The following is a 230,686-nucleotide window of genomic DNA, read 5'->3' as shown; positions in this document are numbered from 1 at the left end:
ATGAGCCATAGTCTTCCCGCATGCAATAAATCTTGCAGTAAAATCTTCATTCCATACATGTTGTACATTTTTTATAAACTTCCAATTCTCCAAATCCTCTTCTTTAAGTAAAAATACAAGCTTTACATCATCATATCCATGGTGGGTTATAATCTGTAACACTGCTAATCTCAATATATCAGTAATCCTTTCAGCAGGACCCGCTATACCACATATCTCAGATGAAATCAGATTTAAGCAAACAGGTACATTGTTTACTTTGTTAAATTCCAATCCAATCTTTTCTGGCTCGTTTGCTAGTGGATCATTGTCTAATTGCATCTGTTGCTTTGAATATTTAACCTTTATTGACGATGCTACACTACCAACACCAATTCTTAGTGAAAGAAAGTCATTATATGAAGGTGTTTTTTCCCATAGTTTACTATCAGTGTTCTTTATTCTTTGTAAACACACTTTAGGGTCTGGATGCATTTCATTCAATGCTTTTATTTGTTTTTCACTGGCAATAGCTAGTTCTGCTCTAGTGTCAGCAATATATTGAAGATATTTTTTTTCCCTGTTCTTCTTGTTTTTTCTATATTTTTTTATTTGATTTGTAGCAGCAGATACCGACACTATCAAAGTCATAATTGTTGTTGCAATAGAAAGAAGCATATATGAAGACTTTGAACTTAGTGAAATAATAACAGTAATTATCAGCATTACTCCTGGAGGCAACAACATTGCAGCCCAAGATATTTCAGGCTTATCGGCCATAGAAGGCGGACTTTGTACTTCAAGTTCGCCACATGGAATTTCTGGTAAAAACCTTGGTTGTCTACTAAATTCATTTTGTTTATTCATTATTTAATCCTCTCTAAAATTATTTCTATTTTCTAAACTATTTAGCATATAAATCCTTATTTATCAATAAATATCATCATATATAGATCCTTTTACAGATACCTCTATCTCATCTAATGAAGAAATCCCTTTTAATGTTCCGAGCTTTTTATATTCATTATTTGGTAAGGAAATATCATCAATCCATGCTTTTACAGTATACTTTCCATTTGGCATATGAGCATATGTATATAGTTTTTTGTTTTCTGGATTAATTTGAATAGTAACTACTGTTTCTTCAGTAATTTTGTAAATATGCTGACCATCTTTAACATATTCTCTATACTTATATTTATCCTGACTATCACTAGTTCCCGATTCACTATAACCTTCCAGTATGTTCTTCCAGAATACATGTGTTCCTTTAGAGTCACTTCTGTCCTCTGTATGTTCTATTTCTTCAACATCCTTAGAGTACCGCCATTCATTATCATTTCTATCTAATACATTTAACAATACTATATTGTTAACTCCTGTGTTATCTTGCGCTGTTAATGCTGCTGACTTCCTTAAATAACTGTTTCCGCTTTTTGACAATGGCTGATTTTGAATGTTTACCACTTTTTTATTGTTATCTATATACATTAAATCAGTTTCGTATCTAAATGAATTAATTACTGAATTCACTAAATCTTTATGATCCTTTGTATCTGCTGTAGTTGTCTTGTATGTCACCGTTTTGACAGTAAAAGTATATTCCCCTGTAGGATTGAAGTAGTATCCTGATTTTATTGGATAGTCTACATACTTATAGTCCACATCCGATGCAAAAACAGCTCTATCATTTGAGGATTTCGTTGATTTTCTTTGTCTTGCAGCCTCTCTACTTGCACTATAATCTTGTTTCATTGTCCTTACAGTAGACCACTTAACATTTCCGCTACACTGCTGTGTAAAAGTTCTTTCGTATTGGCCTGGTACTGGTGTCCAGTCATATAAAGAATTATCTACATCCTGATGACACATCCAACGAATGACTTTAAATAAGTATGGCTCACTTGTCCAATATAGTACTTTCTCAAGATAGTCTTTTGTATTGCCTTGTATTTTATTGTCATACTGCTTTGCCGCTATAGTTTTCTTTCCATTATAAGTCAAAGCTGATACTTTGATTGTATTGGTACCAGAATTAAAATCCGCTGAAACAGATGATCTTTTTTCATGCCCATCGCAATATGAATAATAATGAGTTTCTGTTTTTCCATCTGCTCCCGTCGTAGTATAACTGCTAGTACGACACCCTCCGCATTTCTCTATCCACATATATGGTCTACTTACTGAACCACCAAAATTAATATTTCCACTCTTAACTATCGATGTTGGACCATTTATATATTTGCCATTTAGTGGATCATCACCGAAGTCAGGTCTTTTAAACGTAGCATCTATGTCCGGACTCCGAGTTATCGTTGTACTTGCTTCATTTACCGCAGGATTATTGTTTACCTTGAAGTTTCTAATTAGGTTAGGTGAAGTGTTATTTACACCTAATGAGCCTGTAGCATTACCATCCCAACTACCTTTAGGCAGACTTAGCTGTGCAACTGCTGTTGTAAGCGGAAAATTTACATTTCTTGACAATATATTATAATCTAGTTCCATTTCTGCACTTATTTTATTAGTTTTTACTTTATTTATTGTGGTCTCTAAAACATTATTTAAAAGATTTTTCTCTTCAGGATTTTTTCCATCGCTGTTTATTTCAAATTTCACCTTAACATTATTATTTGGCATTTTTAATGAAGCATATAGTAAAGCACCTTTTTTAACTGGTATGTCTACTTCATCGCCTCGCCCTTCTGCTTTGCCTGGAAATTGCAAATTGCATTCAGAACTTAATGGTGTGCCATCTTCATTTGTAATTTCCCATTTATAAGAAACGTCTTTTAAATCGGTATTGAAAGTTGATTTAATATTTACAGATATTAAGACTTCTTCACCCTCTACTACGCTTGATTGTAGAGATTCAAAACTTGCTGAAATATCATTTTCAACCATTGAAGCTGGTATAAATCTAAAGAAATCGTAATACATATAATTATTTATTAGTTCACCATCACCATAATAATAGAATGCTATTCCTACTCCCCAAGAATCATATGTTGGTGGTTGAATTATATAAATATAATCTTCAGGGTTGTTTTTAATACCTGGTGGTAAATCATCATAAATATACTTAATAAAATAATCACGTTCCCCAGTTTTTTGTTTTATGTTATCTGGTGTAAAATCAGAATCACTTATCCACTGCTTCATAACACTATAAGTTGTGGAAAACGTATCTGGTTTATAATCTAGCCATTGCGTTTTACGTTTATCATTTGGGTCATCAGGTGACAATTCTTTAGTTATGCCTTTATCTTTTGCGTCCGGTAATACCCATGGGAATTTAATCCATCTTTTTACACTTTTAGTCGTTGTTGTAACAAAGCCAGGGTTAGCATATGGGTCATCACTCATTGAAAATCCTAATGCTCTTGGATATCCATTTCTATCCTGAGCTGTGTCTGCTCCATATTTTGTAGCTTCGTATTTACCATCTTCAACAGTGCCATATACCAATATTGGTTTATCCCCGAATAATTTGTATCCTTTTTCCGCAAATTCTTTATTAATAGTTCTATTTTTTCTATTCTTTTCCTCAAAATAATTTTTTCTTCCAAAAATATCCTCCATGTAATCGTTAGCTATTTTTAGTGTATCAAGATAATTTTGTGCATTAACATATGAATATGATAAATTTGTTAAATTAATAATAAATATAATTAATAATATTGTACCTATTTTTGATTTTTTCAACTAATTTCCCACCTTAATTATTTGCATATTTTTTACTTGTTTCTTCAGTTAAATAGCATATGTCAATATTTGATGATCGTGATTCCTTTATCCAAATATATCGCTTTGATTTATTATCAAAAATAAATTCTTCTGGTAACTCATCCCATCTAGATTTTTTTTGTTTTATATGATTTATTACTTGTTTCACTGTAGTGCTATCACATTTTTGAGATAATAATTTTTCCACTTCAACTATTTGCTTATCAAAATTTGGATTTAAAAAGTCAACAACAAATGTCGCATCAACTCTATCATCACCAACTGGTTTAAAGACTAACAATTTATAATCTAGTGGAACTTCAAAACCTGCAACAGTCTTTGTTCCTGTCTTTAAAGTTCCCGTAGTAATATAAACAGTCTTGATACTACTATCCCATTCAACACTTGCACCAAAAGATTCTGCAATGTACTTTGCAGGTACAAAGGTTCTGTCATCTTTAATTATTGCAGCCGTGTCCATTAATTTCTTTTGACCATTTAAAGTATACTCTTTCTTTCCTATGTACAAAATTAATTCTATACCGTCTGAAACAAATATCGCCCTTCTGCCTATGCTATCCCATGTTACTTTTGCACCTAATGCTTCTCCAATAAACTTTGCTGGTGTTTGTGTTCGGTTATTTTGATCAATAAAAGGTTGTGCATCTGGAAAAGTAAGTTTGTCTCCATCTACTACAACACGTAGCGGTAATTGCACTGCACAAGTCAATGATAATGACATCAATGTTAAACTCATAATAAATGCTAAAATAAATGCTAATTTTTTCATAAATAATCCTCCAAAAAAATTTATATATTACTACACTTTTTCTTATTAATGTAGATTTATAACTATATAAAACAACATTCAAATCTAGCTCATAGGCATACTTTTCTAAAAAACCGATAAAATATAGACTTGATATTTTACCGGCAATGAATGAATTTAAATAATACTTAACGTTAGTAAACACCCACTATTTTAGTAATAATTAACCTGTTGACAAAGTAAAGCTTCTTTCTGACTATACTGGTCTAACGCATACCTGAGTCCGTTATCCTTTCTTTGAAGTGCATCATAAATCCTTTTATTACTCTTCTCTATTTGAATACAAATACTATTGACCCTTGATAATTGCTGCTGGACATAGGATTCACTATAACTTCTGCCAACATCACAAGTCACTTTTTCTGCTTCCCTAATAATCTGAGTTACACTTTCTTCAAAATAACTGTTTAAGTTTCTCGTTTTCTCTCTCAAATGAGCTAATCTAACCAAATCTATAACTAACTTTCCTGTGATACATCCTTTTATGACACCAGTTATTATAGATTGTTTGAAGCTTTTAAATGCAGATGTACATTTCTCCCCCAAATTATTTATTGTTCCTTTTACATACGAAACAAGATAATTAGCTCCTTCTTTGAAAGCCTCATATTGAATTCCTATTTGCTCTTTTGCTGAATTTATAATTTTTTCAGTAGTTTGTTTTACATTATTCCAAGTATCAGATGCAACGTTTCCAATACCATATATAATGTTTTTCACTCCAACTTTAACACCTGTAAAGAAGCTTGAAATAGCATTAGTAGCTTTTTCTTTTAAGTCATTTATCCCATCTACAATAGCTGTACCTGCACTTACCGCCGTATCTACCACTGCTTCTCCTACATCTATTACAGCATCTACCACTGTTTCTCCTATACTCACAATACCGTCAACAATATCATTAGCAAGTCCGCCAATAAAACTGGTCACATTATCCCAAGCTTTTTTAATTTCAGACGCAAACCTACTTAGCACAGCTCCTAATTCTTTAGCATAATCCAATAGTTCACTTCCAATCTGCTTTATCCCGTCAACAATTGAATTGACTAATCCTCCTAGAACCTCTAATACAGCACCTACAACTTCCTTCAAATTTGTAATCAGGAACGAAGCAGCATTTTTTATAATAGTTTCAAATAAGCTACCAAGCAAAACATTTACTGCAACAGGTATTCCAACAAGATAATCTACCAAAGAAACGCTATCACCATTTACAGGTACTCCGCCTCCGAGAAGATTCTGACATATACCCATCATTGCAGCAGTAACTCTTGAACGTAATGCCGGTGGTAATGACATAATATTCGCTGAAACTGTTTGAATATATTTAGATAGCTCTCCCTGTTCAGTTATATTACTAAAAGAACCGTCTATATCTAAATAAGCATCTGCATAATGATGTTTAGCTTTATCTGAAAGACCATGAATAAAGCCATCTTTGAAGCCATTCAGAATACCCTTTTTAATGCCTTCTATGCCATCTGCAAAACCAGCTATAATGCCAGTTACAATACCCTCTTTAATGCTATCCATAATACCATCTACAATTTGAGATTCAAAATATGTACGGTTCTCCTCAGGAATCACTGGAATACCCAGTGGATTTACATAATCATTTTCAGCATAAAAGCCGAACATTTTATTAACAGCTTGCAAATATGCCTCTTTTCCATATCTGCTTATAAATTCCGCAATTGCTTCTGGTGAAAAACCTTGTCCATCGAAGTTGAAGCAATTATTTATTAAGTAATTATACTGAGAAGTAATTGTAACATATTGTGCTTTATTTCCACCTTTAGAGTGTCCACTAATAATAATATTTGCATTGTTATCATCATATCCATTAGCCTCAACAATACGCTCAAAATATTCTCTAGCTTCAATTTGTTGAGGAGTTTCTACGCCTAACCCAGATAGACCTTTCCCATTATCAATCCACTCACCAGCACCTGTTCCCCTATAAACAACAAATACATTTCCTGATGTGTCATTAAAAGTACATGCTTCAAGCCCACCTACTTGATAAGATGGATTTGTCATTAGACTGCTTTGATTGTCTATTATCAAATTAGCAAAGTGTTCATTTGATTTACATGCGTTGGCAAGGATTTGGTATTGGCGCTGTCGGTCTGCATAATCAGCCTCTGAGCCTTTTTCATGATAATCGAGATATTTATTATATCCATCAGGGCTATCATAAATTGAACTAAGTTTACTTATTATTCTATTTAATGTCCAACCATCCTCTACCTTGACATCTTCAATATCTAAATACATTAAAACATTCAATAATGCGGCTTCATTTGCCTGAGATAGAGTATTGTCATCGATGTTACTCATTTTATTTTCCTCCACTCACTGTATTCAAGCTTATAAGATTCATCTATTGTAAAATCCCCTCTCATCAATAACCAATCAGCTTCTGTTGCTCCTCTATACAAGTCATTAATATTAGAATCATTAATTAAATCCAATTTCCCATCAATGACATAAAAAATTGTCAAATCAACTTTACATTGTTTCTCTTCTAATTTTTTGCGTAATTCTTCTAATTTCTCATCCTTATTAGTTTTATAGTCAGGATCATTTATACATATTGCTAACGAAATACCCATATTCTCGCTACAATATTTTATATATTCATCAACACTCATTTGAGGTGTTGCACTTCTTTGAGGTGCTCTCTCAGTACGATATATTACTTTACTTGTAGAATATATAGGAGAAACTATTTCAGTCATAACCTCCTCAATCTTATCCTTCATTAAATAACTTACATAGTTATCAATCATTTCACCAGTTTTTTTGCCTCTTCTGACCATGATATTTACATCAGGAAACCTTTCAGATCTTACATATATTTCTGTATCAGGAGCATTCCAGCCCTCAGTACCTCCTCCTACAACCTTAAAATCCTCGTTATATTTATCCTTCATATACTTTTCAACTTGTTCATTAACTGAAAGTTCATTCTGATTTGTCATACATCCGCACACTCCTATTAATATTATTATTGTTAATCCAAACAGCAGAATATTTTTGCCCACTTACTCCTACACCTCACTTATTTAACAACAGTTTATATTCTGATATAGACTTGTTACATGCTCTATGTACTAAATGTACAAAAAATTAAGTAATTACATTATTTTACTATAAATAAATTTAAATGGTTGCTCTAGGTCAACTAATATAAAAATAAAAACGCCGCAAGTTATCAGTCAAGTACAACTTATATAATTTAAAAAAATGTGTATTTTAAATTATATTATTGTACAAAGATTTTTCTAAATTTATGCTCTAAATTAAGTTCATTATTATAGGTAAATTGGTACTACTCTATTCAAAACTTAACTTTGGAAAAACCGAAAGAGAATCTAGATAATTCTGCCTTTCTTTATCCAAAAAGTCTATTATTCTTTGCCCTTCTTTTTCCAATATACTCTCCACATTTATGTAAAATTCTTGCATTAAATCATCTACAAATAAGTTTTTTTCTAATGCAAATACTCTTATTCCTGTCAAAATAGTTTCAACGCTATTGTATATACCTTTAACTAATTTAACCGAATTAAATGATTCTTTTTCAGCAAATTTACAAATTCCTTCTTCAAAAGCTATTCTATCTAAATTAAAAATTTTTTTATCAAATCGTAATTCCATACTTTTCATATTCTTATAAAGTTCATTTTCAATATATTTAATTGCATTTATTGTCGAATTTTTTATTCCTTCAAAATTTAATTCATCTACCTTTAAAAAAATAGAGTACAAGTCGTTCTCTAACCAATTTTCATCATTTGATTCATTAAAAAATATTTTCCAAACTTGTTCATCAATATCTCTTTCAATGCTATAAAACCAGCTACAAAATTTTGAGTATTCACTCTGATTACCAATAATGGGTTTGCCATTTTCATCAAATTCAAGCGTATCAGAATAATATTTATACCCATTATATTCCACTAATTTCTGTTTGATAAAAACAACTTTTTCTGTAAACTTCCCAACAGGTTCATTTTCTCCAACATAATTTGTTATGTTTCCCAACAACTCCTCTGTACTAGGAGCACAAAATACAATTCCCTCAGCATTTAAATGTGGTACTAGATGACATGCATATATCCCACCAAATTTTAAACCAGTTATAACACATTTTCCTGTTGCAATATTATTTCTTACAAAATCAACCAACTGATTCTGATATTCCTTACTTAAACTATTGCCACCTAAATCCTCTGTTGAGGCACACACAACGCATGTATCTCCGCAATTTTCCTTAAAAATATAAGTTGAAACAGCTCCTATAGTTTTTGAATCAATTAATTCTAAGCCTAATTTTTCAAGCATATCCTTTGATATGGAATTCTTTATAAATTCTGATGAATCTTGAAGTGATTCATGCACATTTACAGTTTTATCTATATTACTCAGTGTTTTTGCATTTAAATATTCAGAAAGTAATAGATATTCTTTTTCAGCAAGCATAATATCACCCTTTTATTACTCATTTTTTAGCCTGAGAGGATTTTCTTCTCAACTCTTCTAAACGTATTCTCTCAGCTTCACGTCTTCTTTCATCATCTGCACGTTCTACAGCTGATGCCAATCCTTTCAACGCACTTTCTAAATTACTTATTTCTGCGTACAGTCTATTTATTTCAACTTCAGTTTCATTGTAACCTTGTATAAATGAAATACTACCTTTACCCATCCACCAAGATTTTAAATCTCTCACATCACTTTTTAATCCACTTTCTTTTATACGCAAATCATTTCTCTTATCGTTTATTTTTCTTGCAGAATTTTTTATATCACTTGGCGTATACATACCATTCCTCCATATGCAAGTCTATTAATACAATTTAATATGAAATAATTATAGTAAGTTGAGCTTCTTGAAAAATAAACATAATCTAACCTACTACAACACACAGTGGTAATTGTACTGCTACTGCTTAAGATGGTATCATTGAAAGACTAATAATTATCTCTAAATAATAATAAAAACATTTCAATAATTTCACTTTTTAAGTATCTCTAGAAGAACCTTTCCACCATAAATAACTCATCAATCGTATTTTTAATACTTAGAATTTCTTTTGAATCAGTAACAACACATAACGAAAGTATTTCATCTTTTGTCATAATAAAAAGGTCCTTTAACCAATTATATTTAAAATTTATATGCAAGTGTGATAAGCATACGCTTATCACACTTGAGCCTCAATTATACGTTAAGCTGTCTTGCAATATCCGCATCGGCATCTTGCTTTGCTTTTGCAACTTGGTCTACAAGCTTATTATAGCCCATTATACATTCATTTAGGCTTTTAACGATTTTATCTTTTGTAGTTCTGAAGTTGTTTATAAATGCCTCTTCTGAACCACCAGACCACCATTGTCTTACATCTTCTACTTGTCTCATCATTCCCTTAAGATCATTCTCAAGTTTCTGTTGTTCTTGGTTAAGCTTAGTTTTTAAAGCATTTGCTTTGTCAAAGTCAAACTTTTGTTGATTTGCCATAGGTTTTTTCCTCCTAAAAATGAAATAGTATTTATTTACAAACAGTACAACTGTTTAGTAACATATATGAATGTTATAAAGTACTTTTATATAAATAATTTCTCTGAATTTCCCCCTGTTATCGAAATACTTTTCCATTCATTTCTTGCATTATAATATAAAACATCCTCAATTATATGTAAATTATTTGCACCTTCACCACAAATACGAATACAACTCTTGTTATCTAAATTAATTCTATAGATTGAGCTGTCATTATTTATATTGGTACAATATAAATATCTATCTTTTGCATTTATGCTAGAAGCACATATATCAGTATAGGTTTCTAAATTTTCATTTTTCAGATTAAATATTGTTAATATATGCTTATTTTTTTTGTCTGTATATACTAGAAATTCATCCATTAACAGCATATTCAATGCTATTGAATCAGAAATTTTATTAACCTCATCTCCCTTTGTAGAACAAGTGTATATTCCTGTTTCACTAGAGTAAAATATTTGCTCATTCTCAATAATAAAACAAATTACCTGTTCAATTGTAATTTTGTGTTCGCTCTTCCCATTTAATAAGCATCTATATATTTTGCCATCATTTTCGTTAATATAATAAATCCACTCTCCACTTGTTAACAATCCATAACAAGGCTTTTCAAGAACTACATTTTCTTTATTACTATATATGTCATATCTGCATAACCAATTTGACAGTCTTTGATCACTATAATAAATACTGTCTCCTTCACAGTTCATAAACCAAAATAAGCCCTCTTGTAATGCTGGTTGTCCACCATACCTATCTATTATGTAAGTTCCTTTGTAGCTGTGGATATCACATACAAATAGTTTATTACCAGCCTTATTTACAAGGCCACCATTTAAATTGTTAAAATTCATATTTTTGCTCTCCTTACTATATTAAAGTAAGCAATGCTCCTGCACCTACTCCTTCATCCTGTAATGTTTTACCGTTATCTAAGATTCTTCCTAAAGGTTCTGCCTGCAATCTATTTCTATCATTTAAAAATAAATTAAAAGACTCAGAAAGCATAGAAAGTATCTCTGATATCTTAACAAATGTAGGTACCTTTAAATCTATTTCTTTCATATTTTCTGTTTTAAATGTTACTAGTATATATTCCATTTAGTTAAGCCTCCCACATTAATTAGTTTCTAACTGACAAAAGAAGCATACGTTCTGATGTAATCTTTAAAGTCGTAGCATCTCCACTATCTTCAGCTAGCTTTAAATACTTGGTTTTAAACTTATAGTCACTTTCTGCATATACTCGAACCTTACCTACTACTTGTTCAGTATCATAATCTATATCACTATTAAAACTCAAAGTAACTTTGAAATCATTATACTTACCATTGTTTGATTTAAAAACTACTGTCGTCCCATTCTTACTTACTAAAGTCATATTCATTGCTTTCTCGAACGCCTCTGAAAAATAGTCAACAAAAAGATCCTCATCCACTTCAGCATCAAGATTTATCATCTGGTCGTAGATGAGGCTTCTATCCTTTGCTGCTCTACAAGAGTTTGATATTGCACTCCCAACAATGATTTTTTCTCTGTATACATTTGCAGTATCGACTAATGGTTCAATTAAAATGGACAAAAAAACTACTAATAACATGCCAATTGCTATGTCCTTCATTATCCTTTATCCTATTCTTTAAAATGCTTGTCTGTTATTTTAATAATCAAATGGTAAATCCTTGTAATGCTTCAATCCAACTGGTTTCAATGTGAAGGATACCGGTATATGACCCTCTATGTCTTCCCCCCACAGCGTTATTCTTGGTATAAAGTCTGCACTAATGGTGATTGTGACTTCCTCTCCTCTTTGTAAGTATGGTTTATTGTAATCAGGGTCATCTGCATATCTATTTTCATCGTCATATCCTATAGCAGTACGACCATATGCATTGGTTGCAGTAATACTAATTTTAGAGGCACTATTACTAAAAATAGGAGTACTCTCCAATTTATAAAGTACATCCTCATAGTATGATTCTTTAATATAATTATCGCAGGAAGCAACCTGAGACAAGTTAAAGGTTTCTATAACCAATGTCATGTACCACGGAAAAAATACAACTAGATTTGAAAACAACAGAATACCAGCTGACACAAGTATGCTAATTAACATAGCTTTCGCTATACCTTGCATTTAATATCACCACCAGTTCTATTACTAACTAATTAAACTCTCTATTTGATCCATAAACAGCTGCCAAACTTGACTTATCCATCCGCTAAGATTACCATTTATAATAGTAATCGCAAATCCTATTAATACAATTGCAGCTACAGTAAGTGCAATTCCCTTTATACTAACATCACCTCTTTCACTCTTTAATTTTGCTTTTAACATTTCATTCATTTTCATAAAAATTCCCTCCTATTATTTTTATTGAAACATTTTTAATGATGCCAAAATTGTAAAAAGATAATATATTATAATGTAAACTATTAATATAGCTACAAGAGCGATTTGAATCTTTGAGTTGCTACTTTGTCTTTTTTGTAGTTCGTCTTCAAGTGCTTTTACTCTATACTCATCTACTTCATTTTTTAAATAAGTCATTTGAGATACATTGTCATATCCATTTAATCTGGTTTCCATGATGTCACAAAATTTTAATATGTAGTGTAGCGGCACTCTTTTTTTAAGTTGCTTTAATGCGTATTCTTCACCATAGTCAATGTTATCTAACATTACTCCCAACTCTTCTGACATATCTGGATTTGCATTTGGTATATAGTCTTTAATTACATCTGCTAGATAAATATTTACTGATTTTGAATATTGATAATAGACCATACTGTAAAATGCCGGAAAGTCTAAAGATATATTCTTATTTTTTCTCTCAATTGTTTTCTCAAGTTTGTCAACAGGGTACATCCATCCAAGTATTATAAAAATACCTGTTATACAACCTAAAAGTCTATTTGCACTTAACATAAATAATGTTAATAATACTGCACCTATCAAATATGCAATTTGTGTAATTCTAATTTCCTCTGGTGTTTCATTCAAATCAAGTCTGTCTATAATCTTTTGAAATCTTACCCGTTCCGCCCGTCCAAGTATCTTTTTGCCATATTTAGATGCTAGTTGTCGCTTCATCTTAAAAATTTTCTTTTTATAGTTATATTTCTTTTTCTCTCTAGCAAACTCTCGGCCACGCTTTTTCTGCTTTTTACTTACAGGTTTATATATGGGATATAGAAACAACTTTACTAGATAAATAATAGATAAAAATGCACAAAGCTTAGCAAAAAAAATCATTTTGATGAACCCCCATTTATTAGTGATCCCTGTAATGCCTGACAACGTGCAAAACTTACACAAATAATGCTGATAATTGCTGTATTAATAAGCTTTCCAAATTCATTAAACAGCATAAATTCTCTAAAATCTGTTACACTTAAAGCATATAAAAAGAATAAAAGTATTAAAGCAGTTTTTATTATAAAATCCTTGTTCATTTTCCTAAATATCCTGTCTTTTCTTAAATTAATATCCCTTAAAACTGCATTCTCATCTACAATATCTAAGAAAATATCTGCCATACCCTTTCTCTCATTATATTCAAATACAATTGCTTTCTTAGTAAAATTGTCAAACTTAGGGCCTAGCTGCCTATTTAAAAGAGTAATGGCTTGTTTAAAGGAATACCCGTTATTTTCACAATTATCAATAAATTGTTGAAAATAAGGTCGTATATTAGGGCTAATATACTCATCATTTTCCATTACCTTTTTTATTGCTACAAGTACTCCATCACGAGCAAGTGGACATATAATATCTTCTGCATCCATGATATCCTCAAGCAATTGAGACTTAATTGCTTTTGACTGCATAACAAAATACGTCATTATCCCTATAATAATAGAAATGGTAACCATAACAGATAATGTTACACTTTTCATAAACATAACAACTATCAGAACCATTATTGCAAATGCAATACATAATAACGATGTAAAGCTTTCTAATGTAAGAGGCAGATTAAAATCAAGTATAAATCCTTCAACCAACTGATTATATTTTTCAAATATATTCTGATTTCTTTTTTTTATTTTTTCTCTTTTTACTCGTGCAATATATCTTTGAGTATTGTAGTTACCTAAATGCTCCGCTAAGGTACTAATTATATCCAGTATGAATTTTGATATTCCACTAAAAAATTTAAGATCAAATATATTGTTAATTGTAATAAAAAACACAATACCTAACATTAAACTAACTAATAAAGTTGTATTCATCAAATTCATACACCTCTTTTTCATCTTTCTTAGGATCAGTAGTCAGAAATTCAAATCTACTTCTCTTTATTCCTGCTTTTAACATTGCCTGTTGTACATTTTCAGATAACTTTCCAACTCTTTCATGCCTTCCAACAATCTTTAAAACCTTATGAGTAGATTCTTCCTCAATAACATCCTCACACACAAATCTATATATTTGATTAACAATTGGTTTCAAACCATTTGAACCTATTACTTCTGAAATTGAAGTAACTTTTCTTGTACCATCTGCTAACTTTTCTTGAAATATTACAAACTTTAATGCACTGCATATATTTCTAAGAGCTAGCTCGGCTGGCTCATTTGAAGCCATAAGGTATGCTGTCAAGAATCTATAAATTGCTTCTGTATCTCCCTCGGCATGTAAAGTGGAAAAGAAGTAATGTCCAGTCTGAGCCGCTCTTAATGCAGTAGCAAACTCTCCTGGTGTTCTAAGTTCTCCAGGACCAATCCAATGTGGAGACTGTCTCATTGCATTTACAAGTAAGTTTTCCATAGTAGCAGGGCTAGAATCATCATCATCTGAAACTGATTCATATTGAAGGACATCATTTATTATCTTACCGTGTTTACTATTGCCCTCTCTTCTTATGAGTCTCATTTCTGAGGGATTCTCTATTGTAATTATTCTTGATAAAGGATCTATTTCTTTAACAAGTAATTCATTTAGTGTAGTTTTACCACTTCCGGTAGGCCCAACAGTTACCCAAGATAAATCTGCTTTCGGTATTAATGAAAGTAACTTAAACATGTTAACTGAAAAAGATTCATTCTTTATCATTGACTCAGAGGTAATAGACTTTTTACTAAATTTTCGAATTACAAATGCAGGCACATCATAAGGCGAAATTTCAGCATGTGTCGCATTTACTCTGTATCCCTCTATTGTCCTTGCATTTACCATTGGAATCTTAGGTGTAAGACGAACCTTTGATACACCTATAAGCTTTGAAATAATTCTTTCCATATGCTCACGGTCACTAAAGTGCTGTTCCCATTGGATTGTTTTTCCGCCAGATTCCACAAATATCTGATCTGGTCCATTTGCTCGTATCTCATCAATTGATGTATCCTCCATAGCCTGAGTAATAGGACCATATTGAGTTATTTCATCTATTAAAGCTCCTTTTAATTTTGCAAGATCAACATATCCTTCAACAACGGGTTTTTGAGTATCTACAAACTCATATATATATGACTTTGTAATCTCACGTTTTCTAGCAGGATCGCTTTCACGTCTAAAAGCATTTGTAGCTACTTTAGTAATATACTTTTGGCATAGTTCTAAAGCTTCGTCAAAATTTATAGTTGTATACTTATTTTTTATTTGTTCAAAGTCTTCGTTGGTGTTTGTTTGAAAAGATACCTTCTGTTGCATATCACTGATTTTACCACGTGTAAGCAATTCAATACCCTCCTTACTGGTTTGAAAGTAAATTAGCTAGTCTTTTAATTTCTTTATCAAAGTACTTATTTACTACAGGATAATCTCTTATGTATAAATTGCCATCTAAATAGCATGATAGTGCCGCTTTAACAAATGGTAGTACTGCAACTATATTAAATCCTAATTCACTTATTATTTTATAGTCGAACTTTATATCTTGAAGATTCATAAGGATAACACTAGTGAATTTTGCCGTACTAATTCCTACTGATGAAGCAAAATCCAATAATTTTATCATATTGCCAGTAACCTCAACTCTCTCTGTTGCTGTAAAAAAGCCAACATGGCAGTATTTCATTGCACCTAAACAAAATTCTAAAGGTGGGTTGTTTGGTATATCAATAAGTACAATATCAAACATTTCCTTTAGCTCTGATATTACTCTTTCTATACTAGAAAAAGAAAAATCAAAATATTCTTCAATTAAATCTTGTGGGCTTGGCGATAGAAGAAATAATTTTTCTTCCTTTGTTGAATTTATTTCATCTCTATAATCAACTTTATCGCTCTTTAATACTTTAATTAATCCGTTGCCTTTCTTATTAGGACTAACACCTAAAGCATGATATAAATTTGGGAAAAATACTTTAAAGTCAACAATACATGTATTTAAACCTTGTTTTGCTAATAAGTACCCTAGATTACTTATTAGTAAAGTGTTGTCAACACCTTCACAAGCCGGTATGAACCCAACTACACTATATATTAATTTCTTATCATTAATCTCTGCACCTATCATGTCTTTAGCTGAGATCTTTTGAAATATACTGTTTATTGCTGATTTTCTTTTTCTATCCATTTTTCTACCTCACTCTGTAGTGTTGGGAGCTGATTACCTATAACATTAGAATCTTTTCTACTTAAAATAGTAATTAAAAAAGATTTCCCTTCAAATCCATTGTATTTTGCAAAATTATTGATTTGTTGCATAGTGCCTTCTAACATTAGTGCTTTAGGTTGAATATTCTTCAGAAACTCATCGCTTTTCATTACTGATTCTCTTTTGTCTTCGCTAAGTCTTGATACTTCTTTATATACCTCATATATAGAATGGCTGTTTGAATTAAGCATGTCCTTAATGACTATATCATCAAATAATATCTCTGTTTTTATTGTTTTATCTTGAGTTTGTGTAATTACCAAATTGGGATTATCATACGATTCTTGTGGAACAGTTGTTTCCTCAACCTCGTATGAAACTCTTATTCTGACACGGTCTCCAGGCATTAGAATATCACCACCACACTTTAAATAATCGTACGGTAGTGTGATAACCTCATTTTTTTCATTAACTTTATATAGCCACTCATTTTTTACAGGTATTTCATCTCCAACTTCATCTTTATAAATAACAGTTTTATCTCTCATATAGTTTTTTGAATACTTACCAATAATTGAAGACATATCCTCTGCAAGCAACATATCAGAAGTATACTCTTTTTTAATCAAGTTATATTTTTCGATTTGCTTTTCAGTTATTACTGAGTTTGCCTGAATTCCTCCATTTTGTCTCACTCTAACAACTTCTATTGTCTCTCTAGAATCTTTATTTGAATTGTCTATAATAATAAAAGAAACAACAATCACTACTAAACTTAACATTACTGCAATTATCTTCTTAAACAAATGCTTATTTGGCGTTACACTTTTTACACTACTTAAATCCATTTTACTTTACCCCTTCCATTAGTCTTAGAAGTATATTCCCATAATTTTTTTCGTATTCAGTACTACTATTGACAATAGGTATATCTGATTCAATTTGCTTATCAAATTCAAAAGAATATGGAATGTATCCTGCTAGATTAATTTCATTTCTAAAGTTACTACTTATCCCAGAAGTCATGATTTCACACACCTTTTCTGGAACAAAATACTCCTCTTGAAATTTTGCTCTATCATTATATTTTGTCACTACTACTTTTGATTTTGAGTTAACATACGATATACTTTCATTATTAAGTACAACTTCTATATTTCTAAGTGTACTCAATATTCCATATATACTATTAGGAACACATAACCCAAAAACATCTATATGTATGATAGCGTCTTCAAATACTTTTAGTAAGTCTAGAGGCATATCTAAAATGATTACATTAAACTTACTTCTAAGTAATGATAATAAACCTACCAACTTCGTAGAATTATAAAAATGCTCTATTAACCTTTTATCATTAAAAGAATATCCTAACGATGTTACCCAAAAGTTCTCGTTTACACAAAAGCAGGAGGTTTTATAATCCTGTGGCTTAGCAAGTGTTCGAATTAGCGATGCATTCATTTCTTCATTTTTATTTGATGCTTCATTGAAATTGCTAAAATATGCATTACATCCCCTATAATCAATATCTAAATCAATGACTATGGCTTTTAATCCCCGTTTACTTGCTTCACAAGCCAAATTTATAGATGTACTTGTTAGTCCACTGCCCCTATGTCCTGTTATTGATATAACTCTGCTTATCCCTTTACTGATACTTTCAAAATCTCGTTCTAATTGGTCAGTAGGATTATATTTATTCTCATCTTTATGACTAGATTTAAACCTGTCAAAAAACGACCTTTTCTTTTCGGTATTAACTTTCTTTATATTATGTTGAGAATCTTTTGAAATATTTTCTAAAGGTTTAGTTCTTTGTGATAAATTTATTAAATATTCCATCTCTCTATTTAAAATATTTTGAGATAATCTTATGTAATCTATCGTAACTACCTTTATGTTGTCAGATTTGATATAATTTTCTAATAAAAATTGCTTTTTAAAATCAGTCGTAAAGATTAATATTTTAGCATTATTAATATTATCCGCTAACAAAGAAAAAGTTAATTTATCAGTTTCATCCCACTGAAAAAACACCTGATCAATAATTACAATTCCATCAACTATCGGTTTAACATTTTCGAGGTAATCATTTACTTCAGATAATGAAAGCTTATCATTTTTATTTATTATATCAAATTTGCTAGAGATGAATTTCACAAAGATGTCATGCATACTGTTAGAAACTAGTATAATTTTCATTTGACTTCCTTATTTCCTTATTTCCTTATTTAATTATATTTTGGAATTTTGCAAATTAATTTTATCACAATAGTAAATTATACACAATATTTATTATTTTTCAAAACAATACATTTAATTAAAAATTAAAACTTTTTTAATTACAAAAAGTATATACTGCAAAATTTTGTCGTTTTTTGTAATTGATTTTTGCATAATTTATGCCTTTAACTTTTGACTTTTCTGTTTCAATAATCTAAACTATTAACACCAATAGACAATGATGTTATTAGCATAGCGCTAAAGCTCAATTTTCTATTTCTTGTTAATTTTTTCTTGGATTTATTACAAAGTTATTCTTAGAAATCTCCTTAGAATGAATCATTGAATGAATCATTGAATGAATATTGAATGAATAATAATATCTAGTTTATTTTTGATTTGTTGCTATACCACTCATACAATAACCCCTTAAAAAAGTAATTATTTAAGAGTCTTTACCGTATTTTTTATTTTGTTAACAAAAAAAGCAGAGAATTTTCTAAAAATGTATCGCTCTCCAATAGTTATATTATGGTCTAACTTTTAGGAGTCTGTACAGTTTTTAATAATTCTCTACTTTTTATTATTCTAAACTTAATGACATTAGGCATAGTAGGGGGATGTTATTGTTAAAGACTAAAAAATCCTTTCGGCTTATAACCAAAAGGATTTTTTACTGATTTATATCAGTTTATTAATTTTAAAATGGCGACCCGGAACGGGCTCGAACCGTCGACCTCCAGCGTGACAGGCTGGCATTCTAACCAACTGAACTACCGGGCCATTTAAAATAAATGGTGACCCATAGGGGAATCGAACCCCTGTTATCGCCGTGAAAGGGCGGTGTCTTAACCGCTTGACCAATGGGCCTTACATAAAGCATCGTCTAACTTTCGCTGACTGACAAAGTATATTTTACTTAGGGTTCTTTGTTTTGTCAAGCATTTTTTTACTTTATAATACTATTTTTAATAATATTATTTTTCACTTAACATCTATATAATATACAAAAATAATATATAAAGCATTTGGTGACCCATCGCAGATTCGAACTGCGGACACCTTGATTAAAAGTCAAGTGCTCTGCCAACTGAGCTAATGGGTCATAACTTATGGTGTTTTCGACCACAGGTATAAATGATACTTAAAAACTTTACATTTGTCAACACTTTTTTTAATACTTTATAATAATAAATATTTTTTTGCATAAACTTTGTATTTAATTCAACAATATTACTCCACATATTTTTTTGAAATACTAAAACTAAAACAGTTAATAATACTAGATTATAGCCATTTATGTAAAGAATATAAGCATAATATTTATCTTTCCCAAATAAAAATAATAAATCCAATGTACCAAAGGTAATATATGCTATCTATAACTACACAATTTAGTAAGCATATTAAGTTTCCCTTTTTTAGTCATCAAGTAATCTTGATAGCAATACATAATTAAATCTTTCTTTTATAAAATCATACTTTTACTTTTATCTCTATATTTTTTTGTGATATTTTTATATGAGAAAAGTTAAATCACCTGCATAGTTTGCGTTATTCATAATCTATAATCCTCGTACAAAGTTGATTTCGAGCTAGCTAACAAACAACTTCAAACTCAAACTGCACTTTATATCACCATAAACTTTACTAACACAAATAGACGATATTTATATCACCATGATATAAATATCGTCTCGAATAGCTTAACCATAATTGTCTTTACACATCAGTTTATGACAAAACGTTTTTTCAATAATAAATTAGAGCTTTTGAATAATCTGTTCTCTGTCTTTTCCTACTCCAATCAAACCTATCTTTACACCCACAAGTTCTTCAATCCTATTAAGGTATATTTTTGCATTCTGAGGTAGTTCATCAAAAGACTTAATATTAGAAATATCTTCATTCCATGGTTCAAATACTTCATAAACCGGTTCACACTTTGCAAGTTCATTTAAGCTTGCAGGAAAGACTGTTGTTACTTTTCCGTCTTTTTTGTAGCCAACACAGAGTTTTATCTCATTTAGCTTACCAATTGTATCTACGTGGTTTATAGCAAGAGCAGTTAATCCATTAATCTTTGCAGCATATTTTATCATAACAGTATCAAGCCAACCACATCTTCTAGGTCTTCCTGTAGTAGTACCATACTCCCAACCTAATTCTCTGATTGTATCACCTACTTCATTATCTTGCTCAGTAGGGAATGGACCAGCTCCTACTCTTGAAGTATAAGCCTTCAAAACTCCATAAACTTCATTTATATATACCGGTCCAACTCCAGAACCAGTACATACTCCACCAGAAACAGGATTAGAAGATGTTACATATGGATATGTTCCAAAGTCAACATCCAAGAAATTAGCCTGTGCTCCTTCAAATAATATGTCTTTTCCTTGATCAATTGCATCAGCTAAAATACTAGTTGTATCAGCAACATATTTTCTAATCTGTTCTGCATAACCTAAATACTCATCAATTATGCTCTGAGCATCATAGGGCTTACCACCATATACTTTTTCTATTATAGCATTTTTAAGTTCAAGATTTAATTTAACTTTTTTAATAAACTCATCCTTTTCCATTAAGTCGCACATTCTTATTCCAGAACGTTCAATCTTATCAGCATAGCAAGGCCCTATTCCTCTTTTTGTAGTTCCAATTTTATTGCCCTCTGTTCTAAAATTCTCTTGGAGTTCATCTAGACCTATATGATAAGGCATAATAACGTGGGCTCTATCACTAATCAAAAGGTGATCTGTTGTTACGCCCCTGTCATTTAAATCCTTTATTTCTTTAAGCAATACTGCCGGATCTACTACAACACCATTTCCTATAATACATGTCTTATTAGTATGAAGTATTCCCGACGGAATCAGATGCAGAGCATATTTTGCTCCGTTAGCAACAATTGTATGTCCTGCATTATTTCCTCCCGAAAACCTCACAATAAAATCAGACTTTTCAGCAAGCATATCAATGTACTTTCCCTTACCCTCATCACCCCATTGAGTTCCAACAACTACTCTTACGGCCATTATACATATCCTCCTGTCTATTTAAATGCAATCGCTTATTTCCAGCTATAGTCTTTTTATCAATTGTTATCTAATTTACTAATCAACCTATTAAATTATAACTTAGTAAAAAGTATAATACAACAAAAACTCTTTTATTATATACAATTACAATAAAAAAAGAGACAATTACATAATTTAATTCAACTACAAAGCAATGCATCTGATTAAAAGCAGAACATTCATTGTGTTTAAATCGAATTTGTTAAAGTCTCTTTACAAAATATTAATTTATTTACATTTAAACTATTTATAAGCCTATTTTGATTCAAAATATTTATTTAATTCTTCAACCAACTTATCTGCATCTATTCCATGAACAGCACAAGCATCTTCAATACTTTCTCCTGAAGCTGATGGGCATCCTAAGCAATGCATACCGTTATTTAGAAATATTGGTGTAGTACCTCTATCCATATTTAATACATCTGAAATGATCATATCCTTAGTAACCTTTGCCATATGATAAACCTCCTTAAGAAATAATTACTTTTTCAAAAGTTATTATACACTAATAAAACTAAAAAATATATAGTTTATTCAAATTGAACATAATATAAAACTTATATGCACTTTCTATATTCATTTTTCCCAATTTCATATAAATTATTTCCATAGCTATCTATTATGACTGTTAGAGGGAAAGCTTCTACCTCCAACTTTCTTATTGACTCAGCACCTAATTCGGGAAAAGCTATGACTTCATGTTTTTTAACACATTCAGCCATCAATGCTCCTGCGCCACCTATAGCTCCAAAATAAACCGCACCAAATTCCTTCATTGCATTAATAACAGCTTCGTTTCTAATCCCTTTTCCTATCATTCCAGTTTGTCCAAGCTTAATTAAGGTAGGAGCATATGCATCCATTCTGTAGCTTGAAGTTGGACCAGCAGAACCAATAACCTCTCCATCTTTTGCAGGACAGGGGCCAACGTAATATATAGTTTGATTTTTAATGTCAAATGGCAGTTCCTTATTTTGATTAATTAATTCTATTAATCTCTTATGTGCGGCGTCCCTTGCTGTATATATTATTCCACTAAGCGAAACTGTATCTCCTGCTTTTAATTTCCTTGCCTCATCTCTGTTAAATGGTGCTATTATATTATAATGCATGTCTTTTCCTCCTGCTTATTAAGTATAGATATTTTCTATTGTTTTTTATAGTATAGTCTCTGCATGACGAGTTACATGACAGCTAATATTTATTGCCACTGGTAATCCAGCAATATGGGTTGGATATGTCTCAACATTTACAGCTAGTGCAGTATTAGTACCTCCTAGTCCAGCTGGTCCAATCCCTAGTTCATTTATTTTTTGAAGCATCTCATTTTCAAGGTCTCTAACATACTCTATTTTATTCCTTACATTAATTGGTCTCATCAATGCTCTTTTAGCAAGAATAGACGCTTTTTCCATTGTTCCTCCAATTCCTACTCCAACTACAATAGGAGGACATGGGTTTGGCCCAGCTTTGTCTACAGTTTCTAATATAAAGTTTTTTACCCCCTCTATCCCATCTGAAGGTTTTAGCATTTTCAGTGCGCTCATATTCTCACTGCCAAAACCCTTTGGAGCCAATTCTATTTTTAACGAATCTCCTGGAACAATTTCATAATGTATAATAGCAGGTGTATTATCTCCTGTATTCACACGGTCTATTGGATCTCTTACTACTGATTTTCTTAAGTAGCCTTCGTTATATCCTCTCCTAACACCTTCATTAATGGCATCTGACAGTCCACCACCGACTATATGCACCTCTTGGCCTATTGTCACAAAAACTACTGCCATTCCAGTATCTTGACATATGGCGACCTTCTTTTGCGCAGCTAAGTCTGCATTTATTAAAAGCTTATCCAGTACCTGCGCACCAATTGGAGATTGTTCATTTTTTAAGCCGTCTTTCATTGCTTGCTTTATATCTTCGTTTAGATAATAATTTGCATTCATGCACATATTTTTAACTGATTCAATTATTGTACTGACATTAATATCCCTCATGTTGTAAATAACCTCCATAAATAATAATTCCTCTAATTAACATACTGTTTTATATTAACGCTTTAGTCTATTAACTTCAACAATATTTTTTACTAATATTTTCTCAAAAATTTTTACTTTTTCAATAAACATATCTGCCCTTTATACTATACCACTTACTGAATACTCAACTCAAATGCTATATTTTACTACCTACTAATAGCAATATTCAAAAAAGTATTTCATTTTTGAATACAAAACTGCTGTTTTAGAGATAAATTAAGAATTAGCTATAGCTTTTTATAGATTTTTTGATTCATATTGCACTAATACTTAAGCATATCCTTATATCGTATAGAAACTCGTTAAATTGTATAACCTATACAAATTCAGCCAATGAATTAAGTACCTTTCTAATGTTGTGTAGAGGTCTGAATCTACTACGATTTGCTAATTCATAAAATTAGGTACCCACTTAGGAAAGTTCGTACTGGTAAATAACAGTAATCCAGTACTATAATTCTACCCTACGGTATTCAAAAAAATACAACGAGTTACTCTAAGACCAGAATAAATAGAATTTTTTGTTTCAGTAATATCCAAAGACAAAACAATAATATTTTAGTATAATAATATATATGAAGGGAGGTCATTAATTGAGTCAATCTGGTAGTAATATATTGGTTTGTGTAACTCAACAAAAAACATGTGAAAGACTTATAAGAAAAGCATTAGAGTTTTCTAGTGATAACGATTCAATATTTATAATACATGTTGCAAAAAATAATTGGAGTTTCCTAGACAATGAAAAGGAAGGTGAGGCACTAGAGTACCTTTTCGGTATCGCTAAGTCTATTGGTGCTAACCTTACAGTATTACGTTCTGATAATATAGTAGATACAATTGTTGATTATGCACTTGAAAACAAAATTGATATATTAGTCCTTGGTGATTCCAAGGGTGATCATAGTGAAAACTATTTTTATAAATCGTTAAAAGAGACTTTAAACGTCGTTGAAATACATGTTGTACCTAATTGATATATAAATTGTTAATTTTTTCTATATTTGATGGTACAATATTACTATTTTGGCTTGAAAGGCTTGACTTTAGAGTGTTTTCATTATAAAATAATGTCGAATTCCATTTTTAGGAGGTTGTACAATGAACAAATCAGATTTAATTAATTCGATAGCATCTAAATCAGGCTTAAACAAAAAAAATAGCGAAGCTGCTTTAAATGCTTTCATTTCTTCCGTAGAAGATGCTCTTAAGGCTGGTGACAAAGTCACTTTAGTTGGTTTTGGAACCTTTGAAGTTAGAGAAAGAGCTGAAAGAAAGGGTAGAAACCCACAGACTAAGCAAGAAATAACTATTCCTGCATCCAAAGCTCCAGTATTTAAAGCTGGAAAGGGATTAAAAGATAACGTTAACGCTTAATTAGTTACATAAAAGCCCTGATTTTTGTCAGGGCTTTTTGTATTGCTATAATAGACTATTTATTGCTCATTTACTTGCTTGCGCAACTTTCTTAGCTAAAAGAATATAAGTTCAGACTTATCAATATTTTAGTAAGAAACAATTGACAAGTTTGAACTTAGATAGACTTTTTTATTAATTTATTTAGTTATTTAATCGTATTTTTTCAATAAGCTGGCATATAGCCTGTGAGTTAGTTAATTTACACTCAGTATTACTGCTCTCTTTTACGCTTTCAAAGCAATTCCTGATAGCCCTCTCTACCTTTTGCACAGAAACTTTATTTTTATCAGCTATCGTTCGATAAATGCCTTTTGGCATAGCGCCAGTTTTACAGTATGTGTCAAATGCTGTTACTATAATATCTCTTATATAACTATAGCCAGTCATATGAGCCTTTAGGCCAGCTTCTCGCATATACTTTGTAGCTAAAACCTTTAGTTCATCATCATGATGATTTTTAGGTCTATTCTCAACATTTGTCTTTTGGGGTTCAGTGTTAAAATACTGCACTTTCTTTAAGTCAGAAAAAAGTTGCATTATTCTAGTAGCAATAACATTTTCATCAAATGGCTTTATTATATAATAGCTTGCCCCTAAATTCATAACTCTATTAATGTAATTCTCCTGACTTACAGCTGAAAAAACAATAAATATCGGCTTTTGAGTCTTAATATTGGTTTGAGCATACTCTAAGACAGCTACACCGTCCAGTTTTGGCATAATAATGTCCAACAGAACAACATCTGGGTTTTCATTGTTTATTTTCTCAATTGCTTCAACCCCGTCCCGAGCAGTAAAAACCGAAAATTTCTCATATTCAATTAGCTTATCGAAAAGCCTTTTTGCTGCTAATACATTATCGTCTGCTATTAAAATTTTTATCTTATTCATAGTATCTCTTTTTAACCTTTCCCCTTTTTAAGCTAATTATTGATACTAAAATATTAAGCATTATCTATCAATTTCAGTATCCTTTTACATAATTGTTGCGAATCCACAGAATTGCAATCTATACTTGCATCTGCATATTTACAATATAGGGGTCTTCTCTCATTATACAATTCCAATAAGCTTCCATTTGTTCTGACTAATTTTCTTGAGGAATCCATTCTTTCCTCTATAATATCATATTTTGCATCCAAAAATATAATAAAACCTAAAGATTTTAAATGGCTCATAGCCGTATCACTGTGTACAATACCTCCGCCAGTGGCAATTATACAATTACTTTGCTTTATTGATAGAACAACTTCATCCTGAATATTCAGAAAAAAATCACGCCCATGTTCTTCAACTATCTGTCTTGGGCTTTTACCTGTTTTTTCAACAATAAGATGGTCAGTATCAATAAATTTGTAATCAAGCATTTTTGCCAATAACTTTCCAGTAGTAGTTTTACCACAACCAGGCATACCAATCAGAACAATATTATCTGCACCATTTTTTTGTATCATAAATCATCCCACCTAGCATTCATGTCTGTAAGGCTCCTCATACCAGTTGACATTAAAATGCTATCAACCAATGCCATTCTTACCATTGCTTCACAAATGGGATAAACCCTTGGTACCAATGAAGGATCACTTCTAGATGCAAATTTATGCACTACTGGCTCAAGTGTTGCTACATTAACCGTTAACTGATCCTTTAATATTGTTGGGGTAGGTTTTACAGCAACACGTATTCTTATTTCCTCACCATTTGATATTCCCCCAAGCATCCCTCCAGCTCTATTTGTCTTGAATCGTATACGTCCTGTTTCTTCATCATAATAAGGTGTATCATTACATTCTGACCCTTTTTTTGATGCAACTCCAAATCCGTCTCCGAATTCGATTCCTTTTACCCCTCCAATAGACATTAATCCATGAGCAATAGTTGCACTAAGTTTGTCAAAAACAGGTTCACCTAATCCTGCTGGCACACCTTTTGCAATTATTTCTATTACTCCGCCACAGGAATCTCCTTCTTTTATAACTTCAAGTAAATCCTTAGTCATAAGTTCTGCTGCCTCAGCATCTGGGCAATTGATATCATTCATCCTATAGTTTTGCTTAGCCGTCTCATATGAAAATGGACCTGCTTTAATACCATGGGATTCAACTGTAAATGCTATAACATCAATACCCATGCTGTCCAAAATAATTTTAGCAACAGCACCGCCAGCCACTCTCGCAGCTGTTTCTCGCGCAGAAGCTCTTCCTGCACCTAAGTAGTCCGAATGTTCTCCATATTTCTTGTAATAGGTATATGCAGCTTGTCCAGGTCGTAATAGATCCTTATTGTCAGTATGCTGCTTAATATGATAATCACCAATATCGCTGCTAGGTATTAACATACAAACAGGAGCTCCCGTTGTTCTGTCATCCTGCATAACACCTGAAAAAATATATACCTTATCAGCTTCAGATCTTGGAGTCGCAAGCTTGGACTTACCGGGTTTACGCTTATCTAATTCTTCTTGAATAATATCAGCTGTTATCTTTAAGCCTGCTGGAACTCCATCTACAATTACTGCTAAACCACCCCAAAGTTCCGCAGGAATGTTAGCATTTTTTCTAAATGCTCCTGAATACGACTCTCCACAAGTAGTCACCCTAAATAATCTGCCAAATGTATTTCCTATCATATATAACCTCCCACGCCTAATCGGGCACAATAATTTTGTAAAAACTTCAGAGAAGAATCTCTGCTACGCAGAGGTAACTTGATTACTCAATCCACAAAAAGCTGTTCGCAGCTTTTTGATATGCGAAGAGAACTATGTATGCACCAATGTAAACTTCGCTTTTTTATTTAAATATAATTTATTATCAACTATTCATTAGTCTCACTAAGCTGAATTTTGCCGCCACAATTTTTTATACAATTCACAAAACTTGGGAAAGTAACATTCATTGCCTCGGCTGTATCTATTACTGTATTACCTGTTGAATTTAAACCCGCAATTGCTAATGACATTACAATTCTATGGTCATCATGTCCATTTAAATTACAACCCTTCAACTTGCTCTCCCTAATAATCAAGCCGTCTGGTAACTCTTTTATATCAGCGCCCATTTTAGATAGTTCAGTGCACATCACACTAATCCTATCTGTCTCTTTTAGTCTTGCCTGAGGCACATTTACAAGTCTTGTTTCTCCTTCAGCAAAGCAAGCTGCTACAGCCATAGCCGGCAGAGCATCTGGAATAGCATTCATATCTATCGTCCTACCATACAGTTTTTGTCCTTTAATGGTTATGTTGTCTTTGCCATATGTAACCTTTGCTCCCATATCCTCTAGTATAGCAAGAACATTCTTATCGCCTTGCGGGTCTGACATATCAAGATTTTCAAGAGTAATCTCCTGTCCTGATATTGCTGCAAGCACCATAAAAAAAGTTGCAGAAGAAAAATCACCAGGTATAGTACATTCAAAAGACGAATACTGCTGTTGTCCTGGAATAAAAAACTCTTTCATATTATTATGCGAATATTTAATTCCAAATTTATCTAACCACCATAATGTTAATTCAACATATGGCACCTCATTCAATCTTGTAACCTCAACATGCGTATCTTTCTCCAAAAGTGGAGCATTAATTAGAATTGAAGACAAGTACTGTGAAGTAACAGCATCTAGCTTTGTGAATCCTCCTGCTGCTCTTCCCTTAACTATAACTGGTGCAGAATCATTTCCTCTTGTAGTAAATGCTTCTCCCCCTAAATTATTAATGGCCTGAACTAATGGGCCAACTTGCCTTTTTCTTATTTGATAATCACCTGTAAAAACAGTATAACCTTGTACTAAAGCAGCTGTCATCATCCCAAGCCGTAAGCTGGTTCCAGAATTCCCCACGTCTATTATATTTTCTGGTACCCTTGGTATACTTCCAACACCTTCAGCTATATAGCAATTATTTATCAAATCATAGTTCGCACCAAAGGATTTGCATAAATTCACAGCTGATATGGAATCACTTGAGATAAGTGGGTTTTTTATTGTACTTTTTCCATTTGCTAACGCCGCAAAAAATAACGATCTTATTGTATGGGATTTAGAACCAGGTATACTAATTTTACCATTTACATCCGACTTAGTTACTTTTAAAAACATTAAGATCACCTACCATATTACTATATTTTTTTTACATGTCCGTGCTACAAAATTCTACAATTATATGTTATTATAAATATACTATTTTAGTCAATGTTTTTCCAATTTCATTCCTTACTTAGATTAATGAATGTTTTGTTTTAAAACAACATTTACTGTACTCCAATGAGAAATAGTATGCAAATATACTATAATCAATTGGAAGTAACTAAATAAAAAAATGCTACAACAAATAGTTGTCGAAAAGTAAATCTTTTTACAGCTACAGCCGAAGCAAGTAGCTGTAATCATAACTTAGAATATAAACTCTTTTCATTGCGGGTTAGCGGAAACATTTATTCTAAACTGCAATTATTTCAGAATCAATTACAATTAGGAACAATTCATAAATTATGTTGTACATATGCATTATTTTAAGCAGTCAACTAGATATTTAGCCAAGTTCTTGTTTTAACATTTTCTACTTATAACCTAAGTATTAGGTTATAAGCATATTTGTATTCTTTGGTGGTGGAGGTCCAAAATATTGATAAAAGTTGCAAAGCAGACTTCCATTATATAGCTTTCTTTTTTTATCTGCTTTCTTGCCAAAATGCTTTTCAAATTCTAAATCTGATGAAATAACATAATATGACCATGTATCAAACTTTCTAAATACTTTGCCCATTTCTTTGTACAAGCCCTTAACATAATCCATTTCCCCCAACCTCTCTCCATAAGGGGGATTACACATAATAACTCCATATTTATATCGTGAACTAATATCTGATACAGGCATTCTTTGCAAGTGAATTGCATCCTCTACACCTGCTTTTTTAGCGTGATACCTTGCTAAACTTATAGCCTCTTCGTCAATATCTGAACCATGTATTCTTAGATCAATATCCTCAATTATTGCATCATATGCCTCATCTCTGGCTTCATCCCATAAATCTTGCGGGATAAAATCCCACTTTTCGGATTCAAATTCTCTGCCAAGCCCAGGTGCAATGTTCTTTGCAATCATAGCTGCCTCTACTGGTATGGTCCCGCTGCCGCACATTGGATCAAGCAGAACTCTATCCTTATTCCAATGACTTATTAACAGCATAGCTGATGCTAAAGTTTCCTTTATAGGAGCTCCTCCAACAAGCTTTCTATATCCTCTCTTATGGAGTCCTGCTCCACTTGTATCAATAGATAATGTAACTGTATCCTTAAGTATAGCAACTTCAATCTTATATCTTGGCCCGCTTTCTTCAAACCATTCACATTTATATTTCTGCTTAAGCTTTTCTACAATAGCCTTCTTAACGATAGCTTGACAGTCAGAAACGCTAAAAAGCTTTGAGTTAATTGAATAACCCACAACAGGGAATTCAGCATTTACAGGTATTATTTCATCCCATGGCAGCGCTTTAGTTTGTTCAAAAAGTTCATCAAAAGTATAAGCCTTAAAATCTCCTATTTTTAATTGTACTCTACTGGCAGTTCTAAGCCATATATTTGTCCTGCATATTGCTAATTTATCTCCTGTAAATGTTACTTTTCCATCTTCTACTTTCTGTTCAAAATATCCAAGCTTTTTAAGTTCCCTAGCTGTAATTGCTTCTGTTCCAAATACAGATACAGCTATCAACTGTAATTTACTCATACTAACCTCCTACGCTACCTTAGGCAAAAACTGCTCCAATTATTTTCAGCGCTTATAATCAATTGTGTACGGTTAAAATACTAACAAAATATTCTATAACAATCAAGCTAAACCAGTTTAGTAGTAATTACCATAATTAAAATAAACTTTTCTTCACTGATAAACAAAAAAATATCTTTAAGTAACTATCCCATTTATCCAAGTTGTACTGGCCCATAAGTATTTAGCAATAAATTGTCTACATATAAACTTAGTTTTAATCAATTGGCATCACCAGTTAATGTATTTTAATAGCATAAAAATGACGCGCTTTTATCTATCACTTGCAATATTATTGTTTTTTTATAAAAACACCTTTCTCGTTTATTTTTTCGCATTTGTTCTTCAACCCGTGATTTTAAGGCATTTGTAAGACATTTCTATTTTTCTAAATAATTTTGCAGGAATAAAAATGAAATTATTCATTTTTTTGATTGCAATTATTAATATGTAATGGTATAATCTATAAAGTAAAAACGTTAACTTTGCAGCATGCTTTTACAAACAGCTAAATACCTGCGAAGTGCAAGTACATTAAGTTTATTATTTGGTTTACAATGGAGTAGCCATTAATATAAATATATTTGATTTATGTTTATAAATCCTCCTTGTAGCCAAAGATACAAAACATATACAATTTTTTATTAATTATTAAAATTCTAAAAACTTACGGGAGGGTTATTTAAATGAAAATTCTACAAAGTGTTATGGATCAAGTAAAGAAAAGAAATCCTAACGAACCAGAATTCCATCAAGCAGTAGAAGAAGTTCTTGATTCTTTAGAGGTTGTTGCAGAAAAGCACCCAGAATGGGTTGCAGCAGGAATATTTGACAGAATAGTTGAACCTGAAAGACAAATTATCTTCAGAGTTCCATGGGTTGACGATAATGGTAAGGTTCATGTAAATCGTGGTTTCAGAATTCAATTCAACAGTGCAATCGGTCCTTATAAAGGTGGTTTAAGACTCCATCCTTCAGTAAATGTAAGTATTCTCAAATTCCTTGGTTTCGAACAAATATTTAAAAATTCTCTTACTGGTCTACCAATAGGCGGAGGTAAAGGCGGAAGTGATTTCGATCCTAAAGGTAAATCTGATAATGAAATTATGAGATTCTGCCAAAGCTTTATGACAGAATTGTCAAAGCATATCGGTGCTGATACAGACGTTCCAGCAGGAGATATCGGAACAGGTGCAAGAGAAATAGGATATATGTATGGTCAGTACAAGAGACTTAGGAACGAATTTACTGGCGTATTGACTGGTAAAGGTCTTACTTGGGGCGGCAGCTTAGCAAGAACTGAAGCTACAGGATACGGTCTCTGCTACTTCATGGAAGAAGCTCTAAATGCAAAGGGTAAATCATTCAAGGATACTACAGTTGTAATTTCTGGTTCAGGAAACGTTGCAATATATGCTACTGAAAAGGCAACTGAATTAGGAGCAAAAGTTGTTGCATTAAGTGATTCAAACGGATACATATATGATCCAGATGGAATCAAACTTGATACAGTTAAACAAATAAAAGAAGTTGAAAGAAAACGTATCAGCGAATATGTTAAAATTCACAAGAACGCAACATATACTGAAGGTTGCTCAGGTATCTGGAGCATCAAGTGTGATATTGCTCTTCCTTGTGCTACTCAAAATGAAATTGACGAAGCATCTGCTAAATTATTAGTTGCTAATGGCTGCTATGCAGTTGGTGAAGGTGCAAATATGCCATCAACTCCAGGTGCTGTTGACGTTTACTTACAGAATAAGATTATATATGGACCTGCTAAAGCAGCAAATGCAGGCGGAGTTGCTACATCAGCTCTTGAAATGTGTCAGAACAGCATGCGTTATTCCTGGACATTTGAAGAAGTTGATGCTAAGCTAAAGGACATTATGGTTAATATATACAAAACTGTTAGCGAAGCTGCTAAAGAATATGGTATGGAAGACAATCTTGTTGCTGGAGCAAATATTGCAGGCTTCTTAAAAGTTGCTAATGCAATGTACGCTCAAGGTGTTGCATATTAATTTTATGTTTTAGATATTCAAAACGAGCTAAGGATATTTCCTTAGCTCGTTTTATTATTATGTTTATTATATAGATTCTATATTAAAAGTTGGGGTAGAACTGTAAACAAAATTATTGAACGTCAGATCTTTTTATCAAGTTATTAATTCTTTGTACATAAATTAATTTACATAATAATTATAATTTATAAAACATCTTAAATATAGTTATTTGTAAATTGTACCCATGGTTCAGCTTTTGGCGTTTCACAAATAAAGGTCATTTCTTCTTTTTTGGTTGGATGTAAGAAAGTTACCGAATATGCCCAAAGAGCAATTTGCTGCCCTGGTTTATTCACATCTGCACCATATCTTTGATCCCCAAATAATGTATGCCCAGCATTGGATAGCTGCACTCTTATCTGATGAGGTCTTCCAGTATGAAGCTGAACTTGCAATAAACTCAAATCCCCCTTTGACTTAAGAACCTCATAATCAAGAATAGCTTCTTTCGCCTCCTTCGTCCCTTCTGGAACCACAGAAACCATATTTTTTGAGCTATCTTTTAAAAGATAATCCCTAAGAGTACATTTCCGCTTTTTGGGAACACCTCTTACAATAGCAAGATATGTCTTTTTAAATATTCTGGTTCGTATTTGATCAGAAAGTCTTGATGCCGCTTTTGAGGTTTTTGCAAATACCATTATACCTCCAACCGGCCTGTCAAGCCTATGAACTAGACCAAGATAAACTTCTCCAGGCTTATTGTATCTTTCTTTTAAATCTTGTTTTAATACAGTCAAAATATCCAAATCATTAGTGTTGTCTTGCTGCACTGGCATATTTACTGGCTTTTCAACAACAAGCAAATGATTATCCTCAAAAATTATTTTTGGTATCACTCATTCTCCCACCTTCCATATATACCACATGGAAGTACAAGACCTGATTGGGTGACAGGAATACCTACCTCACCACAGCTATAAATACCTTTATTTTTGCTTCCTATAGTTTGTTTCAAAATATTGCCAAGTACTGTAGGAGAAAAGCCTGTTGTATATGAATTTATCAGGAAAAATAATGGATTGTCAGAAAGCACACCCATACATTGTTGAACAAAATTAAATAAAGAGTCTTCAATTTTCCATATTTCACCATTCGGACCTCTTCCGTAAGATGGGGGATCCATTATTATACCATCATATTTCTTCCCTCTCCGTATTTCTCTTTGAACAAATTTCATACAATCATCAGTGATAAATCTTACTGGTCTATCTGCCAATCCTGAAAGAGCTACATTTTCTTTTGCCCAGCCCACCATGCCTTTAGCCGCATCAACATGACATACCTCTGCGCCAGCATAAACAGCAGCAACTGTAGCTCCGCCTGTATATGCAAAAAGATTTAAGACCTTTATTGGTCTATTAGCCTTCTTTATTTTCTGTATCATCCATTTCCAATTTACTGCTTGCTCAGGAAACAATCCTGTATGTTTAAAACCAGTAGGTTCAATATAAAATTTTAAATCTTCAAAGCTTATAGTCCAACGATTAGGTATCTTTCGCTTATATTCCCAGTTTCCTCCTCCACTCTGGCTTCTATGATATTTTGCATCTGCTCTATTCCATATCTTTTTATCATTTTTAGGCCATATTATTTGCGGATCAGGTCTTCTAAGTATAATATCTCCCCATCTTTCAAGCTTTTCGCCATCTCCTGTCTCAATTAATTCATAATCCTTCCACTCATCTGCAAGTAACATTTTATTTCGTTTCCCCATTCTTGTATTATTTAATATTCATAATAATTTGTGTAATTTCATTTGGTTCGGATACTATAAAGTCTGGCTCTGCTTTTTCTAGCAGTTCTTTTGGATCAAATCCCCATAATACTGATATGATTTTTATTCCTATTTTCTTGCAAGCTTCAATATCCCTATATTCATCACCAATATATATTACCTCATCCTTTTTTACACCTAATTTTTTAATTAACCGATTAATAGTAACATGTTTATCAAAAAGGCCTCTTGATGATTGTATATTTTCAAATACTTTTATTTGGTTTGCTTCTAAAAAAACATTGATATTATCCAATGAATTTGATGACACTATGTTTAATTTGTAGCCCTTATCACAAAGCTGTTCTAGCAGTTCCTTAATTCCTTTAATTGGTTCAACATGTGCTGCATAATCATTAAACATACTTAACGCTTCCAATCCTAACTTCGGAAGCTTAAACTTAGGTATTTTTAAAACTTCAAGCCTCTTTTTCATAGGCAGCTTCAAAAGTTCTTTTATACTTTCTTCACTTAATGGCTGATAACCATATCTCTCAGCCATTTTATTGCCTACTTTTATAAATATATCAAGAGAATTTATCAGTGTACCATCTAAGTCAAAAATAACTTGAGATATCATTCTTATGTCCTCACCCCACATTTTTATAAAACAGTATACTAAAATGAACCTTACGCTCACTCTTTCAAATTAATATTACTATTGTGCATTTATTAATTAGTAAAAACTCTATATTATGTTTTGGCTTAAATATCTTAATTAAACTTCAATTATAAGACTCATGCTATCTTCTGATAGTAAATCTGAATTTCTCCAATTAAACTAATAATTATGTAAAATTAATAAATTATATTTAAATATAATTAGTATACCCCTATATTGACCATTTAACATAAATTGTATTCTTGAGTTAATGTTTATTATATCATAGAAATATTTGATATTAAAACAAATTTGCGCATAATCAAATTAACTGATTTATAAAACGATGTTCTATTTCTTAAAGCAAATTAATTTCTTTAACTCAACTTTTCATTTGCTTCCACAACTATAATTCTTAACTGGGAAATTTGCGTTTATATAAGTAAAGCCATGCTCTATAATAAAAGCAGGCTTTACTAGAAAATAACCTAATGTACTATTTAATTTTGAATGAAAGCGCAAATACTGGTACGCGAATACAACTTAGATTAATGTTTTTTGGATAAGGTTTAACATCTGAAATTTAAGCTTGAAAATTTGAATTTATCAAACTATATTTTCAGCCTTGTTTTAAATCTCTCCACAGCTGCTAATGTATTCTCCAAATTACCAAATGCAGTAAGCCTGAAATACCCCTGTCCACTAGGTCCAAATCCAACTCCTGGAGTTCCGACAATATTTGCTTCAGATAATAGTTTATCAAAAAACTCCCACGAATCCATTCCATTTGGAGTTCTCATCCATATATACGGTGCATTAACTCCTCCGAATACTTTTATTCCAATACTTTCAAGACCATTCTTTATAATTGAAGCATTATTTAAATAATAAGCAATGGTTTCTTTTACCTGCTTTTGACCTTCTTCTGAGTATATTGCTTCAGCCCCCCGCTGAACAATATAAGACACTCCATTAAACTTAGTAGCTTGTCTTCTGTACCACAATCTGTTCAAGCCAACCTCTTCTCCTTCAGATGTATAAACCTTCAATTCTTTTGGAATAACAACATATGCACATCTGGTTCCAGTAAATCCAGCTGTTTTTGAATAACTTCTAAACTCTATTGCAACTTCTTTTGCACCTTCTATTTCATAAATACTGTGAGGAACCTCTTCTTGGGTAATAAATGCCTCATATGCTGAATCAAATAATATTACAGATTTGTTCTTTGCTGCATAATCAACCCACACTTTAAGCTGCTCTTTTGTTAAAGTAGTTCCTGTGGGATTGTTGGGTAAACACAAATATATTAAATCGACCTTTTCTTTTGGTAATTCAGGAATAAAATTATTCTCAGCAGTACATGGCAGATAAGTAACATTGCTCCATTTGCCATTGCTGTACTCACCCGTTCTTCCTGCCATAACATTGCTGTCAACATAAACTGGATAAACCGGGTCTGTTACAGCTATTCTGCTATTTTGACCAAATAACTCTTGGATATTTGCCGTGTCACTTTTAGCTCCATCACTTACAAAAACTTCATCAATTTCAATATTAATTCCGCGTTTCTTATAATCAAATTCTATAATTTTATTTATCAAAAAGTCATATCCTTCATATTCAGGATATCCTTTGAAAGTTTCTACCCTAGACATATCATCTACTGCTTTATGCATTGCTTCGATACAAGCCATTGGAAGAGGACGAGTAACATCTCCAATTCCAAGTCTTATAATATCTGCAGCAGGATTCTGCTCTTTGAAAGCCGCAACTCTTTTACCAATCTCAGCAAATAAATAGTTACCAGGTAATTTTAAGTGGTTTACATTTACATATGTCATATTCTTTATTCCTCTCTTTTCAAAATTTATATTTAAATTGTAAACTTCTATTAAAAAGCTTCTATATAAAATAAAAAGCTTCTATTAAAGTTCTATTTCACCATCAAATACTTTCTCTGCTGGTCCAGTCATATATACATGATTATCCTTTTCTGACCATTCTATAAATAAGTCTCCACCAAGCAGCTTTATTTTAGCAACTCTCTCTGTTACTCCATTTAACACAGATGCAACAAGTGTTGCACATGCTCCAGTTCCGCAAGCGAGAGTTTCTCCTGCGCCTCTTTCCCAAACTCTCATTTTAAGTGTTGATTTATCTATTACTTGAACAAACTCTGCGTTTACTTTCCTTGGAAATAACTTATGAGTTTCCATTTTAGGACCCGCCTGGCATAAAGGGAAGTTCTCAACATCTTCAACATATGAAATTGCATGAGGGTTGCCCATTGAAACAGCTGTAACCTTAAATATATGGCCATCAATTTCAATAGGTTCAGCAATAAATCTATCTTTGCTACTTTCCACTGGTATTTCTTTTGGAGTCAGAATAGGTTCACCCATATCAACTCTGACTAAAACTACTTTGTCATCTTCAGTTTTCAATTCTAATACCTTAATACCCGCAAGCGTCTCTATCGTAATATTTGTTTTATTTGTAAGCTTATTATCAAAAACATATTTGCCGACACAACGGATTGCATTACCACACATCTCAGCCTCAGAACCATCCGAGTTAAACATTCTCATTCTAAAATCAGCCTTGTCAGAAGATAAAATAAGAACCAACCCGTCAGAACCAATTCCAAAATGTCTGTCGCTTACCTTCTTTGCCACTTCAAAAGGATTATCTAATATGTTTTTTGTACAATCAACATAAATATAATCATTTCCTAATCCCTGCATTTTTGTAAATTTCATACTAACCTCCTACAACCACTAAGGTAACAAAATATAATAAATTAATTAAGAATAAATTTAATATTGACTCAAAAACTCATAGGCTTGTAAAAACGTATTTCTTGATGCTAGTAAACTCAAATGATTACACAAGCCTATCTTTTGAAGCTGTTAAATCATATACTTTTCGCAAGCCTTTTTTGATGCTGGTTAACTCAAATGCTTAAGAAATCATTTTTAAAGATCAAAATTTCACAAGCTTTTCACTGGCATTTTTTAATAGAATGACTCACAAACTTGCAAAAACTTATTTTTTGAGGTTCATAAAAATATAGGCTTTCTAAAACCTATATTTTGAATCTCTCAACTCGCAAACTTGCAGAAACTTATTTTTTTAGGTTCGCAAAAATATAGGCTTTCTAAAACCTATATTTTGAATCTTGCATCTCTTAAACTTGCAAAAACTTATTTTTATGAGGTCCATAAAATCATATGATTTGGCAAGCTTATTCATTGAAGTTCATAACTCACATACTTGCACAAACCTATTTGTAGAACCAATATTTCTCTCACATCAAATAATGGAATAAAATAAAATTGATAAATATTCTACACTGCTTTCAAGTCTACAAGCAAACTATACACAATAAAAGTACTTTAGAATACCGTTTATGTATATAAAAACATCCTTAACTCTTAGATTTTAATTAAGATTTGCTACAGATAAACTATTCCTAAACACATTTATTATTATATCATAAATTAACCTATTTTAACATGCTAAAAATCAGATTTTCTAAAGATTTTGCATATCTTTTATATAAAACAGTTCGTCGTTATCCACCAGAATAAATAGTCTCAGCATTGAAATTTTAGTTATATATGATAAAATTATTACGCCTATAATATAAATGAAATTTTTCCAGCAATAGTCTGAACATCTGTATGTCTAGGAACATTGCAAAAAAATTTTATTACATTAGCGGCATGTAATTGAGGTTGTAGATATTTTAACCACTTGAAAAACAAAATACTACTCACTGCAATATAAGTTGGTGACATTTTCTTGCCTCATTATTAAAATAAAAATACTGAGATACAGGCATTAAGTCTGCTATCTCTTCAGAGGAGATTTGTAAATGAACAAAAATATTTTGTCAGCCAAGTTTTTAGGCTGTGATAGTGACTTTAAATCATCCGATATTGTAATCTTTGGTGCTCCATATGATGGGACCACTACCTTTAGACCAGGAACAAGATTTGCACCTTCCATTATGAGAATGGATTCCATTGGCATTGAAGCATATAGCCCTTATTTTGATGCCGATATAACAGATTATTCAATACATGATTATGGTGATTTGGATTTGCCCTTTGGCTCACCAACACGTGCCCTAGAAATGATATCAGAAACTTCTCAGCATATCTTTGACAGTTGTAAAATGCCGTTAATGATTGGCGGAGAGCATCTTGTTTCCTTGCCAGTAATTGAGCAAGCAGCTAAAAAATATCCAAACCTTCATATTCTGCATTTTGATGCTCATACAGATCTTCGCGAGGATTACTTAGGTGAACCACTATCCCATTCTTCAGTTATAAGACGTGCTTGGGATATACTTGGTGATAATCGTATATGGCAATATGGAATTAGAAGCGGTACTAGAGAAGAATTCTATTGGTCAAAGGAAGGTCATACCAACATGTGCTTGCACAATTTTGATACTTTAAATAATGCAATTAATACTATCGGTACCCTGCCGGTCTACCTTACAATTGATCTAGATGTTTTAGACCCGTCAATATTCCCAGGCACAGGAACTCCAGAAGCAGGCGGTGTAAGTTTCCTCGATCTTGTTAATGCTTTAAAAGCTGTATCGAAATTAAACATTATCGGAGCAGATATTGTTGAACTTTCACCTCATTATGATCAAAGTGGTTCTTCAACCGCAGTAGCTTGTAAGATTCTTAGAGAATTAATTCTTACAATGAAAAATTCATAATAAAAGCATTTTAGTTGAAACCTTCATCCTAAGGTGAAGGTTTCAACTAGTGAAATTTCATAATGCGTATAATAATTTTTAATTTTCATATCTCACAATTATTGCCATTACACAATCTCTGCCGTTTCTCCTACAACACTAAGAGCACAAAACATCGTAAGTAAATTACCATATTAATAAACAATCCTATCATAAACATTTACTATACAGTTGCTAAATGAGCATAACCTCATTAAATTGCTGCATCTCCTCTTTCACCAGTACGTATACGTATGCAATCCTGTAAATCATAAATAAATATCTTACCGTCACCCAGTTCTCCTGTTTGAGAATATTTCATAATTGTATCAATAATTAGTTCAACCTTATCATCTGTTGATACCAATTCCAATTTTACTTTTGGAAGTACATTTAGGGTAATTTCATTTCCCCTGTAAAATTCCTTCCAACCTAGCTGTTTTCCGGCACCCATAACCTGACTTATAGTTATACCGTCTAAATCAATTGCAAGCAAAGCTTCTTTTAACTCCTCAAGCTTGCATGGTCTTACAATTGCCTCAATTTTCTTCATATTGAAAAACCTCCTCTATCTGCTATAGTAGCAGTTGTAATAAATATACCAATTTTTCAGTTATAAATTATATAATAAACTTTTGCAAAATATATATTTAGCTTAGATAACAGTATTCTTAATCCATTCCTGTAAAAGAAGGATATGCAGACTCTCCATGCTGTGAAATATCAAGCCCTTCTGATTCTTCTCTTGCTGATACTCTAATTTCCTTAGATACAAGTTTGACAACAAACATGATAACTGCGGTTCCTATTGCAGCAAAAACTATAGTTACTGCAATACTTATCAACTGCGCTATAAACAATCTTGTCTCTCCATATATTAATCCATCCCACTGTGCTACAGGGTTAATAGAGGTTTTTGCAAATATACCTGTTGCAACTCCTCCCCATATACCACCAATGCCATGACATCCAAAAGCATCTAAGGAGTCATCATATCCAAACTTTGGTTTAATAACACTCATTGCAAAATAACAAATTGGACTTACAACAAAACCTATAATTAAAGCTGCCCATATTGGAACAAAGCCTGCACCTGGAGTAATTGCAACCAATCCAACCACTGCTCCTGTCGCTGCACCTAGCATAGTTGGTTTACCTCTTGTAATTTTTTCAACCAACATCCACGATAGTAAAGCTGTTGCTGCAGATGTATTAGTTGTTAATAGAGCATGAACTGCTAACTCTCCGCTTCCTAATGCACTACCTCCATTAAATCCAAACCATCCAAACCACAATAATGATGCACCAATAAATACTAATGGTATATTATGTGGCTGACTTGAAGTAATCCCATACCCCTTTCTCTTTCCGAGAATAATTGCTGCTACAACAGCAGATACACCAGAACTTATATGAACAACATTACCTCCAGCAAAGTCAATAGCTCCAATATCTCTCAATAAGCCTCCCTCTGCCCAAACCATATGAACCATTGGGTAATATACAATTAGTGACCACAAACCAATAAAAATAAATAATGATGAAAATTTCATTCTTTCTACTAAAGCACCTGTGATTAATGCAGGTGTTATTATTGCAAACATCATCTGAAAAGCCGCAAATAAAGCGTGTGGTATAGTTGCTGCGTAACTTTCATTTGGCACACCAGAAACACCATTAAAAAAAGCCCACTCTAAGTTTCCAATAACTCCTCCTGTGTCTGCGCCAAAGGAAAGTGAATACCCCACTGCTACCCAAAGAACAGAAGCCAATCCACATACAAAAAATGATGACATAATAGTACTTAGTACATTCTTTCGTTTTACCATTCCTCCATAGAATAATGCAAGACCTGGCGTCATTAAAAATACAAGCGCTGCCGAAAAAATAATAAACGCTGTATCACCTGTGTTAATTGTTCCCATAAAAAAACCCCCGTTCGAATATTTAAAATATCATTTAATTTTTTAGAATAATTTTCAGGCATAGCCTTAATAAATTATGTCTGCTGCAATTACGTCAGCTTTATTTCAATCAAATTTGCTCTATATATAAGCTGAAACGTTATTATCAATTTAATTGAATCTTTTTAACCAATTTTGTACTAGTTGTAGCAGCAGTGGTTCAGCTTTACATAACGCTTAGATTAAAATAGGTTTCCATAATTAACTTCACCTAAAGCTTACACATCTAGAATAGAAGTTTAGTTTGTTAATCCTGGAGTATGCGATAACTATGCTTTAATATGCTATTTAGGTTTGAATGTATATACCCTAAATTACATGCAAAAATAAAAAGCGTGTTTAACAGAAAATATTTCTCTTAAACACGCCATTGTGAATATAAAAACATGTTGTTATACAACTGTTTTGTCGTTATTTAATTATTACAAGAACCAATAATTATACAAATCTGATTACTTAATTTAATCCAAAATATTTTTTCAAATTTTAATATAATTTCCAAGTATATCAATAAACTTGAGTAAGCAAACTAAAAGTTATTAAGTATATCCTCAGCTACCTTTATTTGAGGTACTCGTAAATCCATTGCTCTCTTTTGTATATATCTATGTGCTTGCGGTTCGGACATATTCATCTTATCAACGAGAATCCATTTTGCTTTCTCAATAATTTTTCTATCTTGTATGCGCTTTTCTAAATCATCATTTTGAAGTTTTAAACCTTTTATAGATTTTCTTGACTGAGATGCAAATCTAGCTGTCTGAATTAATATAGTTCTGCTAATAGGCTTTGGAAGCACTAATGCACCTACCTTTTCAAGACTATACTGCATTTCTGTCAAATGCTCATGCCTAGAAAGAACTATTATACCAGCATCAGTTTTATCAGCTATATCTATAATCAGTTGAATGCCTAATTCGTCCTGCAATGGTGCATTTACCAGTATAAGCCCAGGTTCAAAAAAGTCAAGCTTACGCCTTGCCTCATTTGCAGATAATGCATACTCAACAGATGAGCAACCCTGCTTCAACATTAATGCCCTTAGCTCTTTTATCATTTCTGGCTTACTGCATACTATAAAAACCCCCCTAGCATCCACTGGCAATCACCTCCATTTGAGCACAAACATGTTGAAGTAAATCAGCTATAAACAGAGTTCTTTGTTTCAGGTGGAGTTTATAATGCCCAGATTTAAAATTTTTCTATTTTAGAAAAATATGTTATACCTGGCGGTTTTTAATGATGCCAGAGATATTCTCAATGTCTAAAACAAAAGCATTACTGGCCACTTATATAAGTGGTAAACATTTTGTTGCCTCATTATAATCCAAATAATCCAATCCGAACAGTTTAACCAAAGTTGAATTGATATATTGTAGTACGACAATAATTATCTGTAAAGTGATATATAGCTGTCTACCCTCTGAAAAGCTGAATTACAAATATTCATACTCTTTTTGATACAAATAGTTTAAAATTAAAATGCAGTAAGATAATTGTCTATTTCCCATTGATGAACATAATTATTATACGCAGCCCATTCTGCTTCTTTTGCCGCAATATATTTGCTATAAATATGTTCTCCTAATACTTCTTTAATATATGGGTCCTTTTTCATTTCTTCTATTGCCAATAAAAGATTGGAAGGTAATCTCTGAATACCAAGTTCTTTTTCTTTTTCAGCTGTAAGACTATAGGTATTTATATCAACAGGCAAAGGTATTTGCATCTCCTTTTGTAAACCATCTAAGCCAGCCTCTAATACAAGTGCTAATGTAAGATATGGATTACATGAAGAATCTGGACTCCGTAGCTCAAGCCTTGTGGCCTCACCCTTAGGTGCAGGCACTCTTAGCAATGGACTTCTATTCATGTGTGACCAAGCAATGTGAACAGGAGCTTCAAATCCAGGAACAAATCTCTTGTAAGAATTTACTAAAGGATTAGCAACAGCAGTAATACCATTTATATGGTTGAGAATTCCTGCGCCAAACATTTTTGCCACATCAGAAATATCCATACTGCCATTACCAGCATTAAATAAATTTTTTCCTTCTTTTGAAAGGGACATATTGATGTGCATTCCTGATCCAAAGGCATTGAAAATTGGTTTTGGCATAAATGTTGCGTGCAATCCATTCCTTTGAGCAATAGTTTTTACTACCATTCTAAAGGTCATTATTCTATCTGCCGCAGTAAGAACATCACTATATTTAAAATCAATTTCATGCTGACCAGCAGCATTCTCATGGTGCAATGCCTCAATTTCAAAGCCCATTTCTTCAAGCACCATACATATTTCTCTTCTGCAATTTTCACCTAAATCCATAGGTGCAAGATCACAATAGCTTGCATAATCATGAGTTTTCGCGGTAGGTCTTCCCTCTGAATCAGTATGAAACAAGAAAAATTCACACTCAGGACCTACATTAAATGTATATCCAAGTTTTTCAGCCTTTTCCACAGATTTTTTCAAAACATATCTAGGGTCACCTATAAATTGAGTTCCATCATAGTTTTTTATATCACAAATAAATCTTGCAACTTTTCCATGCTGAGGTCTCCATGGAATAATTGTAAATGTATTAATATCTGGAAGCAGAAGCATATCCGATGATTCAACTTCAGAAAATCCAGCTATTGCAGATGCATCAAAGATAATTCCTTCCTCAAGAGCTCGCTCAACCTGACGTTCAGTTATTGCAATATTTTTTAATCTGCCCAAAATATCTGTAAATTGTAATCTTACAAATTTTACATCATTTTGTTCAATAAATTTCAAAATATCATTTTTCGAAGCCATCCTTCTCACCCTTCCTGTCTTTTATGTGTTTATGAATAGAACCTGTTTATGTTTAAAGGACATTTTCTTGCCTCATGCTAATTATACTAACCTTTCTCATTTTTATTGCTATTTAACGTAAAACTAAATTAGTTACAGTTAAGCAGCTAATAACTCCGGCTTATTAGTTTAATAACCTAAGAATTATAACACACCAATATTTACTTAATTACAATTTTATACTAATTTTAGTTATGTGTATACAATTGCTTATATGGATTTTTGGTATTGGCAGTTAGTTTAATAAAATTACTTTTTATTAATTCAGCCTTTTCGTATCCAAAATTATCACAAAATTCTGCAATATGGTCTTCAATGGTCTTTTTATCTGCTTCTGTAGCAGTTTCAACACTAACCTGAGGTGGTAATCCATCTGGAACCTCATCACATCTTAAGTAAATAACCCCTCCGTGCATACCTGTTCCGCAGAAGTTCCCAACAGGAACTCCATCAACTCCAATACCAAGCACAATTATTATGCCACCCGCTTGATACTCCCCAAGGAAATCGCCAGTCTTACCTCCAACTACAACTACTGGTTTTTGATCTCTATATTCTTTTATGTGTATTCCAACTCGGTAACCTGCATTACCTTTAACAAGTATTTTTCCGCCTCTCATACCGTATCCAGTAGTATCACCACAATTACCGTGAATAATAATTGAACCATCGTTCATAGTGTCTCCAGTAGCATCCTGAGCATTTCCGTTCACTATGATATTTGCACCATTCATATATGCTCCTAAAGCATTTCCAGGAGTTCCGTTAACTGTTATTTTTTTGCCACCAACACCGCACCCTATATATCTTTGACCATAAACTTCATCTAAAATTATATCAGTATCAGCAGTATTCCTAATCTGCTCATTTATTTCAGTATAGTATGTGTTTCCAACAGTTATTCTCATTTTATACCTCCTATCTGCGTGATTTAAACACAAATTTGCCAAAAAATTATAACTTAACTATCCCAACTTTGCCTTTCGTGTATTCTTGTTAAACACTAAAAGTTGTGGACTATTTTTTAGCAGATTAATGTCTAACTCTTGCAAATGTATTTTTTCTCTTATAAGTGAAGTGTATATTCCTGCTCTATTTATTTCACCAATTAAGATATATCCTTTTAGTAAATTATCAGCAAAGAACATTTTTTTATAATTATTCTCATCAATTACTTCAACGCATTCGCCTTCCATACTGCCAGCTGTTAGCATATGAAGTCCAAAGAATCCTATTGCATTCATTGGCATTGCTGTATCAAATACCTTATCTCCGCCAGCCATATTTATTCCAGCAATTTCGCCCTGCATGTATGCATTTGGCAAAAGTGCAAGTATCTTATTTTGTTCTGAGCATATGTCAAAGCTTTCAGTACAGTCACCTGCAGCATAAATATCCTTTAACGAGGTTTCTTGTTTTTTATCAGTCACAATTCCCCTGTTAACATTTCCACCTGCATTTTTAACGAGTTCAGTATTAGGTCTTACACCAACTGCAATAATTAACACATCATAATCTATTGTTTGACCAGACTTTAAAGTAATAGAATTATTGTAAACAGATTGAGCCGCATCATTTAATATGAATTTTATATTATGCTTTTCGATATGTCTTTGAACAAAATCCGCGCCTTTTTTATCAAGAATGCTTGGAAGTATTCTATCAGCCATATCAACAACTGTAATATCTTCACATATCTCATGAAGGCCTTCTGCTGCTTTTAGACCTATCAAACCAGCTCCCATTATTACAACCTTTGAATCAGTTTTTACAGCTGATTTAACATCCTTTACGCTATCCCATTTCATAAAAGTAAATGTATTTTTCGCTTCATTTAAGCCTTCAACAGGTGGAACAAATGGAGATGAGCCAGTTGCAACCAATAGCTTATCATATTTTATATTGCTGTCATCCTCTAAAACTACAAGTTTTGAGTCTGATTCTATTTTTATTACCTTTTTGCCAAGTATGACATTACAATTATTTTTCTCGTAGAAATCGCTATTTCGATAATACATTTTTTCATCGTCTACTTTACCTTTTAGCCAATAGGATATAAGTGGTCGTGAGTAAGTAAAGTGCGGTTCATCTGAAATTAAAGTAATCGGAGATTCTTTATCAATAGTTCGAATACCACTAACACAGCCAATAGCGGCAGCTGAATTTCCAATAATAACATAATTCACTACAATCACTCCCTTTCCTCATAGACAATAGCTAAATTTGGACAATTATCTGCACATGCAGGCTTTCCGTTTTCTATACAAAGATCACATTTTTTAATTGCCTTTTCCTTACCTGGCAGTACAGCACCATATGGGCAAACCAGAATACAAGTATAGCAGCCTACACACCTTGATTCATCCACAAAAACTCTTCCGTTTTCATCCTTTTGCATTGCACCTGTAATACAGGATTTCACACAAAGAGGCACTTCACAATGTCTACAGGAAACTGCAAAATTAATACTGTCTCCTTCTTCTATTGTTAATCTCGGCTGCGGCTTTACTTCCCCAGAAAATGCTTTTACCATATCCTTTGCACCACTATGAGCAAAAGCACAATAATACTCACAAAGATGGCAGCCTAAACATCTATCCTCATTAACGTATATCTTCTTCATACTAACCTCCCACGCCCCACTTGGGCAAATATTTATGAACAATTCAAATTTGCATCACTATTACAAAATACGCTTTTGATTTTTGGGACTTGAATAAGCACCCTGCTATTAGCACATCTATCCTGAGAAAAGACACTTTTAACCTCTCCCTGAGTGAAAATGCAATTCTTACTTTCAAAAACCACTAGAGGGTTTTGCCACTCGAATATGTACTCTATTCGCACTTCTCTATCCTATGGAAAATACACTTGTGGCTTTTCCCTGAGCGAAAATGCAATTCTTATTTTCAAAAACTACTTGTGGGTTTTGCGGCTCCAAAATGTACAATGTTAGCATATCTCTATCCTACGGAAAAGACACTTGTGGCTTTTCCCAGAGTGGGACTGTAACAAAAATCTCTCTTAGCCACACTATATAGTACATGTATAACATATAGTTATTTTTCGGAATTCCGCAACAGTCCCACTTTATTCGCCAGCGTGCATAACACCCAATATATCAAGTTCCTTTTGGCTTAGACCAATGCCTCTTAGCATCAAACGGTTGCCCTTCAAGCTCTCAATAGCATTAATTCCCATGCCTCCAAGCATTTCCTTTATTTCATGATCCCAAGCATGAATAAGGTTTACTAAACGCTTATAGCCTATATCTGGGTTTAATCTCTTAACTAAATCAGGTCTTTGAGTAGCTATACCCCAATTGCATTTACCGCCATGACAGGATCTGCAAACATGACAGCCAAGTGCAATTAATGCTGAAGTTCCAATATATACCGCATCTGCTCCAAGTGCTATGGCTTTTACAATATCTCCACTATTTCGTATACTTCCAGCTACTACTAACGAAATATTATTTCTTATTCCTTCATCTCTAAGCCTTTGATCTACAGATGCCAGTGCTAATTCAATTGGAATACCAACATTGTCTCTTATTCTTGTAGGTGCAGCACCTGTACCACCTCTATAGCCGTCAATAGCAATAATGTCTGCTCCTGAACGTGCAATACCTGAAGCTATAGCTGCAACATTATGTACAGCAGCTATCTTGACTATTATTGGCTTTGTATACGCTGTTGCCTCTTTCAATGAAAAAACAAGCTGTCTTAAATCTTCAATAGAATAGATATCATGGTGAGGTGCTGGTGAAATAGCATCACTTCCGATAGGAATCATTCTTGTTTTTGAAACATCTTCTCCAACCTTTTCTCCCGGTAAATGTCCTCCAATACCAGGTTTTGCTCCTTGCCCCATTTTAATTTCAATTGCTGCTCCGGCATTTAGATAACCTGTATGAACTCCAAATCTACCTGAAGCAACCTGAACTATCGTGTTATTACCATATTTATAGAATTCTTCATTTAATCCACCCTCACCAGTGTTATAAAAAGTACCCAGTTCTTCAGCTGCTCTAGCTAAACTCTCATGTGCATTTCTGCTTATAGAGCCATAGGACATTGCTGAAAACATTATTGGCACATTCAGCTTTAGTCTAGGAGGCAATTTAGTCTTTAGCTTTCCTTCACTATCGAATTCAAGTTTTTCAGGCTTTGCTCCTAATTGAACTCTAGTTTCCATTGGTTCTCTTAGTGGATCAATGGATGGATTTGTTACTTGGCTAGCATTTATAAGCAGTTTATCCCAATAAATAGGATATGGAACAGGATTACCCATCGATGATAAAAGCACACCACCTGTTTCTGCTTGCTTATAAATTTCCGTAATAGTCTTATCAGTCCAATTTGCGTTCTCTTTAAACTCATTTCTAAACTTAGTTATACGCAGTGCCCTTGTTGGACATAATGTCACACATCTTTGACAATCAACACATTTGCTTTCATCAGCTACCATTACATTTAATTCCTCATCATAGCTGTGCACTTCATTTGCACACTGGCGCATACATACTTTACATTTAATACATCTATTTTGATCTCTATTAACCTCATATTGAGGTGCATATAAATTAATTCCCATTAGCCCTCACCCCCTGCAAGTGTTGCAATTACTGGTTCTCCACCTTTAGGGCTCCATATTCTGTCCACTTCAGGATAAATAACCCTAATTGCACTTTCTTCACTAGCTACTAAAAGTAAATCATCTTTCTCTGCTGCAACCATTGAACGAAGTTTTAATCTATCATTTAACGCCATCATGCCGCCCTCAAATCCTAAGATAATTGAGAAGGGTCCAGTAATTAAAAGGCTTGCATAAACGTCTCTGATTGCTGTAAATTTCTTCCTCATATCCTCAGGCATTTTGTCTATTTCACTCCAGAAAGGAGCAGCAATAATTGATGCACAATCCTGTAACGAAATTCCCTGCCTTCTATTAAGATAATCGAATATATAAGTAATGACCTCTGTATCTGTAAGCAATGAGCACTTATATCCGAACATTTCCATAAACCGTCTATTTGCATCATAAGAAGATATTTCACCATTATGTACTACTGTATAGTCAAGAAGTGAAAACGGATGAGCTCCACCCCACCATCCAGGAGTATTAGTTGGATATCTGCCATGAGCTGTCCAGCAATAGCCTGAATAACCTTCAAGTTTATAAAACTCTCCTACATCCTCAGGAAAACCAACTGCTTTGAATACTCCCATATTCTTACCGCTAGAAAAAACATATGCTCCTCTAATTCTTGTATTGATTTTCAAAACACATCTAGCTACGTATTCCTTTTCATCTAGTTGACTTTCCTCAAGTCTTCCATGCAGCGGAGTAACAAAATACCTCCATATTAGCGGTGCATCTGTTATTCTAGGATGCTTTCTTGTTGGAATCCTGCTTAAATTAACAACATCAAAGTGCCTATTTATAAACCTTTCAGCATCCTCCCTAGCTTCATTACTCTCAAAGAAAACATGGAATGCATATGCATCTTTATATTCAGGGTAGATACCATATCCAGCGAAACCTCCACCTAAACCATTTGAGCGATCATGCATTACGGCTATTGATTTAACAATGCTTTCACCTGTGATACTCCCCCCGCTCTTGCTGAATATCCCTGATATAGCACAACCTGACGGTATCCTTACTTGCCCCTCTTTCAATAACATATCGTTCACTTCCTTTACATTCGAATTAAATATCATATAAAATTAAATAATTTGATTTATCCATTACCTATTTATATCTGCTCTCTAAGGTGGTACAATTAATTTTTGTAAAGTAGGCATAGGATAATTTTTAATACAAAAAAGCGCACTCTAGACCAAACATAATATTTTTTATTTTGATCTTGAGAACGCCATTGTTCTTTGATATTATTTTTTTATGCACCAGCAATAATAACTGGTTATCTAATCAATACTAACTGTTTTTTCAAACAGCAACTATGTTCATTTACTATTCTACTAAGAATCTTTTAATTCGTCAAGAGTTTTTTGCAATTTTAATTTTAAAATCCTGCATTTTATTGTTACTGCATATTAGTAGTATTATAATACAAATATCAATTAAGCCTTATAAATTCAATTGTATATCTATTATCGAAAAAAAATTTATGAATTTATGTAAAAAAACTCTTGCAAATTTGCAAGATGTATAATATAATAATTGTAAATTAAAGATTTGCAGCAAAGGCGCTGTGTCAATAAACATTATATATGTTTTATTGGTACAGCTTTTTTATTTTAAACACCCTTGATCTTTATTAAAAAATGAAATTATACAATTATAAATAAGAATTGTAAATAAAAATTACAAATAAGATTGTAGATAAATTTCATTATATAAGAGGCGAGTTAGCAAGGAATAAGATATTCTCAACAACTGAAAGCCACATGGGTATACACTACATAAAGAAATAGAGGACATTTTCTTATCTTGCTACATTAAATAATGTTGTTTGATGAAAAAAATAATAACTATTCCTAATAACACGGAGATTTTCTCCACAAAATAGCTTTACCATTATTTTTATACACAAAGTAAGCTAAGGAGGTTCATATGACAAATTCTAATAATGACTACATTAAATATATATCGTCACTAGCAAAACTCTCACTTGATAACGACGAGATGCAATCGCTTGCAAAGGATATGGAGAATATCATTGGTTTGATGGATACCATTAAAGATATTGATACTGATAATATAGATGCTACTGAGCATATCTCTCATATGACAAATAATATGAGAGAAGATATTCCCGGAACACCTTCAGATTGCAATAAAATTCTATCTAACTCTAAACATAGAATTGACAATTGCTTTGCAATACCTAAAATGATTGATTAATTATTTGAAAGTTTAAATTTATACGGAGGAGGTGCCAGTCCATGTAATTTCAATCGGTGTATTGTTTGAAATGTATGACATGGATATAGCAATGGATATTACTAAACTTACTATAAGCAATAGTAGAAAGCTTCTTGACACTAAGCAAATAAGTGCTGTAGAACTTACAAATATGTATCTAGATAGAATCAAACAACTAGATGACCAAATTGGTTCTTACCTTTCCATATGCGAGGATAATGCTATTTTACAGGCGCAAGAAGCACAAAAGTTAATTGATAGTGGTAACAGTTCCGCTCTTTGCGGAATTCCACTTAGCATAAAGGATAATATATGCATTGAAGGTACAAAAACAACCTGTGCCTCCAAAATGTTAGAGGATTTTACTGCTCCGTATACGGCCACTGCTGTTGATAAACTTATCGCCCATAATGCTGTTATTTTAGGCAAAACCAATTTAGATGAATTTGCTATGGGTGGATCAACTGAAAATTCAGCTTTCAAAATAACAAAAAATCCTTTTGATTTAGATAGAGTTCCAGGTGGCTCTTCGGGTGGCTCTGCTGCTTCAGTAGCAGCATCTCTAGCTCTTGGTTCATTGGGCTCAGATACAGGAGGCTCAGTAAGGCAGCCAGCATCATTTTGCGGCGTAGTTGGTATGAAGCCAACCTATGGATTGGTTTCAAGATACGGTTTAATTGCCTTTGCTTCCTCCTTTGATCAAATCGGCCCTATTGCGAAGACTGTGGAGGATTGTGCAATAATATTAGACAGTATTGCAGGATATGATTCAAAAGATGGAACATCCTTAAGCTATAAAAACCCTTCGTCATATAGTTCTTCTGTTTCAGAAGATATTGATATTAAGAATTTAAAAATCGGTTTACCCAAGGAATATCTGACAGATGGTTTAAATAGCGAAGTAAGAGCATCTTTATATAATTCAATAGCTTCTTTAGAAAAGCTGGGTGCAAAAATTGAAGAATTCTCAATGCCCTCACTAAAATATGCTATTCAAGCATATTACCTAATGTCTTCTGCTGAGGCAAGTTCAAATTTATCAAGATATGACGGCGTAAAATATGGTTATAGAGCTGATAAATGCAAAAACTATCAAGACTTATTAGGTCGCTCAAGAGCAGAGGGCTTTGGAAAAGAAGTCAAGAGGCGTATATTATTAGGAACTTACGCTCTTGCCTCTGGATACTATGACGCATACTATAAGAAAGCACTAAAACTTAGAACCTTAATAAGCAAAGGCTTTGAGGATGCTTTTACTAAATACGATATTATTCTGCATCCTACTGCTCCAGAAACTGCTTTCAAGCTTGGTCAAAATACAAATGACCCACTAACCATGTACTTGGCTGATATTTATACTGTTGCTGTAAATATAGCAGGATTGCCATCAATATCTGTTCCAAGCGGCTATGACACCAATGGACTGCCAATAGGCCTATCCTTTACAGGTAAACCCCTTGGAGAACATGAAATATTTAAAGCTGCAGCAGCTTTTGAGGCTGATTTTAAAATAAATTTACGAGTACCGGCTATATAGCATAAATATTATATTTGTTGAGTTCTTATATGTAAAAGCAAATTTCAACACCAAGTTTAAGTATCGTGGCTTGCAGAAGCATAATAAGTAGAAAAGGAGGGCCGAGTTCATGCCATATTTAAATAATATTTTAAATAAAAAGCATGAACACAACTATCATGAAATATATACCTACTATAGGTCTTGAAATACATTGTGAATTATCTACAAAATCAAAAATATTTTGCGACTGTCCAGTAAGCTTTGGCGGAGAACCAAACACAAGATGCTGTCCCGTATGTACAGGAATGCCTGGAACTCTTCCAGTGCTTAATAAAAAGGCTGTAGAATACACCATTAAAGCTGGGTTAGCGCTTAATTGCCAAATAAATGAATTTTCTAAGCTGGATAGAAAAAATTATTTTTATCCTGATTTACCAAAAGCTTATCAAATATCGCAATTTGATTTGCCTATATGTAAGGACGGTGGTCTTACAATAAATACACCTGATGGTGAAAAATTTATAAGAATTGAGAGAATTCATTTAGAGGAAGATGCTGGGAAACTACTTCACGATGGGTTTGGTAAGTACAGTCTTGCAGACTACAATAGATGTGGAGTTCCACTTATTGAAATTGTTACTAAACCGGATTTATCCTCATCTGAAGAAGCAAAAGAATTTGTGGAAAAGGTTCGTTTGATGCTGCTGTACTCGGGTATATCCGATTGCCGTATGGAAGAGGGTTCACTTAGAGCTGATGTTAATGTATCGGTTAGACCTTATGGAACAGATGAACTTGGCACAAGAACTGAAATGAAAAACATAAACTCTTTGAAAGCTATTGCAAGATCTATTGATAGCGAAATCCAAAGACAAATCGAACTTCTTGAGGAAGGAATATTAATAACACAGGAAACCAGAAGATGGGATGACAATAAAGGCGAGAGCAAATCTCTTAGAAGCAAGGAGGATGCTCATGATTACAGGTACTTCCCAGAACCTGACATTGTACCTATAACATTTACAAAGGAAGAAATCGAAGCAATTAGAAATTCAATGCCTGAACTTCCAGACAAAAAATTTCAAAGATATACTGTTGATTTTGGTTTAAATGAAACAGATGCTTCACTTCTTCTTACATCGGTTAATCTTTCTAACTTTTTTGAAAGTGCAGCTGATGAATGCGGAAACCCCAAGTCTGCCTCTAATTTTATAATTGTTGAAGTACTTCGCATATTAAATGACCGTAAATTATCACCAGAGGATATTCCCTTTAGTGGAAATGTTTTGGGCAGGCTTATAAAAATGATTGAAAATGAGGAAGTAACCTCCGCTAATTCTAAAAAAGTTTTATCAGAAATGTTTGATACAGGCAAAACTCCTGAGGTCATCGTATCTGAAAAGGGTTATAAAGTTATAAATGACAGTAGTGAAGTTGAAGAAACAATAAGAGAAATATTATCAAAAAATGAAAAGGCAGTGGAAGAATTTATCGGTGGTAAGGAAAAGACCTTTGCCTTCTTAATGGGTCAATGTTCAAGAGCCTTAGCTGGTAGAGGAAACCCAAAATTAATAAAGGAAATCCTTCAAAAGGAATTAGACAAACGTAAAGGAGGTATATAGTCTATGATATCAATACAAAGTTCCACATCGAAACCATTTAGTCCTGATAGTGTACAAAATGGCTCTGAACTTACACTAAGCGGCTCTGTTTACCGAATCCGCGATATGGGAAGCTTTGCATTTATTATTCTTAGAACTGCTAGGCATTTAGTTCAATGTGTTTTCGATCCCCTAAAATGTGATTTTGAATTAAGTTCTATTCAAGAAAATTCTACTGTTAGAGTCACTGGAATTGTCAAACTAGATGCAAGGGCTGAAAACGGTTTTGAACTGCATATAAATTATATTACAGTTCTGTCCACCCCATATGCTCAAATGCCTATTTGCATTAATAAAAAAGGATTGAACATTTCTTTGGAAACTAATCTTGAAAATCGCCCCTATGTATTGAGAAATCATAGGCAAAGAGCTGTTTTCAAGCTTCAAGAAGGAATTGTCTCAGGCTTTAGAAACCATATGCTTGCTAACGGCTTTACAGAAATACACTCTCCAAAAATTGTAAAAACAGGAGCTGAAGGCGGCGCTAATATTTTTAAAATGGACTATTTTGGCAACAAGGCTTATTTAGCCCAAAGTCCCCAATTTTATAAGCAAACTATGGTAGGTGTATTTGACAGAGTTTTTGAAATAGCTCCCGTTTACAGAGCAGAAAAGCATAATACATCAAGGCATTTAAATGAATATATAAGCTTGGACTTTGAAATGGCATATATTAATGATATGTATGATGTAATGGCAATGGAAACAAGCATGCTTCGTGCAGTTATGAACGAACTAGAAACCAATTATAGCCCAGAACTAAAACTATTAAACGTAGATTTGCCAAAAATTGATGTTATTCCTGCTCTCACATTTATGGAAGCCAAATCAATATTAAAGGAATCAGGTCACAAAATTAAAAATTTCTATGACTTTGAACCTGATGAAGAACTTGCTATTAGCGAGTATATAAAAAAAGAATACAATAGCGAATTTGTATTTATCACCCACTTTCCTTCTTCAAAACGTCCTTTCTATGCAATGGATGATAAAGAAGAGCCTGACTATGCACTAAGCTTTGACTTATTTTTCAGAGGGCTTGAAATCACTACTGGAGGTCAAAGAATACACAGATATGAAGAGCAGGTTCAAAAAATGAAGGATAAAGATTTAGATCCAGATGAATTTGAATCCTATTTAATGATTCATAAGTATGGAATGCCGCCTCATGGTGGTCTTGGAATAGGACTAGAAAGGTTGTTGATGAAACTTCTCAATCAACAAAATGTCCGAGAAGCATCATTATTCCCAAGAGACTTGTCAAGGCTGGCACCTTAAATATACTGCTACTAACCTATACTGCTTGTTGGTGAAAGTTAGTGTGTATAATAAAATATATTTTTTGAAACAAAGGCGTTTCACTCCCCAAAATAAATATGGGAGCAGAATGTCTTTTTTTAATACTAAAATTTGGAAATATTAATTACAGACAATATTTAGTCTGATACTTTTTAGCAAACTTTTTTTAACAAATAAGGAGGGGTTATTATGGAAAAACATGTTACTGATTTTTATGGATGCAATGTATTTAACTTTGCAACAATGCGAGCTCGTTTACCAAAGATTACTTACAAATCACTTAAGAAAACAATTGATGAGGGTTTAGCTCTTGATGAGTCTGTTGCAGAAATCGTTGCTAGTGCTATGAAAGATTGGGCAATTGAAAAAGGAGCAACACACTTTACACATTGGTTCCAGCCAATGACAGGTATTACTGCTGAAAAACACGATTCCTTTATTTCACCTACTGATGATGGAAAAGTAATTATGGAGTTTACAGGTAAAGACTTAGTTAAGGGTGAACCTGATGCCTCTTCTTTCCCATCAGGCGGCTTAAGAGCTACTTTTGAAGCAAGAGGATATACAGCATGGGATTGTACTTCACCAGCTTTTGTTAAGGACGGAACTCTGTATATTCCAACTGTATTCTGTTCCTACACAGGCGAAGTTCTTGATAAGAAAACTCCGTTACTACGTTCAATGGAGGCATTAAACAAGCAAGCTTTAAGAATATTGAAGCTATTTGGAAGTTCTGCTACAAGAGTAACTACTACTGTAGGACCTGAACAAGAGTACTTCCTAGTTGACAAGGATTTGTGGAGTAAACGCAAAGACTTAATTTTTACAGGCAGAACTTTATTCGGTGCTAAACCACCAAAGGGTCAAGAATTAGAGGACCACTATTTTGGAAACATCAAGGAAAGAATATCTAACTATATGAAAGATTTAGATACCGAGTTGTGGAAGCTTGGTATTGCAGCAAAAACTAAGCACAATGAAGTTGCACCTGCACAGCATGAGCTTGCTCCTATTTTTACAACTTCAAATATTGCAACTGATCATAATCAATTAACTATGGAAATAATGAAAAAGGTAGCTATCAAGCATAATCTGACTTGCTTGTTACACGAAAAACCATTTGCAGGCGTTAATGGTTCAGGAAAGCACAACAACTGGTCTATGTCCACAAATGAGGGTCAAAATCTGCTAGAACCAGGCTCAACACCACATGATAACACTCAATTCTTAATTTTCCTTTGTGCTGTTATCAAAGCAGTTGATGATTATCAGGATTTACTACGTTTGTCAGTAGCCTCAGCAGGAAATGACCATAGACTTGGTGCAAATGAAGCACCTCCTGCTATCGTTTCTATATTTTTAGGAGATCAGCTGACAGATATTCTTCTTCAAATGGAAAACGGAAAAGCAAAGGAAAAGAACTATTCTTGTATGCTTGAAACAGGGGTAGCTTCCCTGCCAAATCTACCAAAGGATAGTACAGACCGTAACAGAACATCACCTTTTGCATTTACTGGTAACAAGTTTGAATTTAGAATGCTAGGTTCTTCTTCTTCAATTGCAGGCTGCAACTTCGTATTAAATACTATTGTTGCTGAAGTTCTGCAGCAATTTGCAGAAAGACTTGAATCTGCTAGTGATCTTTCAGCTGAAATATGTGCTCTAATCTCAGATACTGTAAAGAATCACAAACGTATCATTTTCAACGGAAATAACTATTCACAGGAATGGGTTGAAGAGGCAGAACGCAGAGGATTATTGAACCTCAAGTCAACGGTTGAATGTATTCCAACATTTATAAAGGATAAAAATGTAGCAGTATTTGTTAAGCATGGAGTATTGAGTAAATCAGAAATTGAATCCAGATATGAAATACTTCTTGAGAACTATATCAAGACTATTAACATTGAAGCGTTGACTATGCTTTCTATGGCTAAAACTGAGATTCTTCCTTCTGCATTTAAATATAGCAAGGAGTTGGCAGATACTATTAATTCCGTAAAAACAACAGGTATGCCAGTTGAAATTTCTGCTCAATCCACTGCTCTTAAAGAACTTTCATCAGTGTTAAGTTCCTTTACTTCAAATATTGCAGCACTTAAAAAGGCTTTGAATAAAGCAGCTGATGATTCATCAGACCTTTTAAGTCAAGCAGAGCAGTATTCAAAATCAGTAGTTGCAGCAATGGAAAATCTAAGGACTGATGCCGACAAACTAGAAGCAATCATTCCTAGAATTATTTATCCATTCCCAACATATGCAGAACTTTTGTTTAATATATAATACTATTTGTTTTAATACAAATTAGTAAAAAGTTCTCTCCCTTAAATGCTTAATAAAAAATTGCCAAAAAGGCTGTCTGATAATGGTCAGATAGCCCTTTTTGGTTAAACAGCAAATATTCCATTTTTATGTTAGGCATTATAAAACTTTTCTTAAATGTGCACAAATCTCCTGCAATCCACATATAATTTATAGTACATAAAAGAGACAATGGCGTCATTGATGTTTATTGTCTCTTTTATTTAACAGACAAGTATTTTTCTGGGGGAATTTTCATGTGTTCTATTTTAGGAATTATTAATTTTAAAGACTCTACAATAGATGTTGCTCAAGAAGTACTAAATGAGATGAACAAAACCATGGCTCACAGAGGGCCTGATCAAAATGGTTATTTTAGGAATAATTTTGTATGCTTCTCACATAACAGATTATCAATAATTGATGTTGAAAATGGATTACAACCTATGACTGTTACCTTTGAAGGTAAGATGTATACAATAATTTATAATGGAGAAATATATAATGCGGATGAACTCAGGCAGGAACTTATAAACTGTGGCGTTGTGTTCAAAACCCACTGTGATACAGAAGTTGTACTGTACTCTTATGCTGTTTGGGGTAAGAACTGTTCAGAAAAACTAAATGGTATTTATGCCTTTGCTGTATACGACAGTGCAAACGAGCAGGTTTATTTGTCTAGAGACAGAATGGGTGTCAAACCATTCTTCTATACTTTATTAGGAAATAGCCTTATTTTTGCCTCTGAGATTAAGGCTATCTTAAAGCATCCTCAAGTTAAAGCAGAAATTGACAGCGAAGGTATATGGCAGCTCCTTTATTTATCCCCAATGCGCCCTACAAATAATGGAATTTTTAAAAATATACTTGAGATATCTCCAGGATACCATGGAATATTTAATAAAGACGGCTTAAATCTATATAAATATTGGGACTTAGAAGCCTATACTCTAGAGGATAGCGAAGACACTATTATAGAAAAAACAAGATTCCTTTTAACCGATGCTATCAACAGGCAGTTAGTTTCTGATGTTCCCTTATGTACATTTCTATCAGGCGGCTTGGATTCTTCTATTATTACTTCTGTAGCAATGTCTTGTAATCAAAAATCAGATTTTTATAACGCAGATAACATAACTCTTAGTTGTAACGAAAAAGCTAAAGCGCCACTTTCATCATATTCCTTTGAATATGAAGGAAATAAAAAGCATTTCACAAAAACTAGTTTCCAGCCTGACAGCGATGATGAATACGCAGTATGGCTAGCTAATTATCTTGGTACAGATCATAAAGTGCTGTCTGTAAGCCAACAGAAAATAGCAGACCTCTTGCAAACCGCAGTAATTTCCAGAGACCTTCCAGGTATGGCCGATATAGACTCCTCTTTGTTATACTATTGTGGTGAGGTTAAAAAACGCCATACTGTCGCTTTAAGTGGTGAATGTTCCGATGAAGTGTTTGGAGGATATCCTTGGTTCTATAAATCAGAGATGCTCAATAGAGATTTTTTCCCTTGGATTCATGATCCTGAATCAAGAGTGTTTTTCTTTAATTCGGACTTTGCAAAGCCAAAAGAGGGTCTTGACTATATAAAACAAATGTATCTTGATAGTAAAAACGAATGTCCTTTAGTCAAAAATGAAGAAGAAAGTATGAAAACTAGCAGAATAGCAACCTGGCTTTCTGTTAAGTGGTTCATGACTTCACTATTAGAGCGTAAAGACCGCATGTCTATGGCTAACGGATTAGAGGTTCGAGTTCCCTTCTCAGACCACAGAATTCTTGAGTATGTTTTCAATGTACCTTGGAGTATTAAATATAAAAACCGAGTTGAAAAGTCACTTTTAAGAGCAGCAATGAGTCAATACCTTCCAGAAAAAATATTACACAGGAAAAAGAGTCCGTATCCAAAAACTCATAATCCTTTATATGAATCTATTATAATAAAAATGTTTCAAGAAACCATTTCTAATCCAAAATCCATTTTGAGAGATATAATTCACTCAGATACTCTCACTATACTGCAGTCTAGCAGCAACATTACTTGGTATGGACAGTTAATGGGCAGACCGCAGCTTATTGCTTGGCTAATTCAGCTAGATTATTGGTTCAGGAAGTATAATGTGAGGATAGTATAATAAAAATAATAGCTAGAAAGGTTGATATTTAGCATACCATTTATTTAGATCTTCTAACATGAATTCCATCATATAGATCATACTTTCCCAAAACAACTAATTCTTGTGAAGGATGAAACTTTTCAGCTACCATAACGGAATCCTCATCGACTTTTATTACTTTTACTTCAGTGCGCTTGGCTATAAACCCGTCAGTCCAAAAGCTCTGATTAGAAACCAATTGAAATACGCAAGGATTATCTCCCTGCTGGACTACCGACTTCGGAAGTAAGGAGCCTTCCTTTGTCAAGGAAATAACTGTACGTGTCTCTACCTTTAACATGAATTGCCATACTACTGTAGGCATAATTAAAATAGTTAGCATAAGCAGTATTGATAGGGTAATATATAATACCTTTTTATGTTTCATTGGAAGCACCTTTCATTATTGAAATTTCAAACGATAACCCTCTAACAAGCTCCTCTGAAAAGAAAAGATATACTAACACTGGGGGAATCATGTACAATACAGCTGGAGCAAAAAATACTTCTGGAGCATTAATAAAAGCTTCTTTTAGAGCAATAGAAAGAGGTTGGATGTCAGTTGTACGAATGAATGCAATAGCAGGATCTATTGCATTCCAGTTTGTGCAAAAACAAATTACCAAATATGCTAGCGAACAATCCTTCAGCATTGGAGCCAATATCTTCTTAAGCAGTACCAAGGGGGAAGCCCCGTCAATTTGACCAGCTTCAAGTATATCATTCGGTATTTGCTTTATAAACTGACAATAGAAAAAAAACCCCATAGCTCCGTAACCTCCTGGTAAGATAATTGCCAACACACTATCAAAAATCCCCAAGTTTTTAAATAGCATATACTGGGGTAAAACTATTACACTAAAGGGTATTATCATACACAAGATAATAATATAATAAAGAACGTCTTTAAATTTAAATCTGAATTTTGCCAATACAAATCCACCTGAAATTCCAAACAAGTATTGCATGAATGTAATACTTATAGCATACAGTAGAGAAAATGCTAATCCAGACTGAAAGCGAAAGCTATATAGTATTACTTCATATGCTTCAAATGAAAATTTCTTTGGAAATAAACTTAATAAGTTTGTCAAATTATTTAGTTCCTGGCTGCTACGAAAAGAACATGACACAATGAATACTATTGGATATATTATTATTGAACATAATATAATACACAATATATAACTCACAATACGTTTACTAACCTTCTTCACTGAATATCATACCTCCTCTCCAACTTTCTCAATAGCGCTAATATAACACCTACAATAACAATAAGCACTGTCGAAGCCGCTGCAGCATTTTCATAATTCAGTTTTCGGAAGCTGTTTGTAATAAAATGTTGTAGTAAGTACAGCTGTTCAGGCGGATAATCCTTCCATAATGTAAAAATATCTTGTGACAACCATAGACAATACATAAGGGATATGAAAAAAGCAAATATGGCTTGAGGTATAACGCTTGGGATAATTACATAATATATTCGTTTTAAATTGCTTTTACTATCCAGTAAAAAAACCTGGCTCATTTCTGAAGGTATAGTATTTAGTGCCGCAACAAATACAATTATATTAATTCCAATATACCTCCAAATATACAGAAGTAATATGGGTACAAAAGCCCAAGCGCCTGACTGCCAATTTATCGCTGACAATCCAAGGACATCAGTCAAAAGTTTATTTATGTTACCATTTACGTTAAATAGTGTTTCCCATACAAATGATATGGCTACAGTGGCAACTGCAAGGGGTAAGAGAACGACCTTAAGCAATCGTCGAAGTTTAAATATTTCATATATATAATACGCAATTATAAATGAACTTACCATAATAAGTGCGACTCCAATAAAAGTAATGGTAAATGTATTTAAAAGCGCCTTTATAAATACTTTATTTTCAAATAATTTAATGTAATTATGTAAAAAAACAAACTTTCCTCCGTCTAAATAACTAGTCATACTTATATAAATACCAGACAAAACAGGGTATACCCAAAAAAAGATAAACCCTGTTAGTCCTGGAAAAAGTAATAGCATCAACCATTTACGGCTATGTATCATGAATTTTCCTCCAATAGTTTTTTGTGCAAATTAAGTTTTTATTCATTTGCATAGAGCCAAACCCTTTGTGAAATATCATTAGCAGCTTCTTCTTTAGAAATCAAACCCTTTTTAAACTGTTCAACAATTTCAGATACTATTCTAGCCGCTTGCTGGTCAAAGTAGTTGGCATGATTCAAAGATGATTTAGCAGCTAGGAATGAATCTACAAATGGGATTATTTTTTCAGATGAAGTTTGTAATTGATTAGCCAAACTATCAATAATATACTCTCTATCTGATTTTACAATAGCTCCTGGATAACCCCATGAACTGTCTTGTGCTAAAAATTTTAGAAACTCAAAGGCTTCGGTGGGATTAGAACTATGGGAATTAATGGCATAAGCTTCCTGAATATTAAATGCTTGTCGTTTACTTGCCTCTAAAGTAGGCACTGGAATTACTCTAATATTTTCCGAAAATGGAATAAGACCATCACGAAACATAGACCAATGAGTTTCCAGCGAAGGCATTAGTTCTCCAACCTGATTTTTTTCAGCATACAATCCAGCTTTTTCAAAACTCGATAAGAATGTCATACATTCTTCAAATAGCTTCACATCCAGTTCCTTTTTTTCTCCAGTAAAAAAAGCAGATATGTATGGTTGATAAATCATTGTTGAAATTACAGTATCATTATACAATGGATTCTTTATAAATGGTTTGCTGTCTTTCTGCCAAGAAGATATTTCTCGTTCCAGCTCTGCCCATGTCCAAGCTTTTGATTTCTGTATAATCATGTCTGCGTTTTTATTTGTTGTGTCAAGTATAAATGATGGAAATGTTATGCATATTGGTAAATAATAAAGCTTATTATTTATTCTACAACCATCAATCAAGTTAACATAGTACTTATCAGAATTACTGAGTTCGTGGTTTTTATCAAGCGAATCTAGATCTGCAAGAACACCCTTTTGGATATATTGCCAGTAAGGCAGAAAAATAATGGGTACTATATCCCAGTTCTGTTCTCCAGATAAGACTTTCAGATTCATAAATTGTATGAAATCTGGCTGACTTAAATCACCGATTTCTTTAAAATAGTCAAAGCGAATTTTTGTATCAGCATTTTTGTCTTCAAATCTGGCTGCTACCATCTCAAGCGTATTATTACGCGTGGGCAGTAGTACTTTTACTAAGTTCTCTGGTTGAGTGACTTCTTGTTTGCTAGCAGGTGAATATGAAAACATTAGATTATTTTCAATAGAATATAAAAGTAGTAAAAAGCTATCCTTATTTTGGAACAACAATTGCTGATAGCTTGTGAAATGAGCTTCATCATTTGAAACTATAGCATTTGATATAAGCTTGCCGCTCTTGTAATCTAAAAAATTGCAAACCTTTGATAGTTTGCCTTTATTACAGCTCATCAATTGATTATTCAAAATAAGATACAGGCTTGAGTCATATGTATTGTAGGATAGGCCCTTAATTTGATCCTGAATTAGCTGTATATCGGCAGACCATTTCTCCTTAAGTTCAAAAACATCAAATTGAAAAAGTCTGTTAGTATCGCCTCCATAAACAGGCCATTCAGTTAGATACAGGTTACTATCATCAGAAGTATAATTATTTATGTTTTTATAACTTTTTTCAAAAAGAAGCTTACCTGTTAAGTTAAAAATTTGTAGCCCTCCTGTTCTTATAATAGCAATACGGTCGGAATATACAAAAATATCGTTAACCCGCACAGAATGTTCTTTAGGAGGTGATTTCAGCATCAATGTATCATCTACATTTAGATGTTCGTCATATTTATATAAAATAAACTCTTTAGCATTCTCTCTTTCTTCCTCTCTAAGTATATAAAACTGATTATTTGAATCCATAGCTGCTGCTTCACAATTCCCTGTCCAGATGGTCTTGTTTTTATCCTTGCTTATAAAGAAAATTCCGTTTCGCTTGTGAATTTCATCATTATGATTATTCTGAGTTTCATCTTTATGATCATGTAGCTCATTAGGTTTATTAAAGTTGAAACAAAGAGTATAAAATCCATCAGAGGTCTCCTTGAGAATTTTTTCAATAGTATAACCTTCTGGGATTTGATTTTTCAGCTGGGTTTCAGTAAATTGCTTTACAGAAGTATTTGACTGTGAATCTAATATAGTATCTTGTGACTTTTCATTGCATCCACAAGTAAAAACCAGAAGCATAGCTAAAAAAATCAAACATATTTTCTTTCGCATTTCTTCAAGCACTCCTCTATCAAAAAATACACATATGTATTAGGTCCATGGTTTATTTTTCTACCTTGCTGTACTACATACAGAGTTACTTATACTGCCTCTATAATTTGTAGTATATGTTTTAACCGTATATTTAATCCAATTAACAGCGTCTGGATTTGTAGGGTAGTAAGTACTTACAGGACCTGATGATGTAGCATAACTTGGTAGTACACCACTATGTGTATACCCATAACGGGTTTCCGAATAATAGATGTTAGGATGATAGTTTGAATTGTCCCAACTATATGTGGTCGAGGTTGTGCCATCTTTATAATAATAAGTTGTCGCCGTGTTACTGCGATATACAGATACAGTATAAGTGCAGGCGAAAGCTGAAATGCTCGAAGCTATAAACAGAGCAATTACTAATAACATAGATAATCTTATTTTCTTCATTTTTGAGTACCTCCAATTTTATGTTTTAACCAAGATGTAATATGTGCCCAATACACATGTATATAAAAACAAACTTTACATATATTAACATCTTATTGTTACAAATTTAACATGTTTTCAATAATATGTCAATATTTTTAATATATCTGAAAATTAATGAAATAAACTAAAATTTTATGCTATATATGTTAAATTAACTTGTAACCTCCATTTTTATTCTACAGCAGATATTGTAATTACAGAAAATTTGATACATTTACTTAGGTATTATTCCTTAGCATATCAAGAGGATATACTGTGTCAAATTAACACAAGTATTATTCAGATATTTTAAATGTTATTTTAATGACCATGTCTTTACTTTAAATAATATAGAATCTTTTCACCTATTTTTTCATGCTAAACATGACTGTGTTTGAATAATTATAGTATCTAATTGTATTACTTTTAATCCTGAAAACACCCATCCCATCTTCGGAAGTGGGTTTAATGAAATACTAGTATCGTAATACAATCAAACATTAAACTGAACTATCATTATTCATTTCAATATATTCATGAATATATATCCATTTACTCCAAAAAATTTATCTTTTCCAGAAAGTACTCTAAATAACTTTTTTGCTTAGTTACGATATTTGCTTCACACAGCATACCTACTTTAATATCTCCCTGTTTTCCTGCTTTAGTATAAAGCTTAGTATTCGGAACAGTAGCCTCAACAATATAAAAACTTTGTCCTGAGTTCTTGTCAATTATTGAATCCTGCGATATGCTGATTATCCTTCCCGTTATCTGACCGTATTCCCGATATGGAAGTGCAGCAAAACTATACTTAACGGCATCTCCTATATTTATTTCTCCAATATCCTGGTTGTTAATATTGATTTGCATTATAAAACTAGAATTATTGTCTGGTATTACTGTCAAAATCTCTCTTCCGCTTGGTACGAAATCACCTTTATATATTTGCGATATTACGTTTACAACTCCGTCAATATTAGCTCTCACTATAGCTCTATCAATATCTAATTGCAGTCTTTTTATGTTCTGTTCTATTGACGCTATTTTATCAGAAGTATTTTTAATTTTTTCATCAGTTGCTATAATCTCTTGAGACTTTAACCTTTCTACCAGTGAAAAATTGATATTATTTTTACCAGTAGCGTCTAAAATTGTATTTAATTCAGCTTCTCCTAATTCTATATTGAGTCTGAGCAAATTTATTTTGTTTGTCAAACTATCCATTAAATCAGAAGCAACCTGTCTCTCATTAATATAAAGCCTTTTTAAGGCATTTTCTTTATCTTTTTCATTTAACTCTAAAAGTCTGTCTTTATCCAGAGTCCCTGAAACACTGCTTTCTAGTTCAGCAACTCTTACCTTTTTTTGAGTAATGGTTTTATCTAAATCAGATAAAAAGTTACTTTTAAATACGGTATATTCTCCTTCTGCCTTCTGCATCTGAATTTTGGCATTTTCAAGCTCAGAATATGATATCGCTGCTCCACTTAACGCTTCATAAGACTCATACACACGTTTTAGCTCATCATATGTGTTTTTAAGGGTATTGAGTTCATATATATAATCCGTATAAAGTGTCTTGTAACTGTCATTTACAGAAAAATAGTTTTCTCCCACGTTAACACTTTTTTTGAGAGTTTCATAAGCATCTAATAATTTTCTTTCTTCTTCTAGAGCTTGCTTTAAAGCCTCAAAGCTATTTTTATTAATTTCATCCGACTGTTGGTCAAATTTACGCTCAATATCCTTCTGGGAAAATATATAATTTTCATACTTTTTGATGTATCGTTTTTCAATTTCACTGTTACTAGCTAAGTAATTCTTACTTTCATCTAAGGACCTTATATAGTTTTTTAAACAAGCTAGCTCAGTCTGATAATCGGAAAGCTGACTGCTATTGATACGGCGCTCCTCTTTTAGCTTTGTAATTTTATAATTTGTATCTGTCTGAGTGTAGTGGATATCCATCATCAGCTTCCTAACCTTTTCGAAGTACATTGGCTCACTGTCTTTGTCAAATGCATTTGTACCAGAAACAATTGATTTTCTGTACATATTAAGATTTGCTAATTCTTTACGAAGGTCAGTAAGCTGAGTATCATAAGCCTCTTTCTCCACCAAGAGATTATCATGCTTGATTATGTATAATATATCACCAGCTTTTACAGTCATGCCCTGCTTATAATTTATACTTTCAATTTCTCCTGCGATATTATTATTAACTGTACCTATACCTACTTCAGGTCTTACTTGTCCACTTGCTTTAATTACAATTTCCTTTTTTCCAAAGCTTGCCCATAATATAGCTGCTATTACCAAACCAATAATAATATATGTAAATACCCATACAAAGGAATGCGGTTTTGAACGATACATTTCACGACTGTCTGTAAGGTCGTCTATATCTATTATTATATCTTTCATGTTACCCTCCATTTCGCTGGCACCAATAGCGACATAAATATAAAAAAGTGTATATTCATTGCTTTATGGCTAAAACACCTAAAATATTTTTAATTAAAATGTAACTTTCGCATTTTTATACTAATCACCCTATTTTTCTAACTTAGGGAGCAATACACATTTATTCTCCAGTCTGAGCAGATGACACTGCTACATTAGAAAGCATATCCCTATTAAGTGTGTTTTCTTTTTTTGAGTTAACATCATAGCATGTATTTTCATTTTTGGATACATTATCATTTGTACTTTTAACACTATTGTCCTCTATGTTGTCAGGCAGTTGTTCCTTCCAAAGCTCATAATATCTGCCACCTTTGCTCATAAGTTCAAAGTGACTGCCTATTTCAATTATCTTGCCTTCTTCCATAACATATATTCTGTCACAACGCTTAATAGTGCTTAGCCTATGAGCAATTATTATTGTTGTAACTCCTTTGCATACTGTTTCAATTGTTTTTTCGATAGCCTTTTCTGCAATTGAATCTAAATTACTAGTAGCTTCGTCCATTATGAATATATCTGGTTTTTTTAGAATAGCTCTAGCTATGGCAAGTCTCTGTTTTTGACCTCCAGATAAATTTGCACCGTTTTCTTCTAAATTAGTTTCATATCGTAGAGGAAATTTATTAATAAAATCGTGAGCCTGAGCCATTTTGCATGCTTCGATTATCTCTTCCATTTCAAGATTTTTATTTCCCAGGCATAAATTTTCTCGTATAGTACCACTGAACATAAAAATGTCTTGAGATATATATGCAATTTTTTCTCTCAATACATCATAATTTATGTCTTTGACATTGTACCCCTTTATGGTTATTTCGCCCTTTTCCCAAGGGTAAAGATTCATAAGCAGCTTTACCAAAGTGGTTTTACCAGAACCACTCTCGCCGACAAAGGCAATCTTTTCCCCATACTTTATGGTCAGATTTATGTTATTTAATACCATTGCACGAGTACCATATCTGAAATCCACGTTTTGAAAGCAAATATCTCCTTTTATATCTGAAGGTTTTATTTTCTTATCTTCATTTTCCCCTTTTTCCAGTTCAAGATCAAATATTTCACCTAACCTGTCAGAAGCTACAATAGCAGTTTGCAACATTGGCTGAAGATTTATCAGATTTTTTATTGGTTCAAGAAAATATCCCAAAAGTGCATTATAGGATAGCAACTGACCAGCAGTCATATTACCTTTAATAACATTCCAAGCACCAACCCAAAGGATAACAACACCCCCTACAAGTGCCGTAAAACTTGTTATGGAACTTTGAAGATTATTTATAATTCCTCCCTTGAAAATTGCTTTGAGAAGCTTTATAAACTTGCCTTCTGTCTTTATTGACGCCTCCCACTCTGCATTAAAGGTTTTTACAGTTTCAATTCCATTTAATGACTCCACCAGATAAGAAGTTAATTGGGCATTATGTTCCATTTGCTCCTTATTAACATTTTTGATGGGTTTATTAAATGAAAATACAATTACCCCGTACACTATCGCTATTATTACTGTTATTGCAAAAAGCATGGAATTTTGAGTATATAGAATTATGGCTCCAGCAACAGCCATTAGCGTATCTATCATTATAGTAAGCGTTGCACCTGAAATTGCATCACGAACCTTTGAAGCATCCATGAAACGAGAAATTATCTCTCCCACTTTCCTTGTTCCGAAGAAATTCATCGGAAGTCCAAGAACATGCTGATAATACCCTAATATAAGCGGTATATCTATCTTTTGTGAAAGATATAACACCATATGGGAACGGAATGCCCCAAGCAAGGTTTGAAACAAATATAGCAAAATAATCCCTATTGATATTACATGTAAGGTTTTTTCAAGATTATATTGAAGTATGTCATCTAAAAGAAATGTAAAATAAAAGGATGCTGTAATACCTAACATGGTGTATATAAGAGAAGTAAAGAATATATTAATTAATAGTCTTTTTTGCGGCAACATTAAATTGAAGAAACGCGAAAAAAGCCCCTTTGTCTCATCACCCTTTTTAAATGTTGCATTGGGAACCATCAGTATAAGCACGCCTGTCCAGATTTTAAAGAAATCCTCAGGCGAATATTTTATAATACCTTTACCTGGATCAGCAACTAGCACCTGCTTTTTTGTAATTTTATGTATAACTACATAGTGCAAAAGAGTACCTTCTACAACGACATGTGCGATACAGGGCAGAGGAAATTCGGAAAAAAAGGCTTCCTTATCGCCCTTTACTCCTTTTGCAGTAAAACCAAGGACTTCTGCTGCTTTAATTACTCCATATGCATTAGTTCCCTGTTTATCTGTTCCCGCAACTTCTCTTATTTTGGTTATTGATGTTTTAAACCCATATTGCTTGCTTATCGTCGCAAGACATGCCGCACCGCAGTCGGTAATATCATGCTGTTTGATACAATAATATCGTTTAAACGGATTTTGCATATGTAAATCTCCATTTGTATCTGCATTATTTTGTGAACCCTGCTAAAAAAGATGTGAACTACTAATATTTTCAGCTATTCACACCGTCTTTCTAATAATAATGTTACTATTGAATATTAATTTTGTAAACACTACCTAAACATTCTTTATTCGACAAAAATTGGACTAAAATGATTAAAAGCATCTTTTTATCCTATTAAAAATCAAGCATTAATTTTAAAATCCAAAAATATTAAAGGAAGCAAAATTGGCACTACTGTAAATTGTAAGTGTATTTGCAGGATTTAGTACAAATACACCTTCAATCTTAACAGACTCGACAAGTGAAATTAAAGAAAATAGTGTCCATTATTTCATCAAATATTATAAGAAAAGAGTAATTCCGACTAATATATCGATAAGTTTACAATCAATGTTTTACATTAATTTAGATTTATGGTATAATTTGTATATGCAGGCCATTTCAGGTATTATCTTACAAAAAATATTTTAGGAGGTATTTTTATTATGTGGAAAAAGCCATCAATACAAAAGCCTAATTTTAATAAATTAAACCTAAATGAAATATCAGAAAAAGAATCCCTTGAAACAAACGGAGGAATAACATCCATTAAATTGCCAATTGATATTAAAATTTTTCCGCCACTAAGTGGTATAATTGCAAACCCATTCGACTTTAAAGATGAAATAGACATATTAACAAAAAAATAATTTATACATAAGTATTTCTATATAGGATTATTAGTTACTTTGATATTTTAATTACTTGAATAGGCCTGCTTATAAAATTTAGGTAAAAGGGGATATCTTATGCAAAACATAAACGAAAATATTGCATTATTTGATAATTACACTAATTATTTATACAAAGTTGATAATTATGAGTCTATTATTGAAAATGATCAAAATACATATATATTATTTAATCCATCAATACATTATTGGATTGCAATGGATGAAATAGGAGCATCAATATATAATGCAATTCATAATAGTAATAATCTAGGAATTGTCAAAGAAAAGTTAATTAATCAATATCAAATTAATGACTCAATATTTAATGAAGATGTTATTCCTTTTATTGAGGCTTTAATACAAAATGGTTTCTTGTCATATAACCATACCCCTCCAGAGGCTGACTGGATGAATGAAATTTATGATATCAATGCAATAGAAAAATACCCTTTTAATGATATTTATATAAGCTTAACAGATAAGTGTAATTTAAACTGTATCTATTGCTTTAATAAAAACGAAAGACATAAGAGAATAAATAAAAAATCAAATTCAATAGTATCAAAAGATAAATTTATCAATTTGTTAAGAGAATTTAAGGATATGGGTGGTAAAAAAGTCATTTTTACTGGTGGTGAACCTACATTAAATACTGACTTGACAGACCTTTGCAATGAAGCCAAAAGAATAGGTTTAGAAACCCATTTTATAACTAATGGCACGCTTTTGAATTCTATGAATATTGAAGAGCTCTCCGAATGCGTTGATGGTTTTACAATAAGCTTAGATAGTATAGTAGACAAAGAACTAGATGCATTATGGGGAAATCCAAATTCTGATGTAAAAAATAAAATATTTGAAGCATTTGAAAGAATAAATGAATTCTCACTAAAAACTAAAAAACTAAGTATAACTATAAAGCCTATAGTTTCTGCAATAAACATAAATTCCCTTGATATTCTCGTTTCAGAAATAAGTAAAAGATTATGTAATTGTACTCTTTCTTGGTCAATGACCCAATATGGTAAGATAGATGATCCTGAAGTAGATAATTTTCTTTCTGTTAATGAAAAAGATTATATAACCAAAGTGGCTCACAGTTTGCGTAAAACATATTTAGATGAAGCCCAAATAGAAGGTAAGAATAATAAAATATCTAGAACAATTAATATCTTTTCTTTTGGCCATGGCGGCAGATTTATACCTCCTAAAACACCTAATCTTCTTGCATGCTATCCATCCTTTTTCGTAACCAGCAATGGAGATGTATTCCCATGCCAATGCTTTGAAAACGATGATTATAAGCTTGGTAATATACAAACTGATTCATTGGCAAAGATGTTTGAAAATGATGTTTTTAAAAATATCAGAGCAAAACTGCCAATAAATCAAATGGATGATAAATCCTGTACAAAATGCGAATTCAGATTTTTATGTACAAACAAATTAGGCCCATGTGCACATAATAAAGATAGGGATAAAACAAATTGCAAGCAAATTAATATACAAAAATTATACCTTCAAACTCAGTTAGATATTTGATTAATTTTTTGTTTATTTTTAGCATAAAATGGTTAATTAACAATATTTATAGTTTTTTAGAAATATATGTATTTTAATTACAACATTCCATAATATAATAGAATTGTAACTTCTAATGCCTATAGGAAGTTTTATTTAAGAAGTTTTATTTAAGAAGTTTTATTTAAGAAGTTTTATTTAAGATAATTTTATTAAAAAAATTTAATTGAAAGGAGTGAATATCATGCAGATAGAAAACAATAAGATGGTTGAACTAAGTGATGAAGAATTACTAGATATGGTAGGTGGTTATTCTTCAAACTTAGTTCCAATAGCTTCAAGTTTACCAGTATTGTTATACGGAGTTAAGCCTTCAATTTCAATTATTAAGGACATTATAAATATTATAAAGTAATACAAACTCAGTAATATTTTAAATTATTTAATACATAATATTCCTATAGGTATTATAAATTCTTAGGATGCGGAATTTATCCGCATCCCAATTAAATAAGCAATATAAAATGTCTTTTCAATATAGACCTATTACAGGTATATTGAAAATAATAATGGAATGTAATTTAAGAGTTATATTTTCAATTGCATAAAAATTAGAATACCCTCAGACTCATTCAGATTTTTAATGACTTTTTTCTAATTGTTTTGTATATTTCCCACAAAATTTTGTAAAATAAATTAAAATTATTTTAATATTTAACAAAATATGTTTATAAAGTATAATTTCCATAATATAATAATAAAGGGACTCATAATACCTATAGGTAAATTTATTGAAAGAGGTGTATAGTATGGAAAATGAAATCAAAAAAATGATTGAATTGAGTGATGAGGAATTATTAGATATGGTAGGAGGTTATGTATCTGACTCCCTTTCATCATCTGCAAAAATCGAACCACCAATTAGATTATTTTACGGAATTAAAATTCCTCCTATTGATGTAAAACCACTATATGGTATTGAACCAGGTCCAATTATACCATTATATGGAATTAAACCAGAAATCGAGTAATTCTCAAACTGATTATATTTAGTATCAAGTACATAATATTCCTATAGGTATTATGAAAACTTAGGATGCGGAGTTTATCCGCATCCCCCATTAAATAGGGAGGATAAAATGAGTGTAGAGTATAGACCCATTACAGGAGTATGGGAAATAACAATGGGATGTAACTTAAGATGCAAGCATTGTGGTTCATCCTGTGAAAATCCGCTTGATGGAGAGCTTACTACAGATGAAGCCTTAAGACTGTGCGACGATATAGGAAAGCTTGGGTTTCGATGGATTACACTATCTGGTGGAGAACCAACCACTAGAAAAGACTGGGATCTCATTGCAAAAAGATTAAATGATAATGGTGTAATACCCAATATGATTACTAATGGCTGGCTTATGAATGATGACATTGCAAAAAGAGCCAAAGCAGCAGGTGTAAATACTGTTGCGCTTAGCTTGGATGGTCTCAAAAGCACACATGATTTTATTAGAAAAGAAGGCTCTTATGATAGAATTATGAGTGCAATTGATATTTTGACTGCAAACGGCTTAAACTGCTCAGTTATAACCACTATTAATAATATTAACTTAAATGAACTCAATGAAATACACAATATCCTTTCTCAAAAACATATTTTCGGATGGCAGCTACAGCTTGGTCTTCCTATGGGTAATATGTCTAAAAATTCAGAATTGGTAACTCAACCTCATCATGTTGACCAATTAATCGATTTCGCCTACAATGCTATGATTAAAGGCGGTGTCGAAATTCAGCTTGCTGATTGTATAGGTTACTTTAACAAAAAAGAAATTGAAATCAGAAGAAAAGCCCGTGAAGGCGATGTATATTCATGGAACGGTTGTGCTGCAGGTAAATATGGGCTAGGTATATTACATAATGGCGATGTTGTTGGGTGTACTTCTATCAGAAACAGAGAGTTCATTGAAGGAAATATTCGTGAAAAATCTTTGATAGATATATGGAATGATCCAACAAGCTTCTCTTGGAACCGTGAAATGACAAAGGATAAGCTATCAGGTATCTGTCAAAAATGTCTATTTGGTAACAGATGTCTAGGGGGCTGCGGAAATACAAAGTTAACACTCGGAAAATCTGTTTATGCCGAAAATACTTATTGTTCATATAATTATGCTATAAAAAAAGCAGAAGCCCAATTTGAAAGGCTTACTGATGTTCAAACTATGCTTGAAAAGGCCCAGAAATTTGCTGATAACAACAGCAATCAACTGGCAGAACTTCTATTATCTAAAGTACTCTTGGCAGAACCTGATAATGAAGAAGCATTAAAATTATATGGATATGTTTCTTTTATGCTTGAAAACTATAAACAGTCTTACGAAGCCAATAAAAAACTAATTGAAAAGTATCCGTCAGATCCATATATAAACAAGGGTTATGGGCTATCTATCGCAAAGCTTGGCGATGTTGAAAATGGTATTTTATACTTAAAAAAGGCTATTGATTTATCTGACAGAAAATACACTGATCCTTTCCATGATCTAGCTGTTATTTTATGTGAAAATGGAAGAAATGAAGAAGCCTTATCTGTTCTTGAAGAAGGTCGTTCAATTTCAGATGAATTCAAAAAGCAAAGCGAAGCCTTTTATCAGATGCTAAAAGCATAAATATTAAATATATAAAAATAGGCTATCTTTAATATGTTAAAAGCATATTGAAGATAGCCTTTTTTTTATATACGTTTATAGAAATATTTTTTTATTTTCTGGATATAATAATAGTCTAACAAAACTTATCCAGTAAAAAAATTGTAAGTGTCATACTTAGCAGTGAAAGTTTATTTATTAAATAATTCAACTTTCCATCGATAATTTAACATCTGCGATTTTTAAATAGGAAAGTTAAATTTAAAAACTAAAATTCCCATTGATAAGTTTAACGTCTACATTCAACTGGAAAAGTTGAGTTAAATAGCATATACTCAAAAGGAGACAATCTATGCCACAAAATTTAGTAGAAAAGACTTTTATTAAAGCCCCAGAATCTTATTGGATAGCTTCTACACCACAAACGAACTATCCTCAACTTGGAAGTAATATAAAAACTAATATCCTGATAATTGGCGGTGGTATTACAGGTATAACTACGGCTTATATCCTTCAAAAGGAAGGGTTCGATGTTGTTCTTATTGATACTAATAGAATTGCAGCAGCAGCTACCGGACATACTACTGCTAAAATCACTTCTTTACATGATTTAAAATATGCGAAACTAATAAAACAAATTGGCAACGAGGGTGCTCTCATCTATGGTCAAATAAACGAAAAAGCAATTTCTGTAATAGATAAAATAATCTCTGAAAATAATATAAAATGTGATTTCAGCAGACAACCTAACTATGTATTTACTCAAGACGAACAATATATTTCAAAAATTGAAGAAGAAGTTAATGCAGCTATTTCTTTGGGCTTGCCTGCATCCTATAAATCCAGCTTACCACTTCCATTAGAAATTAAAGGTGCCATTTGCTTTGATAATCAAGCTCAATTTCATCCAAGAAAATATCTGCTTGCATTAGCCGATATATTCACAAAAAAAGGCGGACAAATATTTGAAAATACAACTGCTTTAGATATACATCATGGTGATAATTGTGTAACCTCAATAAAAGGCGGCTTCAGTATCTCATCAAATAAAGTAATTATAACAACGCAATTCCCATTTTATGATGGATGGGGACTATATGCAACAAAAATGTATGGTGAACGTTCCTATGTGGTTGCTGCAAAATCCCCCAATAAATTCCCAGGAGGAATGTATATATCTTATGAGCAGCCTACCAGATCGTTGAGATATCAGCCAATTGAAAACGATGAACAACTAATTTTAATTGGTGGAGAACATCATAAAACTGGGCAAGATGATAAAGAAAATGAACACTACAAAAATTTAATTTTGTATGCAAAAAATACATTTTCTGCTGCTGATATTCCTTATCGTTGGTCAGCACAGGACTATACTGTCATGGATGATATCCCCTATATAGGAAATATTACTTCTTCAAAAAAGGATATATTTGTTGCCACAGGCTTTGCAAAATGGGGTATGACCAGCAGCACCTCGGCAGCTATGATTATCAGAGATTTAATCATATCAGGGAGCAGTCCTTATGAGTATATTTTTGCGCCAAATAGACTTAAGCCTGTTTTTTCTAAAAACTTTTATGTTCAAAATTTGAATGTTGTGGAAAATCTAATTGAGGGAAAGACTAAATCTTTACCAGAAAAATTTAGCTTGGATTTGGAAGAAGGAAAACCTGTTAAAATGGACGGAGAAAAAGCTGGTGCATATCGTGACATAGATGGCTGTATCTACGTTGTTGATACAACCTGTACCCATCTAGGCTGTGAACTGCGTTGGAATTCCGCCGAAAAAACATGGGACTGTCCATGCCATGCATCAAGGTTTGATTTTAAAGGCAATGTTATCGAAGGTCCTGCTATAAAACCTTTAAAGAGAATTAGGTAAATGCTTAATTCTCTTTAGCATTTTCTTAGCTAATATTAGTCATTATAAATAAAAGTACAATTAATCATCAGATTAATAATCCAAAAAAGACTATAAAAAAAGCGCCTATAATAAGCGATTATTTACTTCTGGACATCAAATGTTAACTTGTATCTTTCAGCTTCTTCATCTTGCTTTAATTGTTTAGCAACTTTAATTATTCTAGTATTTTTTATTCTAGACTACTTTTTTAATTTTAGATTTTTCACTAGCACTATGTTCTATACAATCTTCACATCTTATATTAGTAACCTTCAATTTATTAATTTCGTTTACTGGTAGATTATATACAACAGAATCGCAGTTTTTACATCTAATTGTTTTAAACTTATACATGTACCCCCTCCTTTCATCAACTAAGATTAATAATTTATTTTTTATTTAAACTTATTATATCAGATCTTTGTTACATGCTTATTAATATCTGATTAATAAAAAATTAAATTAGATATATATTTCAATTCCAAGCTTTAATTATGAATGTTGGTTTTATTATATCTAAATGCTGAATTTTCTGTTATTAATGTTTTTCTGAGTCAAAAAAGCAGGCTTTTTAAATTTCCTTTTTTGTTCAATTAAAGCAAATGGCAAATACATTAGCAGCCAAAGAATACAACCTACAAAAAATACAGGAATAAGGTATCCTGGACTACCAAATATGCTCGAGAAGTATTCCATAATTGAACCTTTTGCTGGATACCTTAAGAAAAAGTAATTGCCATTTGTTATGTAATTTACAGGAATTATCATTACTGCTAGACAAAAAAGCATAGCTATTGCCTTTGGCAGATTGCGGATATTAGGCTTAAACCCTAAGCAAAATATAAAAAATATAGGAATAAAACAGATAACTCCGTGTACAAGCATTGTTTGAATATATAAAAACGAAAAGGTTGGATAATAATATACGTCTGGAGTGAAAAGAGTTATTAGAGATGGCGCTAATCCCATTGCATATGAGTATTCCATAAGCAAATTATTTTTAGTAAAAACTGTGATAGGCATAATTATGCACATTAAGCTGCATAAATGTAATGGAAGCGAATAGCCAAATGAGAACTGTCCAACACTCTTGTACCATATCATCATAGATACTTCAAGCAATGGCAGCAATAGGCTAGTTATTGCCATAAGCCTCCACTTTGCCTTAACACTTTTATCTTTGTAAATCAAAATTAAAATTATCCATGCACACATTATCATACCAATTGATAAAAAATGCTGAACTGTGAAAAGTTCACTATGCAATTCTTTTGGGATATCATCTATGTAAGAAAAAAAGTAATTTTTCAATGCTACTTCCCCCATTATATTTTGAACTTTAATAAAGTCAAATTTATATAATCTATATTATGTGAGATTCCATTTTATACTTATAAGAATCAAGTTTTCACGTAAAAATTTGCTGGTGTGGATAGTTGATTCTATAGGGAGGCTGTTGCAAAAAAAAATATATATATAGTAAAGTGCTTAAATAGTACTTCCGTGCAATATATATCTATGGCTCGTTCATGAAATAGACACTGACATCAACAGATATCTTGTGAGTAAGTATATTTAGATTAGCTGGTTCGGAAGTACCAGTAAGCCAGCGCTATTATATTACACTTAGCTTTTACTGGTACACGAGTACAACTTAGATAAACAGGTTACTTGGCTAAAGATATTTGTTTAAATTTGTTGGCGAAAAATAGTTAATTATGCCGCAAAGATTATATTAATACACAATAAAATAAATATTAGTTGACTTTATTTGTATTTCTAATAAAATAATATTAAGGTCTATTTTATTAGCTATCAGTTGAGTTTTTAGTTTATTGCCTACAATTTTATTAAAGCAATAAATATTTCAAAAATTTATTCTAAGTTTATAATTGCGTAATATATGTAAATAGATGACTAGAAATGAAATTATCCTAAAAAACTGGATTATAATTTTGATAGCTAACACAGTTTATAGATGAGGAGAGATGATTCGTATGAGACGAGATGAGATTACAAAGGTAATTCTGCCTGAAAGTGAAATTCCAAAGCAATGGTACAATATCATTGCAGATATGCCAAACAAACCAGCTGCATATCGTAATCCAGTAACACATGAAGTCATTCAAGCCGACGATATGAGAGCTATTTTCCCTGACGAATTAATTAAACAAGAAATGTCTACTGAACGTTATATTGATATACCAAAAGAAGTTCGCGAAATGTATCGTCAATTTCGCCCAAGCCCTCTTTACCGCGCAAAAAATCTTGAAAAGCAGCTTGATACTCCTGCACGTATTTATTACAAATATGAAGGAACAAATGCCACAGGGAGTCATAAGCTAAATTCAGCTATTCCGCAAGCATATTATAATAAAATTGCTGGTATTAAGAGGCTGGCAACAGAAACAGGAGCCGGACAATGGGGTAGTGCATTAAGTCTCGCTACCAGCCAATTTGGTCTTGAATGTTCTGTATACATGGTAAAAGTAAGTTATCAGCAAAAACCATATAGACGTTCCTTTATGAAAACTTTTGGAGCAAATGTTGTAGCAAGTCCTAGTAATCTAACCAATAGCGGTAGGAGCATTTTAGAAAAGGATCCTGATTGTACTGGCAGTCTTGGAATTGCAATAAGTGAAGCTGTTGAGGATGCTGCAACCCATGCAGATACAAACTATGCATTAGGCAGTGTTTTAAATCATGTATGCTTACATCAATCAATTATAGGAATAGAAGCTAAAAAGCAAATGGAAATGATTGATGAATATCCTGATATGATTTTTGCTTGCTGTGGCGGTGGAACAAATTTTGCAGGAATTTCATTCCCATTTTTGCAAGATAAATTTAATGGAAAGAAAGTTCGAGCAGTAGCTGTAGAGCCGACTGCATGTCCTACACTTACAAAAGGTATATTTGCATATGATTATGGTGATGTTGCAAAAATGGCACCAATCGCGAGAATGTATACTCTTGGTCACGATTTTGTACCATCTGGTATTCATGCAGGGGGATTAAGATATCATGGAGATTCAGCTACTGTTAGTCAACTGTATCACGATGGCATTATAGAGGCTAAAGCATATGGTCAAAAAGCAGTATTTGATGCTGCAGTAGCTTTTGCAAAAGCTGAAGGAATAGTCCCAGCTCCAGAATCTGCTCACGCTATTCGTGCTGCCATGGATGAGGCATTATTAGCAAAAGAGGCTGGCGAAGAAAAAGTTATTTTATTCTGCTTAAGCGGCCATGGTTATTTTGATTTTACCGCGTATGAAAACTACTTTAATGGCGTACTTGATGATATTGAGTACTCCTCTGAATCATCAGTTTTTAATTTAGAATGTTTACCTGATATTAAATAAGCAAGTAGCATTAAGAATGATATATGCACTTACATATTCTATACTAACCATAGAAATTTTATGTTTATTAAGTTTAGCTTAAGGCTTTGTTCCATTAATAGTGGAACAAAGCCTTTTTAGTTATATGCCTATTTATTTTTCGGCAAAATTTGAGTAATAAATCGCAAAAGTAGACAAGCCAAAATGTATTATTTCTTATAGAATAAAATAAATAGTTAATTTGCGAACTCAATCTATCAGTGTTCATCCAAAATTGATAAGCAATAGATATCTGCAAATCAGTTGTTTACGAAAGCCCTTGCTATATATTTGCAGTTTTGATGTTTTAATAGCAATGGTTATATGTTTTAATATTTTATTTGTTTTAGATTTTATGTTAACCTACAACCAACACTATCGGTTGAACATATAATCAACACATGGATATTTTTTTAAACCTATACCATAAATTGCTCTTCATTGCAGATAAATATTAGAAATTTTACTAAATATCAAAGATTATGTCATTTGACATATTTACTATACTTACTTATACACAATAGAGGATACTAATATGAACAAAACTGAGAAATTTACGGAACAAGAAATCAAAAGAAGCTTATTTTTAATTACAGCTGCTGTTATTTTTGGCAGGGTTTATTTTGTAGTCATTAATGGCGCACCCCTTACTGGATTTCTGCGTGCATTAGGCGCAAACGACTTATTGTACAGCATCATAGCCGCTGCCCCATATCTTGGTGGCGTTTTACAAATTTTCGCATCATATATCTTAGAAAAAACAGGTAAACGTAAGAAAATGTTTCTTATATCGGCTTATGTACATAGACTGATTTGGATACCAATTGTCCTAATACCTATACTTATTTCAAAAGAAAACAAGCAGCTTGCTTTAATAATAATTACTGCACTTATTATCATTTATTCTATTGCAAATTCAGTAGTAAATATAAGTTATAATTCATGGATGGGAGATATTGTACCTGCAAGTCAAAAAGGCAGCTTCTTTGGTAAAAGAACAGCAATATCTGCAGTAACAGGTATTATTGCAGGAGTAGCCTTTGGTAAGTATTTGGATAGTTTTAGCACACTTATTGGTTTTGCAATTGTATTTACAATAGCAGCAATATTTGGTTCATTAGATGCAACTTGTTTTATAGGAGTTAAAGAACCAGCAATGACTCCGGCAGAAAAAAATTCTTCTTTTATTTCTATGCTGGTTGAACCATTTAAGGATAAAAATTACTTAAAATTAATAGTATTTATTTCATGTTGGAATTTTGGGTTTAATTTTGCAATTCCATTTTTAAATATTTATATGATTGAGCAGCTAAAAATTGATTATTTTACAATATCAATATTTCAACAATTTCTAGCTGGTATTACAACAGTATTATTTATTAACAAAGTTGGTTTGCTCTCTGACAAATATGGTACTAAACCAATCCTGCGTTTATGCTGCTGCTTTGTTTGCATTCTTCCACTTTTGTGGTGTATTGCTACTCCATCTAGATATATTATTGTAATGTCAATAAGCTTTCTGATTTTTGGACTGTTCAGCCAAGGAATTATGATATTATCAAATAACTTTTCCATATGGCTTGCTCCAGAGAAAAACAGATCTATGTTTTTAGCTAATTATTCAATCATTACAACTACTTCTAGCGGTATTTCTTATGTTTGTGCAGGAGCTTTTATGGAATCCTCTAAAGGAATAATTTATAAAATTAATAATGCCTTATTTGGCAGTCAAGTTATTAGCAACTTTCATGTTTTATTTGCTATTTCATCTATTCTAATGATATGTTCAATAATTTTTGTACTGCCAAAGATATATGATAAGGAAGAAAAGAAATTCAGTATATTTAGCAGATAGCCCCCTTAAATTGATTATAAATATGTGAGCAAAAGACCTTCTTGTAAAAGAGGGTCTTTTGCTATTATAAAAGCTTATCATTAAATTTTAAACTTTTCTATTCCAAAGAATACATCATGGAAGAACTTCCTTGTGGTTTCTGCACCTAAAGTATTTTTAAATACATTTGTAGAAACCCCATCAATGTCAATTAGTTTATCAACATAATCCTTGGTAATCTGCCATTTAATCTTCCTATTGTATTCTGAAAGAATACTGGAATTCTGTTCTGCCTCAATAAAGTTATGTAAGTTTTCATTAAATATTGAAAACATATCATTATCGTGATCTAACGAAGTTCTTTTTGCTATACATACAGACTTCAATGAATCATTCCAGCATTCTTTCTGTTTCATATCTGGCAAATCTGCATACTTATCCTTTATTACCTTAAGCTTATTAATATAAGCATTATACTGTGAATCCTTATCCTTAACCAAATCATAATACTCTATTATGAAACTCCTCTTTTCCTTCATAAACAAATAGTCATTTGAGAAAAGTGGTAGATTTTTATAATAAGGTGTAATTACAAATGAAAGCATTTGTAGTTCCGTTGATTCCTTCGACACCATCATTAGCAAATTACCAACTCCGACTATATTATATTGTTTTATATCATACACAATATTTTGTATCTTGAGATTGGAAAAACATCCACAGTCTAATTCCACCAGCTTATAGTTTTTATTCAATATATTAAAACCATCATTAATTTCTGTATCAATTGCTTTTATGTTGCTGATAAAAACTTCATTAGTATCCATCTATACCCCATCCTTCCGAACTAAAATTTTTTCATCCCCTATATAAATCCATTTATGTAATACTATTATTTATTTTACATTATAAAACTTTGTTTTAATAGTCTTTTAATCCATATAATCATTTACATTTTATTGTAGTTTTATACATATTTTATCATTTAATAATTTACTATTATTGTATTTTTCTTGCAATTTTTATATAATTCTTTTAAATTGTCATTATGCCCCTTATAAACTATTATTTTGTATTATGAAAGGAGAAGAAAATATGAATAATATAGTTGATTTAGTTATTGTGGGTGCTGGACCCGCAGGACTTATGGCTGCAAAAACTGCAGCTGAAATGGGACTTAAGGTTGTAATTTTTGAAAAAAACAAAAGCTTTAATCATCTTAAACGCGCTTGCTCTGCTCAAATAATTCTTGATGATGGCTATGAAAATGAGTTCGTTCAGGTATCTCAAGGAATGCTGGAATTCCAAAAAAATAATTTCAAAGTAAAATACTCTGGTCCTTTAGTTGATGTTATTAACAAATTTTATCACTCTCCTAATGGACATAAAATACACTTTGCACATCCTAACAGAAAGCCATTCGCCGTAAAATTTGACAAGAATATACTCCTTAATGATTTACTAAAGGAATGTGAAAAATTAGGAGTAGATATAAGAATGTCAACACTTGCATGCGGAGGAAAAGACATTGGAGATCATGTTGAAATAGACCTCAAATCTAAAAATAAACATTATTCACTTAAAGCAAAAAAAGCAATTATAGCTGAAGGCGTTAATGCGAATATAACAGGGGTATTCGGACTCAATGAAAACAGAAAACTGTTTACGACAGCCCATGTTGTAAAATATATTCTTGAGGGAGTAAATTCATATGAACCTAACAGTTGGAATTTATACTATGGAAAAGCATATCACTCTAATGCAGCAGTAATAATAGGGCCTAGTATATATGGGGACAATATAATTGAATTGACACTTTCCGGTAGTGCTAATATAAGACCAAAATTAATTTATCAAAAACTTATTGGCAATAGTCCACTAAAACATATTTTTGAAAATGCTCAAATTATTGATATACACGGTTGTGCAGTTAAGGCCTATATGTCATTAAAAAAACCTTATATAGGTAATGTTCTTGCTATTGGCGATAGTGCTGCTTTTGTAGAAGTAGAAGTACAGGGAGCCTTGATGTGTGGGTATCGTGCAGCTAAAGCAGTAAGTGATGAACTTAATGGCAAAAATGGTTTTGAGATGTATTCTGATTGGTGGATTGATTCTTTTGAGTTTAATCGAGACGAATACCTTCAAGTTTCCCAGGGTTATGCACTTGTTCCAACATACTCAGATGATGATCTTGATTACTTATTCTCACTTCTCGATGGAAAAATACTTGAAGGTACATATAGCCAATATAAAACACCAAAATTGATTTGGGACTCCATTTTATCAAAAAAAGAAAAAATTAAACTTGAAAATCCTGATATTTATGTTAAAATAAGTAATATGAACAAGCTAACATTAGCGAGTTCATTTTAGTTAGTTTTATCTAAATTTGTGCTTTACTAAAGTGTGAATTATATAATGTAATATATTGTTATTGTGAATAGCCTAGTATGTTTAGTTTTGAAAGTATAATATCATTTAAATAAATAAAAATATTAATTAACTCAGCTGTCCAAAGTTAAATTATAAACACCTATAAGTTTTGATCTTTGTATAGTTGAGTTTTAATATAATAAAAAAAAAAGGGTGATTTATAACATGAGAAACTTAACAGATTTGGTAATAGTAGGGGCTGGACCAGCAGGACTTATGGCTGCCAAAACTGCAGCAGAAATGGGCTTAAAAGTAACAGTTATAGAAAAAAAGAAAGAAATCAGCAAAATTAGAAGAGCTTGCTGCGCTCAGTTTGTTATGGATAATGGATATGAAAATGAGTTCCTGCAAATACAGGACGGAAAAATAATGTTTACTAGAAATAACTTCAGTGTGCCTTATACTGGTCGTTTAGTAAATGTTAAAAACTCTTTCTATTACTCACCTAGTGGACATAAAATACATATTGCTCATTCAGATGGTAGACCTTTAGCAATTAAGTTTGACAAAGGACAGTTACTTCAAAACATAATGGAGGAATGTGAAAAGCTGGGAGTTGAATTTAGAACAGAAACCCTAGCTTATGGTGGTACAGATCTAGGAAATTCTGTTAAGTTAGAACTAAAATCTAAAGAAAAAACTTCAACAATTGAGGCAAAAAAGTTAATAATAGCAGAAGGTGTTAATGCAAAACTTACTGATATATTTGGTCTTAATAATGGAAGAAGTTTATTTGGTACGCCTTTCGTATTGCTTTATACAATTGAAAAGACTTGTGATTTTGAACCCGAAAGCTGGATTCAGTATTATGGAAGTGTATATCATCCTTTCGCTGAAATAATAGTAGGCCCAACCTTAGAAGGAACCGACACAATAGAATTAACTATCATGGGAAACAAAAATATTTTGCCAGAAACATTTTTTGAAAACATTATAAAGAACAGCCCGTTGAAAAATAATTTTAAACATTCACAAATTATTGATAAGAAAGGCTGTTCTCTAAAATCTTATTCATCACTTAGAAAACCTTACTTAGGTAATGTAATTTCTATAGGCGATAGTGCAGCTCACATTGAGGTAATTGTTCAGGGTGCCATTATGTGTGGATATCATGCTGCTAAAGCAGTTTATGAAGAACTAAATGAAAGAAATGGTTTTGAGCAATATACAAGCTGGTGGAATGATGCATTTGACTTTAATAGGACTGAGTTCAACAATTTTATAAGCCTATATGGCAGCTTAGCAATGAGGCCAAAATATACTGATGCTGAACTTGACTATATGTTCTCTTTACTTCAAGGTAAGACACTCTGCGGTATCTTTAGTCAATTTGAAACGCCTAAAATAGTATGGCGCTCTATCTTAGAGCATAAGGAGCAAATTCAAAGTGAACAACCTGTTCTATTTGATAAGATAAGTAAGTTATATAGCCTTAACCTTAGTGCATAATAAAATAAACACATATATTAGTGCAAAGTTTCTACCTATCAAAAATAAATGACTTAATAACTGCAAGATATTCTCTCAACAGTACATTTGGATATATATACCAGGGTGTGCCTGAACTAATACCGTATGGTTCAAGGCCCACCCTCTTTGCAAGATGCTTAGATCTGAACATATGAAAATCATTTGTAATAATCATTACTTTATCAAGTTCTTTACCTGTGGTCTCTTCATATACTTTTTTTGAAAAAATCATGTTTTCATATGTACTTGTGGATTTCTCTTCTTTTATTATTCTATTTTCAGAAATGCCGTGGGCTATTAAATACCTTTTCATACCTTCAGCCTCAGTAATTATCTCTCCAATTCCCTGTCCTCCAGATACAACAGCTATAGCATCTGTGTTCTTATTCAGGTACTCAATAGTGTAATTAAGCCTTTCTTGAAGTACTAATGTGGGCTTGTCACCCTTTAATCCTGCCCCAAGTACGATTACGCTGTCAACCTTCTCATCTGACTGTGAAACAGCAGATGTAAGAATCACAATTGTCAGCGCTGCAAAGGAAATAAACCAAACAATAAATAACCCCAACAGTACTTTTCCAATCTTATTATATAATTTGAGTTTTTTCTTATAATGCTCTGTTCTAATAAATAACAGTAAAAATATTATAAAAACTCCTCCAATTGAAGGAGATAAAATACCAGTATCTACGTTGCCGCTTCTTATTGCCAAAATAATGGTATCAATAATACCTGCAATAGCAATACATATAAGTATAATTTTTATTAATTTTGTTTTCATCAGCATCCCTTTCTTTTAACAATAGTATGAGACTTGTATTTCATCAGATATTTCTACCATGCTTTGTCATTAATTGCTTTATAATATAATAGCCCGAAATTTCACCATGCTGCGCATAGTCTGTTTTCGAGCTATTTTATATATACTATAAGTATTTGCACCTGTTTTAAATAAATCCAATATAAACTAAAATTCCAGTTCTTTGCTTAGCATATCTGACTTGTTAAACTTAAATCCAAATTCACTTTCGTCCTTCACAAATTTTCCGTTAAAGTCAAAATGGTCAGCTTCAACACCCTTTACTCCATCAACAGTAACTTCCAATTCCTCAATACCAGGCAAATTTAATAAAGTCATAGCTAAAGTGTTAGTATATGTTATACCCCCAGCACTTCCACTATTAAACATAAGTGCTACTTCCTTAGGAAGGTCAACTGTAATTAGATTTCCATCTACCTCAGCCTTATTTATTTTCAATGGTGTTAATTCAAATACCTTGTTAATAGCCTCTGTAATATTGTCTTGATATAGCTTTTTATCTACTGAAACTATAATTATCTCTTTTGGCTTTTTATAATCATCTGCGTCATAAAAATATAACTGTAAATCAACTTTTTCATCAACTGAACTGGTTTCACTTGCACTTTGCTGGGATTCTACCAAAGTAGAATCTGATGTCTGATTCAAATTAGAGTTTGTCGAAATAGTAGTATTAACTGCTGTTGTATCATCTTTATTATATAGGTTTGTAGCATATATAAGTAAAGCTACTAAAATAATAATAAAGACAAACAGAACCCCTACAATAACTATTAGTTTTTTATCCTTATTCATTGTTCCTCCTAACCTTAATGCAGGCTTTAAAATATACCTTATCCTTTTCCGTATTAGCACCTTCAACATAAACAATTCCAGACTCAAGCTGAGAAACGTCCTTATAGAAATTAATTACATCTCCGGCAAGTGCTTCACAAATATAATTTACCTGCAAATTTTCCACTTTGTACTCACAATGTTTTTCCATAGTAAAGCAATCTGCGATAAAATCTATATATTTTGAATTATTCATATGACCGTTAATATCAATATCACTATAACTTATTTTTTTGTTGTATACAAATATTAATTCTCCATTAGGCCTTAACTTAGTCATTCGCCTGTTTATAGCTCTTTCCTTGATTAAAGGTGGATGTTTGATATTGGTTGAATCAGTCTTAATTATTTCACGTTTCGCAATATCCATAAGAACCCAGCTTGATATTACATTTATCAATATATTTCCATTCTTGTCTTTAACACAGAAGTCTCTTTCAAATTCCACTTTTTTTTGAGTAGCTGGCCAGGTTTCAATACAAATTTCTTCGTTCCATATGGGTATTCTGATAATATCAACCATAATACGGACAATTACCCATGCGAGACCATGTTCCTTGCTAATATCGTCAATTCCAATTCCCATGTGCTTTGTATGAAGACCTGCAACATCCTGAATAAAGTTAAAAAGTGAACTAATCTTTAATCTTTTATAATAATCTGAATCTCCATACGTAACGTTATAATTTTTTTCAAATACATATAATGGTTCCATAACTATATCTATTTCTCAACAAATAACTGAAATAGGAATTTGCACCTCCTTTGTGAATATATGTAATACCTTCAATCAAGTTATTAGAATCCTATTTTAAATAAATATGTACCTATCACATGATCTAAGGGTATACATCCTATATATCTACTATCTGAACTATTATTTCTGTTGTCCCCCATAACAAATACACTTTTTTCTGGTACAATTACCTTATCTGTTGATTCATATAGCATTGGTTCCTTGATATAGTTTTCTTCTAATTCAACACCATTTCTAATTACTTTTCCATTTTTAAACTCAAGTACATCTCCAGCTTTTCCAATTACTCTTTTAACCCAAAATATTTCATCAACATTTCCTGTAAACTTTGTAACAAAAACATTGTATTTAAGTGGCTCTATAACATTGTCCCAAAATGTTCTTTTACGGTCCACTCTACTGTCTATTATGACTATATCTTCATAATCTGGTTCACCATGGAATATATTTCGAGTTTTATTTATTATTATTTTATTTCTGTCATGCAGAGTATTCTCCATTGAAGATCCGCTTACGCTTGTTGGCTGAAACAGAAAAATAATAATAAATAATGCAACAACTACTGAGATCAAAACTGTTCCAAACCAACTTAATACTCCTTTTAAAATCTTCATTTACCTCTCTCCTCATCTTTTTTGAGCACTAGTATAGTCTGAGTGACACCTTAACAATGCCAAAATACTACATTCACTATACCTATATTACTAAATCAGTAATAAATTTGTCTGAATAATAACAGAATTTATATTTAGCGTACCTTAATTCCGAATATTTTTTTTGCATAACTGCCTACAACAATGGTGTCATTGTAAATAGCAGGCGATGACTCTACATTTCTTCCAAGTGATACAGAATCTAATGTATTACCTGTCATTGGATCTACTAAATGCATGTTTCCTGCAAAATCAGTATAAACCATATATGTCTTTCCATCAGAACTTTTGAAATCAACTGGAGAACACCAGCTATAAGCTGTAAGCTTCTTCTTCCAAATTTCATCACCAGTATTTTTATCAAGTGCAACCATTGTTCCATCAGTATTTGAACCTGTAAAGCATATATTAAAAATAACCATATTGCTTATGTCATCCTTGCCTAGAACAGGAGTCCCAAGAGCACCACCATTTATATAATAATTATATACACATTCGTAGTCTTTTTGCCATATTAACTCTCCGGTTAAGGCATTAAATTTTCTAATATTGCAGTCTGCCTTTGGATTTTTTCCACCTTCCCCACGCTTATCTACTTGATTTGCAGTATAGAGAAATACACCCTTTTCCGTTTCCTCTATTACTGTTGTAGCATCAGTATCATCACCAGTTTCATAAATCCAAACTGGCTTTAAGGTATTTAAATCTAGGCACTGCATTGTACCACCATTATCGTTAAAGTACATTAAATTCTTGTAAATTGCAGGTGAACTTTCTATACCCTGCTCGTCATTATACGGACTTCTATAACGGTACTTTGTTATTTGAGGAGCCATAGACAAGCTTCCTGAAGCTTCATCAAATTTTGTATTCAGCTTTACTCTATAAACCAATCCATTTTCACCACAATTGAGTAAGGTATCTGTCTTTTTATCCAATAGTGCAGAACTGTCATTTGCACCCCATCCTCTAAAAGCAACCTCGTCCCTTCCAAATATGGTGTATATTTCCTTTTGGTCTATGAGGTTAATAAACCTATATTTATACTCTGCAAACTTACCATTATTCTCATTTATACCCATGCCGGTATACAATACTGGATATCCTCTTGGATCAACCATTGCTGTTCCTTTTATAGGATATCCAATCTCTATTTTATTTCGTGTATCCTTACCTGTTTCTAAGTCTAAAAAATATATATTACCATCAAGGGCAGGATATATTACTTCCACTAAATCCTTTGCCTTCATTTCAGAATTTATATTCATCATATTTTTAACTGTTTCTGACCAATGAACTATGAGGGGTTGACCTGTCCATCCTGTTCCAGGCCAAATACTATTGTGAGCTGAAATTTCTCCAAGCCCCTCTTTTTTCCATACTATTTCTAACTTTTTCTGTGAAACAGTTCTTGTTCCAAAAGAAGCATTATCTCTATAATTATTGCCTCTGAATGCAGTTATACCCTCAACATCTGAATATTGGTCGGCTGCTCCAAATTCAATCATGTTTTTTTTCTTAACTGAAAACGAAGTTTGAGGAGTGTTATTCCTAAAAATCCAAGATATCATGCTTGTACCATTTAATAGCTTATTTTCTATTGCATATTCAGAAAATGCTTTTTCACCGTCAAAGGTAGCATCTTCTGTCCATGAACTCTTTAACTTTTCAGGGTCTGTCAATTCCTCAGGAATAGGGTCTGCAACTGGTTCTGGCTCAGGTTCTTCTACTTCTTCTGTAGAATCTGAGGCATCAGATACATTAGAAGTTTGGATACTGTTTTTTTCAGATTCAAGCTTGTTGCCAAATGCCATCCAAAGCCCTACAGCTATTACTGCTAGGCATAAAACTGTTAATAATACCTTTAATCTATTTGTTACTTTACGTTTACGTCTTCTCATAAGTATTTCCACGCCTTTAATTCTGCTTCATAATTTAAAGCACATGCATGGAATATAACCTCCTTTTTATAATTTCTAAAACTATAACATTGATAAACTCAAAAGCACATTATTTAATTAAATACCACCTGCGATGAAAAAACCTAGCGTTTTGGGGCTAGAAAACTCACCATATAAGAGCCAGCTATCCTTTCCAGTTATTTTTGCTGCAAATCATTGATAATTTATTGTACCAATGGAGCTTATGTGAAAGTTGGCTATTTAATTTTTACACCATATATTTTTTTTGCATAAGTTCCTACTACTGCCATATCATTATATATTGCTGGTGATGCCTCAACATTTCCGCCTACAGAGATTTTATCCAAATCTTCTCCTGTCTTGGGATCAATTAAATGCATATCACCTAAAAAGTCACATAAAATCAAATAAGTTTTGCCATCATCAGAAATAAAATCAACAGGTGAACTCCAGCTATATGCAATGAGATGTCTATTCCATACCTCTTCACCAGTCTTTTTATCTATAGCAACAAGGGTGCCATCATTACTTGTTCCCGTTAATGCTACATTAAATATAACTATATCACTTATGTCGTTCTTTCCAACCACAGGTGTTGCTAAAGCACCACCGTTTATATAATCCTGATAAGCACAGGAATAATCCCGCTGCCAAATCAGTTCACCAGTAAGTGCATTGAGCTTACGAATGTTACAATTTGCTCTTGAACCTGCCTTTCCCCTCTTATCGATTTCGTTGGCTGTATACAAGAACACACCTTCATCTGTTTCTTCAATTGTAATGGTGCTATCTGTATCATCACCTGTATTGTATATCCAGACTGGCTCAAGAGTGTTTATATCGAGGCACTGTACTGTTCCACCGTTATCAGCAAAATACATTAGATTCCTATAAAATGCAGGAGAGTTTTCTATTCCTTGATTAGAACTATAGCTGCTCTTATATCTATATTTGGTAACTTCTGGGTCAATTGAAATAGTGCCAGCTTCTTTATCAAAGTTTGTATTTAGCTTCACCTTATATATTAATCCATTTTCACCGCAATTAATTAGTGTATCAGTATATCTGTTTAAAAGCGCTGAAGAATCATTGGCACCCCATGTTCTGAAAGCCACAGGATCATTTCCCGGGAGTGAAAATATCTCCTTTTGATTTATCAAATCAAATATTCTATATTTAAAAGCACCCTTTTTGCCATTGTTCTCATTCAACCCTTGTCCTGAATAGAAAAGAGGATATCCTCTTGAGTCTACCATTCCTGTACCCTTTGTAGAAAATCCAATGTTCATCTTTGGCCTTGATGCTTTTCCCGTTTCCAAGTCAAGGAAGTATACATTCCCATCAAATACAGGATAAATAACCTCAACTAAGTCTTTTGACTTCAAGTCTTCATTTATATTCATTATTTTTCTAACCTCTTCAGACCAATGAACTATAAGAGGTTGTCCTGTCCATCCTGCACCAGGCCAGTAGCTGCCCACACCGGATACAGCACCAATATCATGAGTCCATACTATTTCCAGCTTCTTTTCTTTTACACTTGTACTTCCCCAAGCTGGACCTGTTCTATAATTATTTCCCCTGAATGTAGTTACACCTTCAAGTTCGGAATACATTTCTGGGGAACCAAAAGCTATATTGTAAGGAGCTTTGTAGTCTTTTACAGTCTTGTTATTCACAAGTGCCCAAAACTGTATACTTCCGCCGTCCTTGTATGACTTCTTTGCTGAACCGTCACCCATGATTTTTTTTGAAACAAAGCTATCAGGATTTTGCCATGAAATAATAAGCTCATCTGGATTTGTACTTTCAGCTGGTTCCTCAACTGGCTCAGTTATCTCATCTAGCTGCTGTGTATCTGTAGCATCAGCAATACTACTTATATCAGACGCAGATATCGTTAAAGAAGTTTCCAAAGGCTGCCTTGTACCATTGACATTTATTCCTGGTATTTTCCCAAAATACATAAGTACCAATGCTGTAAATGCAATAACTAAAATTGCAGTAAATACTACCAATGCAGGTAGCAAACTATTTTTATTTGTTCTTTTTGATCTCATCTTTGATTCTCCAATTTATTTATTACTATTTTTGACCGTAATATAGATTTTTAATTAATTACTTAACATATTATATCAGAATGAAATAAATATTTATATTGAATTGCCAAAAAAACTAATATTATAAGTTTGAATAATCTTTTTTAATTGACTAATACTAATGGTGCAGTACATTAAAGAAAATAAACTCAATTTTTTTGTTTGAAATTTATGCTTATGAATTATAGCAAACTACTAGACCTTACAAAATAAAAATATAGGTATTCAAACTTATCAAATAAAAAGTTTGGTTAAAAATAATTGCCTTAATTAGTCGTATGAAATAAGTTTGAATGCCGCTAGACTTTTCATTGGAGGACACTATGGGAAAAAACAAAAGTACGAAATCAGATGGCATTGAAAACTATACCAACACACAGGATTTAAGTGAGCAAAAACGTATATCTCGTGGGGCAAGGGCTGCTGGAAATCCCACCACACAGAAAAAATAGTATTTAGATAGTGCTGTCATAGTAATCACACATTATTAGAAATTTAGATCAAAATATTAAACTATGAATAAGCTTAAGTATTCATAGTTTAATATTTTGCATCATATAATTTCTTTAATTAACTTGTATATTAAAATCATTTGTTATCACATTTAATATAAATCTTATATAATTAATCCTCAACACTAACTCCAGCCATTCTCATTAAGTAAATAGCATTTCGTGTATCAGATACTCCCTTTCTAAGCCGATAGTCAAAATATATTTTATTGTCTTTATAATACTCTTTAAAATGATAATTTCTTATATGACTATTGCTTTCTTTCTCTAAATCAGCTAACTCAAGATCATGGGTTGATACCATACCCCAAGTTGCTTTTTTATCTAATTGTCTTATAAGCATTTTTGCTCCCATGTGCCTATCTGCCGAATTAGTTCCTTTAAATATTTCGTCTAACAGAAAAAAAACTCTTTCATTTCTGTCAACAGCCTCTACAATCATTTTAACCCTAAGCAATTCTGCATAAAAGGAAGACACATTCTGTCCTAAATTATCACTAGTTCTCATACAAGCATAAATCTTAAGTATAGGACATTTAAAAAACTTTGCGCATACTGGCATCCCAAGGGTTGCCAACAGTAAACTAATACCTACTGTTCTCAAAAAAGTACTTTTGCCAGACATATTTGAGCCTGTAATAAGAAGTATAGGCTGATTACTATCAAAACTTATGTCATTGCATTTTCTATCTTTGCCTAGCAGCGGGTGTCCAAGCTGCTCTGCTGTTATTCCTGCTTTCAAATCTTCTGTTATTTGCGGCATAATAAATTCAGGATTATCATGTCTAAGAATTGACATACTGCTTAATGCCTCAACTTCCCCAATTATATCAAACCATTTTTGCACATATTTCCCGCTTCTTATTTTCCATTTTTCCAATCTCACTAAGCAATGATAATCCCATAGTGTAGCCACATTTACAATCGCATGGAATAAATTGTATCTATTAGCTATTAATTCCCATAATTTCGAGAGTTTCTCTATCTGCTTCCAAGCAGGATCCTGTGATTTACCTTTTAATTCCTTTTTTAATTCATTAATATAATCACTTTCGAACTTTTCTGACTCAAACTGTTTTATAATACCACTGTACACTTTTAATGTATTTGCATATTTTTCTACTATTTCGAAGTTTTTGCTTCTAAAATTTGCTTTATATGCTAGCATTAAAAATTGTATAGAAAACCCCAAAATAGGTAGGTAAGGAGACACTACACCGAATATGGAAAGCACAAGTAAAATCAATGTCAGCACAGGAAGCCCCGTTATTAATAATATAAATCCATTTGAACTGTAAAGCTTGTTTTCTTGCTTAGCCCATAAATATATTTCTTCTAGCTTGTTCATCGTGTCTAGTAAGGTTTTTCTTTTCTTTTTGCTGGAATATGCACTACTTGAATGATAACCTGAGTTTATTTCTTCATCATCAATTAAGGCTAAATTTTTATTGGATATTATAGCATTAGAAAGCATTCTTTGCCTGAACATTAGTTTTCTTGACAGTTCCGAAATAGCCTCTTGTCTTTCTAAAATATCCTCTTTCTTTTCTAGGGGATTAAGAAATATTTCGGCCAACTTATGTCTTCCTGAATATGTTGAGGTCATATTTATCATTTGAAATAATGAATTTCTGCCAAATATGTCCAAATCATATGTGTAATTGTGCTCCTGGTTTTCAAATTCCTCACCTACATCAGAAAACTTTGACCATTCACCATTTATCCTTTTCAAGCACATTTTATTAATTTGATACATTGCATAAGAATAATTTTTTCTTTTAATAATGTGATTTTGAACAATAGAAAGATATATAAAAGCAGATAAAAATAATATTATCTGAGCAGACATAAAAATAAGTTGATTAAATATATAGAGTACCACCGCTAACCCAATTCCAATAAAAAACACTAGCAGCTTATAATTGCCAAAAGTACTGCTTTTTTTGGTGTATAAATCCAATTTTGCTGAATAAGCCTCTACTCTCTTTTGATATTTTTTCTCAGGTGTTGTCATTAATTTTCCTCCAATAATTTTTTACTATAAAGTAGGTATTATTTCTCCAATAGCTCAACAGGAACTTAAGATGTGTAACTTCAGCTATACTTTTATTTTTTACCAAATATCACTTATGTTAATAATACCAATCTTATCCTCAAAAGACTATGTTAAATTTATAAATATTTGTTAACATTTTCTTTATATAGTAGATTAGCATTTAATAATGCAATCAAAAGCATTTTAAAATAATAATGTTATAAACTCGAAAAACAATAAAATCATTACTATTCAGCTTTTACAATAAAAATACACAGAAACAGCAAACTGCTTTATTTGCACTCGCGTAATATTTCTTGCAATAAGACAGCGGTATACAGAAAATGTTGCTCTTCAAATAAATTAACCACTTATTTGCTAAGCAACATTAATGAAAACTAAAATATATTATTAATCTATTATAGAACACTAGAAGGCACTTATATCTTCAAAAGACTGAACAGAGTTGTACCTTATTTTATACTAATTGCCCCATTGCAGAAAGCCAATTCTTACTATGTAAAAAATCTGACATAACCACTTTCTAAATATTAATAGCTATTTAATTGCCTCCATTAACTCGTCATGGACATAGCTATTTGTAGCAATGGCAGCTGTCTTATTGATGTAGTCAAGCTTTTTGCCCTGCCAATCTGTTATTTTTCCACCTGCTTCTTCAAGTATTATAGAAGCTCCCGCATAATCCCAAGGCTGAAGTTCCATTTCGTAGAAGCCATCTGTACGTCCGGCTGCAACATTACAAATATCTAAAGCAGCTGAGCCTGTACGCCTGACATCTCGACATTTCAAGAATACATTTTTGGTTATTCTAAAGGTTTCATCTGCTTTTGCTCTATTGTATGGGGATGTTCCAAAAGTCACTAAACTATCCTTTAGCAATTTGTTCTCTGTCACCTTTATTGGTTTATTATTTATAAAAGCACCCTTGCTCTTCTGGGCTGTAAAAATTTCATTTAAATATGGATTATATACTATTCCAGCATATGGTATACCTTCTAAAAAAAGAGCTAGTGCAATAGCAGAATATTTATAGCCATACATTAGATTTGTTGTACCATCAACAGGGTCAAGAATCCAAGTATACTTGCCTAATAAAAATTCATTTTCAGCAGTTTCTTCTGCAATTATATTACTTTCTGGAAGTATTTCTTTCAAGCCTTTTACAATTTTATCTTGAACTCCTATATCTATCTCTGTTACAAAATTTGCCGTGCCAGATTTTGAAATAACTTTTTTATCATCTACATTGTATAATAGCATTTCTCCGGCATCTATTACTAAATTTACCGCTTGCTCTATTACTGTCTCTATTGTTTTCATTTTAATTCTTGATACCTCTTAATTTTCTTTGTTGTTGTTTTTTCAAACTCTTCATCTCTTAGCGTAAATTCCTTTACAGCCTTATAGTTAACCAATTCTTTATTTATTCTTTTAATTTCAGAATTGATAATATCATATATATCTTGCTCTGGAATTATTCCATCCTTAATATCTTCAGCAATCTTTTCTTTGTCAGGAACTATTTTAGCACAGACAACCACATCATCCTTGCCCTCCTGCCCATATACCAAAGACTCTTTAATATAATCACTTCGGCCTAAAAGAGTTTCTATTTCTTCAGGATATACATTTTTGCCGTTCTTAGTTAAAATCATATTTTTCATTCTTCCTGTGATATGAATAAATCCATCCTCATCAAAATAACCCATATCACCAGTATAAAACCATCCGTCCCTAATAACGGCATCTGTTGCTTCCTGATTCTCATAATATCCTAACATAACACTAGGTCCTGATACTTTAATTTCTCCAATTCCTTCTGAGTTAGGATTGTCTATAGCCACCTTTAATCCAGGCAAAGGAAGGCCTGCCGCATCAAACTTGAACCAGCAATCTCTATTTAATGCAACTATCGGTGCACATTCTGTTAATCCATAGCCTTGTACAAGCTTTATTCCAATATCCTTAAATCCCTTTGGCACTACTGGATTAATTGCTGCTGCTCCACTAATAAATAGTCTTAAATGTCCTCCCAGGGCTTCATGAATCTCAGCAAATAGTTTTCTTTTTATATCAATTTTTAATAGACTTAAAATATTGCTCAATTTAATGCCAAACTTTAGTTTTTTCTCAGCTCCTGGCCTCTTTTTCACATTATTTATGAGCTGCTTGTAAATAGATTCAAAAATCAATGGAACCCCATTCATAACGGTACATTTTGATTCTCTAAGGTTTTTGACAATATGTCTAAGTCCTTCACAATAAGCAATTGTACAGCCTCTGTACATTTGGCAGAGAAAACCGCAGGTACATTCATAGGTATGATGAGGAGGCAATACGGATAGGAAGGTATCCTTTTCGTCTATATACAGCATAGAGCACATTGCCATTAGATTAGCAGTAATATTTTTATGTGAAAGCATAACTGCCTTTGATTTTTCTGTTGTTCCTGATGTAAATAATAGGATACTCATAGCTTCATTATCAATTTCTGCATCAAGGAATTCTCTATTGCCTGCAGCAACTAATTCATGGCCTTTCTTAAGCAATTTACTGTAAGAAAGCTGTCCATCAGAATCCTCTTCTAAGTCCATATTAATAAAATATTTACAAGTACCAATGTTCTTAATTATATTTTCAATTTTTGATGAGACAGAACCAGAAAAAATTATGGCATCAGCATAGCTTCTCTGTATGCAGCTTTCAATTTCATTATGCGGAAGTTCTCTATCCAATGGAACAACAATACCAGTACCATTACAAACTCCTAAATATGACGTTGACCATTCGTATCTGTTTTCACCAATTATTGCAATCCTTTTACCCTTCAATCCCAAGCTAATTAATGCTGTACCCAAAGCATCTATATCTGACTTAAACTTGTTGTAAGATACAGGGATATAATTGGGATTGCCGTTCTCCTTAACTAAGAAAGCAGGCTTTGGACCATATAGCTTGGTGCTTTGTTCTATCATATCTTTTAAGTCTGAAATTTTTCTTACCTCATACAAGGGTATATTTTTCATATTAAACCTCCTACTCCACAGCTGAGCACAAAAAATTTTAATAACTTTGTGTTTAATATGTGATTTGCAGGTGCAAGCATCATATTATTGCTGTCTTTTACATTATCAAAAAACACTTTTACAGTTCAAATAAATACCATAATGGTTCAAATAAATTTAACTTTAAATTACAAATAGCCACAATTGCCAATCTTACCGACGGCACAATTATTTAACAACCTCAATGTAACACCATTTTTATATGTATATATGTTATTATTAATTGATGTAATATTACTGTAGGGTTATATAAATGTACATCTAGAATATTTATATCAATTTAATTATCCGTTTATTATTCTATCATATTTTATAAAAACTACACATCCTATTTTCAACATTTTATACCAAATATTCATTTAAAAATTCCAATTTACTACAACCACTCAAAAAGCCAACCTTTAAAATTATTCGGCACTATAGAAGCATTTAATATATACATTAATTGGCGATATAATCTATTTTTGAATGTAATCTGAACTAATAACTTATACTTATTGTATAAATTAATCCATTATATATATTTTTATATAGATTTATTCCGAATCTCTTTTATCAGTTCACAAATTACATGAGTTCTTCTTAAGGGTGTCATTAAATAAAATCCCGCAACATAGTTATAAAGTTTATTGATGCTATTTAAGGATAGATTTATTCCTATCCTTTCGGATTCTTCACGGCTTTTGTCTTTGAACATTTCTATTATTTCTTGTTCTATTTCTATACCAGGAACCTCATTATTTATAAATTGAGCATTTTTATATCCCACTAGTGGCATTATACCTGCAAATATAGGAACATTTAAGGTTTTTGCAGCTTTAATGAGATTATTAATACCAGTATCAGTATATACTGCCTGTGTAAGAAAATATCCAATTCCATTTTGAATTTTAGTAAAAGCTCGCTTTAATTCAGCTTCAAAATTAGCAGCGTTAATGTTAAGAGCTCCTCCTATTTTAAATTCCTCGCCGTAAAAAACGTTACTGTTGAGGCTTGAAATATATCCAGCAAGCTTTGAGGAGTTGATACTAAACACTCCTTTTATGTTTTCTCTTTCAGTATGTGCTATAGAATCACCAGTTATTGTTAAAACATTTCTTATTCCTTCAATATGAAGTCCTAAAAGCATTGCCTTAATACCTAATAAATTTTTATCTCTACAGGTAATATGAGGCATAGTAGGAATTCCAGCTTCTCTATATAGCTTAGCTGCTAAAATTGAACTATCTGCCCTTGCTTTTGCCAGCGGAGAATCGGCAATGGTTATCATATCTGCACCAGCCTGCTTAAGCAGAAAAGTATCCTTTAGCATATACTCCCATTTTGTATCAAATGGAGGATCTATTTCTACCAAAATAGGTTTTTTGCTTTCTAAAAGCTGAAATAGGATATTTTGCTTTGGTGCAATACGCTCTGAACTGCTTCCTGACTCATTTGGGTTTTCGCAGCAGGTTGTACTCTCACTAAACAGCTTAGTTGTAGCAGCTATATGCCGCGGAGTAGTCCCACAGCAGCCTCCTAATATTTTTACTCCAAATTTTTTTAGATCAAGTATTTTCTCTGCAAAGTACTCTGAATTATCAATATATACTGTTCTGCCTCTCTCAGTAGATGGGTAGCCAGAATTAGGCATAATTATGATATTTCTGCCCTCTATGTTTAAATCATTAATTAGCCTTAGCATATGAGCTGGACCGCTTATACAATTCAATCCGTAGGCATCAACTAATCCACTTGCGCTTACTTTGTTAATTATATCTATATAGAATAAGCCTTCTTTTGTATATCCATCAGGATACACTGCAAAAGAAGTAAAAATAACTGCCTTTGGTAGCTTCAAACGTATATATGCAGATAATTCTAAAAGAATATCATAGCTAGCAAAGGTTTCAAACAAGAATTTCTCTGCTCCACATTCTAAAAATATATCAACAATTCTTTTATATTCTTCAAAAACTTCAAATCCTTCTGTTACAGGTATAGGACCAATATCAGCAAAAACTGCAGTCGTTGTTCCTTCTGCAGCACGTTTTGCTATTTCCCAACCCATTTTTATTATTTTGTCCGCTTCTTGCTGGTCACAAGCTAATGAAAACCTATTTGCGCCAAATGTATTAGTCTTTATTGCATCTGCGCCAGCTTCTATGTACTCCTTATGAATATTATATATTGAATCCCTGTCAAAAAGATTTGCTAACTCGCAAGCTGTATTTTTATTAAACTTTGATGAGTAGTATGTACCAATAGCACCATCAAATAGAAAATAATCCTTTTCTTCAAAAAAGTTCATGACATTCTTAATCCTTACCTTTATATTCTAAAAATTAATTATACTTTTTGTTGAAATGGGCGTCAAGTAAATGCAATTACTAATCCCAATATGTTTGCAATATTTGTTACTAGCAACAAATATATTTAACAAAGTAGCCCATTTATATATATTATACTGGCATATCAGTATATGTAATAAGCAGTTATCTGCAAACTTAGTCAAAATAAATTAGCACAATGATTAGATTACTGATACTTGTACCATGAAGATAACCATAGAAATACGAAGATAACCATAGAAATAATTCATACATCTGACCATAAACTTATTAATTAACAGCAAACTTTTTAAAATAGATTTTATTTAACAAAAAATGCTTCTTGATAATTATTATATTATGAATTATAATGAACAATGTTCATTTAAAAACTAGCCAACATAACATAAGTTTTATATATATAAGTTTTGTAATGAACGCTTTTGTAATTAAAGTTTTTTAATAGAAGTTCAGCCATTTATTATGTCAGAAGTAGGCAAAAGCCATAAATTGTTTTTGAAATTGTGGAGTAAGTACAAAATGTGTTGCGTCCCTCCACGATATTACTATATTTTAACATTAAATTAGGCGTGGAGGGTAGCTTTAACAAGTGGATTTTAGTAATTAATCCAGTTGCGTCCCTCCACGATGTATTTACTATATTTTGTGCTCTTTGGGGCGTGGAGGGTAGTATGCCAAAGAACTTAAGCAATGTTAAAGAAGATATTTTATTAGTTACTCGCCAATTACTAAAAGATACAGGATATACCAGTTTAAGCATTAGACAAATTGCTGCAAAATGCGGTGTTGCATTAGGTACTGTCTATAATTACTATAACTCAAAAAACGAAATTGTTGCAGAAATACTTGGTAATGAATGGAACCTGATGCTCCGTAAGATTGAGCAACAAACAAAAGCATATGCTAAAGCAATTGATAAGCTTGAGATTGTATTTAATGAACTTAAGTATTTTATGAACAACGTTCATGGATTTTGGTTTGATACTTATCCTATGGGTAACGACACTAATATGAGCGTATGTGAAATAAAAGAAAAAAAGCTATTGCTAAGAAATCAACTTTCAGAAAAAATATATTCTTTTATTGTTTTAGACAAATTAAACACTGATGAGGCAAGAAATATTTGTAACACTATTTCGGTCATTTTAATAGCATATTCTAATGACAATATTGATTTTTGCATATTAAAGTCATCGCTTTCTGCCCTGATAAAAGAAATAGAAAATTTGAAGTAACCGCTAAAATTGCCCACAGTAAAGTCACCTATACTCAAGCCCATGGATGTGTTTAAAACATCGCAAGAAATTGGTAATAATTTTACTTGAAAATTTAAGTAAATTAATTAATACAGCAATAAGAAATATTATTATTATTATAAAAAATTTTATGGAGGTGTTAAATAATCCATATATAGTTTGACAAAATATATCAAACGCTGTTATGGATATTATTATGGAAGAAACTATCAAAAAGAAAAAATCAGGATTAGGCATGATAATGTTTTTATACATGCTGGGAATTTTTATGGGTGCCATAGATACAGGTATCGTAACACCTGCAAGAACAGTTATACAGTCTAGTCTAGGTGTTGATGACAAACTTGGTATATGGATGATTACTATTTTTACATTGGCATATGCAGCCTCAATTCCAATATCCGGAAAAATTGCCGATAGAATAGGAAGGAAACATGTTTATATAGTTTGTATAACCTTGTTTGGAGCAGGCTCTCTTTTATGCGGCCTATCTTCAAGCTTCAGCAGCTTTTCTATGCTATTGACAGGCCGTGTTATTCAGGCAATTGGCGGCGGTGGAATTATGCCAATTGCTAACGCTGAGTTTGGAACCACATTTCCAGAAGAAAAACGAGGTATGGCTCTCGGTCTTCTAGGTGGAGTTTATGGTTTAGCTAATATAATGGGCTCATCATTGGGTAGTGCTATCCTTGATATCTTTGGTATTGAAAACTGGCAATTTTTATTTTATATAAACTTACCAATAAGTATTGTTATTATCGTTTTTGGAATTAAATTTTTACCTTTAAATAAATCTACTGAAGCACCTAAGAAGATTGACGTCTGGGGTACCTTTGTTATTGTAGTTATGATTCTTTCAGTAATGTATGGCTTGAAGAACATAGATTTCTTCAACTTCAGCGAAACTATTAAGAGTACGTCTGTATATCCTTATTTAATTATTTTTATAGTACTTTTACCTATTTTTATAATTATTGAAAAAAGAGCCGCTGACCCTATATTAAATCTATCTTACTTCACAACCCCTAAGATTCTTATTACTTTAATTGTAGGCTTCTTAGTCGGTGTATGTATGATGGGAATGATATTCGTTCCTCAGTTCTCTGAAAATTCTTTGAGAATTGCTACTGGTAAAGGTGGCTATTTTGTAACTATATTAGGAGTATTTACAGCAATAGGTGCGCCAATGAGTGGTAAACTTGTTGATAAATATGGCGCAAAAAAAATCTTATTAGGAGGCTTTATAGTATCTTTAATAGGCTCAATTTTCCTTGCTTATGTTGCTGTTCCTATAAGTGGTTTATTAACTGTTATTGTCAGCCTTGCATTGATTGGTACTGGTTTAGGCTTTGTAATGGGCTCACCGCTAAACTATATGATGCTAGGTAACACTAAACAAGAAGAAGCAAACTCTGCACTTGCAACTCTTTCTCTTGTTAGGTCAATAGGAACAGTAATAGCTCCATCAATTATGATTGGTTTCCTCGCTCAGGCTGGTCTTGTTGCTCAGGATAACCTAATGAGCATGCTTCCTAAGCCAACAGTTCCTGAGATAAAGCAAGCTGTAGAACTTAATGACACATTTAATAAAATGAAAACTGACCCTAATATGGCTGAAATGCTAAAGGACGTTGATATTCCCGATTTAAGTAAAATGGGTGATATGAATTTTGATATGAGCAGCGGAGGTTCTCTGCCAGATGAATTAGTGAAATCAATGCAATCTGCTGATGTGACAAATATTGTTGATAAGTCAAAAGAAATTGCAGTATACATGATGGATAAAAATCTGCCAACTGCCATGGAAAAAGCTCAAGAAGGCATTCAGAAAGGTATAGATGCAATGAGTCCTGGTTTTGATGGCATAGATGACGGAATTTCACAAATCAAAGAAGGAATTGCCGGTATGGATACAGGTATAGCTGAAATGTCTAAGCCAATAAAAGGTTTAACTCAGGCACTTGACGGAATGAAGAAAGGAATAAGCCAGCAAGAAGAAGCCATTAAGCAAATGACAGCTTTATACAATCAGCTAACATCCGAAACTGCAAAACCGCCTGTTTTTGCTGGAGTTATGCCTAATGATTCGCAAATGAAATCTAATGCTTCTTCTAGAGAAACTGAAATCAGCAGAGGCATGAGTGGTATGAGCAGTGATATGGCAAAAAGTGGTGCTGAAATGCCTAGCGGTTCTGGTATGCCTAGCGGTGCCGGAATGCCTGGTAGTGCTGATATGCAAAAATATATGAAGGATCCTAACCTTTTAAAAACTGAAATAAATAAATTAACTACTGCTAAAAATGCTCTAAAGGCAGAATATAAAGAAACATTATCCAAAAAAGAAGCCCTTGAAAAGCAGGTTGAAGAAACTAAAAAGAAGCAAGCATTAATGAAAGAAAGCATATCTTCAATGGAACAGCAAAAAGTTAGTTTAAATGAAACCATCAATAAAATGAAAGATTTAAAGGATAAGTATATCCCTCAAGCCTTTGAGCAATCTAAGACAGATTATCTTAAAGCTATTGATAATATGAAACCACAAATAGAGGACTCTTTCCAATCAACTTTAGGGAATGGTTTTAAACAGATGTATATTACTGTATCAGTATTTAGCATTCTATCTATTTTGCTTTTAATATTTTACCGTGACCCTAAGAAAACATTTTAGCACAATTGCTTAAATATTGCTCTCACCATATAACTATGGATAGTTCTCGAAACTAATAATAAAAAAATTAGAGATTGTTGAGGAATCAACAATCTTTTATTTTTTTATTATTAGCTTAAATCTCCATTTATATTTCTAAAATCTTCAATCACTTATTTGCTATTATATTATTAATTAAGAATAATAATCCAATACGCACATTTGAAAAATTTGTTTAAATTTTAGGTACAATAAGCTTTTTGTACAAAAGCATTAATTTATAGTTTATTATTTCATGTATTTTAAATATTTTCTTGACATAATAGTATTTCCTTTCCCGAATAATAAAAAATGAGATTATAAAATGTAACATGTAATAAAAATACTAAATTGGAGGTGTCAAATCTAGTCAATTTATTTCATACTATGTCGTATGAAATTTAGAACATGGATAAAATTATGAAAAAGAAAATATTACTAGTGCTAATTATTCTTAGTGTGTGTATTGTAGAAGTTTCTGCTCAGACAACCTATACTGTAAAATCTGGAGATAGCATCTGGAAAATAGCAGTGAAGTATGAAACAGGTGTTAGTGAAATTTTAGCTAAAAACCCACAAGTTAAGAATCCAAGTTTGATTTATCCTGGTCAAAAGCTTACCATACCAGATCAAAGCAGTGTTAAAGCATTAGAAGCTGAAGTAATACGATTGGTTAATGTTGAAAGAGCCAAAAAAGGTTTACAAGCCTTAAAAGCCGATTGGGAAATTTCAAGGGTTGCAAGATACAAATCTCAGGATATGATAAATAAGAAATATTTTTCCCACACTTCTCCCACTTACGGTTCTCCGTTTAAAATGCTTGAAACCTTTGGGATTAGATTCTCCTCCGCTGGTGAAAACATTGCCTACGGTCAGAAAACACCAGCAGCAGTTATGAATAGCTGGATGAACTCATCAGGACACAGAGCAAATATTTTGAGTCCCTCTTATACTCATATTGGTGTTGGCCTTGCCAAAACAAGCAGCGGAGTATGTTACTGGACACAAATGTTTACAAAGCCTTTAAAGTAAATGGCCTATTTTAATAAATAGTAACTAATAGGGCTGTTAAAAACAACATTTTTATATTCCGATGTCTTATTATTGTAATAATAGTACTAAGTAGCAATTATATCTAATTGCGAAGTTCGGTTAGAAATTGATGCTAGAAATAATAAGGTGAAGAACAAATATTGTAGCCCACACAGCGGAAGTCAGCAGCTGTGAGTATTAACCTGAGACTGGATGCCTTGGTCATACGTTCGGCGGAAGTGCTTGTTCTTCACCTTGATTATTTATTTAATTAATTAATCGCTAATTTCTGCGCAAGACCACCAAGTAACAAGCTCACCGTAAGGTGCAGCAGGGTTTGCATATGTGAAATATATTTGTGGAGCAACATAATCAATAATTTCTTCATCAACCCATTTTTTTATATCAGCAAAGCTTTTTTTATACTGAACTTATGGCTTCATTAACACAAAAATTTATGTTTTCTGTATGAAACTTTCTCTAATACAACTAATTCATACAATTATATCTAATTCAACTAAAGTTTGAGTAGTACTAGCTACCGCCAGTCTTGGTTTTATTCTTTACTTTCTAAAGTACTTGCTCATAACAATTGAAGATATTTTTGCTGCCGCAACACCGCCATATCCGCCCTCCTCAACAATAACTGCTATTGCAATTTCAGGGTTATCGTATGGTGCAAAGCCTATAAACCAACTATGAGGATTTTTGTTTTCAACATGCTGAGCTGTGCCAGTTTTTCCGCATACTTGAATTCCTTTTACTTGTGCTCTAGTACCAGTGCCCTTTGAAACCACATCCCTCATGTAATTCTTAATTTCAGCAGCATATATAGTTTCAGTAATTTGTCCTATAGAGGATATATTTAAATCTTGAACTATATTTCCATTATAGTCTGTAACCTTGCTTATAAGGGTTGGCTTCATCATAACTCCGTCATTTGCTATAGTCTGAGCTACCAAAGCCATTTGAATAGGTGTGGCTAACACTTCAGCTTGTCCAAATCCACTTTGAGCCATATTTCCCTTTTCATTGGACTTATATTTAGGAAATCTGCTGTTATCTATAATAATTCCTTCGGCAGGAATGTCCTTATTAAACTTGAACTTTTCGGCTGTTTTTAGCAGTTTACCTTCAAGCCTTAGTCCTAAATCTCCAAAAAATAAATTGCTGGACTTTATCATTGCCTGCCCAAAATTAATTTTACCTAAAGCCTTTCCTTTGTCATTGCTAAGAGTATATCCCCCGCCTAAATCCATCTTACCTGTGTCGTTAAAGGTCTCTTTTGTTATCCCATCTATATTTTCAAGTGCACTTATTCCAGTAACAACCTTAAAGGTAGAGCCAGGTGCATAAAGTCCAGAAACTGCTCTGTTCAAAAGGGGTCTATGCTCATTTTCGTTTAAAGATTCCCATATGTCACCTAGATTGTTGGGGTTATAGGAGGGCTTTGATGCCATTGCTAATATCTCTCCTGTTTTAACCTTTAAAACAACTACTGAGCCCCTAAAATCTCCCAAAGCATTATAGGCTGTCTTTTGCAATTCATAGTCTAATGTGGTATATACATCATTACCTTTTTTGTCTACTTTCTTAAATCCATTACCCGCCCAGGCCAAAAAAGAAGCAGAAATATTACTGGACAATTGGCTATCATATAAATTCTCTAAGCCTGTTATACCATATCGCTCATCATAATATCCCAGTATATGTGAAGTAGCTGCGCCACCCTGATATACGCGTTTATAGCCATTGTCAGTCTTTTTGCTTAATGATAATTCTTTACCCGTTCTATCATATATAGTTCCTCTTACAACCTTATTTCTCACATCCCACATTCTTCTGTTATCAGGTCTTGTTACAATATTGGGGCCTTTAATTAATGTGAAATATGATAAATAGCCCATCAAAACAATAAACACAACTAAAAAAACTATCATGACCCGCTTTATATTAGTAGTTAAATTATCCATAATATTTTTCTCACCTCTACTTCTAAAAACTAATATACTCAAACTTCGCACATAAAAACTAATAGTGCGGCTTAGTATCAATAGTTCATAGTGTGATAAATCCTGCATCATACCAGTTTTTCAGCAAAAAACCTAAAGTTTTGTGAATAAGTTGTATAAATACAACCTGTAAAAATAACGCCATAAACATGTATGAGTATCTCTTTTCGTATATTATTGTCCCTCTGATTCGTCACCTTCTGAAACCTTTTGTATTATGCCAAGTGCTAGAAAACTAATTAATAAAGAGGTCCCACCATGGCTCACAAAGGGTAAAGTTATTCCAGTTAGCGGAATAAACCCTGTCACTCCTCCTACAATTACCAAGGTTTGTGTAGCAATCATTACGCTCAATCCTGAAGTCAAAAGCTTTGTAAAGTTGTTCTCAGCATGAATTGCACTTCTGATAGAGCGGTAAAATAGTAGAAAATGCAATATCAAAATAGCAAATCCCATTAATAAACCCATTTCCTCACAAATAACAGAGAATATGAAATCAGATTCATTTACAGCTACATATTCAGGGTTTCCCATTCCAAGCCCTCTCCCGAAGAAACCTCCCATAGCAATAGCATACATAGACTGCACTACTTGATAACTTTCATTATAGACATATAACCAAGGATTCCACCAAATCATTACTCTCCTTCTGATATGACTAAACATTGCATAGCTTGCCAATCCCCCTGCTGAAAATAAGCCTAAGGAAATGAGCACATACTGAATTTTTGATGTGGACAGATATACCATTGTAACTGCAATAGCAAATATAATAAGTGCTGTTCCAAGGTCCCTCTGAATAACCATGAAGCCTAATGCTACACCTATTACAGCACAGGGCTCTAAAAGCTGCTTTCTTGAGCGAATATCAGAAAGTGCTGTTGATAAATATAGTATTAGAAATATTTTCCCGAATTCAGACGGCTGGAACCCAATTGGACCTATTTTAACCCAATTCTTTGCTCCTAATATTTCTACTCCAAAAAAAGTAGCCATTGACATAAATATTATAGTTGCTGCCAAAAAAGGATATCTGTATTTAGAAAACTTTATTAGTCCTTTTTTTAAATATAAAACAATAAATAAAAAAAGAAAAATACCCAACACAAGCCATATCAACTGTTTTGTAGCTATAGATTTATTTAATCTGAATAACATTATAAGTCCTATTGAGCAAAGAGATATAGCTAATAAAAATATAAGCCGATCTCCCATAGGATAGTATTTTTTTAATACCCATGTAGTCAGCCATATTATCAAAAATATTACTAAAAAGAACACCCCTGCTAGTGTATCTATTGGACTTTTTAAAAGTGCAAGATTCAAAAATCCAATAAACACAAATAAATATATAAAAAACTGAAGTGTTCTTATACTTTTTTTCATTAAAAACATCACTCCTGCTTCAACAAGACTACAATATTGTTTACTAGTAAGCATACTAGTTCTTCATACCTTAACAATTTGCTTATTATATTAGATTTGAAGTATCCATTAATTTTGTCTACTCATCATCTAGAACCACAAGAACAGTCTGAGAAATGCGTATTTCATCACCAGGCTGTAAGCTTTTTTTATCCACTCTAACTCCATTTATATAAGTACCATTTGTAGATTTTAAGTCTTCAAGCATATACCTGCCATCCTCAAAATATATTTGAGCATGATAATTTGATACCGACTGTGATGGAAGCAGCATTTGATTTGCCTCATTCCTGCCAATTGAAATTTTGCTGCCTATTGGTATGATATCACCAGCTATAAAGCTGCCTCCATCGCCCGAATATTCAAGTCTAAGCTTCCAACCAAGATTTTTCCCATTCTTCAATCCACTTCTTTTTACATCCTTGGACATAATTTTCAATGCCTGAAGTATTATAATAAATATAACTATTACCAGTACTACCTTAAACACTACTGATAAAAAACTCATATCTAAAATATTAATTTCCATAATTCACCCACATTTTCCCACGTTTTATAAGTAATTAATGTGCATATCTTAACCCTATTATATACAAATGAACTGTATTTTACAAACTTCATACATATTTTTTGTATTTTTATCAAAATATCATAAAAAACACTAAACAAAACTATATCTTTCGAAGTATAATAATACTGTATTTAACGTATAAAACTTATATATAGTATAATGTGTAATGCTAAATAATATAAAAAGGGGGATAGAATCCATGTCATTCTAATAATATGAGTTTTTATTATGCACTGAGACATGGATATGCTTATGCAGAATTTTATTATTATTGCATTGTTAATTTTAAATATATTTGGGTTTATTTTAGTATCCTTAGACAAATACAAAGCTAAAAACAAATTATGGAGAATACCTGAACGTTCTTTTTTTATATTATCTATACTAGGTGGTAGCATTGGCGTATACGTTGGACTGTTTTTATTTAAGCATAAAACACGTCACTGGTACTTTATGGTTATTATACCGCTAATTATACTAGCTCAGATTGTGTTCATATATTATTTAGCCAACAAATGATTTGCTAAGTTCACACCCGAAATCTATTTGCTTGTTTGTAATAAAGATGAACTTATTTGAATACCCTTTATTAATAGTGCAAAGTGGGGTTATATAAATGAGTTCTGATAGTTTTTATAAAAATTCAGCTATATTGACATTATCAAATTTTATAACAGGCTTCATTGGCTTTGCATTTTCAATAGTGCTCTCAAAAAAGCTAGGAGCCGAAGGACTTGGTCTTTATGGCCTTATAATGCCGGTATATTCTCTTCTTATTTGTTTGACTGCAGATGGTCTGATAACAGCAGTTTCAAAAGTCTGTGCAGTATATAATAGTAAAAAGGATTATAGAAATCTGCATAGAACTGTAAAAACTATAGTTTGCTTTATGGGCTTGTGGAGTATTGCTGTAGCAGCACTTGTTTTTATCAATGCATCGAATATAAGTACCTTTTTCATAAAAGATATCAGAGCAGCAAATGCCATAAAAATAATATGTCCAGCATTGGTATTTATCCCTTTTTCCGCAATATTTAAAGGAATATTTTATGGCTTTGAGAAATTCACTATCCCAGCTAGTATTGATATTTTAGAAAAAGGTATAAGAATAACAATTCTCTTATCCACTATTTTTCTGCTATCACTTAATAATGTAAAAGGTACTGTAACCGCTGCCTATTTTGCATTAGCAGTGGGAGAAGCTATTAGCCTTTTGATGCTGCTAACTGCTTATAAATTATTCTTCAAAAAACTTGTACCTGTGAAGACAAAAGTTAAGAATCCATTACAGTTATTATTTGATATATTAGTAATATCAACTCCTCTATGCTTAAACGGATTTCTGTCTTCAATACTAAATACTGCATCAACATTGATATTGCCAAGGAGATTAATTAGCACTGGCATAAGTTATGACAATGCATTAGAACTTATTGGAAAGTTCCTTGGTATGTCACTCACAACTGTAAATCTGCCATTTATAATAGTTGGTTCCATGATGACTGTACTAATTCCGGATATGTCACTTAGTATTAGCAAAAAAGATTTATGGAGCACTGAAAGAAGAATATCTCAGGTATTAAAAATTTCTTTTCTTGTAGGATTAGGCACACTAATAATATCTTTGTGTATTCCGCAAAAACTAGGTATGCTTTTCTACTCAAGAAATGACCTAGGAGATATGATTAAAATAGCGGGTATTTGCAGTTTTATGAGTTATGCTTCTAGTGCATCTTTTGGAATATTAAATGCTCTTGGTAAACAGAATATAAACCTGCGGAATTCTCTCATAGTATCTGTAGAAGGTTTAGTTCTAGTGTTTATCCTAACAGGAATTCCGGAATTAAATATATATGGATATGGCGTATCTATTGTTTTGACCTCAATAACAGGTCTTATAATTAATCTATACGAAATTCGAAAATACTGTGAAATTCACTTATCAATAAAGAGTTCTTTAGTATTTGCTATAATTGGAATAATAGGATATGTGACTATAAAAATTGCTAGTACAATTATTCCTGATACCTTTATTGTATTTGACGTTTTTATTTCTACAATCCTATGTTTTGTCGCCATATTTTACCTGTCTAAAATTTATAATCAAATAAGCATTAACTAGTTCTATATGTTATAATACTTTTTAGTGTGTTTTGGGCTTTTGAAATTAATTTTAACTGTTATATTGATTTTTAGACAAACTGCTTATTGCTAATACTGGTATTAGAAACAATGCAAATCTAAAAAATATCTTGTGAGTAGCCATTTAGACAAGTTTGTACGGGAGTACCAGTAAACAAGTATTATAGTTTACTATTGCTTTTACTGGTATGCTAATACAACTTTGAGTTACAATATTCAGACTAGGATAAATGCACGGAGGACAAAATGTATAAATATGTTATTTTTGATGTAGACGGAACAATGATAGATACAGAAGAAGCTGTTATGTATGCATATCAGCAAGTAATATTTAATAAGTATGGAAGGTATTTTACTGAAGAAGAATTGCTTAAGGGTTATGGAGTTCCAACACCCCAAACTTTAGCTAATTATGGTTTTACAGATATAGAAGCTGCTATGAAGGATTATTACAAATACCTTATCGAGGGTTTCAAACGCTGTTCGGTCTTTGATGGAATTATTGAAGTTATTAGCCATCTAAAAGACAAAAACATTCCCATTGGCATTGTCACTTCAAGATGTAAATATGAAATTGACATTGATAGCAGCTTGCAGAGTTTAGTTGATAAGTTTGAATCTATTGTATGTTCAGATGATACTATTAATCACAAGCCAAATCCAGACCCACTTATAAGAGCAATGGAAAAAATGAATGCAATAGCATCTGAAACAATTTATATTGGCGATACTATCTTTGATTCCATGTGTGCCAACAGCGCTGGAGTAAAGTTTGCTTTAGCTCTTTGGGGAACTAACAATGCTAATAATATTAGTGCAGATTATTATTTGAAAAAACCAGCTGAATTACTTGAGTTATTATAGTGCTCAAAATTTTGCTTATAATGCTTTATCTAACTCAGATTATTTAAAAATCACATGATAAGATTAATAAAATATGTAAGTGTTTAGAAGGATTCTATATGATAAATATTAGAGATTTCGCAGAGCATGATAGACAAAACTTTATAAATATGTGTACAAGCTTTTATTCATCTGGTGCAGCACTAAACCCTATTTCACAAAGTGCTATGTCTAACACATTTAATGAAATAATGAATAAGAGCCCATATCTTAGAGGATTAATCATTGAATATGATTCCTTTGTTGCCGGTTATGTAAACTTATCATTTACTTACTCTAATGAGTGCAATGGATTTGTAGTTTTAATTGAGGAAATTTATGTTGAACCCAAATTTCAAAGAAAAGGCATTGGCTCATTTGCCTTAAAGTGGGTGCTAGAAGAGTATAAGTCCAAGGCTGTACGATATCGTCTTGAGGTATGTGACAGCAATGAACACGCAATAAAACTCTATAAAAAACTGGGCTTTAAAAATTTAGAGTACAAGCAAATGATATTTGATATATAAAAATTTGGAATATTTATTATGGTACAGTTTCATGTACCCAAATAAATATTCCAAATTCTAAGCCTCTATAAATTTATCAATTTACATGTTTTTGATACTCCATATTCTTTCTCTGTTTCCCTTTTTATTTTGATACATCTTCATGTCAAGGTCATGAATAAATTGCTCAATGCTAATATTCTTATCATTATACATTCCACTTGCATAGCTATATCTTAAATGATACGGTTTATCACTTTTATTATTGAAACTGTCAATCATTTTTGACATTTTTTTAATCATTTCATTAACCCCTATAAATGAAACATCCCTAATTAATACTAGAAACTCATCTCCTCCCATTCTAATGACAACACCGTGATCCGAATAGGCAATCTGTAATATCCTTACAAAGGATTTAAGAGCATAATCTCCCTCTGAATGTCCATAGCTGTCATTTATACTCTTGAAATAGTCTAAATCAATCATAACAGCCGCCAAATTACCATTAGGTTTTTTCTTATATGCATCTATGCATTTTTTTAAAACAACTCTATTTCTAGCACCAGTGAGAGAATCTCTATAAAGTTCTCTTTGTTGAATAATAACAAACATAAAAATTAGTATAATTGAATTACTACACCATATAAAGCTAGTGGCATTGACCATAAGCTGAATTAATATTAGTAAACTGGCAGTAATGGCAGTTGTAAGTATAGCGGCAAACTCAAATTGAATTATCATATTTTTATTCTTTAATATAATAAAGACACTATACGCTGTAAAAATAAAGCTAAGTAAAAGAGAAATTGAATATTCTGTTATTCTCAAATTAGGAATTGCTTTTAAACTGAAAAAATAAATAACAGCTGCTATTGCATTAAACGCAATTAGTATCCTTATAAGATATGTCGTACAATTTCTTATTTTAAATGGTTTAGGAAAATAATTACATATTAGTTTAAAGAACACAAACGACAAATAAGGTGCAATTGCAACTATAAGAACTTTATTAATAGAAGATAAAATTCTTAGTGGTACACTATAGCTTTCAGCAAGAAATGCAGTTATCAATTCAAGAATTATTAGTAATGTGTTTAATGTAAGTGATACTAAATATAATCTATTAATTTTTTGTTTTTTGTCAAATACATTATATGAATATATCATAAAAAGCAATAATACAACTGCTGATATAATATTCATCTTCTGATGAATTAAAACTTGCATAAACAATACTCCTCACATCAAAACACATTTTATCTATACCATTTTATAACATAGTTTGTAATATTTCAATTAAATAAAAAAATAAATATTTTTTTATTAACTATACCAATTTTATGTCTCATAAAATAAAAATTGAGCTATTTATAACACCAATTTCATAAAATAAGTTTTATAATAGCCCAATTTATTTAAAGTTTTTCACTATTTCAATATTCTTTTTAAAATCTCATTATTTCTCAAAAGTTCTTTAGCCTTTATTCTGTTTTCTTCAACATGTAAATAAGTATATCTATTAGGTTTTATCGTTGGTGCTAAATCAATTGCCTTTTCAAAATCATCAGCCCTCATTTGCAAACCTTCTACATAATTAAAAAATCCGGTATCACTTAAAAATTTCTCAATTCTTTCATATCTGTGCTGCTGAACTAAGCTCATCAGATAAGTTGCGATTCCAACTTGAATTCCATGTAACTGCGGTTTTTCAAGTATTTTATCCAATGCATGAGATATAAGATGTTCGCTTCCGCTTGCCGGAGCACTGTTATCTGCAATTTGCATAGCTATTCCGCTCATTGTTAAAGAATCTACCATTTCTTTTAGGAAAAATTCTTCTGTAACTTGTGTATATGGCATTCTTACAATACTATTTACAGATTTCTTTGCTAACATTGCTGCAAAGTCATTTACCCTTGCAGCCTTATTATTCTCTTCATAATACCAATCAAATACTGCTGTTATTTTTGAAACAATATCTCCTAGCCCTGAATAAATGAACTTCATAGGTGCATTTTGAATTACGGCGATATCAACAATTATTCCAAATGGCATTACTGCATGAACAGATGTCCTTCTCCCATTTATAATAAGCGAACAGCCTGAACTGGAAAATCCATCATTAGATGTGGATGTCGGTATGCTAATAAATGGAAGGTTTCTTAAAAACGCAATATATTTCGCTGCATCAAGTACCTTTCCACCACCAACGCCTATTATCGCCTCTGCATTCGAGGGAATTGAAAATGCAATTGGCATAAGATTTTCTATTCTTATGTCATCATAATCATAGGTTTCAAGAGTACTTAACTGAGATTTGGAATTTATTGAATGAAGTATCTTTTCTCCAAATAGTTCTCTGATTCCATCCCCAAAAAAAACAACTACCTTTTTTATCCCAGCTCTTAAAATATATGAGCCTACATTTTCCAGTATATTACTATCCACTTCCATTATTGTTGGAATTTCAATTCTATGAACTGATGTACTCATACTACCTCCCACGCCCACTTATTAATCTTTTATTGTTATAAATGAAATATAATGAAGCAAGAAAATATCCCCCTTTTCTATAAGTTAAGGATAACTCTTTAGTCTTCAGGCAGTTAGAATATCTCCCATTCCGCTGCATGCCGCTAATTCTAATGAAATTAATCTACAATTTAATCTACTTAATCTACATTCGAAAATTTCCATTTTAATCTGCTACAATATATCTCATTTTAGGTTATAAAGTTTTATTTAAGTATTTATTCAGCCTTTATTCAAAAAATTTATTTTAACCATCCCTGATTTAGCATATATTTTTCCACTTCCTTAAAATTGTTAAAGGGTACAAATGGTATATTCCTATCATTTAGCAGCTCTTTTAGGTCATTTCTTGCAAATGCACAGTCGCAAGCTTCTGCAGCACCTACATCGGGTTCACTGTCACCAGAAAAATATACCTTAATATATTTTTTCTTAAGTGTTTGTATTACCTTTGCTTTATCGATACCCCATATTTCTGAATAAAACTCACTTTTGGAATCAGGCAGTATATGAATTCCTCTGTCTCTATATACTCCCTTCATTGAAATTACGTTTACACTATTTAAATTATAATGTGCCAGCAGCTTTTCAATATAATAGGAAGTTCCTGCACTTAATATATAAAAATCTCCACCACAGTCTTCTACCCTTTTTATAAAATCAATTGCATAAGAATCCAGAGGAAGGTTAAGTATATCTTCAAAAATCTCGTCTTCACTTCTATCCATTGAGCTAAATATTTTATTTAGAAAGTCAACATTTATTTTTTTAGTTTTTCTCCACTCATTATAATAATCCCAAGCCCAATCCTTTAAATACTTATCCATTACAATATGATAAAAATCTCGGTCTGTAAGAGTACCATCAAAGTCCGATACAAATGCAAATTTTCTCATTATTTCCCACCTTTTATATATTTATTTAACGTATTTACTAACTTTCTCAAATATAAAATCTATCTGTGTCATACTTAATCACAGCTGAACCCATTCAAATATTCAACCCAACTTTCGAATAAAAAGTCGAACTATTCTTAAGTTTACAATAGCTGGTATTTACTAATTTTTCAGCTTTTCAGTCTTATTTATGCAACATTTCAATTCATAGTTCATTTTACTCAATTTATCCTAAATAACCCTTAATTAGTTTTATCATTTCATATTGTATCATACATATCATACTAATTTTATATAAGTACTAATATTTAAAAAAATAAATATAAATCTTTACAATATACTACAAAAACGTTCCTTATTTTCACTCTTAATATAGAATTAGTACTGTTAATTGTAAATAAAGATTGCAAAACTTGTTAATAATAATTATTATTATATAGTGTAAAAATTTAAAATAGTAAAGGAATAAAAATGGAAAATTTAAGTTTTAAGGATCTCAACCTTTCAAATGAACTGCAAAAAGCAATAGCAGATATGGGTTTTGAAGAAGCAACCCCAATTCAGTCTCAATCAATTACTCATATTCTAGATGGTAAGGATGTAATAGGGCAAGCTCAGACTGGAACTGGAAAAACTTGTGCCTTTGGAATACCTGCTGTTGAAATAATTAACCCTGATTCAGATTTAATTCAAGTATTAGTGCTTTGCCCTACAAGAGAACTAGCAATTCAATCTTCCGAAGAACTAAAGAACTTATTAAAATACAAAGACGGCATTAGAATTCTGCCTGTATATGGCGGTCAACCAATTGATAGACAAATTATGTCTCTGAAGAAACGTCCACAGATTATAATTGGAACGCCTGGTCGAGTAATGGATCACATGAGACGTAAAACATTAAAGCTGGAGAACTTAAAAATGGTGGTTTTGGATGAAGCCGATGAAATGTTAAATATGGGCTTCAGAGAAGATATAGATACTATTTTAGACAAGGTTCCAGTTGAAAGACAGACAATACTCTTTTCTGCAACTATGTCTAAAGAAATTCTTGATATTACAAAAAAATATCTGAAAAACCCTTTTCATATAAAAATAGCTCACAAGCAGCTAACTGTACCTCTTATTGAGCAATATTATCTTGAGGTAAAGGAATCTGCAAAGCTTGAGGTTTTATCAAGATTACTTGACACTAATGACATAAAATTATCATTAGTATTCTGCAATACTAAAAGAAAAGTTGACGAACTCAAAGCAAGTCTGCAATCAAGAGGCTTTTCTGCTGAAGCTTTGCATGGAGATATGAGACAAGAGCAAAGAGACAAAGTAATGAGTATGTTCAGAAAAGGTAATATAGATATACTTATAGCTACTGATGTTGCTGCGAGAGGTATTGACGTTGATGATGTTGAAGCTGTATTTAACTACGATTTACCTAGCGATGATGAATATTATGTTCATAGAATCGGAAGAACTGGAAGAGCTGGCAGAACTGGTAAAGCTTTCACCTTCGTATCAGGAAGGGAAATATATAAGCTTAAGGACATACAGAGATACACTAAGTCTACCATTAAATTTATGAAGCCACCTAGTATTAATGATGTGGAAGAAAAGAAAATGGCTAATATACTTAAATCTCTAAAAGAAAAAATAGCAAAGGAACAAATTGCAAAATATGTAGGTCAAATAGAGAAATTTGTTGAAGACATAAATGCAGATTCATCAGAGTCTGAAAGCGCAGAGCAAAACTTCGTTACATCGCTAGATATTGCTGCTGCATTGTTAGGTCTATATATAGAAGAAACTTGCACTCAAACCAATAAAGTCAGCGAGATAGATGATGTCACAGAGTTTACTTCTGACGGTGATATGGTAAGATTCTTTATAAATATTGGAAGTGAAAATAAAATTCAGCCCAAACATATAATAGAAAGCCTTGTTGCTTCTTCAGGTCTTCCTGGGAAAATGGTAGGCTCTATAGATATTCACGATAGATATTCATTTGTAGAAGTTCCGAAGGAGTTTGCGGCAGAAGTTCTGAAATCTATGAAAAATTATATAATTAAAGGCAAAAGAATAAATATTGAAAAATCTACTGCCAGAAAAAAGAGCTTAAATCCACATACCCCAAACCGGAATAGCTATAGTTCAAAAAGAAAGCAAAGTTATTCCAACAATAAACACTTTAAAAAGGATAACTAGAATTTTTTTACAAAAAGCCACATTTATTTTAAATATTTGTGGCTTTTTTTTGTTGTTTTCACTTTTCATTATATTTTTTGATATAATATTATTATGTTTAATAATCAAAAACGAAAATATATTATAGTGCTAATGGAGGACATACGATGGATCTCGAACTACTTAGGTCTTGTGGAACTATAAAAAAATACAATACTGATGCCGTTGTTACCCTTGAGGGTGAAAATACACACGAAATGTATTTTATATTATCAGGAAGAGTCGGCGTGTATTTAAATACATTTACTGACGATGCTGTTAAGCTTACTGAATTAGGCGTTGGAGAAGTTTTTGGTGAAATGAGTTTATTAGATGAACTTCCTAGAAGTGCAACTGTTATAGCATTAGAACCATTGAGCGTACTAGAAATTGACAGAAATCATTTTGAGATTTTTATCAGCCGTCAGCCCGAAATGGCATTTAAAATGATGAAGGCTTTAGCTTCGCGCCTCAGAATCGTAAATAATGCTTTATCAAAAATGGCACTTAATTCTGATTCATCAAGCTTAAAAGGTGTTGATTCATCTTCACCACAAGCCCAATCTGCTGGACAATCTGCTAAACCCGTTGTAGTCAAAGCATTTTTCCCTGAAGGACACAAAACATATAGTCTTGTTCCTGCTTTTGACAGTACTGATTATATATTTGAAAAAACAGTACCATGTCCTATTTGTGGCAACAAGTTTCTGACATATGGTCAAAAGGTATCAAAATTAAGATCTACAGGAATTGATAACGATTTGCGCCGCAGATACGAAAATTTTGATCCATTATGGTTTAATATCTGGACATGCACTAAATGTTATTACTCTAATTTTTATAATGAGTTTCCTAGTCTTTCACCATCTAAGTTTAAATTAGTTACTGCAAAGCTCACTTCCATTCTAAATGGTCAGACGCTTACATTAACTAAGGATATAGACATTAATCAGCTTTTTACTAAGTATTATCTTGCATTGTATTGCGCTGAAGTAGATAAATCACCAAATATCAAATTAGGTAAGATATGGATGAATATAATGTGGTTATATAGAGACTGCGGTGATACTGAAATGGAAAAAGTAGCCTCTGAATCAGCACTAAACTACTATCAGGAAGCGTATCTAAAATGTGATACCGAACTAAAGCCTGAAACAGAACAACAACTTTGCATTATTCTAGCTGAATTGTGCTTATTGAATAATAAGTCGGAAGATGCCTTCAAATATTTGATGTCAGCACGTAAGCAAAGAGGCGGTAACAGAACTTATGCTCAAATGGCAGAATTTAGAATTGATGAATTGAAAGAAAAAGCTTAATACTTAAATGCGGCTGTTTATATGTAATTTCGCATTTTAACTACACGTCATTTTTGCTATTTTATAAAAAAAGACTGAAGCTCTGTAATATCCATTGCTTCAGTCTTTTTATTATAGGCTTTTCATTATTTTGACATCTAAGTTCTCAAATTACTTTTAAATAAGATATGATTAATTATCCTAATTATCTATAATTTTATTTTTAATAACTCAACTCTCCTAGTTGATTTTAGTTGTTTAAACTTATCAATTAAATTTATCATTTAAACTTTTCATTAGAAAGTTGAGTTATTAATTCACTTTTGCAGTTAATTTGCAGCTTAATTTGTGAATTTCAACTAATTAATTTTAAGTTGTTTTTATCTATCCTTAACTTTACTACAAACCTCTAGCAGTAAACATCTTAAATCAATTCTGCCTTCGTTAAAAGCTTTATAATAACAGTTGCGCTTTCTGCTCTTGTAAAGCTGTCTTTTGGAGTAAGCCTTCCTTTATTGTCACCTGCAAATATACCATTTTTTACACATATTGTAGCTGTCTGCCTTGCATACACTGAAATCTGGTCAGAATCGTTAAATAGCTTAAGTTGATTACTAACATCAGTATCAGAAACTGTTACATTTATACCTGCTATCTCCATAGCTTTTGCAAGCATTGTCATCGCTTGCTCTCTGGTAATTAAATCTTGTGGTCCAAAATTACCATTTGAATATCCAGCAAGTATGCTATACTCATATGCGGTATAAATATAGTAATAATAAGCATCACCTTTTTTAACATCACCAAATTTGTCTGGGAAATTTGTTCCTTTTAGTCCAAGTGCTTTTACTATCATTGAAGCAAATTCCGCTCTTGTAATAGCTCTATCTGGAGCAAAATTACCATTCCCCACACCATCATCAATTAATCTTGAACCAACTTCATTTACATAATTCTTCGACCAATGTTTTTCTACATCCTTAAATGTTAAAGGATTCCAAATTACTGCATATGTACTATTAGTAAGACTGTTTATTTTTGCATGATACCTTCCATCAACAAACTGAACAGAAGTAGGAACATGCGAGAAAGTACCGTCTTCGTTAAGAACAACACCTGTCGTTATTTTTTTGCCATCAATTCCCTCTGGTAAAATAATTGTTCTCTCTACGTATTTGTTAAAATTAAATACATTAACAGTTTTACTGCCGTTTGTACAAGTTATTTCAAAGTCAATTGGACTTCCTACCAAATGTAAGTTATTTCTTCTAGCACTGTTTTCAGCCTTCGTTAGAGTTTCTTTTGATGACTTTGAAACAAATATATTTACTACAATATCTTTTAGCTGAACCTGACTGCCTATTTCTCTTGATACGCTATCTATATTAATGTCCTTTGCAGAAATGGTATAAATAGCATTTTCAGTTTTAATCTCAAGAGTTACATTTTTATTTTGCAGATTCTTTACAGTTTGAGCATTTAGCTGTCCTATTACAATATCTGAATTGTTATATACAGGAATTATAATAGTGCTGCCTTCGTTTTCTTTGCTTAGCTTGTTTGTAAGCTTTTCATCATCTAGCTTAACTGTTGTTTTCTTTTTGCCATTTTCATATTTAATGTCAGAAGTTGCGTAATTCACTTTATCATCGTTAATAAATATATCAATAGTTGGTGTTTGTGAAATTACTGTAGTTGAAGTTGATGACGAATTTTGTGTATTTCTTGCAAAGCTTGCTGTTACAGAAATATTTTTTGTAACATTAGTATCTGTTCTTGTTGCTGTCGTAACTCCATCACTCCACCCTACAAAATGATATCCGATGTTTGGTGTTGCTGTTACTGCTGTACCATTTCCTCCATGGTTTACTGTCTGTGTTGCTGCTCCAGTTATTGTTCCGCCTGTTCCTGCTATATAGGTTAGTGTATACTCATTTGCTGCCACTGTTACTGTGACAGTATACTTCTGTGTTGTACCATCTGCTGCTGTTACTGTGTATTCCACTGGATTTGTAAAGTCCTGTGGTAATCCTGTATTTGGTGATATACTCGCTCCTGTATGGGTTATAGTTGGAGCTAAATTTGTCACATTTGTTCCATATGGTACTGTTAAATTTATTGTTTTACTTGCTTCATTTACTATTCCTATTACATTTGGTGTTAATCCATTAAAGTTAAAAGCTGTTATTGCTTTTGCTGGATTTGCTGCCATTGTTACTGTGACAGTATACTTCTGTGTTGTACCATCTGCTGCTGTTACTGTGTATTCCACTGGATTTGTAAAGTCCTGTGGTAATCCTGTATTTGGTAATATACTCGCTCCTGTATGGGTTATAGTTGGAGCTAAATTTGTTACATTTGTTCCATATGGTACTGTTAAATTTATTGTTTTACTTGCTTCATTTACTATTCCTATTACATTTGGTGTTAATCCATTAAAGTTAAAGGATGTTATTGCTTTTGCTGGATTTGCTGCCATTGTTACTGTGACAGTATACTTCTGTGTTGTACCATCTGCTGCTGTTACTGTGTATTCCACTGGATTTGTAAAGTCCTGTGGTAATCCTGTATTTGGTGATATACTCGCTCCTGTATGGGTTATAGTTGGAGCTAAATTTGTTACATTTGTTCCATATGGTACTGTTAAATTTATTGTTTTACTTGCTTCATTTACTATTCCTATTACATTTGGTGTTAATCCATTAAAGTTAAAAGCTGTTATTGCTTTTGCTGGATTTGCTGCCACTGTTACTGTGACAGTATACTTCTGTGTTGTACCATCTGCTGCTGTTACTGTGTATTCCACTGGATTTGTAAAGTCCTGTGGTAATCCTGTATTTGGTGATATACTCGCTCCTGTATGGGTTATAGTTGGAGCTAGATTTGTTACATTTGTTCCATATGGTACTGTTAAATTTATTGTTTTACTTGCTTCATTTACTATTCCTATTACATTTGGTGTTAATCCATTAAAGTTAAAAGCTGTTATTGCTTTTGCTGGATTTGCTGCCACTGTTACTGTGACAGTATACTTCTGTGTTGTACCATCTGCTGCTGTTACTGTGTATTCCACTGGATTTGTAAAGTCCTGTGGTAATCCTGTATTTGGTGATATACTCGCTCCTGTATGGGTTATAGTTGGAGCTAGATTTGTTACATTTGTTCCATATGGTACTGTTAAATTTATTGTTTTACTTGCTTCATTTACTATTCCTATTACATTTGGCGTTAATCCATTAAAGTTAAAAGCTGTTATTGCTTTTGCTGGTGAAGGAAGTTCAGATATATAGTCTACAGTTAGTGTGGGATTACCCACTGAACTTGTTGAACTATTTCCAGCCAAATCATAAAGTCTAACACTTACAGTTCCACTTGATGAAACTGCTGCCTGCAACTCATCATTAGTACTTTTTCCTAAATCAAATGTTACCTGTGTATCTTCTGATGCTATTGAAGTATAAGATGCAATCAGTGTTCCACCTATGTAAAGTTCTGCTTTACCGCCGGTTGCTTCTCCAGCAGTAATTGTTGCGTTTACAATTAAATTTGTATTTGATTTATTTAGGCTATTTGCAATAACCGTTCCGCCTACAGGTGTTACTGTAACTGCAGTCGGTGCAGTTGGTGGTATTTTGTCAAAATTGACCGTGCTTCCTGCTGTTACTGATGTCACTTGCAATCCTGCATTGTTTGCTTTATCCTTAAAATCAAGTGTGAATGGTATCGTACCTGAAGTGTCTGATTCCCGCATTATATAAGTAGCTTTCCAAGTTCTTTCATCGCTATCATCTGCATCAGTTACGGTAGCGGCATTCCCCGCAATGGTAACTACTGGCATTTGAATTTTTTCATTCGCTATTATATTTAATGTAATTTTATCTCCTACCTTGGCTATTGTTGCAAGATTGGCATTATCTGAAGTCATTGTCAAAGTCAATATCTTTGGAGGAACTTCATCAATCGGATTAACATCATATGTAAACGATTCTAAAAAGCCCGAGATTTTATCAAAATTACCTCCACCAAGGTCAGCTCCACATATTCTTATTTCATCTACGTTTTTAAACTCACTGTCTTGATTACGTAAGTCAAAATACTCATCATAAGTACTGGAAGTATAAGTAATATTCACTTCTGGAGTCACTTGAACTCCATCTCTCCACCCAGTTACAAACATGCTGCGATTAGATGTTCCAGTAAAATTAAATCCTCCAAAATTGAATTCATCTCCGTTAATGCTTAAAATATGTAGTTCATCCACAATACCTGCTCCAGTGGATATTGAAAGAGCGGCTGGACCAGTCCATGTCTCTATGGCTCCGTCATTAGCAGCAACGCCATCTACTTTCGCAATAAATTTCCACGTATCGTATATATACACTCCCCCACTTAATGCAGGAGTTTCATTTACAAATCCCCATCCCTCAAAATCTTCAATAATATCTATAGCATAAATACTTGATGAGATTGATACTAGCATAATACCAATAAGTATTACGGAAATTATAAGCTTCTTAATCTTAAATTTCATTTAAATCCTCCTATTCTCTTGAAAGTCGATTATTTTGATTATATAAGTTAATTATACAGAAATTATTTATTAAATGAAATATTAAAATCTTCTAGTTTCACATTATAAAAATATCTAAGCATTTAAAAATAATATTTAATATGCTTAGATATTCATCCACAATAAATCAAAAGATTAAATTCTATTTGTATTTAAAGACTAAACTTTTTTTATAGTTAGTGTATAATTCTTAGTCCCTGTAACTCCTGTTTTTGAAACTACTAATGAAACTGTGCTGACCACATTCTGCAAAGGAATAGCAGATGAAGAAACACCACTTGCTACAGTTTGACTACTTCCGTTACTGGTTATTGTAATTGATACACCACTATCTTCACCAATTGGAGTAATAGTGACTTGGCTAGCCTTTTCATCAACGCTTGTTGTATAGCTAAGTGTTGTATGATTCATATTAACAACGTTACTATAAGAAAATCTATTACCAGTATACAGCAAATTAACCTTATCCAAATACAGGCTACTTTCCCTCTTCACGGCTATAGTATAAGTCTGTAAATCAGCACCGTTTGTAACAACAATACTTATGGTATTATCGCCTACATTTAGATTTACAGGTGAAGGCTGACCGCTAGTCGCAGCATTTCCGTTCACAGTTATTGTACAGCCTGGAATATTTGTAGTAGGTGTAACTGTAACAGTTGCAGTATCATATAATACATTTTGAGTAGTATAATTTAGATGTTCACTTGAGAAAGCCGGTTCAAGTGTTCCGCTGCTAATTGCCAAATTACTTAAAATAGCTCCCTGTTCTCTTTCTACCGAAATAGTATAATTCTTCGTTGTTACACCATCTAATGCTGTTACCTGCACATTTATTGTATTAACACCAACATTCAGGTAAACTGTACTCTGTCCTCCTGTCATTACTACACCATTCACCTTTATCATTGCAGTAGGATCTGCCGCTGTAGCAGAAACAACAACGCTTGAGGTCCCATATGGAACTTTTGGCGCAGTATAGGCCAATGTATTAGAATTAAATGTAGGTGAAAGCGCACCACTGCTGATGGCTAATGCAGACAGGTTCGCATTAGGGGCATGTCCATAAATTTCCAACTCAACAACAGAAGCATATTGAGGATTTACTCTTAACCCTTTAGTTACAGATAATCTTACATATCTAAAAGCACATAATACACTTCTTAAATCTGAGGATAATGAATTGTTTACTACAGAGTATATAGTTACCCAGTTTACATTATTATTACTTCCTTGTAGCGAATAATCACACATATTAAAGTTAGGGTTTTCCCAGCCTGCCGAACCCATGTGTTTTACAGCCGTTGCAGTTATAATATATGTAGCACCCAAATCAACAACCATATTAGCGGGTACGGTATTACACAACCATCTGCTTGTGGGCGATATTGTTCCGTTAACAGCTCTTGAAGGCTCATAAGGCAAAACATAGCCACTAGCAGTACTAGTTTTATTTAAAGCAATATTAGTATCTGCCATACTCTTTCCATCCTTTCTATATCAAAATACTTTCCGTATGATGATAATTTATCCTGAGGACAAACTTTATTAATTATTACAGCAATTACTGTCTTGATGGGTAAATACCTTCTGTTGCGATAAAGTACTTCATTCCTGGTAATGGCTCTGCGCCTTTTAAATTTGGCAAAGCAAAAGTTGTAGTTCCATTACCCCCATATTTATTTCCAATTAATGAATATAGCGCCTGATACTGTTGTATATATAACGTTTGTCCTTCACAAGGTAGCCAACCAATTGGGGTAAAGTTATAAGGAAATAGTGCTATTCCACCTAATAAATAATCCATAATTCATACCTCCTAATATCTGTATTTTATTTATTCATATTACTTAAGTAATTAACTATGTCTTGAAAAAAATGATTTTGACTGGTTTGAATAATCTTTTCTTTGAATAATCTTTCTATGACAAAACTAAGATAAACTAAGTTCTAGGGGGGTATAATCCATGTGTTGATATAAAGTATCTCATACCTGGCAATGGCGAAGCATTTCTAAGATCTGGCAAAGCAAAGGTTGTATTTCCATTACCACCATAAGTGTTTCCTATTAACGAAAAAAGAGCTTGATTTTGCGATATTTGAAGAATTTGACCTTCACACGCTATCCAACCTGATATTGAAAAATTATACGGTAGAAGAATAATTCCACCTAAGTAATAGTCCATGACAATTACCTCCTCTATATTTACAAATGCATACACTTCTAGTAATAAATATATACTTATTACGAACAATTATATAATAATATGTAATTTTTTTCAATATAATTATGACGGTTATTTTAAAATTTTGTTATATTTGTTATAAAAGTATTACTTTCAGTCTTTTACGATATAATATGTAACACATACTTTCATAAATTTCAAAAACCCTATTCCAATACCTATAAAGAACAGTAGATTTTATGTAAAGTTTGATTTTCATACTCCTAACAGTAAAATAGCCGATTTCACATATGTTAAACACATAAAATCGGCCATTAAAAACATTAACTATTTACTTTTTCTGATTTCTTGCTTCGTCTCTTATTTCTTTTCTCATTCCATTAAGTGCAACTCTTCTTCTATCATTCTTTTCTTCTAATTCTCTTTTCATTTTCTTATCATCTGTTTTTTCAATTAATTCATCTGCTGCTTCCATATTTCGGATTGTGTGGTTAATATTAAATTGTATCTTTTCAACATTATCACTTCTATCGTCTGGTTTTGGTTTTGTCATTGTTAGAATCTCCTTTTTTAAAGTAATTTTTGAATATTTCTAGTAAAATAGAAAATGATTATTCTTTATTATTATCAATATTATTATCATTTCTAATCAATCATCATCAATTTTAACCTCTTCTGCACCTGACTGTTCCATTACAGATTTAACTTCTTGGGCTTTATGTCTAGCACACTTAACATACACTACAATTCCATTATCCTCAGTTAATGAAGTAACTCCATTAACAAATGATTGGAGTTGTCCCGGATCATCCTGATCAGTTTTTATAACAGCATTTATGTGATTATCCTTGACATCATCCATCATACTTTGAAACTTTTCTTCGTCATAACTGCTAATAATCATATCTCTTCTTTGAATTCCACTGTTTTTAAGTGTATCAACTACCCCACCTACTTGACTTGGTTCGAGAAATCTGCCTATAACCTTTATGATAATCCCTCCTTAATATTGGATAAAATAAACAATATAACAATATCTTATGTTCACAAATTCAAGTTTTTATAACAGTTCAAAACTATAAATAATAAATTGATACCATTGCTATTATGTCCAAATAGGCGAATTACTATCAAGGTTTTATAAATTAAATTATTTACAAATGTTATATTATTTAACATTGTTAATTTTTTGCGTAAATTATTAGTTTTAAAAAAATAAAATTTGAGTTACCACTATAACTTAAAAGTTAAATAAAAAATTGCATGAATTAGCAGGATAAATTAACGAACCCTTACTAATTCATGCAATTAATTTGTCAATAAACTATTCTCTTGTAACGTTTGACTTATGTACGAAAGTTTGTTCAATATATTGATTATAGACTGTCACCAAAATCTGCTCTGAATTTGGCTGCTAATTTTCTCTGCCAATCAGACACAGCCTTTAATTTACCAAAGAAGAAACGCAGTACTTTTGGCTCCTCTACAAAAGTTAAGCCTTCAATTAACTGTCTGTTTTCATATAGCCATACTATTCTGTCAATTGCATAATCAACCTGTGAAAGTGTAAACACACGCCTCGGCATTGCTAAGCGCAGAAGTTCAACATTTGCAAAGGTTTCATTTCCATTTTCATCTCTTTGCTCAGAAAGGGTTCCTCTTTCCATACCTCGAACACCACTGGCAATATAGAGTGCTGCTGCAAGTGCACCTGCAGGGTATTGACTTTGTGGAATATTGCTAACAAACTGCATCGCATCTATATGACATCCTAAGCCTCCTGCAGGAGTAACTACAGGAATTCCTTTTTCTTTAAGCTTTTCAACCATATACGCAATAAACTGTGGTCCCTGATTAATCATATTTTCATCCATAGTTTCTTCCAAACCAACTGTAATGGCCTCCATCTCTCGTACAGACATTCCACCATATGTAAGAAATCCTTCGTAAAGAGTTATATATTCACGGAGTTTCATATAAATATCTTCACTATTTGTACATATTCCACCACCACGAGCACATCCAAGCTTTCGTGCTGAGAAATAAATAATATCAGAAAGCTCAGACATAATGCGAGTTATCTCCCTAATACTTAGATTCTTATATGCGTCTTCTCTCTCCTTTATGAAATACAAATTGTCTGCTAAAAGGCTGGCATCTAAAATAAGAATAATTCCGAAATCCCTACATACCTTATAAACCTCTTTCATATTTTCAAGTGAAAATGGCTGACCACCAATAAGGTTAGTACCTGCCTCTAGCCTAACAAATGCAATTTTTTCTGCACCATGCTTTTCAACTAACGCTTTTAATTTATCAACATCCATATTACCCTTAAAAGGATGAGTACTGTTAATATTTAGCCCCTCATCAATTATAAGTTCCTCAACCGAACCAGATTGCAAGGTAATATGGGCTTTTGTTGTAGTGAAATGATAATTTGTAGCAACAATTGTTCCTGGTTTTACAAGTGCTTGAGCAAGTATATTTTCGCATGCTCTTCCTTGATGAGCAGGAAGAAAAAATTTCTTGTCAAATATTTCCTGAATTTTGTTCTCAAGCTTAGTGAATGTCTCTGATCCTGCATAGCTATCATCAGCTTGCATCATAGCTGCCAGCTGATTGTCACTCATTGCATTTACACCGCTATCAGTAAGCATATCCATAAAAACATCACGGTTCTTTAATAAAAATGTGTTATTACCAGCCTCCTGTATTGCTTCTAAACGTCGTTCCACAGGCGGCAGGTTTAATTTTTGTACAATGCGTACTTTGTGCATTTCTAGAGGTACGTTACCTCCTTGATAAAATTTAACTTTTGACATTTTCATACCCTCCTACTTAAGACATTATTTATAAACCATTTTTATTATTTAAATTTTTAAGATTATAATTTAGAGATTAATTTTCTTTAAATAGTCTTAAAAATTCACTAGTCAATTACCATCGGGTAGGCTAATAGTATCTGACTGAAGCATAATTTATCTAATGCACATTAAAATTAAAGCTAACATGCGTTGTAGATATCCCAAGTCATCGACACCTAAACTATCAAGACATAAATTAGCCTCTTTTTATCCAGTAGTACTTGACTTTAGTAACAGGGCATATTAATTTAATCTTTAAGTATAAAAAAGTACCCTATAACAGGGTACTCGTCAAACAGTATTCACCTTTAAAAACACAAAAAATAACATATATTAAACATTAATTAAATGAAAAAACGAAATTAAAGCCATCCAGTGATAGTCTTAATGCATTTCCTTCTAAAAATGAATAAAAAATTATATTTCTATGTAATTAAGATGATACAGAATGTACAAAATTTATACTCTTCTACCGTAATACCATGCTACTATATTAATATATTAAGCTAGTATTTGGATAATTTCAATATATTTATATATAATATACCATTTATGATAAATAATTGTTCTATCTAACTCACAAATATCTATCTAAAACTAATTCCCTTCCAAGTTTCCATATAAAAAGGCAGGCTCTTAATTAGTGATAAATTTTTTGAACTATACAATATAATTATGATTAATATAAGCAATTACCTTATATACCAATTTTATGCATAATATAATTGACATTCCTTACCATATTTTGTAATATAGAACTATACTTGTCAGTTACAATAAGCTAGATTGTATTTTACTAAACAACAATTATTACGTAATTGACTTTTATAACGCCTAGCATCAAAATAAAACTTTATGATTATAGGAAAACTATAATTATAGGAAAACTTTAATTGCAGGTAATTTTTATTTGAATCAAAGGCATGTAGAAAGGTGAGATTATTTTCACCACTTGAAAGTCAAAGTGGTACCTGCCACTATAGAAGTTAGAGAACACTTTATTCCTAGTATTAATTATTAATCAATATAATTTGTAATTTTGTTAAATCAACTAAAGTCAATTACTGGTTAAAGTATTAAAATATTAAGCTTGAACCAACACTGTTCACTTTCAATTTTAATGGATGTATGATTCTACAATTTTTCAGTATAACTTAGCTATAACAAGTTTTAGAGCAGTATAAGCTTAATTTTGTGTTTTTCTTCAAAGAGACTACAATATCATCTTTAGATAAAAAGATGGTGCTTTTTGAGCAGCAAAAATACATATAATCTTGAATAATATTTGTAGAAGTAACCTAAGGCTTAGGCTAACATTCAGTGGCATAGGATTTTAGCCTTTAGAAATTGACTTTTTAAGGAGTAATATGTATGAAAAAATCTAGTTCAACACTACATGGAAAAAAATCAGAAATAAATGCAAGCGATTTAGCAGATATTGTATCTATTTTAGACAGAGACGGTACTTATGCAATCATTGGCAATAATGCCAGAGACTTTTTTTCTCCCACAGATTCTTTTGAAAAAGCAGGTTGCACCTATAGAGATGGTGCTTATTATGATGAAAGTGGTAATGAATTGCCTTCTAAAAAACTTCCTATCATTCAAGTTATAAATGGTGAAAAAACAATACAGGAAAAACTTGTGTATACTTCTGATTTAGGAACTTTCTATTTCAATTTGAAGGGTACTCCAGTATATAATTCTGAGGGTAACCTATTAGTGGGAATTAGCTGTTCTTTGAATGCTACAGGTCAGGTTAAAAATAATAAAAAACTAGTACATCCAGTAAACATTTTAGAAATTGCAAATGATGCAATTGTAGCCTTTGACCCAAATCACAGATTAACATACATGAATCCTGCTGCTGAACAAATGTATGGCTGGACAGCTTCTCAAGCTATTGGAAAGACATCTGAAGAAATTTTACAGTTGACTTTTCCTGAAGAACATAAATTTGATGCAAACTCAAAGCATAACCCTCTAGAAACATTAAGAGCTGAATATATTCATCACCGCAAGGATGGTTCCTCCTTTTGGGTTGAAACCACCTCAAGAGCATATTATGATAAATATGGCTGTGTGCTGGGGTATGTTGTTGTTGGCCATGATATTACTGCGCGTAAACAAGCTGAGAAGATTTCAAACTCTGTAAAAGAGCGTCTGGCTCAGGAATTAGCCTTAAAAAATCGTTTACACGCTGTCAGCGAACAATCTTCAAGTAAAGGTAATATAAAAGAAGTTCTTGATGAAATCATTAAAACAGTCATTGAATTCACTAATGCCGATGGCTGCTGTATTCATTTATTTGATGACAAGACAGGCAAAATTAGTGTTATGTCTCATAAGGGACTTGACGAATCATCCTTAAAGTTCTTTAATAAATTTAATAATCTACAAAAGCCAAAGGAACATCTTCACAAATTAAAAGAACGAATTATTATAAAAGATATATCACAGTGTCCTATACCATTTAATAAACACGACATTCCAGATATATCCTTGATAGGTAATAAGACTATACAGTTCACTCCATTAATTAGTCGTTCAGATCAATTACTTGGCATATTGTCAACCCAATACAAGCCTGACCATCGTTTTGAAGAATGGGAAAACTCATTGCTGGATATGTTATCGCGTTTAAGTCTTGATATAATAGAACATCTGCAGTATGAAATAAATAAAGAGCTCTTAATAGAATCAGAAAGAGAAAAAAATGAGGCTTTGCAAAAGTCTATTGAAATGAAGGATGAATTTCTAGCCCTTATATCCCATGAATTTAAAACGCCTCTAACTGTAATTAATTCAGCAATTCAGGCATTAGAACTTCTGTGTAAGGAAGAACTCTCTCCAAAGGCGAAGTGGTTTATCAGCAAGATACGTCAAAACTCCTATAGGCAATTGCGATTAGTTAATAATCTACTAGATATTACGCGCTTTAATTCAGGGCAGCTGAAGCTTCACCAGACAAATGAAGACATTGTTTTTTTAACTAAATCTATTACTGACTCAGTTCAGCTTTATGCACAGCAAAAGGGTATAAAATTGTATTTTTCTTCAACAATTAAATATATGGAAATCGCGATTGATGAAGAAAAATATGAAAGAATACTTTTAAATCTGCTGTCCAATGCAATTAAATTTACACCCAAAGGCAAAGCTATTAATGTAAATGTTTCTCAAAAAACCGTAGACAAAAAACGTATGGTTTGTATTCAAATTAAAGATAATGGAATAGGTATTCCAAAGGACAAGGTGAATGTTATATTTGAAAGATTTGGTCAAGTTGATAATTCACTTACCAGACAAGCAGAAGGAACAGGTATAGGCTTATCTCTTGTTAAAATGCTAGTTGAGTCTCAAGATGGAATCATTAAATTAGATAGTAAGGTGGGACAAGGCAGTTCTTTCAATGTATTTTTCCCTGCCAGAAAAAACAGAAAAACTAAGACTAAGCCAGTTAAATGTGGAATAAACGACGGTCGGCTAATCAGGGCTATAGAAGTAGAGTTTTCTGATATCTACAAATAGATGTTTGGTCAACAGCATAGAGGAAATAGAGTTCTGATATATACATATAAGCAAGACTCAAATAAAAACATAACTAGTAATTTAATATTTGATAACGTTTCATATCTGTGTCTTAATTAGATAGCCCACTTTTAACTTTTTTTAGTATCAAAAAACACAAATATATCAATGTTATATATAACGGACAAAATCCCACCTTAACAAATTTGTGTTTTTTAACTCATTGCTTATCAAGTGTTTTATGCTAAATTATTTGTAGCCACATTTATACAAAAATCCAAACACACCCTGTTTTTCTAATATTAAATCTACAGCTATAAAGCTCGAAAAACCACCTTTATCCAGTACAGTGCTTTTCGAGCTTTTCAAATGTTTGTAATTAACTTTTCTCAGTCTTAAAAATACTAAAGCAATTGTTGCGTTTCAAGTGGAATATGGAAAGATACAGTTTGATGAATCCAAAGAAATTAACACCAATCGTACACACTTTTAAACGCTTATTTTTAGCTGATTATCAATATAGTCGATACAAATAGTTTTTCCTTCAGTTACATTTCCTTTTATAATCATTTTTCCTATTTCAGTTTCGATAAATTTTTGCATGTATCGTTTGATTGGTCTTGCACCAAAAGTAGGATTATATGCTTCTTGTGCCATGTATTGTTTTGCACTATCTGATACCTTTAGCAGCAATCTTCTATCATCAAGTCTCTTCTGAATATCATTTAAGGACAGGTCAATAATCTTGATAATTTCTTGCTTTCCTAGAGGCTTGAATAGAACAATTTCATCAATACGATTTAAAAATTCAGGTTTAAAATATCTGTTTAACTCTCTCATAACCGTAGTTCTTGCTGACTCTTCAATCTCTCCATTAGATTGTATTCCATTGAGAAGGTATTGACTTCCTATATTCGAGGTCATAATTACAACTGTATTCTTAAAGTCCACAGTTCTTCCCTGGCTATCTGTGAGCCTTCCATCATCAAGAAGCTGCAATAGCACATTGAATACTTCAGGATGGGCTTTTTCAATCTCATCAAATAAAATTACGCAATACGGCTTTCTTCTTACTGCTTCGGTAAGTTGTCCTCCCTCATCATAGCCAACATATCCTGGAGGTGCACCAATTAATCTTGCAACAGAATGTTTTTCCATATATTCTGACATATCTATACGAACTACATTGTCATCACTATCAAAAAGAGCTTCTGACAATGCTTTTGCCAATTCTGTTTTTCCAACTCCGGTAGGTCCGAGAAAAATAAATGAACCAATTGGTCTTCTAGGATCTTTAAGTCCAGATCTAGCACGAATTACGGCATTTGAAACCTCTGTAACTGCTTCATCCTGCCCAACAACACGTTTGTGAAGAATTTCTTCCAAGTGTAAAAGCTTTTCTTTTTCATTTTCCATAAGCCTTGTAACTGGAATTCCAGTCCACAGGGAAACAATCTGAGAAATTTGCTCTTCTGAAACTTCTTCTTTAAGAAGTAATGCTTCATTTGATTTCTTACGCTGCTTTTCTTGCTCAAGTTGTTTTTGTAATTCTGGAAGTTTACCATGCTTTAAAACTGCTAATTGATTTAAATCATAGCTTCTTTCAGCATCCTCTATTTGCCTTTTGACGACTTCTATTTGCTGTTTAATATCCTTTTCTCTTTTAATATTCTCCTTTTCCAGTTCCCATTGAGCTTTCATACTGTCTGACTTTTCCTTTAATGATGCAATTTCCTTTTCTAAATTATTAAGTCTCTCAATTGAAACCTCATCATCCTCTTTTTTTAGAGCATGTCTTTCAATCTCAAGCTGCATTACACGTCTAGATATTTCATCAAGTTCAGTTGGCATGCTGTCAATTTCAGTTCTAATCATAGCTGCTGCCTCATCCATTAAGTCAATGGCTTTATCAGGCAAAAACCTATCGCTTATATATCTATTTGACAAAACTGCACTTGCTATAATTGCACTATCAGTAATTCTCACGCCATGGTGAATTTCAAAGCGTTCCTTGAGTCCTCTCAAAATGGAAATTGTATCTTCAACAGTAGGCTGGTCCACCACAATTGGCTGAAATCTTCTCTCAAGTGCTGCATCCTTCTCAATGTACTTTCTATATTCATCAAGCGTTGTAGCTCCAATACAATGCAATTCTCCTCTTGCCAGCATTGGTTTCAAAATATTACCAGCATCCATAGAGCCTTCTGCCTTACCGGCACCCACTATATTGTGAAGCTCATCAATAAATAAAATTACTTTACCATTTGACTTATTTACATCATTTAATACTGCCTTAAGTCTTTCTTCAAACTCACCCCTATACTTTGCTCCAGCAATAAGTGAACCCATGTCAAGAGCAAATATTGTTTTATCCTTTAGTCCCTCTGGCACATCGCCCTTTAATATTCTTTGTGCAAGTCCTTCAACAACCGCAGTTTTTCCAACACCAGGTTCTCCTATTAGTACAGGATTGTTTTTTGTCCTTCTAGATAAAATTCGTATAGCTCTTCGAATTTCTGAATCCCTGCCAATAACAGGGTCTAGTTTACCGCTTCTTGCATACTCAACCAAATCTCTTCCATACTTTTTAAGAGCATCATAGGTATCTTCAGGATTTTTTGACGTAATTCTCTGGTTGCTTCTCACCTTGCTAAGTGCTGTCATAAACTTCTCAAGTGTAATCCCATATCGTTTAAAAACAGACTGAGAGGATGTGTTCTTCTCCTTTAGTAATGCCATATAAATGTGTTCAACACTGGTGTATTCATCCTTAAAACGCTTAGCCTCTTCCTCAGCCTGTATCATAATCTCATTAAAGCGTCTAGTAGCATACATGCTTGATGCACCACTTCCATATACTTTAGGAAGTTTTTTCAGTTCTGCTTCTATGTCATTAGTAAAAATCTGAATATCCTGCCCCATGTACCCTATAAGCTTTGGAATAAGTCCATCTTCCTGTATTAAAAGTGCATAATGCAAATGCTCTCCATCAACCTGCTGATGTCCCATTTTCAAAGCTATATCCTGTGACTGGGAAATAGCACTCTGTGCTTTCTCAGTAAATCTCTCTATATCCATAATTTTATTCCTCCGTTCATAAAGCTTATATATATTTCTTCTTACTTTTCAGATATTCGGAAAAGTCTTTTATAACTCTAAGCTCTGACTCAGTATAATTATCTGATGTAAAACAAAGAGCGGTCATATCTCCGTTGAATATATATAATCTTTAGCTTCTTCTTTTTGAATTTTTTACGCCAAACTTTAAAGCTAAAAATGCTGCTTAAAGCTTAGTAATATAAGGTATATCAGAACTATTAAATGAAAAAGTCAAATAAATTTATACGAAAAAGTAGTGGTGTTTTAGTTTTATTTATTTTTGCTGGCTGCTTTCCTCAATTTTTCATAGAGCACTTTCATTTCACCATTGATTATTACTGGGTTTACAATCCTTACTTTAATGTACAGGTCGCCTCTTACTCCATTCCTGTCAGTATAGCCTTTTCCTTGTATGCGAATTTTACTGTCTGTTTGTATACCAGCCGGAATCTTTATAAGTATTTTGCCATCAAGAGTTTCAACAGTCTTTTCACCGCCAAGTGCAGCCTCCCAAGGCATAATATCTAAGCTAGTGGTAAGGTTATTTCCTTCTATGGCAAACTTGTCATTAGGCTTTAATTTGACTACAAGATATAAGTCCCCATTTTTTCCTCCGTTAACTCCATGCTCACCCTGTCCATTAAGCCTAATTTTCTCGCCATCCCTAACACCCTTTGGAACTTTAAAGGTTAGGCTCTTGTCACCTTTTTGATTTTTTAATGTAATTCTTTTTTCAGAACCCTTAAAGCCCTCTTCAATGGTAAGTTCAATCTGCGTCTCAATATCTTCCCCATTATATGAATAATTTTTTCTCCTGCTTGAAGCACCTATGTTGCTGAAAATACTTTCAAAATCAAAACCATTTTCTCCGAAAAACATATTGAAGAAATCGCTGCGATTACTAGAACCTGATGTTCTATACTCATATCGTACGTTCCTGCCAAATTGAGATGGGTCAAAATCATACCCATTTGTAAAGTTTGTTGCATTTCCAAAGGCATCATATTTCTTTCGCTTCTCCGGGTCACTAAGTACCTCATATGCTTCGCTAATTTGCTTAAATTTTTCTTCTGCCTTTTTATTTCCAGGATTGACATCAGGGTGATACTTCTTAGCGAGCTTCCTATAGGCTTTCTTTATTTCATCTTGTGATGCATTTTTCTCAAGGCCAAGAGCACTATAGTAGTCATTATATTGCATAAAGCATCCCTCCTTTCTTACACAATATATCTGTAATCTAATAAGTATATGCTTTATGGTATTGTCAAAGGCTGCATAGTTAATAATAATCAACTGCATTAGTTGAATATTATTTGTATTTAAATCTTTAACATTTTTTTAATAAAATATTTTCAATTTAAATAGGTAAGTACAAAATTACAGAACTATTTTCCACCTCATTGTTCTGTCCAAAAAATTTTGACGACTTAGAAATAACAGCATTCAATTCAAATACTTACTTTCCATTGATAAGTTAATATTTACAAATCAATTGTTAAAGTTGAATGAATCTCATAAAAGAAACAAAATTCAAATTTAACTTTGACTTTCTTTGACCTTTATTTCATAATACTAAATTCTGTATAAAAAAGCAACTTCTGATTTTAAAAAACATAAATTAATTAGGACCAGTTCTCTAAGATTATATTTAATTTACTTGACATTGCTTGTGTTTACTTTCATTTTTGAGTTTTGTTAAGGATTGTTATTTTCAGGATTTAAGTGGTACAGAGAATAATCCACAACATTTAAAATCCTATTTTAAATAAATAAATCCTTTTTTAAATAAATAAATCCTTTTTTAAATAAATCATATCAACTAATTGAATACCATTTTCAAAAATTGGATGGTCATAATTATCTGTGAAGAAATTTTTTACTCTATGAGATAATACAAATCCACAATGCTCATAAAAAGAAATTATCGACGGACTTTCTCCAGTACCAACATACATTGTTCTGCATTTGTCTTTATAGTACTCAAATATATATTTAATTAATTTACTTCCATATCCCTGTTTTTGATATTTTTCATATGTTGCTAAACTTTTTAATTCATATATACCCTCACTTTCTTTAGTTACTACACAGATACTTTTCAAATCGCCATCATAAAGGGCAAACATTTCTCCTCGTTCCAAATATCTATCAATCATGTTTTCTTGTTCATCTGCTAAAAGCAATAAATCCAAAAACCTTTTTTTGTTATCTTTTATTATTTTAACTTCTATATCAAATTCCATGTCGTCTCCCCCTTCTATAAATATGTCTGCTAAAAAATTGATATTCTAACAGATAGTATTTTTATCTTTTTATCACACTCAACTACACATACTGTTCCAAGGTTTATTGTTTTATCCGTTCAATCAATAATTCCTTGCGGTGGTCCACATAGCCCGAATAATCCATCCCACCACTTACGCAAATAAAAATATGTTGCACTCCTCTTGAATAATATAATAATAAATCACTTTTGTAAAACGATGAATAAATACATTATTCTTTTTATTTCTACATTATTTGATATATATTTTATGTAAATTTGTATAATTATTGCTTTTTATGATAATTGCTGTATAATTTTAATATGATTACTTACTGTATGATTAAAGACATTTATTTTTTTATTTATTAAAAGCACCTATATTAAAGATATTGGAGGAATGCTAAATGACCTTAGTATTAAAGCATTATACAAAAATAAGGACAATGAATTGCTCAATAGTTAGTGGTGATATTAGTAAATTAGTTACTGTCAGGTTTGATGACACTGACTGCAAAAATGTTATCATGCTAAAGGGAGATCCAGTTTTATTAGGAATAATAGGAAAGAATAACGAGATACAAATTTATGGAGGCAGAGTTATTGCTTTCACAGATGGTAACCTTCTTATTTATTCTAAAGAAGTTAAAACCGATGTACTAGAATTAAGAAGAAAATATTTCAGACATCCCGTTTCATTACTTGCAGATGTCAAAATAGTTGGTGCTCCTAATTGGGAAGATGCATGTATTATAGATGTTAGCTATTCTGGTATGCGTATATGTTCTGTTGCAAATTATAGTATTGGTAGCATTATTGAGATTAATGTATTTTTAAGTAATAATGTTTCAAAATTTGAAGCATTAATAGTAAGAAAAGCTAAAAACTTCAATAGATTTGAGTATGGTGCAAAAATACTTATTGATAAAAATGATATTTTTGGTATTCACAAAAAAATTTATAATATATTAAGAGAAGAACTCTCTATAATTTATACTTCTTTCGTAGATTATAATGTAAAATGTTTCTCCTTCAAATAATACACGTAATTAGGATTATTGGATTTATAACTCCTAGCATCAAAATGAAATTTTTTGATTGTAAATATTTTATACACCATCAAAAACCACTTGTGGTTATTGTTGCTGGAAAATGCACCTTGTTCGTACATACATTATTTTCGAATTATTACATTTAGCTGCGTGTAAGCGGGGCGTGAGATATTCTCACCTTCTGAAAAGCAAAAAAGTATCCTCCACTTATAGAAGTGAGGGGCATTTTCTTGCATAGTTATATTCTAACTCAAACTTCCCAGTTTGATATACCATTAAAACTTGAAATTTTAGGTAAAATTTTTTATTCATATCTATACTGCTTCCATGCAAAAATAAGTAATACTTTATTAAATATAACATTACATTTTCAACATATTAAAATTTATTATATACAAAAACCTATATACTTTATTTAGAAAGCTAACAACATCAGCATTTCCAAGTTCTTTAGTATATATGAATTTTGAGTTAGTTAATTAAATTTCTTAGATAATTTGAAATCAAATTAGTATAATAATTTGGCAACTTGGAAATTAATTTTTAGATACTTTAATAGATTATTAGTATACTGAATACTTAAGTCATGACCACACGTAAAACGTGTGGTATTTGTTAACACAACAAAGGGCAATAGATTTCCGTAAAAAAATTACGGCAACCTATTACCCATATTATTTCATACTTTTTAATAATCTAAACCCTATGAGTTTCTTTTTTGTTAAGACTCCAACTAACTCATCCCCTGCTGTCATATCTGCTTCAACAAATTAGCCATTTCAATTGCAGTAACTGCCGCATCATAGCCTTTATTGCCAGCCTTTGTGCCTGCTCTTTCTATAGCCTGTTCAATAGTGTCAGTAGTTAGGACACCGAATATTACAGGAACTCCTGTGTCTAATGAAACCTTTGCAATTCCTTTGGATACCTCGCTTGCAACAAAGTCAAAATGTGCTGTTGAGCCTCTGATTACAGCACCTATGCATATTACTGCGTCATACTTTTTTGAAGCAGCAAGCTTCTGTGCAACTAGCGGAATTTCAAAGGCTCCTGGCACCCATGCTGCCTCAATATCCTTTTCATCAGCTCCATGTCTGACCAAACCATCAACCACTCCACCATATAATTTACTGCTGATAAATTCATTAAAACGACCTATAACAACACCAAATTTCAACCCATTTGCTACTAATTTTCCCTCATAAGTTTTTATTGACATTTTTATTCCCCCTGATTTTTAATTGAATTTAAGTCTTTATCAAAGCCACTAAGTATATGGCCCATTTTTTCTTTTTTTGTTTTCATATAAAATTTATTAGCCTCTTTTGGAGCCAGCTGAATTGGAACTCTCTCTACAATTTCAAGTCCATATCCGCTTAGTCCAACAATTTTCTTTGGGTTATTTGTTAAAAGCCTTATTTTTCTTACGCCCAAATCATAAAGAATCTGTGCTCCTGTACCATATTCTCTTAAGTCTGGAGCAAATCCCAATAGCACATTGGCTTCAACTGTGTCCTTGCCTTTATCCTGAAGTTCATAGGCACGTATTTTATTTACTAAACCTATTCCACGCCCTTCCTGGCGCATATATAAAAGTACTCCCCTGCCTTCTTCACTTATCTGATTTAGAGCTGCTTCTAACTGCTCCCCACAATCACATCTTTGTGAGTGAAAGGCATCTCCTGTTAAACATTCGGAATGTACTCTTACCAATACTGACTCATTAGAATTTTTTATATCACCCTTTACCAAAGCAACATGATGCTCACCATTAATAATGTTTTCGTATGCAACAATTTTAAACTCTCCATATTTCGTGGGGAGTTTTGCCTCAGCAGCCGCTTTAATTACCTTTTCTTTATCCCTTCTATAGCTAATTAGGTCAGCAACTGTAATAATTTTAATGGAATGCTTTTTAGAAAATTCCATTAATTCAGGTAATCTTGCCATAGTACCATCATCATTCATTACTTCGCAAATAACTCCTGCTGGATATAATCCTGCAAGCCTTGCTAAATCTATAGCTGCCTCTGTATGTCCTGAGCGTTTTAACACTCCTCCTTCTCTTGCAATCAAAGGAAAAATATGCCCAGGTCTTAGAAAGTCACTGCTCACTGCTTCAGGATTTGCCAATTCCTTTATTGTATTTGCCCTTTCATATGCTGATATTCCAGTTGTTGAATCTTTATGGTCCACTGAAACTGTAAAAGATGTCTTCATAGTTTCGGTATTTATATCCACCATTGGCTTAAGTTCTAGAATACGGGCATGTTCTTCTGTTATAGGTACACATATTAATCCCTTTCCATAGGTAACCATAAAATTCACATGTTCATGTGTCACCTTTTCAGCTGCCATTAAAAGGTCTCCTTCATTTTCTCTGTCTTCATCATCCAAAACCAATACCATTTTACCTTGTTTGATATCCTCTATAGCTTCTTCGATAGAATTAAAACTCATATACTTCCCTCCATTAAACACATAATTGCTGACTTCTGTATCTATTTCATCAATCTATTAACATAAAGCAAGCTTTTGGGGCCTAATTACTTCATGCAATCTTTTCTAGCCAGCTAAACATTAATAATACAAAAAATACTTAAGCAAATCCGTTACTTCTAAGAAAATCAATGGATATATCTTTTTTTGTGCTTTGTATAGTTAAATCTTGCTTGTTTCCATTCAAAAGCTTTTCAACATATTTACCTATAACATCACACTCAACATTTACTATGTCACCGACTTTTAATAGTCCAAGAATAGTGTTTCCTGCTGTATGTGGTATTAATGAAACTTTAAAGGAATTTTCATCAATATAGGCGACAGTAAGGCTAGTGCCGTCAAGTGCCACAGAGCCCTTGTAAATAATATATCTCATTAGTGAATCTGCTGCCTCAACAGTAATCCATATTGCATTATCTTCCCTAACAATGTCTTTAATTATTCCTGTACCATCAATATGACCTGAAACAATATGCCCTCCTAACCTATCTGATAATTTCAAGGCCCTTTCCAAATTTACCTTATCAGATAATTTTAGTCTGCTAAGGCTTGTCATTCTCATAGTTTCAGGCATAACATCAACAGAAAACCATGAGGAATCCAGTTCAACTACTGTAAGGCATATTCCATTTACAGCAATGCTATCGCCAATTTTCACATCCTCAAGAATCTTAGAGCAATTTATTGAAAGCTTTATGGATGAACTTCCATATACTATTTTTTTTACATTACCTATTTCCTCTACAATACCTGTAAACATTATTCTCCTTTCACATATCCCTCTATAAGAATATCCTCGTCAAATCTTTGAATATTTAAATTTTTCAGTGAAATAGCATCCTTCATTAGCCTTATTCCTTCTCCCTCAATAGGAGTTTTTGCATCTATTCCCCCGATTATTTTGGGGGCAATAAAAAACATTACTTTATCAACAATTCCACAATTTAATGCAGCAGCATTTAGGTTGCCTCCACCCTCTAAAAGCACACTGTCAATTTCAAGCTTGTATAATTCGTGCATCAGTTTATTTAAATCTACATACCCTTTACAGCTTGGATTATCAAGTTTCAGAATTTGTACTCCTCTATCTTTAAGCTGCTTTTCCTTTTCATTATCAATTAATGATGTGGTAGCAAGTATTACACCAGATGAAGAATCCACATTAATGACCTGACTATCAATAGGTATTCTCCCCTTACTATCAACTATAATTCTAATTGGATCCCTTCCTCTTCCATTATTTAACCTAGTAGTAAGTGCAGGGTTATCAACAAGCACTGTATTTATTCCGACCATAATAGCGGATACCCTATCTCTTATAACATGTACTTGCTGCCTTGAACTTTCTGATGAAATCCACTTTGAGTCACCGCTAACAGAAGCTATTTTTCCATCTAGTGTCATGGCAGTTTTCATTATTACAAAAGGCATATTTTGACTAATATATTTTATAAATATCTCATTTAGTACTCTAGCTTCTTTTTCAAGAATTCCCTCTATTACTTCAATCCCAGCATCTCTTAACATTTTTATTCCCTTTCCAGATACTAATGGATTGGGGTCTTGCATTGCTATTACTACTTTTTTTATTCCAGCTTCAATTAATTTTAAAGCGCAAGGGGGCGTTTTCCCATAATGTGAGCATGGTTCCAAATTAACATAAATAGTACTCCCTTTTACATCCTGCTTGCTATTATTAATAGCTTCCACCTCTGCATGAGGACCTCCTAGTGCTTGATGATAACCCTCTGCAATAATTTCGCCGTCCCTGACAATTACAGCACCAACTAGAGGATTGGGATTAGTTTTCCCCCAGCCTCCTTTAGCAAGCTGTATTGCCCTTTTCATAAAAACTTCATGCCTGCTCATAATATCCTCCCTTTTCTATTAGGCACAAAAATTATATTAAAGCTTCGGTAGAAAAGCCTTGTTTAAAAATTACTATTGCTTTTTACAGTTCCATTTTAAACATTCAACAAAAAATTGTTTTTTTTATATCTTAACGTACCATGTTAATAAAAATATTTGCATAAACCTCATAAAGTTTCTTACAGAGATTCTCGCATTTTAATAATTCCACTTTAAGCATACCATCAGGTAACCACTTGTAGTTTTTAACTAGAAAACGCACTATTTTCGTACAAGGTATTATTAAAAATGCTAGTGGCCTTATGAATACAAGAAATGTAAACTTAAATTTTCTTACTAACATTTATATAGGCACTACTAAAGCAAAAAAGTGCGTAAAAAACCCTGAAGCGTAAACTTCAGGGCTGGGCAAACTAATAAAAGCAATATATAAGCATAATAAATTCTTCTCTCATCCAGACTATACTGTCGGCTCTGGAATCTAACCAGATCAGCCTTTACGGCTCGCGGGCTATACCGCCGATAAGGAATTTCACCTCTCCCTGAAGAACTAATATTCAGTTTTTAAGTTTTTTATTAAATAACAACACTTTTATAGTAATCTTTATTTCGAATCTAATCAAAACATTTATTCAAATTTACCATTTTTGTATTCTATAGTCAAGGTATTTAGAAATACTCTGCAATATTATTTCCCAAGACATAAAAGCGTAAAAGTTTTCTAGTTTATGCATCCGAAATATTTGTTTACATTTTTATACACCTATGTTAAAATTAACTCAAGTTTGCTGTTTATCAATATATTTTCATTTATTCCTCACATTCTATGAATGGAGGATTCTAATGTCAAAAACTAAAAAAACCCTATTAGCATTAATATTATGTTTTATCACTATTTTTTCAATTCCAATTCAAACTTTGTATGCAAGTTCATCCTTATCCTTTATTTTACTATCAAAATATTCCGCAGTTGTTGATATAGGCAATCAATTTTATATATTTGCACTGACTTCTAATGCTAAAGATCCCACCTGGAAAAGCAGTGATTCAAGTATTGCCTCTGTTAATACTTATGGTTTAGTCACTGCCAAAAAATCCGGAACAGTAACAATTACAGCTAAGATAAAAAATGCAGAAGCCGCTTGTAAGGTTACCGTAAACAAAACAAAAGTCACCCTTAGTAAAACAAGTGCTTCCATTGAGAGAAACCAGACCATAAAGCTTTCAGCAACCACCTCAAACAATTCAAAAGTCACATGGAAAAGTAATAAAAAAAGTATTGCTACAGTTGATGAAAACGGCAAAGTAATTGGCATAAAGCCTGGTGAAGCAACAATAACAGCAACCGCTGACGGAAGCAGTTCTACCTGCAAAATCAAAGTAAAATCCCCCACAATATCGCTTAACAGCACTAGCATTAAATTATACCGCTGTCAGAAATCCAAACTCTCTGCAACTGTCTCTTCTGGTATAAGTCCAGTCTGGAGAACTAACAAAAAAAGTGTTGCTACCGTAGATGCCTTAGGTAATGTGACAGCAATAAAGCATGGAACTGCTACTATCACCGCTACTGTTGATGGTGTGTCAAAAAGCTGCACAGTTGTTGTTGAAAAGCCGACTATAACTTTAAGTTCATCAGAAATAACTCTAAAAGAAGGTACTTCTGCAAAAATAACAGCAAAAGTTTCTTCTGGTTTATCTCCTGTATGGTCCACAAGCAATTCCAATGTTGTAAAAGTAGATTCAACAGGAACAATTACAGCCATTAAGAAAGGTACAGCATACATATACGCATCTGAAGACGGAACTAAAGTAAAGTGTACCGTTCATATAACTAAATAATATGTTCGGTTTTGCCCTAATGCTGCATTTGAGTAACAAATAATGTTATTCACTTTATAATTACAAATTTAGTATAAAAAATACAATTCTAAAAAGATTAAATCTATAAAATTAATTTATATGTTTGTGAGGAATAAATACAGCAAACTAGATTCCATCTGCTTCATTTGAGTATCAATCCTACACTGATTTGCATAATCTAATCTTATCCTACCTCGTTGTAATAGTTAATTCATCAAATCTCTTGTTGTAATCCATTTAGATAAGTTTGTACGAGAGTATCAGCAAGCTTGTACTTCATATTTATCTGCAAGCTTCATAAAATAATGAACACTGTATTTTAATTTATCTCTTAATGCTGGTTTTTTAACTGAATTTTCAGATAATTACTTACTGATATGAGTACAACTTATATATATGGGTTACTAGATTAAAGATATTTGTTTGAATATGTATAAAATTGCCCATCAAAAAAATATTAATATATTCTTAATGGGCAATTCAAGCGGGCAGAATTACATCTTCTGAACATTTACAGCTGATGGCCCTTTTTTATCCTTTATAATATCAAACATTACTGATTCACCCTCATGGATATCCTTATCATTTCCTTTTTCTTTAACTTGCGAATGATGTAAAAATACATCTTCACCTTCATTGGTAGAAATAAAACCATAACCTCTTTCATTATCAAACCATTTAACAACACCTGTGTACATAGCCATATGCAATTCTCCTTATTTCATATTTTTTTCACATTATAGTATTTGTTTTGACTTTATTTTTTATAATGGAGATAATTATAAAAATATCACTTTTATAAAAGCATCAAATTTACTTTAATTTACTTACCTGTTTTTTATGTAGTGAGGAAAAACCATTCTATTGTCATAGAAGACTAGCTATAGAAGCAGTTATTAAGCAATTCCCTGATGTTAAAGTAAAGCATTTGTAATAATTACACTTAGAAAAATTGCTTTTATTTCATAAAAAAAAGAGACATATCAAGCACCCTATAATTAAGCACTTGATACGCCCTTATTAAATTCTTAATTCATTATTGTTCATTTATAAAATTAAAAATTAAAATATACTCTTTTTTGAAAGTTTTATTTTATTACAGTCATACCACCCATATAAGGCTGCAATGCAGCAGGAATATTAACAGAGCCGTCAGCATTAAGATTATTTTCTAAGAATGCTATCAGCATTCTAGGTGGCGCAACAACAGTATTGTTCAATGTATGTGCATAGTATTTCCCATTCTTGCCATCTACACGAATCTTCAAACGTCTTGCTTGCGCATCTCCTAGATTGGAGCAGCTTCCCACTTCAAAAAACTTCTTTTGTCTTGGAGACCAAGCCTCTACATCAATAGATTTTACCTTCAGATCTGCTAAATCACCTGAACAGCATTCTAAAGTCCTAACTGTAATATCTAAAGAACGGAATAAATCTACTGTATTTTGCCACATTTTCTCAAACCACATCATACTATCTTCTGGCTTACAAACAACTATCATTTCCTGCTTTTCAAATTGATGAATTCTATATACTCCTCTTTCTTCAAGGCCATGAGCTCCTTTTTCTTTTCTGAAGCATGGTGAATAGCTTGTCAAGGTTTGTGGCAATGCATCTTCTGGTAAAATTGTGTCAATAAATTTACCAATCATGGAATGTTCACTAGTACCAATTAGGAATAAGTCCTCACCTTCTATTTTATACATCATGGCTTCCATTTCAGCAAAACTCATTACACCAGTAACAACCTCGCTGCGAATCATAAAAGGTGGTATACAGTAAGTAAATCCACGATTAATCATAAAATCTCGTGCATATGAAATAACAGCAGAATGAAGTCTAGCAATGTTTCCCATTAGGTAATAGAAACCATTACCAGCAACCTTTCTGGCACTTTCCAAATCTATACCACTTAATCTTTCCATTATTTCTGTATGATAAGGTATTTCAAAATCAGGTACAAATTGCTCACCGTAAACCTGAATTTCAACATTTTCACTGTCATCCTTACCAATTGGAACACTTGGGTCAATTATGTTTGGAATGACCATCATTATCTTTTTAACCTTTTCTTCTAGTTCATTTTCTAAAGCTTCTAATTGAGCCAAACGCTCTGAATTTGCAGTAACCTGCTTTTTCATTTCCTCTGCTTCTTCCTTTTTACCTTGAGCCATTAAAGCACCAATACTTTTGGAAATCTTATTTCTATTTGCACGTAAAGACTCAGCTTCTACTTTTGTGTTTCTAAGTTCCACATCTAATGCTATAACTTCATCCACCAAACCCAATTTGCTATCCTGAAATTTATTTCTAATGTTCTGTTTTACAATTTCAGGATTTTCTCTTAAAAACTTTAAATCTAACATATACTTCCTCCTTGTAATTCTTTCATTTATTAGTACTATCTCATTGATTCTCCTATTCTCTACAGATAAAATTTCAGATAATATACCCATAGAATACTTAGGATTCTTTTGAAAATAGGTTTTTCTAAATTAATTTAGTTTAATCCCATATCCATTTTTAAATTTTCACAACTATATTTATTTTTCCCAAAAGTATAAAAAACCTCCCATCTCATAAACAATGAGACGGAAGGTATCCGCGTTGCCACTCAAATTGCTGATTATATATAAATAATCAACCTCTTATTAGTAGGATAAAGGGTACTAACCTTTCGATTCATCACCGACAGCTCAAAAGTGGATTGATTTAACCTTTCACCGATTCGCACCAACCATCGGCTCTCTTAAGAAATTAATTAAATCTTTGCTTTTTCTTCGCTGTTTTTCAATATAACGAGGTAATAATTTGTATTAATAATTATATCTATATATGTTGTATATTTCAAGCTAAATATTAATTAAAATTCTTTTATTGATTAAGCAAATATTTCTTTAAAAGAGCGAAATCAATTGCATCTATTGTTCCATCTTCGCTTAAATCAGCAGCCTTTTTGGCACGTTCATCTGATAATACGTTATCTCCAAGCAAATACTTCTTAAGCAGCGCAAAGTCAATTGAGTCAACTGCCTTGTCATTATTAATATCACCTAATATGACCTCTGGAATTGAATCAGCACCTTTTTGCCAAACTCTTACCCAGTCACACTCAAAACCCTGAGACCAATCAGTAGAGCTATTAGGATCAGTTTCCCAGCCACCAACAGCAAGATTAATTATCAAGTACATATCTTTTGCCGCAGCTATAGCCTGTGAGTCCCTAAATGCACTGGCTACCTGTTTCCCGTCTAAATACCATTTGATATACTCAGTATCCCATTCTACGGCATATATGTGAAAATCCTTTGATAAATCAGCAACTGTTTGTTTGTTATAGTGAGACTTTGAACTGCCATAATGATAATTTGTATGCAATGTTGTTGGTTCATGGCATAATATTTCAAATATATCTATTTCAGGCGGCCTTCCACCATTTGAATTAAGAGTAAAGAAGGATGGCCAAAATCCAGTTGTTCCAGGCATTTTAAATCTTCCCTCTATATACCCAGTAGTAAAATTAAACTTTTTATCTGTATTTATAGCGCCAGATGTATAGTCTAAAGAAAAGGTTCCATCATATGTATTTGTAGTTGCAGGAGCATTTGGATGTCTTTTATTCTCAGCTTTTATTTTAAGTACTCCATTTGCTACGCTCACATTTTCAGGAGCACAGTAAGCTCTGTTTGTGTGGGTATTTCCCCAAGGATAGTTATAATTCCATTTTTTTGTATCAAGGCTTGTTCCGTTAAAATCGTCACTAAACACCAAACCCCACCCATCACTAAGATCTGGTGCAATAGTATCGTCCCTGTATGTTATTGTACCTGCCACAGTATCTATTTGAATGGAATCAGAATAAGGCAGCTTGAGACTTGTATTTGATTCAAATATCAGAGGCAGCCATACATACTTCGAATCATTAACTTTACCACCCCAAGCACCAGCCCATCTGTCTCCTGTATATAAATAGCTTGTACCATTAGTACCCTGAACAGGTATGATATATGCAGGCTGTGAGTTATATGTAGTAGAGTCACCCAAATTATATAGATCAGACCAGCCACTAGCTAGATTAGTTGAATAAGCATACTTGGCCTGATTTGGATTCCAGCCTGTACAGCCTGATGTTATAAGGTAATAGTAATTGTTCCTTTTAATGAGACAGGGTGCTTCTCTTTGCTTTCCTACAAACAGCTTAGCAACAAGAGAAGCAATTCCTTTATAATCAGGTGTTAATTTATATAAATGCAAATCCATATTTTCATTGGATGAAGATATAAAATATCCAGTTCCATCAGTATCTACGAAAACATTACAGTCTCTAGACATATAACCGGGCAAACCATGATCTGTTACACCCGAATTTACCATAGGTCTAAAGCTTCCTTGATATGTAAACTTTCCATCTGGTGTATTACAATATGCCACTGCTGCTCTGGCTTGTCCATAGTTTACACCATTCTCCCAGTGCATCCACATTACAAACTGCTTTGTTGAAGCATTATACATTACCTTGGGTCTTTCAACATTACATTTGTTAAGTTCTGCTGCTGAACTGGGTTCCAAAACTTCTCCACGATATTCCCAGTTTTTTAAATCAGTTGATCTATAGCATCTTACCCCAAGAAAATAATTACTATTATCACGATATTCACCATACCAGTAATAATAATCACCGTATTTGATTAATCCTCCACCATGAGCATGTATTACATTCCCAGAAGTATCTTTAAATTGAATTCCATTAGATATACTCACAGTCGCTGCCATTGCATTTTCTGAATTAAATCCAATAAAAGAAAAGCACTGGATACAAATAGTTAAGCATACCAAAACACATATAAATTTGTTTCTCATGTCATACCTCCATCATAAAAATAAACTCCCATATAGTAATGCGAATTCAAAGCACTTTTTATGTGGATATTATTTCCTTTATAGCTTATGGCTGCTATATAAAAATTACAACTATGCCCACTTCTTACATTGCTCAATCCTTGCCCCTTTTGGATTATCACCATGTTCCTCATCATTTGAATACCGTGTCAATAACTCACATGGAATGTTAGGACACTTTCCACAATGTACAAATCCTCTGTTTTGGCAGCACTTTGCCACAGGACATTCTCCATGAAAAGGATTACCATTTGTATGTATGCATCCCCCACATTTATATGGTTCTCTGTATGAACATTCTTCACAGCTTACCCCACATCTCGATTCAATCATTTTTACTCCCTGAAGCACCTCATTTTTTCCACCACACCCGGGAAATTTCTTTATTACAAATCCGGCATCTGTCAATGCTCTTTTTACAGCACCTGCAACTGTAAAAGTAGCACATGCTCCACCAATCTTTGTCTTTTTCCCAATTTCCAATAGAAGTTCTGGGCGCCACATTTCAGGATTCTTTTTAGGGCTATGACCATCGAGGAACCACACATCACAGCATTTTTCTAGGGAACTAACCATCTCAAGGGCTTCCCCCACCCACAGATTTAATTTAAGGGTTCCAAAGGGCTGCGTCATTTCCACAGCATGCCAGCCACTAACATTTATATCAATGCTTTGATACGCTTTAACAAGAGCATCAATTTTATCACCCACCCGTTCTCTGAATCCATCAAGTATATTGTGCATTCTCTCAGGGCTCATTGGGTATAACTCAACTGAATTATATTCTATGTAGACATTTTTCATATTGCTTTTGTCTAAATATCGCATAAGGGAAACTACCAATCTCCCTGCTCCAAAGCCCGTTTCCCCAATGATAAAAGGTTCACCAGCTTCTATACTTTTACTAATTCGTTCAATAAGATTATTATTAATTAAATAAACCTGTTCTGCTTCGTCTATTGCATCAACTACATCAAAATATATATCATCAAATTTATCATTTAATAGATATTCTGGTTTCTCTTTTAACATATATTACACTTCCTCTTCAACATTGTCTTAATTAAATTGAATATCCTAATTAAGCAAATATTTAAATACTTTTTTCATTAAATTCACAGATACTTTATAGGGTGGATATTTTAGCTTAAAATCAAAGGCTATTTGATTTTTCAGGATGCTTTTCTTATGTGAAAACGTATCAAAAGTTGCAACACCATGGTAGTTTCCTATTCCACTGTCGCCTACTCCTCCAAAGGGTAAATATGCATTTGTAATATGATTAATGGTATCATTGATACACACTCCCCCCGATGAGGTACTAGAGATAACCTTTTTCACATTGCTTTTATTATTCGAAAAGAAATATAGCGCTAATGGCTTTGGTCTATCATTTATAAATTCAATAACCTCATTGAGGTCTTCGTATTCCATTATAGGCAAAATGGGTCCGAAAATTTCATCCTGCATTATCTTACTATCCGTCGAAACAGGATATATTATTGTAGGAGAAATTTTTAATTCTTCAATATTATGTTGACCGCCATAGATTATATTTTGATTATTAATTAAGGCTACAAGTCTGTTAAAGTGTCTCTCATTAATTATTTTAGAATATTGCTCACTATTTATTGGGTCACTGCCATATAATTCATGAATGGAAGATATAATCCTTTTAATTAGTTCATCCTTGATTTCTTTATGCACAAAAAGATAATCGGGTGCTACGCAAGTCTGACCACAATTTATAAGCTTCCCCCACATAATTCTTTTTGCAGCATTGTCCAAATTAGTTTCCTTGTCAACTATACATGGACTTTTTCCGCCCAATTCCAAAGTCACAGGCGTCAGGTTTTTAGCAGCTGCCTCCATAACTATTCTGCCAACATTTGTACTCCCTGTATAAAAAATATAATCAAATTTCTGCGAAAGCAGCTGCTCTGACGTTTCAACTCCACCCTCTACAGAAACTATATATTCTTTTTCAAAGTTTTCATTTATAATTTGGGTTATAACATTAGATACGTTTGGTGATAACTCAGAAGGCTTAACAACAGCACAATTACCTGCTGCTATTGCTCCTGCAAGGGGTAGCATAACAAGTTGAAAAGGATAATTCCAAGGCCCTATTATCAGCACTGTCCCATAAGGTTCTGGAACAATGAAGCTTGAACCCCCTAGAAATATAAAGGGAGTTTTAACTCTCTTGTATTTACTCAGCCTTTTTATATTTTTGATCATAAAATCAATCTCATTTATAGTAATTCCTACCTCGGTCATATAGCTTTCAATTTGGCATTTGCCCAAATCCTTCTCTAATGCACTATATATATCTGATTGGCTTGCTAGAATTATATTTTTCAATTTTCTCAGTTGGAAAACTCTTTCATCAATTCCCCTTGTTAATCCCTTTTTATGAAATTTTCTCTGAGTTTCAGCAATATTAATTATAAGTACTCCTCCTCTCTAGCAGTTCCATTAATAACATGCAATCAACAGTAGCTATTGCAAAGCAATAAAAACTTCGCATTTTTAACCTCCATTTTCTATTCATTTATATACTAAAGGTAAATTTGCTTCTAGTCAATCAACACTACCCTTAACCAATTTATTTAGGTTGTACTCGCATGCAAGTATAAATACTGCAAACTCAGTTCAAAAAACTATCATAACAAGTTAAATTAATGCGATGTAACTAATTATTTATTGACTTTACAGGTTAAAATTATGGTTATTGCTTACTAGCACTCCCGTACAAACTTATCTAAATAGGACACTCACGAGATATTCGTTAAATTTGTACTGGTTCATCAAAGTTAATTTTACCGTCGCTCACATTCATCATCCATGCTTCATTGTTTCGTTGGTATACATTAACTATACTTCACCTACAAATTCTAACAAATATCTTTATCCAAGCACCCCATTTATTTAAGTTGTACTCTTATAACATCGCAAAGGTAGCGGAATTTCTAAACATTCCAGGTGTTCCAAAGTTTTCTGTAAGTTGGAATGCATTGAGTGGATGAAATAAGTAATGTTTTCAAACTCAGTTATAAAACTAACATAACAAGACAAATTACCGAGCTGCGCAAATTATTTTATAATCCTTACAGTATAAAAAATATAGTACTAACTCACTGGCACTCTAGTATCAGTATTAAAAATATGTAGCTTACCAAAAAACTCATTTTAAAATAAATTAATACACAAGTAAAATTAGTTAGTTTACATAGCAGCGGACTATTGATAAACTTTAGCATAGATAGCCTTTTTCAACAACTTTTCTCTTTATTATGGAAAAGTATAATTAAGGATAAATGTAAGAATTAGTTGGAACGTCACACCAATAGGCTGTATACGAAAGTTCATTTTATAATCTGCTATTGCATTTATTCCGTAAACTATATAGTATTATGATACATTAATTTTAAAATTAATCATAACAGAGGATGAATAGATATGAATCTTTTTTTAGCACCAATTCAAGGAATGACTATTGCATGCTACAGAAATTTATTTTCAGAGCTTTTTGGAGGTATTGATGCCTATTATGCCCCATTTATTGCCACTGCTGATATGGATAAAGTAAATCCTGTACTATTGAAAGACATCATGGTTGAGAATAATAATAAAGATATCAAAATTATCCCTCAAATTCTCAGTAATAACGGAACTGAATTCAAACTTTTTTCTGATGTAATTGCCGATATGGGATATAACGAAATCAACTGGAATATAGGCTGCCCATTTCCTATGGTAACAAGAAAGAAAAGAGGGTCAGGAATACTTCCCTATCCTGATATGATAAAAAAGCTTTTGGATATAGCTTGCGCTGGAAAATATACAATTACTGTAAAAATGAGACTTGGTCTAGAGAATTCTGAAGAGGGTATGCGCGTAGTTGAAGTACTAAACGAATATCCCTTAGGTGGTGTAATAATACATGCTCGTACAGGTAAACAGATGTACACTGGCAGTGTTGATCTGGATTCCTTCGAGGCAATTGCCTCTGCTTGTAAGCATGAAATAACCTATAACGGAGATATTTTCACATATGATGATTACTTGCGCATCAGCACACGGTTTCCATACATAAAAAACTTTATGTTAGGAAGAGGTGCTTTAAGCAATCCATTTCTGCCTTCTGCTATAAAGGGAAAAACTATTCCACATGAAGATAAAATGTCTCTGCTGAAAGAATTCCATGATGGGATTTTTAGCTACTATAAGAATACTCTATCGGGTGATAAGCATTTATGTGATAAGATGAAGGAATTCTGGAGGCAACTGTCAGCCCATACTGATAAGGACGGAAAACTACTGAAGAGAATAAAAAAATGCCATAACTCTAATGATTATCTTGAAGCAGCAAACCAAATTCTCAGTTCTTCTTCTATGTGGAGTGATTCTCCTATAAGATAGCAATAAAGTCAAAAAAAGTTGGCAATAAAATTGGTAGAACTATTATTATTATTATAAGTGATTTATTTTTGTTTTCCACTTAAACATATATAAGACATGTAAAGTATTAATATTATGCACCTATTTGACATAATACAATCAAAAATTACGCTAGGAGTATTTTATTATAGATTATAACTAATTCTCCATTAGCATATTGACTTAATATCATAATAAATATTATACTTTATTAGGGTCTTATAAGGACTTTAGTTTTATTAACATAATAACGAAATTTCCTATCACATTTTATTGAGATTGTTGATTATTATATACATATGATTATCCCACACATTTACGTTTTAAATAGGAGATGACATGAAAATAATAGAAAAAACTCGTTCTCTTATACCTAAATATGCTATTGTACCCTTAATTATATGCGTAGTTTTTAATTTTTCAGTATATAATGGAGTACGACTGTTTTATGAAGACAGGTATTTTTATAATTTAACTTCAAAAATAGATGATGTTTTACCAGTAATACCAATAACTATACTTATTTATTTTGGAAGTTATATTTTTTGGATTATAAATTACATTTTAATATGCAGAATAGATAAAGAGCATTGTTATCGATTTATATGTGCAGATTTATTAGGAAAATTAGTATGCTTTATAACGTATATATCTTTACCTACAACGAATATTAGACCTGAAATAACGCAATCGGGTGTTTTTTGGGATATGTTGCAGCTTTTATATAATATAGACCCTGCAAATAATCTCTTTCCGTCAATTCATTGTTTAGTTAGCTGGTATTGCTTTGCTGGTTTGAGAAAATGTAAAACCATACCTTTATGGTATCGATACGTAACATTATTAGTAGCACTAATGATATGTATTTCAACATTGACTACAAAACAGCATGTAATTGTTGATGTTTTAGGTGGAGTTTTATTAGCTGAATTAACGTGGCAATTTACATCACGTGTACAGTTTAGTAAAACAATTAAAATTAATAACCAGGAGATATTGAAATGAAAATTCTAACTATAGTGATACCTTGTTATAATTCAGCTGCTTATATGGATAGGGCAGTAGAATCATTACTTATAGGAAGTGACGAAATAGAAATTTTAATTATTGATGATGGTTCTAGTGATAATACTTCAGTAATTGCTGATGAATATGAGAAGAACTATCCAAATATAGTACGTGCCATCCATAAAGAAAACGGCGGTCACGGCGATGTAATAAACACTGGACTTAAACATGCAAATGGCATATATTTTAAGGTTTTAGATAGTGATGATTGGTTTAATAAAGAAAGTTTACAAAAAGTATTAGATACTTTAAAGGCCATGATTAATAACTCTACTTCCTTAGACATGCTTATAACAAATTATGTTTATGAAAATGTAAGTATCGGCAAATCCAAAAGTATTAACTATAAAGGTGCAATGCCTGAAAACAAAATATTTACTTGGAATGATTTAGGTTTTCTTAGATACAGTCAAAATATTCTGATGCATTCTGTTATTTATAGAACAGAAGTTCTGAAGGAATGTAACCTAGTACTTCCTAAGCATACATTCTATGTAGATAATATTTTCGTTTATATGCCATTGCCCTATGTAAAGACAATGTACTATATGAATTTAGACCTATATAGGTATTTTATTGGAAGATCAGATCAATCAGTTAATGAGAAAATAATGATACAGCGCATTGATCAGCAAATCAAGGTTACAAAACTAATGATAGACTGCTATAATCCTATACACATCGAATGTAAAAAACTACGTAAGTATATGATAAAATACTTAGTTATGATGATGACAGTTAGTACCGTACTATTACTCAAAGACAATACAGAGCAAAGTATGAGTAAAAAGAAAGAACTCTGGCAGTATTTAAGTTCAAAAGACCAACAATTGTTCGATGAAGTGGACAAGTCCCTTTTAGGTTCTTTGGTACAATTTAAAGGGTATTTAGGAAGAAAACTCATACTTTTTTGCTATTCACTATCAAGGAAAATATTTGGCTTTAATTAGGACTTTGTGAACACAAATGCATATAATTAATTGTAAATAAGGAGTAAAATACAGAAAAGCATAGTCCAAATAGTGATGTGTGATATGACGCTTAAAGTTAGACTCTTAATGCGTAACAGATTTTGATATCTGTTACGCATTTTTTATGAAGTCAAGGTCCTAAGCCTGTATTAAGCAAGTGTGTGAAGTTTTGTGTAGATAGCTTTCTATGATGTTAAAACTAATGGTATTAAAGCCAAAAAATTAGATTCCATATCTTGTTTGCAATAAAAGCGAAATTTTTTACCATGTCAAGGATACCCTTACTCAGAGCATTTATATTGCTTTATTAGAGAAGCCTGTCCTCGAACATTATTCATAATTCCCGTACACTATACCTTAGCTTTTAAGTCAAATTTTAATGTACTGAAAAAATTAGCGAACTTCATTTTTTACGCATGATAATGCCTCAGCTACTACATTATGCATGTCAAAGTACTTATACATTCCAAGTCGGCCACCAAAAATAACTTTTTTTTCTTTATCTGCTAAAGCCCTATACTTTGCATAAAGTTCATTATTTCTATCATCATTCATTGGATAGTACGGTTCGTCACCATGTTTCCAGGCTACTGGATATTCTTTTGTGATAACTGTTTTAGGATTTACATTTTGGCTTTCACATCCAAATTCAAAATGTTTATGCTCAATTATTCTGGTATATGGAATTTCATATTCAGTGTAATTAACAACCGCATTTCCTTGATAATTTTCACAGTCCAATACTTCTGTTTCAAAGCGCAGTGAGCGATATTCAAGTTCACCATAGCAATAGTTATAAAATTCATCTATCATCCCTGTAAAAACAATCTTATCTGCAAGCGCTGTCAATTCTTCTCGATGCATAAAGAAATCCATATTAAGCCTGACTTCAATTCCCTTCAGCATTTTTTCAATAATCTGAGTATAACCTCCAATAGGTATTCCCTGATATTTATCGTTGAAGTAATTGTTGTCATATGTGAAACGAATAGGTAATCTCTTTATAATAAAACATGGAAGTTCTGTTGCTCTTCTTCCCCATTGCTTTTCCGTATATCCTTTTACTAACCGCTCATAAATATCTCTTCCAACTAAACTTATAGCTTGCTCTTCAAGGTTCTTTGGTTCAAGTATCCCAGCTTCTTCAATCTGCTGCTGGATTTTAGCTTTTGCTTCTAATGGAGTAGTTACACCCCACATCTTATTAAAGGTATTCATATTAAAAGGCAAATTATAAATTTCTGATTTATATCTTGCAACCGGAGAATTTGTATACCTATTAAATTCTGCAAACTTATTCACATACTCCCATAAATCCTTGTTGCTAGTGTGAAAAATATGTGCACCATAATTATGTACATTAATTCCCTCAACCAATGATGTATATATATTACCTCCTATATGTGAACGTTTGTCTATAACTAGGCATTTCTTACCTCTTCTATTAGCTTCGTATGCAAATATTGAACCAAAAATACCGGTTCCAACAATCAGATAGTCATACATTTATAGTCCTCCTCTTAATACTGCAAAGAAATTCACACATATATTTAATATTCACTCAATATTTTAGTACTAAACAGAAAATCAATTTGCTATAGAATTATACACCTCAATCAAATAATCTGCAATAATACTTGTAAATATTAGTTTTAACTATATAAGATAATAGTAAAAAACGATATTCTAATATTTTATAGAATATCGTTTTACTATTTTACACTATAACTACGAAACATGTTTACTTATAGTTTTTCTCTAATTCATTATTATATATTTGCCGCTATTGTAAGATTGATATTTGATAAATTATTTTCATAGATATCAATCAGTTTTCCATACTCAGTTCCTTCGTAATTTGTTGGGTCTTCCGGACTACATTTTATCATAAAGCTTGTATTTGAACTCAAAAAATATAAGTCAAGAGGTATTTTATATGCTACTTTGCTACAGCCTTCAGGCATTATTACCTCTGTTTCAAAGTCATATTCTCCAATAGCTGAAACTTTTATTTTAATTCCACCTGCAGGTGCCAAACCATCTTTATATGTAATAGTTCCAGAAATTGTGCGCTCAGTCAGCCATCTCGTTGTAAAGTCTATATTCGTTGCATCCTCATAGCTTACGTCCACTAATGAACCATATATCTCAGCTGAATAATTTGATGCTTTTTGAGGCTCACATTTTATAATAAATCTATTACTGTTATTTGTATAAGAAAAATCTATTGGTATTGCGTATTCTGTTGCATAATCTCCTTCACGTATTAATACTTCTGTTGAAAAAACCCCTCCATTTTCACCCATAGCATACATTGTAATCCATATGCCACCTTCAGGAGCAATACCATTTTCATATGTTATTGTCCCTGAAATAACTCGTAAAGGTGTATCTGCATTGGCATTACACGGCAATAACAATAAAATCAGCAGAAAGCAAATTAACATTGTTGGAACACTAATTATTTTGATATTTGTCCCTATATTACTGCGAAAGCTGTTTAACATTACATATCCTCCTTAAAAATAAGTTATTTTTGTATATTATTCATAATTATATTAATAAATCCCTTCTTTTTCTTAGAATATTTTACAAAAATAATACTTATTTTTAGTTTTAGTGAATATTCTGCACTTTAATTACAAAAAATGAATCTATTGAATATTAAATTTGTAATAATTATTCTTGTATATTTTCAATATGTATAATTTTACTTTTCAATTGAATTATTTATTTTTCCATCATCTAAGCTATCTTTAATTAAGTCATACCATCCTTGTAATATTTTCTCAAATTGGTTTCTACTCACAAATATCCTTATCCAAACAGGAATCAATAAATAGACCTGTGTCAACACCTGTTCAAATCGTTCTTGTCCCTTCTTTGTACCAATAATAGTTTGTTCTGCTTGCAACATTAACTTATTTGCAATAATCCTAAGCCTTTTCCATCTCTTATTTATAACTAAATAAACAATATAAGCCAACACCAAAGCTACCATTACTAATACCAGCCAATAATTCTCCAAAAAGCTAACCATCTAAGTCCCTCTCCTTAATAAATAAGATTATTTTGTAATAAATAAATTTTTATCTTTCTACATAATTAAGTAAATTTTTATTAAAATTAACAACTAATATGCACTTCATATAACTTTCTTTATTATATTTGGATGTTGTAAAAATATATTTAGCAATGTAATATAGTTAATATATCCTAATTCTTGCAATTATTTTGCACCACAAAACATTGCACACAAAACATTGCATTGATATAACACATTTGCTTTCTAGCAGGATAGTTTAGTAACTTATTTTTAAAAGGAGGTGCTAGTCCATGTTTCTCTTGTAAAAAATAAACATGGATATAACTTTATGGAAAATAAATATCAAAATCCTAGTCTTTCACCAAAAGAACGTACAGAAGATTTACTTTCTCTAATGACATTAGAAGAAAAAGTTGGTCAAATGATGCAAATTAGCTATAACACATTAACTTTAGAAGAAGCCGAAGACTGGGTTGTTAACAAAAATGCAGGTTCATTTCTCCATGTTCTTGGAAAAGAAGCAGAGCATCTTCAAGAATTAGCATTGTCAAACAGGCTTGGCATTCCTATAATATTTGGAATTGATGCAATACACGGTCATGGCCTTATGAATGGCGCAACCATATTCCCATCACAGCTTGGTATGTCCTGCAGCTGGAATCCTGAATTAATAGAAAAGGCTGGAAGAGTAACTGCCAGAGAAGTAGCAGCTGATGGTATACATTGGACTTTCTCGCCAGTTCTTTGCATTGGAAGAGACTTACGTTGGGGACGAATAAATGAAACCTTCGGAGAAGACCCTTATCTTATAGGTGTGTTAGCTGCTGCTATTATAAAGGGTTATCAAGGAAAAAACCTATCAGATGCAGATAGTATTGCTGCTTGTGCAAAGCATTATCTTGCTTATGGTGAAAGCACTGGTGGAAGAGATGCCTACGACACTGAAGTAACCTATAGAAAAATTAGAGAAGTATTTCTCCCTCCATTCAAAAAAGCTGTTGAGGCTGGTTGTGCAACCTTTATGACTGGCTATCAGTCTATTGATGGCGTACCAATGGCTGTAAATAAGAAGCTGCTTCGTGAAATATTAAAGGAAGAGCTTGGTTTTGAAGGCTTTGTAGTAACGGATTATAATAACACAGGAAGCCTTATAACTCTGCAAAAGGTATCCCCCGATATAAGTGATGCATCCAAAAAGTCTGTAGAAGCTGGAAATGACATGATTATGGCTACAAACGACTTCTATGAGGCAACAATAGAACTTGTTAAATCAGGTTTACTTTCTGAGTCCCTAATTGATGAAGCAGTAGGGAGAATTTTGTCCTTAAAATTTTCAATGGGTCTATTTGATACCAAAAAAAGAAGTGGTTATGTGAGCAGGGAAGTTATTTCTTGTAAAGAGCATCAACAGGTAAATCTTGAACTTACAAGAGAATCCTTAGTTTTACTTAAAAACAGCAAAAATATTCTTCCTCTGAATAGAAATAACGAAATTAAAAAGCTTGCAGTAATTGGTCCAAATGCAGATAATTTAAAAGCACAATTTGGAGATTGGACTTTTTTCACTCACCCCGACCCTAAACCTGACGCTGTTCCTAATTTTGAATATTACACAATGCTAAAGGGCATTACCGAGTTATCTGCTTCACGTGGTATTGAGGTGGCATATCACAAAGGCTGTGATTTATTGACTGACGAACATGATATTGAAGGCGCTGTTACCACAGTTTCAGATTGCGATGCAATAATAGCAGTTGTTGGTGACTGTGTAGAGCAAAATGGTGAATTCAAGGATAGAGCAAACTTGGACTTATCTGGTTCCCAACTAGAACTCCTTAAGGCTTTAAAATCCCTTGGTAAACCTTTAATTGTCATATTGGTAAATGGAAAACCTTTATCTATTCCATGGCTATATAGAAATGCTGATGCTATAGTTGAAACCTTCAACTCTGGAATATTAGGCGGAAAAGCTACCGCAGAACTTTTATATGGTGAATTTATTCCCAGTGGAAAGCTTTCTATTTCCTTCCCCTATCATAGCGGACAAACACCTGTTTACTACAATCAATTGTCTGGTTGGCACAGTCCCAAATATGTTGACCTTCCTGATAAAAATGCACTTTATCCCTTTGGATATGGGCTGTCCTATACAAAATATCAGTATTCAAACCTTGTTTTGTCTACTAAGGTTTGCAATAAAAATGATACAATTACTGTACAGGTTAATGTTACAAACAGAGGTAAATACGATGGTACTGAAATTGTGCAGCTTTATATAAATGATAAGATAAGTTCCATAATGACTCCAGATAAGGAACTAAAGGGGTTTGCAAGAGTGTTTATTAAAGCAGGTGAAACAAAGACTGTATCTATAAATCTCTCAATTTCTGATTTAGCACTGGTAACACCTGATGAAAAATACATTGTAGAACCTGGAGAATTTGAAATTATGGTTGGCCCTGATTCTAGAGACTCTAGCTTGCTAAAGGAAATATTAGTGGTGAAGTAAGTAGATTGCATTTAGATAATAACGCATAGTTGTTTATATCTTTATACAGAGGTATTCCATAATTTTTATTGGGATATCTCTTCTTTTAATCACTTCAGCCGTAGCAAATTCTTCCACAAATTTGATTATATCATGTTTTATGTATAAAACATGTCAAAATTTGAAATAATAATATATATCACTAAATTTTAAACAAAAAAGTTGTTTTTATTTTAATATCGCTATATAATATGTTATAACAAGCTTAGAAAGAAGGGAAAATGTGAAATTATTAAGAGTAAGAGCTAGTAATTATAAAGGTTGCATTGATGATTTTACTATTGATTTAACTGCAAAATCTAAAAAGACCTCGGAAGATAAGGAATATGAATTACAAGAAATAGCCGAAGGGCTTTACCGATTCAATACAGTTGCAATTGTTGGTAAAAACGCATCAGGTAAAACCTCCGCAATTGAATTATTAGAGATAGCTTATGATATTCTTTCACTATTCAGACTGAAAAGAAAATTCTTCAATTTTGATAATACTTTATTGGATATAACTTTTTATTTTGAAGGTTATATTTATAATTATAAAACTACGCTAAGAAAAAGTTCATTGTTTGAGAATAGATCTATTTTTGAAGATCAGAGGATTTATAAAAAGAAATACTTTAAGTCAAACATCAAAAACATCTATGAAAAAGATGGTTTTGAAGAAATCAAATTAGATGGAGAATTGCCAGAAGATATATCATCAGTATTTTTTATACTAAAAAAAGCTGATGTCAGAAATATTTTTTTTGATTGCCATATGAGAGAGGCAGAATCATATTCCTTATTATTTAGATCTATAAAAACTTTTGATATCTCTAATGATATTTTTATGTCCATTTTACGTATATTCGATGAAAATATAAATACTATAAAAATGATTGATGAAACGCATTTTGAAATTAATTATTTAGGAAATACAGAGACTCTTTCAAATGAGGAATTAGTTTATATGCTTTCAAGCGGAACTACAAAAGGAATGTATGTCTACATTTCGGCAATAGCTGCACTTAAGTATGGGTTCGATTTGCTAATTGACGAAATTGAAAACCATTTTCATAAGACTTTAGTTGAAAACTTAATTTCTTTGTTTAAAGATAAGTCAGTAAATCGAAAAAATTCATCAATCATTTTTACTACCCATTATTGTGAATTATTGGATTTAACAAACAGAAGTGATAATATCTTTATAACAACTTCAGAGAAAAAAATAACAATCAATAACATGTATGAAAGATATTCCATAAGGACTGACCTTTTGAAAAGCAAAAAGTTTTACGAAAACACATTTAACACAGCTGTCAATTATGATGAATTAATGAATCTTAAGGGGTTACTTCTACAATGATAAAACTAATAATGTGCGAAGGTCCAAACGAAAAAGAAATAATCCGATTGCTATTAGAACATGGTAAGTTGAAATTTAAAAAAGAGGATTTACTTGGACTTGTTCCATTTCATGCAAGGCAGATTGATAAAAGTACGCAGATAAAGTTATATTTAAATATGTACACTGGTTCAGAAAAAATAGAAGTCTTAAGAATTGGAGACAAATTAAGTGATGCTTTGAAAATTCCTAAAGAATATAAGGATAAAATCAATAGCGACACTATAAGAAAATATTGTACTAAGCCCAAGTTAGAGATGCTATTGATTATATCTGAAAATATGGTTAATGAATTTAACAAAGATAAGTCTATTATTAGTCCTAAGAAATTTGCTAAGCAAAACATAAAACATAATGGCGTTAAATATGATAATAGAACTAAGTTCTATACTGATTATTTTGGTAAAAATATTTCAGTCCTTGTTGAATCGATAAAAGAGTATAAAAGAATTAAAAAATCTCATGAAAAAGATGAATTTTATCTGGCTGATTTGTTAAAATAACGTACATATAAAACCAGATTATTTGACACACATAAAGCTTTTTTATTTATTTTTATAAAAGGAGTCAATTTTTGCCCTATTGACTCCTTCTATGATTCAACAAGTATATAAACCATTTGCAATACAACTACATACTCTAAAAATCATACCTGCATAAGTGTTCATCCTCACTACAGTAATTTCCAACATAGTATTGATAATTTGCATAATTTTATAATCAAATCCAATGACATATCATTTCTTATTTTTTGTACTTATTTTGCATAGTATAATCTACCCCTCTGTATTAACTCCTGCTAATGTTGCCTGTTTTCTCACATAATCTGCTGCCTGTTTGTAGCTTTCAAAATCAGGCAAATGCTCTACAAACAAAGGCATGTCCTTTCCTAACCCTTCACATAGTCTAGCTACTTTCTGGTAATTCACTCTGCCTTTTCCGGGCATTGTTTCATGGATTAATGTTGTATATGCATTTTCCATCCAAACATCTTTTCCGTGAATACTCTTTATATATTTCCCCAGCTTTGTAAAGCACTCCTCAATAAACTCATCACATAAAACATATTTTTTAGGGCTATTTATCATATTAACGAAATCTAAGTGTACCCCAAATGCTTTTCTATCCACATCCTGAATTAATTGCAGATACTGCTCTGGTGAATCTGGTATCATCCATGGCATAGGTTCAACTGTATAAAATGTACTTACTGGTTTGACTGAATCTATTATATCTCTTATGGAATCCACAACTAGAGCATACGTGTCTTTCGAATAATTAGATTCATGAAAACCATCCCACATATCTCCTCTGCTTCCAGTTATATTAACACAGCAACATGCCTCAAGTTCATCTGCCAATGCAAGCTGATTTTTACTAAAATCTATGGCTTCTTTTCGCTCTTTGTCATCTATTGATAATACATTTTTCCAAATACCCACTTCACCAATCACTAGATCATGCTCCCTAACACATTTAAGATATTCCTTCTTCTCCTCACTAGAAGCTTTGTAATCTATTGGAGCCAGAACTGCTCTATAGCCTAATTCCTTCACAAGCTTATACCATTCTTCAGGATTACTATATGGTTTTTCGATTCCTCCGCCTATACGCATAAATATTACCTCCTTTTATCACTGCTTCTACCAGTAAACTAATTTTTATGATTTTTTCAAATAAAATAGCGTCAAGATAAATAGCCTGATTATCTGAGTATAAACTAATCTAATGATTCTTTCAAACACTTTCAAGTTAACCTCTATGCCAAATAATTGATGAATCAATATGCTTAATATCAGGAGTACAAGTCCTTGCCATTACTCCTGCCAGTTCTTCTGTCATCTTTTCTATTTGCTTCTTAACACCTTCTGAGCCTTCCATTCGCAGCGGTTCCATAATTGCCCTTCCAACAGATACTGCGGTAGCGCCTAATGCAAGTGCTTTAAAGACATCCATGCCACTAATAATTCCGCAGTCTACAAAAATTGGAATCTTATTATCAATAACTTTTGCAATTTTAGGTAATATCATTAATGGCGGCACTGCATACTTCATAATACCATGATGATGAGAAACTACAATTCCACGAACACCTGCTTCTAAGCATTTATATGCATCCTGCTCACTAAGTACGCCTTTAACTATAAATGGCAGCTTGGTTGCTTTCACAAACTCCTTTATTTCCTGTAATGATTTTGAAGACATCTGATGTCCCATGACATTATCATACTTTCCATTTTCTCCAAAGGAATGATCCACATCCATTCCAACCGCCAAAACCCCACATTTTTCTGCGTGTTCAATTCTCCTGAAAATATAATTGTTATCAGTATATGGCTTTATTATTTTAATTGTTCGAGCACCTGTTTTTGTAATTTCCTCAAGTTCTGCTTCATCCCCCATACCTGACCAATTAACAGCATTTGCTGATACTGCTCCTTTTGCCATTTCTGCCATTCCTCTTTCGCGTATTCTATTCAAGTGAGAAAGTGCAGCTGTCATAATGGGCGTGTCAAATGTCTCTCCATACAATTCAAGTTTAGTTGAAGGTATTACAGAATCAATGTGCCTCATTTCAAGCAGTAATGAGTCAAAATACTCTCTTGTTATAATATCTGAATCACCAGCATTCTTTAGATATTCCTTATCATTGTTTTCCATAAGAGTTTCACTTCCTTTCATATTCAATATAATGTTTGAAGAAAAAACAAAAGATTATCTATTACTGAAATAATAAACTCTTGATAAAATATATGCAATAGTTATATTGATACCCAAATTTATATTGTATTATTAAGTTTAAAGTCTACCCCCACTATTGACATAGAAAGCGCCCATTCTGGGCGCATAAAAAATGAACCTATGTAAATAAACTTTTAAAAGTCTATTACATAGGTTCATTTATATTACTTAATAATTAAGTTTAAAATTTATGGAACATAAGTATAAACCTTATCACCAGTAGTGCTTAAATCAACACCCTTAGCTGCAAACAACTGACTCAAAGTTACAAATTGGTAACCTTGTTGTTGTAGTGTAGGAATTATTATATCCAACGCTTCTGCAGTAGGATGTGGTGCTGGTTGATTGTCATGCAATAATATTATCGCCCCATCTCTAGCACCCTGTAATGCTAAATTTGCTCTTGTTTGAGCAGATGTAGATTGATCCCAGTCATTACATACAACACCCTGTACAAATGTTAAATCAACTGCTGTGTACAAGGTTTGGCTATATGCCAGATTTGGTGCACGGAAAAATTTAGGTGTTTGACCTGAGTATTGTTTTATAGCTGCAGTAGTATTAGCAATTTTTGTTCTAATATCTGATGCAGACATATTATTCATACTTTGATAGTCCCATGAATGATTTCCAATTTCATGTCCGCCATCATTAATTCTTTTAACTAATGAAGCAGTTGAAGCATTAATGTTTTGTCCAATCATCATGAAAGTAGCCTTAACACCATACTTATCAAGTTTATCAAGAACTCTTGGTGTCATATTTACATCTGGACCATCATCGAAAGTTAAAGCAATAAGCTTTTTAGTTGGATCTATAGGATCAGTACCTCCTCCTGAATTTCCACCACCAACTTCTATTGTGCCTAACGTAATTAGTCCTAAAAGATGTTGCTTTATCATAGCAAAGTCAATAGCATCCATAGAACCATTTTGATCACAATCACCAGCTGCAGGTAAGGAATCTTTTAGTCCTAGTAAATACTGCTTGTAAGCAGCATAGTCAAGAGCATCTACAGCACCGCTTCCATCAACATCACCAAGTAATATTGTACTTCCTGGTTGTCCAGGATCAGGATCAGGATCTGTGCCGCCACTCTTACTGAATGAGAATGTTCCAACGTTAACAGGTCCATTAAAGCAAAGGTATAAATCCTTTACACCTGAAACACCGCTAACAGTAGTGGATAAGTCCTTGTAAGTATCCCATCCGCCAGTATTAGGCACAGTTAATGAACCAATAATTGTACCTGTTGAACTGCCAGTTCTCAATTGAATAGTTGTACTTGTATTATTTCCATTAGCAACATGGGCTTTAAATGAAGCTGCACCAGTTCCAAAATCGACATTTTTATATACGAGATAGTTACCATTTTCAATGTATCCTACACCATTTCCGGAATCTGTTCCAATTTTCCTAACGGTTGTAGAATTTGTATCATTATAGCTTGATGAATCTATTGCTGAAAAGGCACTTCTCTCAGTTGGATTTGGATCTGTACCTGGGTCAGGATCTGTATTAGGATTATCATCAGTCTCAATTACCATTTTGGTCATGTTAGCTTTACCACTGCTCTGGTATCCCTCAACAACCATTGATACCTCATACATCTTACCCATTTTCATTCCTCTAGCTTCCCAAGCTTTAAAGTGATCACTAACAGTTATTGTACCACTGGTACGTTTCTGCTGACGAACACTCCAATACTGTTCAAAGGTTGCAGTGCCCTTGATTGAAGGCTGATTTACACGAGTTGTCTGGTATATATCATACACAGCACCATCAACAGTTATTGTCCCCTTTGATTGAGATCCGGGTGGTCTCCAGTTCCCCCAACTGTCAACTATGTAATACTCAACAAGCGGACTACTTGTCCATCCGTAAACAGACAAATATGAATTTCCATTTGGCTGATAGTCGCATGCGTAAGTTAATTTAATGTTGCCAAGTTCCTGCCAGGTCTTAGTCTCATCGTACTTTTTACCTGTGCGGAATAACGCATTATTGATGTTACTCCATGAGCAGCTGAAAGTACCGCCACCATTTAGTGTCATACTAGTGGTTCCGTTGTCTTTCCATAGCTCATAGTCGTAGCCGTCAATATTACCAGTTGCATTACCAGTAAGCGTTATTGCGGCTTGCACGTCTACTCCAGCCAATATGATGGTAAAACACATTAGAATAGAAAACATTACCATCAATTTTTTGTTCATTTTTGCACTCTCCTCCCCTTATTTCAATAATCGAACATGTTAGAGCAGTAACATATTCTACCATATTCTAGCATATTTTAACACGGTCCACAATAAATTTTAAGACGAAACTCACAATAAGTTTCACAATAATTTAATAGTTTTTTGTTAAAATTTCACACACACAAACATAAATTCAAAAAATAAAAGTGGCTGTTATTTATAGTTAGAGGCGTATCAGTATAAAATCTAAGCTTGAGATGAGATTTATTTATATACCAATTTCTTTTCTAAGAAATTTTCTGTTTTTTCGACAGGAAATAATTTCCCACATACGAGAATACTACAAACATATTTGTACTTAATTAACATTATGTTTATGAATTATATGAATTAATAATAGATTGACTCAACTGTCACGACAAAAAAACTGCATGTTGAACACTTTAATTAGAAAGTTGAGTTAATTAAGAAAAATTAAGAGAAGCGACTGTTTGTATATTGCTATATGTGCCAAATAATAACTTGAGCAAAAGCAACATACAAGGGATTTTGACCGTAAAATTGATTCTCAGCCAAACAAACACAGATCTAACATATATGAAAATATGAAATTCGAGATATTTCCTCTGCTCAACTATCTCAAGACAAATATAACATATCATTAAATAAGTGAAAACGGCATTAATTATTCATAATTAATGCCCATCTCAATATCAATATTTTCTTTATCAAGTATTTCTAAGCACATTTTATATATGACCTTTTTTCTTTTATCAAGTCTCTGTTCAGTTGCAGATATATCCATTAAACACAACAAAAATCCTATACCTCCGAAAAATAAGAGATAAATAATTATTGCACTAACGCCCATTTCCAATAGTGATACCAAAATAAATATTACAGCTAACCCTGAAATTATCAATGATGATTTCCCGTTATCCTTGGCTATTGATTCATTAGCTTCAAAGTTTTCAATTTCTGAAGACAAGGTAACTTTTAACTTATTATAATCTTCTATTCCGATTTTGTATGTATAAATAAACAACTGTAATTTAACCAATACTCTGTCATGCAAATAAGACAAATCGTTTATATTTTCCTTACTCAATGCTTCAAGTGAAGCTTTTAATTCAGAATAACAGTTTGTTAAATCCATGTTAAACTCCTACGCCCTTTTGGGTACAAATTTTGATAAAAACCCCTATCTTAAGCCTTTATATATACTTTTCTAACAATATTTACGCTGCACAAGATTTAGCAATAAATATCTTTACTTATGTATATGCTTTTTTAATATTCTACTTCACCTTTAGAATAGAAAAAGCACTTTCACTTTACCCTGCACGAAAACGACCATTTATGCACAATCTATGTTTCCAAACTTGTCAAACTTAACACCTACACCCAATACTGCACTAAATAAGGTAAACTAATAATACATTCCACGTTGCTCAACTATTTAATGCAAACTGAATTTTCATTGTTTATTAAAATTCGACTAGCCGTTAGAATATACTCCTTGCGTATACCTTGCCCCTTTTAAAAAGCAGATACGAATACTTATTATGTATACTATTTTAACATAAAAAATCCATAACTACCGACTAAAAATGGGCAAAATCATATAGTTTAAAGGCTCTGAACATCAAATGATTTTATTAAAAAACAAAACCCATATAAATTAATAATAAATTTAATAAAACTTCCAATAATATATCGGAACTATTATTATGATATATAATGGTAAAATATAAAAAAGTTGAAAATATAACTTTGTTACTTTTCTTACATTTCTATTTACGCTTTTCACAGTATATACTTGCCTAAAGAAATGAAAACAAAATTTTTTCCAAAAACTATTTATCACTATATTGTTCTTATAGTTTAGAATTACGCTTATTTTTATAAAATAATTATATATATAAATTACTATATTTTCAAAAACAATTAATTTTATTGCCCAAAAAGTTCAATGTCATAATAAATTAATATTAAACTTATATTTATGCTTATAGCTGTCCTTGTTTTAACAAATTCATTATCAACCATTTTTTTACAAACCTTATATCTGCGACCAAAAAATAAAAATGTTTACGAGTACTTATTATAGAAGTATATAAATATGTCTATAACCAAAAAATACGCTTGTTCTGAGTATATTGATATCTATGTATCGATTATACATACATAGAATTTGAAGACCTATTTCGTTACAGCTGTATGCAGTTTGACGAAACAGGTAGACAAAAACCTGTATGGTAAGCGATACAATATACATTATCAATAAGCAATAGGTTTTCGGCATAACCTATTACTATTTATTCAAACTAGTGGCATTTTATTGGTGAACAGACAAAAGAATAGCATTCGGTAAGTTTGATAGTCGCTGCAGTGTAATTTCAATTGGCTATTTACTAGTGAAGCAATGCATGTCTGGTTCAATAACCAAATTCCCATAAAATAAAGGGTTAACAGTCGTAGATGCAGGTGCTGATAGTTCAATATAATCAATTGATTTTACAAAACAAAATATTTGTTCGATGCTATAACGATATTTCATGTCAATGAGTAGCTTGGCATAAATAGGATAAAACGTAACATAGGGTCAATCGCCGTTTGCTAGTTTCAAGTACTATATCAAATTAAAGGAGAGTCGATTTATGAGAGGAAAAAGAATCAAATCATTATCAGTGGCACTTGCTGTATGTATGACAGCACTTACGTTTTTCTCAGCACCAGCTGACGCCGCTACTCCAACAGGTAAAAGATTGAAGGATGTTCAAAGCAGAGTTCTTATAGGAACTGAATTCCCAAGTGGTTTTAGTACATTGTCAGATTCTGCTCAATTCCTCAGCACTGCTACTCCAGAATTTAATCTGGTAACTGCTGAAAACTGTATGAAATGGGATGCTCTAGAGCCTTCACAGAATAACTTTAACTGGAATGAAGCAGATAAGCTTGTAAACTGGGCAAAAGCTAACAATTATCAGATTCATGGACATACCTTTGTATGGCACAGTCAAGCTCCAGGTTGGATACAGAATCTTAGCGCTAGCGCTATGGAGTCTGCAATGAACAATCATATTGACAAGGTAATGGGACGTTATAAAGGCCAAATTTTAGTTTGGGACGTAGCCAATGAAGTTTTTGAAGAAAACGGTAGCTATAGAAATTCATTCTGGTATAGAACTATGGGTAAGAGCTTTATAGAAAAAGCATTTATTCGTGCTAGAGCGGCTGACCCTAGTGCTAAGCTGATATACAACGACTATAATCTTGAGTATACTGGTCCTAAGTCTGATGCTGCTTATAACATGCTAAAAGACTTTAAGAATCGTGGTATACCTGTAGATGGTATAGGTTTCCAGATGCACTTAGATATACAATACGCAATTGATTATGATGACTTTGCTAGAAATATGCAACGTTTTGCAGATTTAGGCTTAGAGATATACGTAACTGAGATGGATGTACGTATATCCAGTAATCCTTCATCAGCTGAACTTGAAAAACAAGCTAGCTACTACAAGAATATTATCGAGAAATGTATGGCACAACCTGCAGTAAAAGCTATTCAGGTTTGGGGCTTCACTGATAAATATTCTTGGGTACCACAAACATTCCCAGGCAGAGATAATGCTTTAATCTTTGACAGAAACTATAATCCAAAACCAGCTTATTATGCATTCCAAGCTGCTCTTGCTACTTCACCTACTCCAACAGTAGTATATGGTGATCTTGACGCTAGCGGCAGTGTAGACGCATTAGACTATTCACTCATTAAGCAATATCTACTCGGAAACATTACCAAATTCCCTGCTGAAAATGGTATGATTGCAGCAGACTTAGATGCCAGTGGAACAGTAGATTCATTAGATTTCGCTATAATGAAGCAATATCTGCTTGGAATTATATCAAAATTCCCTGCTGAAACTAAATAATAATTTATAATTTCTTAAGATATGCCAGTCTACATAGCAGGCTGGCATATTTATTAATTAAAAATCCATTGTCTTAATTAAGGTAATCACCTTAAGTTAAGATATCAGTTTATACCATATAAAAAGCTTATTTTTAAGTCTTATTTTTCCTCAAAACCACTTAATTACAGCCATAAAAATCCTGTTTTTATAATTAAGTAAAGTTTGATATCTGAATGTGAAAAAGCATTAAAGAGTAGTTTCAAGTTAAATTCAAGCAAATAAAACAGGAAAATTTAAACTACTAATCACTTAACAAGAATTTGAATAATATTTTCACATACTCTTTTCATAACTCTATATCCATTTGGAGCTGTTGTAGCAATTCCTGCATTATTGGGCTTACAAAAGCCATTAACCTGACAAGTGCCATCATCTCTTACAAGGAGTTTTCCCATCATACCAACAGCTGACCATTCTTTTCTTTTCTCCCTTGGGATATATTCCTGAGATGGATCCCAGTCTGGGTTTAAAATAGGAACATAATCTGTATGTTCTTCATTTACAAGGATTTCTTCATCATAGGCTTCGGTTAAAATCCTATCAGTATTCTCTTCATAGACAGCATCATGATGTACAATTCTATATGTAGCAGGTACAACGACATTATGGCACTGAATACGTCCCCATTGTCAGTCACATATTTGCCTCTCCAATCGTCAGCATAATTATCCCCAATAACAGAAGGATTTACTGAAACTACACCTAAAATATAATCATCTGAAGATTTAGCTTTTCGGATTTTATCTCCATCGAGCGTTACAAAGTATCCAACTCTATCTTCATTGTCAATATTTCCATCTGCCCATTCAAAGAATTCAGCATAATCCGCGCCTGTTGAATTAAAAGCAGATAAGCCATAAGTTTTCCCATCGAATGTGACTCTAAATGCATTGGTTTCCGCTTGATATTCACCGTTACCAATAGTAAATGCATCAGATGTTATAGAAAAGGATGTAGGATTTCCTGCCAAAGTTTTATTGTACTTGCCCATTACGTGAGAACAATATACATTAGCTGTTGTCACATATCCTTCTGCATGAGAAAATTGTCCATAGTTCTTGTCCAAGCACCTTCTGTATGAGAATAACTTCCAGTTGCATTTGTATTAGCTCCTTCTGCATGGGAAACATCTGCAATTTAACTTAACAAAACTAAATTATTTTATATTTTTTAATACCTCCAATAAATATTCCCACACTCTTTGAACGGATGAAATACTCATATGTTCATTTGGCGTATGCACATCATATAAATTAGGCCCAAAAGAAATAGCATCTAATTGTTCAAATTTTTCAGCAAACAGGCCGCACTCCAACCCAGCATGTATTGCAGCTATATGCGGCTTTGTTTTGTACATTTTTTCATATACTTCTTCAAAAATTGTTCTAATTTTTGAATCAGGATTATATGACCATTCGGGGTAATCTGATTCTGTAACAACACTTCCACCATTTAGTTTAGCAGTTACAATAAGTCTATTAGTTAATTCATTTTTTAAGCTTTTAACAGAACTTCTTATTGAACTAATAAACACTATCGAATCTTCATTAGTGGTAACTACTCCAAGGTTCAAGGAACTTTCTACTAAACCCTTAATTTCCATACTCATAGAAGTAACACCATTTATAAGTAAGTACAAGTAGTTAATAACATTATTAGTTGATGTTTTGGAAAGCATTTTTGTTGGACTGTTAGTTAAGATTTCAAATTCCACTCTTACATCAGGGTCTGATACCCTCATTTCAGTTTTAAATATCTTTTCAATTTCCAATAATTTTTTCTCAACTAATGTCTTATCATCAGCTTTAACTAAAATAATAGCATCTGCTTCTCTAGGAATTGCATTATTCTTTGAACCACCATCTATTGAAATAAGTCTTAAGTCTATTTCTGACAAAATAGACATAAGTATACGACCCATTAATTTATTGGAGTTTCCTCTTTCCTTATCTATCTCCATTCCAGAGTGTCCACCCCTTAGGCCCCTAATTTTAATCATATATGGAATACGGTTTTCATCTAAATCTTCCCATACAGCAGGTATTTTGGTTCTAGCTGTAAGCCCGCCTGCACAACTCACCAATAGTGTTCCCTCTTCCTCAGAATCAATGTTAATTAATATTCTTCCTTTTACATCTTCAGGGTCTAGTGCCATTGCCCCATCCATTCCAGTTTCCTCTGCAGTTGTAACAAGCAATTCTATAGCTGGATGCTGATATTGGTTAGAAGCCAAAATGGCTAATCCCATGGCAACTGCAATTCCGTTATCTGCCCCTAAGGTTGTATCAGTTGCATAAATCATATCATCAATTATTCTTAGCTTAAGTGGATCCTTAGTAAAATCATGGTCTACATCTTTATTTTTTTCACATACCATATCCATATGCCCCTGCAAAACAACAGATGGACTGTTCTCAAATCCTGGTGTTGCCTTCTTTCTTATAACAACATTTAATGCAGAGTCCTGCACATATTCTAGATGATGCTCTTTTGCGAAAGACACCAAATAATCGCTTACTTCCTTTTCATTTCCTGATCCCCTAGGAATCTGCGATAATTTTTCAAAGTATTTAAATACCTCAACTGGTTGAAGATCCTTAAGTATTTCTGCCATTTTATTTACCCCGCTTTCTTATTTATAAAATATTTGTGGAATATCAAAATCCAATTAGCAGCTAAAACGTATAGCTTTGATTAAGGTTCAAACCCCAATACTTCAAAATCATTAAACAAAGTTGCTAAACCTTTGCAAACCGCTTAATGCCAGATTTATAATCCATCGTAAAAAGCTTACTAAAGCCTATATCGTTTGGTTTAGCCGTAAAATCTCACACGTTAACCAACTATTCACTGCTATACAATTAAAATATCTTACTATATATATTATACTGCTTTATTAATAAATTAAACTTTTAGTTTATAATTAGGTTTATAATTATTAATATAGTCTGTATTATTTCCATATTTCCCACAATAAACTTGATATCCTAAAGATATTATATATAAATTCAAGGTGATTATTTTTATTTCATGTATATATTAGATTAACTACTGGATATATGCTGATATATAAAATCTATTAACTCTTTATATCCCAATATTTACTCATTAAAAATGCAAAAAATAAATAGTCCTAAAAATATTAATTACACAAATGACAAAATATTTTAAAACTATTTTCATATTTTTACAAAATGTTGTATAATGATTATAAACACCACTCTAGAATTTTGCAAACTTCGATTAGGTAAGGTAAAATGTTTTTTGCAAAATAAACCCGGAAACAGTAAAAAATAACTTTTTCAATTTATGCAAATTTGTTTATAGACAAAAAATAACAACTTGCTAAAACGAAAAAGCAATTTAGTAGCGTGTCTTTATTATAGAGGGGTGAAACTCAAAAATTTCAATATTTAAGGGGGAAATGTTATGTTTTTGAAAAAAGGTTTAAAAAAGAGCTTGTGTTTTGTTCTTTCGGGTATCATGGCTCTCAGCATCGTAGCTGCTGCAAGCAGTCCAGTATCTGCTGCTGGTGAGAAGATTTACAGGCCACTTCCCAATGAGTACAAAAATATCAGTTCAAAGCAAGGTACTATCGAAAGGTTAAGTTACAAATGGGGTAACGATACCAAGTATTTTAACGTCTATCTGCCTTACGGATATAACCAGGCTGATACTTCTACGAAGTATAACGTTGTATATCTGATGCACGGCGGCGGAGAAGATGAAAATCTATTATTTGGCGGACCAGGTCAGAACAAGGAATTAAAAGTAATCATTGATAATATGATTGCAAAGGGAGATATTAAACCAGCTATATTTGTTACTCCATCATTCTACAAAGGTAATAATGATGTTGCAGGTTTCCCTCAAGAATTAAGCACTACTCTTATTCCGCTTGTTGAAACAAAATATAATACATATTTAAAATCAACCAGTGCTGCGGATATGAAAGCTTCCAGAGATCACAGGGCATTTGGTGGATTCTCAATGGGTTCAGTATGTACCTGGTATACATATATTAACTGCCTTGACTATATTAAATATTTTATACCTCTAAGCGGTGACTGTTGGGCAATAGGTGGAGGTAATAATAAAGCCGCGGAAACAGCAGCTTATCTGGCAAATGTTGCAAAGAAAGCCGGTTATAAAGCACCACATGACTTCAAGTTGTTCTGTGCTTCAGGAAGTGAAGATATTGCATATCCTAATATGGTACCTCAAATTAATGAATTAAAAAAATTAACAGATACTTTCATATATTCAAATGATCCTATACAAGGAAACTTCTATTTTATGGTGGCTAATGGTGGTACACATTGGTGGGGTTATATTAATCAGTATATTTATAACATATTGCCAGATTTGTTCCAAGATAATACTCCTCCAGAACCTGTAGAACCAGTAAGTGCTTTCAATAAAATTGAAGCAGAAGATTATATAAGCCAATATGGGGTTGAGATTGAAGACAATATATCTGATACTGGTAAAAACATTGGATTTATCCAAAATGGAGACTACACTGTTTACAAAGTTGATTTTGGCGACGGTGCTACTGGATTCCAAGCTAGTGCAGGAAGTGAATCAAACGGTGGAAACATAGAGATTCGTTTGGATAGTCTAACAGGTACATTAGTTGGAACATGTGCTGTGTCTAACACAGGCGGATGGAAGATATTTAAAGATGTATCTTGCGATATTAGTAATGTTACTGGAATACATGATGTATACCTCAAATTTACTGGCGAAAGTAATTATTTAATGAACTTAGACTGGTTCAAATTTGTCAAATCAGCAACTCCAGTTGGTAAAATAGGTGATATTAACTCTGATGGTTCAATAGATTCATTAGATTTAATGCTAATAAAGAAACATCTATTGGGTGTAGAAGAAATTGAAAACACTGCATTAGCTGATTTAGATGGAAATGGCGAAGTTGATGCTCTTGACTTTGCAGTGATGAAAAAGTATCTGCTTGGTATCATATCATCATTCTAAAATCGATACTCTGAATATAAAATTATATTATTAGTGTAAAAAATTATTGCCATATATTCTAAACACATAAGTGTTTTTGAATATATGGCAATAGTTTAAATACACAAATCAAATTTATTAGTTAATTCTTAGGAAATACTTAACCAAATACTAGTATAATGTGGTTTCATACACAAAAATATTTACATTCCCTAGCTAGTCCAAGAAAACGTCCGCATCCCTTCCCTTATTTTGAACTGAGTTTGCAGGTAAACTACTTATATTTCTTCTCAAGCTGCTCTAACATTTCAATATACTTATTTTGGAATCCAATCTTGCTCATATCTTCTTCATACTTATCACACTCACTATTAACAGTATTTAATGTTTCTTCACTTAATTCTCTTTTAGCGAAAGTATAGGCAACATTGTCTTCTTTATCTATGTGTCTGGATAATAAATGAGTATATGAAACAGCGTTTGCAATTACATCAAGTTTTGCTTCAGCATCACCTGCTTTAAATTTGATCAAAGCTTCTTCAAGCTCAGTCATATATAGTCTTCCAAGGTCATGCTCTACAAGCATTCCATACTTAATTAGTTTTTCAGCTACACTTCCAATTTCATCTACCATTCTATTAAACAAAATTTTTTCTTCTTTTCCATGATGATGCTTATCAGCATAGTTTCTCACAAAGTCAATCATAGCTTCAAAGTCTGCATAGTCAATTTCATTTCCATTCATAATGCCTAAGCAGGCTTTTCTTATGACCTCTAACATCCTTTTAATGTTTTTATGCTCATTAACCATTAAAGCAATTCCATCCATAAAATCACACCCTTTGTATCGAATTTATACTATTTTCTGTACTAGTATATTTATATCCTGTATCACTCAAGAATCCGTTAATCCAAGCGTCTCTAAAGTAATAATAATTTTTAACATCACCCTGAACCTTATCCCAGTATGCTTTATGAATATCTATGGTAGTCTTCCAAACAATCATAGTTTCACTGCTTTCAATTACTTCACTTACTCTGTCGCAGGGCATTCCTTCAAGCATATTATCAAAAATAAGCTTAAACATTTCCTCCGATGTTCTTTCCTTATTTCCATTTTGTTTCATTACGTTTGCTCCATTTTTATAAAAAACCTCAGCAATCTCTTCTTTTGTAAGAATCTTATCCCTAAGTAAGTCAGTTACTACATATGCTAATCTGGTTTCTACACTTATTATTCTTTGCTGAAGCCAACCATGAATATTTGAATGTTCTATTTCATTTTCTAGTGAGCCTGTTACAGGGAATCCATACTTAGCATGACTTTCACTTAAAAGATTCTCACTGTTATATCCCTTCATTTGAACTAGTTCTGCAATAGCTTCTATCAATTTTTCATGTAATTTTATCTTATCGTAAAGCCAATAATGGATTTTCCCTAAAAATGCACTCATAATTTTCTCCCCTTATTTTACAGATTCATTCAATGCCTTTATAATTTCATCAACATTTATTCCATGAACTTGACATGCTTCTTCTACGGTTTCAGCCTGAGCTGATGGGCATCCTACGCAGCCCATACCAAAACCAGCCAGAATTTTAATGCTTTCAGGATAATTTCTAACAACTTCACCGATGGTCATTTCTTTAGATATTTTCATTTTATTTTCCTCCATATATCAATAAATACATATTTCAATTTTTAGGTTTATCAATTCTATTTTAAATATTAATATGTTCCAAAATTATTTTTAGCCTAGAAGAGGATAAAGTTCTGTCTCTTCCCTTTCCACTCTATTTGAAAGAGCGCTAAATATTCTTTCTGTATCTTCTTTAAAATCTCCAATATTTTTCTTAATTTTGCTTGATGTATTATACTTTGCTTTATACTCATCATATCCTTTAGTAACTTCACTCATCTCTTCGTAATATTTCTTTCCGAACATATTTAGCGCTGCATCTGAGCTGCTTAAAAGGTTTGGATATAAGCACTCATCTTCACTTAATAAATGTATTTTTAACTTGCCTGATATGGTATTTATACTCTTAACAATATTATCAATGTTTTTATCCACTGTATTATTCTTTATATCACTCAATATATAACCTGCTAATTCTATTATCTCATTATGCTGTCTTTTTAAATTAGTTAAGTCCATATTCATTCCCCTTCCTATCTGATCTGTTTGTATAATATCACATATAATACGGGAATTTTGTATCCTCTGCTACAATTTAAAACACCTAAAAGCATCTTTATAACTATATGCTGTACTAATTTTTATCATAGTAGGCTCTCCTCAAGTAAAATACTATTGGCTAAATATCCGATGACACCAGACAGTAGTTTGCGGTTGAAGGCTAGCTCGAATAACAACCTTTCGAATATGATGCTTTTTCGAGCAATAAAAAACACAGATATGGATTTTTCGTTAGGTTAACATAAAAACCAAACAAATTCAAACCCAAACTGCGTTCAAAATCACTTAAAATCTTTATTGAACTGAAAATCAAATAAAGATTGTCGCAAAGCCTTGAAATTTATCTTTTGGCATCTCTTCTTCACATAAACATTTTAATCCTCCGAAGCCTTAAAGTTATATACAGGTTTTATTATCCTATTTACTTCAACTGTTTGATGAATATTTGCAAGTATTTCTTCTATAGGTTTATAAGCAAACGGAGCCTCATCTAGTGTGTCCAAAGATAGCGAGGTTGTATAAATTCCCTCCATTGACTTTTTAAATTCTTCCATTGACAGTTTAATTTTGGCCTGTTTTCTGCTCATTAATCTGCCAGCCCCATGAGGTGCAGAATAGTTCCAGTCATCGTTTCCTTTGCCCGTAGCAATAATACTTCCATCTCTCATATTTATAGGAATAATTACAACTTCACCCTTCTTTGCAGAAATTGCACCTTTTCTCAAAATCATCTCATCAGTTTCAATATAGTTATGTATTGTTGTAAAACTATCAACCACATTAAAACCCATTTTCTTGATAATGACCTCTGCTATAGCCTTTCTATTATATTGAGCAAATTTTTGAGCAATACGCATATCATGAATGTAATCATCAAAGCTTTGTCCTTCAAGATAAGCCAATGCTTTGTTTATTTTTGTTTTTTTATTTTCAAGCTCTGTCTGTATCTCTCGTGTTTTTCCTTTTGACTTTAATTCAGCAATAATAGTTTCATTACTTACTCTTGTAATCTCTTTCGCTGCTCTGTTCTGATAATATTCTGCGATTTGCTTACCTAAATGCCTACTTCCAGAGTGAACTACCAGGTAAATATTATCAAGCTCATCCTTATTTATTTCTATAAAATGGTTCCCGCCTCCAAGCGTTCCAATACTTAACGTTGCTCTTTTCAGATCAACATGTTCCTTACATTTTAAGTTATAAATATCTACAAATTCATTATATTCATGTGGTGTTTCGCGGACATCAAATCCACTAGGAACAAAACTTCTTATAACATTGTCAAGTTTACTGAAATCAACATTTTCCTTGCCAATCATGCTTACAAACATACCACAGCCAATATCAACGCCAACCAAATTAGGAACAACCTTATCTTTTATTGTCATTGTAGTTCCAATAGTACATCCTGCACCTGCATGTGTATCAGGCATAATTCTTATTTTGCTATCTTTAGTAAATTCCTCGTTGCAAAGCTCGAGTATCTGCTGTGCCGCCTTTTCTTCCACATTATCAGTAAACACCTTAGCTGTGTTATATTTTCCCTTAATTATCATGATTTCTCCTCTCATATAGCAAATCTCCATTGCTAAAAATAATTAATAGCAACAGAGATTTGCTTGCATTACATTAGTAATCTCTTTAGTAATCTCATTCTAAACACTTTTATCACTGGTTTTGTTGGAAAGTAAGGTATTTAGCTGTTCAAGCAATGCTTTATAAAATCATTAAACATTAAATATCTCCTCTATTTAATCCTACCTTCGTCAGTCTCAACTTTATTTACAAAGTCCATATTGTAACGAACTGCACCGTGATCTTTAATTACTGTAGCTCTTATAATACGAATTGCTAAAATAATACAGTTTTCATCCTTTTCATTATTTGCGAAATCGTACCATTCAGAAAATGCTTCACGAAGTTTAGTCCTTAACTGTGCATTTTGGGGGGCTAGAACCCATCCGAGATTTTCAGCGATTCCGTTTCCAGAAAACCATCCATTGCATAGTGCAAATGCCACTTCTTGGTTTTGAGCTATCTGCTGCATTTTAGTTGATTTTGCCCAAGTAGTAACATAAAACACTCCATCTTCATAAAATGCATCCACTTCACGTACATAAGGACGGGGTTTCCCCTCTTCATTTGGTTCCATTGCAATAGTGGAGAGAGCTATAACCTTATCCTTTCCATTACCACATCTTTCCTCTATTATTTTTAACCCTTCTTCAAACCTATTCATTTTTGACTCCTTCTATAGTATGATAGTCTTAGTAAATAACCTTATTTTGTGGTTCCTTCATATTTCTTGTCTTTTTCTATGCATTGCTTCAATTATATACTAATTAGCTAAAAATATTAAAGTACTAAACCCTTATTATGATAATTACGATTATTACATCCACTATAGATACGTACACTTTTCACATAATTCATATTTCTATGTGATCAATACTAATTACCCAAAAATTAATGTATAATATTTATGTTATATAAATACATTTATGTATTATATCGGCGTTATAATTTCTTATAATTTATTTAACTTTCCCAGTTAAAACCAGTTAAAAATCATAGGTGATAAACTTATCAATGGGAAGTTGGCTAGTGGTAAAGTTGATTACCTTAATAAAAGGAGTGAATATTTACATGAAACGAGCATTACTAGTAATTGATGTACAAAATGAATACTTCTTTGGGAAATTACCCATACAATATCCTCCTAATAGCTTTGATAATATTTTAAAGGCTGTAGATACAGCCAATCAGCATAATATTCCAGTTATACTTATTCAGCACTCATCTCCTCAAGAGAATGCATCAATATTTAGAAAGGGCAGCAAAGAGTGGGAAATTCCTGAAGGATTGTTGAGTAAAAATCATAGCCACATTATTGAAAAAAATCTTCCTAGTAGTTTTAAGAATACTAATCTAGAAAAAGTATTAAGAGATATGGAAGTTGATACTGTAACTATAGTAGGCTACATGACACAGATGTGCTGTGATACCACTGCTAGAGAAGCAATGCATATGGGATATTCCGTAGAATTTTTATCGGATGCTACAGGTACAATACCCATATCAAATAGTACAGGTACTATTTCTGCCGAAAATCTTCATAAAACAATATTAATAATACAAGCTTCAAGATTTAGTAAAGTTCTTACTTTAGATGAATGGATAACAAGCTTTGAAATATAAAATGCCATATTAAGAATTGAGAAAAATAACTGTATCCACAGTAGTTTATTAAGGCTATAATGTCTTTAAACATGCTTAAATCCTCTAGCAAGTCCATATGCTAGTTGAGTTTATCAAGGATATATTGTCTTCAAACAGGCCTAAACCCTCTAGCAAGCCCATATGCTAGTTGAGTTTATCAAGGCTATATTGTCTTCAAACGTACCTAAACCCTATAACAAGCCCACAAGCCAGTTGATTTTATTAAGCTATAATGTCTGTAAACATACAGAGAATCGAAGAAATAGTACGATATAGTTATATCCAAATCAATCGTTATCCTTGTATTTGGTGCTATTCCTTTATATTCTCCTGCTATTCTTCTGCTTCCTCAAACATTTTTTTCATCTGCTGTTTTGCTTCTTGAGACAAGGTATTTCTTAAAAATTTGCGATTTACTTCCTGCATCTCCTGATGCTGCTGCATCATTTTCATATTAGCCATTTCTACATCAGCTTTTAGTTCTCTGGCAGACAGTAAAGCCCCTCCAGCTCCCCTAATAATAATCTGCTGTAATCCATCAGAGGTGGCAACTGTTATTTTATATTTTTTCTTATTGTCATAGGTAAATTTCTCGATGTACTGGTCTGCTGTTTGCGCCTCCTTAGTAAATACCATATGGATATTATGATAATCCATTACTTCTTCTTGATGACCCGAAACACGATAAGCATCAAATACAACTATAATCTCACATTTCCGAATTCCCTGATAATTACTTAGAATATCAAGCAGCTTAATTCTGGCAATATCCATATCTTTATCAGCAAGTTCCTTTAGTTCGTCCCATGCATAGATAATATTATATCCATCCACAAGGAGATACTCTTCTTCAAATTCTTTTTGTTTTGCAACGTAAGTAACTCTCGAAGGTTCATCATAACTTCTGCTGGATACTTTGCGTCTTTTCCAAGTAGATCGCTTTCCTTGGTTTGCATAAAATGTTTTATTAAAAATTTGCCCAATTTCATCTGGACTAATCCACTGTTCTTCTACGTATGAAGCTATTTTTTTAGTTGTTTCTTCCGTATCTTCTTTTTTACTAAAATAGCTTTCAACATGCATATAATCTTTAACTTTATCCCAATCCACTATAAATCCTGCGCCGTTTGAACAAAATACAGAACTGGTGGGATTACCGATATCTCTTTCTGAATCATATCCAATAAGTTCAATGACTTCTGCTTCATTATGGCATTGTCCGTATCCTTTAAGGCTGCAAAATAGCCTGCCAAGGCCTTTTGTATAAGCAACTACCTCCATCTGGTAATTTTTCATGGTAGTAACGGGAGCACTTCCCTCAAGAACAGCCGTATTCCCATCTGACTGTGTTATTTCACATGTTCCATGCATCTTCTCAATATCTGCCATTGCTCTTCCAACCATTTTCTCAGGTAATTCCAACTGAAATGAATAATATGGCTCAAGTAATCTTGACTCTGCCTGCTTAAGACCCTGTCGTACTGCACGGTAGGTAGCCTCTCTGAAGTCACCGCCTTCAGTATGCTTATTATGCGCTCTGCCCGATACTAAAGTAATTTTCATGTCTGTAATGGCTGAGCCTGTTAAAACTCCTCTATGAGTCTTTTCTCTCAAATGAGTTAAAATAAGCCTCTGCCAGTTTTTACTAAGCAAATCCTCGCTGCAATCTGTCCCAAAAATCAGCCCACTTCCTGGCTCACCCGGTTCTAACAACAGGTGAACCTCTGCATAATGCCTCAAAGGTTCAAAATGCCCTACTCCTTCAACTGTATTTAGTATGGTCTCTTTATAAACAACCCTTCCTTGATCAAATGTCACAGAAACACCAAATCGACTTTGTATCTGGCTCTGGAGAATTTCAAGCTGTACTTCTCCCATTATCTGCACTTGGATTTCCTGCAGCTGCTCATCCCATACAATATGAAGTTCTGGTTCTTCCTCTTCAATTTGACGCAGTTTAGGAATCATTACTCTTGGGTCACAGCCTTCTGGAAGTATAATTCGATAAAATAAAACAGGTTCTAATTCTGGTGCAGATGAAGCCTCCTCTATCCCTAGTCCTTCTCCCGGCATTGTTTGGGTAAGTCCTGTTACGGCGCATATAGAGCCTGCCCCAATTTCACTAACCGCCTCGTATTTATGTCCTGAATAGACACGAATTTGATTTACTTTTTCTTCCCAAGTTCCATTGGTTAAGACATCCTTAACCTTTAGACTTCCACCAGTAATCTTCATATACGTCAGACGGCTGCCTTGATTATCCCTTGTTATTTTAAATACCTTAGCACCAAATTCATGGGGATATTCAGGAATCACGGTATACAATTCTATACCATGCATAAATTCTTCTACTCCTTGCAGCCTTAAAGCAGAACCAAAAAAACACGGATATACTTTTCGATTCTTGATAGCTTTTTTAATTAACTCTGTTTCTAGAAACCCTATATTTAAATATGCCTCCATAAGGGTTTCATCACACATTGCCAATTGTTCATAATAATCTTCAGCCTCAGCTTGTTCAAATTCAATACAACCTTCGTCAAGCTGCTTTTTTAGTTCTTTTATTAACTTTTCCTTATCTGTCCCACTTTGATCCATTTTATTTACAAATATAAAAACAGGAATCTGATACTTTTTAAGCAGACTCCACAATGTCTTTGTATGGCTCTGAACTCCGTCTGCACCGCTTATTACTAAAATAGCATAATCAAGAACCTGAAGTGTTCTTTCCATTTCTGCTGAAAAGTCTACATGTCCTGGAGTATCCAGTAAGGTAATCTGTATATTCCCTATTTCAAAAAGAGCCTGCTTGGAGAAAATAGTGATTCCTCTTGCCTTTTCCAATTCAAAGGTATCTAAATAAGCATCCTTGTTGTCCACTCTGCCCAATTTTCCTATTTTACCGTTTAGATAAAGCAAACTCTCTGATAATGTTGTTTTTCCTGCATCTACATGTGCTAATATTCCAATAACTAATTTTTCCATCCACTGGTTCTATCCTTTATATTTATATATTGTAAAACATAGCCTGTATTTATATCATCTAATATGATGATACCAGTATGTATTCATTTTTTCAAATTTATAAATAGCTATTATTAACTCAAACTTTTCTGTAAATTATTCAGCCTAAGGCCTATTAATATTTGGTGTGATAACAATATCAAATGAAAAGCAAATGATTTTAATAAGTTAATTAACTTCAACATGTCATTGGTAAGCTTTTACACAACTCAACTTTTTATTCAGCAGTTGGGTTTAGAAATATTTCATGAATTAGTTATATAAGAAAATCACTCATACGAAATACTTATATTTTTGTGTTCGCAGAACCACATAATAAGTTATTATGAACTAATCTATTTAACTGAAACATATATATTATCTTTTATATAAAATCTCCAAGGATAATCTTTAGCCTCTTCTGCATAATCAATACCAACCCGTTTAGCAGATACTATACTAATTTTGTCACTTTCTCCTTCTTGCACGTACAGTTTCTTACCGCATAAATCCTCTCCATTTAAGCTTCTATCTATTGCTAATGCTTGGCACAATTTTCCTGGTCCATTTGTCAAATTCCTTAAATTACTTTTGCTTAATTGGGAATACTCTTTTCCAAATCTATTTTTCGCTATTATTTCTAGCCCTTCTATGGGTTCAACAGCTCTTATTAAAACAGCTTGAGGGGTTCCTTCCTCTCTAGTTACTACATTAAAGCAATAATGCATTCCATAAATAAAATACACATATGAAAAACCGGGGCCTCCATACATAACTTCTACCCTCTGCGTCCTTCTTCCACCATATGAATGAGCCGCTTTATCAATAATACCCATATAGGCTTCTGTTTCTACAATTTTTGCAGAAATCTTTTGCCCAAATAATTCATGCACCAGCACTTTACCCAAGAGCTCCTTTGCCACTAATAACGCATCTCTATTGTAGAATTCTCTGCTTAATATATTTTGTGAGTTCAATTACTTATTGAGCCTCCTCCCTATAACATAAAACTGTATACATGAGTGTATATTTATGATTCTCATTCATTGCCACATCCGCAAGCACTGAGTTTATATGACACAAATATAATACCCTTACTTTTAGGATAATATCAAGATTATTGATAGATTAAATGTAATTAAGGTAAAAAATTTGAATTACAGAAGCTGACTCTCCTCATTCACCATCCATAGATCATAGCATGCTAGGAGCTGTTAAAACCAAAAATAATATATATCAAAATTAAACTGCGTAAATAGTATTCCCGTGCAATATATATCTAGATTGATGTTTGTTCTGATCAAAGAATGAATATTAAAGTACTATTAAAATAAATTTTCATTAACCCATTCACATATTGACACACTTTTCCATGTACAATATAATTTAGTTAAATGTTGCTAAATCGATATTGCAAATATAATACTTACTAAAATATTGAAAAATAACAGTTATAATTTATAAGTGAATATAATCTAGCTTTAAAAATCAGATAATAATTTGTTTATCTAAATGTAACGGTGTTAAGCTTTATTTAATCTCTGCAATGCATTAAAAGACAATATTTCTTCAATTACCATAATTTAAATTATTGACTTTATATCATTAAAATAAAAAATAGCAACATAAAAAAATTTAGCGAGGAGATGTATTTTATGAAAAATGGAAAACATAAACCATTTAAACTCATTATTGCTACACTAAGCATTGCTTCTTTGGTGTTTACTGGCTTCTGTGGTTCATATTCAAATGTTTCAGCAGCCCCAGCCCCAAACACCAAAAAGCCATCAGTAGACAAAAGTGGCTTTGACTCCGAAGGCAGAATAGTTGCTAATTTCGGTTCACCTGTAATTGACGGCTCAAAAGATAAAATATGGGATAAAGCAGTAGTTGTTAAACCTAAATACATAACAAAAAATTTAACTACATCAGCTACTTTCAGAGTACTATGGGATGATAACGCGCTGTATGTTCTTGCAGAAGTGAAAGATAAAAATTTGTCTGTAAAGTCTGAAACTCCATATATGCAAGATTCATTTGAAATCTTTTTAGATGAAAATAACGACAAAACTCAAGAGTATGGTGTAGATGATTTACATTTCAGAGTTAATTATGAAAACTCACAATCTGTGGATGTTGGAAATGCTGAAAGGTTTTATACAGCTACAAAGAAGCTTAAGGACGGTTATCTTGTTGAGGCAAGAATTGCACTTAACACTAAGCCCGCTAATGGAAAGGTTCTTGGTATAGAATTGCAAATTAATGATTCAAAAGATACTGATAGAATTGGTACCATAAATGTTTTTGATTCAACAGGCAGTGCATGGAATGATACAGGAAAGTTTGGTGAAGTTTTGCTATATGGTAAAACAAATGGTTCAAAAAGCGGATTAAATCCTTACGATTTAATGAATTTAATAAAGAGTGCGCAAAAATTAGATAAAACACGCTATAAAAATCCAGAAGTAATAACTTATGCTATAAAGTCCGCAGAAAACGTGCTCAAAAATAAAAAAGTAACTCAAAATATGCTTGATAAAGAATATGCTGCTTTAAAAGCTGCAATAGATAAGCTAATACTAACAGACGAAGCTGCTGACGAAAAAGTTTTCAAGACTGTTCCAGATATTTATAGATCAGAAATTGAACAACAAGGAACAATTGAAAATTTAGAGTATTCTGTACCAAATTTAGAAAACGGAATAGATGTTAAAAAACTAAATGTTTACCTTCCATATGGTTACAACCCATCAGATTCTAATAAAAAATATAATGTTTTATACTTGTTGCATGGTGGTGGTGAAAATGAAAATACCATATTTGGCGGCCCTGACCAAAATAGAGAGTTAAAGAAAATTATAGACAATATGATTGCAAACGGTGACATCGAACCTCTTATTGTTGTCACACCTACTTTTTATGGCGGAAAAAATGATACCGCTTATTTTCATGAGGAATTAATCAGTACAGTTGTTCCATTAATTGAAACAAAATATAATACTTATGCTGCATCAGGAGATATAAATGACCTTAAAGCCTCAAGAGAACATAGGGCATTTGGCGGTTTTTCCATGGGTTCGGTAACTACTTGGTATATATTTGTAAATTGTATTGACTACTTCAAATACTATATGCCTTTGTGCGGCGACTGCTGGATATTCGGTGAGAAAGCTGGAAGCTTAAAGCCAAAGGAAACGGCAGAATATCTTGCAAAAGCTGCAAAAGATGCAGGATATGAACCAAAGGATTACTACATTTTTAGTGCCACAGGCAATCTAGATATCGCTTATCCAAACCTAAAGCCTCAGATTGATGCTATGAAAGAACTAAAGGATAGTTTCATTTATTCAGGCAATTTAGAAAAAGGAAACTTCTATTTTATTGTAAGTGATGGCGGCACTCATGCATGGAATTGGGTAAACCAGTATATTTACGATATTCTCCCTGATTTATTTAACTGAGTTCCCAGATAGCTACTTATTGTTATGCTGGTACGAGAGTACTACTTATATGACTGGGTTGCTTAATAAAAGATATTTGATTGAACTTAATGATGAGGACTAGTTAATTATACCGTAAACTCTACACAAATGTAGGTTTTAGCATAACACTGAAATTTAGATGCTGAATGTTAGGGGCGGTATAATTAACTATGATAACCAATACTTATTCAGCAAATTTCTTGAAAAGCAACCCATTTAGATAAGTTTGGCCAGAAGTACCCTTACGCTAGGACTATAACTTTACCCTGTATTATTAAAATAATTAACTCAATGTTTAAATATTAGATATGGCCACTTATGTTATAGACTCTTCCTATAATTTAAGATTATATTTACATCTAATAAATATTATATATTATAGATTTCTTTTTAGATTACATATTATAATGGTATTTAATACTAGAATTTATTGCAAAAAAGGAGACAATATGGCTAACTCAAATATAAAACTCATCGCCCAAAAAACAAATCTCTCACCAGGTACTGTTTCCATTGTGTTAAATGGACGCGGCAACGAAATGCGCATCTCTGAAAAAACTCAAAACAGGGTATGGGAAGAAGCAAAACTACTTGGATATAAGCCCAACATATATGCAAGACGTTTGCGAAGCAAGTCAGAAGGAGACTCGTCTGCTATTATAGGTATTTTATGGCCATCTCTATATTCTTCAGAGTTAATTGTTAGCTTTTTTGATAGTATTCAAAATAGTATTTTAAATGACAATCTAAATGTAGAGGTTGTTTTTAAGCCCTATGTTTATTCGGAAATAAGTAAAATTGATAATGTTTTTAAGAATAAGCTATTTAATGGAGTAATAATAGTTGGTGCTTCAGATAGTGATGTGGATTATTTGATGAAGATTGAATCCACAATGCCTATTCTTTTATTTAATAGACAAAATGATAAATATAGTTCCGTGTGCATTGATAACTACAGAGCTGGTGAAAAAGTTTCTGCTCTTCTTGCTGCTAGAGGGCACAAAAGTGCAGGATTGATTTGTCCTAATCTCTTGTCACGGAATTTCAGTATGAGAAGAACTGGCTTTTTGGATGGGTGTCAAAAATATGGAATATCTGTTCTTCCTGAGCATATAATACTCGATACTCTTGATTCAGAAGGCGGTATTAGAAGTGCTGAAAAACTCTATAAGTCAGGTACTCTTCCTACTTCACTTTTTTTGCTTGTTTCCGGCTATAGTCATGAAGTATTCCCATTTCTTCAGAAGAATGGGATACGAATTCCAGAGGATATAGAAATAATAGGTTTCTCAGATATGGTGACAAGCAAATTTTTAAAGCCTAGTCTGACTGTCGTCAATCTACCTATTCAAAGAATGGTTAAAAGAAGCCTTCAGCTTATTCTTGATATGATAAACGGACATATACAAAAGCCCCATATTGTTTTTGAAGAAGTTGACTTTATTTTTCGAGAAAGCTGTGGAGGGTTTTCGGAAGGTTAATTAACACTATATAGTTCACTCAATAGAAACCCATTATAAAATGATTTCGGCCTTTCAAGTGAGCTTTAGCCTATCCATTTTCAGGTGACTGATTACGTGATTTCAGGCTCCGAGCCTAATTCTGTACTCCGTTGCGTGTACTTTTACTATTTGTAAAAGAACTCGCAAAAGTACAAATTTCAATTGTGTGTGATGTTAACTCTGGTGAGAAGTGATTGCATGTAGATTCTGAGAAAGATAAAAATAAGATTGCCTAGTCTGAAGTCAACTCATAGCAAAAAAACAGAGAAGAAAAACATAATCGTTTAATCTTCTCTGTCTGTATTTGTTGTTTTATTCTATTTTGTATGTTGTACTTTAACCGAGAATATTTCGAGGAATTTCCCTTTAACCCCCTAATTGCGTCGCTATTTTATCATGGTCAAGGAGGAGCTCACCATGAACTATGGGGCTTTTGCAGATAAAGTTCTGAGCCATACAATAACTTGATTTTTACATAACGTCTTCGACTGCGATTTTCTTACCCCTGTTTGGCGATATGTTACCCCCGTTTCCGATTTTCAAGTTACTATGGGGTACAAATACCCATGCAAAGATTGAGAAGAAACGAGGGTAATTTTACAACTGTTCATTTCTATAAGTAATTGTCTGTCCTTGAATCTATCTTTGGATACATTCTTTACTCATATCACGTTTGATCATAATTTCACTATATCCTCTGCTTACATATCTCAGTTCGATTATTACTGCAGATTTCTTACTAAGTTTCTATCTTTCTTGTGAGTCTTATACAATTTAGAACAATAATTCCTTATAATAAAAAGGCGCTTACCAATTTTTAAGTAATACATCATTAATTTCCTCAATAAAATCTATAGACTCAAGAGGTGATCTATTTTCATTATATAATAAGCCAATAATTATGTTGGAATTTGGTTTACACACAATACACCTAACCACTCCTTGGCTCCATATTTGTGGCATAATTTGCCCCTCAAGTGAATCATTTAATGCTTTTATTTTTGTAAAGTCACCAAAAAGTTGAGTTACCAAATCATCTTCTATCAAATCTTTCGTGTTTCCAATCGTTTCGACCAATCCATTATCTAAATTTGTTACTACAGAATATATAATGTTATTTTTCCTCATAATATTTTCTATCTCAAGAAGTGTCATATCCTTACTCCTTTCACAAATACATTATTAACCAAAATCATAAAACGTGCCAGGCATCTTTTCAACCAACCTTTGCCCTTTACTCTTCCAGTGTTCTTCAATTTCTTTCTGTCTAAGTCTATCTCCTCCTGGCTCAGAATTAAATATAGATTTACCAGGATGTCTATTGGGAGATCCTCCTGTATGCTGATTACCCTCAGGATGACCTGATCCTGGAATTTCATCAATAACACCGCCATCCCTGATAGGAATTTGGTGTCTGTGATGTGGTGCCAGTTTTGTACCTGCAGAATTTCCTCGTAAAAATTGTTCTTTCTGTTCTTTTGTATATGGACCAGTTCTGTAAATTGGTGACTTAGAGAAATCAGGGTCTCTAGGACTCATAATATGTCCTTCTGGAATTTTTACTTCTTCACCTTTCCAATTTCTTATTATTTTATCTTTACTTTCTCCCGCCAAACACTTTTCAATCGCGTTTGTAGCCTCTTCAACTTCCTTGAGCTTATATTTTTTATTTTTGGGCTGCTTTAGCTTATATACTTTATCCTTTGCTGTTTTATCCAGCTTGTCCCATACAGTCTTATCTTCTTCAATGTTCTTAGGGCCTGTTATCATTACTACATTTTCTTTACTTCCAGGCTTACCTCTTTCAACCCATAGTTCATAGGTTTTGGAATCCTGCTTGAATTTTGCCTTCGGACTGAGGATTTCATCACCTTTTTTAGGTCCATCCTTTGTCTCTGTCGGATTATAAGTATATTTATAGTCCCAATCCTTGCCATCATCTACTATATTAATTGACTTAAATACGCTGTATTTTTTCTTTACTTCATTTGCCTCATACTGTAGTTCCTCAAGTGTAGCTCCATTATTCTTTTCATATTCGCTTGTTAATTTTTCAAGTTCATTAAGTCCTTGAATAAGCTGTTGATCTTGGTTCTTCTTTTCACTGCTAGTCTTGTCAGTAGTCTCACAAGCGCCATCTGGCTTCACATCACCCTTAGCTTGATTTTGTAATGTTTCATCTTGGTATTGTTTAACGGTCTTGCCGTCAGCAGTCATTGCATTTGGGTCTGCCGCTGTTTTTTTATTTGATTTTGAGGAAGTATTTGGTTCTTCAACATTTAATGTTGAATCGGTGCCATTTTCGCTGCCTTTCTCTTCTTTGGTATCTTTAGGCGGCTGTGCTGCTTCGCTATTTTTTTCATTCCATTTTCCTTGTTGCTCTTCCTCAGTCTTTTTACTGCTGGTCTTATCATTAATAAGGTCAGTCATAAACTTGTCTGCTGAAAAATCAACTTTTCCAAATTCTATTTCTGGAACTTGTTTCGAACCTAGAACATGATCCACCTTCGCCATTATACCAAAGCTGCCTCCAAGAGGATAACTCTTGTTAAAGAGAGGCCATGTCCATCTCTCATCAGAAAGAGGAGACCACCATGGGCTATCGATTTCTACAAAAATGTCTCCTTCTAAGGCAAAGAACGGCTGCGCAGCAACTTCTAGTTCGCCCGATATGAAGAAGTCACCTTTTTTATCCTGACCCGGCATTGCATTTTCCTTGTAACCAATTATTGGTGTCGCCTCGGCATATGCAGATAAACCAGCAATTGCAGTTATTGATGCACCTGCCTTAATATCATGACCAAGTACTTCCAGTCCCGCACCAGCCTTACCAATAAGTCTTACTCCTGCTGCAGCAGATATGTTCAAGGATGCTTGTATACTAAAGTCATTGCACTTCTCAGGATCTGTTGAATATGTTCCTTCTGCAATAATATTGTACAACTTTGCAGGACCTAGTTTTGCAAATGCTTCTAATCCTATGCTGGCAAATAAGAATATATTTCCAACAACAGGTATTCCATAAGATGCCCTTGCTTCAACGTTGAGAAGTTGCTTAATATAGTCAGTTTGTTCAAAAAGAACCAATTCTTTTTGAGGCACAATCTGTCCTACAATTGTAACATTACCATTTTCATCTACTTCGGCATGGGCTGTCCCACTAAGCCAATCGGTGAACATAAACGTCAAGTCACCTTCACCGGCAAGCACATATTCAGGATTTTTAGATTTATTACTTTGAGGTTCAGGTTTTGCTGCTTCATTTGAGTATGTTCCAACAACGCTTGGCATACTATTTTTATCAATAAGTCTTAGCGTTACTTGACCTGAAAGCTTTTCACCAGAATAGCCTACACTGCCTTCTCCTGTAACTCTTTCGCCATCAACATTAACCTTTACTCCACCATTAATATGTTCTGAAAGATTAACTGCAAGTTCTGCGGTACCTGTTATATTTCCTTGACTGCTACGTTCCAATGTAAGATTTCCAGTCGCAAGACCTTTTACATCTATATTTGCAGTTCCTGAAAAACTTATCTTGCCAGTATCAGGTTCAAATTCAAAGGATATTGTGCAATCAAAAACTCCTCCAACCTTGACAGTTGCATTTCTAATACCAAACTCAAGTCTTCCCTCATTTATACTATTAACTATCTGTAAGGATTTGTCAAGAGTTAATCCTCTCAAACCGAACATGCTCGGATCAGATATTAACTGTGAAAGAAGATCATTTGAGCTAGGAACTTTACTACCATTTGCTATACCCAAGTAACCTGTAAGCTTGCCCTTATTTATACTTATAATCAAGCTTGGCTGTGCTGTTTTTACCATATTTTCCTGATTTGAAAATGGATTCATCGACAGAGAAATTGCCTGTGGAGTCATTTTATAGTTTTGCCCCGACTTACTTATCTTTACAGTGCCACTAGCAAAATTACCATATCTCACTTTTATATTAGCGCCACTTGTATTTTCTTTAAGATACTCGTCTATTTTTGTTGTAGCCTTAAAATCAGTCATGCCCTTTAATTGAATCTCTTCCAAATCTGATTCATTTATTTTGGGCTTTGACTCTGTACCTTCGTCTTTTTTCTGAACTACAAAATCTCCGCTTCCTTTACTGCCACTATTGCTGCTATTTTTTGATTGACCACTACTTGCATCTGCTGCTGAAATGTCTTTACCAATTTCCGCCGCTTTTGCACCCATAATATCCGCTTCTTTTTCAAGACCTGCATCATCATTTACAAGAGTACCTGTTTTCATCTGCATGGTAGGCTTAACAATACCTTGCTTCTGCTGAACAGCATGCCAACCTTCATGTGGAAGATGCTTTTCCTGTCCCGGAGCAATATGGATATCATTTCCCTGTGTATATGCTAATGCTCCAACCTGTTGCGGCTTATCAGAGTTTTGATGAACATTTACATCTGATAGGTCAACGCCTGATAGTTTTTCAAGCCCTGACTTTAGATTGCTTGGTATACCTGAACTTGAAGCAGCATTATTACCTTCATCCTTCTTCATTTGCAATGGTTTTTTTCCATTACCCTTCTTTAGCTGTGAAGTTTCTTTTTTGTCATCTGAATCCTTTTTATCATCAGAATTTATTTTTTGTAATGTAATTGGATTCCTTATATCTTTCTGCTCTATCTTATTCTGCCTTTTACGTAGTTTTGCCTCCTCCATCATTACCATGGCTCGTCTATATCCTATAATAGATTGAATATACAAAAATTCTTCTCTAGTTATAGAATCCGGATCATTTAGCATCATCTGCATCAGTTTTTTGTAATCGGTTGTTCTAACATTCTTTTTCTTTTCTTCTGGCTTTTTTTCTTCTTCTTGCTTATTATTAACATTATTATTATTAACAGGGCTATTTGTTTTGTTGGATACAGCCTCTGGCTTTTTAACCAACATCTTGGTCTTCATTAGATCACTCCCTTAAACTCTACTCAAGTATAAGTAAATTTTTAAGGGCTATTAACATCCATATTCTTAAAATTAATTTAAATATTAGAAATAATTATATTCCTTAGTCAATAGACTCAAGTTTACTTTTTAGAATTTATTCAAAAACTATTTTTATTAGCTAAAATTATCTCATTATTTTTGCTAAACCCAAAAAAATTTTCAATTTACAGTTATATCACAACTATTTATATAGAAGTTCAAAAAAGTTACTCAAAAGTAAAATTTCTTCTCCACTGCTTTTCATAATATAATTCAACTTTTTTCACAAAGAAAAAACCGAAGGTAATTATCATACCTTCGGCTTTTTCAAATGCAGAAATTAAAGGAGTTTTCAGTGCCATCTTTATATATTATTATTCTATAATCTTTTTATTTATAAATATAACTATCCTATAAATTAATTTCCAAGCAACATCATTTTCAACTTTGCAAAGTCAATAGAATTTATTTCCCCATCTAAGTTGATATCCGCATTATTTTTATTTATGCTGTTAGATGAGTCTAGCAAGTATTTTTTTAACAATGCAAAATCCAATGCATCGACATTGCCATCACTATTTACATCTCCAAGTTTTCCTTCTTGTGAACCTTCAGGTAATCCAACCAACTTAATATTATCAATATATAAAGTACCTGAATTGCCGTTAGCATACATAAAATGTAATGAACCTACTTTGTATACGTCAAAGGTTGCACTGTTATCCTGTGCAGGTGGCTGATAATCTATTCTTCTTGTAAAAGCTGAAAATGGAATTTCAACTGTAGTCCAATTGGTACTTGGTTTTAAAACATAAACCCAGTGTTCTCCGTCTTCTCCTTCAATCTTACTTTGTTCAGCTATAAGTAGTCTGATTTCATTTGTGTTTGAAGCTTTTATATCAAAGGATATTTTTTGCCACTTCTCCCAATCTAGATTTCTATGCTTGTTGTCCACAACACCCCAGTATCCATTTGATGAACCTGCATATGTTATTTCCAAACCATTACCGGATTTACCACTAGAAAGCTTACATGATGCAGTAGCATTAACACCTGAATATGCTGACCACTGTAAAGCACCTTCGAAATCTTCAACAAGTTCTTCCCCATAAGCTGGTGTTGCAGGTTCATGAGGAGGATCTGGCTCTTCTTCTGCTGGAGGAGTCCATTCATAGGTTGTTCCAGTAGTCATTATTGCATTTAAAATTGGCTGGTCAAACTTTCTGGTATCTCTATTATAAAATGCCATATCATTATCAACAGAACCAAACACTCCATTATCCCAAGCTGCAGAAGCAAATCCATAGGATGTAGCCTGATCGCTTACAAAATCCCACCATTTTATAGCTGAATTTCTATCGGAATGTCCCATTACACCATATTCACCAAGGTATATAGGTATGTTATTTTTCTCTGACCATTTTTTAACCTGCTTAAATACCATATTTATGGCATCCATATCATTTTTAGTTCCCCATGTACCCTGCCACTGGTGAGTAAATGAGTATGGATCATAGTAGTGGAAAGTTGCAATAAGATTAGGATCGTTTGGAATTTCCAATAAGCTTAATGTATTATAGCTATTCCAGAACCCTGATCCAATAATTACATTTCTAGTAGGATTAGTCTTTCTTATTATACTTAAAATCCTTCTGTTCATATCATTTATCTGACTATCTGTTATATTACCATTTGGCTCATTTAATATTTCAAAAAGCAGATTTTCTGACTTACCTTTAAAGCGTTCTGCAATCTGTTCCCATATTTTTTCAAATCTTGCTATATTCTGATTATAGTTTTCCATAATCCAAGTGTCATGATGTGAATTAATTACTGTAACAAATCCACGAGAAAGTGACCAATCTATTACAGTTTCAATTCTGTCTAAAAAGCTTTTGTCAATAGTATAAGGACTGTTTGTAAGTGTATGCAGATCCCAACGTATTGGAATTCTAACATGCTTGAAACCAGCTTGCTTAAAATCGTCAAAATAGTACTCTTGAGCTGCCTTCGACCACGAACCTTCCGTTGGTGCGTCAAACGTATTACCAAGGTTCATACCTATTCCCATCTTTTTTACCATATCCTGAGGACTTGTAGCAGCATAGGTAGTCATAGGAAATAAACTCATAATAATACTGCACGCAATAATCAGTGCCAAAATCTTTTTCATTATTTTTCCCCCCATGTGTAAATTTTACATAATATCTAATTTAATTATATAAATAGACATCTTTTATTACAATTATCACATAGCACTCAATTGTAATATATTACTCAATATTAAATTCTTATATCTCTTAAATAATTTTAAAAAGAAAGAAATTCTTTGATTATTGATAGGTTTAATTAGAATCAGAGACAAATAAACATAGGAAAGTATTTTTATCAGTGTCTGAAGACCAAAGCTATACATTCCTACTTAAAGAAATGAATGATTTTTTGCCTTGTTATAATGCCTTGATTCAATATATAATTTTTCGATTGTAGATAAATTTTATTACATCTGTAGCATTTCTATGAGGCTGAAGCTATTCTCTTTTTCTCCGCCTAAAAATCGAAGCGGTGGCCCTCTCTTATAAAATGTATGATTTTTTGCCTCATTATACCACAGAACTGCCGCTATGTGGTATCATTATATTAATAGCAATTATCTTATAAATGATTAATTATAAAATGGTTCTAAGCGTATAATAGGGAAACTTACTTTTAATATCATCAACTATATGGATTAGTACTGTTAAAAACAATAGTAAGGAAGATTGATATATTATGATTAATGATAAGCAATCAATATTTAATCCTTATATTATTGAGGTTTTTTGCATCAATGAAGAAAATGTCCCCTATCCTGTGGGAACCCATTTTGAAGAAAGAGTAGTCAGATTCTATGAGCTTGAGCTAATTACAGGAGGTAAAGGAACCATTATTACCAACGGTGAAACTGCTAAAGCCTCAAAAGGCGATATTTTTTTAAGAGAGCCCGGCACAATAGTTGAAGGATATTCAGGTTATTATTTTATTGTAATTGTTTTTGATGCTTTCTATGATATCTCAAACAAAGGTCTTTACGCAAGTTCTGAACCTTATTGGGTTTCAAATGAAAAAGAAAGGCTATGCAATGTTGGATTTTTCAGCGACGTGCCTAATAAACTTACAACATCTAATTACGAGATTGAGTACTTATTTCAATCAGTATTCAATGAGTTTATCAAAAATCAGCAGAATTGCCAATTGATTTTGAAAGCGCACCTTATGAACATTTTAAATCTTTTACTTGTATCCCCTGAAAATACAATTAAAAGAATCAATAGACGGTCTTTTGAAAATAATTACGAAATAATAAAGGCTTCTCAAAATTACATAGATAACAATCTACACAAGGATTTTACCTTGTTAGACCTTGCCGAAAGGTGTGGAGTTAGTAAAAATTTCTATTGTAAAATATTCAAAAGTATAATCGGACTGTCTCCATTTGACTATATTATTCAAAGTCGCATGAATGCCGCAAAAAGATTATTGACTACAACCAATATGAAAATATCTGATATAAGTATTATGTGTGGTATAAACAACATAACATACTTCCATAAGCTTTTTAAAAAACATGTTAATATGACTCCTGCAAATTTTCGTGAAAGATTCAGTTTCGGAAAATCAAAATACAAATAATAATTGTGTTTTGAGTTATATCTCTGTTACTTACCAAAGGGAAGATACAAAGCGCTCCTGTTATGTATTACAATTTCTCCATTAATAATATTAATTTATAATATTATTAAAACACTGGGTGATTATTAAACCACATACAAGTGAGCGCCTTAAAATCCTTATAGTAATTTTCTTTATAAATAATTGTATAATTTCATCACTTTTTGATTATCGTTTTCTCATAGTAATTGATATAGTCATCAACCGTAATTTTTCTACAAAGTTCTGCAATCAAGTCAAATGGTATAGAGGCTAGATTTCTAAATCTAATACAGCTTTTTCCCATATCTAGCTTTGTAGTTACCCGCTTGGTATACTCTTCTATAAACCACTCTTCAATTTCCTTATTACCATACAACCCCATGTGATATAAGGCTATATAATTTTTTTGTGATGCTAAGGACAGAAAGGGAAGAGGTTCATCTTTTTTAACATGATAACCTTTGGGATATCTAGTTAGAGGAACCACATAGCTAATCATCCCATATGATATTTGCTCAGTAAATCCTTCTGGTAAATTGGACAAAATTACATTTCGTAGCTGTAGAATAATTTGTTTTCTGTCCTCTGGCAAAACTTCAATATATTCCTCTACACTATTTGCATTGTATTCCATAAAAACTCCCCATTTTCACAAAAACTGTATGATTAAATATCAATATCAGCATTATTTGTAGTTTGTGAAAAATAATACGGAAAGGTATTTAATTTTTAATCTTAGCAGGAACATAATCTTTTAAAAGATATCTTGTTTTTCCCTGCGTTAAATTGCCATATTCTATTGCCTTTTTAGGACATTTTGAAATGCACGCCATACAATGAGTACAATTTCCTCCCCATTTAGGCTTTTTATCAACAATTTTAACGTTATTTAGAGGGCAAACCTTTTCACAAACTCGGCACCCTATACATTCATCAGTAGCATAAAAATCCTTTGCAACCAGCTTATATTTTGTCCATAACAATGCAAAAGGAGCAATAATCAAGGTTTCGAAAAACCACACATGACGAGTATTCAGCTTGTTTTCATTTTTGATATCTTCAACAACTTGCTTTACTTTTTTTGTGGAATTTTCAATTTTTGAATAAATTACCTCTTCATTATCCATAGAATACTTATCATTGGCAACATAATTTCTCGGCATAACAAATTCCACACAGCCCAAACATTTTAATTTTTTCTTAAGTGAAAACAATTTTGCTTGTACCTTTGCACTTCCAGCATAACCTCCACTAGTAAAAACAAAATACACTTTATTATTTCCGTTAAACGATATTGATTTCAAATACCTAACCAAAAACAAAGGCATTTCACAAACATATATAGGAGCACAAATTATATAAGTTTTTTCTGAATACAAGGGTGATTTATCATTATTCTTAATTCTATCAAGCAAATCTAAACATGTATCACCTAGTCCATCAGCAATCAATTTCGCAATATATTCTGTATTTCCTGTACCTGAAAAATATAATACCATCTTTTAACCCTCCTGCTTTACTTATGCCCTCATAGCTATATGTATTAAATTATTAAGTAAAAAATATGGCTCACCTTACTATTATACAACTGGTTACATAAACAAAAAAATAATATTAAAAACTACATAACTTCGATAGTTAATAAACTAAAAAATTAAAATTGCCACATTTAAAAGCTGAAATCCATATTTACAAATTATGACTTAATAATAGAATCTATATCTATGGTAAGTCAAGATAATCTAGTAACTCTTTATTATTCGTTAATAAATCAAGATATCTTGAATTTGTTTTTACAAATTTTTCTTTTGCAATAATGTAATGCTTCTTTGCCAGTTCTTTATTATTATAATTTATATAAAGGTTCATTAATGTAACATGGACAATTCCGTTCTCTTCCAAAGCAGATTCTGTAATTTCAATACATTCATCAAGCAGCATTTTTATTTCCTCAAAACTTTTCTCATCTGAAGGATTTTTATTTATTAAGCGATTTGCCAGTCCCTGTAACAGAAATAACCGGTTTTCAGGCAAGATATTTTCCTTTTTCAGAGTTTCTTTCGATAATGCGATAGACTCATCCTCTCGCCCATCATTTGCCAAAGCGACTGTAAGATGGTGAATTGCTGTTATTTTATAGTATTCAAAGCCATCAAATAGTTCAATTGCCTTTTTATAATGCTCAATCGCTTTGGTAAAATCATTATTATTCATATAAGCATTCGCACGAGTTCCTTCAATTTGACCTAATTCCAACCTATTTAGGCTTTTTTGTTTTAATAGATTATCCAGTAATCCATGGCATTTTTCAAATTCGCCCCTTTGGCTAAGCCTGTTACATTCTTTTATATTCCGCAAAAATTCCGTCAACTCAGGCTCCTTTGATTTTTCTGCAAAATGCAACTCAAGTGATTTAAGAATCTCATCGTTCATTTGTTTTATTTCTTTTAAAGAAGGATATCTTTCGAAAGAATCTTTTTCTAAAGAACCTTTTTCGAATTCTATTCGCTGTTTAGTGAGCCGCATATAAATCAATGCATCTGCTAATTTGTTAATTTTTATATAAGCTAATCCTGCAGCAAAATAAACACCAATAATATTATTGCTATAGCCGTTGCTTTCAATAAAAGCTTCAGCTTGTTTAACTTTTAGTAACGCATTTTCATAATCTCCATTTTGGAAATATGCATGAGCAATAGAAGCCATTTGTGCCACAGCTCCATCATTATCTTTTAGTTCTATCTTTATATCAAGAGATTTATTAAAATACTCAATTGCATCATCAAACTTTTTATCTTGTAAACAGAAGCTCCCTAAATTATTGTAACATCTTCCAACCCCTGCATAATCCTCTGCTTCTTTGTACCTTTCAAGTGCAGTGTTTATACCTGTATATCCTGATTCACGGTCACCATTTGAATAAGCACTAAGAGCCTTTGTAGCTATTGCCTGGGGACTTTCTTCGTCGATGGTAGCTTCTTCATCACAGTTCTTCCATCTTTCTATCATTTTATGTATGTTCTCAGAATGCTCAATATATAAACTATTTTCAAAACAGGTTAATAAATCATATGCATATTCAATGGCTTGTTTATGATTATTATTTTTGACCAATTCATTGCAATGTGCAACAACAGCGTATATTAATTGTTCAACGTTACCACTCATTTTCAGCAATTCCTTGCCCTTTTGATAATAATCTGCTGCACTAGGTTGATTGCCCTGCTTCAGCAGAATATTGGCAATTTCTATATTGGCCCAGCCCCTGTATATATCAGAAGCTTTTTCTTTTAATTGAGTTACCTGCTCAAATAGGCCAAATGCAACTTCAATATTACCCAGCATTAATTCCGCACATCCCAAATTATATAGTGCTTCTGGCATATATAAAGAGTCCTTTGCCCTTTCACAGCTATCTAGAAAACACTCTGACAGGTCCTTTAGCCTTCTTGGCTCATTTTGAGCAAGATATTTTCTGCTTCCCACTGAGAAATATCTCGGTATCTCCGAATAGCTGCCAGTATATTCTAACCAAATGATGTTCTTTCGCCAAGTATCAATTGTATCACCAAATATCAAAGGATATTTAATATCTTTGGGTAAAGAAATATCCTCCTCTTTTATTTCTTTGACAAGCTGTGAAAGAAAAGCATGTGCCTTCTCATAATGAATAAGCAACTTTACCATATTAGTCTTAAAAGCTTTGGCTTGCATATCATTTTCCTTTTTTAAATATTGATCAGCAACTTTCTTTGCACAATCTAAGGCATCTGCATTATTCCCCCTCCTTACAAGGAGTTCAACATTAATAAGTTCCTTAACTATACGCTTACTTGTATTTACAATTACATGCTCAAGAAGAGCTATTTCATTTAGCTTTTGTTGGACAACATAATATTCTCCCAATGATAACAACACTTTACACTGTTCACAGACAATATCAAATAAAATCTCGGCACACCCCTCTTGCTTTGCAAGTACTTCTGCCTGCCCTAGTTCGTTTATAAAATTATCCGCATCATCCGACTGTTTATAATTAATTCTGGCCAAATTAAAATATACCGTTACCAGCGTTGATATCTTTATTGCCTTCTGTGCATGTTCCTTCGCTTTACAAAATGCACGTTGTGCTTGTTCTAATTCATTCTTTGCCATATAGTAAATTCCTATATTATTCCAAATGGTTGCACTATTGCTTAATAATTCCTTTGAAGCAGCTGGACTAACTGATATTTCCCCAGACTTATGCAATACCTCCATGAATTGGAGGCAACCCAATGCATTGTTAAAGTTCTCTTGAGCAGTTTTTAAATCTCCATTTTCTAAAGCACATATAGCAATAGTTGAATATGATGGTAAGTCAATAGGGTTAACTCCCTTTCTTTTGAGTGTTGCTTCATACATAGAACCAAGCTTACGGGCATTTTCTCGTAAACCTATTCTGTTTAATAAGCCTATGCATAAAGCTACACAACCATTTTCTGTAATATGTGTTGAGTTCATAAGACTACTAATACTAGATGCTATAATTTTGCTAGCATCATGCTCTTTTATATTATTATTTACAGCTTGGAATTCATCGCTTTCAATATGTAGTTGCTTAAAGAGATCAGTCAGTTCTGTTTGTAAAAATTGAATATTATCACCATACTTTTCCTTGAGTTTTAGAACATTCCTATGTGGTGTGGAACCTGGCCTGATTACCCATGTAATATTGGATTTATTCGATAATGCATCCTCAATTGGAATATAATCCAAATCAAAAGATAAATCTGCTCCCGAAAATCCCATAAACAAAACATGCTTTCCTTCTACTATATTTTTTAAAACTATTCTCTTTGATTTTGATAATCCTTTTAATTTCTGTGATGTAGTATCAATAAGAGTATCATAGTTTGTGGCAGAACCATGAATTTTAAATAGTTTGCATCCAGTTTTGTTCATACATTCGTTATAATCGTCCTCTGTGACAATAATATTCAGAGGAACAACAGCATCTCTAAAAGCCTTCTCTATTAATGTATCAAAATTTGTTGTAACAATTGAACTAACTATGCCTCGTTTTGCCAATTCTACAATACTTCTATGATTAAAATTGGGTTGTGCAGAATTTAGCAAGGTAAGCAGCGGAAAATAGCTTTCTCCAGCAATGGAATTTACAAAAAAGTCCGATACACACTCAACCGGTAGCATGTCTCCTATCTCTATAGGCTTTACAAGTGGATCAGACTCAGGTAATAGCCTAATAGTTTGTGATTTTATTTCATCAACAATCAGCTTATTAAATTCCCACCAGCTAGGAAGATTTGAGGGCGGAGCAGCTGAAATACCGGCACCTGCCACAATAATCAAATTTTTCTCTTCTATTGCTTTTTTTAACATAAGAATCTATAACCTTCCTTTATAATTATGGACCAACAGAGAATTTGGACGTTTTTATTTTAACTTATATTGATTAATTTCATAATATACATCAGCTGTAGTCATCTTCTTTTTCTCAGATAAGTCAAACTCCATACTAAAATCTTCAGATTTAATAAAATCACAAAACTCACTTAAATATTTCATATGCAAAATTAGCCTCCACAAATCTATCTCAACAAATCCATTATGTAGCTTTTTCAAACAGACTTAAATTCTAATTGTATTAATATTATATAATTCACCAATTATTTGCAATAAATATATGACTAAATTTTTTTATCAAGCCAATCTTTCATTCATCCACTACTGAACAATGCCCACTTCTTTTTTTTAATAAAATTACTGCATACTGAATTTTTATAAGAGGATAAACCTATTTTGTAAAGACCAATTAAAGTGTCAAAATGCGAAAAACAATAAAAGCATCTCACCAGATGCAAGAAGTTTTAATTACTCTTATTAAGCGAAAAGAACTTACCCATTTAATTGATAGGCTTCCCTTATGGTAGACAGTTAAAATAATAAAACTCCTCTTAATTTTGTGCCTACAAAACCTTGACATGTTTATCATTTCATTTTTTCACTATCTACTTTACATAGAACATATCAATTTAATAAGTAAGTTCTTTACTCTATTTAGTGATATTTTTTATAACTATCCTTTAGATAACTGCATAATTACTGTTGTTTAGTATTTGTCTAACTATTTCTGTAAGGTCATCGTCATCAATTGAGCCGTTTTCAACAATATCGGCGTCATATTTTGAAGTATCTGTATCCTCAGCTGCATCACCAAAATACCATGCAGCTATGCCTAAGTCCAAAAGTGTGAACTCACCTGAACGGTTAACATCATATGCATTTCTCTCTATTAGTATTGTTTTTTCACCGCAGTTTTCTTCTTCAATATCCTTTTCCAAATTAGCATTATTTGCGATACGTCCATTAATTATATCTATCTTAGCCTCGCCTGATGCTTTAGCTTTAAATGTTAACTTTAACAGTATCTTGTCACCATTTGCCGCATTAGCTTTGCCAAGACTTGCTGTAATATATCGCCTAATACCACCCGTTAAATTGTCTTCCTTGTAAATCTTAATACCGTCAGCACCCTCTGCACTGATAAATTCCAATTTCGAAGTATCAAAGGCTATTTTTATATCTTCAGCGCATATGTTTGTTGAATTGTGAATTACAATATCAGCGGTTATTTCGTCACCGACCTTTGCTTTGTCTACAGAAACTACTTCAAGTGTCTCTTCTATATTTGGAAGGGTTACAGATACTTCATTTGAATTTGCACTCTCCACATTTGAGTAACTTACGGCACTTACAACATAATAGTATGTATTTCCGTTAACTGCCGTTGTATCGGTATATGTAATTGCAGAACCTGTTGCTATTGTTGTGTAAGGACCACCTGCCTCTGAAGAACGTTTAATGTTATAGCTTAATGCACCTTCAGATGCTGCCCAAGATAAATTGACTTTTCCATGGCCAGAAATAGCTGTGAGATTTTCTGGTGCCGGATACTCAGGCGTGTATTCTTCTAGTGAACTAAGATAGTTTTTGCTGTCAAATCCTCCTATTGCATATATTTTTTCATTAAAAAGAACTACTGTAAAATATCGTCTTGTATTAGTCATTGATGCCCTGCTTGTCCATTCATCTGTCACCGTATCGTATTCCTCAATTGAGTTAAGATAACCACCATTATATCCACCTATTGCATATATCTTCCCATTTGCCGCAATAACTTCATTAGTAGATCTTGCAGTAGCCATTGCTGCCATAGTTGTCCATGTATTGCCCTGAACTGCAGATACAGATACCGTTGATAATACAAACATTAGTACAAAAATAGTACTACATAAAGTGACAAACTTTCTTTTCAAATTCCCCATTATTTCAACCTCCAATTTGTTTTTTCCTGTATTATACATTTATGTTGTGTTAAATGTAAGACTGATATTTTATGTATTTAAATTTTATAATTAAAAGTTTAGGGAATGCTATGTATTTTTAATAATATTACTAAGTAATCAGTATTAATAATTTATCATTACATTAATATATTAATATTTACATTTTAGTTATAATATGTTAACATAACGTTGTTACTAAATATAATATTTTAGGATGTATTTTACATGAATAGAAAAAACAAAAATAAGTACTCTATTTGTATTACTACTAGTATTAAGTATATTGCTTAGTAATACATATTCTTCAAATGACCTGAGGTCATCAGAGTTTAAAAACAATACTATCAGTTAGATAGATATTGTAAGCGAGCCTATTTTAAAAAGCATTGATTTAAGTAAGCTGAAAAGTGAAATTCTTAAATCCAATAAGGACTTAAAATCAGAATTTAATATGAAGATGTCTAACTCATACGATAAAAGTTCTGCCAATACTAATTCTAGTTCTATGATATGAAAGATTCTACAAAATCGGTAGTTTCCATTTCAACATCCTTTATGAATGTTTCACCTGTATTTAACACAATCTCTGCACAAAGAGGGTTTACTGACATTTTAGGTTTACTTCTCTTTTTTAAATTATTAATATTATACGGAATTTCCCTGAGTTCTCCGACTTTAGTACTTTTCCCAACTTAGTTAGTTATATCCAATTACTGCATTCAATTTCTGAAAAGAATAAATAAATATTTTTTATAAAAGTTTCACTGCTTGAATAAGATATGTAAACCATAATATTACCCTCTCTTCTTGGAAACATCCTACCTTAAGCATCTTTTCAGAAATTTCATCGTCAAATACATAACCTATTTTATTGCCATTAAAATTCAACTCAATTTGTCCCTCAAAGACATTGAAATCATCATCAAAACTTCAGGTGTTAAAAGCAAAAGTTCTTTTTTATCCTCAACTATCCTATATTTAATTTCAAACACTATATATCATCTCAGTATAACTATCTTCATATCATTTCACCTGCATAAAAATATTAGCCCACATATTCAACATTTTCGCCATCTTATTAGCAGCATACAACTTTCCATCCTATTCTGTAATTATTTTACAAACAAAAACTAAGTAACTAGTATATGAAATCCAAAAGGTAAAATAAAAGAAGATAATAAACTATCACGACTTAGGCTCTAGTAGTAAATCAATTAATGTCTTTGTTATTTCGTTTGACTCAAACTCTATGTATTTGTATGAATAATTAATTAAATCTTTAGGTTCACAATAATTTTTTGGGATATATACATGATAATTGCTAGTATTCAGAAACATATAAATATTCTTGATTTTATACTCTTTTTCGTCTGCGAAATCATGATTTGCTTCTATTAGATATAAATTTGCATTATCTATATTTAAATTATCAGCATAATCTTCCTTTACTACTTTCAAACTGCCAAGGTTTAAAAACATTTGCTTTGTAGCCCAAAGTTTAACACCATCTCTTTTATTAGATGCGAAATTATCCTCTTTACTTCCAACCGTCTTATTACATGGTTCTGCATTGCTGCCATGTAAATCTGTTGTTTTATAAATTGTTACTTCCGTGCCTTGTATTTCTCTTAAACATGTATCTTCAATTGCATTCAAGCAATTTATTGTTATTTTATTTGAATTACCGTAAAAATAAAGTACAATTAAACATCCAACTAGGATTAATATAATAGCAAATATCTCTAAACCAATTTTCTTTTCTTTCATTAAATAATCCTCCAAAGAATATAATCATTTTCTAATTTTATCAAAAATTGGTAATATGTCAATTTATAAACAGTAGGCTCATTTTGTCTCATAGCCTCTATGCTAATAAATTGTTATTGATTATTTAATTCTGGACTTTTTAGTTTTTTTGGACTATTCATAAATGATAATCATATTCTTTCAATCTGGGTTTATCATTTTGCTTGTTATCAAATCTATTCTGCATTCATGCATTAATATAATTTACATGTATCAGCCGTTATAACTAAATTACTAAAGATAAAATTGATATCTGAAAAGCCCTAATAAATGGAAAAAGAACTTACCTATAATAGCAAGTTCTTATTACAGTATGTATTTACTTTTTGATCTTTAAGTGCAGAACTTATTATATCCTCTTCAAATGAAATCCTATCCATCAATAGCATGTAGCAGAATAAACATGTTTTTACCTGTGGGGTTTTTAGGCCCTTCTTTATCTTATCCTTAAAGGAGTCATTCTTGAGAAAATCTATAATTTTCTGCCTTGTACTTTTTAGGTCTACTCTTAACACATTCTGCAATTTGTCAACAAGATACACGTTGTCAATAAATATATCAATGTTGTCTGCAGTAAGCATATTCTTAAGAATGTGTCTGCCAATTGTCTTACTGGCAACACCCAGTCATTCAACCTTAAAAGAACATATGGAATTGCACTATAAATCTTTGCTCCAGAAATAAGCTTCAACGCTTTCTCTCGTACATATCCATTTCTATTTAGCAAAGCAACTCCCAAAAGATGTATAGATATATCCTGGGGAAAGTTTAAGAGTTTAACCATGGTTACAAAGCCAATTGCAGTAAGTCAATATTAACTTTAATCATCAGCCCCTAATACTCCATCTATGGCAAGTATATCAATTTATCAGACTCTTATTGGTTAAGTATTTCCTAAGTACTAAAATTTACTGTTTTATTCTAATGTATATTTTACAAATATCAATATAGAATTTATAGCAATACTAATACGATAAATTACAACGCACTTAATATTCTCAGTTTTTAGTAACTAATAAATTTATATCAATTGATTTTTTAATTGTATCACCTACAGAATTATCATAATAACTATATTCAATATTTCCTTCATTATTTATTTTTAACTCTGGTGAATAGCTTTCATTACTAATATTAATTTCACCTATTTTGTCATAATACCCAATTTTAAAATCTTTAGTTATATAGTACATTTTATAAATATTTAAATTACTTGAACCATATTGTCCAAGCAAAAATTCATAATTTCCATCCTTATTGTAGTCTTTTAAAGTTATATTCACCTTATCTTTAATTGTAAATTCATCCCATTCACTTATTTCATAAGAATCTATAACCCGACCATCTAAAGAATCAATAATACATAGCTTAAATTTTCCTGTCCAATTCCCTCCAAAATTACTTCCTGGAGTGTATTCTTCATAATATTCACCTTTATACAATCTAAGTGATAATATATAATTATCTTTATTCATATCATCTAATGAACAACTTCCTAATGTTACCTCTGTTTTAACTATAATATTTTCTTGTTCATTATTGTTTTTATTTTTTTCATTTTTGCTAACTAATTCTTTTCCATTGCAACTACATAAAAACATAGAAATAAGTAGCATTACACAGATTAAATATTTTATTCTCATAATTATTCCTCCATATATTATTAACTTAATATAAGATTAGTTTAGTGCTCAGACTTGTAGATTAAGTCCGAGCACTAATATTTTAAATCCCAATTAATTCCGTTTACACCACTACTTGATGGCCAGTAGCCCTTCATTACTTGCAAAAATAACTTGTTACTTGATTTCCATGGTAACTCCTATTACATTGACTCTATGAAACTCAATATTCTTTATAACCTCAAAATGCTTATCCTGAGTTACTAATACCTGAGCGTTAGAAGCTATAGTACAATCCACAAATTTATTATCATCTGCATCATTAGTTATCAAGTTCCAGTTATAGTAAATATCAACCTTGTAAACATTAGGCAATAATAATAGTGAAGCTTGTTTTGTACTGTCGCATAAAAAACTTTTGTAATTTCAGCATTCTTATCATAATCAATGCTGCACTGCGCATAGATATCTGTAATTTTTTGATAGAAACGGCGTTAGGATGCCCGAATCTCCCTAGCGCGTTCCAATAACTCATCAAAGTAGTCTTTTCCGAAGTGTTTACCATTCTTGAGCCGTTCATCATCCAGGATAAAACCTTTGATAATAAATTCTCTTAAGTTTTTTGTTGCCCATATTCTGAATTGGATTCCCTGCTTTGAACGGACTCTATAGCCTACTGAAATTATTACATCTAGGTTGTAGTAATTTGTATTATAATTTTTACCGTCTGCAGCAGTTGTTCGGAATTTCCGAACAACTAAATTCTCATCTAATTCTCCTTCTTCAAATACGTGTTTAATATGCTCACTGATATTGGCTTTGCTGGATTGAAACAACTCCACCATTTGAGCTTGTGTTAACCATACTGTTTCATCTGAAAATAAAACACCAATGTTAACATTTCCATCTTCCGTTGTATAAAATAGTATTTGACCTTCTTTAGGTTCTATATTATTGTCCATTATCACACCCCCACTCAAAATCGTACCCTAAGATATTAGCAATTCGTTTATATCTTTTATTCGTCCATCATTCAAATTAAACAGTTTTGATACAGTAATCAAATCTGGAAAATATCAAGCAATATCTTTTGAAGGATTCCGACATAAAAAATAAAAGTCTGGAAGAACAAAAAAGAATCATCCAGACATATGTACGCAAAATTGTGGTGTACGATACTCACATCGAAACAGACACAATTTCTTATCCCAATTATCTTGAAGGGCTAATTTTATTGCTGTTTCAGCTGCTAGTAAATATCCTAACCCAATTTGGGAAAGCTGCTCACTTAAAGTCCTATGCTTATTAATCCTCCAATTCAGATAGGCATTTTTATGATTTCTATGTTATATTTAAAAATAGACATTTAGATACCCCCAATTACAGCAAATGCACTGTTTACTTTCTTCATGAAGTCTTCCTCAAACTTGCCGCACTTATCAAGCTTTATTGCAGACTTACTATCCCAAGTGTAAGTTATTGTGAATCCCGGACAAATGTTTAAATTTGGATAGTTTTTATTCATTATCTTTTCTTGAATAATATTCCTATCATCGGCTCCGATCATGCAACTGGCTTCCATCTCATCAAAGTAAGTCATAAACTCTGGTCTTTTAATTTGTCTCAAATTCTTATATTCTTTTTTCCAGTATCTAAGGTATTGTTCAAGTGTTAAATTCCCACTAAACCAAAGCAGGTTACTTGAACGGTAGGAAACATGAAAATTAGGTTCTATATCAAAGCCCTGCAATTTAAGCTCTAGTAATTTATCAGTATCCATATTTTTAAATGACTCTTTTGCAGCACTCATGGTATCTCCTGCATGTAACCATACCGTTATGCTCCAGCCCTCACCATTTTTGCTGGAATCCAAAGCTATTTGCTTAACTGTATTTTTCCCGCTTTCAATATAGTGTTTCCAACCTCTATGGTACTTTACTTCCGGTTTCTTGCCCCTTATAAGGAAGTTAGATAATGCCAAGTTGCACCTCTTATCAAGTAAATAGGTGTTTCCTTTACAAACCTCAAATGTAGTATACGGGTTTAACCATGAATATTCATTATCAACATATTCAATAAAGTCTTCTACTAAAACTTTCTCTATTCCATTTAACATACTGTTCTGAATTAAAGAATTAAGTCCGGTCAGGATAGCCCTCCACGATAAGCAACACGGTTTATCTACTATTTTTACTTCCACACTGTCGGGTATATTAGGATTCAGTTGACGTGTCCAGATATTGTCCTTTGAAGGTTTATTTTCAATTATGAAAACCCATGATGGATTACACAGAACTACCCCGTCGTACCGAGCTTTTCTATCCTCATTCTGAACATTTGCACCGCCTTCAAACTTATCATCAGAAATAATTACTGAAACCAAAGTACGTCCATCAACCAGCCCTGAAGTGAAAATATTGTTCGTATCAGATAGCTGAGTATGAACCTCCTCCACACTCAAGTCGCCACTTGCAATAGAATGGATATTTTCCTCATACATCTCTTTCCTTATTAACTCAAAGAACATAACCTGTACCATAGGAATATTCTTTACCAGTATCAAGAAACTTCTTGTAAGCTCGTCCTCATGGCTGTTGGATTTATTTTTATAAGCGTTAAATACATTTAAATGGTTCATATGTACACCTCTCGGATAATCGTTCTTATGTTGAGCAATCTTGCTAGTACACTAATTCAACATCTTTCAAATTATTCCTGCAAAAAGTAACATTTGAAAAAAGGGTAACCCAAAATTCATCCTTCTCTCAAGCACTATTCATCCTTCTTATTCAGAGCACTTGCAATTATTTCACATTTTTATACTGGGGTCCAGGAAATCAACTACAGAGTGGGATATTATTGCAATGGCAGCCTCATATTTTCTTGCTCTTTTTATACCGTTTCTTAGAAATATTAATGATTGGGGTACTCTGTGATCAATCATTAAATATGCTTCATCTGATATGAGCAGTACTCTTTCCTCTCATTTCCTCCTGAGTCTTGTTTTTTGATGCTTTTGAATTTACTCTTTTGCTTACCTGTGAAGCTTTGGTATCGTTTCTATTTATATATGCCAGAGCTATTACACCACCTACAACTGCTACTAGTGGAAATATGATTGTTAGTAGATTCATTGGGTTTTTACCTCCTTTGCTTTATATTTTCTTTCTAGACAGCTTGAATTTTTAATCATCTGAAATTTACTTCCTTTCTAATTTTTTCTTTTAAATAGCTGATACCATCTTTTAGAAGTTAAATGATTTTTGAGTAAACAAAAAACAGCCTATTTCTAAGCTGTTCCATTTATGACTTGCTTGATATGTTAATTACTTATTCTTATAATACACACAAACTGCACAAATAAATAATTGAATTTCTTATTTTAGTATTGTATTAAACATTTTTAATTTACCAATTTTTCACTGTTATAAAGTTACTTCCTCTAAGAATATTTGTAGCAGTCCCTAGTTATATTATTAGTCAAAGATAATCTAACTATTTGGAATTTTAATACTTTTTAAAATACCATAAACTTGATCCTTATTTTTTTCAAATAAATCTACACTAATTCTTATTTGCGCCCCATAAAAAGCTCCATCTCCTAAAGTGAGGTAAATATAGAAATATCCGTTTCTTTCAGTGTAAGAAAGTTCACCATTTATCTTATCAGTTGTAGTAAATAGCTCTTTCGTTACATTATTTTCAAAATGACTAAAATCTATATGTCCGACAGCATGATATACATAAATGCTATTTAAATATACATTTTCTTCAGAATTAAAGAATTCTTTATTATCAACAGATATAGAAATACCTCGCTCAGGATTGCCATCAGGTGTAGCAGTATCTTTTTCATCATTTGGTTTTGAAGTTTTCCATTCAGAAGGATATTCCACACTGAATTTAAATACATCATCATAGTATGTCTCAGGATTATCAATCTGAGAACTGCTTATTTCTCCAAATAAATTTGATTTTTCTTCCGTATCCTTTAATTGATTTGATGATGTAGTTGTTAGGCTAATTTGAGTATTTTGCGGTTCAGTCTGACTAATTTTATTGTTTGTACCACAACCTGATAGTAATATTACAATAGCTAGGACTGATGTAAAAGGTTTTAATCTTGTTAACCAATTCATATTATATACCTCCATAATTCTAACTCATTTCATTATATTATATTTAGCTCAATTTGATTATTATGGATTAAAAAATAAATGTCTTCGTAAAATAAAAATATATAAAAATAATTATACTTTACGAAGACCTATTTAATTATTTATTTAAAGTAAAAGGCATATATTTTTGAGATGCTAATTGAGAATATGTCCAATATGTAATACTACACACAGGACCAGCTTGTTCAAATGCCTGGACCCTTGATTCATTAGTAAAATTAACAGAAATCAGAAAAACATGTCCACCAGCACTATTTCTATATACAACTGCATCCCCCATTTGTAATAATTGATATGAGGCTAAAAGATCAGTTGTTGAAGGAGAATTTTCATTATAACTACCTACTTTGGGGTAAGTAGTACCTAACCCATTATAAAAATCTAGTGTTGTTTGTCTTAGTATACCCCACGAAAAACTCGTAAACCCTGAACAATCATTGCCATATTTAGGTTGATAGAACAGATTCCATTTGGTATCGTAATAAGGTTGTGGCGTATAAAAGTCACTATAGGACATTGCAGCTATAAACCCATTTCTATCTACTTGTTTTTCTTGTGTATATGGTAGCCCAAGATAAGAAGTACCGGCTGTAAATACCCCGCCTCCCCTTTTAGACAAATTTTTAGTAGGTGTCCATACATACGATAGCATAGTCATAGCCCTATCATAAATTGCTTGTCTTTCATTAGAAGTCAAAGAAAAAGTAGATATCGACTTAGAATTACTATTACTACTGGTATTTTTAAGTTTTTGGTTTAGAGCCTTTGCTTCTTTAATAAGATCAACTTCTTTTAAAACTTGGACATCAATAAATCTTTCAAAACCACCATATGAGACCTTGATTTTTGCATGGCCTTTTCCTTCTGCTAATATTCTACCCTCCATTACAATTGCAACGTCTGGATTATCAGTTTCCCATACTGCATCATAATTAACATTTTTCTCAGAATTATCCTCTAACGTTGCAATGGCATCTATAAATTCAGAGTATCCATTACTTTCTATAATAACACTACTTGTAGAAGTTTCTAAACCAATGCATTCTTTTGCTGATGTAGCAGATAGTTGATCAGATGTCGCAGCTAAATCATTATTTTCTGCATATATATTTGATATTGATATACAGAAACACAAAACCATAATAATACATATAATACTCTTTAATCTTTTCATAAAACACCTCATATAATTTATTTTGAGAATGGGATTATTATAAAAAATGCTATCCTCCTTCTTATAATCTCTCTTCTCAAATATCGCATATAGGTATATAATAAATATATCCTTTTCTTTGAGAAGAGGAGTGTTGAACTTCCGAATCAAATATACTGGGATAAGTAGGAGTTGATTCGGAAGTTTTACATATTTTTTAAATCTTTAAAATATATGTAATTTGTTAATAATTTATCATGCATTACCATTATATTCAGTACTAATTTGAGATTGGAGTACATTGTTCCAGCTGAAGCCTTACCTATTTTCATCAGAAGCTTTACTATTCTGTTTATTTGTGGCTCCAGTACTTCCTTCAGCTCTCTATGAATGATTTCGGTTATAAAGTCTATATCGTTTTTGTATCCATCTACGGCTAAACCTTTTTCAACAAATTCCCTTACAATGTCCGAGACTGTTAGTCCCCTTATTGCAGCAAGCTTCTCTATTTCTTCAATGCTCTTTGCTTTAAATCTGATTGACCTTTTGTGTTCATCAGGATTGCTCTTTTTCATGGTTTTGTTCATCCCCTTCAAAACAATATAAGTTTATAAGCAAAAATTAAGAGCTGCGTTTTTTATGCAGCTCCTGTATTTTTGGTTTTATTAAATTTATCTGTTCTAGTCATTTTAATTTTACTGATTGCAATTGCTATCTGTTATTTCATTTGCCATTTTTATTATCTCAATATATCTTTGTATTTCTAACTCTACATTTTCTGCTACCAGCAGTACCATTTCAGATGGGTCATTCTTTGTGTGATAGCTTGTAAAGCAAGAATAATACCGTTTTCTGTCACTGTACTTTATATTGATTGGAGGATAGCCCTGCTTCATCAGCTCCAGATTTAATATAAGCCTGCCTGTCCTGCCATTTCCGTCAATAAAAGGATGTATTGCTTCAAAATCAAGGTGAAACTTTGCTGCTCTTTCTATTATGTGCCCTAAACTGCTCTGACTATAGGCACTTATCAACTCCTCCATTTGTACAGGAACCAAATACGGCTGCGGAGGTGTATGCGCTGCTCCCATTATCATAACAGGTACTCGCCTGTATACTCCTCTGCTTTCTCTTTGATCCATTAGGACAAGACTGTGAATGTCTTTAATTACTTTTTCCGATATATTCTCTTTTTCCTTAACAAGTTCCTCTATATATGAAAATGCCTCTTTGTGACCGATTACTTCCAAATGCTCTCTAAGAGACTTTTCACCAATTGTTACTCCCTCATTTAATATTAATGCCGTTTCCTGTAATGTAAGGGTATTTCCTTCTATTGCATTCGAGTTATATGTATAGTTTATCAAGAACTCTTCCTTAAGGCGGTTTACTTCTCCCTTTGTAAGCGGTCTGTAGCTATTAAGCTCATTTAATAAAGCATCAATACCTTGTAACTTTTTTATTAGCTCTCCCATTTAAGAGTCCCTCCTAAAAAGCTTCTCATATAGGATAATATATTATTGCATTTCATTAGTCAATATTGCCTTGGTCACTCTAAACCCCTCAATCCTTAGAATTGCTCTTTATCATGGTTTTGTTAATCTCCTTCAACATCTATTACTATCTTAAATACAGTTGCAATTATTGTCATTACCGGCACAGTTAAAAATGAAAGAATCCGTGTAAATAACATTACCTTACTATAGTCAATATTAAATAAACTTATTTCTTGAGGATTATGATATCTAATTACAGTAAAGGATTGTCTGAAAGACCACCCAATGCTATTCTGTGTTCTTTCTTCCACACCTCACCATAGTAATGTCTTGTTATACAAGCATGGCTTATTGCATCTATTGCCGCCTCACATACAGTTAAGCTATCCCCTTTAAAGTGGGCTTCTCCATGAAGGTTCTCGTCTTAGTACTTATAAATAGCCAGTGCCGATTCAATGTTATTATCTATTGCGCTAACAAATGCATTTTGCAGTGTTCTAATAGATACAGGTACTTTTTCTTTATTCAGTATATAGTCTATAATACTTGTAGCTTGTATACTCTTGCCCTGAGCTGCTTCACTTAATATATCGTGACAATACTTAATTTTTTGTTCAAGACCAGCATATCTTCCCTTAAACAAATCAAAGTTTTCATTATTAATTGCTGAATAAATAGATTCTAATTTATTTGACAATATATTTTCAGAATCTCTATTCTAATAAGTCCTGATCGTTTTGCGAAGTCTTCCTTTGCAGCTGAATAATTATCATTAACATAATGTCCGTTGTGAACTCCATTATCAGAAAATATCTCTTTCCCATGTAACATACTGTATGCTGTCAACCTTTCGCATTGCAGGCTTCAATTCCGACACCTTGCATGCGCCCAATATTACATTATTGTATTCAGATAGCAGTTTGTACTTTTCCAGCTTATTGAAATTCAAGTCTGGTGCTTTAAGATAATTTTCTTCCTGTTCCTGAAAGTTAACAATTAAATCTAATATCATCTCGACCTCAGCTCTATCATGCTTATTGTTGTAAGAAATAGTATTAGTATTGCAATTGATATCGCATATGTCATTGCCATTTCTAGTCACACATATTTTTTCAGTATCCCAATTGTTTTCTCTTCTGCTGGTATTTACAGAAATAGCACCATAGCCTCTAGCCTTCAATTCATTGATAATTCTTGTAGCTACTGACTGGGAAATAAACTCTAAACTTTTCATTTACTTTCCTCCCCTGTTTTTTGATAACAAAAAGGACTGTTGAAATACGTCTCAACAGCCCAATTCATATTTTCATTTATTTTTTAGACGCAAAAAAGAACTGTTTCCAGTTCTTTTTGCTGGTGGTTGTATTTTAAAATTTATAAACCTTGTAATATGGAGTTCCTATCTAAATTCGAACTGCAGACCTCATCCTTACTTTATTATCAATCTTCACTTGCCGATATAACATCAGCAATTTTACTTATAGCTTTCTTATGAGTCTTGTCAAACATATGAGTATATATTTGGCTTGTAGTACCTACCTGTGAGTGTCCTAAAGCTTTGCTAATGTCATATAAATTCGTACCTAATTCATTAGCAATGCTTGCAAAAGTATGTCTTAAATCGTGTAATCTTAGAGGCGGTAACTTATTATCATCAATAATTTTCTTGAATAGATCGCTTATATAATTAGGTCTATAAGGTTCTCCATTTTCCCATGCTACTATGTATCCCTCATCTTTATAAGCCTCTCCTAATAGCTTTTTTTGCTCTTCCTGCTTGTTTTTAATAGTAATGAGAAGGTTTATTATTTCATCAGGTGCATATAGTGTTCTATGGGAAGAACTATTTTTTGTACCCTTTACTACTGTCTTTTTTCCTGCTTGTGTTCGTGCCTCTGCTACAAAAATAAGTTTATTCTCTATATCAATGTTATCCCATTTGAGACCTGCAATTTCTTCTCTTCGTAATCCTAGCATTCCCGCAAGTTTTACAACTATCTCCATACGGTTATTTTCAACCAACGAAAATAGCATTTTTAGTTGATCTACACTATAAAAATTCATCTCATTTCTATTTCTCTTTATAGGTTCAATTTTATCTAATGGGTTTCTTAGAATCTTTTCTTCGTTTACAGCTTGTTTCAGAGCTTCTTTTATTAAATCGTAATGCTTTCTTATAGTATTATTGCTTAATCCTTCTACTTTCTTATTTTTGAAATATTTATTTAGAATAGTTGTATTTAATCCTTGCAGTTTATAGTTTCCCAAAGCAGGGACAAGATGATTATTGATTATATTTCGGTATCCATAAAGAGTTGTTTCTTCACATTTAATTGCTTTAACATCATCAATCCAATATATAAGCCATTCCTTAACAGTTTGATTAAAAGGGATCACCAATGTACCTTTAATCTTATCTGCATTAAATTGCTTTAAAGCCGTCTGTGCATCCTTCTTATTTTCAAATGTTTTTGTAGTCTTAATCCTTTTACCTGTATCATCCTTACCATAATCCATAGTTACGTAATATAGATTCTTAATATCATCATAAGCAATGTTTTTTTCAACGGCTACTCTTGCCATAATATCACCGATTCCTTGTCTACCTAAAACAATAATTACAGTGATATTTTAACATTGGTTTGTATTTTTGTCTACCTAACGTCTACCCAAAACATTTGAAAATAACAAAAACCGCTATTTTAGCGGCTTTAATTGGTGGAGGCGAGGGGAGTCGAACCCCTGTCCGAAACCGTATCCTCATGAACTTCTACGGGTGTAGCCTATGCTTTGTGCATTGCTCAGTATCCCTTACGGGACTTGAGCCCTGCGTTTCCCTACGATGAACCCCCACAGGCAGGGTTTCATTTTCGGTAGCCTTTAAAGTCCGATTCAGCTCAAGGCTACGGCTGAATTAGTGCTAGCATTTGACCTTCCCATGCAAAAGGACTGACTTGATGACGCCAGCTACCCTAGGTGCAGCTAACCCAGGACTGACGGGCTGCCCTTAGGCAGCAACTAATTCGAAATTATCGTTTTTAGCGTTTAATTTTAATTTCTCGTTTTTTAAGAGGCCAACGAGAATCCTCTACCCGCTTATCAAGTCTCAACAATCCCGTCGAAACCATTACGCCCCCATGTATAAAACAAAACTACGAAAGCTGAATTGCCATCGCAATTATTGTATCAAGTACACAAGTTGGCAAGCCAACATTGTAATGTTAATCAAAACTACAACTACTCAACCATTATTATTGTTCTATATCAATAATTTTAGTAGCCATGCAGTTTTCCTCATGGGCATATAAATTTTCAAGAAAGAATTTCTTCTTAAAAATTCAAGCGTTTAAGCTTTTCAATTAAAATATTCAGTTATCAAAGCACTGTTTACATAATATCACTTTTCTTACAGAATATCAAGTTACTGTTTCTGGAAAATCTGTATATTTTCTATACCCACTAAAATTGTATCTGAAAATGCATATTACTAATCGCAAATCCTTAACTTCTCATTTACTAACTTCATCTATAATTAACTATTATATAGCCTTACTATCGCAAGAATTCATTGCAGTAAGTCAACCTTAAGTTATCTATACTGTTCCTTAATCTTGCGGTCAATCTCTCTCTTTGCATCACGAGCAGCAATATCATCTCTCTTGTCATACAGCTTTTTACCTCGTGCAACACCAAGTTCTATTTTGACCATACCCCTTTTAAGGTAAGCTTGAGTAGGAATTAATGTGAGCCCTTTTTGCTGAGTAAGTCCAAGCAGTCTGTTAATCTCAGACTTATGCAGCAAGAGTTTTCTATCTCGTAAAGGATCCTTGTTGAAAATGTTGCCCTGCTCGTATGGACTAATATGCATCCCACTTAGTATTACTTCGCCATCCACAACAGAAGCATAGCTATCTTTCAAATTGAGTTTACCTTGCCTGATTGATTTAACCTCAGTTCCAGACAGCACAATACCAGCCTCAATTGTTTCCTCAATGAAGTAGTCATGGCGAGCTTTTTTGTTTTGCGCAATAACCTTATATGATTCCTTTACCATTTTATTAACCGCCTACTGCAAAATAATATATAGCTAAAAATAGTTCACAGTTTCATAGGTGATACTATTTTTATAATACCAAATAAATCAAATAAAAATACTATTTATGAACAACGAAAATACTACTCACAATCAGATAAAAATAACCCTTAGATAAAGGGCTATTTGAAAAGTATTTATCTGCCAATTCTCATTATAGCACCATGAATCACTAAGGTCAAGTTACTCAAATATTTCAAGAATTAGTTGATTTTCAATACTTAATTAAAAATTTAAATTCCACCCCTACATATGGAATTAATTCTAACAAAATTATATTATTAATTGTCGGTGGAATTTAACTATACGTAGCAAAATTATCATTTCATCGTTAAATTTCAATCAGCATAATCAAATGCAATTTCTTATCCCACACAGCTAAATATTTATAATATCATTATCAATTTTAACTTTTGAAATAATTCAAGTGCTATGTATTTAAACTTTTCCATATAAATGCAAGATAAATGCAAGTATATTTAATGCTAAAGAAATCGCATAAACAGCACTCTCCTACATTTTATAAGTTCTGCTAGTTCTAAGCTTTTTGCGAAAAAACCGATACCAAGTCTGTCTTATCGAAACATGGAGGGTAAATGCGGAAAGGTAGTTAAAATATTTGAATTAAGTCATCTCCCCGATCTTAATTTTTCTGTAATAACAGACTAAACACTCAGCTTTGCTGACTTAAGCTTTTCTAATAACTCATAAGGCACATTAAGATTACCTCTTCCAATACCTATTTCAATTTCATTTTTATACGTTCCATGAAAATCACTTCCGCCTGTGACTAATAGTTCATGCTTTATTGCCAGCCTAAGTAAATTACCTGTTTCTTCTTTTGAATTTTCACTATAGATTGCCTCTATACCGCTAAGTCCATATTCTTTAAGTTCCATCAGCAATTTATCCAAATCATTATAATTCATTTTCAAAAGAGCCGGATGTGCCAGCACAGGTATTCCACCAGCCTTTTTTATTAAATTAATGCCGTCAATAGGTTCTAACTCTTGCCTTTTGAAATATGCTAAACCATCCTTGCCAAGATACTTATCAAATGCCTCTTGCATAGTCTTTACGTATCCTTTTTCAATCAGCAAACGGGCAAAATGAGGACGGCCTATTGTATCGCTTAATGAAATCTCTTTTAATTCCTCTTCTGTAACAGGAATACCTAATTCATTGAGTCTATTAATTATTTTATAATTTCGGTTTTCTCTACCCTTCCTTACTTCTGTAAGTTCCTTTTGTACATTTAAATACCTTTCATTATCAAAAAAGTATCCTAAAATATGCATCTCTGGCTTATAATTAGTACTTATTTCTATTCCCGGAATAACCTCTATACCAATTTTATTCCCTTCATCTAACGCCTCACTAATCCCCTCAACTGTATCGTGGTCAGTTAGTGCAACCGCTGTAAGACCCTTATCCTTTGCGTGGCGTACCAGTTGAGCAGGACTCATACTTCCGTCTGAAGCAGTGCTATGTGTATGCAAATCAATAATTTCAGTCATGCAAGGTCTCCAAATCTTTATATTTTCTAGTTATTGAATTTCAACTCAAAATAGAACTATCAAAAAGCATTCTTTAATCATAATTTTAAAGTAAGTACGCTCTTATACATTGTTTTCTATTACATTATTTTCTATTAAATTGTTTTCTATACTCTTGAAAGTCCTTGTATAAATTTTCCATAGCTTAATGGAACAAATCCCTGTAAATTTATTTCCTTAAATTTATTCAAAACAATAAATTAAACACTAATCTTTTCAAGTTTTAAACTTGGATAGTCGATTTTAGTGTGTAATAATTTATTTTGTGTAATAATTACTTAAGGAAATAAAACGTCAGGTAATTTCTATACCTCCCAATATTTCTCCTCTAGACAAATCGGAGGCGGAAAACTGTTTTTATATACTTTTTGCAATATACTATCCATTTTCTTTAATGACCTGCATGCCTGTTCCTGAGTAATCAATCCTTCTTCAAGTGCTACTGCAAGTTCATCTGCATCCAATACCTGCATGGTTCCATCAGGCATAAGCTTTACATCCAACAACAAATCTATAAATGTGTATTGATCTATATCACTGTCATATTTAACATCTATAATATCACAATACCAATATGCAAACCTTTTAGCAGCATCATAGAATCTGCTTATTTTAACACCTTCTTTTAGGAATGTATATGAAATACCGCCCGAAATATCTGCTCTAGGCTTTATTGCTTTCCATCTGGTTATTAAAATCTCATCATCTCTAAAAAGCATCTCATCACTTGAAATATCTACAGTTTCGAATGGAATGTATCTTGTTCGTAATATACTTGGCTTTTTCATAATCTCTCCCAAATCCCAAAAATTTTATTTATTGTTATTATACATTAGAAATTGATTTTTTAGAAGGTAATTCAAGTTATACAATATATTTAACTTAACTATTTGCTTATATTAAACTGAGCTTAAGTAAATTACTTATTGCTCATTACTTACACGCCAATCAAAAATATCTTGGAAATCCCATATACATAAGTTTGCATGGAAGTGCCAGTACGCCAGTATATTAATTTACCTAGAATGTTTATAAAGTAATTAATTTGACTCATTGTGCTATTTTAACTGGGACTGTAATTAAAAAACTAGTTTTTGCTTATTTACTTATACGCGAGTACAACTTAGACAAATTTACTACTTGCTTAAAGATATTTATTTGAATTTGTGAATAAAAGTTTCCAAGTAAACTATTTATTGCTTTAAACTGTATGTGAGTACAACTTAGACAAACACAACACTTTTTAAAGTTAACTGAATATCACATGTGATTTAAGCAATATTATTTCCCACCTTTTTACATTGTAATTTATAAATGTTATAATTGTGAATAATATTTATTTGATAGATGAGGTGAAATATATGAGGCAAGCAAAGTGCTGCAATAATTGTGAAAGAGGATTATCTATACATCTTACAAAGGATATTTTGTGCAAATATCATGGAGTGGTAACACCAGATTATGTTTGCTTCAAATATAAGGAGCGCTCTGAATCAACTGCTTCTAGGCAAAAGAACTATAAATGTATCCATTGTGAGTACTTTATAGTACAATTGGATTCACCAAATGAGCATCTTGGAAAATGTAAGCTTTTCTCCGCAAGAGAGTTTGATGGAACAACCAGAAATGTTTGCTCAAAATTTTCTAAAAAAATGCTTATTGAAGTTTCTTAACTAAGACATATCTTTTAATCATTTATACGATTTTATACTAACACTGTTTTTTGTCAAAGATCTAAATTTAGTCAATTAGTACATGCCGCTATTGGGTCTTGGGGCTTGATGAATTATAGTTAACATCATAAATTTGAGTTAGTAAAATAAACTTTTATTCACAAATATTTTCGCATCCTAATAGACTTAAGCAGTAGTATAAACAATTACCTTTCTACGCCAATACAACCATTTGTAATTTAATTTTCTCACAAAATGAGTTGTACGAAATAATAAAGTTTGTAAATTTTATGTATGTTAAGAAACCAGCACCCCTGCCTAGCATTTATGCAAAAATCCATTTCCATCAAATGGTTCTCAACAATTACTTCTACCTTGAATTTTTATCATTTTGAGCATACTTTTATTACTTTTCAATGATATTTCTTATAGAAATCTTTGATGACTATATTAGAACCTATTAATATTTTATTAATATTCAATGATACTTCTTATCCTTAAGAAATCTACTTAATAGAAGTATTTTATATTTTATAATCTTAATTTGCATTCAGAAAATATTCCCTGTTATCTTAGCTTGCAAAACTGCCGATAAATAAATTATAATTTTGGATGTTACTCAGTTATATTACATTAAATATTTGTAACTGGGATGATCTCCTAGCACTTTAAAGGAATTATCCGCTAATTAATCAAGTAATATCATATTTGCTTAAAGCATATTGACTCGAATTTCACAGTTCAATATGAGTACAACTTATGAATATACGTTGATTTTGAAATAATTACATGAAATAGCTTCATTCCAAAGAAACGGGATAATGTCAGTATATCAACACTATTAACATATTTGATGAACTAGTGCTTCTGCGCATAAGCAAAAATGTTTGCCACTTTAAACCGGAAGCGCTTTGGATTAGAAGTTAATTGACTGGTGTTAACTGCTTCTTTTGTTAGTAGAAGACATTGAAAGGAAGGATATTTATGAAATTAGACATTAATGCTATTTTCCAACAAAAAATAGCCGATATAAACAGCAGACTTTCTAGTATGGCTCCAAAATTGGGTTCTAGTGAAGCAAGTTCATCTGATACTTCCTTCCAAGATTACTTATCAGATGCCGCTTTGTTAGGTTTAGATTCCTCTTCATTAGGCTTAAATGATTCCTTGTATGGAGATTCTTCAGAATTATCAGGCAATTCTGTCTTGAACAAATACTTAGAAGATTTGCTGGACAAGTCTGGAGATTCTAAAAGTTCCAATATACTAAAAGCGCAGAAAGCACTTGCAAATTCCACAGCTTATATTCCAAGTGATAAAACAGAATTAATGGAATTAATAAATACAGCTATTGATAATGCCTCAGCTAAATATGGCGTTGATAAAAACTTAATCCGTGCTGTAATGAAGCAGGAATCCTCTTTTAACCCTACTTCAATATCCTCTTCTGGAGCACAGGGTTTAATGCAATTAATGCCTGGTACAGCAGCTTCACTGGGCGTGACTGACCCTTTTGATATTGTTCAAAATATAAATGGTGGTGTACTTTATCTAAGAGATCAACTGTCCAATTTCAAGGGTGATATAAGCTTGGCTTTAGCCGCCTATAATGCCGGTCCAAATAGTGTAATAAAATATGACGGCATACCACCATACGCTGAAACACAAAACTATGTAAAAAAAGTAACAGAATACTATAATCAATATCAGCAGCTATCCACTGCTCAAAAGTAATAGCAAACTAAATTTATATTTTGCTCTCAAACATATTCCTCCTTTGACTATTGATATGGCTTGTGTAAACCTTATCCTTTAGTCACTGGGGGTTATTTATCGTTCTATAAGCTTATATAGAACTCCATGTACCTTAACTGATTTGTCAATTATTAAATTAATATTACAGGATAACCATTATATTCTATTTCCTAAATAATATTACTCAAGCAACAAATTTTATTCACATAATCCACATAATTATCCACAACATTGAAACACTTGTGTTTTCTACATTTTGAGATATTTCCACATAACCCACAAATATTGAACGTGATTTTATTCACAATCTCAAAACCCAATTTTGAAAAGCAGTCTTTTCAAGGCTTTCAGAACATTTTTAACATTGTTTTTCTATAAATACAATCTTTGTATCCGCCAATATTACAGCAAAACAGAGATTTTTCAATATTTTCCATGCATGTGGATAACTTTATTCAAACAATTGCCATTTAGTTAATCAATTAATTATGCTTGCATACATTCGTCTATTTTAACAGCTTCATTTCAAACACAGTAATAAAAACTCCTGTTGCTTTTCCGTTTAATAGCATTCTATTTCCTGCAAAAAATTGCTCAAATGAGCGAAGAGAAGCTTGAACATATAAAGCTAAAACTTCATTTTTTCAAACAGTATTTCAAGCATGTCATCCAAATCTACTGTGTTTTTTGGCTCGAAAACGCACCATGTTTGTACAAACTTTATTTTTCAGCTAACCCAATTTTAATCCTGGTATTGCATTTAAGTCCATACCTGCTCGTTCACCTTTAATAAACTCATAATATGCAGCGCATCCAATCATTGCAGCATTATCAGTACACAAAATCAATCCTGGATACATAACCTCCATACCCTGCTTTTCAGCTATTTCCTTCATATCATGCCTTAGCTGTGAATTAGCTGCAACGCCCCCTGCTAGTGCTATCTTTTTTATATTTTTTAGCTTTGCTGCTGCAATAGTATTCTTGACAAGCACGTCTACAACAGCTTGCTGAAAGCTTGCTGCAATATCTGGAATATTAATTGCCTCGCCAGTTTGCTCCATTCTGTTTAAATAGTTCAAAACAGCGGTTTTTAATCCACTAAAGCTAAAATCCAAAGTACCATCATCAAAATAAACTCTAGGAAATGGGATGGCTTTACTATTGCCCTTTTGAGCATACTTATCAATAAGAGGACCCCCAGGATAGCCCAATCCAATTGCCCTAGAAATTTTATCAAATGCCTCTCCTGCTGCATCATCTCTTGTTTGTCCAAGTATTTCAAACTCTCTGTAATCCTTCACATGAACTATATGACTGTGACCACCAGATGCTACCAAGCAAATAAAAGGCGGTTCTAACTCTGGATATTGCAAGTAATTTGCGGCAATATGACCCTCAATATGATGTACACCTACTAATGGCTTGTTTGTAGTATAAGCAATAGCTTTACCTGCAGTTAACCCTACCAATAAAGCTCCAACAAGACCTGGACCATAGGTGACTCCTATTGCATCTATATCCGAAAGTAATACTCCTGCCTCTTCAAGTGCTTGATTTATAACAGGTATAATTAACTCCACATGCTTTCTTGATGCTATTTCAGGTACTACCCCGCCGTATTTTTTGTGTAAGTCAACTTGTGTTGAAATAATATTTGACATAATATGTCTACCATTTTTGATAACAGCTGCTGCCGTTTCATCACAGCTGCTTTCTATTCCAAGAATTAATGTATCCATTTTACCCTCCATTCTAGACTAGGTCTTCTTTATAATAGCCCAATGCATATTAATTTTCAAGGTATACTGTGAAACCTAATTTGTGGGTATTATTATTTGTGAATATGTTCAAGAATTCAAAATTAATGTATAGAAACTTATGCATTAGCTGCATAATTGACTAAAACTATTTTAATAATATAGTTTTTACTTGCTATGAAGTCGACTTTGGGAAACCAACAGATGCACAGCCATTATAAAATATGAGTTTTTATATGCTATAGGGCTGATTTCTGGGCATCAACAAATGTAGAGCCATTTTACTAATATGTATGAGTTTTACATGCTATAGGGCTGATTTCTAGACAACAATAAATGTAAAACCATTTTACTAGTATACTTTTTACATACTTTACGGCTGACTTCAAAAGCTCAACAAATGCATAGCAATTTTACTAATGTAAGTTTTTACATGCTATGAGGCTGATTTCGAAGCAGCAACAGATGCACAGGCATTATAATTATATGTTTTTACTTGATGATATGGCTTTCTAAATGATAGTACTTGTCTTCTGATAATAAATAAGGAAAAAAGGTAACAAAAAACATGGAGCCATTAGGCCCCATGCTCCGAAAAAGGAGATATGCTAATGTTCTTACTCATATTACCAAATAATATATATTATTAATATAGAAAATATATACCACAACTTCTAGTCCAAAAGTCCTAATTTTTAGTCTATATATACAATATACAGAAAAAATTTATATTTATGCAGCATCATCTTCCTTTATTTTATATGCTGCTACATATTTTCCTTTACTATTCTTCACAAACGGGCGGTCTTTTTCAGGCAATTTCCAAAACCCAGCCTTATTTTCAATGGCCTTGTTTTGCAACTCAGTAAAATAATCTTTAAATAGTGTATTGGGACTATAAAAAACAGATATGGCAAATCCATTTTGAACCATTAAAGCATTATAATATGTACCATCTTCTAGGATTACATGAGCAAGCAGTCTTCCATATTGGTCTGTAGTGTCCTTTTCAA

At 32.5% G+C, this 230,686-nt stretch carries 178 protein-coding genes, 3 tRNA genes, 1 other RNA gene, 2 pseudogenes, 1 riboswitch and 1 other annotated feature (2 of these 186 cut by a window edge); of the genes and pseudogenes, 47 read left to right on the top strand and 137 right to left on the bottom strand.

The annotated features are described in order from the left end of the window. From essC to EHE19_RS04860, 26 genes are all read right to left on the bottom strand, one after another. On the bottom strand, positions 1–846 hold the 5' portion of the coding sequence (essC, locus tag EHE19_RS04985) for a type VII secretion protein EssC (RefSeq protein ID WP_137698104.1). It extends 3,063 nt beyond the left edge of the window; the window shows 846 of its 3,909 coding nt (coding positions 1–846); the start codon lies at positions 844–846; its stop codon lies beyond the left edge, outside the window. Between the two features lie 63 nt (positions 847–909). After that, positions 910–3,684, bottom strand: a complete 2,775-nt coding sequence (locus EHE19_RS04980; RefSeq protein WP_137698105.1) for a hypothetical protein — start codon at positions 3,682–3,684, stop codon at positions 910–912. Between the two features lie 13 nt (positions 3,685–3,697). Next, entirely contained in the window at positions 3,698–4,495 is a 798-nt protein-coding gene (locus tag EHE19_RS04975) for a copper amine oxidase N-terminal domain-containing protein (RefSeq protein WP_137698106.1), read from the bottom strand. 192 nt (positions 4,496–4,687) lie between these two features. Further along, positions 4,688–6,874, bottom strand: coding sequence for an Mbeg1-like protein (locus tag EHE19_RS04970; protein WP_137698107.1), 2,187 nt, complete (start codon positions 6,872–6,874; stop codon positions 4,688–4,690). Further along, positions 6,871–7,518 carry a hypothetical protein gene (locus EHE19_RS04965; RefSeq protein WP_137698108.1) on the bottom strand — a complete coding sequence of 216 codons (648 nt, stop codon included), beginning with the start codon at positions 7,516–7,518 and terminating at the stop codon, positions 6,871–6,873. The genes EHE19_RS04970 and EHE19_RS04965 overlap by 4 nt, the downstream gene beginning before the upstream one ends. 355 nt (positions 7,519–7,873) lie before the next feature. Beyond that, the gene (locus EHE19_RS04960; protein WP_137698109.1) at positions 7,874–9,022 is read right to left on the bottom strand and encodes a hypothetical protein; all 1,149 of its coding nucleotides are present in this window, start codon (positions 9,020–9,022) and stop codon (positions 7,874–7,876) included. A gap of 19 nt (positions 9,023–9,041) precedes the next feature. After that, a complete protein-coding gene (locus tag EHE19_RS04955) occupies positions 9,042–9,365 on the bottom strand; it encodes a WXG100 family type VII secretion target (RefSeq protein ID WP_137698110.1) in 324 nt (107 codons plus the stop codon). 399 nt (positions 9,366–9,764) lie between these two features. Continuing rightward, positions 9,765–10,061: a WXG100 family type VII secretion target gene (locus EHE19_RS04950; RefSeq protein WP_137698111.1), complete on the bottom strand. Its 297-nt coding sequence runs from the start codon at positions 10,059–10,061 to the stop codon at positions 9,765–9,767. Positions 10,062–10,147: 86 nt separating this feature from the next. Next, positions 10,148–10,960, bottom strand: coding sequence for a DUF5050 domain-containing protein (locus tag EHE19_RS04945; protein ID WP_137698112.1), 813 nt, complete (start codon positions 10,958–10,960; stop codon positions 10,148–10,150). A 16-nt stretch (positions 10,961–10,976) separates the two neighbouring features. Beyond that, the gene (locus EHE19_RS04940) at positions 10,977–11,207 is read right to left on the bottom strand and encodes an EsaB/YukD family protein (protein ID WP_137698113.1); all 231 of its coding nucleotides are present in this window, start codon (positions 11,205–11,207) and stop codon (positions 10,977–10,979) included. Positions 11,208–11,229: 22 nt separating this feature from the next. Next, positions 11,230–11,727 (bottom strand): hypothetical protein, encoded by a 498-nt coding sequence (locus EHE19_RS04935; protein ID WP_137698114.1) that lies wholly within the window; start codon positions 11,725–11,727, stop codon positions 11,230–11,232. A gap of 39 nt (positions 11,728–11,766) precedes the next feature. Then, positions 11,767–12,243 carry a hypothetical protein gene (locus EHE19_RS04930; protein WP_137698115.1) on the bottom strand — a complete coding sequence of 159 codons (477 nt, stop codon included), beginning with the start codon at positions 12,241–12,243 and terminating at the stop codon, positions 11,767–11,769. A 24-nt stretch (positions 12,244–12,267) separates the two neighbouring features. Next, the gene (locus tag EHE19_RS04925; protein WP_137698116.1) at positions 12,268–12,462 is read right to left on the bottom strand and encodes a hypothetical protein; all 195 of its coding nucleotides are present in this window, start codon (positions 12,460–12,462) and stop codon (positions 12,268–12,270) included. A gap of 21 nt (positions 12,463–12,483) precedes the next feature. Then, on the bottom strand, positions 12,484–13,365 hold the full coding sequence (locus EHE19_RS04920) for a hypothetical protein (RefSeq protein WP_137698117.1): 882 nt from the start codon (positions 13,363–13,365) through the stop codon (positions 12,484–12,486). Then, on the bottom strand, positions 13,362–14,345 hold the full coding sequence (locus EHE19_RS04915; RefSeq protein WP_137698118.1) for a hypothetical protein: 984 nt from the start codon (positions 14,343–14,345) through the stop codon (positions 13,362–13,364). The genes EHE19_RS04920 and EHE19_RS04915 overlap by 4 nt, the downstream gene beginning before the upstream one ends. Further along, entirely contained in the window at positions 14,323–15,792 is a 1,470-nt protein-coding gene (locus EHE19_RS04910; protein WP_137698119.1) for an ATPase, T2SS/T4P/T4SS family, read from the bottom strand. The genes EHE19_RS04915 and EHE19_RS04910 overlap by 23 nt, the downstream gene beginning before the upstream one ends. Before the next feature lie 13 nt (positions 15,793–15,805). Next, positions 15,806–16,633, bottom strand: coding sequence for a CpaE/TadZ family protein (locus EHE19_RS04905; RefSeq protein WP_137698120.1), 828 nt, complete (start codon positions 16,631–16,633; stop codon positions 15,806–15,808). Next, positions 16,606–17,502, bottom strand: coding sequence for a flagellar biosynthesis protein FlgA (locus EHE19_RS04900; RefSeq protein WP_137698121.1), 897 nt, complete (start codon positions 17,500–17,502; stop codon positions 16,606–16,608). The genes EHE19_RS04905 and EHE19_RS04900 overlap by 28 nt, the downstream gene beginning before the upstream one ends. Position 17,503: 1 nt before the next feature. After that, a complete protein-coding gene (locus EHE19_RS04895) occupies positions 17,504–18,859 on the bottom strand; it encodes an AAA family ATPase (RefSeq protein WP_137698122.1) in 1,356 nt (451 codons plus the stop codon). A 727-nt stretch (positions 18,860–19,586) separates the two neighbouring features. Next, positions 19,587–19,663 (bottom strand) — tRNA-Asp (locus EHE19_RS04890). 12 nt (positions 19,664–19,675) lie between these two features. Next, positions 19,676–19,750, bottom strand: a tRNA-Glu gene (locus tag EHE19_RS04885). A gap of 159 nt (positions 19,751–19,909) precedes the next feature. Further along, a tRNA-Lys gene (locus tag EHE19_RS04880) sits at positions 19,910–19,985 on the bottom strand. 658 nt (positions 19,986–20,643) lie between these two features. Next, complete coding sequence (locus tag EHE19_RS04875) at positions 20,644–21,921, bottom strand: adenylosuccinate synthase (protein ID WP_137698123.1); 1,278 nt, start codon at positions 21,919–21,921, stop codon at positions 20,644–20,646. A gap of 297 nt (positions 21,922–22,218) precedes the next feature. Then, a complete protein-coding gene (locus EHE19_RS04870; RefSeq protein WP_137698124.1) occupies positions 22,219–22,422 on the bottom strand; it encodes a DUF1858 domain-containing protein in 204 nt (67 codons plus the stop codon). A gap of 101 nt (positions 22,423–22,523) precedes the next feature. Continuing rightward, positions 22,524–23,078: a Fe-S-containing hydro-lyase gene (locus EHE19_RS04865; RefSeq protein ID WP_137698125.1), complete on the bottom strand. Its 555-nt coding sequence runs from the start codon at positions 23,076–23,078 to the stop codon at positions 22,524–22,526. Between the two features lie 45 nt (positions 23,079–23,123). After that, positions 23,124–23,966 carry a fumarate hydratase gene (locus tag EHE19_RS04860; protein WP_137698126.1) on the bottom strand — a complete coding sequence of 281 codons (843 nt, stop codon included), beginning with the start codon at positions 23,964–23,966 and terminating at the stop codon, positions 23,124–23,126. 635 nt (positions 23,967–24,601) lie between these two features. Here EHE19_RS04860 and EHE19_RS04855 point away from each other — a divergent pair. Further along, positions 24,602–24,985: a universal stress protein gene (locus tag EHE19_RS04855; RefSeq protein WP_137698127.1), complete on the top strand. Its 384-nt coding sequence runs from the start codon at positions 24,602–24,604 to the stop codon at positions 24,983–24,985. Between the two features lie 124 nt (positions 24,986–25,109). After that, complete coding sequence (locus tag EHE19_RS04850) at positions 25,110–25,385, top strand: HU family DNA-binding protein (RefSeq protein ID WP_137698128.1); 276 nt, start codon at positions 25,110–25,112, stop codon at positions 25,383–25,385. Positions 25,386–25,568: 183 nt separating this feature from the next. On the opposite strand, the gene EHE19_RS04845 is transcribed toward EHE19_RS04850, so the two are convergent. The 5 genes from EHE19_RS04845 to EHE19_RS04825 form a co-directional block, all read right to left on the bottom strand. Further along, positions 25,569–26,318, bottom strand: coding sequence for a response regulator (locus EHE19_RS04845; protein WP_137698129.1), 750 nt, complete (start codon positions 26,316–26,318; stop codon positions 25,569–25,571). A gap of 53 nt (positions 26,319–26,371) precedes the next feature. Then, the gene (locus tag EHE19_RS04840; RefSeq protein WP_137698130.1) at positions 26,372–26,881 is read right to left on the bottom strand and encodes a shikimate kinase; all 510 of its coding nucleotides are present in this window, start codon (positions 26,879–26,881) and stop codon (positions 26,372–26,374) included. Then, entirely contained in the window at positions 26,878–28,056 is a 1,179-nt protein-coding gene (aroC, locus tag EHE19_RS04835) for a chorismate synthase (RefSeq protein WP_137698131.1), read from the bottom strand. The genes EHE19_RS04840 and aroC overlap by 4 nt, the downstream gene beginning before the upstream one ends. 188 nt (positions 28,057–28,244) lie before the next feature. Continuing rightward, positions 28,245–29,525, bottom strand: coding sequence for a 3-phosphoshikimate 1-carboxyvinyltransferase (aroA, locus tag EHE19_RS04830; RefSeq protein ID WP_137698132.1), 1,281 nt, complete (start codon positions 29,523–29,525; stop codon positions 28,245–28,247). Between the two features lie 478 nt (positions 29,526–30,003). Further along, positions 30,004–31,158 (bottom strand): THUMP domain-containing class I SAM-dependent RNA methyltransferase, encoded by a 1,155-nt coding sequence (locus EHE19_RS04825; RefSeq protein ID WP_137698133.1) that lies wholly within the window; start codon positions 31,156–31,158, stop codon positions 30,004–30,006. Positions 31,159–31,883: 725 nt separating this feature from the next. On the opposite strand from EHE19_RS04825, the gene gdhA reads away from it, so the two are divergent. Further along, positions 31,884–33,221: an NADP-specific glutamate dehydrogenase gene (gene gdhA / locus EHE19_RS04820; RefSeq protein WP_137698134.1), complete on the top strand. Its 1,338-nt coding sequence runs from the start codon at positions 31,884–31,886 to the stop codon at positions 33,219–33,221. A 197-nt stretch (positions 33,222–33,418) separates the two neighbouring features. Here the strand turns inward: gdhA and EHE19_RS04815 are convergent, their stop codons facing one another. The 5 genes from EHE19_RS04815 to dapF form a co-directional block, all read right to left on the bottom strand. Further along, complete coding sequence (locus tag EHE19_RS04815) at positions 33,419–34,102, bottom strand: RluA family pseudouridine synthase (protein ID WP_137698135.1); 684 nt, start codon at positions 34,100–34,102, stop codon at positions 33,419–33,421. Further along, positions 34,099–34,962, bottom strand: coding sequence for a class I SAM-dependent methyltransferase (locus EHE19_RS04810; RefSeq protein WP_137698136.1), 864 nt, complete (start codon positions 34,960–34,962; stop codon positions 34,099–34,101). Before EHE19_RS04810 ends, EHE19_RS04815 begins: the two co-directional genes overlap by 4 nt. A gap of 25 nt (positions 34,963–34,987) precedes the next feature. Next, positions 34,988–35,620 (bottom strand): HAD-IA family hydrolase, encoded by a 633-nt coding sequence (locus EHE19_RS04805; RefSeq protein ID WP_171003602.1) that lies wholly within the window; start codon positions 35,618–35,620, stop codon positions 34,988–34,990. 632 nt (positions 35,621–36,252) lie between these two features. Continuing rightward, on the bottom strand, positions 36,253–37,485 hold the full coding sequence (locus tag EHE19_RS04800; protein WP_137698138.1) for an LL-diaminopimelate aminotransferase: 1,233 nt from the start codon (positions 37,483–37,485) through the stop codon (positions 36,253–36,255). Positions 37,486–37,569: 84 nt separating this feature from the next. Further along, entirely contained in the window at positions 37,570–38,403 is an 834-nt protein-coding gene (gene dapF, locus EHE19_RS04795; protein ID WP_137698139.1) for a diaminopimelate epimerase, read from the bottom strand. 1,118 nt (positions 38,404–39,521) lie between these two features. Between dapF and speB the strand changes: the two genes are divergently transcribed. After that, the gene (gene speB, locus EHE19_RS04790) at positions 39,522–40,382 is read left to right on the top strand and encodes an agmatinase (protein ID WP_137698140.1); all 861 of its coding nucleotides are present in this window, start codon (positions 39,522–39,524) and stop codon (positions 40,380–40,382) included. Between the two features lie 232 nt (positions 40,383–40,614). Here the strand turns inward: speB and EHE19_RS04785 are convergent, their stop codons facing one another. The 9 genes from EHE19_RS04785 to EHE19_RS04745 all read right to left on the bottom strand — a co-directional run bounded on the left by EHE19_RS04785 (position 40,615) and on the right by EHE19_RS04745 (position 50,896). Beyond that, positions 40,615–40,953, bottom strand: coding sequence for a P-II family nitrogen regulator (locus tag EHE19_RS04785; RefSeq protein ID WP_137698141.1), 339 nt, complete (start codon positions 40,951–40,953; stop codon positions 40,615–40,617). A gap of 118 nt (positions 40,954–41,071) precedes the next feature. Beyond that, entirely contained in the window at positions 41,072–42,325 is a 1,254-nt protein-coding gene (locus EHE19_RS04780) for an ammonium transporter (protein ID WP_137698142.1), read from the bottom strand. A gap of 568 nt (positions 42,326–42,893) precedes the next feature. Then, positions 42,894–43,463, bottom strand: coding sequence for an ANTAR domain-containing response regulator (locus EHE19_RS04775; protein WP_137698143.1), 570 nt, complete (start codon positions 43,461–43,463; stop codon positions 42,894–42,896). A 378-nt stretch (positions 43,464–43,841) separates the two neighbouring features. Then, a complete protein-coding gene (glnA, locus tag EHE19_RS04770; protein ID WP_137698144.1) occupies positions 43,842–45,167 on the bottom strand; it encodes a type I glutamate--ammonia ligase in 1,326 nt (441 codons plus the stop codon). 227 nt (positions 45,168–45,394) lie between these two features. Next, entirely contained in the window at positions 45,395–46,114 is a 720-nt protein-coding gene (locus tag EHE19_RS04765) for a GltB/FmdC/FwdC-like GXGXG domain-containing protein (protein ID WP_137698145.1), read from the bottom strand. A 57-nt stretch (positions 46,115–46,171) separates the two neighbouring features. Continuing rightward, positions 46,172–47,392 (bottom strand): NAD(P)/FAD-dependent oxidoreductase, encoded by a 1,221-nt coding sequence (locus EHE19_RS04760; RefSeq protein ID WP_137698146.1) that lies wholly within the window; start codon positions 47,390–47,392, stop codon positions 46,172–46,174. Positions 47,393–47,397: 5 nt separating this feature from the next. After that, complete coding sequence (locus EHE19_RS04755; RefSeq protein WP_137698147.1) at positions 47,398–47,829, bottom strand: 4Fe-4S dicluster domain-containing protein; 432 nt, start codon at positions 47,827–47,829, stop codon at positions 47,398–47,400. Between the two features lie 467 nt (positions 47,830–48,296). Further along, positions 48,297–49,802, bottom strand: coding sequence for a glutamate synthase-related protein (locus EHE19_RS04750; protein WP_137698148.1), 1,506 nt, complete (start codon positions 49,800–49,802; stop codon positions 48,297–48,299). Continuing rightward, positions 49,802–50,896 carry a class II glutamine amidotransferase gene (locus tag EHE19_RS04745; RefSeq protein ID WP_137698149.1) on the bottom strand — a complete coding sequence of 365 codons (1,095 nt, stop codon included), beginning with the start codon at positions 50,894–50,896 and terminating at the stop codon, positions 49,802–49,804. Before EHE19_RS04745 ends, EHE19_RS04750 begins: the two co-directional genes overlap by 1 nt. An 892-nt stretch (positions 50,897–51,788) precedes the next feature. Here EHE19_RS04745 and gatC point away from each other — a divergent pair. From gatC to asnB, 6 genes are all read left to right on the top strand, one after another. After that, complete coding sequence (gene gatC / locus EHE19_RS04740) at positions 51,789–52,079, top strand: Asp-tRNA(Asn)/Glu-tRNA(Gln) amidotransferase subunit GatC (protein ID WP_137698150.1); 291 nt, start codon at positions 51,789–51,791, stop codon at positions 52,077–52,079. 91 nt (positions 52,080–52,170) lie between these two features. After that, positions 52,171–53,637, top strand: a complete 1,467-nt coding sequence (gene gatA, locus EHE19_RS04735) for an Asp-tRNA(Asn)/Glu-tRNA(Gln) amidotransferase subunit GatA (RefSeq protein WP_137698200.1) — start codon at positions 52,171–52,173, stop codon at positions 53,635–53,637. Between the two features lie 158 nt (positions 53,638–53,795). Then, entirely contained in the window at positions 53,796–55,241 is a 1,446-nt protein-coding gene (gene gatB, locus EHE19_RS04730; RefSeq protein ID WP_137698151.1) for an Asp-tRNA(Asn)/Glu-tRNA(Gln) amidotransferase subunit GatB, read from the top strand. A 3-nt stretch (positions 55,242–55,244) separates the two neighbouring features. Then, positions 55,245–56,558 (top strand): aspartate--tRNA(Asn) ligase, encoded by a 1,314-nt coding sequence (aspS, locus tag EHE19_RS04725; protein WP_137698152.1) that lies wholly within the window; start codon positions 55,245–55,247, stop codon positions 56,556–56,558. Positions 56,559–56,768: 210 nt separating this feature from the next. Continuing rightward, positions 56,769–58,862: a glutamine synthetase III family protein gene (locus tag EHE19_RS04720; RefSeq protein WP_137698153.1), complete on the top strand. Its 2,094-nt coding sequence runs from the start codon at positions 56,769–56,771 to the stop codon at positions 58,860–58,862. A 275-nt stretch (positions 58,863–59,137) separates the two neighbouring features. Continuing rightward, entirely contained in the window at positions 59,138–61,018 is a 1,881-nt protein-coding gene (asnB, locus tag EHE19_RS04715; protein WP_137698154.1) for an asparagine synthase (glutamine-hydrolyzing), read from the top strand. A gap of 40 nt (positions 61,019–61,058) precedes the next feature. On the opposite strand, the gene EHE19_RS04710 is transcribed toward asnB, so the two are convergent. The 7 genes from EHE19_RS04710 to EHE19_RS04680 form a co-directional block, all read right to left on the bottom strand. Next, positions 61,059–61,427: an efflux RND transporter periplasmic adaptor subunit gene (locus EHE19_RS04710; RefSeq protein ID WP_137698155.1), complete on the bottom strand. Its 369-nt coding sequence runs from the start codon at positions 61,425–61,427 to the stop codon at positions 61,059–61,061. Further along, positions 61,417–62,007 (bottom strand): carbohydrate ABC transporter permease, encoded by a 591-nt coding sequence (locus EHE19_RS04705; protein WP_244648382.1) that lies wholly within the window; start codon positions 62,005–62,007, stop codon positions 61,417–61,419. The genes EHE19_RS04710 and EHE19_RS04705 overlap by 11 nt, the downstream gene beginning before the upstream one ends. A 245-nt stretch (positions 62,008–62,252) precedes the next feature. After that, a complete protein-coding gene (locus tag EHE19_RS04700) occupies positions 62,253–63,101 on the bottom strand; it encodes a carbohydrate ABC transporter permease (protein ID WP_137698157.1) in 849 nt (282 codons plus the stop codon). A 38-nt stretch (positions 63,102–63,139) separates the two neighbouring features. Continuing rightward, positions 63,140–65,329, bottom strand: coding sequence for an extracellular solute-binding protein (locus EHE19_RS04695; RefSeq protein WP_137698158.1), 2,190 nt, complete (start codon positions 65,327–65,329; stop codon positions 63,140–63,142). A gap of 60 nt (positions 65,330–65,389) precedes the next feature. Further along, positions 65,390–65,767: a hypothetical protein gene (locus EHE19_RS04690; protein ID WP_137698159.1), complete on the bottom strand. Its 378-nt coding sequence runs from the start codon at positions 65,765–65,767 to the stop codon at positions 65,390–65,392. A gap of 573 nt (positions 65,768–66,340) precedes the next feature. After that, a complete protein-coding gene (locus EHE19_RS04685) occupies positions 66,341–68,215 on the bottom strand; it encodes a beta-barrel domain-containing protein (RefSeq protein WP_137698160.1) in 1,875 nt (624 codons plus the stop codon). 160 nt (positions 68,216–68,375) lie between these two features. After that, positions 68,376–70,691, bottom strand: a complete 2,316-nt coding sequence (locus tag EHE19_RS04680; protein ID WP_137698161.1) for a peptidase domain-containing ABC transporter — start codon at positions 70,689–70,691, stop codon at positions 68,376–68,378. A gap of 507 nt (positions 70,692–71,198) precedes the next feature. Between EHE19_RS04680 and EHE19_RS04675 the strand changes: the two genes are divergently transcribed. The 6 genes from EHE19_RS04675 (at position 71,199) to EHE19_RS04650 (ending at position 77,474) form a co-directional block, all read left to right on the top strand. Further along, positions 71,199–71,402, top strand: coding sequence for a hypothetical protein (locus tag EHE19_RS04675; protein WP_137698162.1), 204 nt, complete (start codon positions 71,199–71,201; stop codon positions 71,400–71,402). Positions 71,403–71,501: 99 nt separating this feature from the next. After that, positions 71,502–72,968 carry a radical SAM/SPASM domain-containing protein gene (locus EHE19_RS04670; protein ID WP_137698163.1) on the top strand — a complete coding sequence of 489 codons (1,467 nt, stop codon included), beginning with the start codon at positions 71,502–71,504 and terminating at the stop codon, positions 72,966–72,968. Between the two features lie 223 nt (positions 72,969–73,191). Continuing rightward, positions 73,192–73,362, top strand: a complete 171-nt coding sequence (locus EHE19_RS04665) for a hypothetical protein (RefSeq protein ID WP_171003604.1) — start codon at positions 73,192–73,194, stop codon at positions 73,360–73,362. 394 nt (positions 73,363–73,756) lie between these two features. Beyond that, positions 73,757–73,978 (top strand): hypothetical protein, encoded by a 222-nt coding sequence (locus EHE19_RS04660; RefSeq protein WP_137698164.1) that lies wholly within the window; start codon positions 73,757–73,759, stop codon positions 73,976–73,978. 108 nt (positions 73,979–74,086) lie between these two features. Beyond that, the gene (locus EHE19_RS04655) at positions 74,087–75,613 is read left to right on the top strand and encodes a radical SAM/SPASM domain-containing protein (RefSeq protein ID WP_137698165.1); all 1,527 of its coding nucleotides are present in this window, start codon (positions 74,087–74,089) and stop codon (positions 75,611–75,613) included. A 331-nt stretch (positions 75,614–75,944) separates the two neighbouring features. Further along, positions 75,945–77,474: an FAD-dependent oxidoreductase gene (locus EHE19_RS04650; protein ID WP_137698166.1), complete on the top strand. Its 1,530-nt coding sequence runs from the start codon at positions 75,945–75,947 to the stop codon at positions 77,472–77,474. 537 nt (positions 77,475–78,011) lie between these two features. On the opposite strand, the gene EHE19_RS04645 is transcribed toward EHE19_RS04650, so the two are convergent. Then, positions 78,012–78,806 (bottom strand): YwaF family protein, encoded by a 795-nt coding sequence (locus EHE19_RS04645; RefSeq protein ID WP_137698167.1) that lies wholly within the window; start codon positions 78,804–78,806, stop codon positions 78,012–78,014. Between the two features lie 686 nt (positions 78,807–79,492). On the opposite strand from EHE19_RS04645, the gene EHE19_RS04640 reads away from it, so the two are divergent. Together EHE19_RS04640 and EHE19_RS04635 are read left to right on the top strand one after the other, a co-directional pair. After that, the gene (locus EHE19_RS04640) at positions 79,493–80,857 is read left to right on the top strand and encodes a TrpB-like pyridoxal phosphate-dependent enzyme (protein WP_137698168.1); all 1,365 of its coding nucleotides are present in this window, start codon (positions 79,493–79,495) and stop codon (positions 80,855–80,857) included. 553 nt (positions 80,858–81,410) lie between these two features. Then, a complete protein-coding gene (locus tag EHE19_RS04635) occupies positions 81,411–82,730 on the top strand; it encodes an MFS transporter (protein ID WP_137698169.1) in 1,320 nt (439 codons plus the stop codon). An 80-nt stretch (positions 82,731–82,810) separates the two neighbouring features. Here EHE19_RS04635 and EHE19_RS04630 read toward each other — a convergent pair whose 3' ends face one another. After that, positions 82,811–83,536 (bottom strand): bilin reductase, encoded by a 726-nt coding sequence (locus tag EHE19_RS04630; RefSeq protein ID WP_137698170.1) that lies wholly within the window; start codon positions 83,534–83,536, stop codon positions 82,811–82,813. Between the two features lie 268 nt (positions 83,537–83,804). Here EHE19_RS04630 and EHE19_RS04625 point away from each other — a divergent pair, with 268 nt between their 5' ends. Continuing rightward, the gene (locus tag EHE19_RS04625) at positions 83,805–85,085 is read left to right on the top strand and encodes an FAD-dependent oxidoreductase (protein WP_137698171.1); all 1,281 of its coding nucleotides are present in this window, start codon (positions 83,805–83,807) and stop codon (positions 85,083–85,085) included. Between the two features lie 225 nt (positions 85,086–85,310). Then, complete coding sequence (locus EHE19_RS04620) at positions 85,311–86,594, top strand: NAD(P)/FAD-dependent oxidoreductase (RefSeq protein WP_137698172.1); 1,284 nt, start codon at positions 85,311–85,313, stop codon at positions 86,592–86,594. 31 nt (positions 86,595–86,625) lie between these two features. Here EHE19_RS04620 and EHE19_RS04615 read toward each other — a convergent pair whose 3' ends face one another. From EHE19_RS04615 to EHE19_RS04590, 6 genes are all read right to left on the bottom strand, one after another. Then, on the bottom strand, positions 86,626–87,396 hold the full coding sequence (locus EHE19_RS04615; protein WP_137698173.1) for a YdcF family protein: 771 nt from the start codon (positions 87,394–87,396) through the stop codon (positions 86,626–86,628). A gap of 186 nt (positions 87,397–87,582) precedes the next feature. Then, positions 87,583–88,230 (bottom strand): GerMN domain-containing protein, encoded by a 648-nt coding sequence (locus EHE19_RS04610; RefSeq protein ID WP_137698174.1) that lies wholly within the window; start codon positions 88,228–88,230, stop codon positions 87,583–87,585. Further along, positions 88,223–88,984 (bottom strand): acyl-[acyl-carrier-protein] thioesterase, encoded by a 762-nt coding sequence (locus EHE19_RS04605; protein ID WP_137698175.1) that lies wholly within the window; start codon positions 88,982–88,984, stop codon positions 88,223–88,225. Before EHE19_RS04605 ends, EHE19_RS04610 begins: the two co-directional genes overlap by 8 nt. Positions 88,985–89,067: 83 nt before the next feature. Beyond that, positions 89,068–89,640 carry a signal peptidase I gene (lepB, locus tag EHE19_RS04600; RefSeq protein WP_137698176.1) on the bottom strand — a complete coding sequence of 191 codons (573 nt, stop codon included), beginning with the start codon at positions 89,638–89,640 and terminating at the stop codon, positions 89,068–89,070. Positions 89,641–89,774: 134 nt separating this feature from the next. Then, positions 89,775–91,580 (bottom strand): outer membrane protein assembly factor BamB family protein, encoded by a 1,806-nt coding sequence (locus EHE19_RS04595; protein ID WP_137698177.1) that lies wholly within the window; start codon positions 91,578–91,580, stop codon positions 89,775–89,777. 257 nt (positions 91,581–91,837) lie between these two features. Next, complete coding sequence (locus tag EHE19_RS04590) at positions 91,838–93,661, bottom strand: outer membrane protein assembly factor BamB family protein (RefSeq protein ID WP_137698178.1); 1,824 nt, start codon at positions 93,659–93,661, stop codon at positions 91,838–91,840. Between the two features lie 362 nt (positions 93,662–94,023). Here EHE19_RS04590 and EHE19_RS19930 point away from each other — a divergent pair, with 362 nt between their 5' ends. Then, on the top strand, positions 94,024–94,152 hold the full coding sequence (locus EHE19_RS19930; RefSeq protein WP_280513964.1) for a hypothetical protein: 129 nt from the start codon (positions 94,024–94,026) through the stop codon (positions 94,150–94,152). A gap of 172 nt (positions 94,153–94,324) precedes the next feature. On the opposite strand, the gene EHE19_RS04585 is transcribed toward EHE19_RS19930, so the two are convergent. The 4 genes from EHE19_RS04585 to EHE19_RS04570 form a co-directional block, all read right to left on the bottom strand. Next, on the bottom strand, positions 94,325–96,226 hold the full coding sequence (locus EHE19_RS04585) for a MutS family DNA mismatch repair protein (protein ID WP_137698179.1): 1,902 nt from the start codon (positions 96,224–96,226) through the stop codon (positions 94,325–94,327). A gap of 579 nt (positions 96,227–96,805) precedes the next feature. After that, complete coding sequence (locus EHE19_RS04580; protein WP_137698180.1) at positions 96,806–97,588, bottom strand: inositol monophosphatase family protein; 783 nt, start codon at positions 97,586–97,588, stop codon at positions 96,806–96,808. After that, positions 97,585–99,294 (bottom strand): AMP-dependent synthetase/ligase, encoded by a 1,710-nt coding sequence (locus EHE19_RS04575; RefSeq protein WP_137698181.1) that lies wholly within the window; start codon positions 99,292–99,294, stop codon positions 97,585–97,587. Before EHE19_RS04575 ends, EHE19_RS04580 begins: the two co-directional genes overlap by 4 nt. A gap of 565 nt (positions 99,295–99,859) precedes the next feature. Further along, on the bottom strand, positions 99,860–101,623 hold the full coding sequence (locus EHE19_RS04570) for a bifunctional homocysteine S-methyltransferase/methylenetetrahydrofolate reductase (RefSeq protein ID WP_137698182.1): 1,764 nt from the start codon (positions 101,621–101,623) through the stop codon (positions 99,860–99,862). Positions 101,624–102,334: 711 nt separating this feature from the next. On the opposite strand from EHE19_RS04570, the gene EHE19_RS04565 reads away from it, so the two are divergent. From EHE19_RS04565 to safA, 3 genes are all read left to right on the top strand, one after another. Next, a complete protein-coding gene (locus EHE19_RS04565; RefSeq protein WP_137698183.1) occupies positions 102,335–102,898 on the top strand; it encodes a TetR/AcrR family transcriptional regulator in 564 nt (187 codons plus the stop codon). Positions 102,899–103,115: 217 nt separating this feature from the next. Beyond that, positions 103,116–105,587, top strand: coding sequence for an MDR family MFS transporter (locus EHE19_RS04560; RefSeq protein WP_171003605.1), 2,472 nt, complete (start codon positions 103,116–103,118; stop codon positions 105,585–105,587). A gap of 438 nt (positions 105,588–106,025) precedes the next feature. Continuing rightward, a complete protein-coding gene (safA, locus tag EHE19_RS04555) occupies positions 106,026–106,637 on the top strand; it encodes a SafA/ExsA family spore coat assembly protein (protein WP_137698184.1) in 612 nt (203 codons plus the stop codon). Between the two features lie 275 nt (positions 106,638–106,912). Here safA and EHE19_RS04550 read toward each other — a convergent pair. From EHE19_RS04550 to EHE19_RS04535, 4 genes and pseudogenes are all read right to left on the bottom strand, one after another. Beyond that, a pseudogene (locus tag EHE19_RS04550) lies at positions 106,913–107,053 on the bottom strand (family 10 glycosylhydrolase); the annotation flags it as partial. 147 nt (positions 107,054–107,200) lie between these two features. Beyond that, entirely contained in the window at positions 107,201–108,610 is a 1,410-nt protein-coding gene (locus EHE19_RS04545; protein ID WP_137698185.1) for a peptidoglycan D,D-transpeptidase FtsI family protein, read from the bottom strand. A 213-nt stretch (positions 108,611–108,823) separates the two neighbouring features. After that, positions 108,824–110,035: an FtsW/RodA/SpoVE family cell cycle protein gene (locus EHE19_RS04540; protein ID WP_137698186.1), complete on the bottom strand. Its 1,212-nt coding sequence runs from the start codon at positions 110,033–110,035 to the stop codon at positions 108,824–108,826. 118 nt (positions 110,036–110,153) lie between these two features. Further along, positions 110,154–110,603 (bottom strand): FHA domain-containing protein, encoded by a 450-nt coding sequence (locus EHE19_RS04535; RefSeq protein WP_137698187.1) that lies wholly within the window; start codon positions 110,601–110,603, stop codon positions 110,154–110,156. A 282-nt stretch (positions 110,604–110,885) separates the two neighbouring features. Between EHE19_RS04535 and EHE19_RS04530 the strand changes: the two genes are divergently transcribed. From EHE19_RS04530 to EHE19_RS04515, 4 genes are all read left to right on the top strand, one after another. Continuing rightward, entirely contained in the window at positions 110,886–111,164 is a 279-nt protein-coding gene (locus EHE19_RS04530) for a DUF1294 domain-containing protein (protein WP_342343339.1), read from the top strand. 97 nt (positions 111,165–111,261) lie between these two features. After that, positions 111,262–112,767 carry a stage V sporulation protein B gene (gene spoVB / locus EHE19_RS04525; RefSeq protein ID WP_137698189.1) on the top strand — a complete coding sequence of 502 codons (1,506 nt, stop codon included), beginning with the start codon at positions 111,262–111,264 and terminating at the stop codon, positions 112,765–112,767. Positions 112,768–113,033: 266 nt separating this feature from the next. Next, a complete protein-coding gene (locus EHE19_RS04520) occupies positions 113,034–113,651 on the top strand; it encodes an HAD family hydrolase (protein ID WP_137698190.1) in 618 nt (205 codons plus the stop codon). A gap of 98 nt (positions 113,652–113,749) precedes the next feature. Continuing rightward, positions 113,750–114,196, top strand: coding sequence for a GNAT family N-acetyltransferase (locus EHE19_RS04515; protein WP_137698191.1), 447 nt, complete (start codon positions 113,750–113,752; stop codon positions 114,194–114,196). Between the two features lie 81 nt (positions 114,197–114,277). Here the strand turns inward: EHE19_RS04515 and EHE19_RS04510 are convergent, their stop codons facing one another. The 3 genes from EHE19_RS04510 to EHE19_RS04500 form a co-directional block, all read right to left on the bottom strand. After that, complete coding sequence (locus EHE19_RS04510; protein WP_137698192.1) at positions 114,278–115,405, bottom strand: GGDEF domain-containing protein; 1,128 nt, start codon at positions 115,403–115,405, stop codon at positions 114,278–114,280. A 201-nt stretch (positions 115,406–115,606) separates the two neighbouring features. Next, positions 115,607–116,671 (bottom strand): iron-containing alcohol dehydrogenase family protein, encoded by a 1,065-nt coding sequence (locus EHE19_RS04505; protein WP_137698193.1) that lies wholly within the window; start codon positions 116,669–116,671, stop codon positions 115,607–115,609. 281 nt (positions 116,672–116,952) lie between these two features. Then, the gene (locus tag EHE19_RS04500) at positions 116,953–117,606 is read right to left on the bottom strand and encodes an MtnX-like HAD-IB family phosphatase (RefSeq protein ID WP_137698194.1); all 654 of its coding nucleotides are present in this window, start codon (positions 117,604–117,606) and stop codon (positions 116,953–116,955) included. Positions 117,607–118,077: 471 nt separating this feature from the next. Here EHE19_RS04500 and EHE19_RS04495 point away from each other — a divergent pair, with 471 nt between their 5' ends. Together EHE19_RS04495 and EHE19_RS04490 are read left to right on the top strand one after the other, a co-directional pair. Next, the gene (locus tag EHE19_RS04495) at positions 118,078–119,805 is read left to right on the top strand and encodes a DEAD/DEAH box helicase (protein WP_137698195.1); all 1,728 of its coding nucleotides are present in this window, start codon (positions 118,078–118,080) and stop codon (positions 119,803–119,805) included. A gap of 146 nt (positions 119,806–119,951) precedes the next feature. Then, positions 119,952–121,142, top strand: a complete 1,191-nt coding sequence (locus EHE19_RS04490) for a DUF2225 domain-containing protein (protein ID WP_137698196.1) — start codon at positions 119,952–119,954, stop codon at positions 121,140–121,142. 403 nt (positions 121,143–121,545) lie between these two features. Here the strand turns inward: EHE19_RS04490 and EHE19_RS04485 are convergent, their stop codons facing one another. From EHE19_RS04485 to EHE19_RS04455, 7 genes are all read right to left on the bottom strand, one after another. After that, on the bottom strand, positions 121,546–125,652 hold the full coding sequence (locus tag EHE19_RS04485) for a DUF5018 domain-containing protein (protein WP_190530479.1): 4,107 nt from the start codon (positions 125,650–125,652) through the stop codon (positions 121,546–121,548). Positions 125,653–125,850: 198 nt separating this feature from the next. Next, entirely contained in the window at positions 125,851–127,170 is a 1,320-nt protein-coding gene (locus EHE19_RS04480) for a cadherin-like beta sandwich domain-containing protein (protein WP_137698087.1), read from the bottom strand. An 85-nt stretch (positions 127,171–127,255) separates the two neighbouring features. After that, entirely contained in the window at positions 127,256–127,498 is a 243-nt protein-coding gene (locus EHE19_RS04475; RefSeq protein WP_137698086.1) for a phage tail protein, read from the bottom strand. Positions 127,499–127,634: 136 nt separating this feature from the next. Then, positions 127,635–127,877: a phage tail protein gene (locus tag EHE19_RS04470; RefSeq protein ID WP_137698085.1), complete on the bottom strand. Its 243-nt coding sequence runs from the start codon at positions 127,875–127,877 to the stop codon at positions 127,635–127,637. A gap of 331 nt (positions 127,878–128,208) precedes the next feature. Then, complete coding sequence (gene tlp / locus EHE19_RS04465) at positions 128,209–128,430, bottom strand: small acid-soluble spore protein Tlp (RefSeq protein WP_137698084.1); 222 nt, start codon at positions 128,428–128,430, stop codon at positions 128,209–128,211. A 96-nt stretch (positions 128,431–128,526) separates the two neighbouring features. Further along, positions 128,527–128,781: a hypothetical protein gene (locus tag EHE19_RS04460; protein WP_244648328.1), complete on the bottom strand. Its 255-nt coding sequence runs from the start codon at positions 128,779–128,781 to the stop codon at positions 128,527–128,529. Positions 128,782–129,253: 472 nt separating this feature from the next. Next, positions 129,254–130,702 carry a tryptophanase gene (locus EHE19_RS04455; RefSeq protein WP_137698082.1) on the bottom strand — a complete coding sequence of 483 codons (1,449 nt, stop codon included), beginning with the start codon at positions 130,700–130,702 and terminating at the stop codon, positions 129,254–129,256. Positions 130,703–132,115: 1,413 nt separating this feature from the next. On the opposite strand from EHE19_RS04455, the gene EHE19_RS04450 reads away from it, so the two are divergent. Beyond that, complete coding sequence (locus EHE19_RS04450; RefSeq protein ID WP_137698081.1) at positions 132,116–134,275, top strand: ATP-binding protein; 2,160 nt, start codon at positions 132,116–132,118, stop codon at positions 134,273–134,275. A 489-nt stretch (positions 134,276–134,764) separates the two neighbouring features. Here the strand turns inward: EHE19_RS04450 and clpB are convergent, their stop codons facing one another. The 3 genes from clpB to EHE19_RS04435 form a co-directional block, all read right to left on the bottom strand. Beyond that, entirely contained in the window at positions 134,765–137,353 is a 2,589-nt protein-coding gene (clpB, locus tag EHE19_RS04445; protein ID WP_137698080.1) for an ATP-dependent chaperone ClpB, read from the bottom strand. Positions 137,354–137,644: 291 nt separating this feature from the next. Then, a complete protein-coding gene (locus tag EHE19_RS04440; protein WP_137698079.1) occupies positions 137,645–138,574 on the bottom strand; it encodes a DnaJ C-terminal domain-containing protein in 930 nt (309 codons plus the stop codon). A gap of 581 nt (positions 138,575–139,155) precedes the next feature. Next, the gene (locus tag EHE19_RS04435) at positions 139,156–139,605 is read right to left on the bottom strand and encodes a GNAT family N-acetyltransferase (RefSeq protein ID WP_137698092.1); all 450 of its coding nucleotides are present in this window, start codon (positions 139,603–139,605) and stop codon (positions 139,156–139,158) included. Between the two features lie 439 nt (positions 139,606–140,044). Here EHE19_RS04435 and EHE19_RS04430 point away from each other — a divergent pair, with 439 nt between their 5' ends. Continuing rightward, on the top strand, positions 140,045–140,677 hold the full coding sequence (locus EHE19_RS04430; RefSeq protein WP_137698078.1) for a PilZ domain-containing protein: 633 nt from the start codon (positions 140,045–140,047) through the stop codon (positions 140,675–140,677). Positions 140,678–141,440: 763 nt separating this feature from the next. Here EHE19_RS04430 and ribH read toward each other — a convergent pair. The 4 genes from ribH to ribD form a co-directional block, all read right to left on the bottom strand. Then, positions 141,441–141,908, bottom strand: coding sequence for a 6,7-dimethyl-8-ribityllumazine synthase (ribH, locus tag EHE19_RS04425; RefSeq protein WP_137698077.1), 468 nt, complete (start codon positions 141,906–141,908; stop codon positions 141,441–141,443). Between the two features lie 2 nt (positions 141,909–141,910). Further along, positions 141,911–143,149 (bottom strand): bifunctional 3,4-dihydroxy-2-butanone-4-phosphate synthase/GTP cyclohydrolase II, encoded by a 1,239-nt coding sequence (locus tag EHE19_RS04420; protein WP_137698076.1) that lies wholly within the window; start codon positions 143,147–143,149, stop codon positions 141,911–141,913. Between the two features lie 139 nt (positions 143,150–143,288). Further along, a complete protein-coding gene (locus EHE19_RS04415; RefSeq protein ID WP_137698075.1) occupies positions 143,289–143,951 on the bottom strand; it encodes a riboflavin synthase in 663 nt (220 codons plus the stop codon). Further along, positions 143,951–145,060, bottom strand: a complete 1,110-nt coding sequence (gene ribD, locus EHE19_RS04410; RefSeq protein WP_137698074.1) for a bifunctional diaminohydroxyphosphoribosylaminopyrimidine deaminase/5-amino-6-(5-phosphoribosylamino)uracil reductase RibD — start codon at positions 145,058–145,060, stop codon at positions 143,951–143,953. Before ribD ends, EHE19_RS04415 begins: the two co-directional genes overlap by 1 nt. A 439-nt stretch (positions 145,061–145,499) precedes the next feature. Beyond that, positions 145,500–145,614: riboswitch (FMN riboswitch) on the bottom strand. A 289-nt stretch (positions 145,615–145,903) separates the two neighbouring features. Here ribD and EHE19_RS04405 point away from each other — a divergent pair. Next, positions 145,904–146,902, top strand: coding sequence for an Ig-like domain-containing protein (locus tag EHE19_RS04405; RefSeq protein WP_137698073.1), 999 nt, complete (start codon positions 145,904–145,906; stop codon positions 146,900–146,902). 515 nt (positions 146,903–147,417) lie between these two features. Here EHE19_RS04405 and EHE19_RS04400 read toward each other — a convergent pair. The 5 genes from EHE19_RS04400 to EHE19_RS04380 all read right to left on the bottom strand — a co-directional run bounded on the left by EHE19_RS04400 (position 147,418) and on the right by EHE19_RS04380 (position 154,273). Continuing rightward, a complete protein-coding gene (locus EHE19_RS04400; protein WP_137698072.1) occupies positions 147,418–147,627 on the bottom strand; it encodes a cold-shock protein in 210 nt (69 codons plus the stop codon). 384 nt (positions 147,628–148,011) lie between these two features. Continuing rightward, positions 148,012–149,289, bottom strand: coding sequence for a serine--tRNA ligase (gene serS, locus EHE19_RS04395; protein WP_137698071.1), 1,278 nt, complete (start codon positions 149,287–149,289; stop codon positions 148,012–148,014). A 218-nt stretch (positions 149,290–149,507) separates the two neighbouring features. Beyond that, positions 149,508–149,713, bottom strand: a binding site (T-box leader). A gap of 84 nt (positions 149,714–149,797) precedes the next feature. After that, positions 149,798–151,783 carry a family 16 glycosylhydrolase gene (locus EHE19_RS04390; RefSeq protein ID WP_137698070.1) on the bottom strand — a complete coding sequence of 662 codons (1,986 nt, stop codon included), beginning with the start codon at positions 151,781–151,783 and terminating at the stop codon, positions 149,798–149,800. 111 nt (positions 151,784–151,894) lie between these two features. Then, a complete protein-coding gene (mnmC2, locus tag EHE19_RS04385) occupies positions 151,895–152,854 on the bottom strand; it encodes a tRNA (5-methylaminomethyl-2-thiouridine)(34)-methyltransferase MnmC2 (RefSeq protein WP_137698069.1) in 960 nt (319 codons plus the stop codon). A gap of 45 nt (positions 152,855–152,899) precedes the next feature. Continuing rightward, positions 152,900–154,273: an aldehyde dehydrogenase gene (locus EHE19_RS04380; protein WP_137698068.1), complete on the bottom strand. Its 1,374-nt coding sequence runs from the start codon at positions 154,271–154,273 to the stop codon at positions 152,900–152,902. 1,011 nt (positions 154,274–155,284) lie between these two features. Here EHE19_RS04380 and EHE19_RS04375 point away from each other — a divergent pair. The 3 genes from EHE19_RS04375 to EHE19_RS04365 all read left to right on the top strand — a co-directional run bounded on the left by EHE19_RS04375 (position 155,285) and on the right by EHE19_RS04365 (position 158,283). After that, positions 155,285–156,247, top strand: a complete 963-nt coding sequence (locus EHE19_RS04375) for a tRNA dihydrouridine synthase (protein ID WP_137698067.1) — start codon at positions 155,285–155,287, stop codon at positions 156,245–156,247. A gap of 357 nt (positions 156,248–156,604) precedes the next feature. Further along, on the top strand, positions 156,605–157,270 hold the full coding sequence (locus EHE19_RS04370; RefSeq protein ID WP_137698066.1) for a phosphatase PAP2 family protein: 666 nt from the start codon (positions 156,605–156,607) through the stop codon (positions 157,268–157,270). Continuing rightward, the gene (locus EHE19_RS04365) at positions 157,267–158,283 is read left to right on the top strand and encodes a glycosyltransferase family 2 protein (RefSeq protein ID WP_137698065.1); all 1,017 of its coding nucleotides are present in this window, start codon (positions 157,267–157,269) and stop codon (positions 158,281–158,283) included. Before EHE19_RS04370 ends, EHE19_RS04365 begins: the two co-directional genes overlap by 4 nt. A gap of 414 nt (positions 158,284–158,697) precedes the next feature. Here EHE19_RS04365 and glf read toward each other — a convergent pair whose 3' ends face one another. The 3 genes from glf to EHE19_RS04350 all read right to left on the bottom strand — a co-directional run bounded on the left by glf (position 158,698) and on the right by EHE19_RS04350 (position 161,344). Beyond that, complete coding sequence (gene glf / locus EHE19_RS04360) at positions 158,698–159,810, bottom strand: UDP-galactopyranose mutase (RefSeq protein WP_137698064.1); 1,113 nt, start codon at positions 159,808–159,810, stop codon at positions 158,698–158,700. A gap of 263 nt (positions 159,811–160,073) precedes the next feature. Next, positions 160,074–160,811 (bottom strand): hypothetical protein, encoded by a 738-nt coding sequence (locus EHE19_RS04355; protein WP_137698063.1) that lies wholly within the window; start codon positions 160,809–160,811, stop codon positions 160,074–160,076. 203 nt (positions 160,812–161,014) lie between these two features. Then, positions 161,015–161,344, bottom strand: coding sequence for a hypothetical protein (locus EHE19_RS04350; protein WP_137698062.1), 330 nt, complete (start codon positions 161,342–161,344; stop codon positions 161,015–161,017). A gap of 334 nt (positions 161,345–161,678) precedes the next feature. On the opposite strand from EHE19_RS04350, the gene EHE19_RS04345 reads away from it, so the two are divergent. From EHE19_RS04345 to EHE19_RS04335, 3 genes are all read left to right on the top strand, one after another. Continuing rightward, positions 161,679–163,859 carry a glycoside hydrolase family 3 N-terminal domain-containing protein gene (locus tag EHE19_RS04345; RefSeq protein ID WP_137698061.1) on the top strand — a complete coding sequence of 727 codons (2,181 nt, stop codon included), beginning with the start codon at positions 161,679–161,681 and terminating at the stop codon, positions 163,857–163,859. A gap of 262 nt (positions 163,860–164,121) precedes the next feature. Further along, positions 164,122–165,240 (top strand): AAA family ATPase, encoded by a 1,119-nt coding sequence (locus EHE19_RS04340; protein WP_137698060.1) that lies wholly within the window; start codon positions 164,122–164,124, stop codon positions 165,238–165,240. Next, positions 165,237–165,782: a GNAT family acetyltransferase gene (locus EHE19_RS04335; protein WP_137698059.1), complete on the top strand. Its 546-nt coding sequence runs from the start codon at positions 165,237–165,239 to the stop codon at positions 165,780–165,782. Before EHE19_RS04340 ends, EHE19_RS04335 begins: the two co-directional genes overlap by 4 nt. A gap of 273 nt (positions 165,783–166,055) precedes the next feature. Here EHE19_RS04335 and EHE19_RS04330 read toward each other — a convergent pair whose 3' ends face one another. From EHE19_RS04330 to EHE19_RS04315, 4 genes are all read right to left on the bottom strand, one after another. Continuing rightward, positions 166,056–166,895 (bottom strand): sugar phosphate isomerase/epimerase family protein, encoded by an 840-nt coding sequence (locus EHE19_RS04330; protein WP_137698058.1) that lies wholly within the window; start codon positions 166,893–166,895, stop codon positions 166,056–166,058. Positions 166,896–167,031: 136 nt separating this feature from the next. Beyond that, complete coding sequence (locus EHE19_RS04325; RefSeq protein ID WP_137698057.1) at positions 167,032–167,940, bottom strand: alpha-hydroxy acid oxidase; 909 nt, start codon at positions 167,938–167,940, stop codon at positions 167,032–167,034. A gap of 269 nt (positions 167,941–168,209) precedes the next feature. Continuing rightward, complete coding sequence (locus EHE19_RS04320; RefSeq protein WP_137698056.1) at positions 168,210–170,234, bottom strand: glycoside hydrolase family 11 protein; 2,025 nt, start codon at positions 170,232–170,234, stop codon at positions 168,210–168,212. Positions 170,235–170,901: 667 nt separating this feature from the next. Further along, positions 170,902–171,372: a hypothetical protein gene (locus tag EHE19_RS04315; protein ID WP_137698055.1), complete on the bottom strand. Its 471-nt coding sequence runs from the start codon at positions 171,370–171,372 to the stop codon at positions 170,902–170,904. A gap of 1,504 nt (positions 171,373–172,876) precedes the next feature. On the opposite strand from EHE19_RS04315, the gene EHE19_RS04310 reads away from it, so the two are divergent. Next, positions 172,877–174,157 (top strand): endo-1,4-beta-xylanase, encoded by a 1,281-nt coding sequence (locus EHE19_RS04310; RefSeq protein ID WP_137698054.1) that lies wholly within the window; start codon positions 172,877–172,879, stop codon positions 174,155–174,157. A gap of 287 nt (positions 174,158–174,444) precedes the next feature. Here the strand turns inward: EHE19_RS04310 and EHE19_RS19925 are convergent, their stop codons facing one another. The 3 genes from EHE19_RS19925 to EHE19_RS04295 form a co-directional block, all read right to left on the bottom strand. Further along, on the bottom strand, positions 174,445–174,708 hold the full coding sequence (locus EHE19_RS19925) for a peptidase G2 autoproteolytic cleavage domain-containing protein (RefSeq protein WP_280513972.1): 264 nt from the start codon (positions 174,706–174,708) through the stop codon (positions 174,445–174,447). Positions 174,709–174,728: 20 nt separating this feature from the next. After that, a complete protein-coding gene (locus tag EHE19_RS19920; protein ID WP_205314726.1) occupies positions 174,729–175,265 on the bottom strand; it encodes a peptidase G2 autoproteolytic cleavage domain-containing protein in 537 nt (178 codons plus the stop codon). Positions 175,266–175,355: 90 nt separating this feature from the next. After that, positions 175,356–176,813, bottom strand: a complete 1,458-nt coding sequence (locus tag EHE19_RS04295) for an aminoacyl-histidine dipeptidase (RefSeq protein WP_137698052.1) — start codon at positions 176,811–176,813, stop codon at positions 175,356–175,358. Between the two features lie 815 nt (positions 176,814–177,628). Here EHE19_RS04295 and EHE19_RS19685 point away from each other — a divergent pair. Then, positions 177,629–179,197: a carbohydrate-binding protein gene (locus tag EHE19_RS19685; RefSeq protein WP_244648327.1), complete on the top strand. Its 1,569-nt coding sequence runs from the start codon at positions 177,629–177,631 to the stop codon at positions 179,195–179,197. A 253-nt stretch (positions 179,198–179,450) separates the two neighbouring features. On the opposite strand, the gene EHE19_RS04285 is transcribed toward EHE19_RS19685, so the two are convergent. The 6 genes from EHE19_RS04285 to EHE19_RS04260 all read right to left on the bottom strand — a co-directional run bounded on the left by EHE19_RS04285 (position 179,451) and on the right by EHE19_RS04260 (position 183,616). Then, on the bottom strand, positions 179,451–180,005 hold the full coding sequence (locus EHE19_RS04285) for a hemerythrin domain-containing protein (protein ID WP_137698051.1): 555 nt from the start codon (positions 180,003–180,005) through the stop codon (positions 179,451–179,453). 4 nt (positions 180,006–180,009) lie between these two features. Continuing rightward, positions 180,010–180,630, bottom strand: a complete 621-nt coding sequence (locus tag EHE19_RS04280; protein WP_137698050.1) for a hypothetical protein — start codon at positions 180,628–180,630, stop codon at positions 180,010–180,012. Positions 180,631–180,642: 12 nt separating this feature from the next. Continuing rightward, positions 180,643–180,837 (bottom strand): DUF1858 domain-containing protein, encoded by a 195-nt coding sequence (locus EHE19_RS04275; RefSeq protein WP_137698049.1) that lies wholly within the window; start codon positions 180,835–180,837, stop codon positions 180,643–180,645. Between the two features lie 90 nt (positions 180,838–180,927). Further along, positions 180,928–181,335: a hemerythrin domain-containing protein gene (locus EHE19_RS04270; protein WP_171003597.1), complete on the bottom strand. Its 408-nt coding sequence runs from the start codon at positions 181,333–181,335 to the stop codon at positions 180,928–180,930. A gap of 416 nt (positions 181,336–181,751) precedes the next feature. After that, positions 181,752–182,936, bottom strand: coding sequence for an RtcB family protein (locus EHE19_RS04265; protein ID WP_137698090.1), 1,185 nt, complete (start codon positions 182,934–182,936; stop codon positions 181,752–181,754). A 188-nt stretch (positions 182,937–183,124) separates the two neighbouring features. Then, on the bottom strand, positions 183,125–183,616 hold the full coding sequence (locus EHE19_RS04260; RefSeq protein ID WP_137698047.1) for a pyridoxamine 5'-phosphate oxidase family protein: 492 nt from the start codon (positions 183,614–183,616) through the stop codon (positions 183,125–183,127). Positions 183,617–184,023: 407 nt separating this feature from the next. On the opposite strand from EHE19_RS04260, the gene EHE19_RS04255 reads away from it, so the two are divergent. Beyond that, positions 184,024–184,575, top strand: coding sequence for a cysteine hydrolase family protein (locus EHE19_RS04255; RefSeq protein ID WP_137698046.1), 552 nt, complete (start codon positions 184,024–184,026; stop codon positions 184,573–184,575). Between the two features lie 354 nt (positions 184,576–184,929). Here the strand turns inward: EHE19_RS04255 and EHE19_RS04250 are convergent, their stop codons facing one another. Together EHE19_RS04250 and EHE19_RS04245 are read right to left on the bottom strand one after the other, a co-directional pair. Beyond that, positions 184,930–187,581 (bottom strand): translation factor GTPase family protein, encoded by a 2,652-nt coding sequence (locus EHE19_RS04250; protein WP_137698045.1) that lies wholly within the window; start codon positions 187,579–187,581, stop codon positions 184,930–184,932. A 374-nt stretch (positions 187,582–187,955) separates the two neighbouring features. Continuing rightward, on the bottom strand, positions 187,956–188,576 hold the full coding sequence (locus EHE19_RS04245) for a DNA-3-methyladenine glycosylase (RefSeq protein WP_137698044.1): 621 nt from the start codon (positions 188,574–188,576) through the stop codon (positions 187,956–187,958). Between the two features lie 678 nt (positions 188,577–189,254). Between EHE19_RS04245 and EHE19_RS04240 the strand changes: the two genes are divergently transcribed. Together EHE19_RS04240 and EHE19_RS04235 are read left to right on the top strand one after the other, a co-directional pair. Next, the gene (locus tag EHE19_RS04240; protein WP_137698043.1) at positions 189,255–191,060 is read left to right on the top strand and encodes a sugar-binding protein; all 1,806 of its coding nucleotides are present in this window, start codon (positions 189,255–189,257) and stop codon (positions 191,058–191,060) included. 470 nt (positions 191,061–191,530) lie between these two features. Continuing rightward, positions 191,531–192,562 carry a LacI family DNA-binding transcriptional regulator gene (locus EHE19_RS04235; protein ID WP_137698042.1) on the top strand — a complete coding sequence of 344 codons (1,032 nt, stop codon included), beginning with the start codon at positions 191,531–191,533 and terminating at the stop codon, positions 192,560–192,562. An 828-nt stretch (positions 192,563–193,390) separates the two neighbouring features. Here the strand turns inward: EHE19_RS04235 and EHE19_RS04230 are convergent. The 3 genes from EHE19_RS04230 to EHE19_RS04220 all read right to left on the bottom strand — a co-directional run bounded on the left by EHE19_RS04230 (position 193,391) and on the right by EHE19_RS04220 (position 199,712). Beyond that, a complete protein-coding gene (locus EHE19_RS04230) occupies positions 193,391–193,738 on the bottom strand; it encodes a hypothetical protein (protein WP_137698041.1) in 348 nt (115 codons plus the stop codon). A 27-nt stretch (positions 193,739–193,765) separates the two neighbouring features. After that, positions 193,766–197,518 (bottom strand): eCIS core domain-containing protein, encoded by a 3,753-nt coding sequence (locus EHE19_RS04225; RefSeq protein ID WP_137698040.1) that lies wholly within the window; start codon positions 197,516–197,518, stop codon positions 193,766–193,768. 439 nt (positions 197,519–197,957) lie between these two features. Next, a complete protein-coding gene (locus EHE19_RS04220) occupies positions 197,958–199,712 on the bottom strand; it encodes a CIA30 family protein (protein ID WP_137698039.1) in 1,755 nt (584 codons plus the stop codon). 599 nt (positions 199,713–200,311) lie between these two features. Here EHE19_RS04220 and EHE19_RS04215 point away from each other — a divergent pair. Further along, complete coding sequence (locus EHE19_RS04215) at positions 200,312–201,211, top strand: AraC family transcriptional regulator (RefSeq protein WP_137698038.1); 900 nt, start codon at positions 200,312–200,314, stop codon at positions 201,209–201,211. Positions 201,212–201,407: 196 nt separating this feature from the next. Here the strand turns inward: EHE19_RS04215 and EHE19_RS04210 are convergent, their stop codons facing one another. From EHE19_RS04210 to EHE19_RS04100, 24 genes and pseudogenes are all read right to left on the bottom strand, one after another. Continuing rightward, the gene (locus EHE19_RS04210) at positions 201,408–201,866 is read right to left on the bottom strand and encodes a DUF1801 domain-containing protein (protein ID WP_137698037.1); all 459 of its coding nucleotides are present in this window, start codon (positions 201,864–201,866) and stop codon (positions 201,408–201,410) included. A gap of 88 nt (positions 201,867–201,954) precedes the next feature. Continuing rightward, entirely contained in the window at positions 201,955–202,731 is a 777-nt protein-coding gene (locus EHE19_RS04205; RefSeq protein WP_137698036.1) for an EFR1 family ferrodoxin, read from the bottom strand. A 223-nt stretch (positions 202,732–202,954) separates the two neighbouring features. Then, a complete protein-coding gene (locus EHE19_RS04200) occupies positions 202,955–206,614 on the bottom strand; it encodes a tetratricopeptide repeat protein (protein ID WP_137698035.1) in 3,660 nt (1,219 codons plus the stop codon). A gap of 54 nt (positions 206,615–206,668) precedes the next feature. Next, positions 206,669–206,800 carry a hypothetical protein gene (locus tag EHE19_RS19915; RefSeq protein WP_280513963.1) on the bottom strand — a complete coding sequence of 44 codons (132 nt, stop codon included), beginning with the start codon at positions 206,798–206,800 and terminating at the stop codon, positions 206,669–206,671. Between the two features lie 518 nt (positions 206,801–207,318). Further along, positions 207,319–208,560 carry a cohesin domain-containing protein gene (locus EHE19_RS04195; protein WP_171003596.1) on the bottom strand — a complete coding sequence of 414 codons (1,242 nt, stop codon included), beginning with the start codon at positions 208,558–208,560 and terminating at the stop codon, positions 207,319–207,321. Positions 208,561–209,766: 1,206 nt separating this feature from the next. Next, positions 209,767–210,348: a hypothetical protein gene (locus tag EHE19_RS04190; protein WP_137698033.1), complete on the bottom strand. Its 582-nt coding sequence runs from the start codon at positions 210,346–210,348 to the stop codon at positions 209,767–209,769. 547 nt (positions 210,349–210,895) lie between these two features. Further along, complete coding sequence (locus EHE19_RS19550) at positions 210,896–211,114, bottom strand: PDDEXK family nuclease (RefSeq protein WP_137698032.1); 219 nt, start codon at positions 211,112–211,114, stop codon at positions 210,896–210,898. 271 nt (positions 211,115–211,385) lie between these two features. Continuing rightward, positions 211,386–212,030: a hypothetical protein gene (locus tag EHE19_RS04180; protein ID WP_137698031.1), complete on the bottom strand. Its 645-nt coding sequence runs from the start codon at positions 212,028–212,030 to the stop codon at positions 211,386–211,388. A gap of 156 nt (positions 212,031–212,186) precedes the next feature. Continuing rightward, positions 212,187–212,384 (bottom strand): PIN domain-containing protein, encoded by a 198-nt coding sequence (locus tag EHE19_RS04175; protein WP_171003594.1) that lies wholly within the window; start codon positions 212,382–212,384, stop codon positions 212,187–212,189. Further along, positions 212,339–212,854: pseudogene (rhuM, locus tag EHE19_RS04170) on the bottom strand (RhuM family protein). The gene EHE19_RS04175 and the pseudogene rhuM overlap by 46 nt, the downstream one beginning before the upstream one ends. A gap of 521 nt (positions 212,855–213,375) precedes the next feature. Further along, positions 213,376–214,647 carry a hypothetical protein gene (locus tag EHE19_RS04165; protein WP_137698030.1) on the bottom strand — a complete coding sequence of 424 codons (1,272 nt, stop codon included), beginning with the start codon at positions 214,645–214,647 and terminating at the stop codon, positions 213,376–213,378. 316 nt (positions 214,648–214,963) lie between these two features. After that, entirely contained in the window at positions 214,964–215,143 is a 180-nt protein-coding gene (locus EHE19_RS04160; RefSeq protein WP_137698029.1) for a hypothetical protein, read from the bottom strand. 357 nt (positions 215,144–215,500) lie between these two features. Further along, positions 215,501–216,148 (bottom strand): hypothetical protein, encoded by a 648-nt coding sequence (locus EHE19_RS04155; protein WP_137698028.1) that lies wholly within the window; start codon positions 216,146–216,148, stop codon positions 215,501–215,503. Between the two features lie 136 nt (positions 216,149–216,284). After that, the gene (locus EHE19_RS04150) at positions 216,285–217,361 is read right to left on the bottom strand and encodes a hypothetical protein (RefSeq protein WP_137698027.1); all 1,077 of its coding nucleotides are present in this window, start codon (positions 217,359–217,361) and stop codon (positions 216,285–216,287) included. Positions 217,362–217,546: 185 nt separating this feature from the next. Beyond that, positions 217,547–217,915: a hypothetical protein gene (locus EHE19_RS04145; RefSeq protein ID WP_244648326.1), complete on the bottom strand. Its 369-nt coding sequence runs from the start codon at positions 217,913–217,915 to the stop codon at positions 217,547–217,549. A 120-nt stretch (positions 217,916–218,035) separates the two neighbouring features. Beyond that, positions 218,036–218,815, bottom strand: coding sequence for a Fic family protein (locus EHE19_RS04140; RefSeq protein WP_137698026.1), 780 nt, complete (start codon positions 218,813–218,815; stop codon positions 218,036–218,038). A 122-nt stretch (positions 218,816–218,937) separates the two neighbouring features. Further along, positions 218,938–219,147: a hypothetical protein gene (locus EHE19_RS04135; RefSeq protein ID WP_137698025.1), complete on the bottom strand. Its 210-nt coding sequence runs from the start codon at positions 219,145–219,147 to the stop codon at positions 218,938–218,940. Between the two features lie 113 nt (positions 219,148–219,260). After that, positions 219,261–219,533 (bottom strand): hypothetical protein, encoded by a 273-nt coding sequence (locus tag EHE19_RS04130; protein WP_190530477.1) that lies wholly within the window; start codon positions 219,531–219,533, stop codon positions 219,261–219,263. A 105-nt stretch (positions 219,534–219,638) separates the two neighbouring features. Next, entirely contained in the window at positions 219,639–220,070 is a 432-nt protein-coding gene (locus EHE19_RS04125; RefSeq protein ID WP_137698024.1) for a hypothetical protein, read from the bottom strand. 206 nt (positions 220,071–220,276) lie between these two features. Beyond that, positions 220,277–221,419, bottom strand: coding sequence for a tyrosine-type recombinase/integrase (locus tag EHE19_RS04120; RefSeq protein WP_137698023.1), 1,143 nt, complete (start codon positions 221,417–221,419; stop codon positions 220,277–220,279). 133 nt (positions 221,420–221,552) lie between these two features. Further along, positions 221,553–221,973, bottom strand: a transfer-messenger RNA (tmRNA) gene (gene ssrA, locus EHE19_RS04115). A 452-nt stretch (positions 221,974–222,425) separates the two neighbouring features. Further along, positions 222,426–222,890 (bottom strand): SsrA-binding protein SmpB, encoded by a 465-nt coding sequence (gene smpB, locus EHE19_RS04110; protein ID WP_137698022.1) that lies wholly within the window; start codon positions 222,888–222,890, stop codon positions 222,426–222,428. Between the two features lie 704 nt (positions 222,891–223,594). Beyond that, the gene (locus EHE19_RS04105) at positions 223,595–224,446 is read right to left on the bottom strand and encodes a PHP domain-containing protein (RefSeq protein ID WP_137698021.1); all 852 of its coding nucleotides are present in this window, start codon (positions 224,444–224,446) and stop codon (positions 223,595–223,597) included. Between the two features lie 344 nt (positions 224,447–224,790). Beyond that, positions 224,791–225,273 (bottom strand): ribonuclease FAU-1 family protein, encoded by a 483-nt coding sequence (locus tag EHE19_RS04100; protein ID WP_137698020.1) that lies wholly within the window; start codon positions 225,271–225,273, stop codon positions 224,791–224,793. 573 nt (positions 225,274–225,846) lie between these two features. Between EHE19_RS04100 and EHE19_RS04095 the strand changes: the two genes are divergently transcribed. Both EHE19_RS04095 and EHE19_RS04090 read left to right on the top strand, forming a co-directional pair. Beyond that, the gene (locus EHE19_RS04095; RefSeq protein WP_137698019.1) at positions 225,847–226,158 is read left to right on the top strand and encodes a hypothetical protein; all 312 of its coding nucleotides are present in this window, start codon (positions 225,847–225,849) and stop codon (positions 226,156–226,158) included. Between the two features lie 984 nt (positions 226,159–227,142). Then, positions 227,143–227,892, top strand: a complete 750-nt coding sequence (locus EHE19_RS04090; RefSeq protein WP_137698018.1) for a lytic transglycosylase domain-containing protein — start codon at positions 227,143–227,145, stop codon at positions 227,890–227,892. A 752-nt stretch (positions 227,893–228,644) separates the two neighbouring features. Here the strand turns inward: EHE19_RS04090 and tsaD are convergent. Beyond that, a complete protein-coding gene (gene tsaD / locus EHE19_RS04085; RefSeq protein ID WP_137698017.1) occupies positions 228,645–229,655 on the bottom strand; it encodes a tRNA (adenosine(37)-N6)-threonylcarbamoyltransferase complex transferase subunit TsaD in 1,011 nt (336 codons plus the stop codon). Between the two features lie 750 nt (positions 229,656–230,405). Beyond that, on the bottom strand, positions 230,406–230,686 hold the 3' end of the coding sequence (locus tag EHE19_RS04080; RefSeq protein ID WP_137698016.1) for a thermonuclease family protein. 661 nt of this gene lie beyond the right edge of the window; the window shows 281 of its 942 coding nt (coding positions 662–942); its start codon lies off the right edge, out of view; the stop codon is at positions 230,406–230,408.

It is taken from the genome of Ruminiclostridium herbifermentans, assembly GCF_005473905.2.
GTDB classification, from domain to species: Bacteria; Bacillota; Clostridia; order Acetivibrionales; family DSM-1351; genus Ruminiclostridium; species Ruminiclostridium herbifermentans.
The sequence above is the reverse complement of the archived record's forward strand: the minus strand, read 5'-3'. Positions and strand labels throughout refer to the sequence as shown.

Bases quoted from the DNA above. Each gene is read 5' to 3' on its own strand.
- EHE19_RS04270 (WP_171003597.1), bottom strand. From the start codon at position 181,335: ATGGACTTAACTAATTTAAAAAGACAGCATAATGAGATAATAGAATTA.
- EHE19_RS04655 (WP_137698165.1), top strand. From the start codon at position 74,087: ATGAGTGTAGAGTATAGACCCATTACAGGAGTATGGGAAATAACAATG.
- EHE19_RS04490 (WP_137698196.1), top strand. From the start codon at position 119,952: ATGGATCTCGAACTACTTAGGTCTTGTGGAACTATAAAAAAATACAAT.
- glnA (WP_137698144.1), bottom strand. From the start codon at position 45,167: ATGGCTTCGAAAAATGATATTTTGAAATTTATTGAACAAAATGATGTA.
- EHE19_RS04375 (WP_137698067.1), top strand. From the start codon at position 155,285: ATGAATCTTTTTTTAGCACCAATTCAAGGAATGACTATTGCATGCTAC.
- spoVB (WP_137698189.1), top strand. From the start codon at position 111,262: ATGAGTTCTGATAGTTTTTATAAAAATTCAGCTATATTGACATTATCA.
- EHE19_RS04120 (WP_137698023.1), bottom strand. From the start codon at position 221,419: ATGGCAAGAGTAGCCGTTGAAAAAAACATTGCTTATGATGATATTAAG.
- EHE19_RS04370 (WP_137698066.1), top strand. From the start codon at position 156,605: ATGAAAATAATAGAAAAAACTCGTTCTCTTATACCTAAATATGCTATT.
- EHE19_RS04870 (WP_137698124.1), bottom strand. From the start codon at position 22,422: ATGGCAAAGGTTACTAAGGATATGATCATTTCAGATGTATTAAATATG.
- EHE19_RS04280 (WP_137698050.1), bottom strand. From the start codon at position 180,630: ATGAGTGCATTTTTAGGGAAAATCCATTATTGGCTTTACGATAAGATA.
- tsaD (WP_137698017.1), bottom strand. From the start codon at position 229,655: ATGGATACATTAATTCTTGGAATAGAAAGCAGCTGTGATGAAACGGCA.
- EHE19_RS19915 (WP_280513963.1), bottom strand. From the start codon at position 206,800: ATGAAATATTTAAGTGAGTTTTGTGATTTTATTAAATCTGAAGATTTT.
- EHE19_RS04195 (WP_171003596.1), bottom strand. From the start codon at position 208,560: ATGGGGAATTTGAAAAGAAAGTTTGTCACTTTATGTAGTACTATTTTT.
- EHE19_RS04320 (WP_137698056.1), bottom strand. From the start codon at position 170,234: ATGAACAAAAAATTGATGGTAATGTTTTCTATTCTAATGTGTTTTACC.
- EHE19_RS04925 (WP_137698116.1), bottom strand. From the start codon at position 12,462: ATGAAAATGAATGAAATGTTAAAAGCAAAATTAAAGAGTGAAAGAGGT.
- EHE19_RS04710 (WP_137698155.1), bottom strand. From the start codon at position 61,427: ATGAAACATAAAAAGGTATTATATATTACCCTATCAATACTGCTTATG.
- EHE19_RS04560 (WP_171003605.1), top strand. From the start codon at position 103,116: ATGGAAGAAACTATCAAAAAGAAAAAATCAGGATTAGGCATGATAATG.
- EHE19_RS04215 (WP_137698038.1), top strand. From the start codon at position 200,312: ATGATTAATGATAAGCAATCAATATTTAATCCTTATATTATTGAGGTT.
- EHE19_RS04510 (WP_137698192.1), bottom strand. From the start codon at position 115,405: ATGCAAGTTTTAATTCATCAGAAGATGAATATTATATCAGCAGTTGTA.
- EHE19_RS04615 (WP_137698173.1), bottom strand. From the start codon at position 87,396: ATGAAAACAAAATTAATAAAAATTATACTTATATGTATTGCTATTGCA.
- EHE19_RS04575 (WP_137698181.1), bottom strand. From the start codon at position 99,294: ATGAAAAATATACCCTTGTATGAGGTAAGAAAAATTTCAGACTTAAAA.
- EHE19_RS04685 (WP_137698160.1), bottom strand. From the start codon at position 68,215: ATGAAAGATATAATAATAGATATAGACGACCTTACAGACAGTCGTGAA.
- EHE19_RS04495 (WP_137698195.1), top strand. From the start codon at position 118,078: ATGGAAAATTTAAGTTTTAAGGATCTCAACCTTTCAAATGAACTGCAA.
- EHE19_RS04610 (WP_137698174.1), bottom strand. From the start codon at position 88,230: ATGAATAAGGATAAAAAACTAATAGTTATTGTAGGGGTTCTGTTTGTC.
- EHE19_RS04310 (WP_137698054.1), top strand. From the start codon at position 172,877: ATGAGAGGAAAAAGAATCAAATCATTATCAGTGGCACTTGCTGTATGT.
- EHE19_RS04365 (WP_137698065.1), top strand. From the start codon at position 157,267: ATGAAAATTCTAACTATAGTGATACCTTGTTATAATTCAGCTGCTTAT.
- EHE19_RS04585 (WP_137698179.1), bottom strand. From the start codon at position 96,226: ATGACAACACCTGAGAAAAAATATCAAAAGAGAGTAGAGGCTTATTCA.
- EHE19_RS04765 (WP_137698145.1), bottom strand. From the start codon at position 46,114: ATGAGAATAACTGTTGGAAACACATACTATACTGAAATAAATGAGCAG.
- EHE19_RS04520 (WP_137698190.1), top strand. From the start codon at position 113,034: ATGTATAAATATGTTATTTTTGATGTAGACGGAACAATGATAGATACA.
- EHE19_RS04205 (WP_137698036.1), bottom strand. From the start codon at position 202,731: ATGGTATTATATTTTTCAGGTACAGGAAATACAGAATATATTGCGAAA.
- EHE19_RS04125 (WP_137698024.1), bottom strand. From the start codon at position 220,070: ATGAAAAGTTTAGAGTTTATTTCCCAGTCAGTAGCTACAAGAATTATC.
- EHE19_RS04915 (WP_137698118.1), bottom strand. From the start codon at position 14,345: ATGAATACAACTTTATTAGTTAGTTTAATGTTAGGTATTGTGTTTTTT.
- speB (WP_137698140.1), top strand. From the start codon at position 39,522: ATGAACAAAAATATTTTGTCAGCCAAGTTTTTAGGCTGTGATAGTGAC.
- EHE19_RS04540 (WP_137698186.1), bottom strand. From the start codon at position 110,035: ATGAAAAAAAGTATAAGAACACTTCAGTTTTTTATATATTTATTTGTG.
- EHE19_RS04955 (WP_137698110.1), bottom strand. From the start codon at position 9,365: ATGTATACGCCAAGTGATATAAAAAATTCTGCAAGAAAAATAAACGAT.
- EHE19_RS04545 (WP_137698185.1), bottom strand. From the start codon at position 108,610: ATGGATAATTTAACTACTAATATAAAGCGGGTCATGATAGTTTTTTTA.
- EHE19_RS04605 (WP_137698175.1), bottom strand. From the start codon at position 88,984: ATGGAACCATTATATGTATTTGAAAAAAATTATAACGTTACGTATGGA.
- EHE19_RS04480 (WP_137698087.1), bottom strand. From the start codon at position 127,170: ATGGCAGATACTAATATTGCTTTAAATAAAACTAGTACTGCTAGTGGC.
- EHE19_RS04895 (WP_137698122.1), bottom strand. From the start codon at position 18,859: ATGAAAATTATACTAGTTTCTAACAGTATGCATGACATCTTTGTGAAA.
- ribH (WP_137698077.1), bottom strand. From the start codon at position 141,908: ATGTCAATAAAAACTTATGAGGGAAAATTAGTAGCAAATGGGTTGAAA.
- EHE19_RS19685 (WP_244648327.1), top strand. From the start codon at position 177,629: ATGTTTTTGAAAAAAGGTTTAAAAAAGAGCTTGTGTTTTGTTCTTTCG.
- EHE19_RS04665 (WP_171003604.1), top strand. From the start codon at position 73,192: ATGCAGATAGAAAACAATAAGATGGTTGAACTAAGTGATGAAGAATTA.
- EHE19_RS04670 (WP_137698163.1), top strand. From the start codon at position 71,502: ATGCAAAACATAAACGAAAATATTGCATTATTTGATAATTACACTAAT.
- EHE19_RS04700 (WP_137698157.1), bottom strand. From the start codon at position 63,101: ATGATACATAGCCGTAAATGGTTGATGCTATTACTTTTTCCAGGACTA.
- EHE19_RS04295 (WP_137698052.1), bottom strand. From the start codon at position 176,813: ATGGCAGAAATACTTAAGGATCTTCAACCAGTTGAGGTATTTAAATAC.
- EHE19_RS04095 (WP_137698019.1), top strand. From the start codon at position 225,847: ATGAGGCAAGCAAAGTGCTGCAATAATTGTGAAAGAGGATTATCTATA.
- EHE19_RS04500 (WP_137698194.1), bottom strand. From the start codon at position 117,606: ATGAGAAAATTTGCATTTGTATCGGACTTTGATGGTACTCTTACAGAC.
- EHE19_RS04785 (WP_137698141.1), bottom strand. From the start codon at position 40,953: ATGAAGAAAATTGAGGCAATTGTAAGACCATGCAAGCTTGAGGAGTTA.
- EHE19_RS04940 (WP_137698113.1), bottom strand. From the start codon at position 11,207: ATGGAATATATACTAGTAACATTTAAAACAGAAAATATGAAAGAAATA.
- EHE19_RS04580 (WP_137698180.1), bottom strand. From the start codon at position 97,588: ATGAAAACAATAGAGACAGTAATAGAGCAAGCGGTAAATTTAGTAATA.
- EHE19_RS04240 (WP_137698043.1), top strand. From the start codon at position 189,255: ATGAAAAATGGAAAACATAAACCATTTAAACTCATTATTGCTACACTA.
- EHE19_RS04450 (WP_137698081.1), top strand. From the start codon at position 132,116: ATGAAAAAATCTAGTTCAACACTACATGGAAAAAAATCAGAAATAAAT.
- EHE19_RS04595 (WP_137698177.1), bottom strand. From the start codon at position 91,580: ATGAGAAGACGTAAACGTAAAGTAACAAATAGATTAAAGGTATTATTA.
- EHE19_RS04975 (WP_137698106.1), bottom strand. From the start codon at position 4,495: ATGAAAAAATTAGCATTTATTTTAGCATTTATTATGAGTTTAACATTG.
- EHE19_RS04805 (WP_171003602.1), bottom strand. From the start codon at position 35,620: ATGATATCTCAAGTTATTTTTGACTTAGATGGTACACTGATAAATTCT.
- mnmC2 (WP_137698069.1), bottom strand. From the start codon at position 152,854: ATGTTAAAAGAGAAACCAGAATATCTATTAAATGATAAATTTGATGAT.
- EHE19_RS04635 (WP_137698169.1), top strand. From the start codon at position 81,411: ATGAACAAAACTGAGAAATTTACGGAACAAGAAATCAAAAGAAGCTTA.
- EHE19_RS04140 (WP_137698026.1), bottom strand. From the start codon at position 218,815: ATGGGAGAGCTAATAAAAAAGTTACAAGGTATTGATGCTTTATTAAAT.
- glf (WP_137698064.1), bottom strand. From the start codon at position 159,810: ATGTATGACTATCTGATTGTTGGAACCGGTATTTTTGGTTCAATATTT.
- gdhA (WP_137698134.1), top strand. From the start codon at position 31,884: ATGAAAATTCTACAAAGTGTTATGGATCAAGTAAAGAAAAGAAATCCT.
- EHE19_RS04250 (WP_137698045.1), bottom strand. From the start codon at position 187,581: ATGGAAAAATTAGTTATTGGAATATTAGCACATGTAGATGCAGGAAAA.
- EHE19_RS04440 (WP_137698079.1), bottom strand. From the start codon at position 138,574: ATGCAATATAATGACTACTATAGTGCTCTTGGCCTTGAGAAAAATGCA.
- EHE19_RS04225 (WP_137698040.1), bottom strand. From the start codon at position 197,518: ATGAAGACCAAGATGTTGGTTAAAAAGCCAGAGGCTGTATCCAACAAA.
- EHE19_RS04285 (WP_137698051.1), bottom strand. From the start codon at position 180,005: ATGGATGGAATTGCTTTAATGGTTAATGAGCATAAAAACATTAAAAGG.
- EHE19_RS04625 (WP_137698171.1), top strand. From the start codon at position 83,805: ATGAATAATATAGTTGATTTAGTTATTGTGGGTGCTGGACCCGCAGGA.
- EHE19_RS04680 (WP_137698161.1), bottom strand. From the start codon at position 70,691: ATGCAAAATCCGTTTAAACGATATTATTGTATCAAACAGCATGATATT.
- EHE19_RS04455 (WP_137698082.1), bottom strand. From the start codon at position 130,702: ATGTCAAAAGTTAAATTTTATCAAGGAGGTAACGTACCTCTAGAAATG.
- EHE19_RS04675 (WP_137698162.1), top strand. From the start codon at position 71,199: ATGTGGAAAAAGCCATCAATACAAAAGCCTAATTTTAATAAATTAAAC.
- gatC (WP_137698150.1), top strand. From the start codon at position 51,789: ATGACAAATTCTAATAATGACTACATTAAATATATATCGTCACTAGCA.
- EHE19_RS04180 (WP_137698031.1), bottom strand. From the start codon at position 212,030: ATGAGAATAAAATATTTAATCTGTGTAATGCTACTTATTTCTATGTTT.
- EHE19_RS04965 (WP_137698108.1), bottom strand. From the start codon at position 7,518: ATGACAAATCAGAATGAACTTTCAGTTAATGAACAAGTTGAAAAGTAT.
- EHE19_RS04690 (WP_137698159.1), bottom strand. From the start codon at position 65,767: ATGAAGAAAATAAGATTATCTATGTTATTAGTAATTGCTCTGTTTATA.
- EHE19_RS04840 (WP_137698130.1), bottom strand. From the start codon at position 26,881: ATGATACAAAAAAATGGTGCAGATAATATTGTTCTGATTGGTATGCCT.
- EHE19_RS04255 (WP_137698046.1), top strand. From the start codon at position 184,024: ATGAAACGAGCATTACTAGTAATTGATGTACAAAATGAATACTTCTTT.
- EHE19_RS04475 (WP_137698086.1), bottom strand. From the start codon at position 127,498: ATGGATTATTTATTAGGTGGAATAGCACTATTTCCTTATAACTTTACC.
- EHE19_RS04530 (WP_342343339.1), top strand. From the start codon at position 110,886: ATGGATATGCTTATGCAGAATTTTATTATTATTGCATTGTTAATTTTA.
- EHE19_RS04150 (WP_137698027.1), bottom strand. From the start codon at position 217,361: ATGAAAAGATTAAAGAGTATTATATGTATTATTATGGTTTTGTGTTTC.
- EHE19_RS04935 (WP_137698114.1), bottom strand. From the start codon at position 11,727: ATGAAGGACATAGCAATTGGCATGTTATTAGTAGTTTTTTTGTCCATT.
- aroA (WP_137698132.1), bottom strand. From the start codon at position 29,525: ATGTTTTTAAAAGTAACTAAGTCGGATGTAAATGGTAAAATTAGTATA.
- EHE19_RS04720 (WP_137698153.1), top strand. From the start codon at position 56,769: ATGGAAAAACATGTTACTGATTTTTATGGATGCAATGTATTTAACTTT.
- EHE19_RS04565 (WP_137698183.1), top strand. From the start codon at position 102,335: ATGCCAAAGAACTTAAGCAATGTTAAAGAAGATATTTTATTAGTTACT.
- EHE19_RS04235 (WP_137698042.1), top strand. From the start codon at position 191,531: ATGGCTAACTCAAATATAAAACTCATCGCCCAAAAAACAAATCTCTCA.
- EHE19_RS04355 (WP_137698063.1), bottom strand. From the start codon at position 160,811: ATGTTAAACAGCTTTCGCAGTAATATAGGGACAAATATCAAAATAATT.
- EHE19_RS04230 (WP_137698041.1), bottom strand. From the start codon at position 193,738: ATGACACTTCTTGAGATAGAAAATATTATGAGGAAAAATAACATTATA.
- EHE19_RS04275 (WP_137698049.1), bottom strand. From the start codon at position 180,837: ATGAAAATATCTAAAGAAATGACCATCGGTGAAGTTGTTAGAAATTAT.
- EHE19_RS04570 (WP_137698182.1), bottom strand. From the start codon at position 101,623: ATGAACTTTTTTGAAGAAAAGGATTATTTTCTATTTGATGGTGCTATT.
- EHE19_RS04345 (WP_137698061.1), top strand. From the start codon at position 161,679: ATGGAAAATAAATATCAAAATCCTAGTCTTTCACCAAAAGAACGTACA.
- EHE19_RS04750 (WP_137698148.1), bottom strand. From the start codon at position 49,802: ATGGGAATTAATTTATATGCACCTCAATATGAGGTTAATAGAGATCAA.
- EHE19_RS04390 (WP_137698070.1), bottom strand. From the start codon at position 151,783: ATGAGAAACAAATTTATATGTGTTTTGGTATGCTTAACTATTTGTATC.
- EHE19_RS04745 (WP_137698149.1), bottom strand. From the start codon at position 50,896: ATGTTATTGAAAGAGGGGCAAGTAAGGATACCGTCAGGTTGTGCTATA.
- aroC (WP_137698131.1), bottom strand. From the start codon at position 28,056: ATGATAGGAAATACATTTGGCAGATTATTTAGGGTGACTACTTGTGGA.
- EHE19_RS04220 (WP_137698039.1), bottom strand. From the start codon at position 199,712: ATGAAAAAGATTTTGGCACTGATTATTGCGTGCAGTATTATTATGAGT.
- EHE19_RS04800 (WP_137698138.1), bottom strand. From the start codon at position 37,485: ATGACATATGTAAATGTAAACCACTTAAAATTACCTGGTAACTATTTA.
- EHE19_RS04705 (WP_244648382.1), bottom strand. From the start codon at position 62,007: ATGCAATACTTGTTTGGAATTTCAGGTGGATTTGTATTGGCAAAATTC.
- lepB (WP_137698176.1), bottom strand. From the start codon at position 89,640: ATGAAGATTTTAAAAGGAGTATTAAGTTGGTTTGGAACAGTTTTGATC.
- EHE19_RS04335 (WP_137698059.1), top strand. From the start codon at position 165,237: ATGATAAAACTAATAATGTGCGAAGGTCCAAACGAAAAAGAAATAATC.
- EHE19_RS04810 (WP_137698136.1), bottom strand. From the start codon at position 34,962: ATGTTACTTGCAGATGAGTGGAAGGATTATGAATTAATTGAGACAGGA.
- EHE19_RS04460 (WP_244648328.1), bottom strand. From the start codon at position 128,781: ATGATTATTAGCAGTTATGACGAAGAAAAGTTTCAAAGTATGATGGAT.
- smpB (WP_137698022.1), bottom strand. From the start codon at position 222,890: ATGGTAAAGGAATCATATAAGGTTATTGCGCAAAACAAAAAAGCTCGC.
- EHE19_RS04780 (WP_137698142.1), bottom strand. From the start codon at position 42,325: ATGGGAACAATTAACACAGGTGATACAGCGTTTATTATTTTTTCGGCA.
- EHE19_RS04400 (WP_137698072.1), bottom strand. From the start codon at position 147,627: ATGGCTATGTACACAGGTGTTGTTAAATGGTTTGATAATGAAAGAGGT.
- dapF (WP_137698139.1), bottom strand. From the start codon at position 38,403: ATGAAATTTACAAAAATGCAGGGATTAGGAAATGATTATATTTATGTT.
- safA (WP_137698184.1), top strand. From the start codon at position 106,026: ATGAAAAAGAAAATATTACTAGTGCTAATTATTCTTAGTGTGTGTATT.
- EHE19_RS04755 (WP_137698147.1), bottom strand. From the start codon at position 47,829: ATGAAGAAGATATACGTTAATGAGGATAGATGTTTAGGCTGCCATCTT.
- EHE19_RS04950 (WP_137698111.1), bottom strand. From the start codon at position 10,061: ATGGCAAATCAACAAAAGTTTGACTTTGACAAAGCAAATGCTTTAAAA.
- EHE19_RS04145 (WP_244648326.1), bottom strand. From the start codon at position 217,915: ATGAAAAAGAGCAATCCTGATGAACACAAAAGGTCAATCAGATTTAAA.
- aspS (WP_137698152.1), top strand. From the start codon at position 55,245: ATGATATCAATACAAAGTTCCACATCGAAACCATTTAGTCCTGATAGT.
- EHE19_RS04105 (WP_137698021.1), bottom strand. From the start codon at position 224,446: ATGACTGAAATTATTGATTTGCATACACATAGCACTGCTTCAGACGGA.
- EHE19_RS04165 (WP_137698030.1), bottom strand. From the start codon at position 214,647: ATGAACCATTTAAATGTATTTAACGCTTATAAAAATAAATCCAACAGC.
- EHE19_RS04970 (WP_137698107.1), bottom strand. From the start codon at position 6,874: ATGAGTAACATCGATGACAATACTCTATCTCAGGCAAATGAAGCCGCA.
- EHE19_RS04660 (WP_137698164.1), top strand. From the start codon at position 73,757: ATGGAAAATGAAATCAAAAAAATGATTGAATTGAGTGATGAGGAATTA.
- EHE19_RS04875 (WP_137698123.1), bottom strand. From the start codon at position 21,921: ATGGCCGTAAGAGTAGTTGTTGGAACTCAATGGGGTGATGAGGGTAAG.
- EHE19_RS04845 (WP_137698129.1), bottom strand. From the start codon at position 26,318: ATGAATAAGATAAAAATTTTAATAGCAGACGATAATGTATTAGCAGCA.
- serS (WP_137698071.1), bottom strand. From the start codon at position 149,289: ATGTTAGATTTAAAGTTTTTAAGAGAAAATCCTGAAATTGTAAAACAG.
- EHE19_RS04850 (WP_137698128.1), top strand. From the start codon at position 25,110: ATGAACAAATCAGATTTAATTAATTCGATAGCATCTAAATCAGGCTTA.
- clpB (WP_137698080.1), bottom strand. From the start codon at position 137,353: ATGGATATAGAGAGATTTACTGAGAAAGCACAGAGTGCTATTTCCCAG.
- EHE19_RS04315 (WP_137698055.1), bottom strand. From the start codon at position 171,372: ATGGATTTAACAAACTGTTATTCTGAATTAAAAGCTTCACTTGAAGCA.
- EHE19_RS04620 (WP_137698172.1), top strand. From the start codon at position 85,311: ATGAGAAACTTAACAGATTTGGTAATAGTAGGGGCTGGACCAGCAGGA.
- EHE19_RS04430 (WP_137698078.1), top strand. From the start codon at position 140,045: ATGACCTTAGTATTAAAGCATTATACAAAAATAAGGACAATGAATTGC.
- EHE19_RS04415 (WP_137698075.1), bottom strand. From the start codon at position 143,951: ATGTTTACAGGTATTGTAGAGGAAATAGGTAATGTAAAAAAAATAGTA.
- tlp (WP_137698084.1), bottom strand. From the start codon at position 128,430: ATGACAAAACCAAAACCAGACGATAGAAGTGATAATGTTGAAAAGATA.
- EHE19_RS04470 (WP_137698085.1), bottom strand. From the start codon at position 127,877: ATGGACTATTACTTAGGTGGAATTATTCTTCTACCGTATAATTTTTCA.
- EHE19_RS04190 (WP_137698033.1), bottom strand. From the start codon at position 210,348: ATGAAAGAAAAGAAAATTGGTTTAGAGATATTTGCTATTATATTAATC.
- EHE19_RS04100 (WP_137698020.1), bottom strand. From the start codon at position 225,273: ATGAAAAAGCCAAGTATATTACGAACAAGATACATTCCATTCGAAACT.
- EHE19_RS04210 (WP_137698037.1), bottom strand. From the start codon at position 201,866: ATGGAATACAATGCAAATAGTGTAGAGGAATATATTGAAGTTTTGCCA.
- EHE19_RS04945 (WP_137698112.1), bottom strand. From the start codon at position 10,960: ATGAATTTTAACAATTTAAATGGTGGCCTTGTAAATAAGGCTGGTAAT.
- EHE19_RS04920 (WP_137698117.1), bottom strand. From the start codon at position 13,365: ATGATTTTTTTTGCTAAGCTTTGTGCATTTTTATCTATTATTTATCTA.
- EHE19_RS04090 (WP_137698018.1), top strand. From the start codon at position 227,143: ATGAAATTAGACATTAATGCTATTTTCCAACAAAAAATAGCCGATATA.
- EHE19_RS04860 (WP_137698126.1), bottom strand. From the start codon at position 23,966: ATGAGGGATATTAATGTCAGTACAATAATTGAATCAGTTAAAAATATG.
- EHE19_RS04535 (WP_137698187.1), bottom strand. From the start codon at position 110,603: ATGGAAATTAATATTTTAGATATGAGTTTTTTATCAGTAGTGTTTAAG.
- EHE19_RS04630 (WP_137698170.1), bottom strand. From the start codon at position 83,536: ATGGATACTAATGAAGTTTTTATCAGCAACATAAAAGCAATTGATACA.
- EHE19_RS19930 (WP_280513964.1), top strand. From the start codon at position 94,024: ATGGGAAAAAACAAAAGTACGAAATCAGATGGCATTGAAAACTATACC.
- EHE19_RS04420 (WP_137698076.1), bottom strand. From the start codon at position 143,149: ATGAGTTTTAATTCTATCGAAGAAGCTATAGAGGATATCAAACAAGGT.
- EHE19_RS04865 (WP_137698125.1), bottom strand. From the start codon at position 23,078: ATGCATTATAATATAATAGCACCATTTAACAGAGATGAGGCAAGGAAA.
- EHE19_RS04960 (WP_137698109.1), bottom strand. From the start codon at position 9,022: ATGCTTGCTGAAAAAGAATATCTATTACTTTCTGAATATTTAAATGCA.
- gatA (WP_137698200.1), top strand. From the start codon at position 52,171: ATGGATATTACTAAACTTACTATAAGCAATAGTAGAAAGCTTCTTGAC.
- gatB (WP_137698151.1), top strand. From the start codon at position 53,796: ATGAAATATATACCTACTATAGGTCTTGAAATACATTGTGAATTATCT.
- EHE19_RS04640 (WP_137698168.1), top strand. From the start codon at position 79,493: ATGAGACGAGATGAGATTACAAAGGTAATTCTGCCTGAAAGTGAAATT.
- EHE19_RS04160 (WP_137698029.1), bottom strand. From the start codon at position 215,143: ATGAATCTACTAACAATCATATTTCCACTAGTAGCAGTTGTAGGTGGT.
- EHE19_RS04155 (WP_137698028.1), bottom strand. From the start codon at position 216,148: ATGAATTGGTTAACAAGATTAAAACCTTTTACATCAGTCCTAGCTATT.
- EHE19_RS04650 (WP_137698166.1), top strand. From the start codon at position 75,945: ATGCCACAAAATTTAGTAGAAAAGACTTTTATTAAAGCCCCAGAATCT.
- EHE19_RS04930 (WP_137698115.1), bottom strand. From the start codon at position 12,243: ATGCAAGGTATAGCGAAAGCTATGTTAATTAGCATACTTGTGTCAGCT.
- EHE19_RS04515 (WP_137698191.1), top strand. From the start codon at position 113,750: ATGATAAATATTAGAGATTTCGCAGAGCATGATAGACAAAACTTTATA.
- EHE19_RS04900 (WP_137698121.1), bottom strand. From the start codon at position 17,502: ATGGATTTAAGTAGTGTAAAAAGTGTAACGCCAAATAAGCATTTGTTT.
- EHE19_RS04485 (WP_190530479.1), bottom strand. From the start codon at position 125,652: ATGAAATTTAAGATTAAGAAGCTTATAATTTCCGTAATACTTATTGGT.
- EHE19_RS04330 (WP_137698058.1), bottom strand. From the start codon at position 166,895: ATGCGTATAGGCGGAGGAATCGAAAAACCATATAGTAATCCTGAAGAA.
- EHE19_RS04825 (WP_137698133.1), bottom strand. From the start codon at position 31,158: ATGAGTAAATTACAGTTGATAGCTGTATCTGTATTTGGAACAGAAGCA.
- ribD (WP_137698074.1), bottom strand. From the start codon at position 145,060: ATGAGCAGGCATGAAGTTTTTATGAAAAGGGCAATACAGCTTGCTAAA.
- EHE19_RS04695 (WP_137698158.1), bottom strand. From the start codon at position 65,329: ATGCGAAAGAAAATATGTTTGATTTTTTTAGCTATGCTTCTGGTTTTT.
- EHE19_RS04590 (WP_137698178.1), bottom strand. From the start codon at position 93,661: ATGAGATCAAAAAGAACAAATAAAAATAGTTTGCTACCTGCATTGGTA.
- EHE19_RS04350 (WP_137698062.1), bottom strand. From the start codon at position 161,344: ATGGTTAGCTTTTTGGAGAATTATTGGCTGGTATTAGTAATGGTAGCT.
- asnB (WP_137698154.1), top strand. From the start codon at position 59,138: ATGTGTTCTATTTTAGGAATTATTAATTTTAAAGACTCTACAATAGAT.
- EHE19_RS04405 (WP_137698073.1), top strand. From the start codon at position 145,904: ATGTCAAAAACTAAAAAAACCCTATTAGCATTAATATTATGTTTTATC.
- EHE19_RS04200 (WP_137698035.1), bottom strand. From the start codon at position 206,614: ATGTTAAAAAAAGCAATAGAAGAGAAAAATTTGATTATTGTGGCAGGT.
- EHE19_RS04505 (WP_137698193.1), bottom strand. From the start codon at position 116,671: ATGAGTACATCAGTTCATAGAATTGAAATTCCAACAATAATGGAAGTG.
- EHE19_RS04260 (WP_137698047.1), bottom strand. From the start codon at position 183,616: ATGAATAGGTTTGAAGAAGGGTTAAAAATAATAGAGGAAAGATGTGGT.
- EHE19_RS04905 (WP_137698120.1), bottom strand. From the start codon at position 16,633: ATGGATAGAAAAAGAAAATCAGCAATAAACAGTATATTTCAAAAGATC.
- EHE19_RS04325 (WP_137698057.1), bottom strand. From the start codon at position 167,940: ATGGAAAACAATGATAAGGAATATCTAAAGAATGCTGGTGATTCAGAT.